The organism is Planococcus circulans (genome assembly GCF_020023385.1).
Lineage (GTDB): Bacteria > Bacillota > Bacilli > Bacillales_A > Planococcaceae > Planococcus.
This window is the reverse complement of record NZ_JAIQCL010000009.1, coordinates 1-194,068: the sequence shown is the minus strand read 5'-3', so window position 1 is coordinate 194,068 and position 194,068 is coordinate 1. Positions and strand designations below refer to the sequence as shown.

General features: G+C 45.9%; 189 protein-coding genes, 2 tRNA genes, 1 other RNA gene and 2 riboswitches. Of the genes, 50 read left to right on the top strand and 142 right to left on the bottom strand.

The window, feature by feature from the left end; translation table 11 throughout:
* Positions 1-173 precede the first annotated feature (173 nt).
* Complete coding sequence (locus K8U60_RS15260; protein ID WP_223642001.1) at positions 174-1,076, bottom strand: DMT family transporter; 903 nt, start codon at positions 1,074-1,076, stop codon at positions 174-176.
* A 105-nt stretch (positions 1,077-1,181) separates the two neighbouring features.
* Between K8U60_RS15260 and K8U60_RS15255 the strand changes: the two genes are divergently transcribed.
* Complete coding sequence (locus tag K8U60_RS15255; protein ID WP_223641999.1) at positions 1,182-1,910, top strand: MgtC/SapB family protein; 729 nt, start codon at positions 1,182-1,184, stop codon at positions 1,908-1,910.
* 16 nt (positions 1,911-1,926) lie between these two features.
* Entirely contained in the window at positions 1,927-2,913 is a 987-nt protein-coding gene (locus K8U60_RS15250; protein WP_223641997.1) for a cation diffusion facilitator family transporter, read from the top strand.
* A 41-nt stretch (positions 2,914-2,954) separates the two neighbouring features.
* Here K8U60_RS15250 and K8U60_RS15245 read toward each other — a convergent pair whose 3' ends face one another.
* The 4 genes from K8U60_RS15245 to pruA all read right to left on the bottom strand — a co-directional run bounded on the left by K8U60_RS15245 (position 2,955) and on the right by pruA (position 8,393).
* The gene (locus K8U60_RS15245; RefSeq protein WP_223641995.1) at positions 2,955-4,118 is read right to left on the bottom strand and encodes an iron-containing alcohol dehydrogenase; all 1,164 of its coding nucleotides are present in this window, start codon (positions 4,116-4,118) and stop codon (positions 2,955-2,957) included.
* Positions 4,119-4,229: 111 nt separating this feature from the next.
* Entirely contained in the window at positions 4,230-5,474 is a 1,245-nt protein-coding gene (locus tag K8U60_RS15240; RefSeq protein ID WP_223641994.1) for a Glu/Leu/Phe/Val family dehydrogenase, read from the bottom strand.
* 82 nt (positions 5,475-5,556) lie between these two features.
* The gene (locus K8U60_RS15235; RefSeq protein WP_223641992.1) at positions 5,557-6,750 is read right to left on the bottom strand and encodes an ornithine--oxo-acid transaminase; all 1,194 of its coding nucleotides are present in this window, start codon (positions 6,748-6,750) and stop codon (positions 5,557-5,559) included.
* A gap of 98 nt (positions 6,751-6,848) precedes the next feature.
* Positions 6,849-8,393, bottom strand: a complete 1,545-nt coding sequence (pruA, locus tag K8U60_RS15230) for an L-glutamate gamma-semialdehyde dehydrogenase (protein WP_223641984.1) — start codon at positions 8,391-8,393, stop codon at positions 6,849-6,851.
* A 139-nt stretch (positions 8,394-8,532) separates the two neighbouring features.
* Here pruA and K8U60_RS15225 point away from each other — a divergent pair, with 139 nt between their 5' ends.
* Positions 8,533-9,846, top strand: coding sequence for a sigma 54-interacting transcriptional regulator (locus K8U60_RS15225; protein WP_223641982.1), 1,314 nt, complete (start codon positions 8,533-8,535; stop codon positions 9,844-9,846).
* A 25-nt stretch (positions 9,847-9,871) separates the two neighbouring features.
* Here K8U60_RS15225 and yugI read toward each other — a convergent pair whose 3' ends face one another.
* Together yugI and K8U60_RS15215 are read right to left on the bottom strand one after the other, a co-directional pair.
* Entirely contained in the window at positions 9,872-10,246 is a 375-nt protein-coding gene (gene yugI / locus K8U60_RS15220; RefSeq protein WP_142828969.1) for a S1 domain-containing post-transcriptional regulator GSP13, read from the bottom strand.
* Positions 10,247-10,332: 86 nt separating this feature from the next.
* Positions 10,333-12,945: a hypothetical protein gene (locus K8U60_RS15215; RefSeq protein WP_223641980.1), complete on the bottom strand. Its 2,613-nt coding sequence runs from the start codon at positions 12,943-12,945 to the stop codon at positions 10,333-10,335.
* A gap of 149 nt (positions 12,946-13,094) precedes the next feature.
* Between K8U60_RS15215 and K8U60_RS15210 the strand changes: the two genes are divergently transcribed.
* Together K8U60_RS15210 and K8U60_RS15205 are read left to right on the top strand one after the other, a co-directional pair.
* Positions 13,095-14,435, top strand: a complete 1,341-nt coding sequence (locus K8U60_RS15210; protein WP_223641978.1) for a sodium-dependent transporter — start codon at positions 13,095-13,097, stop codon at positions 14,433-14,435.
* Between the two features lie 99 nt (positions 14,436-14,534).
* On the top strand, positions 14,535-14,747 hold the full coding sequence (locus tag K8U60_RS15205; RefSeq protein WP_223641976.1) for a helix-turn-helix domain-containing protein: 213 nt from the start codon (positions 14,535-14,537) through the stop codon (positions 14,745-14,747).
* Positions 14,748-14,803: 56 nt separating this feature from the next.
* Here the strand turns inward: K8U60_RS15205 and K8U60_RS15200 are convergent, their stop codons facing one another.
* Both K8U60_RS15200 and K8U60_RS15195 read right to left on the bottom strand, forming a co-directional pair.
* Positions 14,804-15,064 carry a DUF1871 family protein gene (locus K8U60_RS15200; RefSeq protein ID WP_223641974.1) on the bottom strand — a complete coding sequence of 87 codons (261 nt, stop codon included), beginning with the start codon at positions 15,062-15,064 and terminating at the stop codon, positions 14,804-14,806.
* A 170-nt stretch (positions 15,065-15,234) separates the two neighbouring features.
* Positions 15,235-15,936 (bottom strand): peptidylprolyl isomerase, encoded by a 702-nt coding sequence (locus tag K8U60_RS15195; protein ID WP_223641972.1) that lies wholly within the window; start codon positions 15,934-15,936, stop codon positions 15,235-15,237.
* Between the two features lie 127 nt (positions 15,937-16,063).
* Here K8U60_RS15195 and K8U60_RS15190 point away from each other — a divergent pair, with 127 nt between their 5' ends.
* The 8 genes from K8U60_RS15190 (at position 16,064) to mnhG (ending at position 23,286) form a co-directional block, all read left to right on the top strand.
* Positions 16,064-17,296 carry an MFS transporter gene (locus K8U60_RS15190; protein WP_223641970.1) on the top strand — a complete coding sequence of 411 codons (1,233 nt, stop codon included), beginning with the start codon at positions 16,064-16,066 and terminating at the stop codon, positions 17,294-17,296.
* A 213-nt stretch (positions 17,297-17,509) separates the two neighbouring features.
* Positions 17,510-19,924, top strand: a complete 2,415-nt coding sequence (locus K8U60_RS15185; protein ID WP_223641968.1) for a Na+/H+ antiporter subunit A — start codon at positions 17,510-17,512, stop codon at positions 19,922-19,924.
* Positions 19,911-20,333: a Na(+)/H(+) antiporter subunit B gene (locus K8U60_RS15180; RefSeq protein WP_223641966.1), complete on the top strand. Its 423-nt coding sequence runs from the start codon at positions 19,911-19,913 to the stop codon at positions 20,331-20,333. Before K8U60_RS15185 ends, K8U60_RS15180 begins: the two co-directional genes overlap by 14 nt.
* Entirely contained in the window at positions 20,333-20,680 is a 348-nt protein-coding gene (locus K8U60_RS15175; protein ID WP_223641964.1) for a Na(+)/H(+) antiporter subunit C, read from the top strand. Before K8U60_RS15180 ends, K8U60_RS15175 begins: the two co-directional genes overlap by 1 nt.
* Positions 20,673-22,154 carry a Na+/H+ antiporter subunit D gene (locus K8U60_RS15170; RefSeq protein WP_223641961.1) on the top strand — a complete coding sequence of 494 codons (1,482 nt, stop codon included), beginning with the start codon at positions 20,673-20,675 and terminating at the stop codon, positions 22,152-22,154. Before K8U60_RS15175 ends, K8U60_RS15170 begins: the two co-directional genes overlap by 8 nt.
* A 7-nt stretch (positions 22,155-22,161) precedes the next feature.
* Positions 22,162-22,641 carry a Na+/H+ antiporter subunit E gene (locus K8U60_RS15165; protein ID WP_223641959.1) on the top strand — a complete coding sequence of 160 codons (480 nt, stop codon included), beginning with the start codon at positions 22,162-22,164 and terminating at the stop codon, positions 22,639-22,641.
* Complete coding sequence (locus tag K8U60_RS15160; protein WP_223641957.1) at positions 22,638-22,919, top strand: Na(+)/H(+) antiporter subunit F1; 282 nt, start codon at positions 22,638-22,640, stop codon at positions 22,917-22,919. Before K8U60_RS15165 ends, K8U60_RS15160 begins: the two co-directional genes overlap by 4 nt.
* Positions 22,867-23,286: a monovalent cation/H(+) antiporter subunit G gene (gene mnhG, locus K8U60_RS15155; RefSeq protein WP_223641955.1), complete on the top strand. Its 420-nt coding sequence runs from the start codon at positions 22,867-22,869 to the stop codon at positions 23,284-23,286. Before K8U60_RS15160 ends, mnhG begins: the two co-directional genes overlap by 53 nt.
* 39 nt (positions 23,287-23,325) lie before the next feature.
* Here the strand turns inward: mnhG and K8U60_RS15150 are convergent, their stop codons facing one another.
* The gene (locus tag K8U60_RS15150; protein WP_223641952.1) at positions 23,326-24,819 is read right to left on the bottom strand and encodes a leucyl aminopeptidase; all 1,494 of its coding nucleotides are present in this window, start codon (positions 24,817-24,819) and stop codon (positions 23,326-23,328) included.
* A 150-nt stretch (positions 24,820-24,969) separates the two neighbouring features.
* Here K8U60_RS15150 and K8U60_RS15145 point away from each other — a divergent pair, with 150 nt between their 5' ends.
* Positions 24,970-25,446, top strand: coding sequence for a divergent PAP2 family protein (locus tag K8U60_RS15145; protein ID WP_223641950.1), 477 nt, complete (start codon positions 24,970-24,972; stop codon positions 25,444-25,446).
* A gap of 51 nt (positions 25,447-25,497) precedes the next feature.
* On the opposite strand, the gene K8U60_RS15140 is transcribed toward K8U60_RS15145, so the two are convergent.
* The 6 genes from K8U60_RS15140 to K8U60_RS15115 all read right to left on the bottom strand — a co-directional run bounded on the left by K8U60_RS15140 (position 25,498) and on the right by K8U60_RS15115 (position 29,200).
* The gene (locus K8U60_RS15140) at positions 25,498-25,827 is read right to left on the bottom strand and encodes a YuiB family protein (protein ID WP_223641948.1); all 330 of its coding nucleotides are present in this window, start codon (positions 25,825-25,827) and stop codon (positions 25,498-25,500) included.
* 280 nt (positions 25,828-26,107) lie between these two features.
* Positions 26,108-26,233 carry a YuiA family protein gene (locus K8U60_RS15135; protein ID WP_223641946.1) on the bottom strand — a complete coding sequence of 42 codons (126 nt, stop codon included), beginning with the start codon at positions 26,231-26,233 and terminating at the stop codon, positions 26,108-26,110.
* A gap of 141 nt (positions 26,234-26,374) precedes the next feature.
* A complete protein-coding gene (locus tag K8U60_RS15130) occupies positions 26,375-26,872 on the bottom strand; it encodes an NUDIX domain-containing protein (protein ID WP_223641944.1) in 498 nt (165 codons plus the stop codon).
* Between the two features lie 138 nt (positions 26,873-27,010).
* Positions 27,011-28,225, bottom strand: a complete 1,215-nt coding sequence (locus tag K8U60_RS15125) for an NAD(P)/FAD-dependent oxidoreductase (protein ID WP_223642017.1) — start codon at positions 28,223-28,225, stop codon at positions 27,011-27,013.
* A gap of 176 nt (positions 28,226-28,401) precedes the next feature.
* Positions 28,402-28,764: a HesB/IscA family protein gene (locus K8U60_RS15120; protein ID WP_223641942.1), complete on the bottom strand. Its 363-nt coding sequence runs from the start codon at positions 28,762-28,764 to the stop codon at positions 28,402-28,404.
* 199 nt (positions 28,765-28,963) lie between these two features.
* On the bottom strand, positions 28,964-29,200 hold the full coding sequence (locus K8U60_RS15115) for a NifU family protein (RefSeq protein WP_142828952.1): 237 nt from the start codon (positions 29,198-29,200) through the stop codon (positions 28,964-28,966).
* An 83-nt stretch (positions 29,201-29,283) separates the two neighbouring features.
* On the opposite strand from K8U60_RS15115, the gene K8U60_RS15110 reads away from it, so the two are divergent.
* Positions 29,284-29,610, top strand: a complete 327-nt coding sequence (locus tag K8U60_RS15110; protein ID WP_223641940.1) for a YuzD family protein — start codon at positions 29,284-29,286, stop codon at positions 29,608-29,610.
* Between the two features lie 33 nt (positions 29,611-29,643).
* On the opposite strand, the gene K8U60_RS15105 is transcribed toward K8U60_RS15110, so the two are convergent.
* Positions 29,644-30,711 (bottom strand): NAD(P)/FAD-dependent oxidoreductase, encoded by a 1,068-nt coding sequence (locus K8U60_RS15105; protein WP_223641938.1) that lies wholly within the window; start codon positions 30,709-30,711, stop codon positions 29,644-29,646.
* 152 nt (positions 30,712-30,863) lie between these two features.
* On the opposite strand from K8U60_RS15105, the gene K8U60_RS15100 reads away from it, so the two are divergent.
* Complete coding sequence (locus K8U60_RS15100) at positions 30,864-31,100, top strand: YuzB family protein (protein ID WP_223641936.1); 237 nt, start codon at positions 30,864-30,866, stop codon at positions 31,098-31,100.
* 130 nt (positions 31,101-31,230) lie between these two features.
* Here the strand turns inward: K8U60_RS15100 and K8U60_RS15095 are convergent, their stop codons facing one another.
* From K8U60_RS15095 to K8U60_RS15050, 10 genes are all read right to left on the bottom strand, one after another.
* Positions 31,231-32,004, bottom strand: a complete 774-nt coding sequence (locus tag K8U60_RS15095; protein ID WP_223641934.1) for a TIGR01457 family HAD-type hydrolase — start codon at positions 32,002-32,004, stop codon at positions 31,231-31,233.
* Positions 31,994-32,449 (bottom strand): DUF86 domain-containing protein, encoded by a 456-nt coding sequence (locus K8U60_RS15090; protein ID WP_223641932.1) that lies wholly within the window; start codon positions 32,447-32,449, stop codon positions 31,994-31,996. Before K8U60_RS15090 ends, K8U60_RS15095 begins: the two co-directional genes overlap by 11 nt.
* A gap of 82 nt (positions 32,450-32,531) precedes the next feature.
* Positions 32,532-32,858 carry a YutD family protein gene (locus K8U60_RS15085; protein WP_223641929.1) on the bottom strand — a complete coding sequence of 109 codons (327 nt, stop codon included), beginning with the start codon at positions 32,856-32,858 and terminating at the stop codon, positions 32,532-32,534.
* Between the two features lie 15 nt (positions 32,859-32,873).
* Complete coding sequence (gene lipA, locus K8U60_RS15080) at positions 32,874-33,797, bottom strand: lipoyl synthase (protein WP_223641927.1); 924 nt, start codon at positions 33,795-33,797, stop codon at positions 32,874-32,876.
* Between the two features lie 143 nt (positions 33,798-33,940).
* Positions 33,941-34,072: a methionine/alanine import family NSS transporter small subunit gene (locus tag K8U60_RS15075; RefSeq protein WP_223641911.1), complete on the bottom strand. Its 132-nt coding sequence runs from the start codon at positions 34,070-34,072 to the stop codon at positions 33,941-33,943.
* Positions 34,073-34,087: 15 nt separating this feature from the next.
* On the bottom strand, positions 34,088-35,608 hold the full coding sequence (locus K8U60_RS15070) for a sodium-dependent transporter (RefSeq protein ID WP_223641909.1): 1,521 nt from the start codon (positions 35,606-35,608) through the stop codon (positions 34,088-34,090).
* A gap of 196 nt (positions 35,609-35,804) precedes the next feature.
* Positions 35,805-37,379, bottom strand: a complete 1,575-nt coding sequence (locus tag K8U60_RS15065; protein ID WP_223641900.1) for a Na+/H+ antiporter NhaC family protein — start codon at positions 37,377-37,379, stop codon at positions 35,805-35,807.
* A 107-nt stretch (positions 37,380-37,486) separates the two neighbouring features.
* Positions 37,487-37,668: riboswitch (Lysine riboswitch) on the bottom strand.
* A 71-nt stretch (positions 37,669-37,739) separates the two neighbouring features.
* Positions 37,740-39,083, bottom strand: coding sequence for a bifunctional metallophosphatase/5'-nucleotidase (locus tag K8U60_RS15060; protein WP_223641898.1), 1,344 nt, complete (start codon positions 39,081-39,083; stop codon positions 37,740-37,742).
* 12 nt (positions 39,084-39,095) lie between these two features.
* Positions 39,096-39,923: a sulfite exporter TauE/SafE family protein gene (locus K8U60_RS15055; protein WP_223641896.1), complete on the bottom strand. Its 828-nt coding sequence runs from the start codon at positions 39,921-39,923 to the stop codon at positions 39,096-39,098.
* On the bottom strand, positions 39,923-40,783 hold the full coding sequence (locus K8U60_RS15050; RefSeq protein ID WP_223641894.1) for a DUF72 domain-containing protein: 861 nt from the start codon (positions 40,781-40,783) through the stop codon (positions 39,923-39,925). The genes K8U60_RS15055 and K8U60_RS15050 overlap by 1 nt, the downstream gene beginning before the upstream one ends.
* Positions 40,784-41,003: 220 nt before the next feature.
* Between K8U60_RS15050 and K8U60_RS15045 the strand changes: the two genes are divergently transcribed.
* On the top strand, positions 41,004-41,681 hold the full coding sequence (locus K8U60_RS15045) for a DNA alkylation repair protein (RefSeq protein ID WP_223641892.1): 678 nt from the start codon (positions 41,004-41,006) through the stop codon (positions 41,679-41,681).
* 223 nt (positions 41,682-41,904) lie between these two features.
* Here the strand turns inward: K8U60_RS15045 and K8U60_RS15040 are convergent, their stop codons facing one another.
* The 19 genes from K8U60_RS15040 to K8U60_RS14950 form a co-directional block, all read right to left on the bottom strand.
* Complete coding sequence (locus K8U60_RS15040; RefSeq protein ID WP_223641890.1) at positions 41,905-42,093, bottom strand: hypothetical protein; 189 nt, start codon at positions 42,091-42,093, stop codon at positions 41,905-41,907.
* A 184-nt stretch (positions 42,094-42,277) separates the two neighbouring features.
* The gene (gene sufB / locus K8U60_RS15035; RefSeq protein WP_223641888.1) at positions 42,278-43,675 is read right to left on the bottom strand and encodes a Fe-S cluster assembly protein SufB; all 1,398 of its coding nucleotides are present in this window, start codon (positions 43,673-43,675) and stop codon (positions 42,278-42,280) included.
* Positions 43,676-43,695: 20 nt separating this feature from the next.
* Complete coding sequence (gene sufU, locus K8U60_RS15030) at positions 43,696-44,136, bottom strand: Fe-S cluster assembly sulfur transfer protein SufU (RefSeq protein WP_223641885.1); 441 nt, start codon at positions 44,134-44,136, stop codon at positions 43,696-43,698.
* Positions 44,126-45,355: a cysteine desulfurase gene (locus K8U60_RS15025; protein ID WP_223641876.1), complete on the bottom strand. Its 1,230-nt coding sequence runs from the start codon at positions 45,353-45,355 to the stop codon at positions 44,126-44,128. Before K8U60_RS15025 ends, sufU begins: the two co-directional genes overlap by 11 nt.
* Complete coding sequence (gene sufD, locus K8U60_RS15020) at positions 45,355-46,659, bottom strand: Fe-S cluster assembly protein SufD (RefSeq protein ID WP_223641874.1); 1,305 nt, start codon at positions 46,657-46,659, stop codon at positions 45,355-45,357. The genes K8U60_RS15025 and sufD overlap by 1 nt, the downstream gene beginning before the upstream one ends.
* 18 nt (positions 46,660-46,677) lie before the next feature.
* Positions 46,678-47,460, bottom strand: a complete 783-nt coding sequence (gene sufC, locus K8U60_RS15015) for a Fe-S cluster assembly ATPase SufC (RefSeq protein ID WP_317851933.1) — start codon at positions 47,458-47,460, stop codon at positions 46,678-46,680.
* Positions 47,461-47,727: 267 nt separating this feature from the next.
* Entirely contained in the window at positions 47,728-47,883 is a 156-nt protein-coding gene (locus K8U60_RS15010) for a hypothetical protein (protein ID WP_215102197.1), read from the bottom strand.
* 203 nt (positions 47,884-48,086) lie between these two features.
* A complete protein-coding gene (locus K8U60_RS15005) occupies positions 48,087-48,611 on the bottom strand; it encodes a hypothetical protein (protein ID WP_223641870.1) in 525 nt (174 codons plus the stop codon).
* A 99-nt stretch (positions 48,612-48,710) separates the two neighbouring features.
* Positions 48,711-49,883, bottom strand: a complete 1,173-nt coding sequence (locus K8U60_RS15000) for a dicarboxylate/amino acid:cation symporter (protein WP_223641868.1) — start codon at positions 49,881-49,883, stop codon at positions 48,711-48,713.
* A 152-nt stretch (positions 49,884-50,035) separates the two neighbouring features.
* Positions 50,036-50,848 carry a MetQ/NlpA family ABC transporter substrate-binding protein gene (locus K8U60_RS14995; protein WP_223641866.1) on the bottom strand — a complete coding sequence of 271 codons (813 nt, stop codon included), beginning with the start codon at positions 50,846-50,848 and terminating at the stop codon, positions 50,036-50,038.
* A gap of 53 nt (positions 50,849-50,901) precedes the next feature.
* Positions 50,902-51,570, bottom strand: coding sequence for a methionine ABC transporter permease (locus tag K8U60_RS14990; protein ID WP_223641864.1), 669 nt, complete (start codon positions 51,568-51,570; stop codon positions 50,902-50,904).
* Positions 51,563-52,588 carry a methionine ABC transporter ATP-binding protein gene (locus K8U60_RS14985; RefSeq protein WP_223641863.1) on the bottom strand — a complete coding sequence of 342 codons (1,026 nt, stop codon included), beginning with the start codon at positions 52,586-52,588 and terminating at the stop codon, positions 51,563-51,565. The genes K8U60_RS14990 and K8U60_RS14985 overlap by 8 nt, the downstream gene beginning before the upstream one ends.
* Positions 52,589-52,675: 87 nt before the next feature.
* Positions 52,676-52,780, bottom strand: a riboswitch (SAM riboswitch).
* A gap of 34 nt (positions 52,781-52,814) precedes the next feature.
* Entirely contained in the window at positions 52,815-53,141 is a 327-nt protein-coding gene (locus K8U60_RS14980; protein WP_223641861.1) for a thioredoxin family protein, read from the bottom strand.
* Positions 53,142-53,146: 5 nt separating this feature from the next.
* Positions 53,147-53,485 (bottom strand): toprim domain-containing protein, encoded by a 339-nt coding sequence (locus tag K8U60_RS14975; protein ID WP_223641859.1) that lies wholly within the window; start codon positions 53,483-53,485, stop codon positions 53,147-53,149.
* Between the two features lie 218 nt (positions 53,486-53,703).
* Entirely contained in the window at positions 53,704-54,084 is a 381-nt protein-coding gene (gene gcvH, locus K8U60_RS14970) for a glycine cleavage system protein GcvH (RefSeq protein WP_223641857.1), read from the bottom strand.
* 80 nt (positions 54,085-54,164) lie between these two features.
* Entirely contained in the window at positions 54,165-54,518 is a 354-nt protein-coding gene (locus tag K8U60_RS14965; protein WP_223641855.1) for an arsenate reductase family protein, read from the bottom strand.
* 108 nt (positions 54,519-54,626) lie between these two features.
* Positions 54,627-56,408 (bottom strand): acyl-CoA dehydrogenase family protein, encoded by a 1,782-nt coding sequence (locus tag K8U60_RS14960; protein ID WP_223641853.1) that lies wholly within the window; start codon positions 56,406-56,408, stop codon positions 54,627-54,629.
* A gap of 149 nt (positions 56,409-56,557) precedes the next feature.
* Positions 56,558-57,733, bottom strand: a complete 1,176-nt coding sequence (locus tag K8U60_RS14955) for an acetyl-CoA C-acetyltransferase (RefSeq protein WP_223641851.1) — start codon at positions 57,731-57,733, stop codon at positions 56,558-56,560.
* A 28-nt stretch (positions 57,734-57,761) separates the two neighbouring features.
* A complete protein-coding gene (locus K8U60_RS14950; RefSeq protein WP_223641849.1) occupies positions 57,762-60,146 on the bottom strand; it encodes a 3-hydroxyacyl-CoA dehydrogenase/enoyl-CoA hydratase family protein in 2,385 nt (794 codons plus the stop codon).
* 210 nt (positions 60,147-60,356) lie between these two features.
* On the opposite strand from K8U60_RS14950, the gene K8U60_RS14945 reads away from it, so the two are divergent.
* The 3 genes from K8U60_RS14945 to K8U60_RS14935 all read left to right on the top strand — a co-directional run bounded on the left by K8U60_RS14945 (position 60,357) and on the right by K8U60_RS14935 (position 61,854).
* Positions 60,357-60,677 carry a thioredoxin family protein gene (locus K8U60_RS14945; RefSeq protein WP_223641847.1) on the top strand — a complete coding sequence of 107 codons (321 nt, stop codon included), beginning with the start codon at positions 60,357-60,359 and terminating at the stop codon, positions 60,675-60,677.
* 158 nt (positions 60,678-60,835) lie between these two features.
* Positions 60,836-61,285, top strand: a complete 450-nt coding sequence (locus tag K8U60_RS14940) for an STAS domain-containing protein (protein ID WP_223641845.1) — start codon at positions 60,836-60,838, stop codon at positions 61,283-61,285.
* 53 nt (positions 61,286-61,338) lie between these two features.
* Positions 61,339-61,854, top strand: a complete 516-nt coding sequence (locus K8U60_RS14935; RefSeq protein WP_223641842.1) for a C39 family peptidase — start codon at positions 61,339-61,341, stop codon at positions 61,852-61,854.
* Here K8U60_RS14935 and K8U60_RS14930 read toward each other — a convergent pair.
* The 25 genes from K8U60_RS14930 to K8U60_RS14810 form a co-directional block, all read right to left on the bottom strand.
* Positions 61,832-62,731 carry a 5'-3' exonuclease gene (locus K8U60_RS14930; protein WP_223641840.1) on the bottom strand — a complete coding sequence of 300 codons (900 nt, stop codon included), beginning with the start codon at positions 62,729-62,731 and terminating at the stop codon, positions 61,832-61,834. The two genes, K8U60_RS14935 and K8U60_RS14930, sit on opposite strands and share 23 nt — an antisense overlap.
* 80 nt (positions 62,732-62,811) lie before the next feature.
* Positions 62,812-64,308 (bottom strand): glycine betaine uptake BCCT transporter, encoded by a 1,497-nt coding sequence (locus K8U60_RS14925; protein ID WP_223641838.1) that lies wholly within the window; start codon positions 64,306-64,308, stop codon positions 62,812-62,814.
* A 329-nt stretch (positions 64,309-64,637) separates the two neighbouring features.
* On the bottom strand, positions 64,638-65,402 hold the full coding sequence (locus K8U60_RS14920) for a SurA N-terminal domain-containing protein (RefSeq protein ID WP_223641836.1): 765 nt from the start codon (positions 65,400-65,402) through the stop codon (positions 64,638-64,640).
* A 506-nt stretch (positions 65,403-65,908) separates the two neighbouring features.
* Entirely contained in the window at positions 65,909-66,736 is an 828-nt protein-coding gene (gene nikE / locus K8U60_RS14915; RefSeq protein ID WP_223641834.1) for a nickel import ATP-binding protein NikE, read from the bottom strand.
* Positions 66,737-66,783: 47 nt separating this feature from the next.
* A complete protein-coding gene (locus tag K8U60_RS14910) occupies positions 66,784-67,611 on the bottom strand; it encodes an ABC transporter ATP-binding protein (protein WP_411730374.1) in 828 nt (275 codons plus the stop codon).
* A 17-nt stretch (positions 67,612-67,628) separates the two neighbouring features.
* Positions 67,629-68,462 (bottom strand): nickel ABC transporter permease subunit NikC, encoded by an 834-nt coding sequence (nikC, locus tag K8U60_RS14905; RefSeq protein WP_411730373.1) that lies wholly within the window; start codon positions 68,460-68,462, stop codon positions 67,629-67,631.
* A complete protein-coding gene (gene nikB, locus K8U60_RS14900; protein ID WP_223641827.1) occupies positions 68,459-69,403 on the bottom strand; it encodes a nickel ABC transporter permease subunit NikB in 945 nt (314 codons plus the stop codon). The genes nikC and nikB overlap by 4 nt, the downstream gene beginning before the upstream one ends.
* A 19-nt stretch (positions 69,404-69,422) precedes the next feature.
* A complete protein-coding gene (nikA, locus tag K8U60_RS14895; RefSeq protein ID WP_223641823.1) occupies positions 69,423-71,045 on the bottom strand; it encodes a nickel ABC transporter substrate-binding protein in 1,623 nt (540 codons plus the stop codon).
* Between the two features lie 663 nt (positions 71,046-71,708).
* The gene (locus K8U60_RS14890; RefSeq protein WP_223641821.1) at positions 71,709-71,858 is read right to left on the bottom strand and encodes a hypothetical protein; all 150 of its coding nucleotides are present in this window, start codon (positions 71,856-71,858) and stop codon (positions 71,709-71,711) included.
* Positions 71,859-72,243: 385 nt separating this feature from the next.
* Positions 72,244-72,597: a transfer-messenger RNA gene (gene ssrA / locus K8U60_RS14885) on the bottom strand.
* Positions 72,598-72,682: 85 nt separating this feature from the next.
* Positions 72,683-73,147, bottom strand: coding sequence for an SsrA-binding protein SmpB (gene smpB / locus K8U60_RS14880; RefSeq protein ID WP_223641819.1), 465 nt, complete (start codon positions 73,145-73,147; stop codon positions 72,683-72,685).
* 49 nt (positions 73,148-73,196) lie between these two features.
* Positions 73,197-75,521, bottom strand: coding sequence for a ribonuclease R (rnr, locus tag K8U60_RS14875; protein ID WP_223641817.1), 2,325 nt, complete (start codon positions 75,519-75,521; stop codon positions 73,197-73,199).
* A gap of 24 nt (positions 75,522-75,545) precedes the next feature.
* Entirely contained in the window at positions 75,546-76,292 is a 747-nt protein-coding gene (locus K8U60_RS14870; protein ID WP_223642007.1) for an alpha/beta hydrolase, read from the bottom strand.
* A 71-nt stretch (positions 76,293-76,363) separates the two neighbouring features.
* Positions 76,364-76,591: a preprotein translocase subunit SecG gene (gene secG, locus K8U60_RS14865; protein WP_049694326.1), complete on the bottom strand. Its 228-nt coding sequence runs from the start codon at positions 76,589-76,591 to the stop codon at positions 76,364-76,366.
* Positions 76,592-76,694: 103 nt separating this feature from the next.
* Entirely contained in the window at positions 76,695-77,990 is a 1,296-nt protein-coding gene (gene eno, locus K8U60_RS14860; RefSeq protein ID WP_223641815.1) for a phosphopyruvate hydratase, read from the bottom strand.
* A 16-nt stretch (positions 77,991-78,006) separates the two neighbouring features.
* Positions 78,007-79,539, bottom strand: coding sequence for a 2,3-bisphosphoglycerate-independent phosphoglycerate mutase (gene gpmI / locus K8U60_RS14855; RefSeq protein ID WP_223641813.1), 1,533 nt, complete (start codon positions 79,537-79,539; stop codon positions 78,007-78,009).
* On the bottom strand, positions 79,532-80,293 hold the full coding sequence (gene tpiA / locus K8U60_RS14850) for a triose-phosphate isomerase (RefSeq protein ID WP_223641811.1): 762 nt from the start codon (positions 80,291-80,293) through the stop codon (positions 79,532-79,534). The genes gpmI and tpiA overlap by 8 nt, the downstream gene beginning before the upstream one ends.
* A 28-nt stretch (positions 80,294-80,321) precedes the next feature.
* Positions 80,322-81,506: a phosphoglycerate kinase gene (locus tag K8U60_RS14845; RefSeq protein ID WP_223641803.1), complete on the bottom strand. Its 1,185-nt coding sequence runs from the start codon at positions 81,504-81,506 to the stop codon at positions 80,322-80,324.
* A 110-nt stretch (positions 81,507-81,616) separates the two neighbouring features.
* Complete coding sequence (gene gap, locus K8U60_RS14840; protein WP_223641801.1) at positions 81,617-82,624, bottom strand: type I glyceraldehyde-3-phosphate dehydrogenase; 1,008 nt, start codon at positions 82,622-82,624, stop codon at positions 81,617-81,619.
* Complete coding sequence (locus K8U60_RS14835; protein ID WP_223641800.1) at positions 82,625-83,668, bottom strand: sugar-binding transcriptional regulator; 1,044 nt, start codon at positions 83,666-83,668, stop codon at positions 82,625-82,627.
* A 107-nt stretch (positions 83,669-83,775) separates the two neighbouring features.
* Positions 83,776-84,006, bottom strand: coding sequence for a glutaredoxin family protein (locus K8U60_RS14830; protein WP_223641799.1), 231 nt, complete (start codon positions 84,004-84,006; stop codon positions 83,776-83,778).
* Positions 84,007-84,044: 38 nt separating this feature from the next.
* On the bottom strand, positions 84,045-84,164 hold the full coding sequence (locus K8U60_RS14825) for a glutaredoxin family protein (RefSeq protein WP_223641798.1): 120 nt from the start codon (positions 84,162-84,164) through the stop codon (positions 84,045-84,047).
* Between the two features lie 202 nt (positions 84,165-84,366).
* The gene (locus K8U60_RS14820) at positions 84,367-85,164 is read right to left on the bottom strand and encodes a TPM domain-containing protein (RefSeq protein WP_223641797.1); all 798 of its coding nucleotides are present in this window, start codon (positions 85,162-85,164) and stop codon (positions 84,367-84,369) included.
* Positions 85,161-85,745 carry a LemA family protein gene (locus K8U60_RS14815; RefSeq protein WP_223641796.1) on the bottom strand — a complete coding sequence of 195 codons (585 nt, stop codon included), beginning with the start codon at positions 85,743-85,745 and terminating at the stop codon, positions 85,161-85,163. The genes K8U60_RS14820 and K8U60_RS14815 overlap by 4 nt, the downstream gene beginning before the upstream one ends.
* 299 nt (positions 85,746-86,044) lie before the next feature.
* Positions 86,045-86,116: transfer RNA gene (locus K8U60_RS14810), tRNA-Arg, on the bottom strand.
* A gap of 172 nt (positions 86,117-86,288) precedes the next feature.
* Here K8U60_RS14810 and clpP point away from each other — a divergent pair.
* On the top strand, positions 86,289-86,900 hold the full coding sequence (gene clpP / locus K8U60_RS14805; protein ID WP_223641794.1) for an ATP-dependent Clp endopeptidase proteolytic subunit ClpP: 612 nt from the start codon (positions 86,289-86,291) through the stop codon (positions 86,898-86,900).
* A gap of 50 nt (positions 86,901-86,950) precedes the next feature.
* Here the strand turns inward: clpP and K8U60_RS14800 are convergent, their stop codons facing one another.
* The 20 genes from K8U60_RS14800 to hprK all read right to left on the bottom strand — a co-directional run bounded on the left by K8U60_RS14800 (position 86,951) and on the right by hprK (position 103,812).
* Positions 86,951-87,208: an HPr family phosphocarrier protein gene (locus K8U60_RS14800; protein WP_223641792.1), complete on the bottom strand. Its 258-nt coding sequence runs from the start codon at positions 87,206-87,208 to the stop codon at positions 86,951-86,953.
* Between the two features lie 54 nt (positions 87,209-87,262).
* A complete protein-coding gene (whiA, locus tag K8U60_RS14795) occupies positions 87,263-88,213 on the bottom strand; it encodes a DNA-binding protein WhiA (protein ID WP_223641789.1) in 951 nt (316 codons plus the stop codon).
* A 23-nt stretch (positions 88,214-88,236) separates the two neighbouring features.
* Positions 88,237-89,232, bottom strand: a complete 996-nt coding sequence (locus tag K8U60_RS14790; protein ID WP_223641778.1) for a gluconeogenesis factor YvcK family protein — start codon at positions 89,230-89,232, stop codon at positions 88,237-88,239.
* 4 nt (positions 89,233-89,236) lie between these two features.
* Entirely contained in the window at positions 89,237-90,118 is an 882-nt protein-coding gene (rapZ, locus tag K8U60_RS14785) for an RNase adapter RapZ (protein WP_223641776.1), read from the bottom strand.
* A complete protein-coding gene (locus K8U60_RS14780; RefSeq protein ID WP_223641774.1) occupies positions 90,111-90,596 on the bottom strand; it encodes an NUDIX domain-containing protein in 486 nt (161 codons plus the stop codon). Before K8U60_RS14780 ends, rapZ begins: the two co-directional genes overlap by 8 nt.
* Positions 90,597-90,801: 205 nt before the next feature.
* Positions 90,802-91,764 (bottom strand): thioredoxin-disulfide reductase, encoded by a 963-nt coding sequence (gene trxB / locus K8U60_RS14775; protein ID WP_223641772.1) that lies wholly within the window; start codon positions 91,762-91,764, stop codon positions 90,802-90,804.
* Positions 91,765-91,827: 63 nt separating this feature from the next.
* A complete protein-coding gene (locus tag K8U60_RS14770; RefSeq protein WP_223641771.1) occupies positions 91,828-93,357 on the bottom strand; it encodes a tetratricopeptide repeat protein in 1,530 nt (509 codons plus the stop codon).
* An 81-nt stretch (positions 93,358-93,438) separates the two neighbouring features.
* On the bottom strand, positions 93,439-94,065 hold the full coding sequence (gene hisIE, locus K8U60_RS14765; RefSeq protein WP_223641769.1) for a bifunctional phosphoribosyl-AMP cyclohydrolase/phosphoribosyl-ATP diphosphatase HisIE: 627 nt from the start codon (positions 94,063-94,065) through the stop codon (positions 93,439-93,441).
* Complete coding sequence (gene hisF / locus K8U60_RS14760) at positions 94,062-94,814, bottom strand: imidazole glycerol phosphate synthase subunit HisF (protein WP_223641767.1); 753 nt, start codon at positions 94,812-94,814, stop codon at positions 94,062-94,064. Before hisF ends, hisIE begins: the two co-directional genes overlap by 4 nt.
* A complete protein-coding gene (hisA, locus tag K8U60_RS14755) occupies positions 94,808-95,536 on the bottom strand; it encodes a 1-(5-phosphoribosyl)-5-[(5-phosphoribosylamino)methylideneamino]imidazole-4-carboxamide isomerase (protein ID WP_223641765.1) in 729 nt (242 codons plus the stop codon). The genes hisF and hisA overlap by 7 nt, the downstream gene beginning before the upstream one ends.
* Positions 95,529-96,158 (bottom strand): imidazole glycerol phosphate synthase subunit HisH, encoded by a 630-nt coding sequence (hisH, locus tag K8U60_RS14750; RefSeq protein WP_223641763.1) that lies wholly within the window; start codon positions 96,156-96,158, stop codon positions 95,529-95,531. The genes hisA and hisH overlap by 8 nt, the downstream gene beginning before the upstream one ends.
* Positions 96,155-96,742, bottom strand: coding sequence for an imidazoleglycerol-phosphate dehydratase HisB (gene hisB / locus K8U60_RS14745; RefSeq protein WP_223641761.1), 588 nt, complete (start codon positions 96,740-96,742; stop codon positions 96,155-96,157). Before hisB ends, hisH begins: the two co-directional genes overlap by 4 nt.
* Positions 96,739-98,022, bottom strand: a complete 1,284-nt coding sequence (gene hisD / locus K8U60_RS14740; RefSeq protein ID WP_223641759.1) for a histidinol dehydrogenase — start codon at positions 98,020-98,022, stop codon at positions 96,739-96,741. Before hisD ends, hisB begins: the two co-directional genes overlap by 4 nt.
* The gene (gene hisG, locus K8U60_RS14735) at positions 98,019-98,645 is read right to left on the bottom strand and encodes an ATP phosphoribosyltransferase (protein ID WP_215102112.1); all 627 of its coding nucleotides are present in this window, start codon (positions 98,643-98,645) and stop codon (positions 98,019-98,021) included. The genes hisD and hisG overlap by 4 nt, the downstream gene beginning before the upstream one ends.
* Complete coding sequence (gene hisZ, locus K8U60_RS14730; protein ID WP_223641757.1) at positions 98,645-99,802, bottom strand: ATP phosphoribosyltransferase regulatory subunit; 1,158 nt, start codon at positions 99,800-99,802, stop codon at positions 98,645-98,647. The genes hisG and hisZ overlap by 1 nt, the downstream gene beginning before the upstream one ends.
* Positions 99,803-99,934: 132 nt before the next feature.
* Positions 99,935-100,447, bottom strand: a complete 513-nt coding sequence (locus tag K8U60_RS14725) for an acyltransferase (RefSeq protein WP_223641740.1) — start codon at positions 100,445-100,447, stop codon at positions 99,935-99,937.
* A complete protein-coding gene (ppaX, locus tag K8U60_RS14720; protein WP_223641738.1) occupies positions 100,444-101,100 on the bottom strand; it encodes a pyrophosphatase PpaX in 657 nt (218 codons plus the stop codon). The genes K8U60_RS14725 and ppaX overlap by 4 nt, the downstream gene beginning before the upstream one ends.
* Complete coding sequence (locus tag K8U60_RS14715; RefSeq protein ID WP_223641736.1) at positions 101,097-102,032, bottom strand: nucleoside recognition domain-containing protein; 936 nt, start codon at positions 102,030-102,032, stop codon at positions 101,097-101,099. The genes ppaX and K8U60_RS14715 overlap by 4 nt, the downstream gene beginning before the upstream one ends.
* A 19-nt stretch (positions 102,033-102,051) precedes the next feature.
* Complete coding sequence (lgt, locus tag K8U60_RS14710; protein ID WP_223641734.1) at positions 102,052-102,864, bottom strand: prolipoprotein diacylglyceryl transferase; 813 nt, start codon at positions 102,862-102,864, stop codon at positions 102,052-102,054.
* A gap of 21 nt (positions 102,865-102,885) precedes the next feature.
* Positions 102,886-103,812 carry an HPr(Ser) kinase/phosphatase gene (gene hprK / locus K8U60_RS14705; RefSeq protein WP_223641732.1) on the bottom strand — a complete coding sequence of 309 codons (927 nt, stop codon included), beginning with the start codon at positions 103,810-103,812 and terminating at the stop codon, positions 102,886-102,888.
* A 167-nt stretch (positions 103,813-103,979) separates the two neighbouring features.
* On the opposite strand from hprK, the gene K8U60_RS14700 reads away from it, so the two are divergent.
* The 3 genes from K8U60_RS14700 to K8U60_RS14690 all read left to right on the top strand — a co-directional run bounded on the left by K8U60_RS14700 (position 103,980) and on the right by K8U60_RS14690 (position 107,044).
* Positions 103,980-104,528, top strand: coding sequence for an N-acetylmuramoyl-L-alanine amidase family protein (locus tag K8U60_RS14700; protein ID WP_223641730.1), 549 nt, complete (start codon positions 103,980-103,982; stop codon positions 104,526-104,528).
* 110 nt (positions 104,529-104,638) lie between these two features.
* The gene (locus tag K8U60_RS14695) at positions 104,639-106,585 is read left to right on the top strand and encodes a GTP-binding protein (RefSeq protein ID WP_223641728.1); all 1,947 of its coding nucleotides are present in this window, start codon (positions 104,639-104,641) and stop codon (positions 106,583-106,585) included.
* Positions 106,586-106,615: 30 nt separating this feature from the next.
* Positions 106,616-107,044 carry a DUF1801 domain-containing protein gene (locus tag K8U60_RS14690; protein WP_223641726.1) on the top strand — a complete coding sequence of 143 codons (429 nt, stop codon included), beginning with the start codon at positions 106,616-106,618 and terminating at the stop codon, positions 107,042-107,044.
* A 401-nt stretch (positions 107,045-107,445) separates the two neighbouring features.
* On the opposite strand, the gene K8U60_RS14685 is transcribed toward K8U60_RS14690, so the two are convergent.
* The 6 genes from K8U60_RS14685 to K8U60_RS14660 all read right to left on the bottom strand — a co-directional run bounded on the left by K8U60_RS14685 (position 107,446) and on the right by K8U60_RS14660 (position 115,906).
* Complete coding sequence (locus K8U60_RS14685) at positions 107,446-108,681, bottom strand: M20/M25/M40 family metallo-hydrolase (RefSeq protein ID WP_223641717.1); 1,236 nt, start codon at positions 108,679-108,681, stop codon at positions 107,446-107,448.
* Positions 108,682-108,699: 18 nt separating this feature from the next.
* On the bottom strand, positions 108,700-109,149 hold the full coding sequence (locus K8U60_RS14680) for a potassium channel family protein (RefSeq protein ID WP_223641715.1): 450 nt from the start codon (positions 109,147-109,149) through the stop codon (positions 108,700-108,702).
* Between the two features lie 111 nt (positions 109,150-109,260).
* Positions 109,261-110,433 carry a DUF4097 family beta strand repeat-containing protein gene (locus K8U60_RS14675; RefSeq protein WP_223641713.1) on the bottom strand — a complete coding sequence of 391 codons (1,173 nt, stop codon included), beginning with the start codon at positions 110,431-110,433 and terminating at the stop codon, positions 109,261-109,263.
* Positions 110,434-110,530: 97 nt separating this feature from the next.
* Entirely contained in the window at positions 110,531-113,413 is a 2,883-nt protein-coding gene (gene uvrA / locus K8U60_RS14670) for an excinuclease ABC subunit UvrA (RefSeq protein ID WP_223641710.1), read from the bottom strand.
* 6 nt (positions 113,414-113,419) lie between these two features.
* A complete protein-coding gene (gene uvrB, locus K8U60_RS14665) occupies positions 113,420-115,402 on the bottom strand; it encodes an excinuclease ABC subunit UvrB (protein ID WP_223641708.1) in 1,983 nt (660 codons plus the stop codon).
* Positions 115,403-115,663: 261 nt separating this feature from the next.
* Positions 115,664-115,906, bottom strand: a complete 243-nt coding sequence (locus K8U60_RS14660) for an IDEAL domain-containing protein (protein ID WP_223641706.1) — start codon at positions 115,904-115,906, stop codon at positions 115,664-115,666.
* 177 nt (positions 115,907-116,083) lie between these two features.
* On the opposite strand from K8U60_RS14660, the gene K8U60_RS14655 reads away from it, so the two are divergent.
* Positions 116,084-116,638 (top strand): competence protein ComK, encoded by a 555-nt coding sequence (locus K8U60_RS14655; RefSeq protein WP_223641698.1) that lies wholly within the window; start codon positions 116,084-116,086, stop codon positions 116,636-116,638.
* A 262-nt stretch (positions 116,639-116,900) separates the two neighbouring features.
* On the opposite strand, the gene K8U60_RS14650 is transcribed toward K8U60_RS14655, so the two are convergent.
* The gene (locus K8U60_RS14650) at positions 116,901-118,517 is read right to left on the bottom strand and encodes an ABC1 kinase family protein (RefSeq protein WP_223641695.1); all 1,617 of its coding nucleotides are present in this window, start codon (positions 118,515-118,517) and stop codon (positions 116,901-116,903) included.
* A 101-nt stretch (positions 118,518-118,618) separates the two neighbouring features.
* On the opposite strand from K8U60_RS14650, the gene K8U60_RS14645 reads away from it, so the two are divergent.
* Positions 118,619-119,395, top strand: a complete 777-nt coding sequence (locus tag K8U60_RS14645; protein ID WP_223641693.1) for an enoyl-CoA hydratase-related protein — start codon at positions 118,619-118,621, stop codon at positions 119,393-119,395.
* A gap of 37 nt (positions 119,396-119,432) precedes the next feature.
* On the opposite strand, the gene K8U60_RS14640 is transcribed toward K8U60_RS14645, so the two are convergent.
* The 7 genes from K8U60_RS14640 to K8U60_RS14610 form a co-directional block, all read right to left on the bottom strand.
* Positions 119,433-121,409 (bottom strand): S9 family peptidase, encoded by a 1,977-nt coding sequence (locus K8U60_RS14640; RefSeq protein WP_223641684.1) that lies wholly within the window; start codon positions 121,407-121,409, stop codon positions 119,433-119,435.
* Between the two features lie 205 nt (positions 121,410-121,614).
* Positions 121,615-123,168, bottom strand: a complete 1,554-nt coding sequence (locus K8U60_RS14635) for a fatty acid--CoA ligase family protein (RefSeq protein ID WP_223641682.1) — start codon at positions 123,166-123,168, stop codon at positions 121,615-121,617.
* A 97-nt stretch (positions 123,169-123,265) separates the two neighbouring features.
* Positions 123,266-125,203, bottom strand: a complete 1,938-nt coding sequence (locus tag K8U60_RS14630; protein ID WP_223641680.1) for an ABC transporter permease — start codon at positions 125,201-125,203, stop codon at positions 123,266-123,268.
* Positions 125,175-125,948, bottom strand: a complete 774-nt coding sequence (locus K8U60_RS14625) for an ABC transporter ATP-binding protein (protein WP_223641678.1) — start codon at positions 125,946-125,948, stop codon at positions 125,175-125,177. The genes K8U60_RS14630 and K8U60_RS14625 overlap by 29 nt, the downstream gene beginning before the upstream one ends.
* Positions 125,851-126,954, bottom strand: a complete 1,104-nt coding sequence (locus K8U60_RS14620; RefSeq protein WP_223641676.1) for a sensor histidine kinase — start codon at positions 126,952-126,954, stop codon at positions 125,851-125,853. Before K8U60_RS14620 ends, K8U60_RS14625 begins: the two co-directional genes overlap by 98 nt.
* Positions 126,954-127,658 (bottom strand): response regulator transcription factor, encoded by a 705-nt coding sequence (locus K8U60_RS14615; RefSeq protein WP_223641674.1) that lies wholly within the window; start codon positions 127,656-127,658, stop codon positions 126,954-126,956. Before K8U60_RS14615 ends, K8U60_RS14620 begins: the two co-directional genes overlap by 1 nt.
* A 72-nt stretch (positions 127,659-127,730) precedes the next feature.
* Positions 127,731-128,723 carry a lipoate--protein ligase gene (locus K8U60_RS14610; RefSeq protein WP_223641672.1) on the bottom strand — a complete coding sequence of 331 codons (993 nt, stop codon included), beginning with the start codon at positions 128,721-128,723 and terminating at the stop codon, positions 127,731-127,733.
* A 143-nt stretch (positions 128,724-128,866) separates the two neighbouring features.
* On the opposite strand from K8U60_RS14610, the gene yhfH reads away from it, so the two are divergent.
* Positions 128,867-128,992, top strand: a complete 126-nt coding sequence (gene yhfH, locus K8U60_RS14605; RefSeq protein ID WP_215102079.1) for a protein YhfH — start codon at positions 128,867-128,869, stop codon at positions 128,990-128,992.
* A 707-nt stretch (positions 128,993-129,699) separates the two neighbouring features.
* On the opposite strand, the gene K8U60_RS14600 is transcribed toward yhfH, so the two are convergent.
* From K8U60_RS14600 to hemE, 4 genes are read right to left on the bottom strand one after another with little or no spacing between them, the layout of a single operon-like run.
* Positions 129,700-130,164 carry a FixH family protein gene (locus K8U60_RS14600; RefSeq protein ID WP_223641670.1) on the bottom strand — a complete coding sequence of 155 codons (465 nt, stop codon included), beginning with the start codon at positions 130,162-130,164 and terminating at the stop codon, positions 129,700-129,702.
* Positions 130,161-131,597, bottom strand: coding sequence for a protoporphyrinogen oxidase (gene hemY, locus K8U60_RS14595; RefSeq protein WP_223641668.1), 1,437 nt, complete (start codon positions 131,595-131,597; stop codon positions 130,161-130,163). Before hemY ends, K8U60_RS14600 begins: the two co-directional genes overlap by 4 nt.
* Before the next feature lie 24 nt (positions 131,598-131,621).
* Entirely contained in the window at positions 131,622-132,554 is a 933-nt protein-coding gene (hemH, locus tag K8U60_RS14590; RefSeq protein ID WP_223641659.1) for a ferrochelatase, read from the bottom strand.
* A 24-nt stretch (positions 132,555-132,578) separates the two neighbouring features.
* A complete protein-coding gene (gene hemE / locus K8U60_RS14585; protein WP_223641657.1) occupies positions 132,579-133,625 on the bottom strand; it encodes a uroporphyrinogen decarboxylase in 1,047 nt (348 codons plus the stop codon).
* Between the two features lie 213 nt (positions 133,626-133,838).
* Between hemE and K8U60_RS14580 the strand changes: the two genes are divergently transcribed.
* From K8U60_RS14580 to K8U60_RS14570, 3 genes are all read left to right on the top strand, one after another.
* Complete coding sequence (locus K8U60_RS14580; RefSeq protein WP_223641655.1) at positions 133,839-134,351, top strand: antibiotic biosynthesis monooxygenase family protein; 513 nt, start codon at positions 133,839-133,841, stop codon at positions 134,349-134,351.
* 48 nt (positions 134,352-134,399) lie between these two features.
* Complete coding sequence (locus K8U60_RS14575; RefSeq protein WP_223642005.1) at positions 134,400-135,395, top strand: sodium:calcium antiporter; 996 nt, start codon at positions 134,400-134,402, stop codon at positions 135,393-135,395.
* Positions 135,396-135,582: 187 nt separating this feature from the next.
* The gene (locus K8U60_RS14570; RefSeq protein WP_223641653.1) at positions 135,583-136,752 is read left to right on the top strand and encodes an amidohydrolase; all 1,170 of its coding nucleotides are present in this window, start codon (positions 135,583-135,585) and stop codon (positions 136,750-136,752) included.
* A gap of 44 nt (positions 136,753-136,796) precedes the next feature.
* On the opposite strand, the gene K8U60_RS14565 is transcribed toward K8U60_RS14570, so the two are convergent.
* Positions 136,797-137,999, bottom strand: coding sequence for an ABC transporter permease (locus K8U60_RS14565; RefSeq protein WP_223641651.1), 1,203 nt, complete (start codon positions 137,997-137,999; stop codon positions 136,797-136,799).
* Positions 137,983-138,732 (bottom strand): ABC transporter ATP-binding protein, encoded by a 750-nt coding sequence (locus K8U60_RS14560; RefSeq protein ID WP_223641649.1) that lies wholly within the window; start codon positions 138,730-138,732, stop codon positions 137,983-137,985. Before K8U60_RS14560 ends, K8U60_RS14565 begins: the two co-directional genes overlap by 17 nt.
* A 105-nt stretch (positions 138,733-138,837) precedes the next feature.
* Here K8U60_RS14560 and K8U60_RS14555 point away from each other — a divergent pair, with 105 nt between their 5' ends.
* The 7 genes from K8U60_RS14555 (at position 138,838) to K8U60_RS14525 (ending at position 143,510) form a co-directional block, all read left to right on the top strand.
* The gene (locus K8U60_RS14555; protein ID WP_223641647.1) at positions 138,838-139,269 is read left to right on the top strand and encodes an HIT family protein; all 432 of its coding nucleotides are present in this window, start codon (positions 138,838-138,840) and stop codon (positions 139,267-139,269) included.
* 104 nt (positions 139,270-139,373) lie between these two features.
* Entirely contained in the window at positions 139,374-139,904 is a 531-nt protein-coding gene (locus K8U60_RS14550) for a tryptophan transporter (RefSeq protein WP_223641645.1), read from the top strand.
* Between the two features lie 126 nt (positions 139,905-140,030).
* Complete coding sequence (locus K8U60_RS14545) at positions 140,031-140,450, top strand: YtxH domain-containing protein (RefSeq protein WP_223641643.1); 420 nt, start codon at positions 140,031-140,033, stop codon at positions 140,448-140,450.
* A 304-nt stretch (positions 140,451-140,754) separates the two neighbouring features.
* The gene (locus tag K8U60_RS14540; RefSeq protein WP_223641641.1) at positions 140,755-141,318 is read left to right on the top strand and encodes an HTH-type transcriptional regulator Hpr; all 564 of its coding nucleotides are present in this window, start codon (positions 140,755-140,757) and stop codon (positions 141,316-141,318) included.
* 100 nt (positions 141,319-141,418) lie between these two features.
* Positions 141,419-141,964 carry a DUF3267 domain-containing protein gene (locus K8U60_RS14535; protein WP_223641639.1) on the top strand — a complete coding sequence of 182 codons (546 nt, stop codon included), beginning with the start codon at positions 141,419-141,421 and terminating at the stop codon, positions 141,962-141,964.
* Between the two features lie 61 nt (positions 141,965-142,025).
* On the top strand, positions 142,026-142,211 hold the full coding sequence (locus K8U60_RS14530; protein WP_006828367.1) for a hypothetical protein: 186 nt from the start codon (positions 142,026-142,028) through the stop codon (positions 142,209-142,211).
* A gap of 402 nt (positions 142,212-142,613) precedes the next feature.
* The gene (locus K8U60_RS14525) at positions 142,614-143,510 is read left to right on the top strand and encodes a peptidylprolyl isomerase (RefSeq protein ID WP_223641631.1); all 897 of its coding nucleotides are present in this window, start codon (positions 142,614-142,616) and stop codon (positions 143,508-143,510) included.
* Between the two features lie 549 nt (positions 143,511-144,059).
* Here K8U60_RS14525 and yhaM read toward each other — a convergent pair.
* The 5 genes from yhaM to K8U60_RS14500 all read right to left on the bottom strand — a co-directional run bounded on the left by yhaM (position 144,060) and on the right by K8U60_RS14500 (position 151,547).
* The gene (gene yhaM, locus K8U60_RS14520) at positions 144,060-144,998 is read right to left on the bottom strand and encodes a 3'-5' exoribonuclease YhaM (RefSeq protein ID WP_223641629.1); all 939 of its coding nucleotides are present in this window, start codon (positions 144,996-144,998) and stop codon (positions 144,060-144,062) included.
* Positions 144,995-147,835 (bottom strand): ATP-binding protein, encoded by a 2,841-nt coding sequence (locus K8U60_RS14515; protein WP_223641627.1) that lies wholly within the window; start codon positions 147,833-147,835, stop codon positions 144,995-144,997. The genes yhaM and K8U60_RS14515 overlap by 4 nt, the downstream gene beginning before the upstream one ends.
* Positions 147,836-147,839: 4 nt before the next feature.
* Positions 147,840-149,054, bottom strand: a complete 1,215-nt coding sequence (locus K8U60_RS14510) for a metallophosphoesterase family protein (protein ID WP_223641625.1) — start codon at positions 149,052-149,054, stop codon at positions 147,840-147,842.
* A gap of 350 nt (positions 149,055-149,404) precedes the next feature.
* Positions 149,405-150,655 (bottom strand): ABC transporter permease, encoded by a 1,251-nt coding sequence (locus K8U60_RS14505; RefSeq protein WP_223641623.1) that lies wholly within the window; start codon positions 150,653-150,655, stop codon positions 149,405-149,407.
* On the bottom strand, positions 150,648-151,547 hold the full coding sequence (locus K8U60_RS14500; RefSeq protein WP_223641621.1) for an ABC transporter ATP-binding protein: 900 nt from the start codon (positions 151,545-151,547) through the stop codon (positions 150,648-150,650). The genes K8U60_RS14505 and K8U60_RS14500 overlap by 8 nt, the downstream gene beginning before the upstream one ends.
* 127 nt (positions 151,548-151,674) lie before the next feature.
* Here K8U60_RS14500 and K8U60_RS14495 point away from each other — a divergent pair, with 127 nt between their 5' ends.
* Complete coding sequence (locus K8U60_RS14495; RefSeq protein WP_191716611.1) at positions 151,675-151,860, top strand: YhzD family protein; 186 nt, start codon at positions 151,675-151,677, stop codon at positions 151,858-151,860.
* Between the two features lie 92 nt (positions 151,861-151,952).
* On the opposite strand, the gene K8U60_RS14490 is transcribed toward K8U60_RS14495, so the two are convergent.
* From K8U60_RS14490 to K8U60_RS14480, 3 genes are all read right to left on the bottom strand, one after another.
* Positions 151,953-152,732: an enoyl-CoA hydratase gene (locus tag K8U60_RS14490; protein WP_223641619.1), complete on the bottom strand. Its 780-nt coding sequence runs from the start codon at positions 152,730-152,732 to the stop codon at positions 151,953-151,955.
* A gap of 88 nt (positions 152,733-152,820) precedes the next feature.
* The gene (locus K8U60_RS14485; RefSeq protein ID WP_223641617.1) at positions 152,821-153,168 is read right to left on the bottom strand and encodes a YlbF family regulator; all 348 of its coding nucleotides are present in this window, start codon (positions 153,166-153,168) and stop codon (positions 152,821-152,823) included.
* A 22-nt stretch (positions 153,169-153,190) separates the two neighbouring features.
* A complete protein-coding gene (locus tag K8U60_RS14480; RefSeq protein ID WP_223641615.1) occupies positions 153,191-154,333 on the bottom strand; it encodes a DUF445 domain-containing protein in 1,143 nt (380 codons plus the stop codon).
* 82 nt (positions 154,334-154,415) lie between these two features.
* On the opposite strand from K8U60_RS14480, the gene K8U60_RS14475 reads away from it, so the two are divergent.
* Entirely contained in the window at positions 154,416-154,619 is a 204-nt protein-coding gene (locus tag K8U60_RS14475; RefSeq protein ID WP_223641613.1) for a YheE family protein, read from the top strand.
* 109 nt (positions 154,620-154,728) lie between these two features.
* Here the strand turns inward: K8U60_RS14475 and K8U60_RS14470 are convergent, their stop codons facing one another.
* Complete coding sequence (locus K8U60_RS14470; protein ID WP_223641604.1) at positions 154,729-156,483, bottom strand: ABC transporter ATP-binding protein; 1,755 nt, start codon at positions 156,481-156,483, stop codon at positions 154,729-154,731.
* A 2-nt stretch (positions 156,484-156,485) separates the two neighbouring features.
* Positions 156,486-158,222: an ABC transporter ATP-binding protein gene (locus K8U60_RS14465; RefSeq protein WP_223641602.1), complete on the bottom strand. Its 1,737-nt coding sequence runs from the start codon at positions 158,220-158,222 to the stop codon at positions 156,486-156,488.
* 474 nt (positions 158,223-158,696) lie between these two features.
* Here K8U60_RS14465 and K8U60_RS14460 point away from each other — a divergent pair, with 474 nt between their 5' ends.
* Together K8U60_RS14460 and K8U60_RS14455 are read left to right on the top strand one after the other, a co-directional pair.
* Complete coding sequence (locus K8U60_RS14460) at positions 158,697-159,215, top strand: universal stress protein (protein WP_223641600.1); 519 nt, start codon at positions 158,697-158,699, stop codon at positions 159,213-159,215.
* A 221-nt stretch (positions 159,216-159,436) separates the two neighbouring features.
* Positions 159,437-159,829 (top strand): arsenate-mycothiol transferase ArsC, encoded by a 393-nt coding sequence (locus K8U60_RS14455; RefSeq protein ID WP_263298697.1) that lies wholly within the window; start codon positions 159,437-159,439, stop codon positions 159,827-159,829.
* A 258-nt stretch (positions 159,830-160,087) separates the two neighbouring features.
* Here the strand turns inward: K8U60_RS14455 and kynB are convergent, their stop codons facing one another.
* Genes kynB through chrA form a run of 3 tightly spaced genes read right to left on the bottom strand, consistent with a single transcriptional unit; the run spans position 160,088 to position 163,154 of the window.
* A complete protein-coding gene (gene kynB / locus K8U60_RS14450; protein WP_223641597.1) occupies positions 160,088-160,708 on the bottom strand; it encodes an arylformamidase in 621 nt (206 codons plus the stop codon).
* Positions 160,709-161,962 carry a kynureninase gene (gene kynU / locus K8U60_RS14445; protein ID WP_223641595.1) on the bottom strand — a complete coding sequence of 418 codons (1,254 nt, stop codon included), beginning with the start codon at positions 161,960-161,962 and terminating at the stop codon, positions 160,709-160,711.
* A 19-nt stretch (positions 161,963-161,981) separates the two neighbouring features.
* Complete coding sequence (gene chrA, locus K8U60_RS14440; RefSeq protein ID WP_223641593.1) at positions 161,982-163,154, bottom strand: chromate efflux transporter; 1,173 nt, start codon at positions 163,152-163,154, stop codon at positions 161,982-161,984.
* 298 nt (positions 163,155-163,452) lie between these two features.
* On the opposite strand from chrA, the gene K8U60_RS14435 reads away from it, so the two are divergent.
* Positions 163,453-164,355, top strand: coding sequence for a cation diffusion facilitator family transporter (locus K8U60_RS14435; protein WP_223641590.1), 903 nt, complete (start codon positions 163,453-163,455; stop codon positions 164,353-164,355).
* Positions 164,356-164,884: 529 nt separating this feature from the next.
* Here the strand turns inward: K8U60_RS14435 and K8U60_RS14430 are convergent.
* From K8U60_RS14430 to K8U60_RS14400, 7 genes are all read right to left on the bottom strand, one after another.
* Complete coding sequence (locus tag K8U60_RS14430) at positions 164,885-165,940, bottom strand: mechanosensitive ion channel family protein (RefSeq protein ID WP_223641587.1); 1,056 nt, start codon at positions 165,938-165,940, stop codon at positions 164,885-164,887.
* A gap of 36 nt (positions 165,941-165,976) precedes the next feature.
* Positions 165,977-167,278: a DUF2254 domain-containing protein gene (locus K8U60_RS14425; RefSeq protein ID WP_223641585.1), complete on the bottom strand. Its 1,302-nt coding sequence runs from the start codon at positions 167,276-167,278 to the stop codon at positions 165,977-165,979.
* 103 nt (positions 167,279-167,381) lie between these two features.
* Positions 167,382-168,578: a cytochrome P450 family protein gene (locus K8U60_RS14420; protein WP_223641582.1), complete on the bottom strand. Its 1,197-nt coding sequence runs from the start codon at positions 168,576-168,578 to the stop codon at positions 167,382-167,384.
* 93 nt (positions 168,579-168,671) lie between these two features.
* Positions 168,672-169,463, bottom strand: coding sequence for an enoyl-CoA hydratase/isomerase family protein (locus tag K8U60_RS14415; RefSeq protein ID WP_223641579.1), 792 nt, complete (start codon positions 169,461-169,463; stop codon positions 168,672-168,674).
* 19 nt (positions 169,464-169,482) lie between these two features.
* On the bottom strand, positions 169,483-170,208 hold the full coding sequence (locus K8U60_RS14410; protein ID WP_223641576.1) for a 2-phosphosulfolactate phosphatase: 726 nt from the start codon (positions 170,206-170,208) through the stop codon (positions 169,483-169,485).
* 4 nt (positions 170,209-170,212) lie between these two features.
* Positions 170,213-171,280 carry a phosphotransferase family protein gene (locus K8U60_RS14405; protein ID WP_223641573.1) on the bottom strand — a complete coding sequence of 356 codons (1,068 nt, stop codon included), beginning with the start codon at positions 171,278-171,280 and terminating at the stop codon, positions 170,213-170,215.
* Between the two features lie 41 nt (positions 171,281-171,321).
* Complete coding sequence (locus tag K8U60_RS14400; protein ID WP_223641557.1) at positions 171,322-172,956, bottom strand: long-chain-fatty-acid--CoA ligase; 1,635 nt, start codon at positions 172,954-172,956, stop codon at positions 171,322-171,324.
* A gap of 439 nt (positions 172,957-173,395) precedes the next feature.
* Here K8U60_RS14400 and rsgA point away from each other — a divergent pair, with 439 nt between their 5' ends.
* On the top strand, positions 173,396-174,451 hold the full coding sequence (gene rsgA, locus K8U60_RS14395; protein ID WP_223641554.1) for a ribosome small subunit-dependent GTPase A: 1,056 nt from the start codon (positions 173,396-173,398) through the stop codon (positions 174,449-174,451).
* 36 nt (positions 174,452-174,487) lie between these two features.
* Here rsgA and K8U60_RS14390 read toward each other — a convergent pair whose 3' ends face one another.
* The 4 genes from K8U60_RS14390 to K8U60_RS14375 form a co-directional block, all read right to left on the bottom strand.
* Positions 174,488-175,129: a response regulator gene (locus K8U60_RS14390; RefSeq protein WP_223641550.1), complete on the bottom strand. Its 642-nt coding sequence runs from the start codon at positions 175,127-175,129 to the stop codon at positions 174,488-174,490.
* Positions 175,130-175,145: 16 nt separating this feature from the next.
* Positions 175,146-176,261, bottom strand: a complete 1,116-nt coding sequence (locus K8U60_RS14385) for a GAF domain-containing sensor histidine kinase (protein ID WP_223641547.1) — start codon at positions 176,259-176,261, stop codon at positions 175,146-175,148.
* Between the two features lie 116 nt (positions 176,262-176,377).
* Positions 176,378-178,078, bottom strand: coding sequence for a phospho-sugar mutase (locus K8U60_RS14380; RefSeq protein WP_223641545.1), 1,701 nt, complete (start codon positions 178,076-178,078; stop codon positions 176,378-176,380).
* A 191-nt stretch (positions 178,079-178,269) separates the two neighbouring features.
* The gene (locus K8U60_RS14375) at positions 178,270-179,814 is read right to left on the bottom strand and encodes a carbon-nitrogen hydrolase family protein (protein WP_223641542.1); all 1,545 of its coding nucleotides are present in this window, start codon (positions 179,812-179,814) and stop codon (positions 178,270-178,272) included.
* Between the two features lie 132 nt (positions 179,815-179,946).
* Between K8U60_RS14375 and K8U60_RS14370 the strand changes: the two genes are divergently transcribed.
* From K8U60_RS14370 to K8U60_RS14360, 3 genes are read left to right on the top strand one after another with little or no spacing between them, the layout of a single operon-like run.
* A complete protein-coding gene (locus K8U60_RS14370; protein ID WP_223641539.1) occupies positions 179,947-180,378 on the top strand; it encodes a disulfide oxidoreductase in 432 nt (143 codons plus the stop codon).
* Positions 180,375-180,845 carry a thioredoxin family protein gene (locus K8U60_RS14365; RefSeq protein WP_223641509.1) on the top strand — a complete coding sequence of 157 codons (471 nt, stop codon included), beginning with the start codon at positions 180,375-180,377 and terminating at the stop codon, positions 180,843-180,845. Before K8U60_RS14370 ends, K8U60_RS14365 begins: the two co-directional genes overlap by 4 nt.
* Before the next feature lie 54 nt (positions 180,846-180,899).
* Positions 180,900-181,745: an RluA family pseudouridine synthase gene (locus K8U60_RS14360; protein WP_223641506.1), complete on the top strand. Its 846-nt coding sequence runs from the start codon at positions 180,900-180,902 to the stop codon at positions 181,743-181,745.
* A 36-nt stretch (positions 181,746-181,781) separates the two neighbouring features.
* On the opposite strand, the gene K8U60_RS14355 is transcribed toward K8U60_RS14360, so the two are convergent.
* Complete coding sequence (locus K8U60_RS14355; protein ID WP_223641503.1) at positions 181,782-182,612, bottom strand: aldo/keto reductase; 831 nt, start codon at positions 182,610-182,612, stop codon at positions 181,782-181,784.
* Between the two features lie 151 nt (positions 182,613-182,763).
* Here K8U60_RS14355 and K8U60_RS14350 point away from each other — a divergent pair, with 151 nt between their 5' ends.
* Positions 182,764-184,065: an NCS2 family permease gene (locus K8U60_RS14350; RefSeq protein ID WP_223641500.1), complete on the top strand. Its 1,302-nt coding sequence runs from the start codon at positions 182,764-182,766 to the stop codon at positions 184,063-184,065.
* A 35-nt stretch (positions 184,066-184,100) separates the two neighbouring features.
* On the opposite strand, the gene K8U60_RS14345 is transcribed toward K8U60_RS14350, so the two are convergent.
* From K8U60_RS14345 to queG, 3 genes are all read right to left on the bottom strand, one after another.
* Positions 184,101-184,409, bottom strand: coding sequence for a hypothetical protein (locus K8U60_RS14345; protein ID WP_223641498.1), 309 nt, complete (start codon positions 184,407-184,409; stop codon positions 184,101-184,103).
* Between the two features lie 326 nt (positions 184,410-184,735).
* Entirely contained in the window at positions 184,736-185,209 is a 474-nt protein-coding gene (trmL, locus tag K8U60_RS14340) for a tRNA (uridine(34)/cytosine(34)/5-carboxymethylaminomethyluridine(34)-2'-O)-methyltransferase TrmL (protein WP_223642003.1), read from the bottom strand.
* Between the two features lie 9 nt (positions 185,210-185,218).
* Complete coding sequence (gene queG / locus K8U60_RS14335) at positions 185,219-186,364, bottom strand: tRNA epoxyqueuosine(34) reductase QueG (RefSeq protein ID WP_223641495.1); 1,146 nt, start codon at positions 186,362-186,364, stop codon at positions 185,219-185,221.
* Positions 186,365-186,429: 65 nt separating this feature from the next.
* Between queG and K8U60_RS14330 the strand changes: the two genes are divergently transcribed.
* Together K8U60_RS14330 and K8U60_RS14325 are read left to right on the top strand one after the other, a co-directional pair.
* A complete protein-coding gene (locus K8U60_RS14330) occupies positions 186,430-187,092 on the top strand; it encodes a B3/B4 domain-containing protein (protein ID WP_223641492.1) in 663 nt (220 codons plus the stop codon).
* Positions 187,093-187,395: 303 nt separating this feature from the next.
* On the top strand, positions 187,396-188,442 hold the full coding sequence (locus tag K8U60_RS14325) for a C45 family autoproteolytic acyltransferase/hydolase (protein WP_223641475.1): 1,047 nt from the start codon (positions 187,396-187,398) through the stop codon (positions 188,440-188,442).
* 20 nt (positions 188,443-188,462) lie between these two features.
* Here the strand turns inward: K8U60_RS14325 and K8U60_RS14320 are convergent, their stop codons facing one another.
* Positions 188,463-189,542: a C45 family autoproteolytic acyltransferase/hydolase gene (locus K8U60_RS14320; RefSeq protein ID WP_223641455.1), complete on the bottom strand. Its 1,080-nt coding sequence runs from the start codon at positions 189,540-189,542 to the stop codon at positions 188,463-188,465.
* Positions 189,543-189,749: 207 nt separating this feature from the next.
* Positions 189,750-192,431 carry a cation-transporting P-type ATPase gene (locus K8U60_RS14315; RefSeq protein ID WP_223641434.1) on the bottom strand — a complete coding sequence of 894 codons (2,682 nt, stop codon included), beginning with the start codon at positions 192,429-192,431 and terminating at the stop codon, positions 189,750-189,752.
* Between the two features lie 283 nt (positions 192,432-192,714).
* On the opposite strand from K8U60_RS14315, the gene K8U60_RS14310 reads away from it, so the two are divergent.
* A complete protein-coding gene (locus K8U60_RS14310; RefSeq protein WP_223641417.1) occupies positions 192,715-193,233 on the top strand; it encodes a hypothetical protein in 519 nt (172 codons plus the stop codon).
* Between the two features lie 156 nt (positions 193,234-193,389).
* Here K8U60_RS14310 and K8U60_RS14305 read toward each other — a convergent pair.
* Positions 193,390-193,473: transfer RNA gene (locus K8U60_RS14305), tRNA-Leu, on the bottom strand.
* Positions 193,474-194,068 lie beyond the last annotated feature (595 nt).

Genomic DNA, 194,068 nt, shown 5'->3' with positions numbered 1-194,068 from the left:
GCTGTTTGTTGACGTTTTGCTGTTCAGTTTTCAAGGTTCAAATTTGATTGCCGCGCTCATTGGCGACTTTATCAATATACCTCACTTCAACTTCAGTGTCAATACTATTTCAAAATATTTTTTCTGAGTTGTCTTAAGGACATATATAAATATAAACCGCCACGAACGAAAAATCAAGCCTTTCTTTTTAAAAAGAACATTTTAATTTTTTGATAGTCTGTAACAAACAGCGTAATCCCCGCCAACACTACACTTCCACCCACTATTTGAGAAATGCTCAAATACTCACCAAGTATAAAGTAAGCAAGAATAGCAGCTCCTACCGGCTCAAAAAGAATCGCAATTGAAATGACATTGGTGCTTACCCACTTCAACGCCCAATTGAATAAGGTGTGGCCAAGTAAATTCGGTATGAGTGCCAATAATAAAAACCACATCCATTCGGAAGCCGGATAAGGCCCAAAGGATTCCCCTTTGAATACAATATAGAAGAATAACGTTATCGTGCTGATTCCGTAAACAACGAACGTATAAGTCACCAATGATAATCTCTTTCTAACATCCTGCCCAAACAATAAGTAAGCTGTGATCAGTGCACAAGCAATCAAAGCCAACAGGTCTCCATAAAGCGCGCTTCCACTTACCTTGAAATCTCCATAACCAATCAGCACACTCCCTGAAATCGCAATCCCTCCCGCAACAAGGGTCTTAATAGAGAGTTTCTCTTTAAAGAAGAAGTATGTACCCGCAAATGCGAATAATGGCTGCAGCGTTACAAGCACTGTTGAGCTGGCCACTGATGTATAATTAAGTGATTCAAACCATAAAATAAAATGAAATGCTAAAAATACTCCCGCTATCGATGTGAAGAGCCAATCTCTTTTGCTTAGCTTTTTGATTTCATGGGTATATTTCAGGAAGAAGACCGGACTCATAATCAAAATTGAAAATAACATACGATAGAAAGCCGTTACTCCTGAATCGGCGGATGTCATCTTAACAAAAATTGCTGACAACGCTACCGAGAAAACTCCTACTATAATAGGGATATACGGATGAATAGCCGGTTTCTCCATTCAAACACCTCTTCTTTATTCCAATTTCACCGACAATGCACGTTATAAGTTTGCCACTACCTGCCTGAAGAATCAATACAAGTTCAAAAAGGGAGGGTGATTAACATGGAGTTTTTCAGTGCATTACAAATTTCTTCATTGGAAACTTTCTTTAAACTTCTTATAGCTGCTCTTTTAAGTTTAGTCATCGGGCTAGAAAGGGAATTAAAAAGGAAGCCGGTTGGACTTAAAACCAGTGTTGTCATTTCAACCTTCAGTTGTCTGTTGACTATCATCTCGATTGAATCTGCTTATATTGCGCAAGGCAGCGAGTATGATAATGTTAACATTACAATGGATCCGTTGCGCCTGGCTGCCCAGATTGTTTCCGGCATTGGTTTTTTAGGGGCCGGAGTGATTTTAAAACGCGGCAATGATTCCATATCAGGGTTGACTACTGCAGCGATGATTTGGGGTGCAGGAGGAATCGGGATTGCAGTTGCAGCAGGTTTTTATATTGAAGCCATGACTGCTGTGCTGCTCGTGATAATTGGAATTGAAGTGTTGCCTCCCCTTCTCTTTAAGTTTGGGCCAAAGCGTTTGAAGATGGTCGAAGCGAACTTAAAAGTAGTTGTGGCTGACCGAGCATCAATACGAGAGGTGTTGAATGAATTAAAAAAAGGCGGATCGCTTATTGAAAGCATATCCATCACCCATTCAGATTTGGAGGGTCCTTCTTCTTTTCAGAAACTGACGATTCGCATGTCATTTTCACATGAGAAAGACACAATCGATCTGTATCAAGAGATATCGGATATGGAAAAGGTTAAGCAAGTTGAAATTGAACTGATTTGATCAAGGAGGAATTTTGATGAAAGAATTTTTCGGGTTATTGAAAAACGGCAATAAGCCGTCATTGACGGCAGCAGTCATTAATACATTTATCGCTATTATGAAAGGCGTCGCTTTCTTTTTTACCGGCAACGTCGCTATGTTCGCCGAGACGATGCACTCTATTGGCGATGCAGCCAACCAGTATTTCGTTTTCATCGGTTCAGCACTCTCGAAGAAAGCTCCGACCAAGCGATTTCCGAATGGTTTTGGCCGTCTATTGAATATTGTTCTTCTCGGGGCGGTTTTGATTGTTGGAATCATGGCTTATGAAACGATCATCGAAGGCTGGCACCAGCTGACTCATCCTGTAGAAGCAGAAGGATTTATCATCAGTGTTGTGGTGCTGTCCATTGCAATTATCCTTGAATTTTTTGTTCTATATAAAGCCGGCAAAGAAATTTTACATGAAGCCGGTGTTAAAGGTGGAGCAATGGCTCCGCTTACTACAAGCTTTACCCACTTGAACCGGGCGAAGCCGGCAACTAAATTAGTATTCCTCGAAGACCTGGTAGCAACTGCAGGTGGTGTCCTAGCCTTGATCGCAGTACTGATTGCACATTACACAGGTTTCCTGCAAGTCGAAGGTGCAGCATCCATCGCTATCGGCTTTATGATGCTTTACGTTGTCGGGAAAGTCTTTTTGGACAATGCACGTGGTGCCATTGGCGAAACAGATGAACAGATGGTCAACCATATTGCCCATCTATTGAGCGATCATCCTGATGTTCGGGATATCAAAGAACTGGAAGTTGTTAAAGAAGGAGAATTCCTTCATGTGGAAACCAAAATTGAAGTTGACCCGAAATTGGATGTTCCACAAGCAGATGCCTTACAGGAACGCTTGGCGGAACTTATTCTCAGCCAACCAAGTGTCGATGACGTGATTGTTTCACTGGATGCCGATGACGGGCTTCCCCACTGGACGCATCTCAGCAGCCGTCCCGCCTCTCTCGATAAAAAATAACCAAAGAAAAAAGGCTCAGCGCTTTATGCTGAGCCTTTTTCTTATAGAGACGCTTGAAGAATTTCTTTCACGTCTTCATCTTTTAATTTCGCAAAGTTGCCGAACTCACCATAGACCATGGCTTTCTCAACCATCACATCAATTTTCGAATCATCGATATCGTAATAGTCCAAACGCGTAGGTGCACCAAGAGAAGTCCAGAACGCTACCAGGCGATCGATGCCTTCGTTGGCGATATCTGTTTCTGATTTGCCTTCTGGATCCACATCAAAGACACGGACTGCCATTTGAGCAAAACGCGCAGGGTTCACTTTCACGTTATGGCGCATCCATTGCGGGAAGAGAATCGCCAATCCGCCGGCATGGGGAATATCATAGACAGCCGACACAGCGTGTTCGATATTGTGGGAGCCCCAGTCTCCTCTATAACCCATTTCAAGGAATTTGTTTAAAGCCATTGTTCCGGCAAATAAGATCGTTTCACGGTTTTCATAGCTTTGAAGGTCGTCCATCAATTTCGGTGCAGTTTCAATGACTGCTTTCAGCACACCTTCACACATCCGGTCTTGAACAGGTGTGTTGCTCGCATCGTTGAAGTATTGTTCGAAAATATGGGACATCATGTCGACAATTCCGTAGACCGTATGGTTTTCCGGAACCGACAATGTATATGTCGGGTCAAGGATTGAGAACTGCGGGAATGACAACGGGCTACCCCATCCGTATTTCTCCTGCGTTTCTTCATTTGTGATAACGGAACCGGCATTCATTTCAGAACCTGTTGCAGCAATTGTTAAAACTGTTCCGAAAGGCAAAGCTTCTTTTGGCTGTGCTTTGCGGGAAACGAAATCCCATGCGTCCCCGTCATACTTGGCGCCACAAGCGATGAGCTTGGTGCAATCGATGACGGAACCGCCGCCTACCGCCAAAATCATTTCGATGCCTTCTTTTTTGCAGATTTCAATGCCTTTTCTGGCAGTTGAAATCCGTGGGTTCGGTTCTACTCCGGAAAGCTCGAAAACTTCAAGCTCAGCTTCTGACAACATTTGAATGACTTCATCATAAAGGCAATTCTTTTTAATACTGCCGCCACCGTATACCAGCAATACTTTCTTACCGAATTTCGGCAATTCTTTCTTAGCCGCCTGAAGCTGGCCTTTACCAAAAATTAGTTTTACCGGGTTGTAAAATGAAAATGCATTCATCCAATCATCCTCCTCTATTCAGGTTATATTATGTAGTTTCTTAAAACAAAATGCAAAAGATTGAGACAGAAAAACCGCCTGGAACAGAATCCAGGCGGTTTTCTTATTGTCTTATACCCAGCCACGGAAGCGTGAAGCTTCAGCAGTTCTGCGGGCGCCGACCATATATGCTGCCAAACGCATGTCAATATTGCGTGTAGTAGCAACGTTGTAGACATTTTCAAATGCATCAACCAATTTTTTGTTGAGTTTTTCGTCCACTTCTTCTTGTGTCCAATAATAACCTTGGTTATTTTGTACCCATTCAAAGTAAGAAACCGTAACACCGCCAGAGCTTGCAAGAACATCAGGAACCAAAAGGATTCCGCGATCTGTCAGCATCTTAGTGGCTTCAGCGGTAGTCGGGCCGTTTGCTGCCTCAACGACGATGGAAGCCTTGATATCATTGGCATTCTCTTCCGTAATCTGATTTGCGATAGCTGCAGGTACCAGGATATCGCAATCCAATTCAAATAATTCCTTATTTGTGATGGTGTTATCGAATAGGGTAGTAACCGTTCCGAAACTATCACGGCGGTCCAATAAATAATCGATATCCAAGCCATCTGGATCGTGAAGAGCGCCGTAAGCATCCGAAATGCCGACTACTTTCGCTCCAGCGTCATGAAGGAATTTCGCGAGGAAACTCCCTGCATTGCCGAAACCTTGAATGACGACGCGTGCACCCTGCATATCCAGCCCACGTTTTTTTGCAGCTTCATTAATACAGATGGTCACACCTTGAGCTGTTGCTTTGTCGCGGCCTTGAGATCCACCAAGAACAATTGGTTTACCTGTGATAAAGCCCGGAGAGTTGAATTCATCGATTTTGCTGTATTCATCGTACATCCATGCCATGATCTGTGAGTTAGTAAACACATCCGGCGCTGGAATGTCTTTGTTCGGTCCGACAATCTGACTGATCGCACGGACATATCCACGACTCAATTTTTCAATTTCGTGCATGGACATTTCGCGCGGGTCGCAGATAATGCCGCCTTTTGCTCCACCATAAGGCAATTCCACAATCCCACATTTTAATGTCATCCACATTGATAAAGCTATTACTTCATCACGATTTACATCCGGATGAAAACGGACTCCACCTTTTGTTGGTCCGACCGCGTCACTGTGTTGAGCACGGTAACCGGTAAAGACTTTTGTTTTGCCATCATCCATCCGCACCGGAATGCGCACTTCCAAGATCCGCATCGGTTCTTTAAGAAGTTCGTACATCGCATCTTCGTATCCAAGCTTATCCAATGCAGTTTTAATAACATTCTGCGTTGACGTCAACAAGTTCAAGTTTTCAGCCATTGTATTAGTTCGCCTCTTTATATTTTAGTAATTACTCAGCATCTAGTGTAACACATGTCAATATTTATGTGCCACGTGAATGCTATTTAGAGAATACTTTTTGAATGCGTTCAATCGCCCAATCAAGTTCTTCTTTCGAAATGATTAATGGCGGTGCAAAACGGATAACCGTATCATGCGTTTCCTTGCATAAAAGGCCCAGTTCCTTTAATTGTTCGCAATACGGTCTTGCAGCTTCAGTCAATTCCATACCGATGAACAATCCACGGCCTCTGACTTCTTTAACAGACGGATGGTCGATTTCACGCAATTTCCCCATGAAATATTCGCCCAGTTCTTGAGAACGTTCTGAAAGCTTCTCATCAAGCAAGACTTCCAGAGAAGCAACGGAAACTGCACATGCAAGCGGATTTCCGCCGAAAGTGGAACCGTGTGATCCAGGGTTGAATACACCCAGTACGGATTTGTCAGCTACGACACAAGAAATCGGGAATACCCCGCCGCCGAGTGCTTTGCCCAGGATATACATATCCGGATTTACATCTTCCCATTCGCAGGCAAACATTTTGCCTGTACGTGCAAGACCACATTGAATTTCATCCGCAATGAAAAGAACGTTGTTTTCGCGGCAAAGTTCTCTCGCTGCTTTAAGGAAACCTTTCGGAGGCATGATGATTCCCGCTTCACCCTGAATCGGTTCGATCAGGAATGCAGCAGTGTTTGGCGTAATGGCATTTTTCAATGCCTCCAAATCACCGAATGGAATCAAGTTGATGCCAGGAAGCATCGGTCCAAACCCTTTGCGGTATTCAGGATCTGATGACAATGAAACAGCCGTCATCGTGCGGCCATGGAAATTTCCGTCGCAAGCGATGATTTCTGCTTGGTTTTCCGCGACGCCTTTTACATCATATGCCCAACGGCGTGCAGCTTTGAATGCCGTCTCTACAGCTTCAGCGCCTGTATTCATCGGCAATGCCATTTCCTTGCCGGAGATATCGCAGATCATTTGATACCATGGAGCCAATTTATCATTATGGAATGCACGTGAAGTCAAGGTAACGCGGTCCGCTTGATCTTTCAGTGCTTGAATGATTTTCGGATGGCGATGTCCCTGGTTGACAGCTGAATAAGCTGACAACATATCCATGAATTTGTTGCCCTCTGGATCTTTTACCCACACACCTTCTGCTTCTGTAATAACGATCGGCAGCGGGTGATAGTTATTCGCACCGAATTTCTCTGTTTGTTCAATAATAGTCTGTGTCTGTGTCATCTAAATTCCTCCTTTTTTAAAAAGGGCAGACATTCGTCTGCCCTTTTAATGAATTATTATACCATTTCTTGTTGTTTTAATACATTTAAACTGTTGAATTAATACATTTCAGAAGTGGTTTGTGCCTGCATGTGAAGAACAAGGTAATCTGGTCCGCCTGCTTTTGAGTCGGTTCCGGACATGTTGAATCCACCGAATGACTGGTATCCAACGATTGCGCCTGTACAGCCGCGGTTGAAATACAAGTTTCCAACATGGAAATCTTCACGGGCTTTTTCAAGGTTCGCGCGGTTGTTTGTAATCACTCCGCCAGTCAAACCATATTCTGTGTTGTTGGCGATTTCGATTGCATGGTCAAAATCTTTCGCTTTCATCAAACCAACGACTGGACCAAAAATTTCTTCCTGCATAATGCGTGCCTGCGGATCTAGATCAGCAAAGACAGTCGGATTTACGAAGAAACCTTTCGAGTCGTCTCCGTCTCCACCTGCAACCAGTCGGCCTTCTTCTTTGCCGATTTCAATATAGTCCATGATTTTTTTGTATGAGTTGCCGTCGATGACCGGTCCCATGTAATTAGATTGATCTGTCGGATCGCCAATCGTCAATTCTTTTGTCAATTCGATGACGCGTTCAAGTACAGTGTCGTATACATCTTCAACGATGACAGCACGTGATCCAGCTGAACATTTCTGTCCGCTGAAGCCGAATGCGGATTTCACGATTGATTGTGCAGCAAGCTCAAGATCTGCTTCCTTGTCTACGACCATGGTATTTTTTCCGCCCATTTCAGCAATCAGGCGTTTCATCCAAACCTGTCCTTTATTCACTTTAGAAGAACGTTCTGCGATGCGCAAGCCAACTTCTTTTGAACCTGTGAATGAGATGAAGCGAGTGTTCGGGTGATCGACCAAGTAATCCCCAACTTCAGCGCCTGGTCCTGGGATGTAGTTGACAACGCCTGGTGGCATGCCCGCTTCTTCAAGGACCTCAATGAATTTGTAGGCAACGATTGGTGTTGTTGAAGCTGGCTTCAATAGAACCGTGTTTCCTGCAACCATTGCTGCAACAGTTGTTCCAGCCATAATCGCGAAAGCGAAGTTCCAAGGTGAGATAACGACGCCTACTCCTAACGGAATATAATCGTAGCGGTTGTCTTCGCCCGGACGGCTTTCTACTGGCATGCCATCTTTCAGGCGCAGCATTTGGCGAGCGTAATATTCCATGAAATCGATGGCTTCTGCTGTATCTGCATCCGCTTCATTCCAAGGCTTGCCTGCTTCTTTCGTCAAAAGTGCCGAGAACTCGTGTTTGCGGCGGCGGACAATCGCAGCTGCTCTCATTAATACATCAGCGCGAATTTCAGGCTTTACTTTCTTCCACGTTTTAAAAGCTTCGTCAGCTGACTGCATTGCTTTTTCAGCCAATTCTTTATTTGATTTTGACACGCGGCCAATTAGTTCTTCTTTATTTGAAGGATTGAAGGAAACGATTTTATCTTCAGTGGTTACACGCTCTCCACCAATAATCAACGGATAGTCCTGACCCAGGTAAGCTTCAACTGTTTTCAAGCCTTCCAGGTAGTCTGTGCGATTTTTGTCGATCGAGAAATCTGTGAATGGTTCGTGTTTATAGGGAATCATGTAAATCCTCCTTGAGTTTTAAGTAAGCGCAAAAAAAATTTGCACTTTATATCTGCTTCCATATATAATAATGCAAAAGATTGTTGCATAATTCAAGTGTTTTTATTTAAAAAATCAAAATAATTTTGGAGTGAGCGTTTTGAAACCGGAAGATATCGATTTATCCCCATTCTATAAATTTGCCGGAGAGCACGTGGCCATTGGGATTCACGCAGTTGACACCAAAGGGAAAACCATTCTTTACAACAAAAAGATGAGGGAAATTGAAGGCTTTGATTTTGACGAGCTGGCGGACCGCTCCCTGCTGGAGATGTTCCGTTTCGACCAATCCGAGAGCACCCTTCTGCAAGTTCTGCAAAGTGGCAAGCCTGTTTTCAACGTTAAACAAACTTATTGGAACCGAAAAGGCCAGGAAATCACCACCATCAATGATACGTATCCAGTCTTTACTGGAAAGAACCTGATTGGGGCCATCGAATTATCACGGGATGTTACGACGCTTGAAAAAGTGATTTATCAGCCCTTGAAAAAATACGAAGAACCCATCACCTTTTCGACGATTACCGCAGTTTCCAAAAGCATGAAGAAAGTCATTGCAACTGCTGAAAAAGCGGCGACGGCAAAATTGCCGGTGCTGCTGGTTGGGGAATCGGGGACCGGCAAAGAATTGATTGCTGAAGCGATGCACTCGGCCCAATCCTCTGACAGGCAAATGTACACACTCTATTGTCATGGAACAGACGGCATGATCATCGATCAACTAGGGGAAGACATCAAGCAAATTGACGATGGCACCATATACTGTGAGCGAATCGACTTGTTGCCGCTGCCGCTGCAGAAGCAATTATTGGAGATGGCTGAAGAACGCTCGAAGGGAAATACGTATTTTATCGCCAGTGTCGGTGACGACCCCGTGGAATTGATCGCTTCAAATCAGTTATTGAAAGATCTGTATTATTTCTTTTCATCGATGACCATCAAAGTGGAACCCCTGCGGTCCAGAAAAGAAGACATTCTGCCGTTTGTAAACGATTATTTTTCACGTCATCGGATGATGGTCGGTTCGATCGTCCAGGGGTTGGATCAGGAAGTCACGGATTTGCTTCACACATATGACTGGCCAGGAAATTTAAAAGAACTCGAATTGCTGCTCGATGAAACTGCATCGATGTTGACAACACAGGAAATAGTGACGGTCGACATGCTGCCGCATCATTTCAAGCTGAAGACAGACCTGAAAAGTGAGCATCAGCCCGAAGACTTCATCGTTCAATCCAATGCAGACCTGTTGCCGCTCGATGAATATTTGTTCGAGGCCGAGATGTATTACCTTCAAAAAGCGATGGATCTTCATGGCGGCAACGTCACGAAAGCAGCTGCTGCCCTCGGCATGAGCCGGCAAAACCTGCAATACCGGTTACGGAAAATCAAAAAAAACGAAGCGCAGACATGATGTCTGCGCTTCGTTTTTTGTTTTGTTACTGTCCAGAGCGTTTGATCCACTCTTGCATTTTGTCTTTCAATGAGTTGAATCCTTCAGAATCACTTTCGTTCACATGTGACTGAAGAGATTGTTTTGGTTTTTCAGTTCTTTGAGCTGCTGGTGGCTGCTCTTGAAGTGCGCGGATTGAAAGGCTGATTTTTTTAGATTTCTCATCAACTTCCAATACTTTCACGTCAACTTCTTGTCCTACTGCCAAATACTCACTTACTTCTTTCACGTAACCGTGAGTGATTTCTGAAATGTGGACCAAACCTTGTGTTTGATCGTCTAAAGCTACGAATGCGCCGTATGGCTGGATTCCTGTAACTTTACCTGAAACCGTATCGCCTGTTTGGTATGTTTTTGTCATGTTTACCCGCTCCTAGTCATATCTAATTGTCCTGTACACCTATTGGCATCTGTATATTATAGCACAGGTATATGCCCAGAGTAAAATCAGTAATTATTTGAGTGAACCATACGCCAGCCATCCTCGGTTTTTTTCATCAAAAAGCTTTCCTTAAACAGGCTGTCCTGAGGTCCGGAAGCGTATTCTATTTCGGCTCTGCCGGTAAGGTCCCCTGAATTCCATGCACTGAAATTGGTCGCGAACGCCAATTGTGCCAATTCGGAAAATGGGCGAAAACTATGCAATTCCAAAAAGTAAACGTATTCTTCATCTGTCCATTCAGTTTCTGTACTCAATTTTCTCATTGCTTGAATATCTTTGTTTTCTACAGCTTTGAAGAACACCGCTGCCACTTCTCCAGGTTTGGTGTCAGCAGGAAGCTGGTTTTGTTGACCGGCCGTAAATGCCGCATACAGCGAGTCGACATTTTCTTTAAATTGCTGATCTGCACCCAGCAAGTCATAGCTTTCATACTGCTGGTAGTCGATTTGCCATATCCGGTCTTTCTCAGTCACCAACAGGAGATCTAATCGTTGATCGTATTCATCCAATTGAACTTGAGGGTAGATATAGACCTTGTCTTTTACCCGCTGTTTAGAGAAGTCACCCGAAAGTTCAACCCATTGTGCGGTTTCCGCAATATCGGGAATTGGCTTCCATTCTTTTTCAAATTCCGTAAGTGGCGGCTTTAACGGACTGGCTGCCAACAGATGCCACAGCGTCTCAGTATCTCCGAGTTTATTGGCATAATGGTACATGAACAAAACATCCAGTGGCGGGACGTCCGCTAAAAGCTGGAGGTCATAGGTGGATTTGAATGATTCGTATAAAGGCTGTATGCGGCTCCAGTCAAAATCCTGCATGTCGACAAATTCATCTTCAATCATCAAATTGCCATTGGGCAGCTTCTCGGCAAGGTCACCTGACTTTTCCATTGCTAAAGCATTCAAGAGATCCTGGAATTTCAATTCATCGTAATGAGCCGAAGCCGTCCAATCACTGGCTTCCATTTCCTCAAGGATCGGCAGCATCAAAAAGGCCATCGGATTGGATGTAGCCAATCCATTCCAGGCTTTGCGGTAATCATCTTTGACTTTGCCTTCTGTATCATAGACCGAAGAGTTTTCGCTTCCCTTCACCAACTGCCAAAAGACTTGCGGATAGGCCACTTCGATTCCATCAAATAAGGAAGTCCCATCTCCTTCCTCCACTAAAGCCTGCTCCATGATCATCAAGTGCTGAGGGATGGTTTCGATCGGCATTAAAAATCCGCTGCCATCAAAATAAGGTTCATTGCTCAACAGGTTTAAATATTGCCAGGCATAAGGGTCACTTGCGATCGGCTGCTGCTGATTAAGGATATGGACATCCCGGACCGTTCTGAACTTTTCACCGTTTGGGTGTACGACTGCGAGCAGGTTGTATTCGGGAAGGGATTCCACAAGCAAACGCAATTTTTCAGGATAGTTTTCTGACTCCGCCAACAGTTTTTCGGGAGATAACTGATCCATCACGATCGTCGATTCCAATTCCTCCTGATACTTCAACAGCACGCTGTCCGCAAACACACGCAGCTCGTCTGTTTTGGCTGCATAATTGCGGAGAAAGTCTTCTATTTCGCTGCTTGGCATTGCATTGGGACCCGTTAAGGACTCCGTCATGCCTCGCGGAGTTTCAATTTGCCTGAAAAGGTGATCCATAGCCAGCTGCATTTCTATGGGATCATCTTCCAGCGAACGGAGTGATTCATCACTGAACGTCCTTGCCATTTCGGCATCTGCCTGTTTGACATAATCCAGCTGACTGTATTGTTCAATCGACATTCCTAATCGCTTTGGCGAAGTTTCTTTGATGGTTTTGTATCGGCTCTGCCAGTCTGCAACCATTTCATCCGTCACTTTCTCAGCTTTTTGATATTCTGTTGTACCCGCTGTTTCGGACTGCTGGTCGTTTATCGTAAAGCTTGCTCCGATGACCGCTGCCAGAAACAGACCCGCCGCCCCCATTACAATGAACGGTTTTTTTCGGTTCTGCAGTGGAGGCTCTGTGATTTTAGGGGATTCTTCTGGAGAAGAAGGGTTTCTATCTATACGCTGAAGCTCACGATCAACTGGCAAAGGGGGCACTAAGCGGCGATAGGATTTCTCAAGCAGAACCAGCCGCTGCTGCATCTGTCGTTCGTCCACTTGCAGATGCTGCTGCAACTCCCGCGCCCCTTCTTCCATCACCTGATGTAGCTGATGGTCCTGCATTTCTGTAATGATAGAGATTTCTGCTGGTGACAAGCTGTGAAAGCGAGTTAAAGCAAATGGGACACGCTTAGCCAAGTCCAATTTTTGCAGCTGCGTATGCAGTTCCTGATCCTCTGGAAACCCAAGTACTTGAGGTTTACTGTTGTTTTCAAAGTGGAGAGAGTGCTCTTGTATTTGTTGAACCGTTATTTTGTATAGCTGAATTTTTGCCTGCTCTGGTGTCAGCTGCTCAAATTGTTCATGCAGTTGGAGCAGGACCAGCTGTTGGAAGTTCGGCAGTTCTTCTATAGTTACACCTAATTGGTAAACAAAGCGGCCGAGATCCGGCTGGATTTCACCGACCCAAGAAGAGAATGCGGATTCTTCCCCTTTTTGGCCTTGTCCATAATGATCATTTGCAGAAGCCATTGCTCCACCTCTCAACCTTTTGGAATAATCACTCTTTTAAGTTACTAAGTATTATACGCTCTAATCCTCCCAGCGTTTCAAATACTGCTATTTTTTTTAGTGCTGCTCGTGTAAAATGAGGAAATCTACATGAGATAGGAGTGAAGAAGTTGAAAAAACGTGATCAATGGAGTTCCAAGCTAGGCTTTATTCTTGCGGCTGCAGGGAGCGCAATCGGCTTGGGGGCCATTTGGAAATTCCCATACGAAACTGGCGCTAATGGAGGCAGTGTCTTTATCTTACTGTTTATCATCAGTACAGTAGCCATCGGATTGCCGATTCTTCTGGCTGAATTTGTCATCGGCCGCAGAGGCCAGGCTGATGCAGTCAGCGGATTGAAAAAACAAGCTCCCGGTAAACCGTGGTATTTAATCGGCTGGTCCGGATTTATCTTTTCGTTTCTGATTTTGTCTTTTTACAGTGTTGTTGGCGGTTGGGTCTTATCGTATTTGGGCCGCTCTATCCTGTTCCAGTTATCCGATTTAGGGGATGCTGAATTTGCCGAGCTGTTTACCGGCATCATTACTAATCCATGGGAAGTTCTGCTTGCGCAGGCCGCTTTCATGGGATTGACTATTTGGATCGTACAAGGCGGCATCAAGGGCGGCATCGAACGCGCCAGCAAAATCATGATGCCGGCATTATTGATTTTCTTCCTGGTGTTGATGATTCGTTCGTTGACACTGGACGGGGCTATGGAAGGCGTACGTTTCATGTTCGTCCCTGATTGGTCATTCTTTAATTTTGAAACAGCATTGGTGGCACTTGGCCAAGCTTTCTTCTCGTTAAGCGTCGGTGTTGCCGGAATGATCACCTATTCATCCTACCTGTCGAAATCTGAAAATCTGACGCGCTCTTCTGTCAGTGTGGTGTCCTTGAACATCATCATTTCAATCATGGCAGGACTGATCATCTTCCCTGCTGTATTCGCTTTGGGCTATACACCCGATCAGGGGCCTGGTCTGGTGTTCATCATTCTTCCAGCTATTTTCGATCAATTGTTCATGGGTGAGTTCCTGATGATCATCTTCTTTATCCTGTTGCTGTTTGCAACCTTGACTTCTTCCATTTCCATGCTGGAGATCACGGTTTCCATCGGTGTCAAGAATAAATACGATCGCCGACGCCGTGTCGCGTTGATTTTCGGCTTGATGATTTTCATCGTCGGAATTCCGAGTGCCTTGTCTTTCGGCGTCATGCCGCAAGAGGTATTCTTCGGGATGACATTCTTCGATTTCGTCGACACATTGACGAGCAGAATCGGCTTGCCGCTCGGCGCCTTATTCACGTCACTATTTGCGGGCTATGTTCTGACAAAGCAAGATGCGCACGAAGAGCTGTCCCAGCAGAATCTGTGGGTTGATATTTGGCGTATACTGGTCCGCTATGTGGCACCGATTGCAATCATCGTTGTTTTTATCCAAGGCATCTTTGCTATTTTCCAAGGATGAAACTGTTCGAAAAATGCCATAACTTATCCTATCGGAAAAATTCTGTGCATGATAGTATATAAATAGAAGAAAGTTCCATTAAAGAAGGAGTGCAGGAAAATGAAAAATGAGTTACACGACCAATTAAAAGCGCTTCGCGTAGAGCGTAACTTATCATTGGACGAATTGTCCTTAAAGACAAGAATTGGCGTCGCCAAGCTTCAAGCCTATGAAAGCGGCGAAGAAGTCCCTTCCAACCAAACCATTTTAATCCTTTCAAATGCATTGGAAGTACCCGCATCTAACTTAGTAGATGGCTTAGGTTCAAAATAAGCCATCATCAAAAAAAGAGCTTTCGGCGAATAGTCGCCGAAAGCTCTTTTTGTTTTTCAGATAATGTGTTTCGCTTCATACTTGAACGCAATTAACTTGTAGGAAATTTCCACACACTGCTCCAATGGAATCCATTTATCGAAGGAGATTTCATAGATGCTCTGGATTTGCTTCGCGAGTTCTGAAGGATGATCCAGAACATGCAATTGGACGATGACTTTTTCGATTTCGGTGCCATACAGCTCTGAACCGATTGCAAAAGGATCCCAGTCTTCCAGGACTGCAACGGCTCTTCTGTTCATTTCACTTGTATTCATTTGTTTTCACCTAACATTTCTGCAGCGTTAAGGGCTATAATAGCACAGAATCACAAAAAGAAAAGCAGAAGAACCCGGTAAAAGGGAGCTTCTGCAATTCATTTTAAGTGTTGAGATGGCCGGTCACTTCTACAGTCATCTACCGGAGTAGCTGGCACTTGCATTTTTTGTCATTGCTCCAGTATTTCGATCGAATCAATGGTCACGTCTTCGACCGGTTTATCCTGCTCGGTTTCAACTGCCGCGATGGCATCTACGATATCCATGCCTTCGATCACTTGTCCGAACACCGTATGCTTGCCGTCAAGCCAAAACGCACCACCTTGTTCCAGATAGACTTCTCGGATTTCCTCCGGATATTCGCCGGTCAAATCCGCTTCTGCAACTGCCGGTCCTTGGACGATGAAGAACTGGCTGCCGTTCGTCGTAGGACCCGCGTTCGCCATCGACAAAGCACCGCGGATATTGAAGAGATGGTCATTGAATTCATCTTCAAACGGAGCGCCGTAGATACTTTCACCGCCGCCGCCCGTGCCGGTCGGATCACCTGTCTGGAGCATGAAGTCCTCAATCACACGATGGAAAGTCAAGCCGTCGTAATAGCCTTCCTCTGCGTGCGTCAAAAAGTTTTCCACTGCTTTTGGTGCAATTTCCGGAAACAGTTTGATCTGCATGGATCCCATGGAAGTCGTAAGCTCAACAAGCGCTTCGTCATCAGCGACTTCTGTAGAGAGCTGAGGATAACCGTCCACTTCAACTGCTTCACTTTCGGTTGGTGCGGCCGCATCTTCAGTTCCGGTCCCCGCTTCTTCTTCTGAGCATGCACCCAGGAAAAATGCCAATAAAATCGGTGTTATAATCGCTTTTTTCATCCTTTTCACCCCGCCTTATTTTAGCATAGAATTTTTTTGAATTCACTGGTAAGATACAACACTTTCTTCGTAAGGCGAAATATCTTATAATAAGAACAGTTGCTCCATTAAGAAAGAAGGGGTCCAGTTGGATACTCAGAAAAAGAATTTCTTCATCATCATGTTCACCAATTTCCTGGTGGCCGGCAGTACCACAATGATTATGCCATTCTTATCTCTTTATATCGAATCGCTTGGCAACTTCACAGATGAATACGTACAGCGCTGGTCTGGCCTCGTATTCGGAATCACCTTTGTCGCTGCATTGATCATGTCGCCGATTTGGGGCCGCATTGCCGATAAATATGGCTTCAAACCGATTTTAATCATCAATGGATTCGGCATCGCCATCAGCATCTTCATGATGGGGACTGCAGATTCTGTAACAGAACTGTTTTTAATCCGTCTGTTCATGGGCGTTGTGACGGGTTTCATCCCGACTTCACTTGCTTTTGTCAGTTCACAGACCTCTAAGGAGACGGCAGGGAAAACACTTGGCACACTTCAGATGGGCAGCGTCTCCGGCACGCTGTTCGGTCCGGTTCTCGGCGGCTTGATGGCCGACGCTTTCGGCTTCCAGTACACTTTCCTGATTACAGCCAGCGTCATTTCGATTGCTGCCTTGTTCGTGGTCTTCGGGCTGCATGAAATCAAACGGGTTAAACAGAAAGATGCCCATGTTTATGCCCCCAGAACCATCATCACCGGTATTTTGAGCCATCGACTGATACTGAATGTCATGATTATCACGGCTCTGATTCAAATCGGCAATTTCAGCATCCAGCCGTTATTGTCGTTGTATGTTGCGCATTTGACGGAAGGCAGCGGACAAGTGGCATTCCTGGCCGGCATCACTTTCAGCGCAACGGGAGTCGGAAATCTTCTGTTTGCCCGTCGCTGGGGCCGCTTGGGTGATTCCATCGGCTACGAGAAAGTTCTCGGTTTCCTGCTGCTGCTGGCATTTGTTTTCATCATTCCACAGGCCTTCGTCACTGAACTTTGGCAATTGATCATTTTGCGGCTGTTGTTCGGGGTTGCAGTCGGCGGAATGATTCCGACGACCACCGCTTTGATGCGCCGGGAGGCACCGATTGAAATCCAAGGGGAAATCATGGGCTACAACACCAGTTTCCGTTTTCTTGGAAACATTATCGGCCCCATGTTCGGCGGGATTGTCAGCGGCTTTATCGGCATCTCCTCAGTCTTTATCGTGACAGGAGTACTGTTCGTTCTCGCTTTTGCTTTCCTTCGCTATACCTTGGCAAAACCTGAACAGGATTTCGAAGATGTACTGCTCGAGCAGGAATTGAAGAATATTTAAAAAAAGCAGGCTTTCACATCCGAAAGCCTGCTTTTTTGCTGTTTTTTTCCCTATTCACAAAATAAACATAATCAGGTTTCTTCCTATTTGAAAAGCACTGGAAAATCTACAGGGATTCAACAGCGTTAATCGGTGAACGGTGCAAATCCATCAGATTTACGTTATAATTTCTAATTAGAAACTCATCACGTTTATGCTGGAAGGAGGATTCATTTGTCATTTGTATTTTTAATCTTTTTACCTTTGCTTGCAGCCCTCTTCATTCCGCTGCTATTTAAGAAAGTAGGAAAGATCCATACGGGCTGGTTTGTTTTGATTGTTCCCGTTATTTTATTCATTTACTATGCCTCTTTGCTCCCTACCACGATCGCTGGCGGCAATCTGGTTTCTGAATTCCAATGGATCCCTTCACTTGATATCGCGTTTGTTGCGTATATTGATGGGCTGAGCCTGCTGTTCACACTGCTGATTACAGGCATCGGAGCTTTAGTGGTGCTGTACTCCATTTTCTATTTGGACAAACACCGAGAACAATTACATAATTTCTACGTTTATTTATTGATGTTCATGACGGCTATGCTCGGCATTGTCCAAAGTGACCATTTGATCACACTTTACCTTTTCTGGGAATTGACATCGATTTCATCTTTCCTGTTGATCGGTTATTGGTATACCCGCGACCGTTCGAGATTCGGTGCATTAAAATCAATGATGATCACTGTCTTTGGTGGATTGATGATGCTCGGGGGCTTTGTGCTGCTGAGCATCATGGGGAATACATATTCAATACGTGAATTGATCCCACAAGCGCCTCAACTTGCGACTCATGATTTCTTTATCTGGGCGCTCGTTCTTGTGCTGCTTGGTGCATTTACGAAGTCTGCACAGTTCCCATTCTATATCTGGCTTCCGGATGCAATGGAAGCTCCGACTCCTGTAAGTGCTTACTTGCACTCTGCGACGATGGTCAAAGCCGGCCTTTACTTGGTTGCTCGCTTGACGCCTGTCTTTGCGATATCTGGAACGTGGATGTGGCTTGTTGCAGGGGTCGGATTGTTCACGATGTTCTGGGGTTCCTTCTTCGCATTGAAACAAAAGGACCTGAAAGGCATTCTGGCATTTTCCACAGTTTCCCAGCTTGGCTTGATCATGTCTCTGCTCGGAGCTTCGGCTGCCGGATACCATATCGATAATATTGCGGAAACCACATTCAAATATGCGGGATTCGCTGCTATCTTCCATTTGATCAATCATGCGGTCTTTAAAGGCAGTCTGTTCATGATTGCCGGGATCATCGACCATGAAACCGGTACGCGGGACATCCGCAAATTAGGCGGACTCATGAGCTTGATGCCGATCAGTTTCACTGTTGCCATGATCGGCGCCTTTTCCATGGCGGGCTTGCCCCCATTCGGCGGCTTCCTGAGCAAGGAAATGTTCCTGACCGCGATGCTTTCTTTAACTGAATTCGACTTATTCTCCATGGATGTCTGGGGTGTGTTATTCCCGATCGTCGCGTGGCTCGGTTCCGTTTTCACGTTTATCTACAGCTTCTATTTCGTCTTCCATACATTTGCTGGCGAACATAAGCCGGATCAATTGCCGAAGCCTGCACACGAAGCACCGATCGGCATGCTGATCTCGCCGGTATTTCTGGCGCTGCTCGTCATCGTGATTTTCTTTATTCCGAACATCGTTGGTGACTGGCTCGTCAAGCCTGCCGTCATGGCGATCCAGCCCTTCCTGTATAGTTCACCTGGAGAGGTGGATGTTCATGTTTCGGCCTGGCACGGGTTCAATACTGAACTCTTTATGACCCTCGGCATCTTTGCCGTCGGCGGTTTGATGTTCTGGACACTGCATAAATGGCAGAGGAGCTATGACCGGTTCCCCGATTCCGTGTCGTTGAACGCGTTATACGACAACTTGATGTTCTTGAGCGACACCGGTGCGAACCGTTTCTCTAAACTGTACATGACCGGCTTTATCCGCTCCTACTTGGTCTATATGTTCAGCTTTGTCGTCATTATCGTTCTCGGAACACTCTTCCTGACCGAGGCATTCGCTTATGATGTCACCAACTTGGCGCCGATCGGTTTTTATGAAATTGTCATCCTGATCGCATTGATCGGTTCGACTCTGACGATTCTGTTTTCGAAATCGAGGCTTACCGCCATTATCGCGTTAGGTGCAGTCGGTTATTCAGTCGCCTTGTTCTTCGTCATTTTCCGTGCACCGGATCTGGCATTGACCCAACTGGTGATCGAGACCATTTCTGTCGCGCTGTTCCTGTTGGCATTCTATCATTTGCCGCAGATCAGCCGGAAAGAAGAACGTATGCGTTTCCGTCTGGGGAATGCGGTGATTGCGCTCGGTGTCGGAGTCACGATGACTTTGGTCGCCTTGTCCGCACATTCGCAAAAGTTCCTCCCTTCCATTTCCGAGTTTTATAAGGAAACGGTCTACTCGGAAGCAGGAGGCGGAAATATCGTCAACGTTATTTTAGTCGATTATCGTGGATTTGATACATTGTTTGAAATTGCTGTACTGGGCATTGCCGGTATCGGCATCATCACCATGATCAAATTGCGGTTGACCAAAAAGGAGGGTCAACATGAGAACAAATGATGTCATGCTTCAAACGGCTACAAAAGTAGTGACCTTCATCATTTTGATGTTTGCTGTCCACATTTTCTTTGCAGGGCATTATACGCCGGGTGGCGGATTTGTCGGGGGGCTATTGACTACCAGCGCAATCGTCTTGCTGATGCTTGCGTTCGACATTGAAACGGTCAAAAAGATATTGCCGCTCAATTATGTCACGATGACAGCAGTCGGCTTACTGCTAGCTCTTGCCACTGCCTCTGCATCCATCATTTTCGATGTTCCTTTTTTCACACATGCTTATGATTATTTTGAATTACCGCTTTTCGGTAAAACGTCCTTACACTCGGCTTTACTTTTCGATATAGGCGTTTACCTGGTTGTTGTCGGTGTAACGATGACCATTATTCAAACGATTGGAGAGGATGAATAATGGAAATAATTATGTCGGTTGCCATTGGATTTCTCTTTATGGCAGCTGTTTACTTAATGCTTTCAAAAAGCCTGATTCGCATCATCATCGGGACAGGACTGCTGAGCCATGGCGCCCATCTATTGCTGTTGACCATGGGAGGGCTTGGCGGAAACTCGCCGCCCGTCGTGGCTGAAGGGGTCAGCGTCAGCGATTACGCAGACCCGCTGCCCCAGGCTTTGATTTTGACAGCTATCGTCATTTCATTTGCTGTAACATCATTTTTCCTAGTGCTCGCCTACCGGTCTTATCAGGAGCTCGGTACCGATAATATGGATCTGCTGAGAGGAACTGAAGACTATGAGTAATTTACTTCTATTTCCGATCATCATCCCTTTGTTTTTTGCTACTATCCTGATGATTTTTCCGAAGCGACTGAAGTTTCAGCGTATAATTGCTGCAATTGCTGCGGGCACGACTTTGATTGCTGCATTGTTCCTATTGGCTAAAGTCAATGCAGATGGAGTTCAGGCTGTGACGCTGGGCAGTTGGCCCGCACCTTTCGGGATTTCCATGGTGTCGGATCCGCTGTCCGCCCTATTGGTGGTCACTACTTCGATCATTACCTTGTTTGTCGTGTTTTACAGTTTCCCGACCATCGGTGTGAAACGTGAGCAATCCTACTACTACCCGGCTGTTATATTTTTGATGGTCGGCGTCAATGGTGCCTTCACAACAGGCGATATCTTCAACTTGTTCGTATTTGTCGAAGTGTTGCTGATGGCTTCCTATACCTTGATTGTCCATGGCGGTGAAAAACCTCAACTGCGTGAATCCATCAAATATCTGCTGGTGAACATCATTTCATCCGCTTTGTTTGTAGCCGCTGTCGCGTTCCTCTACTCGGTTACTGGAACGTTGAACATGGCCGACCTGGCAGTGAAGATTCCACAGATTGAAGAAACCGGCATCCTGACTGTCATAGCTGTCATGTTCCTGATGGTCTTCGGCTTCAAAGCTGCTATTTTCCCGTTATACTTTTGGTTGCCGGGATCGTATTACTCACCACCTATTCCAATATTGGCGCTGTTTGGAGCTTTGCTGACAAAAGTCGGCGTTTATGCCATCATGCGTACATATACGTTGTTCTTTACAATGGACATCGCATTTACCCACGAGTTGCTGGGAATCATCGCGATCCTGACCATTCTTGCCGGCTGCGTCGGTGCACTTGCCTATTTCGATGTTAAAAAGATCATCATTTACAACATCATCATTGCGGTCGGTGTAATCCTGTTCGGAATCGCTCAATTAAATCAGCCAGGTGTCGATGGATCCATCTTCTACCTGCTTCATGACATGCTGATTAAAGCTTCCCTGTTCTTCCTGGTCGGAATTGTCGCCGTATTGTTCGGCACGTCAGACCTTCGCAAAATGGGCGGATTGATCAAAACCTATCCATTCCTTGGCTGGACGTATCTGGTTGCCGCATTTGGGCTTGCGGGAATACCGCCGCTCAGTGGATTCCCGGGCAAACTGCTGATTGTCCAGGGTGGCTTTGAAGGCCCGCAATTTTGGGGCAGCATCGTCATTCTTGCAACCAGCCTGATCGTATTATTGAGTGCTGTGCGCATCTTCATCTACGCTTTCTGGGGAGAACCGGTTGAAACCGTTCCCTTAAAGAAATCCGTTTTTAATCAAATGTTTATCCCGACGGTCATCCTTGTTGCCATTACAGTGGTATTCGGGGTCGGTGCGGAACTCTTCATGCCGTTCATTTCAGGCGCAGGTGAAGTGCTGCTGAATCCATCCATCTATATTGATGCGGTCTTAAAGGAGTAGATGACATATGGCTTTACAAATCTTATTGAATTTCTTCCTGGCCTTTGTCTGGATGTTCATGACCGTTTCCTTCAGCCCTGCAGGATTCGCTATCGGCTTCCTGGTAGGTCTTGGCATCATTATCCTGATGCGCCGTTTCTTTTCTTACCGTCTTTATACTTCGCGGGCATGGGCTATCATTTATCTGGTCCTGCTGTTCCTTAAGGAGCTTTTCTTGTCGAGCATTCAGGTTTTGCGGATTGTCCTCAAACCGAATATGAACTTGAAGCCCGCTATTTTCGAGCTGGAAACCGAGCTGAAAGAGGATTGGGAAATCACTCTCTTGTCTGCTCTGATCACGTTGACGCCTGGAACGCTGGTTGTCGGCATTTCAAACGATCAGAAAAGACTCTATATCCATGCGCTCGACTTTGAAGATATCGATGATGCCGTCAGTTCAATCAAAGACACATTCGAACGCGCCATTCTGGAGGTGAGCCGCCCATGATGATGTTTTACTGGATTTCCCTTATCATCGTCAGTATAGGCTTTACAGGGCTTCTATTCCGGCTGGTCAAAGGACCGACTATCGCCGACCGTGTAGTCGCACTTGACGCCATCGGAATCTCGTTGGTTTCAATCGTCGCCTTGTTGTCATTGATCATCGAGACTGAGTTTTTTCTCGAAATCATCTTATTGTTGAGCATCCTGTCCTTTATCGGCACTATTGCTTTTGCCAAATTCCTTGAGAGAGGAGAGATTTTCGATCGAAACAACAATCGTTAATATCCTCATCATCCTATTAATGAGCACAGGAGTCATTTTCAGCCTTGTCACAGCGTTAGGTCTGATCCGTCTGCCCGATGTCTATACACGCACTCACGCTGCCTCCAAGAGCTCGACGCTCGGTGTTCTCTGCGTGTTGATGGCCGCCTTCATCCACTTTTGGCTCATCGAAGGTATCTTCAATACACAGATGATCATCGCCATTGCCTTCCTGTTCATCACCGCACCCGTTGGGGGACATTTGATTGGACGGGCAGCCTATATGTCCGGCATCAAAGTCGCCGAGGAAACAGTGCGTGACGACATGGAAGGTGCGTTAAAAGAACAAAAGAAAAAATTGATGGACAATAAAACCACTGAACACTAAAAAAACCTGCAGACACTTTGTCTGCAGGTTTTTTTCTCTCTATTGTTCGTCCGCCATCTTTTCAACCAGCATCGCCAATGTTCTGACCATGGCACCAGTCCCGCCTTTCGGCCCCAAATCATGAGGTCCGTCCGCATCGGAAGTACCGGCAATATCCAAGTGGATCCATGGTGTGTCACCGGCAAATTCGCCGACAAATCCACCGCCGAAAATCATATGGCCATCACGGCCCGGCGAATTATTTAAATCGGCAACGTCGCTTTTCCGGATGCGTTTCTTATCGCTTTCCGTTAAAGGCAGACGCCAGACAAATTCTCCACTTTCCATAGAAGCTTCCAGGAAGGACTCGAAAAATGCCTCGTCATTGGTCAAAGCTCCCGTTTTGTCTTTGCCCAAAGCGACAATGACGCCGCCGGTCAACGTTGCCACATCCACAATTCGAGTTGCCCCTAATTGCTTCGCGTAGCTGACGGAATCAGCCAACACCAGGCGCCCTTCAGCATCCGTATTGAGGATTTCAATGGTTTTTCCGCTCATGGACGTAATGACATCATCCGGTTTAAAGGCATTACCGGAAATCATGTTATCCGTTGAGGCAATGACTGCCATCACATTTTTTTCCGGCTGAAGTTCACCGATGATTCTCATGGCACCGAGTACGGCGGCGGCACCGCCCATATCGCCCTTCATGCCTACAATGCCGTCCTTCGGCTTAATTGAGTAACCTCCAGTATCGAAGGTGACTCCTTTACCGACAAGCGCTAACGGGTCTTCAAAGCCTTCTGTCGCTTTGTACTTCAAGACAATCAGGCGCGGCTCTTCGACAGAACCCTGGTTGACTGCAAGAATTGCGCCCATACCCAGTTCTTCAAGCTCCGCTTTCCCTAAGATATCCGTTTCAAAGCCATAGGTTTCGCCAAGTTCACGCGCATATTCCCCCATTGCAGTTGCAGTTAGAATATTTGCCGGCATATTGACAAGTGTCCGGGCTTCATTGACGGACTGACCGAAAACAGAGCCAACGATTGCTGCCGATTCGACATCCTCTGCAGCCTCTTCTGCCAATAAAGTCAGAGATTCCAGTTTGACCTGCGCCTCATTGGATGTGGTCTTGTAATCGTCAAAGCGGTAGCCGCCCATTGTGATGCCTTCTGCAGCCAAAAAAGCGACATCTTCTGACGAGATTCTGTCATTTTCAAACGACTCCATGTAGATTGCTGCATGCTTCACTTTCTTCTTCGCCAATTCTTTGCCTGCCAACCCGAAGCAGGAGCGAAGGTGTTCCTCGGTCAATTTTTTACGGTCATCTAACCCGATGAACAAGACCCGTGGAATTTCTCCGGAAAGTGTTGGATAGGTAATCAGTGATTTTAAATCGAATGATAGGTCCTGCTTGATCCAGCTTTCCAGTTTGCCTTCAAAACGCTGGGCGAATTCGCCCCACCCTTTGCTGTTTTCCGGATGCCGGCTTAAGCCAACAATGAGGATTTCAGCTGTGCTGTCCTGTGAATGCTGTTGTAGGTTGATTTGCATAAAATTCCTCCTTTAATCTGTTCTCTTTAAGTGTAGCATTTAATCCGAAGTTCGAGTAGTTCGTGTAGCGAAGGAATATGCAAGAACGGAAAATTTACCGTCTATGTTATACTATGGGAACATATTTAGACAGAAAGGCTGTGGCCCCGTATGGAAATTTTCTCTAACCTCCCTCTTATGATCGCCCTATTCGCGATCGTATTTGCCCAATTCGTCAAAATCCCCATCCAGTATGCCGTAACACGTGAGCTTGACTGGAAGCTCTTTTCATCGACTGGCGGGATGCCAAGTTCACATTCAGCAGCGGTCACTTCTTTAACGACTGCCGTAGCTTTTGAACACGGTGTTTCCTCCACAATATTCGCGGTCTCGACGATGTTTGCCGTCATTACCATGTACGATGCCACCGGTGTCCGCTTTCAAGCAGGCCAGCAAGCGTTGACCATCAACAAGATGCGCCAGGACATCTATCTCTTTATGGATGAAACCAGAAAATGGCCAAAGAAAAAGGAAGAAGAAAAGATCCAGGAACTGAAGACCCTGCTTGGCCATAAACCGAGTGAAGTTTTTATGGGTGCTTTAACAGGTATAGCCATTTCCTTTATTTTTTACGGTATGCTCCCATAACAATAACCAATCAAAAAATGCCGACCCGGATGACCGGATCGGCGTTTTTTATTAAAACATCTGATAACCCATTTTGCGAAGGATTTTCATGACAAAACCTGATGTGATGGCACCAGCCCAGCCAGCAAGCAAGACGGCGATATCACTGCCTGTCATGGAAGTAATGGTGTCCCCCAACATCGAGAAGGATTCCCCTGGATTCGTGAAATAATCGAAAACGCCTACATCATCCACTACGAGTAAGATAACGACCGGATAAACCACAGCCATCAGCCAGGTCATCCGAAGCAACATATTCAATAAAAAACCGATTCCGAAAAACATAACATAAAAAAGCAACATGGAAATAATCAATTGCACAATCGTGAATGAACTGTTCATGAACTCTAACCTCCGTTATTCCTTCCATCAGTTTACCCGAAAAAACAAAGGCTTTCAATCCAGCAGAACAGAGTTCATCGCTTTGTCACTTATACTAGAAAAGCGAAGGCAGCCAACAGCAGAGTGACGTTCTTTGCCACGCAGCTGAGTTGGCTTATGACCCAAAGAGTTGGGCGCCGGAGCTGGACACTGAAAAGCGGAAAAAGCCTCCTCAGAAATCCACTCCAAATAAAAAGAAGCGATCGGCTTTACTAGACCCGATCGCTTCTAACTTTTCAATTTATTTTTTCCCTGAACCCGAACAGCAGGAGCACGTTTCTGAACCGCCCAGTCGCAATTGAAAATATCCTTGTCCTGAGCAATAAGGGCATTGATTGACGTTTTTAACCTTTTTGAAGATCGTCATCCGAAACACCTCCTTCTGTTCTTGTTTGTAATATTCTGATAATATAGCACAGGACCCTTTTGAGCGCAACTGAAAAGATAGAAATGTAAACGGTAACAAGAGCTTTTTTCTTTTATTTACTCTTTATTTCTTTTTAATCCTCTATTTTTTAAAAAACAGTTTGTATGCGGAATAGCCGAAGACTTTGCCGGGATCTACATCCTCGATCGCCTCCAGCCCTTCTTCCAGAACATAAGAAGCCATTTCATGCAGCATGACGGAAGCTTCTGCATCGCTTGATAAGGCTGCCGGCGACACCCAGTCCGCCAGATAGAGCTCGGACAATTGCGCAACAATGGGCTGCTCTTCGCTCTCTGCCTTCAACAAGAAAATCGCCATATTGTCGCTGATTTCCTCGCGAATGACTCCTGAACGAAAACCGATCATTCCCATCAGCTCACAGTCAATCCCAGTTTCTTCTTTTACTTCCCTTAGAACTGCCTCGTCAATCGTTTCAAAACCTTGTACAAATCCAGCGGGTAGAGACCACTTTCCATGCAAGCCGCCGTATCTTTTTTTGACCACCAGCCATTGCCCTTTGGAATTCACCACCAGTCCAGCTGCTCCCAGCCAAACATTTCCACGTTTCGTATTTGCCACAACGCTATCCCCCTTTTAAAACAGACAAGCCTCCAGCAAATGCACCGGAGGCTTAAATGGTAAATTATGAAGCGATTTAAAATATTATACTGAAGTTATCAAAAAAGCTCCCCGCTAAGGGAGCTTGGTTCATCCAGCTTACAGAACGTTGAATTTACCTTTTTTCAATACCAGCATAGGTCCGCCGATCATGAGCAATGCACGATTATCGATCATTTTCTTCATGAATGACGCTCGTTTGCCTGTAACTTTCTTACCGAAAACAACACCGATCGCATCGTCATCACCAAGGGAGCAAACCGTTCCTTTTAGATCAGGAACAAATTCAATCGTTGTTTCCTCATTAATCAATGCTTTTAAGTTCTTCGCAACGCTTTCACCCTGTTGCATAGCAATCTGTGCGGTTGGTGGGTACGGGCGATTCGTTTCTTCGTTGATCATCAATGCACAGTCACCGATAATGAAAACATCATCGTAACCTGGAGCACGCAAGTCATTTTCGACTTTCACGCGGGCACGCATATTTTCGATTGGAGTCGCTTCAATCAATCGGTTGCCGCGTACGCCTGCAGCCCAAACGACTGTACCAGCTTTGATGAATTCAAACTCATCATCGCCTTTTTTGATTTTAACGCCTTCTGGAGTCGCTTCAACAACCGGTGTACCGATGGAGAATTCGATTCCTTTAGATTCTAAATGGCCTACTGCATAGTTGACAAGCTCCGGATCGAAGCCAGGCAATACCATTGGTGCGGCTTCCACACAAACAACCCGCACTTTTTCACATGGCACATCAAACTCTTTACACAGTTCAGGTACACGGTTAGCTAATTCCCCAAGGAATTCGATCCCAGTGAATCCAGCTCCACCAACGATAATTGTCAGACGGCTGTCATCTTTTACTGGTTCTGCAGACCATGTAGCAAATTGGAATTCAATGTGCTCACGGATATAACGTGCGGCTTTTACGTTCGCAATTGACAAAGCATATTTGTCGAGGCCTTCAATGCCAAAAGTCTCGCCTTCAAAGCCTAGTGCAATGACAATGTAATCGTATGTAAATTCGCCATTGTCTGTAGTGACTTTCTTGCCGACCACATCGATTGCTTCAACAGTCGCTTGTACAAACTTCACTTTGACGCTGTCGATAACGTCTTTAATATCGTAACGCACCTGATCAGGAAGCAAAGTTCCTGCTGCTGCTTCATGCAGCCATGTGCTCTCATAATGGTATTCGTTTTTATTGATCAATGTTATGTCCGCAGCATCTGTGCCAAGAACTTTTTGCAGGTTCACTACAGTAGTCAATCCACCATAACCTGCTCCTAATACTAATATTGACGGTCTTTTCAATACAATCGCAACCACCTTCAAGTCATTTTTTAATCGATTATCGACAAAGCGGTAAAACCTTGGCGCACCGATAAACATCTACACTCTATATTAGACCTTATACCGCATGATTTCAACCGGTTATTGCGTTTATCGCAGACTTATCCACAACAAAAAAGCCGGTTTGTGACCGACTTTTAACAATTCTCTGGAGTTCCTGCTTTTTTGGCGGTACGGAATGAAGTTCCACAGCCACATGAAGCGATGGCATTCGGATTTTCAATCGTAAAGCCGCCTCCCATCAATGACTGTTTATAGTCAACGACTGTCCCTTTTAAAATCGGAGCATCTTCTTTCGCGATAAGTATCGGGACTCCGAACTGCTCATAAAGATCATCTTCTTCACCTTTAGATTGTTCAAATCCCATTCCATATGTTAAACCGCTGCATCCACCGCCTTTTACAGCAACACGCAAGAAGGATCCTTCCTCCTCGTTATGGCGCATCATCTCTTTTACCTGGAATGAGGCTGCTTCTGTAATTTCAACTACTTCTGTCAATTCAATCACCCTCCTTATCATTTATCATAGCAATCATTTCCACTATTATTCAAGTCGTCCACCTTCGAACAGCCAGGTTAAGTGAAATATTTAATTTGGAGCTGCATCATCCGATTTTGGTTACTCCCCAAAATCTATTGCCTTAGCATGAGTGTGTTTACTTTATACAGAAAAAGGGACCTTAAAAGGTCCCTTGGCATTAAAATACTTGTTCTACTTCTACTATACCAGGAACTTCTTCCACTAACGCACGTTCAATCCCTGCTTTTAATGTAATTGTCGAGCTTGGGCAGCTTCCGCATGCACCGAGCAGACGAAGTTTTACGATACCATCTTCTACATCAACAAGTTCACAGTCTCCCCCGTCACGCAAAAGGAATGGACGTAATTTATCTAAGACTTCCATTACTTGATCTTCAATCAAAGCTTCAGTCATTTATATCGACTCCTTTCATTATAATCATTATAATGTGATTAGAAAGAAAAAGCCACTAATGAATTCACAGGAGGTTCAAAATTATGCAGAAAGAAGTATCCATTGAAGTCTATGGAACCGATGTGATCTGTGCTAGTTGTGTCAATGCACCCTCTTCAATCGACACGTATGAATGGCTGGAAGCCGCCATCTCAAGGAAATACAAAGATCAGCCATTTTCAATTACCTATATCGACATTGAGAAACCTCTCACACTTGAGCACCAGAAAGACTATGCACAGCGCATATTGGACGACGAATTCTTTTATCCGCTGGTATTGGTCGAAGGAGAAGTTGTCGGTGAAGGCTACGTACAATTGAAACCAGTCTACCGTGAACTTGAAAAGCATGGATTTGCAGAAGTAAAATAAGAAAAAGCGCTCGTAATTGAGCGCTTTTTCTTATTATCCGTTATGCCATTTATACATCCATAATACGCCTGATTTCATCAGACGGGCGATGCGGCCCGTAACGGTACGATCCGCCAAATAAGCGAAGCCTTGCTTTTTGCCAAGAGAGCCAAGGAAACCTTTCAGCTTGATCTCCGGCATGGTTTCAGGCAATTCCTCGCCTTTCCATGTGGATTTCAATACTTTGACGATCTGCTCTGCCTGTTCTTCCGCCAACTGTGCAGAAGGCGCCATCGGCAATGCCGCACAATCGCCCACTACATAAACATGCTCGTCGTTCGGCAACTGATGGTATTGGTTGATGACCACACGTCCGCTGGCATCACTTTCAAGACCTAGGTCACGCACTGGCTTGACCGGTTGGATACCAGCTGTCCAAACAACAGCATCCACTGGAATCGTCTCTTCGTGGTTATGAAGCATATTTGGCTCCACTTGTGTGATATTGGAATTCGAGACCACATCGACATTATGATTTTCAAACCATTTTTTGACGAAGTTGCTCAAGCGCTCTGGAAAGTCACGAAGGATCCGTGGGCTTCGGTCAAACAGCTTGATTTTCAAATCACTGCGGCTTTCTCGCAATTCGCTGGCAAGTTCAATTCCGCTGAGCCCTGCTCCCACTACGCCTACCACCGCACCTGAAGGCAAGCCAAGCAGAGCCTGATAAGTAGCACGTGATTTCCCGATGGTCTGGATGCTGTAAGTAAATTCATCCGCTCCCGGTACGTTGTGGTACTTATCTTCACAACCCAAGCCGATCACTAAATCATCGTATGCAATACGGTCACCATTCTCCATGAAAATACATTTTTCCTGAAGCCCAATTTCCAGTATTTCACCGTTTACGACCGTCAACCGCTCATGCTCCGGGAAAGGAACGCGGACTTCCTGGTCCGACTCTGTACCGGCTGCCAACGCATAGAATTCTGTCTTCATGCTGTGGAAGGGCGTACGGTCAATTAAAATAATTTCTACATCTTGTGGAAGGCTGGTTGGCAACAAACGAAGCAAAATCCGCATATTGCCGTAACCGCCACCAAGTAAGACTAATTTTCGCATAAAAATCTCCTTTAACTTTCATCTGTCTCATCAATTTCTCACATATGAGTATAGCTGATTGTGATAACTTTCACAATGCTTTCGCTAGAAATCAATTAATTGACTCCAGCCTCGAAAAAAGGTAGGATTTCGTTGTAGTGAGGTGACTTAGAATGAAACCGATTGTTGAATTTTGCATCAGTAATATCGCCAATGGCGCACAAGATTCTTTTGAAAAACTCGAACGGGACCCAAATCTTGATGTTTTGGAATACGGCTGTTTAAGCTATTGCACAAAATGTTCCGAGTCTCTCTATGCATTGGTAAATGGAGAAATCGTTGAAGCGGAATCCCCTGAAGAGCTGACAAAAAAAGTCTATGAATTCATAGAGGAAAACCCCTTATTTTAAGCCGTTGAAAAACGGCTTTTTTTGCTGTCCGAAGAATAGACAGCGCTATAGCCTGTTGATAACACGAAGCCCAGCAAGACGATTTTTTGTCGTTCTGCCGGGCTTTTATGTTTATAACTTCAGTCTCTATTTATAATTCCCAAAATCCAAGGTTTTCAATCGCGAAGCTCGGAGGATGCTCTTTTTCCAATACGGTTTCCATTCGGCTGACACCCGTGTTGACATGGATCGTGTCGATTCCAAAACGGATTCCCGCTTGGATATCCGTATCGTAATTGTCCCCGATCATCACCATCTCGCTCTTCTGAAATCCAGACTCGTGCTGGATCGCTTCCAGCATATGAATTTCAGGTTTGCCGATATAGATGGGATCCACATCTGTCGAAGCGGACACCAATGTGGTAAATGCTCCGTTGCCTGGCAAAAAGCCTTTTTCAGAAGGAAAAGCCAAGTCCTGGTTAGTCGATAAGAAGACAGCCCCTTTTCGAATCTCCAAGCAGGCAGTCGCCAATTTATCATAGGTGATGTTCCGGTCGATTCCCATCAACACAATGCCAGCCTGCTTTTCAACTCGTTCTAGCCCTTCCTGGCGCAACGCCTGATCCAGCCCTTCCGACCCGATCATATAGACTGTGCGCCCCGGATACCAGCGGTTGATGTATTTTGCCGCAGCAATGGCTGAAGACATGATGCGTTCTCTTTTTGCTGTAATTCCGAAACCAGCCATCTTCTCCTGCAATTGCTGCTGGGTCATCGAAGCATTATTGGTGATGAAAAAAGGTTCAATCCCTTTTTGCTGCAGACGTCCGATAAAGTCTGCCGCCTCTTCAACTGCTTCAGTTCCCCGATAAACTGTCCCATCCAAATCCAGGCAATAGGCTCGATATTCTTTTCTAGTTGCCATCGTTCGCTTCCGGTATAAATGCCGAAACCGGTCCTAACTCGTGAACTAGATAATGCTCAACTTTTGGTCCGAATGCCTTCAACGACTCCAGATTCTCATCGATTGCATTTATAATTGCCTGGTGATCCACTTTCATAAATTCCCGAACCAACATTTTCCGCAAGGCAATAACTTGTTTCAGCGGTTGGTCCATTTCTTCTGTAATCACTTTTTCATCCACTAAAATATCGATGATGTCATCATAGCTTCCAGGGTCGCGCATGATGAAACCGTCAATCATCGAGTTCCCGACATCGATCATCGATTCGATAAGATTGGCGCCTGCACGCTCCAATGCAAGCTGCTCCCCGACTGTTGTCCATTGCTCGTTGCTTTCGTAAAATTCCAATAAGGAATTCATGTACTGAATCGTTTCAGTTATTTTGCTGCGGTCAATAAAATACATAAAAATACCCTCCAATAGGCGTTTGAAAATCTTTCATTACTTCCTTTATCATATCATAATGCACGAAAAAACCCCCGGCGGATTAAACATCCGCTTCGGGGGCCTGCTCTTCTATTACTTCGATCGGTGGTGCTGCTTTACCGACTTTCTTTATGACAAAATAAGCACAGCCAAAATTGCAGTATTCATAAAGGTAGTCCTGCAATGTGCTGATTTTTGTATCGTAAGTCGCTTTATGGTTGGTATCTTCAAAAAAGCCTTTTAACCGCAGTTGTCCATAGCCCCAATCTCCCAAAATATAATCATATTTGGATAAGATTTCGCTGAAGCGCGCGGTTATTGCCTCCTCTTGGAAGCCTTCCCGGTAATCGATTAATATGTCATAATTCCACTGATCCAATGTGATCAATTATCTCACCATCCATTAGCTGTTTATAGCAGCTGCTTGCTCTTCTCCGAGGCGCTGGCGCTCTTTCGCAGCTGCATTGACTTGCTCATCCGCATGATAGCTGCTTCGGACTAGAGGGCCTGCCTGGCAATGCGAGAACCCTTTAGTCATCGCAATCTCCCAGAATTCCTTAAATTCCTTCGGCGAATAATATTTCTGTACGTTCAAATGTTTTTTAGAAGGCTGGAGGTATTGGCCAATTGTCATAATATCGACATCATTTGCACGTAGGTCATCCATAACTTCAATAATCTCTTCTTTTGTTTCGCCTAAACCGATCATCAGAGAAGATTTCGTCGGAATTTCCGGATGCAGCTCTTTCGAACGCTTCAAAAGCTCAAGTGAACGATCGTATTTAGCACGTGCTCTTACTCTTGGAGTCAAGCGACGGACTGTTTCGATATTGTGATTTAAAATATCCGGTTTTGCATCCATCAACCGTTCCAGATTTTCGTAGATTCCACCCATATCAGACGGAAGAACTTCAACAGTTGTAAACGGATTGGCGCGTTTGATCGCCCGGATGGTTTCGGCAAAGACCGCTGAACCTCCGTCTTTCAAATCGTCTCTCGCTACCGCTGTGATGACTGCATGTTTCAGGTTCATCATTTTTACAGAAGCCGCTACACGTTCCGGTTCCTGGAGATCCAATTCATTCGGCAATCCTGTTTTTACTGCACAAAAACGGCAGGCTCTCGTACAAACAGCGCCGAGAATCATAAATGTAGCCGTTCTCCGAGTGCCCCAGCATTCATGGATATTCGGACATTTCGCTTCTTCGCAAACCGTATTGAGGTTGTTTTCCCGCATCATTTTTTTTAAATCCGTATAGTTTTCATTGGTGTTGAGTTTAATCTTTAACCAATCGGGCTTTCTAAGATGTTCCTGCTTTGTTGACACGCACATCGTCCCCTATCTATCTGATTTATGTATGGAATCCGGTTCTGTTCCAAATGTATCATATAAACCTACTCCTCACAAGTTCCCCTATAACTCTAAAAACATGAAAAAGCCCGGAAACTAGAAGTTTCCGGGCTTGTAAATTATACGTTATCTGCAGCATCTCTTGCTTTGTTCTTTTTGCTGCTGCTGATTGCATGAATGATGCTGGCAGCTAAGCCGCCCCAAATGATGACCATACCGATAATCATTACTACAATTGAACTCATAGTCATATGAAGCTCCTCCTTTTAATTGCGTTCGTCGTATTCTCCCTGCTCTTTATGCCATTTGCCAAGAGAGATGATAATTCCGAAGATCAGTGCAGCTGCAGCTACTGCTACACCGCCTGATAAAGTAAACATATCAGAATATCCTTCATAGTTTCCGGTTTCTGTATCAAACTCTTTCAGGATATTGAGTCTAAGCAACCCGAACATCATGTAGCCTAAAACGATTGGCGTGATGATTCCCAGACTGAACTTCCACCAAGCACCCAAGTGGATGTCTGAGATTTCGTTGGCATGTCCCTTGAGAAGATCCGCTTTGCGGAATACCCAGATGACCAGTACAACTTCCACAAGACCGATCGCGGCAACACCGAATTGGTTGATGAAGTAATCCGCAAGATCCAAGAAGTACAAACCACCCTGTGTAGCAAATAGGATGGAAATCAAAGCCGCTAGACCGCCTCCGAAAAGCACTGCCTTTTTACGGGAAATACCAAACTTTTCAGAGAATCCAGCAACATAGGTTTCCGTAATTGAAATCAGTGATGTCAATCCGGCCAGCGTTAAAGACAAGAAGAACAAGAATCCGAACAAGCCGTTAAAGCCGGGAAACTCATTGATGATCTGTGGGAAAACCACAAATGCTAGTCCTACACCAGCTGTAGCAACGTCACCGACCGCCACTCCCTGTTGAGAGGCCATAAAACCAAGAGCGGCAAAAATACCGATACCGGCAAGCAGCTCAAAACTCGAGTTGGCAAATCCGGTGATGAATGCGTTGTTCGTGATATCCGACTTTTTAGGCAGATAACTGGAGTACGTGATCATGATGGCAAATGCTACAGACAAACTGAAGAAAATATGCCCATAGGCTGCCACCCAAACCGTTGGATCCATTATAGCTTCGAAATTCGGCTGGAAGAACGCTTCCAATCCTACTAAAGCTCCATCTAATGTAACAGCCCGAACCACTACTGCGAAGAAAATGATCAGTAAGGTCGGTATGAAAATGCGGTTAGCCATTTCGATACCTTTTTTGACTCCAGCAAGCAGGATTCCTAATGTAATGATCCATACCAGAGCTAAAGGAATAAATACACCCCACACAATTCCACCAGTTTGTCCTGGTTGAACTGTCAGCTGCAGAAATTCATTGAACAAGAAGTCCTGTGTATCTGTACCCCATGCCTGGTTGAATGAGAATATAGTATAGCGCATTGCCCAGGCGATAATGACGGCATAGTATACAGATATGACAAAGGACACGAAAACGGCCCACCATCCAAGCCATTCCAATTTCTTTCCGCCCATTCTGAAGAATGATAACGGTGCTGAGCCACGGTACTTATGGCCAATGGTAAATTCAAGTATTAGTATCGGTATCCCTGCAGTCAATAATGCAAAAAGATACGGTATGAAAAATGCACCCCCGCCATTTTCATACGCAACATATGGAAAACGCCAAATGTTCCCTAAACCTACTGCAGAGCCAACGGCAGCCATAATAAAGCCGGCACGTGTACCCCATTGCGAACGTTCCATCTCTCTTCCCCCTTTGTTTTTTCCCATTTTATTTACATAAAAATAGGAATTTTGAATGTTTTCAGATTATTAGTTAATCTAAAAATAGTATACCGAGCGGCACCCTCAAAGTAAAGATGAATTCGCGATATATTTCAAAAAAACTATTGCGACGAAAGTAAAAAAGCAGAGAATTAGCTTCTCTGCCTTGTTTTCTTTATGCATTTTGTTGTTTTTCAATAATAGTTGTCCGTTGTGACCAGACGAGGAACAGCACTGCGAGTACCACTAAGACCACGCCTAAAGAAATCAGCAAGGAACCCGTGAAACCTATGACTATATACCCTATGGAAGCAATCCCAGCAGCCGTTAAAGCATAAGGGATCTGTGTCAACACGTGATCCATATGATTGCTCCCGGCTCCAGTTGATGACAGGATCGTCGTATCGGAAATCGGTGAACAATGATCTCCAAAGACAGCACCGGCTAGAACAGCTGATAATGCCGGCAACAGCAATGATGGTTCGGCTTCGATCATGATGGTTCCGGCAATCGGTAAAAGGATACCGAATGATCCCCATGATGTTCCTGTAGAGAACGCCATAACACCAGCTAAGACAAATAATAGCACAGGCAGAATGGCTGTAGGAACGTTACCTTCAGAAACCACACCAGCCAAATACGTACCCGTTTCGAGCGATCCGATCAAAGAAGTCAGCGACCAGGCAAATATCAAAATCAGCACCGCGCCCATCATTGATTTGATGCCTGCCCAAATGCCTTTGCCGATCCAACCGGCATTAGCTTTTTTATTGCTCTTGATTTGCATCGCATAAAGAATAATCGAAGTCAGTGCCCCTAATATCCCTCCGGCCAATAAAGAAGCAGGTACATCGGTATTTTCGAAAATCAGCCAGATATCGAACACTTGTCCGGCATTCTGATAGCCAGTCCAAATCATCGCACCTACAGTCCCGACAATCAACAACAGGATCGGAAGCAATAAGTCTCTCATATGACCATGATTATGCGACGGGAAATCTTCTTTCATTTCACCGGGGATCGTTTTTTCAGGATCAAAAAGCTGCCCTTTGGTAATTGCCAACACTTCGTGTTTCTTCATCTCTCCAAAATCGACATCACGTATGGCGACAAAGAAGACGATGGCCAATGAAGCGACAACATAGAAGTTCATCGGTGCCATCCAAAGAAAAGCTTCCAGCGCGGAATATTCCACGAAGGTCTGGCCGGCTAAGATGGTTGCAATGATGCCGATGATGGCAGCACCCCAGCTTGATACTGGAGAAACCACGCAGACCGGTGCAGCAGTCGAATCGATGAAGTATGCAAGTTTCGCACGTGATACTTTGTAACGGTCCGTAATCGGACGCGCTACTTGCCCGACTGCGAGTGCATTGAAATAGTCATCGATGAAGATGACCATGCCCAAAACCACTGTCAGAACTTTTGCTCCTCTGCGGGACTTAATGCGTGTCGAAGCCCATTCAGCAAAAGCATGGCTTCCTCCCGACAGGCTGACGAATGCTGTAATGATGCCCAGCAATAACAGAAAAAGAATGATAAAGACATTGTAGGCGTTAAAGCCTCCGTCCCAAAAAATGATCGCGAATGATGTGACAAGCTCCTGCAAGGCTGCAATTGGCGCAAACCATGTCAGAATCACTGCTGCCGCAACAATCCCCGTACCGAGCGACAACAATACGCGGCGAGTCAGCAACACCATTACGATGGCGATGATCGGCGGCAAAATCGAAAAAATCGTATTCTCCATGAATCTTCCTCCTTGTTTTTGATGGGTGAAAAATGAGAAAAAAAAGGCCGACCTCTCCAGTTGGATAAGTCAGCCTTCTACAATTCGTCTGTGCGGTAAACATCAAACAACCCTGTAGCTCTCCATTTTAGCTTGCGCTTAAATGACAGTGACATTCTTGTTCAGAATGACCCCAATCCATTTCCTTAGACCTCGGAAAATGAATTTCGGCAAAACTCCCTTTCAGATGCGTTCCACGCGGTCAAACTCGCGCATCCTACTGATCAGTTCTGCAGCCTCTACCCACCAATATATAGTTCTTTGTTAGCATAGCTCAAAATTAAAACAAAATCAAATGCGGATATACTCTGAACATTCTCTCTACTTCAAGGCTTTGCTATGAAAATACTGACTGAAGACATCCCTCAGAAACTCGGGCATGAAATACGTTTTCGCAGCTCTTTTCAAGCTTGGGAAGAAATAGCCGAACGTCAGCATGTCCAACGTGATCAAGCGATAAATTTGATCGTGCACCGCCACTTGTCCATTGATGTAAAATCGGTGGTCGATGATCTCCATATTCATATGAATCATTTTGCCGAATACTACACCCCGGAAACCCATTCCTTTCAATTCGAGCTGCGGCCATTCCGAATTCAGGGATTGCAGGTAAATCTCTTTCAATTCCGCTCCACTTAACTCGACAAGGCAGGGGTTGATAGGATGCGGCAGCATTTTGTGGAAATCGTAGCGTGTCAGGGCGCCTTCCGGCATGTCTTCCATAAAGATCCCTGCATTGAACAAAGCACAATCCGCTCCGGAAAACTCGATCAGCGCTTTTCCGAATAAAGCGCCAAGTTCGGAATCCTTAAACCACTCAGCTTTCAAAATTTTTGTACTTTGAAAAACCAGCTCATCCATCTGGTTTTTCCCTTGCTCTACCAAATAATCATCGAAGCCTTTTTCCACTTCACGCAATCCGGAAGTCTCAATCAGCTGCGCTGAGGATTTGCCGAACTTCTCATCTACAGTAATCTGGCCAATATAAAAGCCGAATTTCCCTGCAGCCCCTAGCAGTGTATCTCCCAGCCATTTTCCTTCATGGAAAACGTGGTGCGTATGGGCTCCCAGGATGATGTTGATCTGTGGACAAAGCTCTGCCAACAATTCATCTTCTTTGATGCCAAGGTGCGAAAGACAGATAATCAGATCAGCCTGTCCTTCAATCTCTTTCACTGCCTGGATGATCGACTCTTTAGCGTCTGTTATCTGCCAGCCCAATTTGCGGTAGAATGGAGTAAACTCTGCAGTCGCCCCGACCAGTCCGATGCGTGTTCCATTCATCGTACGAATAATATGGGAAGGCTTTGCCCAATCCGGCCGGTTGCCTTGAAAATCGAATAGATTCGATACCACCACTTCAAAATCAGCCTGGACATACAAGTCGTTCAGTTCTTCTTTAGACAGCGTGATGCCTTCATTATTGCCGATCGTAACGGCATCATATTCCGCTTCGTTCAATAGCAGCACATTGCCTTTCCCGGATGTGCCTTCCGTATAAGGATGCGATCGGTCGACATGGTCTCCGATATCCAAAATCAGGCAGACGTCCCCTTCTTCTTCGTGCCACCTTTTCCGCTCAGCTAAAAAAGACTTGATGCGCGGCCAATTTGTAAAATGGCTATGCAGATCATTCGTATGGTAAATATGAATAGTTTCGCTCATGAAAACACCTCTTTAAGAACTGAATATTCCTTCGTAAATCGATCGCAATCCCAGTACCAGCAATACCAGGCGCAAAATCGTCACCAGCATTTCCGAATTGAGGCGTTTGTTTAATTTGGCCCCTATTTTTGCACCGATATACGCGCCGGGAACAACGGCAAGCGTATAGACCCACGGCACATGCCCCAGTGAAATATGCGTTGCAGAATTGACAATGGCTGATAAAAAGACCATAAACATGGAAGTGCCGATCGCCACGTGCGGCGGAAAGAGAAACAAGAGAATCATGGCAGGTACAATAATCGATCCGCCGCCGATCCCGAACAATCCTGAAGCGAATCCCACAAAAAAGGTCAGCAGCAAGGCAAACCAGATGGGATAACCGTAAATGAACTGTTCATTTTGTTTATCGGTGAATGTTGTCTTACGCCCATTGTCAACAAACCAGTGAACAGCCTTGAGGCGATCACGCATAAGCAAGAGCAGGGACAGCAATACTAAAAGAACACCAAAATACAGATTAAATGAAGGCAAATCCAGGTTTTTATTGACGAAAGCACCAATCACTGTGCCCGGTGCACTGCCTGCAAAGAAAATAAGTCCACTTTTATAATCGACCGTCCGGACTTTCATATAAGCTAATGTAGAAGAAAGGCCAGTAAAAATCATCATGATGACGGACAAGCCGACAATTTTCTGAGGTGAAAGCTCTGGAAAAAATGCAAAGCTGGTGCCCAGAAACAGTAAAGCCGGTACCAGTATAACGCCTCCACCAAGACCTATCAAAGCGCCAACGATGCCGGAAATCACTCCAACAAGCGCCATGATCAAAAAAACCATCAAAATCCTCCTTCAAATAGATCCATCTGCTTCGGCGAAAGCCCATCAAACGAAAGTTCATTCATTTTCTGGAACTCTTTGGCATCGCCTGCTGCATGCCCTCCAGAATTATTATTGAAGATTACATAGACATTTTCAGTCGTGTCAGCCAATGCTTTTACCGCTCGGCTGATTTCCTCAAGTTCTTCTTTATTGTAATCATAGAGATAACGGACTTCCCGCCACTTCTGTCCATGCCCCGGATTCAGCCAGCCATGGACATTGCGGCCATGTATACGCAGCAATACCTTATCTTTTCTTGACGAGATCGGAACCAGCGGAACAGAGCCGTCTCCTGCTTGCGGCTCGTCACAGACCGAATGGATCAGATTATTGTCCCGCAGAAAATCCAGCGTTTTTTCGCTCATGCCATTGGCGTACCAGGACTGATGGCGAAACTCGATCGCCAGATCAAATTCCTCCAGGCGCCCGGTAATTTCCCGGAGCTGGTCGACATTGTCCTTTTGGCAATCAAACCAAGGCGGAAACTGAAGCAGTACCATCCCGAGCTTACCAGCTTTCTTCAATGGTTGTATCGATTTACTGAACGCTTCAAACATTTCGTCACGCGTTTCAAAGGGGTTTTCTCCGCGCTGGTGGCCTGTCATCCCTTGGTAGGCTTTTACTATAAACTGAAACTGTTCCGGTGTCTCCTCGATCCACTTGCGGATATTCCGTTCAGGTTGAACCGCATAAAAAGAAGAATCCAATTCGACGATTGGAAAATGAGCACTGTAATCAATTAATTTTTCCGTTTTCTTTGAGCCTGGGCTATAGACATCCGGATGGTCTCCCCAACCCGTCAAACCTACATAAATCATTGTCCCGCCTCCATTTTCTTTATTATTTTATGATAGCATAGAAAAAAAGGAACGTCTTTTTTTAAGAGATTTCCTTTAGCAGAAATGACATCATTATTCAGGAAACAGTAATAAAGCATGTATACTAAACCGCTTTGGTTAGAAAAAAAGACAATTGCTCCTTCATAGTGTACTTTAGGCTGTACTGCACTTTTTAAAAAGAAGAGGAGATGAAACGACAATGAAGAAAACATGGGATCACAAAGCACTCATCCAGAAATTTGAAGCTCATCGAAACGAAGAATTGGCTATTCCGATGGCCGCCTATATGAGAAATCAATTTGACTTTCTTGGTATTAAAACGCCTTTGCGGAAAGCATTGCTGAAAGAGTTTTTTTCGGAGTATGAACTTCCGGAACCGGAATGTATTGCAGAAGAAGTGTGGAAGATTTACGGGTTGCCGGAACGCGAATACCAGTATGCGGCCATTGCATTGCTCGAAAAAATGAAAAAAGAGTTAAACCTTGAAGTGCTGCCTTTTCTTCGCCAGTTGATTGAAACAAAGTCCTGGTGGGACAGTGTCGATTCCATTGCTCCACGAACACTTGGCTACGTTATCCAGACAGAGCGGACTGCCGGCATAAAAGCCATGATCGAGTGGTCTTTAGCCCCGAACATGTGGACAAACCGCGCAGCCATTCTTCATCAATTGAAATATAAACAACAGACCGACACAACAGTCCTGAGCATGATTATTCTGCAGCATGCTGCATCTCCAGAATTCTTCATCCAAAAATCAATCGGCTGGGCTTTGCGTGAATATGCGAAAACCGACGCCGAATGGGTCCGATCCTTTGTTACAAAACATGCATTGATGCCTCTCAGCAAACGGGAGGCACTAAAAAATAGTAAAACATAAAAAATCAGCATATGCTGCTCCTACTGGACGCTTGTATATTTCAGCTGCATAAAAAATCACATTTGATTGTTTTTAACTAAAGGTTAAGCGTAGAACACTGTCTATCGCATATCGCAGCTTTTCATGAGCTCTCCATATTTAACCAAAAAAAATAATCTTTAGCGTACCTCCTGTACGCTAAAGATTATTTGGACAAGCAGACTGAACTTTTTTGTTTAGTGTTTTAAAATAATCCGCCGAGCCCTTTGCCGCCGCCTATAACGGATTTAGCAGATTCCAGCAGTTCATTTCTTTCATTTTCATCGATCTTTCCATCATCGTAAGCTTGTTTGGCTTGCTCCATGACTTCTTTTGCTTGACCCAGGTCCGCGTTACTAAGCTTTTGTTTTAATGCATCGAATGTTTGACTCATGTATAGCATTCCTCCTTTAAATTGATTTTCTTGATTACTATACCCTTTGTGAGGACTCTAAACCTGTACCCGGTTAACTAGCCCCTTTTGCAGATAGTGGATGAAGTCTCATGCTCTAGATAAAAATCCATAAAAATAACCCTTGGCATGAACAATGTCACGCCAAGGGTTTGGTAGTAATCTATTAACCGATAGAGCCTTCCATTTCGAACTTGATCAAACGGTTCATTTCCACCGCATATTCCATAGGAAGTTCTTTCGTAAATGGCTCGATGAAGCCCATTACGATCATTTCTGTTGCTTCCTGTTCCGAAACACCACGGCTCATCAAGTAGAACAATTGCTCTTCAGACACTTTTGAAACTTTCGCTTCGTGTTCCAAAGAAACGTTATCGTTCAGGATTTCATTGTATGGAATTGTATCAGAAGTAGACTGATTATCCATAATCAATGTATCACACTCGATGTTTGAACGGGCACCATCGGCTTTGCGGCCAAAGTGCACGATTCCGCGGTATGAAACTTTCCCGCCTTGTTTCGAAATGGATTTCGAAACAATTGAAGAAGATGTATTCGGAGCCAAGTGAATCATTTTCGCTCCAGCATCCTGATGCTGTCCTTTACCAGCGATTGCGATCGACAAAGTCATGCCGCGTGCGCCTTCGCCTTTCAAGTAAACAGCTGGGTATTTCATCGTCAATTTAGATCCAATGTTGCCATCGATCCATTCCATTGTTCCGTTTGCGTCAACAAATGCACGCTTCGTCACCAGATTATAGACGTTGTTTGCCCAGTTTTGGATCGTTGTATAACGGCAATAAGCATCTTTCTTCACAATGATTTCAACAACAGCGGAGTGAAGTGAATTCGTCGTGTAGACAGGAGCTGTACAACCTTCTACATAATGGACGCTTGCGCCTTCATCAACGATGATCAGCGTACGCTCAAATTGACCCATGTTTTCTGAGTTGATACGGAAGTAAGCTTGAAGTGGTGATTCCACTTTGATGCCTTTTGGTACGTAGATGAAAGATCCACCAGACCAAACCGCCGTGTTCAATGCAGCAAATTTATTGTCAGCTGCCGGAATGACCGACTGCCAATATTCTTTGAAAAGATCTTCGTTTTCACGAAGAGCAGAACCGGTATCTTTAAAGACGATCCCCATGTCTTCCAACTCCACTTTCATGTTGTGGTAGACAACTTCAGATTCGTATTGAGCTGAAACACCAGCCAAATACTTCTGCTCTGCTTCTGGAATCCCTAATTTGTCAAATGTACGTTTGATTTCTTCAGGGACTTCATCCCATGAAGTCTGGCTAGCTTCTGATGGTTTTACGTAATACGTAATTTCATCAAAGTCCAATGAACCTAAATCGCCGCCCCATTGTGGCATCGGCATTGAATAGAATAATTTCAATGCTTTCAGACGGGAATTCAACATCCATTCCGGCTCTTCTTTAATTTTCGAAATTTCTCGTACAATTTCTTCTGTCAGTCCTCGTTTAGATCTGAAAACTGAGACATCCTTGTCGTGGAACCCATATTTATAATCACCGATTTCTGGCATTTTTTTCGCCATCGTCGTTCCTCCGTTCTCTGTTACGATTTTTCTTCGTTTTGAACGCCTTTTTCCATGGCTTTCCATGCTAAAGTAGCGCATTTGATACGGGCCGGAAACTGAGAGACGCCTTGCAATGCTTCAATATCACCGAGATCAATCGAATCATCGTACTCTTTACCAAGCATCATATCAGAAAAGATGCCGGAAAGTTTTAATGCCGTATCAATTTCCTGTCCTTTGACAGCCTGCGTCATCATGGAAGCAGAAGCCATTGAAATCGAACATCCTTCACCGTCAAACTTCGCATCTTTGACGATGCCGTCTTCGACCTGTAAAGTCAACAGGATGCGATCTCCGCAGGTCGGATTGTTCATCTCGATATTGACGCTGTTCTCTTCAATTGTCCCTTTATTTCGGGGTGTTTTATAATGGTCCATAATAACCCGTCGGTATAATTGGTCTAAATTATTAGAAGACATCGTTGAAATACTCCTTTGCCGAACGCAGACCTTCCACTAAGCGGTCTACATCAGATTCGCTGTTGTATAAGTAGAAGCTTGCGCGTGCTGTAGCTGAAACTTCCAGCCATTTCATCAAAGGCTGTGCGCAATGATGGCCTGCACGAACCGCAATGCCGCTCATATCCAGGACAGTTGCCACATCATGCGGATGGACGTCATTCAAGTTGAATGTCACGATGCCAGCCCGCAGCTGCGGATCCGCCGGACCGTAAATATCCAATCCTTCAATCGTGCTCATTTTTTCCATTGCGTAAGCAGCCATTTGATGTTCATGCTTTTCAATTTCATTTAAGCCGATTTCGTTAAGAAAATCAATCGCTGCGCCTAATCCGACCGCACCTGCAATAATCGGTGTCCCGCCTTCAAATTTCCACGGCAACTCTTTCCAAGTCGAATCATACAAACCGACGAAGTCGATCATTTCCCCGCCGAATTCAACCGGCTCCATATTGTTCAATAATTCCTTTTTACCGTACAGAACGCCGATTCCAGTAGGACCACACATTTTGTGTCCAGAGAATGCAAAGAAGTCACAATCAAGCTGCTGGACATCTATTTTCAGATGAGGTGCAGCCTGAGCTCCGTCAACCACCATGACCGCTCCATTTTCATGGGCGATCTGTGCAACTTCCTTGACTGGGTTCATTGTGCCGAGTACGTTCGAGACATAAACCATTGAAACAATTTTTGTCCGTTCCGTCACGGCCGCCCGAACTTGTTCCAAAGAAATCGTACCGTCTTTTTCAAGTTCAACATATTTTAAAATGGCTCCACGTTCTTTCGCCAATTGCTGCCATGGAATGATATTGGAATGATGCTCCATATAGGTGATGACGATTTCATCGCCTTCTTCTACATTGGCTCTGCCGTAGCTTTGCGCAATAAGGTTTATGGCCGTTGTCGTCCCCCGCAGGAAAATGATTTCTTCCAATGAATTGGCGTTGATGAATTTACGGACCTTTTCACGTGCACCTTCATACTTTTCAGTGGCACGGTTGCCGAGCGTATGGACGCCTCGGTGCACATTGGCATTATCGTGTTCATAATATTCCTTTAATGCCTCAATGACTTGAACCGGCTTTTGGGAAGTTGCCGCACTGTCCAGATAAATCAGTGGGTTACCATTTATTTCTTGGTTGAGTATCGGAAAATAGCTTTTTATCTCTTTGTTGATCATCAGCGGACTTTCCTTTCGATAACCTCCGTCAATTGCTTTTTAACGCCTTCGATTGGCAGTACGCGAACAACCGGTGCCAAGAAACCGTGAATAACAAGACGTTCAGCTTCTTGTTTTGTGATACCGCGGCTCATCAAGTAATACAATTGAAGCGGATCTACACGTCCGACTGAAGCGGCATGCCCAGCCGTAACATCGTCTTCATCGATCAAAAGAATCGGGTTTGCGTCTCCACGAGCTTTTTCACTTAACATCAACACACGTGATTCCTGCACTGCGTTCGATCTTGTTGCACCGTGTTCGATTTTGCCAATGCCGTTGAAGATGGCTGAAGAAGAATCTTTCATAACACCGTGTTTCAAAATGAAGCCTTCGGAATCTTTGCCCCAATGGACAACTTGAGTCGTGAAGTTCTGCTTTTGTTTTCCGCGTCCAACCACTACGCTCTTCGTATCGCCATAAGAATTATCGCCGATCAGGTTTGTCGTGTTTTCGGAAATCGTGTCACTGTCATTCATCATTCCAAGTGCCCACTCGATGCGTGCATCACGTGCTGCTACACCACGGCGGTTGACATAGGTGATAAAACCTTCTGCCAGTGTATCCACTGCACCGTACGTAATTTGCGCATTATCTTCAGCAAATACTTCTGAAACGATATTTGCCAATCCATTAGCATGCGGCACAGTAGAGTAATAGTTCTCCACATATGTCACTTTACTGCTGGTATCAGCAACCACAATCACGTGGTTGAACAAAGATGCTTCAGCGTCATCGTGATAAAAGACCACTTGTACAGGCTCTTCCACAACAACATTTTTCGGAACGTATAAGAAAGCTCCGCCGTTCATCAATGCAGCATTCAATGCTGTCAATTTATGCTCATCGGTTTTTACGCCGTTAGTCATGAAGTATTTCTTCACCAAATCACCGTGTTCACGTAGAGCTGTAAAAATGTCCGTCAAAATAACGCCTTGAGCTGCAAGCTCATCAGAAATCCGTGAAAATGCAGGCGTGTTATTGTGTTGGATATAGAGATTCTTTTGCTCTAGGTCCACGATGGCTTTAACATCTTCCGTCAAATCTTCCATAGAATCGAAAGCCGAACTTTCTACCGTATGAACTGGAAAATCAGTGAAGTTCCAGCTAAGGATTTTGGTTTTATCTGGTTTTGGCAGCGGCAAGCTTTGCGCTTCACCAAACGAACGAAGACGAAGCTCAGTAAACCATGAAGGTTCACCATTCATTTCTGAAAAGGAGCGCACGTCCTGCTCGGTCATTTTTAAATTTGTTTCAACCGTCATGCTAGTCTCTCCCTTCAATTATGCTTGTCCTACAGTCTCGTCTTCAATGCCAAGTTCAACTTTGATCCAATCATAGCCTTCTGACTCCAATTTATGGGAAAGTTCTTCCCCGCCAGATTTAACAACGCGTCCTTGCATCATTACATGAACATGGTCAGGCGTGATGTAGTTCAGTAGACGCTGGTAGTGAGTGATGATCAGGCAACCGAAGTTTTCACTTCTCATTTGGTTGATGCCATCTGAAACGACTTTCAAAGCATCAATATCCAATCCGGAGTCAATTTCGTCCAAAATTGCGATTTTTGGTTTGATCATCATCAATTGAAGAATCTCGTTGCGTTTCTTTTCCCCGCCTGAGAAGCCTTCGTTTAAATAACGCTGTGCCATATCCTGTTCCATATCAAGCACTTCCATTTTGCTGTCCAATTCACGGATGAATTTCATCAATGAAATTTCATCGCCTTCTTCACGTCGTGCGTTCATTGCAGAACGCATAAAGTCAGCATTGGTCACTCCTGAAATTTCGCTTGGATACTGCATGCCAAGGAAAAGACCTGCGCGTGCGCGTTCATCAACTTCCATCTCCAAGACGTCTTCGCCGTCCAATGTGATGGATCCTTGCGTGATTTCGTATTTTGGATGACCCATGATAGCTGATGCCAGTGTTGATTTACCAGTACCGTTAGGCCCCATGATTGCGTGGATTTCACCTGTATTAATTGTTAAGTCTACACCTTTTAAAATCTCTTTGTCTTCGATTTTAACGTGTAAATCTTTAATGACCAAAGTTGACATGTAAATACCTCCATAAAGTTAATGTTGAATGGCAAACCATTCTTAATTAGTATCATTCTAATCTTAACGCATATTCACCATACTGGCAAATCATTAAACCGCTTCAAAAGCTGGCTCAAACCATTTTAGAATACTGGATTCCTTACTATTTTGTAAAAGCTTGATATGATAACTGTCATGGATTCATATTTTCAATAAAAGATTGCTAATTGAGAATTCATATCATTGAAAAACCAGCATCCGAGGATGCTGGTTCCGTTTTTATATTTATGATTAGTCTCGATGAACCTGCCGTTCGATTTGGCTGGCTACTTTTTGGCCTAGCTGATAATCTTGTTCACGGCGCTGTTCTACTTCAAGTATTTTATCCGGGTCATTTTGATACTCGTCAATTCCGAAACCATGTGCGTTTCTGAATGCTTGTTCCATTTTCTCCGTCTTTTCAATTCCATTCGATTCGATACTGAACCATTCCTTTCAATCTTGTAATTTTTAAGATTACTTTTTTATTATACCCCATTGAATGGCAGATAAACATAAAAATAATCTAACTAGTCTGAAAATAGAACTATTGTCGTATATCCGCACAATAAATGACCCCTCTGACAACGTTCAGTCAGAGGGGTCATTTATCATTGTGAAACTTCGTTATAGATGCTGGATGCAGCCAAATCCTGCTCTTCCAGTAACTCGTTCAATTGTGCATCCGCTTCGCTGAACTTCACATCAGCAGCTTCAAATGACGCATCTTTTGTCAATTCCTCGGCTTTTATCTCATAAGATTCACGAATAGAAGCAAATGCTGTTTCGATTTGTTCTTTATGATCTTCCAATACCTCCGGAATCTCCAGTGCATCTACTGCTCCTGCCGCTTCATTTGCAGAAGTGATTGCTGCGTCTTTCATCGCTTGCAATTCTTCACCTTCCGGCAACGTGCCTTCTGCCTGATTCATCTCAAATGTATTTAGATCCCCATCTACGGCATTGATGGCATTTGGAATGGACATATAGAATTTCATCAATTCTCTTTTTACTTCTTTGTTGTCTTCAGAACCCTCTGCACCAGTTGTTGCTTCCGCTGGCTCAGCTGATTCCTCCGCTCCGCACGCCGCCAATAAAACAGTTGCCGATAACCCAATTGCCCATAACTTTTTCATGATGTTTCCCCCTATTGTGTAATATCTTCGCTATAATAGCACAGAAATTACCAATAGAATAGATACTTGGGAAAAGTTGTAATTTACAAAATCGCTTAATTATTCAAAACTCTTCCGTCCATTTGTAAAACGGTCGACAATATGTGCCAATGCACCGTCACCGGTTACATTCGCAGCCGTACCGAAACTGTCCTGAGCCATGTAAAGTGCGATCATAAGAGCGACCATTGTCGGATCGAAACCGAGCATAATTTCAAGCAGACCAATTGCCGCCATGACAGCGCCACCCGGAACTCCCGGAGCTGCAACCATGGTGACACCCAACATTAAGATGAACGGGAAGAAACTTGCGAAAGTGGGCACTCCGCCTGTCAGCAATACTACACCGATCGCACAGGAAACCAGCGTAATCGTACTGCCTGACAAATGAATCGTCGCAAATAATGGAACCGTAAAGTCTGCGACCCGCTCGTTAGCACCGGATTTGCGTGCCTGCCGCAACGTGACAGGAATTGTCGCCGCAGAAGACTGAGTTCCCAAGGCTGTAAAATAAGCCGGCATCATTGTTTTCAGGATCACCAATGGGTTTTTTCCTTTTAAAGCTCCTGCCGCTGAATATTGAAGCAGCAGCATAGCCCAATGAAGGATGATGATCATCACAAAAACGATGCCGAACAGCGATAGGATTTCAAATACTGCACCGCCATATGCCATATTGGCAAAAATACCGAAGATATGAAACGGCAATAAAGGAATAATGATGTAAGAAATTGTCTTCTCAATGATCGCTTGAAACTCATCGAAAAACGACAACATGGTCTTGCTTCCTGTAGAGGCCATGCCGATCCCCAGAAGAAAAGCCAAAATCAGTGCAGACATGACGCCAAAAACAGGTGGCATATCAAGGGCAATAAACGTTGTTGCCAAAGCGTGTTCCGGGTCTTCCAAACTGCTCAAAGATCCAGATTGCATAAAATTGGGCAATACGGTTGTTGCTACGAAAAACGCGAAAACCCCAGCCGTAACCGTGGAAGCATAGGCAACACCTGTAGCCATACCCAGCAGTTTGCCCGAGCCTTTGCCTAATTTTGCAATCCCCGGCGCAATGAATCCCAGAATAATCAACGGCACAACAAAGTTCAAGAAGTTACCGAAAATCGTCGTAAATGTTGCAAATACACGCACTAAAGCTTCTGGTGCCACCAAGCCAATAAGCACCCCCAAAATAATCGCTACCACAATGCGCGGCAATAAACCAAAATTGAACTTCATCAATATGTCCTCCTCATGTGAACAAATGCTTCTTTTTATTATTCAAAAGTAGCACAGACCTTCTCTGAATGTAAGGTGTTCACGAAAACGCGAAATATTTCTATTATTTAGACAAAAAAATAAAAAAGCATCCAAAAGGATGCTTTTTCTACTCAGTCTACGGGTACTACTGAACCGCCCCACTCTTCCAGGATGAAATCCTGGATTTCCTGAGATTTCAATACTTCCACCAACGCAGTAATGTTTTCGTTTTCTTCGTCACCCGCGCGTACGGCAATAATGTTTACATACGGCGACTCTGATGATTCAAGTGCAATTGAATCTTCCAACGGGCTGATGCCTGCATCAATTGCGTAGTTCGAGTTGATCAATACTGCATCGCCTTCTCCAGCTTCATACATCTGAACCAGCAAAGCTGCTTCGTAATCAGCATCAAATTGAAGATTTTTCGGGTTTTCAACAACATCACTCACTTCAGCAGCCGTCTTATCGACGCCTTCTGCCAATGTGATCAGGCCTTCAGCTTCAAGCAAAGAAAGAATGCGGCCATGGTCTGCTACCGAGTTGCTCATCAGGATGGTTCCGCCTTCTGGAAGTTCATCAAGAGAAGCATAATCCTGCGAATAGACACCGATTGGTTCGATGTGGATACCGCCAGCGTTTTCAAACTCATAGCCATGATCCGCAACTTGTGATGCAAGATATGGAACGTGTTGGAAGTAGTTGGCATCAATTTCGCCAGATTCCAAATCTTCATTCGGCAGGATATAATCCTGGTAGGTTTCAATTTCCAGTTCAATTCCCTGTTCTTCAAGAATCGGTTGAGCCTGTTCTAAAATTTCAGCGTGCGGCACGTTGGAAGCCCCTACGCGCAATGTTTGGGATTCTTCTTCACTTGCTCCGCCATTGCCGCATCCTGCAAGTACCAAAGCCGTCAATGCTGTTCCTACTACAAATTTCTTCATGTTCAATCTCTCCCTTATAATGTGTTTTATTTATAGGACGGAAAAATCCGCTGTTACCGTTTGTCTGCTTTTGTAGTGGCGAGATCGCCGATATATTGGATTACGAAGACGATGATCAGGATTAAGATCGTCGCCATCAACGTAACGTCTTCACGGCTGCGCTGGAAGCCATCCAGGAAAGCTAATGTCCCAAGACCGCCAGCGCCAATAATGCCCGCCATAGCCGTATAGCCGACGAGTGCAATGGCTGTTACCGTAATACCCGAAATCAAGGCCGGCTTCGATTCCGGCAACAGGACTTTCCAGATGATGGTGCCCGTCGTCGCACCCATAGAACGGGCCGCTTCGATGACCCCTTTGTCAATTTCCTTCAATGCAATAAGTACCATACGAGCGTAAAACGGAGCCGAGCCGATAATCAATGCGGGCAAAGCCGCATTCGGTCCCCGAATCGAGCCCATTAGGAATAAAGTGAAAGGAATTAACAGGATGATTAGGATGATAAAAGGAATCGAACGGAATATATTGACGAACGCTCCTGTTAGCCAATTGACCACTTTGTTGGCCCATAACTGTTTCGGCGCCGTTAAAAACAAGATAATTCCCAGAGCTAAACCGATTACAAACGTAAACACAGTCGATAATGCTGTCATATAGAGCGTTTCAAGTGTTGCTTCCCACATGCTGTCCCAATCTACATTCGGAAATAAAGAATCAATCATTGTGCATCACCTCCGCCTGAACATCTTCCGTGCGAAGAAATGCCAGTGCTTCTTCAATTTCTGCTTTAGAACCTTTCAACTGCAAAATCAATGTTCCATATGCTCCGCGCTGGGTATGCGAGATATTGCCCTGGACAATATTGACTTCCACTGCATGGCTGCGGATCAGTTTCGTCAGAATCGGTTGTTCAGTCTGCTCACCGACAAAAACCAATTTCACCAGTTCACCTGTAGGATATAGCTCCCGCAGATTTTTGATGGTTTCCTCAGAATCTCCGGAATCGGTCACCTGTGCAACAAAACGCTTCGTAATTTCCTCTTTTGGTGATTGGAAGACATTGAGGACATCGCCAAGTTCAACAACCCGACCGCCTTCCATGACCGCCACACGATGGCAAATCTTACGGATGACATGCATTTCGTGCGTAATTAGAACAATCGTCAATCCCAATCGTTTATTGATGTCCACCAGCAAATCCAGGATGGCATCTGTTGTTTCCGGATCAAGTGCTGACGTCGCTTCATCACATAATAGGACCTCTGGATCGTTTGCCAGCGCACGGGCAATGCCGACACGCTGTTTCTGGCCACCTGAAAGTTCGGATGGATAGGCATGTTCACGCCCGGCCAAGCCGACTAGCTCAATCAGTTCCTGAACCCGCTTTCCGCGCTGTTGTTTCGACACTCCAGCAATTTCAAGCGGAAATTCAATATTTTCTTTCACGGTCCGGGACCACAGCAGATTAAAATGCTGGAAAATCATGCTGACTTTTTGTCGGGCCTTCCGCAATTCCCCGCCTTTGATGGAGGTAATCACCTTGCCATTGATTTCCACCGTACCTGATGTCGGTTTTTCCAAGCCATTCAACAAACGAATCAATGTACTTTTACCGGCGCCACTGTATCCGATGATGCCGAATATTTCTCCATCAGCAATAGATAAATCGACTTGGTCCACAGCCGTAAGGACCGCTTTTCCTGTGTCGAACTTTTTTGTCACTTTTGTTAACTCAATCATTCGTTGTACACCCCTGAATCCTAAAAATAAAAGCCCTTCCGCGCATAACTGAGCAGAAGGGCAAACGTATATTACACGAAAACCAATCTCTCATCTTCCAAAGCTTTCGCTTCGTGTGATTTGGCACCATTTCATTTTCATGACGGTTGCCGGGCTTCATAGGGCACTTCCCTCCACCACTCTTAATAAGAGTTTCGATATGAAATTATTTGATCAGAAATCCAATTTACCACGACCGGCTATATTCGTCAACAGATTTTAACTTGTCATATAAATAAGGAACTGATTGGAAAGCATATATTTTTTCTTTCAATTGGCCATCTTCTGTAATCAGCAGGCATGGCACGCTTTCCACTTCATATAAACCCGCAATTTCCTGAACGTAATTCAAGTTCGCTTTGCCTAACTGCAGATCCGGCAACAGCTCTGTGACGACAGACAGCATTTTAGATGCCACTTGGCAGGTTCCGCACATCGGCGTGTATAAATAAAATGCAGTGATCCGTTTTGTATTCTTTTCTTTGATCCATTCTTTATGAGTCCATTCCTTCATCTTCTTCATCCCTCTATCAATAGCTTATTGACCTGGACATTCGCTGAAATGAGCACATCCTTCAGGATGCGAAGCGGGGTTTTCGCGACTTCCTTGTAGCTCCTGTTGACATAGAAATGCCGGGCTTCGGGAAACTCGCGTTTGACCAGCTTCCGCAATTTTTCTCCTGAAGAGTCTGCATCCACTAATATGATGATGTCCTGACCTTCGTATGGCAGCAATAATTCTTCAAGTCTCGATACACTAACTGTACCATTTGTGCAAAGAATCGTCACGGGTTCTGCAATGAGCGGTGCAATCCTCGATTTATCGCTGATCCCTTCCACCACGATCACCTTTCCCATATACACTCACCCCATCGAGTTTAGAATCATAAAAGACAAGAGGCTATCTATTGTACATAAGATACCTTTATAATTTGGTATTCCACAAAAAGGCTGCCTAAAAACCCTTGGTTTCATTTATACATCGACAGACCTTCTGATTTGGATCCATTAAGGGTTAAGCATTTTTGAATTGCTGCCCATAAAAAAAAGCGCCAAAATACAGGCGCTTTCCAGGATTACTCGTTGATCATTTCTTTGTATTGGTCTGCTGTCATCAATGCGCTGACTTCATCTTCTGAAGGAGCTTCGATAACCACCATCCAAGCCTGCTCGTAAGGTGACTCGTTGACGAATTCCGGGCTGTCTTCAAGCTCAGAGTTAACTTCGACAACTTTCCCGCTGATTGGTGCATACAATTCCGAAACCGTCTTAACGGATTCCACGCTGCCGAAAGGCTGATCTTTTTTCAGTTCATCCCCGACTTGTGGAAGTTCAACGAAAACGATATCCCCCAATTCAGCCTGTGCGAAATGAGTAATTCCGATACGCGCATTGCCATCTTCGATTTTGACCCATTCATGTTCTTTTGAATAACGAAGTTCTTCTGGTGTGCTCATCTTGACCCCTCCAAATTATGTAGTTCATTCAAATTCAGTTTGACATAAACGGCTGTGAAATACAAGATGACACAAATCTACTACAGCCAGCTATTTTGGTAATCTGCTTCCTTAAACCCAAGTGTCACAGTTTTCCCGTCCCACGCCAACGGCCGTTTGATCAGCATGCCATCTGAAGCCAGAAGCTCCAATTGCTGTTCTTCGGACATGTCCGACAGCTTTTCTTTAAGTCCAAGCGAACGGTAAACCAAGCCGCTCGTATTGAAGAACTTCTTCAATTCCAAATCGCTTGCCTCATAAATCTCCGTCAACTGTTCTTTTGTCGGCGGGTTTTCTGCAATATGTATTTCGTTGTATTCCACACCATTTTGGTTCAGCCAACTTTTTGCTTTCCGGCAAGTTGTGCATTTCGGGTATGCATAATAAGTAATCACGTTAGTACCTCCCTTTTTTCTAAGCTTACCAAAAAGAAAGCTTTCGGTCGACGACTAAAAAAACAGGCAAACCCGATACAGCTGGGGATGCCTGTTTTCCACTACTCATTAAACGATGTATTTTTCGACATCGATCAGCTTGACAGCCGCTTCGCGTTTTTTCGCAATCACGTTGTAAGGCGTTGAACGAGTCAGTTTGCGCAACGCAGAAAGCATCATTCGCTGGTTGTCGCCTTCGATGGCAGCAATCAATGTTTCTTTCGCATCTTTTTCGATTTGATCGAATGCTTCCTGGCAGTAGATTTGCGTATATAGCAGTTTTTGCTTGGCTTTTTCCTCGCCTGATGCAGCAATCGCCTTTTCTGTACGCAAGACTACTGATTCCATTGCAAAGACGTTGCTGACAATGTCTGCGATGTTAACAAGCACTTCCTGCTCGGCTTCCAGTTTCGTGCCGTAAGTCTGAGCGGCAAGCCCAGCTGCCAGCAATGCGATTTTCTTCGCATTTTTCACCAGGTATTTCTCTTGAGCCAACGCTTCGGTGCCGACTTCTTCCGGCATCATCATCAATAGCTCTTCCTGAAGCTGCTGTGCATGCTGCAATAATGGCAATTCGCCTTTCATCGCTTTACGCAAAAGCGTTCCTGGAACAAGCAAGCGGTTGATTTCGTTGGTTCCTTCAAAAATACGGTTGATGCGTGAATCGCGGTAGATGCGCTCGATTTCGTATTCCTGCATAAAGCCGTAGCCGCCATGCAATTGTACGCCTTCATCCACAATATAATCCAATGTTTCCGTACCGAAGAATTTATTGAGTGAACATTCCACTGCAAATTCAGCGATGGAGTCAGCCACTAATTTACCGTCTGCATGCTGCTCATCCGTAAATCCGCTCATGCGGTCTTCGAACAATCCAACAGTACGGTAAACAGAGCTTTCAACTGCATATAATTTAGAAGCCATCGTGGCCAATTTCTCACGCGTCAAGTTAAATGAAGAGATCGGTGTCTTGAACTGTTGGCGCTGGTTCGTATAAGGGATCGTCAATTCCATTGCGCGCTTGGAAGCTCCGATTGTACCCACTCCCAATTTGTAGCGCCCGATGTTCAGGATGTTGAACGCGATGATATGTCCACGCCCAGCTTCGCCCAATAAGTTTTCGACAGGAACTTCAGCATCCTGCAGGATCAATGTCCGTGTAGAAGAAGATTTGATGCCCATTTTCTTTTCTTCCGGTCCAACAGAAACGCCTGGGAATTCACGTTCTACGATAAAGGCAGAGAATTTGTCTCCGTCGATTTTCGCATAGACTACGAAGACATCCGCAAACCCAGCATTGGTGATCCATTGCTTTTCACCGTTCAACACATAATGAGTGCCTGCTTCGTTCAGCTTGGCAACTGTCTTCGCTCCTAATGCATCCGATCCTGAGCTTGGCTCAGTCAAAGCATAAGCTGCAATCATTTCGCCAGAAGCCAATCGTGGCAGATAGCTTTGTTTTTGCTCTTCGTTACCGAAAAGAACGATCGGCAATGAACCGATTCCGACATGTGCGCCATGAGTGATTGAGAAACCGCCTGCTTTCGACATTTTTTCAGCGATCAGCGCTGAAGCGATTTTGTCCAATCCAAGGCCGCCGTATTGTTCTGGTACATCAGCACCAAGAAGCCCAAGCTCTCCAGCCGTTTTCAATAGACGGACGGAATGTTCGAATTCATGGTTTTCCAAGTTTTCGACAACAGGCATCACTTCAGTGTTAACGTAATCCTCCGTCGTCTTCGCGATCATTTTTTGCTCTTCCGTGAAATCTTCCGGTGTGAACACACGTGACAGATCCGCCTCTTCAATTAAGAAACTACCGCCTTTGATCAATGTTTTTGATTGTTCCATTTTGTATTCCTCCTATTTTGTAATTGCTTATTATATGTTGAGTTCATGTTTTATTATGAGCTTAAGGTGTTGTGGATATTCCGCAAACCAGTTCCGCCTGAAGCGATTTCTTCAGACCTACTCTACTCTTTAATTCCTAAAATCTATTTCTACAGCATTTCAAAGACGCCTGCTGCGCCCATTCCTCCACCGATACACATTGTGACGACGCCGAACTGTTTGCCTTGGCGTTTTAGTTCACTCATCATGCGGATTGTCAGGATGGAACCTGTCGCACCTAGCGGGTGGCCAAGTGCAATAGCTCCACCGTTGAAGTTGACTTTGTCGATGTCCAGGCCAAGCTCGCGGATAACGCCAAGCGACTGCGAAGCGAATGCTTCATTCAGTTCCCATACGTCGATATCCTCAATCGTCAATCCGGCTAATTTCAAGGCTTTTGGAATAGCGACGACAGGTCCGATGCCCATGATTTCCGGTGGTACACCGCCTGTTGCGAATGAACGGAACTTAGCGATCGGCTTCAGCCCGAGGGATTCCGCTTTTTCACGGTCCATGACCAGCAATGCGCCGGCGCCGTCAGAAGTTTGTGATGAGTTTCCGGCGGTAACGGTTCCGCGTGCTGAGAATGCGGAACGCAATTTGTTCAAGGTTTGGATGCTGGTTCCGTGACGAACGCCTTCATCCATTTCGAACATGGAAGATTTCTCCTGGTATTTATTGTTGTCGTCTACATATCGTTTAATCACTTCAACCGGAATAATCTCTTCATCAAAGTTTCCGGCTGCAATTGCTGCTGCTGCTTTTTCGTGTGAACGGACAGAAAATGCATCCTGGTCTTCACGGCTGATGCCGTATTGCGTAGCTACCTGTTCCGCGGTATGCCCCATGCTCATATAATACTGAGGGGCTGTTTCGGCCAATTTCGCATTTGGGCGGATGACGTTGCCCATCATCGGCACCATGCTCATCGATTCCACACCACCGGCGATGATCGCTTCTGCTGATCCGACCATAATGCGTTCTGCTGCATAGGCGATCGACTGAAGGCCTGATGAACAGAAGCGGTTGACGGTAACGGCTGATACCGTATCCGGCAATCCTGCAAGTGCTCCGATATTGCGGGCGATATTCATACCCTGCTCTGCTTCCGGCATGGCGCAGCCCATGATCAAATCATCTATCGGTCCGTCATATCCGCCAGCCCGCTGTAGCGCTTCCCTAACGACCAATGCGCCGAAATCATCCGGACGTACAGTCGCTAAAGAACCTTTTCCCGCTTTTCCGACCGGTGTCCGAGCACTGGCCACGATTACTGCTTCACGCATGTGTAGTTCCTCCTTTTATGATTAACGATTAATTACGTAATGGTTTTCCTTTGACCAGCATATGCTGCATGCGCTGCTGGGTTTTCGGTTCTGCCACGAGGCTTAAGAATGCCTGGCGTTCAAGGTCAAGCAGGTACTGCTCATCCACTTTCGTGCCATATGGAACTTTCCCGCCTGATAGGACAAACGCCAATTTTTTAGCGATTTTTAAATCATATTCAGTGATATAGCCGGAAATGAACATGCCTTCCGCACCCAATAACAAGGTTGCGTAGCCAGGCTCACCGGTAACGGGTACTTTTTCACGTAGAGGTGCCTGATAACCGGTTTCGTAAAGCGAAAGAGCCGCCTGTTTTGCATCGTAGATCAGATGGTCACTGTTGACGCTGATGCCGTCCACGAAATTCAGGAAGTTATTTTCACGGGCTTCTTCTGCCGATGTCGATACTTTTGCCATCGCAATCGATTCGAATACTTTGCTGGCGATATTCTGGTAATCCACTGTCACACCATTTGGCAGACCTTTCAATTGCTTCATATACAGCTCTTTGTTTCCGCCACCGCCAGGGATAAGCCCTACGCCTGCTTCCACTAAGCCCATATAGGTTTCCATCGAAGCCTGGATATGTGCTGCGGGCAACGCCACTTCCGCACCGCCGCCAAGCGACATGCCGAATGGAGCTGCTACTACTGGTTTATTGCTGTATTTGATTTTCATCATGGCATTTTGGAAAGTCTTGATCGTGAAATCAAGTTCGAAAATATTGTCGTCTTGTGCTTCCATCAGGATCATGCCGAGGTTAGCGCCGACACAGAAGTTCTTGCCCTGGTTGCCGATGACAAGCCCTTTGAAGTTCTTCTCCACTTCGTCGACTGCATAATTGATCATCTGCATGATATCCAAACCGATGGCATTCGAACGTGAATGGAATTCAAGCAAAGCAATGCCATCGCCCAAGTCGATCAGGCTTGCACCCGAATTCGATTTAATGACGCCATGCTTTTTCTTATAGCGTTTCAAGTCGATGACTTTTTCATTGACTGGAACCGGCTGATAATTCGTGCCGTCGAAGAAATGAAGATCGCCGTTTTCTTCTTTATAGAAGGTTTCGTTTCCACTGTCCAGCAAAGACTGCACAAATGCCGGAATCGAATGCCCTTCCTGCTTCATTTTCTCAACTGATTTTTGGACACCGATGGCATCCCAGACTTCAAACGGTCCTTGTTCCCAGCCAAAGCCCCACTTCATAGCATTGTCGATGGCAACGATGTCGTCTGCGATTTCCCCGTTCAGTTCAGCCGAATACCGCAATGTCGGAGCCAAGATGCTCCAAAGCAGTTCACCGGTACGGTCTTCTGCATAGACAAGCGTTTTCATCTTAGCTGCTAGGCCTTTTTGTTGCTTCGCCATTTCCTGTGAAGGCGTTTTCAATTTACCCGCTGTGCGGTATTCCAAAGTTTCTGGATCAAGTTCCAATATCTCTTTGTCTTTTTTCAGGAAGAATCCTTGCCCCGATTTAGCTCCAAGCCAGCCGTTCTCAACCATCTTGGCCATGAACTCAGGTGCTTCAAAGACCTTCTGTTCTTCGCCGGTAGTCTGGTCATAGACATTTTTGGCAACATGCATGAAGGTATCTAGTCCAACCACATCCAAAGTCCGGAATGTCGCCGATTTCGGACGGCCGATCAATGGTCCGGTAACAGAGTCCACTTCTCCGATCGAATAGCCGCGCGCCATCATTTCGCGCAACGTTACCAGCAAGCCGTAAGTACCGATCCGGTTTGCGATGAAGTTCGGCGTATCTTTAGCGATGACGACGCCTTTTCCTAAATTGTCTTCCCCGAATGTCGACACGAACTCCACTACTTCCGGAGCCGTTGTTTTTGCAGGAATCACTTCCAGCAATTTCAGGTAGCGTGGTGGGTTGAAAAAGTGAGTCCCCAGGAAATGCTTGCCGAAATCTTCTGAGCGCCCTTCCACCATCGCATTGATGCTGATGCCGGATGTATTTGAAGAAATGATGGTGCCGTCTTTTCTGACGCCATCGATCTTTTCGTATAAGGATTTTTTAACGTCAAGGTTTTCGACGATGACTTCAATGACCCAGTCGACATCTTTTAATTTTTCCAGATCGTCTTCCAGATTTCCCGGCGTGATCAATTGAAGGTTCTTTTTAGCAGTCAATGGAGCAGGTTTCTGTTTGAGCAGTTTCTGGATAGATCCGGTTGCAATTCGATTGCGCACCGCCTTGTCTCCAAGAGTCAGCCCTTTTGCCTGTTCTTCCTTCGATAATTCACGCGGAACAATATCAAGCAATAATACAGGGATTCCTATATTTGCAAGGTGCGCTGCAATTCCCGAACCCATTACACCTGAACCGAGTACAGCCGCTTTTCTAATTTGGTAAGCCACTAGCAAAACCCTCCTTGAATTTTTGAATGAATACTCATTCATTTTTTAATTAAAAAAATAGAACGTTCTCTATGTCTCTTAGTGTAAGTTATATTTTCTTTTTTCGCAATATTTAATCGTTAAAAACTCCCAAAAATTTTCAAGAACAAATTCTTTGCGATTTAATAAAAGCAAGGTAAACTGAGAGAGAACCTATAAGGAGGCAATGCAATGAAATCACTTACTACGAACGAACAATTTAACGAAGTTATAAAAGGCAATGACCCGGTAATCGTGAAATTCCAGGCAGGCTGGTGTCCGGACTGCACACGCATGGATATGTTCATCGATCCGATCATCGAGGAATTCAACCAGTACCAATGGTTTGATGTCAACCGCGATGAGCTTCCCGATCTTGCTGAAAAATACGATGTCATGGGCATTCCAAGCCTATTGATCTTTAAAGACGGCGAAAAGACGGCGCATCTCCACAGTGCCAACGCCAAATCCCCTGAATCAGTTACAGAATTTTTGAATGATCAAAAGAAGTAGGCTTACGCCTACTCTTTTTTTCGCTGTTATACAGAACGTATCCAGTTTTCAGCTGCTGATGCCAAACGCAATTCGCAGTGAACAAAGAGGCTGATCCCACACTATTTTACATTTACTAATTGATTGAAGCATCTTATAACTACTGCGGAGGTATTGGAATGGATTCACAACAGGAAATTAAAGAATTGAAAGAACAGCTGGTCTATTATGAAAAGCTGATTAAGAACATGTCGGCACCCATCATTCCATCGATTGTCCCTAAAACGATTTTAGTGCCGATCGCGGGTTTTATTTTTACAGACCGCTTTGATATGATCCGGACCAAAGTCTTAAAATATGCGGAAAAACATCGAGAAACAGAACGGGTCATTTTTGATTTCACTGGCGTCACAACGGATGATTTTGCTGAATTCGACTATGACGGGCTCGGCAGTGAATTGAGCCAGTTAAACTCCGCTCTCGGACTAATGGGTCTGCGCGCCATTTATGCAGGCTTTAATCCGTTGTTTGTGCGCGAGATTGTTCACGCCGGCATCCAAGTAGAGCTGGAAGTGTACACGACTTTCAGAGTTGCCTTGGCACAGTTGCTTACAGAAACTACAAAATAGCATTCAAGTAGTAGAATAAACTGGGTGAACAAAAAGACATGGAGGTGTTTGCCGTGAAGCAACTAATCGATTTTCAGGGCATGTCCCAACATGACGAAGCCATCTTTGAAAAATATCGTTCTTCTGCCTGTGGTCCTGTTACGGCTGCCGCTATCCTTCGGCATCACGAAGGATTGGAGCTTGGCGTCAATCAGCTTTACCGACTGCTTGGCTCAACTCCCATCGGACTGTTCACTTGGAAGCTGCTGAGAAATTTCCACAAAGTCGGCGGCCAAAGCTACGAAGTGAAGAAAGTGCGCAGCATCGAAGAAGTAAAAGAAGAATTACTGGCAGGCAGGCCGCTCGCCATGAAGTTCGACCGATACTTCACCTTCCATTGGTTTTCAAAACCGCTTTACAGTTACCACTGGGTGCCGTTGATCGGCTTTAAACAGGAAGCGGATGACCTGATCCTCTATATTCACGACAACGGACAAAAAAACCGCCCCAGCAAAATGCGGACGGTTTCTTATCTGGAAAATCGTAAAGTACTGAGCTTTGTAAAGATTATGCCCAAGGATCGGCAGTAACGCCGACATTCTTCTCGAGCTGTTTGGCAAGCAGCAGCAATTGCTGGTCGCGGCATAACTGAATATGGTCGTTGGTGTAAGCAGGAACAGTCAGTTCCTCCAACGGCATATCCAACTGGATGTCACATTTGATGACAGCCAGTTTTTTTGATAACAGGAGCATTTCCTTATGCTCGTCGATTTTCTTTTTCTGAGCCGGTTTCAATTCGTCGATGGCATCGAGTACCCCGTCCGTTGAACCGTAGTCTTTGATCAACTGGAGCGCAGTCTTCGGACCGATGCCTTTGACCCCTGGGTACCCGTCGCTCGGGTCGCCCATAAACGCTTTGACATCTGCAAACTGGTTAGGCTGTATGCCGTATTCTTCAATGAAACGCATTTCGGTATAGACATCGTAAACGTGGAAACCTTTTTTCATGAAGGCAATATTGACCGAAGGCGTCAGCAATTGCAGCATGTCCTTATCACCGGTAATGATGGTGAAGTCCACTTGGTCCTGCCATTGCTTGGTGAACGAGCCGATAAAGTCATCCGCTTCAATCCCCGGTTCGCCGTAGTTTTTCCAGCCAAGCTGCTCGGAGATCGATTGAGCCAAATCGAACTGGTGCACCATGTCTTCTGGCGGTGCCGGCCGGTTCGCCTTATATCCGTCAAACAGATCTGTCCGGAATGTCCGTGCTCCCATATCCCAGCATACGGCCATGTGCGTCGGCTTCATCAAGGTTTTAGCTGCCAGTACATGTCTGGCAAATCCCTGTACACCATTTGTAGCCAACCCCTCAGTTGTCCGGAAATATTGACCGACGGCTGATGTTGCGAAAAAAGAGCGGAACAGCAGCGCCATTCCATCCACTAATAATACATGCGGTTTCTCCATAGTTAAAAATCCTCCATCTTCTTGTTGCCTGACTTCCATTATAACGCTTATCCACGGAAAAAACCGCCGAAGCGGCGGTTTTAACGTTTGCGTTTTATAGCTTTGTATTCGAGATTGAGTGCTTTATAGAAGGATGCCATCATCAACAGCATGATGATCGAGAACGGGAATGCCGCAATGATCAGCACTGTCTGCAATGTGCCAAGCCCCCCAGTGGATAATAAGATTACAGCGATTGACGATTGGGCAATCCCCCAAGTCAGTTTCACTGTGTTCTGCGGATACAACGAACCACCCGTTGTCTGCATTCCAAGAACAAATGTCGCAGAATCGGCAGAAGTGACGAAGAACGTTGTAATCAGGAAAATCGCTATGACCGACAGCATGACGCCGAGCGGCAACTCATTGAACACTGCGAACAACGTTTCCTCTGTCAACAAGCCCGTCAGATCCACTCCGCTATTTTGCACATCGATTGCGGTCGTACCAAAAGCTGCGAACCAAAGGAAGCTGATGAAAGTCGGAATCATCAGGACGCCTAATAAGAATTGGCGGATCGTACGTCCTCTGGATACACGTGCAATGAAAATACCGACAAATGGTGACCAGGAAATCCACCAAGCCCAATAGAAAATCGTCCAGCCATCGATCCATGCCCGGTTTTCACCGTCTACAGGACCTGCGCGGAAACTCATCTCAACCAGGTTCTGGAAGTATGTACCGATTGTATCGGTAAACATATTCATGATCAGCAGCGTCGGGCCAAGAATAATGACTGCCAACAGCAATGCGACAGCGAGGACCATATTGGTGTTGGAAAGATACTTGATGCCTTTACTCAATCCAGTCCATGCAGAAAACATGAACAGTACGGTGACTATGGCGATGATGACCAATTGAACACCAAAGCTGTCTCCAGGTATTCCATCAAACAGGAAGGCGAGGCCTCCATTAATCTGAATAGCGCCAAAACCAAGTGTGGTGGCGACACCGACTACTGTTGCGAAAACAGCGATAACATCTACCAGCATGCCCCATGGGCCTTTCATCTTGTCTCCGAACAAAGGTTTTAAGGTCGCGGAAATCAATCCGGGTTCCCCTTTTCGGAACTGGGCATAAGCAAGCGCCAAGGCCACTACAGCGTAGATAGCCCACGCGTGAATCCCCCAGTGGAAAAAGCTGAAACGCATGGATTCGCGCATCGCTTCAGCACTTCCAGGTTCAGCGGTTGCAGGGTCGATCGCAAAATGCGACAGCGGCTCTGCAGCTCCCCAGAACACGAGGCCGATTCCCATTCCTGCTGAAAACAGCATGGCAATCCATGTCCCGAACGAGAACTCGGGTTTATCGGTATCTTTGCCTAATTTGATTTGTCCCATCGGACTGACAAGGAAAAACAAACAGAATAGAACCATGACGGAAACAACCAATAAATAATACCACCCGAACGAAGTGGTCAGGAACGATTCTATATTCCCTGTAACTTCTGCAAAATTATCGGGTGCAAATGCGCCATAGCCAATGGCCAATAATACAAGTGCAAGAGCTATCCAAAAAACATTGGTTACTTTTTTCATATAGTACCTCCTTTTTCTTTGTATCCCGCTTTAACGGCCAGTATCTCTTCACTTTTCCAAGTGAAAGTCCACTGACCGTCCAAGCCTGAATTGGTCAACTCAAAAGCAGCCGCGGCTGAAAACCCCGCTGCTTGAAGTTTCTCTTTATCACAAGTGTAAAGGATACGGAAGATTCTCCGTCCTGTCAAACCCTCTGTTTCTTTTGCAGATGGATAAGGCACCTTCATAATGTAACTGAAAATTCCACATATATTCAATACCCGTAGCTATAGAACGTAAGCTTTTTAAAACAAATAAAAACCAGATCCGTTGGGGATCTGGCTTCTTAATTACAGATTAATCGTAACATCTGCTTCTTCACGGAGTTGCGCTACTAAAGCTTGTGTAGCTTCCCCTTCTTTTTGCATCTTCACCTGTTCAGCAAGCTGAGGCTTCACTTCTTCGAAAGCTGGAAGTTCTTCGCCACCCGACTCTTCTTGCTGGGCTTGTGCTTGATCGTAAAAGGTTTGGAGTTCTTCATCCGTCGGTTCGACTTCCCCAGTTTCTTTTGCAATCAATTGTTCTATTTTCACTTGGGCTTCAACCTGCTTCATGACTTCTTCTTTAGAGATTCCCTGCTCTTCGAGTGCAGCCAGAAATTCTTCAGAAGATTCGAGTCCATTTTGTTGAGCCAGTGCCTCTAGCGCTGCATTGGTTTCTTCTTCTGATGCCGTCAACTTCTGCTTTTCAGTTTCCTGAACCAGAAGTTCCTGCGCCACTAAACTTTCAGCAACCTGCTCTTTCAACTGAGCCTGGTCAACTTCCTGACCGCTCATTTGGGCTTGCATAGCCATTTGCTGGAATTGCCCAGTATAAGCGGATTCAAAATCCTCTTTCACGATTTCTTCACCATTCACTTCCGCCACTACCTCAGGCACGCCTTCTAAATCAGGTTCAGGCATTTCGGGTTGTTCAGTACTGCCTTCTTCTGTAGCTGCTGCTTCCTCCTGTGGTGCCGATTCTTCGTTCGTCTCTTCTGCTGTTTCACCACCACACGCAGCGAGTGCTGCCATGGATCCTCCCATTACGATAGTCAAGAACCATTTTTTAATCATATGTTTACCCCTCTCAAACTTAATGTCCGTTAGTGTAGCACGTTCAGCCCGGCGGGAAAAACAAAAACCATTTCTGCAGACGCTCAAAAGATCTAGGAAAAGGGAGAATGTGGCGGTTTGTTCACCATTCAACGTTAATTCGGAGTAAGATAAAGCGGATTTTATTCTTTCAACGCTGAAAGCGGCTATGTCAAAAGACTTCAATTGGCTCTTCCGGGAAACACCAATAAGATTTTTGGGATACCCAGTTCAACCTATTTTCACCATCGTCATAAATGATTCAGAATCAATGTTGAACTGCTCGCTTGAAGCAAAACCCAGCTTTTTATACAGATGAATCGCTCGTTTATTGAACGTGGCTACGGTTAACCGAATCGGCAGCTCTTGATGAGTTTCTTCTATTGAATTGGTCGATGCCATGAATAGTCAAGGTCTATGGATAGCCATAAGCTTCCTGGACTTTTTCGATTAATTGATCATGCTGCATGAATCCGATACGTGTTCCGTCATACTTGCACAAAATGTTTTCCGTTAGCAATGGTGCGATTTCGAGGATGTTCAGGCAGTATAGAAGCTACTAGATTCTTCACAGCCGGTTGCGGAGAAGTAAATATCTCATCTTTATCATAATAAGTTTCAACTATTCTCCCTTTTTCCAAAACTGTCAGGGTGTCTGAAATCGAATACGCTGCCCGAATGTCATGTGTGATAAAGAGATAAGACAAGCCATACTGATCCTTTAACTCATCCAATAATTTCAATATATTTGTCTGGTTCACCATATCAAGACTGCTCACTGATTCATCCAGAACAATCATTTTCGGCTTTAAGGCTATGGCTCTTGCGATGCTGATCCGCTGCAACTGTCCGCCACTAAATTGACCTGGAAACTTCTTCATGTCCTCTGCACGTAATCCAACCTGTTCCAATAACTGGCCAATCGTTCTTTTTTGTTCGGAAGCAGATAGCCTTTCGTAGTTTTCCAATGGTTCCCCGATAATCTTTTCCGCGGTCAAACGAGGATTCACCGAGGAGTAACTGTCTTGAAAAACTACTTGAAGATTTCTCCGAACCTGCCTGCGCATTTGGGAATTCATCGTGTAGAGGTCTTCTCCCTGAAACAGGACCTGGCCTTTTTTGGGTTTTTCTAGTCCCAGAATCACTTTTCCCAATGTGCTTTTTCCAGCTCCGCTTGTACCAATAAGCCCCATGCATGTTCCCTGCTCTATAGAAAAGGAAACGTCGGAAAGAACTTCCGCTTCAGTTTGGGGGCGCCAAAAAGAACGCAGTGAGCCATATGCATGTGTGACCTTCTTCACTTCCAATAGACTCATCCGTGCGTCCTCCTTCACTTTTCAACTCTATTACCTATCAGTCATTTTTATATAACCAGTTTCCTCAATGGTTCATTCACTGGTAATACAGGTCTTGCCTGCAATAGTTTTTTTGTGTATTCATGCATTGGATGATCGAACAATTGGAATACATCCGCTTTTTCTATTATCCGGCCATTTCGCATGACAGCCACGTCGTCTGCCAGCTCCGAAATGACGCCTAAATCATGTGATATCAGCAAAATCGTTGTTCCGCATTCTGTTCGAAGTCGATCCAGCTCTCTTAGAACTTGCAGCTGATTCGTCACATCAAGAGCAGTTGTCGGCTCATCAGCGATAACAACCGAGGGGCGTAAACACATCGATATTGCGATCATGACACGTTGGAGCATCCCGCCGCTGAGCTGAAAAGGATACATTTTCATAATTTTAGACGGCTCTTTCAAGTTCATGGATTCTAAAGAAGAGACAGCCAACTCAATGGCTTGTTTTTTTGTTAATGCTGTATGGGTTCGGATGGTTTCAACAAATTGGTTGCCGATCGTGTATACAGGTGTAAAGGCATTCATTGGATTTTGCATAATGAACCCAATTTCTTTGCCTAGGACTCTTCGCATTTCCTTTTGCTTTAAGCCATTCAGCTCCTGTCCATGCAATTGAATGCTTCCTTCTACAGTCATCGATTTCGGATTCAGCAATTGAAGAAGCGCCATGCATGTGACTGTTTTTCCGCTGCCACTCTCACCTACCAACCCAAGAACCTTACCCGGAGTCAAATCCAGTTCCAGATTTTGAACCAGCGGAAGCGCTCCATGTGGTGTGTTGACCGCAATACTCAGATCTTTTACCTGCAAAGCAATTTGCTGTTTTTCCATCTTCTCCATCCCCCTTTTTAATAACGTCTTTTTACGCCAAGCCGTTCCGAGAGAGATTCTCCCAACACGTTGAATGAAATGACCACAAACAAGATCATTAATCCTGGATAAATCATTAATTCAGGCTGGCTCCGGATAAAAGCTTTGCCTTCCTGTATCATTGCGCCCCACTCCGGCGTAGGTGGCTGTATGCCAAGCCCAAGGAACGATAGAGCAGAAATGTCCATAATCGCCCAGCCCATCTCCAGTGTCCCCATGACCATAATAGGGGGAAGGACATTCGGCAGTAGATGCCTCCTGATAATTTTCCCTGTTGAAGAACCGCTGATCCGAGCCGCCGCAATAAAGTTCTGCTCTTTCATACTGACAACCATGCCGCGGATCATTCGTGCATAATATACCCACTGGACCATCATGAGTGCGATAACCACCTGCCACAGTCCAGGACCTAACAAACCAACGATGCCAAGGACAAGTACCAGATTTGGAAACGCCATGACACCGTCACAGAACCGCATCAACAACAGGTCAATCCACCCCCCTTTGAATCCGGCAAGCATTCCGACAATCAACCCAAAACCTAAAGATGCAGCAAAAATCAAAGAGGCAAACCCTAAGGAAACACGCGCTCCGTATAAAAGACGCGATAAATTGCAACGCCCTAAATGATCAGTGCCGAGCGGATATTCCCAGGAAGGGGAAGATAGCTTAATGGCCAAATTCACTTGGATGGGATCATGAGGAGCGATCCATGGCGCCAAAATACTGACCAGAAAAAAAACAATCAATATGACTGCACTTAGGATAAGCGCCCATTTGCTTTTGCTGGCCATTTGTACGCTAGAAATCAAGATTGAGCCATTCCCTTCCGTGAAATACGTGGATCTATGTACAATTGCACAAGATCGACAATCAGATTGCAAATGATAAACAGGCACGCCGCCAGAACAACATAGCTTTGAATAACTGGAATATCCCGGTTAAATATCGCTTCTATAAAAAAACGTCCAAATCCCGGCCAGGAAAAAACTTGTTCGACAATAATAGTACCCGTGAGAAGTTTCCCTAAATTCATACCCAATCCTGTCAGCATTGGAGAAATAGCAATTCTCAACACATGCTTCACCATAATCGTCTTTTCTTTAATGCCTCGTGTACGGCCATAGACTACATATACATTTTCCAATTCATCCAACACACTTGCGCGAAGCAAACGAGTGTAAATCGCAATTAATGCTAAGGACAACGTAATGCTTGGCAGTACGAAATGCTGCCATGTTCCCCTTCCTTCCACCGGAAACATGTCCAGTTTGACAGAAAAGAGAAAAATCAGTACATAGCCTAGCCAAAATTGTGGAATGGAAGCACCTAAATAAGAAAGAAGCCTGCTCAAGTGATCGATCAGGCTGTTTTTATAAACTGCTGCTAAGAACCCTAAAGGAACACTGATGACAAGAGAAAGAATGATGCTGCTGACAGCAAGTTGAATGGTTGCGGGCATTCTAGTGGCAATTTCTTGCCAAACAGATGTATTTGTCACATACGAGTTGCCAAAATCCAATTGAACAACGTCCTTAACAGTTTGAACATATTGGACAAGCAATGGCTGATCTAAACCGAACTCATGTCTTTTCTCAGCTAGAATCTCATCAGTTGGATGTATATTAGCAGCAGCTAGATACGCTTCAGCCGGATCAACCGGGGAGAAGCGTATCAGTACAAACATCAGAAAAATAGCAAAGAGAATAATAGGAATAACAGCAAGGAGCCGTTTTATAAGATAGATAAACATGACTGGTCCTCTCCGTTGATTACTGGCTTACTTTCATTTCATTGAAAGGGTGTTCATCGCGATTAGCTGGAAACACAAATTCTTCAATGCCATTCTGATAAACAACTGTCTTTTTCATATACGAAACCGGTACGATAACTGATTGTTCCTGTAATGTTTTTAAAATTGTTCCATAAAGCTTCTGGCGTTCTGCATCATTAGTGGAAGCAAGAGCCTTATCGACCTGCTTGTCCAACTCGTCTTTCATCGGCAGGTTCGAGTGAGCTTCTGAAACGCCCCAGCCTTCTTCTGCAACAACGTTGATGAAGGAATGTGGATCATATGGAGCGCCATAGTTATACCAGAAATCAACGTCAAAATCTCCTGCTTTACGACGTTCGATTTGGACCGTCAACTCTACTCCTATAATGTCCAGCTTCACACCAATTGCTGACCATTCAGCTTGAAGAGTTTCAGCCATCGCTTTTTGGATAGGATCCGTTTTATCGTACATCAATTCCAATTCAAGAGATTGGCCACCCTTTTCTCGCACTGCTTTTCCAGAAGGAAGTTTCCATCCTGCTTCGTCAAGGTAGGAAGCAGCTTTTTCCACATCGTACTCGATCGCCTCGACTTCAACATCAGTATAAGGAAAATTGGTGGATAAAATCTTATCCGCTTCCTCTTCTATTCCAAGTGTGATGCCGTCCACCATCGCTTCTTTGTTGAAACCATGCTGCAAAGCCAAGCGTACTTTTAAATCAGCGAGCTTGTCATTTGTAGTGTTCAACAGCAAACTTCTTGTTCCAACCGGCTCTGATAAGTCCGTTTTGTATTCCCCTGACTCTTTTAAGTGGTTAAAGGAATCCATGCTGATAGCACCTTCCCCATAGATCAAGTCCAATTCGCCTTTTTCAAAAGCCAAAACACGCGTTTCAGCATCCGGAATAATTTTGATAGTTACTTTTTCAACTTCCGGGCTTTCACCCCAATAATCCGGGTTCCGGGTAAATGTAGCATATTCGTCTTTTTTATAGTCTTCCAAAACCCAGGGTCCTGTTCCCACCGGCTCTGTAATTCCTTTTGACGTATCGCCATCTTCAGGGAATCCCGACTCCCCAAGGAATCTCACCGGACGAACAACTGCCAAATCCTGAAGTGCAGGATAATAAGGTTCTGATAACACCATTTTAAATGTCTGCTCGTCGATGACTTCTGTTTTCTCAAGTACGTTGATGACGCCGAGCCAACTATGGGAATTCTTATTTTCCATGATGGTATCGAAGTTCTTTTTCACTATTGAAGCATTAAATGAAGACCCGTCTGTAAACTTAACATTTTCACGAAGTTTAAATGTATATTCAAGACCATCTTCGGAAATTGTCCAGGATTCTGCCAGATGGGGTTTAAGCTTTCCACCTTCTTCATAACTGACTAGGGGTTCATAAATCATCGACTGGGTTAGTAATTGCGAAGGATTATAAACATGGGGATTCATGGACCCGATGTCCCGCGGCCAAGACATCACAATAGAAGTCGGCGCCCCTTCTGCACCTTCACTAGACTGGGAAGCAGCATCGTTATTGGAACAACCTGCTATAACAACGAAAATAGATGTGATGAATGCTATAAGTAGACCCTTTTTACTCTTAAACTTCTTCATGTTTTGTAATTCCTCTCTCGTTCAAATGAATGATAATGATTCTCAATATCAATATTGTAACTATAATGATATTGAGCTTTCTTGTCAATACAATTTGGGCTATAGAATAAGGTGTTTCTTGTAAATTTATGTGGCTAGGCTCAGAATGACAACACGTGTACTTTAATATACGTGCTTCCATATCACTTATGAAGAAATTGTTTCAAGAGCTATCAAAATAATATACATTGTATAACATTTTACATTCATTAATTTCTATTTTGTAAGCCATATGCTAAAGCTTTCACCGCATCGGAAATCAATAACTTGTGGAACAACAAAAAAACGCCAAAACCTCTAAAGGATTTGACGTACTTTATCTCACTATGGAGACGGCGAGAGTCGAATGCGCGTCCAGAAACTCCGCTACTTGAGCGGCTACGCGTGTAGCTTACTTAATAGAAGTTTCTGCTTCAATTAATAAGACTTACAGCCACAAAGGTTTTAGGCGTTTTCTTACTTATTTATTTGACTGTTTTACTTACTAGTGAGTATGAAGTACTAATGACCTTAGTTTATAGACCTTCTGATAATTAGTATATGTCGATTAATTCCAAAATTAAAAAAGTGTTTCAAATAAGAAAAACATAGGGAAATTTTAAACTCCCTATGTTTTCATTCCTATTAGTTATCTGTTTGTTTTTCCTTCTTTTTCAAATACTCAGCACGTATTTTTTCAAGTTGCTGCTTTTTATCAAATTTGGCAGGCTTGTGTTTTTCATGATACTTTGTCACAGCTACCTGTCCTTTGCTATCCAATCCGAATTTCCCCACTTTTTCCACCTACTTTTCTTGTCTCTACAGAGAATCTATTACGAATATAATATACCTTAATTTAATGAAGTGAACCTTATTAGATTTTTGCTAAGATTGCAAATATCGTTAAAAACTTAGTAATACTATTCATCGCCAATCACCATTTCTTTAACCCCTCAAAAAACTCTTCTTTCTGGCTTAACTTTATCCGCTGACTAAAAGATGATTAATACTATTCATTTTAAGATACAACTTTTAATACTAGTGGAATCTCTTCAGTTGATTGCAGCGGAGGAAGCGAAGGAAGCCATGCCCGCGGAAATCAACGGTTCCGTACACAACACAAAAAACGCCAAAACCTTATCAAAGGTTTTGGCGTTTTTGAAATACGGTATTAATCTCACTATGGAGACGGCGGGAGTCGAACCCGCGTCCAGAAACTCCGCTACTTGAGCGTCTACGCGTGTAGCTTATTCATTGGGGTTTCATGCACCATTCTGCCAATAAGCAGGCGTCCTGGGCACTAATCTGTGAATCTCTCCCGGTTGCCTCAGATGGCAGCAAACGTTGTATCCCACTAAAGTTGAGCTTTACCCAGCCACATGGGCGATGGATAGATAAAGCAGATCCGAGCTTACGCTGCGAATGCTAGGTTTTGGTTTGTTTTGCCAGTTGTTATAAATACGTTGATGACGGAGCCGACCCTCCGACGCGCGACCCAAGCCCAGATCATCCCTGTCGAATCCGTAACGTCCCCTTATTAAAAAGAGACACGGAAGATGAATAAACAGCTTCATGTGCTATATCCCTATTATAAGACAACATTGGTCAGACTTCAAGTTCTAGCGGTTGTATTCTTTTATTGCACGGTCGATTTGGCGTTTCGCGTCTTTTTTCTTCAAATCTTCCCGTTTGTCGTAGTTCTTCTTCCCTTTACCGACACCGAGCAGAATTTTGGCGAAGCCGTCCTTCAAATACATCTTCAGCGGAATGATGGCAGAACCCTGCACTTTTGAATGGGCCTCTAAATCCGTAATCTGCTTTTTATGCAGCAGAAGCTTGCGTGACCGTGTAGGGTCGTGATTAAACTGATTGCCCTGATCATAAGGGCTGATGTGCATATTTGAAATCCAGGCTTCCCCGTTTCGGATCCGTACAAACGATTCCTTCAACTGGACTTTGCCGTTTCGTGCCGATTTGATTTCTGTGCCCTGCAAGACAATCCCTGCCTCGATCGTTTCTTCTATGAAATAATCGAAACCGGCTTTCTTGTTTTGGGCGATTACTTTGCCTTCTCCTTTGGCCATGTGGTTTCACCTCAGCTAGATTCAAAAAAGCGGCCCTGGAGCCGCTTTTTTATTTTTTCTTGTTGCGTCCTTTTTTGGCTGCGTCTTCGTAGAACTTTTTCTTTTTGTTTTTCGGTTTGCGGGTTGGTCCGCCGCCTTCAGGCTTTTTGCCGTCGCGTCTTGGTTTTCCACCGTCATCTTTTTTCGTGGCGCGAATCACTTTCGGCTGCTCTCTTCTCGACTGGCGTGTGTTTTGCACCATACCGACAATTTCGAAATCAATCGATGATTCTTCTGGTTTTACGCCGATGACTTTGATTTCAATTTCGTCACCGATTCGGAATTGGCGTTTATTGCGCTCGCCGATCATCATCATGCTGCGATCGTCAAAACGGTAATAATCATCCGTCATATTGGAAACGTGGACCAGGCCTTCAATCGTATTCTCCAGTTCGATAAACAAACCGAAATTCGTTACAGAAGAAATGATTCCGGTAAACTGTTCGCCGATTTTATCAGCCATGAACTGTGATTTCTTCAAAGCATCCGTATCACGTTCAGCTTCTACTGCACGGCGCTCACGTTCAGATGTATGTGTAGCGATATCATCCATGTTGGCATCCCAGTAAGCGATTGTTTTTTGTGATAAATCCTTCTCAATCAAGTACGTGCGGATTAGGCGATGCACGACCAAATCGGGATAACGACGAATCGGTGATGTGAAATGTGTATAGAATTCGGTCGATAAGCCAAAATGTCCCAAGCTTTCAGACGAGTATTTCGCCTGCTGCATCGAACGAAGCATCATCGTGGAAATAACCGGCTCTTCCGGAGTTCCTGCAATGGATTCAACAATTTCCTGCAAAGCTTTCGGATGAATCTGTGTGCCTGAGCCTTTTACCACGATCCCGAAATTCGTTACGAATTCGAAAAAGCGCTGCAGTTTTTCAGGCTTTGGATCTTCGTGGATCCGATAAATAGCAGGAACTTCCATGCGATGGAAATGTTCAGCTACTGTTTCATTGGCAGCCAGCATGAATTCTTCAATCAGACGCTCAGCTACTGTGCGTTCGCGGACAACTACATCCACTGGATAGCCGTTTTCATCCACCAATACTTTGGATTCCTTGAAATCGAAATCGATGGCACCGCGGCGCATCCGCTTCGTGCGCAGAACTTCAGCCAGCTCTTTCATCAATTCGAACATCGGGACCAATTCACTGTATTGTTCTTTCAGCTCCTGGTTGTCCTGCTCTAAAATTTCATAAACGTCTGTATAGGTCATGCGTGCTGACGTATTGATGACGCTCTGGAATATATCATGGGAAACTACTTCACCCTGGTCATTGAAAATCATTTCGCAGGACAAAGTCAGGCGGTCCACCTGTGGATTCAATGAACAAATGCCATTTGACAAGCGATGTGGAATCATCGGAATGACGCGGTCGGTCAAGTAGATGCTTGTCGCGCGGTCATAGGCTTCGCGGTCAATCGCAGAGCCTTCCGTTACATAATGGCTGACATCAGCGATATGTACGCCTAATTTATAGGTGCCATCTTCATACTTCACGACCTGGACGGCATCATCCAAATCTTTAGCATCAGCTCCATCAATCGTTACGATCTGTTCGCTTCGCAAATCGCGGCGATCCGTTAAATCAGCCGGGTCGATTTCATCCGGCACATTATTTGCCTGTTCCAAAACATCCGGCGGGAATTCCGTTTCGATTCCGTATTTATGGATAATGGAAAGTATATCAACACCCGGGTCATTCTTATGGCCAAGAATCTGTGTGACCATCCCTGTTGCAGACTTTCTGCCTTCTGGCCATCCGGTAATTTCCACAACCACTTTATGGCCGTCTACCGCGCCTAATGTATCATCCTTGGCGATAAAGATGTCCATATTCATTTTCTTATCGTCTGTGACGACAAAACCGAAGCCTTTGTTTTCCTGGAAAGTTCCGACGGCTTTTGTCGTACCGCGTTCAATAATCCGGATAATGGCGCCTTCACGGCGGTCTCCTGAAGATCCTTCAGAAACACGGATCAGTACTTTATCGCCGTTTACTGCACCGTTCGTTTCAGTCGGCGGAATAAAGACATCATCCAAACCGGCTTCTTCAGGTGCCACGAAACCGAATCCTTTAGGATGTCCAATAAATTTTCCGCGCATCAGATTCATGCGCTCCGGTACACCGTAGCGGTTGGATCTGGAGCGGACCAGTGTCCCCGTTTCTTCCAGGCGCACTAAAGTTTTCACCAGTTCCTTGAATTCATCGGCATCTTCAAAACCGAATTGTTCTTCTATTTCCTGTACAGTCAGCGGCTTATAAGCTTCTTCACGCATGAAAACCAATAAGCGCTGTTCCAATGAACGATCGGTGTTTCCCAAATCTAACTCCTCCTTTATGACGGTTCACACACTCCAATCAAGCGATTCGAGAAATGCGAAAATGTCTTCGTGCAATTGCTTTTTCTCTTTATCAAGCGTAATGACATGGCCTGAGTTTTCATACCACTTAATCTGTTTTTGGGTCGATTCGGCGTTTTCATAGATAACATTTGCCGAATCCGTATTGATGACATTATCCAGTCTGCCCTGGACGACGAACAAAGGAGCATAGACATGGTCCACCTGCTCTTTGACATCTGCAATCAAGGCACGCAGATCGGCCAGCGATTCCATCGGCCGCTCCTGGAAAGCCTTCATTTCTTCTTCGATAAGGTCATCGTTTTTTCCTTCATAATTCTTGTATTCACGTGCATATTTCAGCACACCTTCATACATGAGGTCGGTGGTTTTCATATACATCGGCGCACACATGGTGACAATTCCCTTGATAGGCTTTGTATACCCTAATTTCAGGCTGAATACGCCGCCCAGTGACAGTCCCGCTACTGCAATCTCGGTATAGCCTTCTTCAAGCAATGTCTCATATGCCTGTTCTACGTCTTTCCACCAATCCTCTGGACCGGTGCCGATCAATTCTTCAGGCGCGACGCCATGGCCCGCGTAATGCGGAGCAATGCTTGTATACCCTTTCGTTTCCAAAAACCGGCCGAGCATGCGTACATCCGCCGAGTTCCCTGTAAAGCCGTGCAAAAGAAGTACGGCACGTGGACCTGATTTAAAGAAAAATGGTTTTGGCTGCGAAATCCGCATCATGATCCCTCCATTCCAATACTAAAAGAAAACGCCCAACCATGTATGGTCAGGCGATTTAATCATCTACATTAAACTTTCGTTACGGCAACAGCCAGAATAAAGAATAAGGCAGCAAGTACGATCGTAACCCGGTGAAGGACCAAGTCCAAACCACGAGCTTTTTGCTTGCCGAAAAGTTGCTCTGCTCCACCGGAGATGGCTCCTGAAAGACCTGCACTTTTTCCAGATTGCAATAAAACGACAACGATTAATGCGAGCGATACGATGACGAGTAATGTCATTAACAACGTATGCATAAATTCCACCTCCTGAAAAGAACGTTCACAACAAATCTAAGTTTACCAAAAATTGTGACCTGTGACAATAGCAATAGAAAATAGAGGCAAATGCCTCTATTTTTTATTTTTTCAAGTTGTAGAAAGTTTTCAAGCCAAGGTATTGGCCTGTTTCAAACAGCTGATCTTCGATGCGCAATAATTGGTTGTATTTCGCAACTCGGTCCGTACGGGATGGAGCACCTGTTTTGATCTGTCCTGCATTCGTTGCAACAGCGATGTCCGCAATGGTGACATCTTCCGATTCGCCTGAACGGTGGCTGATGACTGCTGTGTAGCCAGCGCGTTTTGCCATTTCAATTGCATCAAAAGTTTCTGTCAACGTACCAATTTGGTTAACTTTGATCAGGATTGAGTTACCGATGCCTTCTTCGATTCCTTGAGCCAATTTCTTCGTGTTGGTAACGAATAGATCATCTCCAACCAATTGAACTCGATCGCCGATTCGTTCAGTCAATAATTTGTGTCCAGCCCAATCGTTTTCATCCAATCCATCTTCGATTGAAATGATCGGGTATTTATTGCAAAGTTCTTCGTACCAGTCAACCATTTCTGCAGAAGTTTTCACAGTGTTGTCGCCAGGAAGGTTGTAGACGCCTTTTTCTTTATCATAGATTTCAGAAGAAGCAACATCCATCGCTAGCAGTACATCTGTGCCCGCTTTGTAGCCTGCTTTTTCAATTGCTTCCAGGATAGTCGTCAATGCTTCTTCGTTCGAACCTAAGTTCGGAGCAAATCCGCCTTCATCTCCAACAGAAGTGTTATAGCCTTTTTCCTTCAATACAGCTTTCAGGTTATGGAAGATTTCTGCACCCATCTGAACCGCTTCACGGAAAGATTCTGCTCCAACCGGCATTACCATGAATTCCTGAATGTCCACATTGTTGTCCGCGTGTTCGCCGCCATTTAAGATGTTCATCATTGGAACCGGCAATTGTTTTGCGTTAAAGCCGCCCAAGTATTGATAAAGTGGAACGTCCAGGTAGTCAGCTGCAGCGTGTGCAACGGCCAATGAAACGCCCAGAATAGCGTTAGCGCCTAAACGGCCTTTGTTTTCTGTTCCGTCCAATTCGATCATCGCGTTATCGATTGATACCTGGTCCAGCACTGAGTATTTTTCCTCTAACGCTTCCGCAATTTCAGTATCAACAAACTCGACTGCTTTTAATACGCCTTTTCCAAGGAAACGGCTCTTGTCGCCATCACGGAGCTCGACTGCTTCGTGTTCGCCTGTAGAAGCGCCTGAAGGTACGATCGCGCGGCCAAATGCGCCGCTTTCTGTGAATACCTCAACTTCGATTGTTGGGTTTCCTCGTGAATCTAATACTTCGCGTGCTTGAATTTGTGTGATAATTGGCAATTAAAACAGCTCCCTTTTAATATAATGGTTTTCCTGTCATTTCAATCGGTTGTTCAATATCCAGCATTTTTAAAATTGTTGGTGCCAGATCGGCAAGAATGCCGCCTTTTCGAAGTACGTGACCTGATTTCGTCAAAATCACCGGCACCTGGTTTGTAGTATGCGCCGTCATCGGCAAACCTTCAACCGTGCGGACTTCATCGGCATTGCCATGGTCAGCAGTGATCAACGCCGAACCACCTTGTGCATGCAATGCATCAACTATGCGGCCCAAGCACTCATCTACGACTTCAATGGCACGGATGGTCGGTTCCAGCAAGCCGCTGTGGCCGACCATGTCCGGATTAGCGAAATTCAGGATGATGGCATCGTGTGCGCCAGCTTCTATCTGCTCCACTAAACGGTCTGTCACTTCATAAGCACTCATTTCAGGCTGCAGATCGTATGTAGCAACTTTCGGCGATGCTACGAGTATACGGTCTTCACCAGGAAAGACGTCTTCGCGTCCTCCACTCATAAAGAAAGTGACATGCGGATATTTTTCAGTTTCGGCAATCCGAAGCTGAGTCAATCCATTAGCCGATACCACTTCACCGATGGTATTTTCCAGATTCAGTGTTTCGAACGCCACACGGGTCGGCAAATCATCACTATAGGAAGTAAATGTGATATAGCTTAAATCTTTCGGATGTTTAGCGCTTAACGGGAATCCCGTGAAATCTTCCCGGATAAATGCGGATGTCAATTGAATGGAACGGTCTGGGCGGAAGTTAAAGAAAATCAGCGAATCGCCCGAATCGATGGTAGCCACTGGCTTGCCGTCTTCAACGATGGCAAATGGCACGACAAATTCGTCTGAAACGTCCAAGTCGTATGAATACGTAATGCCGGCATTTGCCGAAGGAGCCGTTTTTCCGATTCCATCAACCAACACACGGTATGCCAGATCAGCACGTTCCCAGCGCTGGTCGCGGTCCATTGCATAATAGCGTCCGCTGATCGATGCAAATTTACCGACACCGATTTTTTCCATTTCGCGTTCAGCTTGCTCTACATATTTAAGAGCCGTTCTCGGCCCTACATCGCGGCCGTCGAGGAAACCGTGGACATAGACTTCTGATAATCCCTCTTGCTTGGCAAGTCTCAACAAAGCGAAAAGATGCTCATAATGGCTGTGTACGCCACCATCAGACAATAACCCTAAAATGTGAAGGGCTTTACCGCGGTTTTTGGCGTTGCCGACCGCTTCAAGAAAAGCGGCATTCTCATAAAAATCGCCATCGCGGATCGACTTATTGATACGGGTCAAATTTTGGTAAACAATTCGGCCTGCACCAATATTCAGATGGCCGACTTCAGAATTGCCCATTTGGCCATCCGGCAATCCGACAGCTTCGCCCGAAGCCGTCAGCAACTCATGCGGATACGTTTTCCATAGGCGATCGAAATTCGGTTTGTTGGCTTGTGCTACAGCATTACCGAAAGTCTCTTCGCGGCATCCAAATCCATCTAAGATGATGAGCGCCGCTGGATGTTCGGTTTTACGCATGTGAACCAGCCTCCAACAATTTGACAAAAGAGTCGGCTTCCAAGCTTGCGCCGCCAACCAACGCTCCGTCAATATGTTCCATTCCCATTAATTCATCGATGTTAGCCGGTTTTACGCTGCCGCCGTATTGAACGCGAAGCTGCTCAGCAGCCTGTTCGTTATACAACGCAGCCACTTTTTTGCGGACAATTCCACAAACTTCATTGGCGTCTTCAGCAGTAGCGGTTTTTCCTGTTCCGATTGCCCAGATAGGCTCGTAGGCAATGACCAATTGCGTGATTTGCTCTTCAGTCAAACCGGAAATCCCTTTTTCCACTTGCGCTTCTACAACAGCACCGGTTTCACCATTTTCACGATGCTCCAAAGTTTCTCCGACGCAAAGAATTGGCACTAAACCATGGTTGAAAGCAGCTTTTACTTTTTGGTTTGCCGATTCGTCAGTTTCGTTGAAATACTGGCGGCGTTCCGAATGTCCGATAATGACATACTTCACACCGATATCCGTCAATTGAACAGGGCTGATTTCGCCTGTAAATGCACCTTCGTCTTCTGCGGACATGGTTTGTGCGCCGATTTGAAGCGGGCTTCCTTCTGCAGATACGACCAGCTGCGCCAAAAATAGCGCCGGTGCGCAAATGACAGCATCCAGTTTTTCAGCATCCGGCACCAAGCCGTTTACTTCTTCGACAAATTGTTTTGCCTCTGTTGCTGTTTTGTACATTTTCCAGTTTCCTGCAATAATTGGTTTTCTCACAAAAGCACTCCCTTTCAAATCACTCGTTTTACTTGTCGGTTAATGCACTGACACCCGGCAAGTCCTTGCCTTCCATAAACTCCAGTGATGCACCGCCGCCAGTGGATATATGGTCCATCTTTTCAGCTACATGGAATTTCTCAACAGCTGCAGCGGAATCCCCGCCGCCGATTACGGTATAGCCTGAGGTTTCTGCCATCGCCTGCGCCACTGATTTCGTGCCGTTTTCGAATGCCGGCATTTCAAATACGCCCATCGGTCCGTTCCAGATGATCAACTTCGAATCCTTGATGACATCCGCGTACAACGCTGCGGTTTCTGGCCCAATATCCAAGCCCATCCAGTCCGCCGGAATTTCTTCGATTTTCACACTTTTCGTATCAGCATCTTTTGAAAATTCGCTGGCTACAGTTGCATCAATCGGCAAATAGAATTTAACGCCTTTTTGTTTTGCTTTTTCGATGAACGAGTTCGCGAGCTCTAATTTATCTTCTTCTACAAGGGAGTTTCCGATTTCATAGCCTTGCGCTTTGATAAAGGTATACGAAAGCCCTCCGCCAATCAACAAATTGTCAACTTTATCCAATAGATGATCAATGACGCCAATCTTATCTTTCACTTTAGCCCCGCCGATGATTGCTGTAAATGGACGTTCTGGTTCGGATAAGGCCTTGCCTAAAACATCAAGTTCTTTTTCCAGCAGCAAACCTGACACGGCTGGCAAATGGCTTGCAATGCCGGCTGTTGATGCGTGTGCCCGGTGAGCTGCACCGAAAGCATCGTTGACGAAGACATCCGCCAGCGCAGCAAATGCTTTTGCGAGCTCTTCATCGTTCTTTTCTTCTCCCGGATGGAAGCGGACATTTTCAAGCAGGATGATGTCGCCTTCCTGCATTGCTGAAATCTCCTGCTCGACTTTTTCCCCGATCGATTCGTCTAGGCTTTTCACTTCTTTATGTAACAATTCACCCAAACGGACACCTGTGGCAGCCAGTCTCATGTCTTCGTTGACCTCGCCCTTAGGTCTGCCCAAATGGCTCGCCAAAATAACTTTTGCTCCTTGTTCGATCAAGTATTCAATGGTTGGCACAGCTGCGCGGATTCTTGTATCATCCGTCACTTTGCCTTCTTCCATCGGTACATTGAAATCGACACGGCAAAATACACGTTTTCCTTTCAAATCCAAATCTTTCATGGTCATTTTCTGCTGCATGAAAATACCTCCTATTTGTATTCAAAAAAATAAGGAGCGGGGTATGTCCCCGCCCCTTTTACCCTCTTTTATTATAGAGGTTCATTGGTAATTAAGCTATGATTTTGGGATTACAAACCCGTTTTATACATATGCAATGCAAGGTCGATACAACGTCCTGAATAACCAGATTCATTGTCGTACCAAGCTAGGACTTTGACCATGTTATCGCCAAGTGCCATTGTTGATAAACCATCAACTGTTGAAGAAGCAGTATTGCCGTTGTAGTCTTTTGAAACTAATGGAAGGTCGCTGTATTCAAGGTAACCTTTCAATTCGTTTTCAGTCGCTTCTTTCAAAGCATTATTGACGTCTTCAGCAGTTACTTTTTGCTCAAGATCCACTACCAGGTCAATCAATGAAACGTTTGATGTTGGTACACGGATAGCCATTCCATCAATTTTGCCTTTCAATTCAGGCAACACTTGTGATACAGCTACTGCTGCTCCAGTTGTTGTCGGAATCATTGATTCTGCAGCTGCACGTGCACGACGGTAATCTTTGTGTGGAGAATCCAAAAGGATTTGGTCATTTGTGTAAGAGTGGATCGTTGTCATCATTGCATGCTTGATGCCGAAACGGTCATTCAATACTTTAGAAATGCCGGCAAGGCCGTTTGTTGTACAAGAAGCGTTTGAAACCACATCATGCTCTTCAGGGTTGTATGTTTCATGGTTAACTCCCATAACAAGTGTCTTCATGCCGTTTTTACCCGGTGCTGAAACGATGACTTTCTTCGCGCCAGCTTCGATATGTTTCGAAGCAGAAGCTGTGTCTGTGAAGAATCCAGTCGATTCGACAACGATGTCTACGCCAAGCTCTCCCCAAGGAAGGTTTGATGGATCTTTTTCAGAGAATACACGGATTGTTTTGCCGTTGACAACAATGTTGTCGCCTTCTGCTGAAACTTCTGCATCCAATGTTCCGTGAATAGAATCGTATTTTAGAAGGTGAGCCAACATTTTAGCGTCAGTCAAGTCATTTACTGCAACAACTTCCACTTCTTCGTTTGCCATTGCTCCACGAAATACGATGCGTCCAATACGTCCAAATCCGTTAATTGCTAATTTTAAAGTCATTTATAATTCCTCCAATTTTTTAGTCAATCCAAGTATTTTTCGTGCGGCGCCTTCGTCTGTGACCAGCACTGTCGGTTTTGGCGCATTCTTGAAATAAGATAAAATCGCTCTTGCTTTGGAACCTCCACCGGCAACCGCTAAAATAGTCGAAGCTTTTTGTACCTGCTCCAATTGAATGCCCGCTGTGCGGATGCGATAAACAATTTTTCCGTCTTTATCGAAATAATAGCCGAAAGCCTCACTAACCGCTCCGCCCGAACGTATCTTCTCTACTTCTTCTAAAGAAGAGTGGCGGCGGACCGCCATCTCTTCCGCATTGCCTATGCCATGGACCACTACATCAGTCTGATCATACAAGTCCATCATTTCCTTGATCACGGGCTCTTTCATCATCATTGCAAATGCTTCGGCACTTAAGTGATCAGGCAAGTAAAGCGTTTTGAACGAACCACCTGTTTTTTCGGCAAATGCCGCTGCGATCGTATTGGCCTGATGAAGTACATCTTCTCCCAATCCACCGCGGGCTGCGATAAATTGAAGTGCCCGATCAGGTTTGCTGATGGATAATTCTTTGGAAATGGCAGCCATTGTGCTGCCGCCAGTAACAGCTATTTTCTTATGGCGGATGAATAATGCTTCCAAAAGACGGGCAGCTTCTTTGCCGATATGGGTTTTCACTGCTGGAATCTCATCGCTGTCCTGCGGCAAAATGACCACTTTCGAGATCTTCAAAATTGTTTGCAGCTGTTTTTCCATGTCTGTCAATCCAGACATTTCGCGAACGAAAACCTTTAACTTTTCCAGCACTTCCAGACCCTGAGAAGTAACTGTCATGCCTGCTGTCTTCATCTCAATCAACTGCTGATTGCGCAGGAGATCGGTTTCTTTTCTGATTTCCCGTTCTGTTGCACCGGCAACTTCACTTAAAGTTCGTCTGCCGATCGGTTGTTCCAAATTGATTGTCTGTAAAATCTGGTAACGCTTTTTCAGGAGTTCGGACATTTCCGGCATCAGTTTTTGCTGAGCGTCAGATAATGCATCCATGTTTTCACTCCGTTCTAGCTGGACGTTTTTTGTCCCAATAGAATATTTTGTGTCCCACTAAAATCATTCTACCTAATGATTCTTTTAATTGCAAATAAAAAGAAGCGTTAAATTTCTAACGCTTCCAGTAATTCTAGGTAACCGATATTTCCATATAGCAATATTTCATTGTCTTTTTCCAGTACGGGAATCATTAGCATGTATTTTTCATGCAATGCTTCGTCACTTTCGATATCGACTTCCTGATAAGGCAATGGAAAGTCTTCGTTAACGAGCTGGATCATCAGTTTGGCTTCATCGCATAATGGACAGTTCGAACGTGTGTATAAAGTTAACATTGTATACCTTCTTTCTAATAGAAAAGCGCAAGCAGCCGTTAAGCGNTTTCGATATCGACTTCCTGATAAGGCAATGGAAAGTCTTCGTTAACGAGCTGGATCATCAGTTTGGCTTCATCGCATAATGGACAGTTCGAACGTGTGTATAAAGTTAACATTGTATACCTTCTTTCTAATAGAAAAGCGCAAGCAGCCGTTAAGCGCCGACAAGCGCTGGAAGCCTTGCCGGTAATGGCGTTCTTCAGCCATTCTTGGCAAGGCTGAAGCGACTCGAGGGGCTGGCTGCTGGAGTCTGGACAAAGAAAAGCGTAAGCGCCCGTATAAAGGAACGTAAGCTAAAAACCATACTTTCTTAAACCTTTAGAAACCTCGGCCAGCGCCGCCGCCTCCGGATGAGCCGCCTCCGCCCCCGCGGAAACCACCACCACCGAAGCCTCCACCACCGAAGCCTCCACCACCAAATCCACCGCCGAAGCTTCCGGGGCCCATATAAACGCCTCTTCCGCCTCGGCGTCTCGCACGTCCACCACCTTTGCCGCCTCCACCCCCAGTAATCAGAATGAGGATCGCGGACACGATCAGGATGGTCATGAACGGCGGAAGCCCTTCCTGCGGTTGTTGGGAAGTGGCTGCCTGCGGTTCTACAGGTTCACCGTTCCATTGATATTCAGCAGCGACTTCCTGATAGAGAACTTCATATAAATTGATGACGCCTTCACTATAATTGCCTTGGCTCAAATAAGGAATCGCGTATTCATCCAAAATCCGGCCGACTTTTCCATCCGGCAACGCACCTTCAAGGCCGTAGCCGATTTCCACATAGATTTCCCGATTATCCGGTTCATCCAGTGACACCACCACCAGAACGCCGTTGTTTTCCTCTTCCGCCCCGACGCCATAATGGCGGAACGCTTCGTTGGCGTAGCTTTCGATCGGCTCGCCTTCAAGTGTCGGAATCACCAGCAACATGATTTGAGCAGTTGTGGCGTCTTCCAGCCCACGACCCAATTGACGGATTTCTTCTTTCTGCTGCTCCGTCAAAATACCGACTTCGTCTTGAACATAGAGATCATTCGTCAATTCCGGAAAGTCAGCTGCCAAGCCACGCCCACTGACCATCAGCAGCAGGAAGCAGATGAGCACTATTCTGCGTCTCATTGTTCATCCTCATCAGTTCCGAAATCGACTTCCGGTGCTTCAGAAGCATCCGGATCCGCTTCAAAATACTCTTTCTCGTCAAAACCAAAAACTCCCGCAATCATGTTTCCAGGAAAACTTCTGGCTTTGCGGTTAAATTCAGAAACCGTTCCATTATAATCCTGTCTGGCTACCGCTATCCGATTTTCCGTACCTGCCAATTCATCAGAAAGCTGCTGGAAATTTTCACTGGAACGAATTTCAGGGTAGTTCTCCACCACCACCAACAAACGGCTCAATGCCCCGCTCAACTCGGCATCCGCCTCAGCTTGCTCACTGATGCCTTCAGCCCCGGCTAAATTCGAACGGGCCTCCGTTACACTATCAATGACATCCTGTTCCTGGTCGGCAAATCCTTTCACCGTCTCAACCAGGTTCGGAATCAAATCAAGCCTGCGCTGCAATTGGTTTTCAATCTGAGCATAGGACTGATTGACATCCTCTTCAAGCTGCACAAAGTTGTTATAACTCGGCACCAAAATTGCCGCGATGATGACAATAATCGCAATCACAATAATGATGGGAATCAATAATTTTCTCAAAAGCTCCACCTCTTCACTAGTATGTATTACTAATCATTTCCCTTTGCTGGAGTTCTTTTAAACGTTTCTTTTTGAAACATAAATGCAAATGGTTTCACTGGGAGATACCGGACAGCAAACTATAGAGATTGACTAGTCATAAAAAAAAGATAGAGCGATTATGGATTGGAAAGTGAAATTTATAGCCGTCCCAGATGTCTATTTCTATTTAATAAGTTGTAACCGATTTGAAAATCTTACTACCGCCACAAAAAAAGCCCATTTTACCGGATAAGGTAAAATGAGCTTTGCTTTTTTTATGCCCTCGGAAGGAATCGAACCTCCATCTCAAGAACCGGAATCTTACGTGTGATCCATTACACTACGAGGGCGTTTTCGCTATTAGCGACTTTTCTATTATACAAAAGTATTTCAACTTAATCAAGTCTATTTTTTTGATTCGTTAGATTTGACCTTCATTGACCATCATGTGTATGATAATAGTACAGCTGATAGAACTTTCAGCATTGTTTGCAAACCACTTAATCGAGGAGGAACTATTCTATGAACTTAATTCCTACAGTAATTGAACAAACTAGCCGAGGCGAACGTGCTTATGATATCTATTCACGTTTGTTGAAAGACCGCGTAATTATGCTGGGCAGCGGCATTGATGATAATGTTGCAAATTCAATTGTTGCACAACTTTTGTTCTTGGAAGCAGAAGATCCAGATAAGGATATTTCAATTTACATCAACAGCCCGGGCGGCAGCATCACTGCCGGAATGGCGATTTATGACACAATGCAGTTTATTCGTCCCGATGTTCAAACAATCTGTATCGGTATGGCCGCTTCAATGGGAGCTTTCTTACTTGCAGCAGGAACAAAAGGCAAACGCTTGGCGCTTCCAAATGCTGAAGTCATGATTCACCAACCACTTGGCGGTGCTCAAGGCCAAGCAACTGAAATTGAAATTGCTGCGAAACGTATTCTTCACCTTCGCGAGAAGCTGAACCAGATTCTTTCTGAACGCACAGGTCAGCCAATCGATGTCATTTCCAAAGATACAGACCGCGATAACTTCATGACAGCAGAACGTGCACTTGAATACGGCTTGATCGACCAGGTCATCACACGCAGCAAGTTGCCTGAAGACCATAAAAAAGATATCTAAAACAAAAACTCACGGCCCATGGCTGTGAGTTTTTTTCTGTTTAATGATGATTAAGCTTCCTGTTCGATGATTTCCGATAAAGCATGAACCGCTTTCTCTTCATCCAATCCATCTGCCGAAATTGTTACCTCTGTGCCTTTGCTGATGGCGAGGCTCATGATTCCCATGATGCTTTTGGCATTTACTTTTTTATTGTCTTTTTCTAAATAGACATCCGCAGTGTACCGGTTCGCTTCCTGAACAAATAAAGCTGCCTGCCTTGCTTGAAGACCTGTTTTTAATAGTACTTTCACCTGTTTTTCAACCATACATATCCTCCTCCGAAAACTTCGCTCTCATTTATATGAAAGAACAGCCCTTATTTAGCGGCCGATCATTTCTCCTTTTCTCAATGACGCTGCAATCTCATCAATTTTCCGCAGCCGGTGGTTTACTCCCGACTTGCTTACCGTACCACCTGATACCATTTCCCCTAATTCTTTAAGAGTCACGTCTTGATACTCTACCCGAAGTCGGGCAATTTCACGCAATCTTTCAGGCAATTGATCGATTCCGATTGTTTGATCGATAAAACGGATGTTTTCCACTTGCCGCAATGCAGCATCGATGGTTTTGTTTAAGTTAGCGGTCTCACAATTCACAAGACGGTTGACGCTGTTGCGCATGTCCCGAATGATTCGGACATCCTCAAACTTCAATAGAGCGGAATGTGCTCCTGTGATGCTCAGAAAGTCAGAGATTTTTTCTGCTTCTTTCAAATAAGTCACAAACCCTTTTTTCCGCTCGATCGTTTTGCTGTTTAAATGGAACTCGTTCATCAACTCAACCAGAGAATCTGCATGGTCTTTGTAAAGTGAATAGATTTCCAAATGGTAGGATGAAGTTTCGGGATTGTTGACGGATCCTCCCGCCAAAAAAGCTCCCCTCAGATAAGAGCGTTTACAGCAGTTCTTCTCAATCAGCGACTTGACGATCTGATGCTGGAACTGGAAGCCTTCCGTCAAAATTTCCAGATCCTCAAGAATATGTTTGGCGCCTTCACGGATTCTGCAAATATAGATGTTGTTCTTTTTTAGGCGCATCTTTTTTCTGACGAGCAATTCAACAGGATATGCTTTGTAGAAACGCTTTAAAAGTGTGTAGATGCGTCGGGCAATTGCCGCATTTTCGGTTTGGATATCCAGGCTCAATTGCCGATTGGAAAACGATAGGGTTCCATTCATCCGGATCATTGCGGACAACTCTGCTTTTCCACAGCAATCATCCACTTCTAATTGCGTCATTTCTTTTTTGGTTTCAGATGCAAAAGACAAAATTCGTTCCCCCTTTCAAAGCACTAGAAATAAAGCTGCTTCGAATCTTCACTGGCACGGCCTCCAGCATATTCAAATAACCATTCCGCCACTTTCATTGGCTCATGCCGGACAGTTTCGCCAAAGATGTTGGCAATGTCTTTTCTATAGACTTCAAGTCCCATCTGCTTTAGCCGCTCTTCATCGTATTCAACCGGCGATGCCTTCTCTTTTTTGTAACGCTCGGCAACGAGCGGTGGCATTTGGACTTTATCAAGCAAAATGGCATCCAGAAAACTCTCCCCTACATGCTCATATAATGCCTTCACATGATCAGAGGCTGTATATTTATAGGTTTCACCCGCTTGTGTCATTAGGTTGCAGATGTATATTTTCTTAGCCTTCGCAGCAATTACTGCTTTTTTGATATCCTTCACCAATAGATTAGGTAAAATACTGGTATAAAGAGACCCTGGCCCGACAACGATCACATCCGCACTTTCAATCGCTGCGATAGTGGCAGGCAAAGTTTTCACATCGTGAGGTTCGATGAACACCCGTTTGATCGGCTGCAGGTAGGCAGGGATTTTAGACTCGCCTTTGATGATGGTCCCATCTTCCAATTCCGCATTGAGCGTCACGATTTGATTGGCTGCAGGCAAGACAGTTCCGTTGACGCTTAATACCCGGCTCATTTCACGGACTGCATGGGAAAAGTCTCCCGTAATATCCGTAAGTGCTGCAAGCATCAAATTTCCTAGGGAGTGCCCATCGAGGTCTAAGGAATGTTTAAAGCGATATTGGAACATTTCAGCAACTAAAGGTTCCGTATCCGACAATGCCGCAAGGACATTTCGAATATCACCTGGAGGAGGAATATCCAAATCATTTCTTAAACGGCCTGAACTTCCTCCGTCATCCGCAACAGTTACGATAGCCGTCAAATCTAACGGATACAACTTCAATCCGCGCAAAAGTGTTGAAAGTCCCGTTCCGCCTCCTAAAATAACGACGCGTTTCCGGTGCTGGTTGCGTTCCATGCACTCAATCCTTTCTTATTTTGACATCCCTGTGCGTCACGATGACTTTATTGTTTTCAGCCAGAAGCTTGCCATAGTATTCGGCCAAAGTCACTGAACGGTGTTGGCCGCCCGTACAGCCAAACGCTATGACCAGCTGCGCTTTTCCTTCGTTTTTATACTGCGGAATCATGAACTGCAGTAAATCCGTCAGTTTTTCTAGGAGTGTCTGCGTCTCCTGCCATTTCAGTACATAGCTTGAGACCCGTTCATCGAGGCCTGACAAGGGATTCAACTCTTCAATATAGTAAGGATTCGGCAAAAAGCGGACGTCAAACACTAAGTCGGCATCGATTGGCATCCCATGCTTGAATCCGAAAGACATCACATTCACTGTGAAGACATTACTGGTCTTTGATGAAAAATCGGCGATGATTCTTTCTTTCAGCTGACGCGGGGTCATACCGGAAGTATTATAGATAAATTGCGCTCTTCCTTGAAGGTCGCTCAGCATATCGCGTTCTTTTTTGATACCGCCCAAGACCAATCCGCCTGGAGACAACGGGTGGGATCTTCTCGTTTCTTTGTAACGGCTCACTAATGTCTGATTTTCCGCATCCAGAAATAGAACGGTGATGGAAACGTTCGGTTCCTGCGACAAATGGTCGATTGCGTCCAAGAGGCTATCGAAAAAGTCACCGCCGCGCAAATCCATAACGGCCGCTACCCGCTTCATCGATTTCCCTGAATCCCTCATCAATTTGATAAAAGTAGGCAATAATGCAGGCGGTAAATTGTCAATTGTAAAAAAACCCAGATCTTCGAAGCTTTGGATTGCGACAGTCTTTCCTGCGCCTGACATGCCAGTGATGATGATTAACTCAGTTTCTTCCTTACGGTTATCCATTCTGGTGGTTCACCTCTTCAGTTGATGATTGGATGTTCTCTTTGATCAGCTGGAATTCCGGCGTGTAATAGAAAGTTCCATATTGAATGCCTGGCCGGTTGGCTGCAAATTGCAGATTGGTCCGATCGCCTTCTGCCATCGGCAAAAACGCCAGTTCCCCGACTGGATGCCATTCCAGCAATCCTTCAGTTGTTTCTTCAAATATATCTCCAGCCAAATTATTTGCAGCAAATGTATACAACATCCACTCGTCCACAATTTGGTCATTTTCCTGGATCATCATCGTATAGACCCCTTTTAAATGTGTACCGATCGGGGTAGCGTTCGTTTCTTCTTTGAACTCACGGACTGCCGCTTCGAAAATCGACTCTCCGGCCTCCATCTTCCCACCGGGTGCCACATACCAGTCACGCCGTGGTTTCTTCAATAATAAGACTTGCCCATTTTTGATGACTAATAAATTCGCGATTCGCTGCACATTCGACACTCCGCATCTATTGTAAACTTACTCCATTATACATGTATCCTGGTGTGTCATGCAAAAGAATGCAAAAAAAGAGGCCATCTTCCGAGTAGCTCGAAAGATGGCCCATCAAAAATTCTTTATAAAAAGGGGGTCAATTTACTCTTCCTACTATAACCCTTGTTCATGACAAGCGCGTTACAAAATGATTAAGAAACAATTAAGCTTTCGTTTTCATCCCGATTTTTTCTACCAGTTCTTCAATATAATGTTGAGCTGCTTGTGCTGCGATACTGCCGTCACCTGTTGCAGTAACTACTTGGCGCAAGGTTTTTTCACGAACATCGCCTGCTGCATAAATACCAGGCACTTTGGTTTCCATCTTCTCATTGGTTACAACATAGCCTTCATCATTTAAGATGCCCAATTCCGAAAACGGTTTTGTCAACGGCAGCATACCGATATAGATAAAGACGCCATCTGCTTTGAATTCTCTTTCTGCATCATTATCAGTGGACACCAAAGTGACACTTCCAACTTTGCCGTTTCCATCATCGTGAATTTCTTTGACGGTATGACTCCAGATAAAGTCGATTTTGTCATTGGCAAATGCACGGTCCTGAAGAATTTTCTGTGCACGAAGCTCGTCACGTCTGTGGACGATCGTGACTTTATCGGCAAAACGGGTTAAATAGACTCCTTCTTCAACAGCTGAATCTCCGCCCCCGACAACGACCAATTCCTTCTGTTTAAAGAAAGCCCCATCACAAACTGCGCAATAGCTTACGCCGCGTCCGCCCAGTTCATTTTCACCGGGGATGCCCATTTTTTTGTACTCTGCACCCGTCGTCACGATGATGGCGCGTGTTTTGTATTCTTTCGATCCAGCTTTGATGGTTTTGTATTCTTCTCCATCAACAATTTCAGTTACGTCACCGTAGGCGTATTCAGCACCGAATTTTTTAGCATGTTCGAACATTTTCGTCGACAGATCCGGCCCAAGAATATGGTCGAAGCCTGGATAGTTTTCAATTTCTTCCGTATTGGCCATCTGGCCCCCTGGAATACCGCGTTCAAGCATTAAGGTTGTCAGATTGGCACGGGAAGTATAGACAGCGGCAGTCATGCCTGCTGGTCCTGCTCCAATAATAATTACATCATAAATTGTATTCGTTTCAGTCATAACAATAGGCCTCCTATTTCTCAGTAGCTAAATCGTATAAGATTCCGGCAAAAGCTTCAACTTTTATGCCTGTGAGCCGAGATTCGGCAAGTAAATGGCTATCTCTTTTATATATTTCGACAAGGTAGCGACCGATATACCAAAACGATCCGCCTGGTGCCGTTTTATCATTTTTTCATTTTTAGAGGATTTGGCCATATAGTCTACTGCTGCCGCTAATGCCGCCGGGTTCTTAAACCGATAATTCCGGCTGAAAGCCTCTTCGACCAACAGGAACCACAATTGAAAAACTTCAGCCCGCTGCTTTGTCACCATTCCACTTTGCATATAAAGAAGCTCGGCCGTCTCCATCGCCCGCATGAACGCATGTTCAGCTGGAACTTCCTCTTTGAAGGGGTGGCCCAATGCGTAGCCGAGGACAAAGGTTTCCAGGACGGAAGGCTGATCCGATGCCAACCAATTCGGATGTGAGATGATTTCCTGCTTGTGCACGGATTTGCCCAACAGAAACAAGCCGAATAGCCGTTCACTTTTCTTCTCATGATCCAGCTTTCCGACGAGATAGTCCCTGTCATGCTCCAGCGCATCTGCATGAGGCATCGCGGAATGGTCGTTCCACGGCTCATAGCCGTCTTTGCCGGGATCCATTTTCTTCAATTGATCCCATGCCTGTCTGGATGCCTCTTCATGTCCCGAATGGTAGGCGGCATGCGACAACCAGAAATAGAAAGCGGGGTCTCCATCAAAACCGCGTTTCTGCAAGCTTTTCAGCCAGCGATAAGCTTCCTTGTATTTGCCGACCAGCGCAAACGTCGCTCCCAGTTTGTAGCGGTGCTCGAATACGTAAGGCTGGATTTTCTTCAACAGCTCAAGGACGTCTTCCAACTCCGCATTCTTTTCATAATAATGAAAGACTGCTAAATTGCAGAGGGCGTGCAGATTGCCTGTATTTCTCCGCAGTACATCGTGAAGCAGTGCTTTGGCCATTTCGGCTTCTCCGATATAAAAATAAGCCAGCGCCAGATTATTATAGGCTCCCCAGAAATCCGTCTTTTCTTCGACCAGTTTTTCCAGCAGCTCGATGGCTCCAGCAAAATCACCCTGTTCCATCATGCGGCGCGCCTTTTCCTGGCGATAATAATATTCGCTGTCCTGCGCTTCACCATCGTCATCAAAAAGCTGCCAGTCTTCCTGTTCCGCAAAATCAACGATTTCCATAGCTTCAGCCGTGTATTTGCCTTGCGTTTCGTACACCAGGTATTTTTTGGCGTATTTTCGTGCATCCCAAAATAAGCCCATATGTGCATGGACTTCAGCGAGGAAAAATAGGATATCAGGCTCTTTTGGATCTAGTTCATACGCCGCATGCAGCATCTCCATCGCCTGTTCGAATTCTTCCATTTCCATCAGCACGATGCCGTACTGCGTCAGAATAAGCGGATCCTTCGGGCTCAGTTCTGTCGCGCGGCGTAAATACTTATGTGCTTTTGGATGATTTTCACGCTGAAGTTCTTTCAGCGCTTTTCTGTAATAAAATTCCCCCGTCGGAATGAAAGACAGTACATTCTTGTAGTTTCTTTTTTTATTCTCCAAAATATGCCTCCGAAAAAGTAAAAGGAACGATTAACATCGCCCCTATACTCAAATGTGCTGTAATTATAGCATATTTCCTTATTATTTACTTGTCGTTTTTGTAGCGTGGCGGTCTTTTAATACATTGACCACTTGATCGATTCCCACTTTTTGTTCCTGCAGCAGCACCAAGGTGTGATAGAACAAATCGGCTGTTTCCATAGCCAGTTCCTCAGCATCCCGATTTTTTGCTGCAATGATGACTTCAGCCGCTTCTTCCCCGACTTTTTTGCAGATTTTATCTACGCCTTCTTCAAAGAGATAGGTTGTATACGCGCCTTCAGGCATTTCTTCTTCACGTGCTTTGATCAAAGAAGTCAGCTGAGCGAACATATCTCCTGGAGATTCGTTGCGTTCGCCATGAATGGTCTCGAAGAAACAGCTGTCCTTGCCGGTGTGGCAAGCAGGTCCGTTCGGGATCACTTCATAGATCAGCGAATCGCCGTCGCAATCCAGACGCACGGCCGTCACTTTTTGGGTATTGCCACTGGTTGCTCCTTTGTTCCATAGTTCGCTGCGGCTTCTTGAGTACAACCACGTTTCATTGGTGTCCATCGTTTTTTGGACTGCCTCTTCATTGGCATAAGCCAACGACAGGACTTCTTTTGTTTCGGCATTCTGGATAATAACGGGAATCAGCCCGTTTTGATCATATTGTATCGTTGTCATCGGACGTTCACTCCCTCTTTCCGTAAAAATTCTTTTACTTCAGCTACGCTGGTTTCTTTGTAATGGAAAATAGATGCGGCCAGTGCAGCGTCGGCATCCACCGTTTTAAAGACTTCGCTGAAATGCTCTTTGTTTCCTGCTCCGCCGCTGGCAATGACCGGTACTTCCACCGCTTCACGTACGGCTTGCGTCAATTCCAGGTCAAAGCCGTCTTTCGAGCCGTCTTTGTCCATGCTGGTCAACAACAGTTCGCCGGCTCCAAGTTCCACGCTTTTTTTCGCCCATTCAATGGCATTCCACTTGGTTTTATTGCGCCCGCCATGTGTATAGACGTCCCAACTGTCGCCATTCTTCTTAGCGTCGATGGCGACGACGATGCACTGGGAGCCGAAGAAGTCCGCCCCTTCTTTGATCAATTCCGGACGATCGAGAGCCGCCGTGTTCAAAGACACTTTATCGGCGCCAGCCCGCAGCATGCGTTTCATATCCTCCAGGCTGCGGATTCCCCCTCCCACTGTAAAGGGAATCGACAGCTCCGTCGCAACAATTTTGACCACTTCGACCATAGTTTCCTTGCCTTCATGTGAAGCCGAGATGTCCAGAAACACCAATTCGTCAGCTCCTTGCTTGTCATAAAAACGAGCCAGTTCTACAGGATCGCCTGCATCGCGCAGTGAAACGAAGCTGACACCTTTAACGACGCGCCCTTCTTTCACATCCAGACAGGGAATGATGCGTTTTGTCAGCATGACAATGCCTCCTCCAAGGTAAAGCGTTTTTCATACAGTGCTTTCCCTATAATAACACCGGCAATATTGCTATGGGTAGATGCCTTTTTTACATTGCGGACATCTTCCAATGAACCGATGCCGCCAGAGACAATGACTTGTGCTTCTTCAGAATCAGCCAATGCTTTGTTCGCTTCGATATTCGGTCCAGCTAAAGTTCCATCTGTTGCGATATCTGTGTAGATAAAATGCTTAGCACCTTTAGAAGCGAAATAGTTCGCCACTTCCGTTGCCGCCTGACCCGACGTTTCAATCCAGCCTTCTGTCGCGGCCATCCCATTTTTCGCATCTATGCCAATGACGATCCGGTCAGCACCGAACTCTTCGATAAATGACACGGCAAGCTCTGGATTGCGGATGGCAAGGCTTCCGATAATGACACGTGCAACACCATTCGATAAATAATGTTCGATATCTTCACGTGTCCGGATACCCCCGCCTACCTGGACGTTTGCACCCAATTTTGCAGCTTCGATAACGACTTGATCATTGATCCGAACACCATCTTTCGCACCGTCCAAATCGACCATATGTATCCACTGTGCTCCAGCCTCCACGAATTTCTTCGCCATGTCGACCGGAGAATCACCGTAGATGGTTTCCTGGGCATAATCTCCCTGGAATAGGCGTACACATTTTCCATCCCGCAAATCGATAGCGGGATAAATTTGAAACTTAGTCATGTAGGTTCCTCCTGACATTTGCAATCCACTGTTCTAATAAATAATGGCCAAAATCGCCTGATTTTTCCGGATGGAACTGCATACCTGTAATCAATCCGTTTCCGACTACTCCTGGAACGTCGTGGTTTCCGTAGCTTGCTGTCGCCCAGATTTCCTGATCATCGGTATTGACCGCCAAAAAGGAATGGACAAAATAAACATGCGTATCGCTCAAAACTTCATCCAACCAGTAGGGGACACGTGAAAATTCGAGACGGTTCCAGCCCATATGCGGAATCCGGTACGTCCCTTTTTCAAAACGGCGGATTTGGCCCTTCAACAAGCCCAACCCTTTGGTCGGTTTCACTTCCGAGCTGTCTTCATATAATAATTGCATGCCGAGGCAAATGCCAAGCAGCGGAATGTTTTTCTCCGGCAACGATCGGATGAATTCCGAAAGACCTTTTTGGTCCAACAGCTCCATAGCATCCGGAAAAGCACCAACTCCTGGAAGAAGAATCCCTTCTGCTTCCAGCAGTACTGCCGGGTCGTCCGATACGATGACCGTACATTCCAATTTTTTCAATGCTTGCTCAACACTGAACAAATTGCCCATGCCGTAATCGATGATGCCGATGATCATGTCAACAGCCCCTTCGTCGACGGCACGCCTTTGACCCGTGGATCGATGCCTGTCGCTTCATCAAGCGCCCGTGCCAATGCCTTGAACACCGCTTCGATGATATGATGCGTATTTTTTCCGTAATGAACGATGACATGGACATTCATGCGGGCCTCAAGTGCGAATTTCCAAAGGAATTCCTGAACCAGCTCGGTGTCGAAAGTCCCCACTTTTTCGTTTGGAAGTTCGCAGCGGAACTCCAGATGCGGCCGGTTCGAACAGTCGATGACCACTTGCGCCAGTGCGTCATCCATCGGCACGAACGCATTGCCGTAACGGCGGATGCCTTTTTTATCGCCAAGCGCTTCTTTAACAGCCTGGCCGAGTACGATGCCGATGTCTTCTGTCGTGTGGTGATCGTCGATATGGGTATCTCCATCTGCTTTGATGTCGCCATCAAACAAGCCATGCTTGATGAAAAGATCCAGCATATGATCCATGAATGGAACGCCTGTATCGATTGTCGATTTGCCTTCTCCATCCAATGAAAAATTGATGGCTACTTTGGTTTCATTGGTATTTCGCTTGATTTCAGCTTGTCTCATTGTCCATTCCCCTTTTCCCAGGACCGCGATTCGACTGCACGCGCATGGCCTTCCAAACCTTCCAGGCGCGCAAGCCGTGCGATTTTATCTTTATTATTTTGCCAAGCCTGTTCGCTATAGCGGATAATACTGGTTCGTTTTATAAAATCATAGACAGATAACGCACTCGAAAAACGTGCCGTACTATTGGTCGGCAGGACATGGTTGGTCCCCGCAAAATAATCGCCGATCGGTTCTGACGAATAGCGCCCGATAAAGATGGCGCCGGCGTGCTGGATTTTATCCGCTACTGCTTCCGCATCCTCTGTCATGATCTCCAAATGCTCAGGAGCCAGTTGGTTGGCAGCTTCGATCAATTGGCCCATCGTCTCACCGAGATAGATCATGCCGTGGTCCGCCATTGCCGGACTGGCAATGGCTTCACGCGGCAAAAGCGACAGTTGCCGGTCCACTTCTTTGGAAACCGCATCAGCCAATCTTTCGCTGGCCGTCAATAAGACAGCGCTGGCCATCGGATCGTGTTCTGCCTGCGATAATAAATCCGCAGCTACTTCATCGGCATACGCGGAATCATCCGCGATGATGGCGATTTCACTCGGTCCGGCGATCATATCAATGGCGACGTCGCCATTGACTTCCCGTTTGGCCAAAGCCACGAAAATGTTTCCGGGACCCGTGATTTTATCGACCGGCATGATGGATTGTGTGCCATATGCCAAAGCCGCAATGGCCTGTGCACCGCCCGACTTGTAGACTTCCGTGATACCCAGAATATGGGCAGCCGCCAGAACCCCGTCGGACAAGGTGCCGTCTTTGCCCGGAGGCGAAATCAACACGATGCGCGCCACTCCAGCTACTTGAGCCGGGATGACGTTCATCAGTACGGACGATGGATAGGCTGCTGTTCCGCCTGGCACGTAAAGTCCTGCAGATTCAATCGCTGTGACGCGCTGGGCAACGTACGAACCGTCTTCATTGTCCAAACGGTAGCCTTGTTGCTGCTGGCTTTCATGGTAGCTGCGAATATTTGTTGCCGCTTCTGTCAAATCCTCCAGCAATTGACGGTCGAATCGCTCGACCGCCTGTGCAATTTCTTCATCCGTTACGCGCAGGGAAGAAAGTTTGGCGCCGTCCCATTTTTCAGCGTAGCGAAACATGGCCTGGTCTCCATTATCCCGAACATCCTGGATGATGTCTTTCACAGCTGCGACTTGCTGTCCGGTGCCTTCTGCGATGGTTCTTCTGATGGAGATTCCTGCTGATAAACGAGTTACTTTCATACGCTCGCCTGCTTTCTCAACTTCTCAACCAATTCCGTAATGCGCTTCTGCTTCAAGCGGTAGCTTACCGGATTGGCAATCAAACGCGACGTGATATCGACGATCTTCTCATATTCGACTAAGCCATTTTCCTTCAAGGTTTTGCCGGTCGAGACGATATCCACAATACGGTCCGCCAAGCCGATCATCGGCGCCAGTTCAATGGAACCGTTCAATTCGATGATTTCGACTTGTTCACCTTTGCCTCTATAATACTGCGAAGCCACTTTCGGGTATTTGGTCGCGACACGCGGCGTCACTTCATTCATCGGAGTGTCCGGCATGCCGGCAGTCGCGATGTAGCAGCGGCTGATGCCAAGGTCCAATAATTCATAGACATCCCGGTCATGCTCGAGCATGACATCTTTCCCGGCGATGCCGATATCCGCTACTCCATGTTCCACATATGCCGGAACATCCATCGGCTTGGAAAGAATAAAACGGATATTCTCATTCGGCGCTTCCACAATCAATTTGCGTGAATCGTCGAGTTCCTTCGGCAGGTCGTAGCCGGCCTTCACTAATAATTCGTAAGCTTCTTCAAATATACGCCCTTTAGGCATGGCAATCGTTAATGCATCCATCAATTGGCACCTTCCATTCGTAGGACTTTACTGAACAGCCCGCTGAATTCATCAATCGCCAAAACTGCTGGCGCAAATTGCAGCGTGACCCGGACTCCCTGTTCGCGGAGTTTCTGTGCTTCATCGAACGCCTGGTCTTCACCTTGTTCATCAAAGAGGATCAAGGTATGATTTTCCTGCTCTGGAACAGCAGAGATGATTTCCAGCAGCCGGTCGACACGCAGCCCGAAGCCCGTTGCGCCGACCTGCAGCCCGAATTGCTTCATCAAACCGTCATAACGTCCGCCGTTGCCGAGCGAAAAGCCGCTGCCTGCTCCATATACTTCAAACACCAATCCGGTGTAATAGGTCATGTGGCTGTTAAATGATAAGTCGTAGGTGATCGCGTCGGACAAACCGCTGCGATCCAATATTTTCTTCAATTTCTTCATGTCTTCGAATAAAGAATTTTGTTTCGCATTGTGGGGATCGATCCATTGCTGCCATTCTTCGACGTTTGACGTGGACATCAATCCGATGAACGATTCCAGTCTGGAAGGTTCTATCGGCAATTGCTTGGCCAAACTTTCAAATCCAACGCTGTTCTTCGAAACAAAAGCAGCATGGACTTTTTCGATCTGCTCCTGGTCTAAGCCGAAATCCTGCAGGATCAGCTGCAGCAATTGCGTATGGCCGATCACAAAGCGGCTGGATTTGATATTCAGGTTCTTTAAGATATTCCAGGCCAGAATGATGACTTCTGCATCGGCGTACAAAGAATCGTCGCCGATCAGTTCCACACCCATCTGTTCAAATTCAGCAGGCCGCCCGCCTTCACGCTTTTGGGCGCGGAAAACGTTCGAATAATAGCCGAGTCTGACCGGCATCTTTTCTTTCAGTAACTTGGAAGCAGCTACACGGGCGATCGGTGAAGTCATATCCGGCCGCAAAACCAACGTCTCTCCTTGGCTGTCCAATAATTTGAACAAAGCATTATCAGCGATGGCCGAGATTTTGCCGATTGTTTCGTAATATTCCAACGTCGGAGTCTGCAGCAGGTCATAGCCTGCCTGTTGAATAATGGACGTTCCATTTGTGCGGAGCTCCGCTTTCTTTTTCGCGATAAATGGGAAATCGTCTCTCATGCCTAACGGTTTTTCGAACATTTGTATGGTCATTCATAAAACTCCCTAATATTGGTTATTTTACTTTAGTTCGCTAATGTGGTGAAGTAATTATTATTTTAGCGCATTTTTCCATCCATCGTCAAGAGATATCCTCGAAAAAAACCCTGAAAGCAGTGGTTGCTTTCAGGATTTTGCTTGGCGCTCTGCCATTTGTTCAGCTGTATAGATGATGCTCATCGGATTTCCACCGACAAAAGCTCCAGCTGGCACATTTTTATGGACGAGCGTGGCAGCGGAAACGATTGCGCCGTTTCCAATGGTGATGCCGGGCAAAATCGTGGTGTTTGCTCCGATCATGACGCGGTCTCCGATGACTACGTCGCCGAGCCGATATTCATCTATTAAATATTCATGTGCAAGTATTGTTGTATTATAGCCGATTACTGAGTTTTTCCCGACCGTAATCCGTTCCGGAAACATGACATCAGGCATGACCATCAACGCAAAAGAAGAATGCTCTCCAATTTTCATTTTAAGGAAAGCTTTATACATCCAATTTTTCATCGGCAGAAACGGTGTATACCTGGCTGTCTGGATCACCAAAAAGTTTTTGGCCACCTTCCAGAAAGGGACAGTTTTGTATATATGCCAAAGCGAATTCGGACCTTCCACAAAATGGCGTTGTGTGTTTCTCATTTGACGGCCACTTTCGTCAATTCCAGCAAATCACTGATATGCTGCAGCATGAAGTCCGGATTGAAACCAGCTAGAAATTCTTCGCCTTTTACAGCCCAAGCCACACCAGCCGTCCGGACGCCCGCATTTTTGCCGCCTTCAATGTCATGCGAATTGTCGCCGATCATCAAAGCTTCGTCGTGGCGAGCGCCCAATTGCTCTAATGCCAGATGCAAAGGTTCTGGATGCGGTTTCGGATTGCTGACATGATCCAGGCCGACCAGCACGTCAAACACATCGCTGACACCCATCAATGCCAATCCGTGACGAATGGTTTCGCTTCTTTTGGTTGAGACGATCGCCATTTTCAAGCCCTGTGCTTTCAATAGGCGCAGCGTTTCGGCCACGCCGTCGTATTCCTCGACCAATTCATCGTGCATCATCCGGTTGAGGGAGCGGTACTGAATTGTCAGCTCTTCCACACGATCCGGATCGATGGCTGTAAATGTCTGTTCTAGCGACGGGCCGATAAAATGCAAAGCGTCTTCACGCCCGAAACGCCCCGGATAATGCTCATCCAGAACGGTCAAGAAGGTCTGGATGATCAATTCATTGGTATCCAGTAAAGTGCCGTCAAAATCGAATAATAAGGTATTGATCTGTTTTACCGTCATGTAGAAACCACTTCCTTCTCTTTTTCTTCCGCTTTACGCCACATATAGGAAACAAAAATGGTCAGCCCGAGTGCCGTAACCACACGGATGGCAAGTAACGGCCATATCGGGATCCCAAGTGGAATGAAAATCAACGTGTCTTCTACGATGGCATGGCAGGCGACCAGGAAGATGAACACCAAGGTCGCATCTTTTTTGCTGACGCCATCTTCCTGCACCGCCTGGATCATGACCCCTGCTCCCATGGCCAATCCGAAAATCAGTCCGGAAGCAAGCGTCAAAGAAGCGTTCTTCTCTACACCCAACAGACGTGTCAATGGTCCAAGCATCGTGGAGATTTTCTGGAGGTATTTTTTATCTTTCAAAATTTGAATCATGATCATCAATGGAATCACAATCATCGCTAATTGCAGGACGCCGAACGAAGCTTTCTCCAGCCCGATCAGCAAGATCCCCATCCAGCTTTCGGGTGCGGCAGCCGCTTCAGGAGCAAAGCCGTATTGGGCTACTTCGCCGCCGCCTTTCCACAGCAGGTTGATGATGATGGCCGATAATCCAGCAAGACCAAAGCGGACCACCAACACCACCCACAGCTTGACGCCTACTTTCAGGGCCACTCCCGTTTCAATAAAAATATTATGGGAGAAGGACAGCATGACCGCCAAAATGAAAACTTCTTTGACCGTCAGCTCCAAAGACAGGATACCGGCAATTCCGGCATACAGATTCAGCGCGTTCCCAAGGACCAGTGGTATGGCAGCGTCGCCGCTTAAACCGAACAAGCCCATGATCGGCGCCACTAAATCGATGATAAAAGGCAGAACCGGGGTATATTGAAGCATGGTGACGAGAAGAGTGATCGGGAATATGATTTTCCCCAATGCCCAGGTCGTCTTCAACCCTGCTTTTAATCCATTTCTCAACGTCGACATTTAATCGCTCTTTTCAATGTTATTTGTCTTTATAGCGCGGTGGGTTTTTGATTGCCGCGCGGCGGTACACGATAAATACCACGGCGATGATAATGGCAACAACCGACACCAGCTGTGCAGCCCGAAGTTCACCAACCACATAAAGGCTGTCAGTCCGCATGCCTTCGATAAAGAAGCGGCCAACAGAATACCAGATCATATAGAAGAAAAACATTTCGCCGCGTACCAGATTGACTTTCCGAAGCAGCAGCAAAATAATGATACCCACGAGGCTCCACATGGATTCATATAAGAAAGTCGGATGGTAGTAAGCTCCATCTATGTACATATGATTGATGATCCAGTCAGGAATGTAGAGATTTTCCAGAAAAGCACGGGATACTTCTCCACCATGCGCTTCCTGGTTGATGAAATTGCCCCACCGGCCAATCGCTTGACCGATCAGGATGCTCGGCGCCAAAATATCCGCCACTTTCAAAAAGGAGGTATTGCGTTTTTTGGTGAACAGATACGCGACAATCACGGATGCAATCAATGCTCCGTGGATCGCGATGCCGCCATTCCAGATGGCAATGATCTGTCCGGGATTGTCTTTGTAATGGTCCCATTCAAACGCGACATAGTAAATGCGGGCGCCGACTATTGCCAGCGGCACCGCCCAAATCAATAAATCCGTTAAATACTCAGGGTGCAACCCCCGTTTGACCATTTCACGCTGCCCCACCAAAAAGGCGATGACAATGCCTAAGGCGATGATGACACCATACCACTGGACCGAAATCGGGCCCAGTGAAAAAGCGGTCGGGTCTATTGAAGCTAGTATTGAATACATCTTGTGCACCTACCCATTCGCTTAGTTTGTATCTTGTGCTATGACATCATCCAGGCGCTTCGAAAATTCTTCAGCCGCATTGACGCCCATCCGTTTCAGGCGATAATTCATCGCCGCAACTTCGATGATAACGGATAAGTTTCGTCCAGGGCGAACTGGAATCGTCAGTTTCGTCAGGTGCGTATCGATGATCTTCATCTTTTCTTCTTCCAAGCCAAGACGATCATAGGTTTTATCAGGATCCCATAGCTCCAGGTCGATCACCAGGGAAATCCGCTTGAAGGTTCGGACGGCACTGGCTCCGAATAATGTCATGATATCAATGATGCCGACTCCGCGAATCTCGAGCAAGTGCTCGATCAGTTTCGGTGGATGGCCGACCAATGTATTTTCCCCTTCCTGGTGGATCTCCACGCAATCATCAGCTACCAGGCGATGGCCTTTCTTGACAAGCTCCAGCGCCGTCTCGCTCTTACCGACGCCGCTTTTTCCTGTCAGCAGGACGCCTACGCCGTATATGTCAACGAGCACACCATGAATAGCCGTGGTTGGAGCTAATTGACTTTCCAGGAAATTCGTCAGCAAACTGGAAAAGCGTGTTGTTGACATCGGTGTGGTCATAACCGGTACGTGGCGATTGCTTGAAGCAGTGACCAATTCTGCCGGAACGGGAACACCGTGCGAAACGATGATTGCCGGCGTATCGTCAGTGCAAAGTTTCATCATTCGGTCCAATCGTTCCTTCGGTGATAGCATGGCAAAAAAAGAAAGCTCGGTTTTGCCGAGCAGTTGCACACGGTTTGCTGGATAATGAGTGAAATAACCGGCCATTTCCAAACCGGGTCTTGAAATATCACTGATGGGAATATGACGGCCGATGCCTTCTTCTCCGCTGATCAAATCCAACTCGAACGTTTCCATCACTTGTTTTGTTGTTACTTGTCCCATTTGTTACCCCTCATTCCTTATCCACACATTATTTCGAATTTTCATCGAAGTTGTTCTTTTTGCATGCGGTTTGCTTTTATTTTAACATGGAAAAATTAAATTTGAAGATTTTTGTCCCCTTTTGCGGTCTCTTCCACTATATAGACCGCAAAAGGAGGTTTTTGAAAATGAAGATAATGATTGATGCCGGACATGGGCCAGACACACCCGGAAAGCGTTCGCCCGATGGCAGGCTGAGGGAATTCCATTTTAATTCGGCCGTTGCGGAAGAAGTCAAAAAGCGCTTGATGTTGGATGGGCATACTGTTTTGTTCAGCCATCAAAACGATCTGGATGTCCCGCTGCACGAACGTACAGCACTTGCAAACCGGTTGAAGGTGGACTTGTTCGTTTCCATCCACGCCAATGCAATGGGCCATGCCTTCAACTCAGCCAATGGCCTGGAAACCTTCACCTACAGCCGGCCGCAGCCAGCAACCAAACAGCTGGCAGCTATCGTCCAAAACGCTCTTGTGCGGGTGACGGGCCGGAAAGACCGTGGAGTCAAGCAAGGTGATTTTACTGTTCTCCGCGACACGCATATGCCGGCCATCCTCGTGGAATGCGGCTTTATGACGCATAAACAGGAGGTGGAACTGCTCAAATCTGCCGCTTACCGGAAACGCTGTGCACTGGGCATTTGTTTTGGAATCGCTTGTTATGATGCCATCAGTTGATTACTTTCCAATTGGATAAACCGCACCTGAACGCGAAAGCCACATCGGCTTTCGCGTTTTTCGTATTCCATATATAAAATCTGCTAAACTGGAGCTAAAGAGGTGACCGCATGAACAAAACCATTGGAATTCTGGCGCATGTCGATGCCGGCAAGACCACATTCTCAGAGCAATTGCTGTACCACACCAAAAGCATCCGCCAGCGCGGGCGGGTCGACCACCAAAACGCTTTTCTCGACAGCCATGCCATCGAAAAAAACCGCGGCATTACAATTTTCGCTGATCAGGCTAGTTTTTCATTTAATGAATCGACTTATTTTCTTATCGACACTCCGGGACACGTCGACTTCTCCCCGGAAATGGAACGCTCAGTTCAAGTGATGGATTACGCCATCATCATCGTCAGTGCAGTCGATGGCATTGAAGGCCATACCGAAACCGTTTGGCAGCTTCTGCAAAAACACCAGATACCGGTCTTTTTCTTCATCAACAAAACCGATCGTGAAAGTGCTGATCCTGCCGCTGTGCTGCAGGAAATCCGCTCAAACCTTTCCGGTGATGCCTGCATGATCACGGAGTCTTATCGCGGTGGAACCATGACTGAAGAGCTAATTGAATTCATCGCTGAGCGGGATGAAGCCTTATTGGCCCAATATCTCGAAACGGGGTACGATGAAGAACTTTGGCTAAAAGCTTTTCAACGCATGATTGCCGCCAATCAAATTTTCCCTTGCGCCAGCGGTTCCGCCCTGGAGGATACTGGCATTCAGGAATTCCTTATGCAGCTGGATGGACTGACGATCAGTTCCTATTCCGATAATGAAGAATTCGGCGCTCAAATCTATAAAATCCGCCATGATGAAAACGGCAATCGGATCTGTTTTCTAAAAGCCTTCAGCGGTAGACTCCAAGTTCGCGATAAATTGACATATGGCCCGAATGACCTCGAAGAAAAAGTCACACAGATCCGGGTTTATAACGGCGATAAATTTCAGACCGTTGAACAGGCATGGGCGGGTGAACTGTTTGCCATCGCAGGTTTATCAGAAGCTGCAATCGGCGATACCCTCGGCGTCAGGCAGAAGAGTTTCAACTCCCAAATGATGCCGACCTTAAAATCGACTGTCCTTTTTGATTCGGCCGTCCATGTAAAAGAAGTGCTGGGCAGCTTCAAAATTCTCGGTGCTGAAGACCCCTCCCTGTCCGTCTACTGGGATGAATATTTTCAACAGATACAAATCCAAGTCATGGGCGCCATCCAGTTGGAAGTTTTGGAGCAAGTGGTTTTTGAACGGTTCGGCCACAAGGTCCAGTTTGGCGAACCTGAAATTCTGTATAAAGAAACCATCGAGTTGCCAGTCATGGGATACGGCCATTTCGAGCCGCTCCGCCATTACGCGGAAGTTCATCTGAAAATCGAACCCGGCGAACGCGGCAGCGGTTTCCAGTTAGACAACGTCTGCCATGCCGATGCATTATCGGTCGGCCATCAAAACCTTATTCTCCGCCATCTGACTGAGCGCGATCATCACGGCTTACTGGCCGGCTCTCCTTTGACGGATGTAAAAGTGACGTTAACGACCGGACGCGGCCACAATCAGCACACGTCCGGCGGCGACTTCCGGGAGGCCGCTTTCCGCGCACTTCGCCAAGGCTTGGAGCAGGTACAAAACCGGTTGCTCGAACCAATGTACCGGTTCAAAATAAAAGTCGACCTCGAACAGATGGGAAAAGTGCTTTCTGATATTCAACAGGCTTATGGCAGCTTTCAAGCACCTGAAACAACAGATGGAAAAACGACGATTGAAGGCCGCGTGCCAGTTTCCACATTCATGAATTACGGTTCGGAATTTGCTGCCTTCACACATGGCAAAGGAGCCCTCAGCCTGCTGTTCGACGGCTATGATTTCTGTCATAATGAAGATGAAGTGATTGCCCGGATCGGCTATGCCAAAGATGCAGATCCCCTCTATACATCCACTTCCATCTTCTGTGCCAAAGGACAAGGCTATAAAGTGCCATGGCAAAAAGCAGAAAAAGCGATGCATTGTCTGTAGAATCCAGCTAAAGGAAAAGAGGGATAGGCCATGTACGAACAAAAAACAAAAGAAACCGATGCCGATGTCATCGAGTTCATCGAATCGGTCGACAACCCGAAGAAACGCCAGGATGCTTATGAGTTGCTTGAACTATTCGAACAGACCAGCGGCTTTCCCGCAAAAATGTGGGGACCCAGCATCATCGGTTTCGGAAGCTATCATTACGTATACAAAACGGGTCACGAAGGCGATGCGCCGCTTGTCGGGTTTTCTCCCCGCAAAGCGAAAATCAGCCTGTATTTCGCAACTGGCGATGAAAAACGTGGACCTTTGCTCGAGAAATTAGGCAAGCACACCACCGGCAAAACCTGTGTCTATATCAACAAAACAGACGACGTTGACCTCGACGTCCTCCAGCAATTGATCAGACAGTCCATCGATTTTCTGCAGGATTTGTATCCAGATAAGTTGAACTAAAGAATTTACTTTTTTAACTCATTGCGAGTGAAGAAACGAAGAAAGTGCTCCAGGCGGACGCTTTCCGCGGACGAAGCGCTGAGCCTCCTCGTCGCAAGCTCCTGCGGGGTCTCATCACTCCGTTCTTCCGCAGGAGTCGCCGCCTTCCTCTCTTTCTTCTAAGCATCTTCTTACATTTGATCAACAGGATATGGAGCAAACCAGCGGAGACTCCCGCGGGATAGCGAAGTGCCGAAATCCACTCGGGCGTTAGCCCGAGTTAGTTCGGCGCAAGCCCGTAGGAAAGCGGAGCTGGTTTGTAGAATATCCATAACAGAGTCGTTAAAAATTTAGTTCAACGTATCCAGATAAAAAACGAAAAAATCCGGACAGCCATAAAAGGCCGTCTGGATTTTTATTTTTTAAAGCAATGGCCGACTGATCTTTTCGACCCCAACCAGTCCCAAGATTGTCATCAAACTTTTTTGGATTGCCAAATGTCCATTTACCGGATTATGCCATTCTTCCAGCGTGTGTGCGTTATCAAACTCTCCGCCAAGACCAATGGTGATGGCGGGTACACCGATGCTCATCGGATAATTGGCATCTGTGCTGCTCGGTTCCTTCAACTCGGGTGCCGCTCCAAGCGACCGGACTGCCCCGCTCGCCACTTGAACGATCGGCTCATCCGCAGATTGACTCGCAGGTGGACGATTGCCGAAACGATCGATTTCGACCTGCAGGCGGTCATCACTCCATCGTGCATTTTCAGCGTCTGCCGCTTCTTTTACGATTTCAAGAAAATGCTGCTCTAATTTATCCAATTGCTGTTGCTCATTGGAGCGAAGATCGACCAGCATCGAGGCTTCCTGCGCAATAGCGTTTACCGATGTTCCACCGGAAACTTCTCCGATTGAAAAAGTCGTCTTCGGCTCGCTCGGCGTTTTCAAATCAGCGATTGCAGCCATCGCCCGCCCCAATGCATGCGTCGCACTGGGAGTTCCAAACGCCGCAAAACTATGTCCTCCGGGTCCTTTATATGTAACTTTATAACGATAGCTTCCTGTGGCCAAATAGGTGATGGCATTAGAGCCAGGTCCATCCAGTGACAGGAAGGCATCAATATCCGAGTGCTCCGTAAAAAAAGCTTTTACCCCACGCAAATCACCGGCTCCTTCCTCACCAACAGTTCCGCCGAAGATGATATCTCCGCTATTTTCAATAGCTGCTTCATTGAAGGCCCTCACTACCGCCAGCAATTCGGCCAAACCGCGCGTATCATCTCCAATTCCAGGCGCATGAAGCACGCCATCTTTCTGATGGACTGTGGTATCGGTTCCTTCAGGAAAAACCGTATCCAGGTGCGCAGACACAAAAACCTTCGGCCCTTGCCCTTTCCCTCTCCTCAATCCATAGACATTCCCTTCCGAATCCATGCGGACTTCTTCCAAACCCAGATCCTTCAGACGCATCATGAAATCTTCAGCACGCCGCTGTTCTTTGAATGGCGGCGCCGGAATTTCTGTCAAGGCAATCTGTTCTTCGATTGTGCGCTGATGGTCCTGTTCAATAAATGCGAGTGCCTGTTGAATCGCGGTGTCCTTCATCAATTCATCAAAAGCTTCTTTTATCCTAGCAGCCTTATTTTTATCCACCATGTCTCATCCTCATTCCATTTAGTTTTCTTCACTTTTTTTATCGCTTCGGTTTCCTTGTCCTTCTTTATCATGCCTCCCCATTTCATCGAATGCTTTAACAAAATAAGCGGACGGCAATAACAATCCCAATGCTGCCTGAACTACAGCGAAAAAGCGGGCATAGCCCATCGGCACCAAATCCCCATAACCGATGGATAACATTGTCACTCCACTAAAGTATAAATAATCCCAAAAATTTTCTCCTGCTCTTCTCCCTGTTTCATCATTCAGCCTTAAAGTATCGTTGTTGAACGCCAATAAATAATAAATGAGCGCAAAGCCAAAGGTCACTACTGTCATGATGATGAATAACTTTGTAAATAGCGAAGTATGGATGTAGCTTTCTTTATGCTGTTGATTCGTGAAAAAGTAATACAGATGGAGCAGCATCAAAATGACAGTGAAGCCGATCAAAATAGTCGCGATCATATCCCAAAACCTTTCTTTTATTCAAATAGTAAAATAAAAGCCACGAAAACACCAACTATGTGAATTTAGAAAAAAGCCGGCACTGCATACCAGTGCCGGCTTGAAGAATAGTTATTCGATTGTTAAATACCGCAATAGGACAGAACCTGTTTTGGTTTCTCCATAGACCAATAACGGAGCAGCAGCCGGTTCAGTTCCCTGTTTTGAGAACCGGATCGACTTTTGCATAAATTGTCCTTGTTCATGCGTACTGTCGATGTCGGAAAGCAAGACATCCATCTTGCCCAAGTTTGAAGAAACTTCACCTTTTAAAGGCAAGTGGGAAGGAATGTAAAGCTCGACATTGCCTGCCAACGTTTTTGTTTCCAACTTACGTGCTTCTTTGCATCTTGTCGTCGCGACAATATTGCCGTTCAATGATTTGGATACGATGGTCTGAATATCGCCATCAATATAGATGCGGCCGTTCAAGGTTTCCGCTTCCAATACTTTGCCTTTTGTTTCCTGGACGTGAATGGCGCCATTCGCTGTTTCCAATTCTGCATCATCGAATTCCACATGCTTCAGGTCGATTTTGCCGTTTGCTGTTTTTACTTTGACCAATGCAGCATCAATGCGTTTCATGGTGAATCCGCCATTAAACAAACGGGCAGTGATGTGCTCATAGGAAGCTTCGGGAACATACAGGATGACATTCACTTGGGTGGTCTTCAAATCGCTGATGATCCGAAGCTTATGGTCATCGGCAATAAAGACAAACTTATCAAGAAAATCCACTTTTGCCTGTGCCGGTGACTCGGAACGGTATGCCTTGACGCTGCACTCCGCTCGCAGCAAGCCATCCTGGGACGGGAAAATCTCCAACTGGCCATTGGCGATATCCGCAATGATGGTATTCAGGTCCGTCATTTCATCTGTGAACGTATGGCTGAATTGAACCGCTTCGCCGAATGGCGAGTCGAATTCCATCGTTTTTAATTTGCCGACAGAAGTCTGCATGAAATCCATCATCCGGGTGCCCAAGTCATTGAAGTCACGCGAAACATTTTTTGAGACATTCTTTGAAACGTTCTTCGAGAAATCCTTCGATACTTTCTTGACGATGTCTTCCGGTCTGAAAAATCCACGCTTCGCTGACTTGTCTTTTTGGTTATTGCGGCCATAATTCGGCTCATTCGAAGAAGAACTGCTGCCATCTATAGCACGCAGCAACTCAACGGCTTCGCGCGCAGAAATCGTACCGTTCTCAACCATATCCAAAATGCGTTCTTTTTCGCTTTGCATGTATTGTGGCCTCCTCATTGTCTGATTGTCCAAGTGAAAATCACTTGGGCAAACAGATCTATTCTTCTAATTGATACGTTTGCCAGCGGCAAAAGTTTCACTTAACCGCTTTTTTTCTGCGGCTGGCGCCTTTGACCAAGGCTTCCATACGGGCCCGGTCACGTTCAAGTATCGGTTTCAGGTACTTGCCCGTATAGGAATTTTCAACAGCCGCAATGTCTTCAGGAGTTCCCGTTGCAAGTATCGTACCACCCTTGTCTCCACCTTCAGGACCCAGATCGATGATGTGATCCGCTGTCTTGATGACGTCAAGATTGTGCTCGATCGTCAATACCGTATCGCCATTGTCTACAAGACGCTGCAGAACAAGAAGCAGACGGGAAATGTCATCGGCGTGGAGACCCGTTGTCGGTTCATCCAGAATATAAAAGGATTTTCCGTTTGAGCGTTTATGCAGCTCTGATGCCAGCTTGACGCGCTGCGCTTCACCTCCGGATAGAGTGGTTGCAGGTTGGCCCAGGGTGAGATAGCCCAGTCCAACATCTACCACCGTCTTCAATTTACGGCTGATTTTAGGAATATTTTCGAAAAACAAAGCAGCATCTTCCGCTGTCATATCCAGGATATCTGAGATGCTTTTGTTTTTGTACTTCACTTCCAAGGTTTCCCGGTTATAACGCTTGCCATGGCAGATTTCACATGGCACGTAAACATCCGGAAGGAAATGCATTTCTATTTTTATAATACCATCTCCGCGGCAAGCTTCACAGCGACCGCCCTTGACATTGAAACTGAAACGGCCTTTTTTATACCCGCGGACTTTCGCTTCGTTGGTCGTCGCGTAGACATCACGGATATCATCAAAAACACCGGTATAAGTTGCCGGATTTGAACGTGGAGTCCGGCCGATCGGCGACTGATCGATATCGATGACGCGTTCCAGCCCTTCAGTTCCTTCTATTGAATCGAAATGGCCCGGCTTGGCTTTCGCCCGGTTCAATCGATGTGCCAGTGTCTTGTAAAGGATCTCGTTGATGAGTGTACTTTTACCGGACCCAGAAACCCCAGTCACAGCTGTAAACAACCCAAGCGGAATATCGACATCCACTTTCTTCAGGTTATTCTGATTGGCTCCGCGGATGGAAATGTTCCGGTCGTTCGGAGCTCTGCGTTCTGCAGGCAAAGGAATGAACTTTTTACCGCTCAAATATTGGCCGGTCAGTGATTTTTTGTTTTTCATCACCTTGTCCGGTGTTCCGGCGGCAATGATTTCACCACCGTGTACGCCTGCACCCGGTCCGACATCAATTAAATAATCAGCTGCCAGCATGGTGTCTTCATCATGCTCGACAACGATCAAGGTATTGCCGATATCGCGCATGCTTTTCAATGTCTCAATCAGCCGGTCATTATCGCGTTGATGCAGCCCAATCGACGGTTCATCAAGAATATACAACACACCTGTCAGCCTCGAGCCGATTTGAGTCGCCAAGCGGATTCGCTGTGCTTCCCCTCCGGATAACGTTCCTGAAGCACGGTTCAAGGTCAGGTAATCAAGCCCGACATTGATCAGGAATCCGATGCGTTCCTGGATTTCCCGAATGATCAATTTAGCGATCTGTTGATCTTTTTCGGACAACTTCAGCTGATCGAAGAATTGATGAGCTTCAACAATCGAAAACTCGGTCACCTTTCCGATATGCACGTCGTTGACCTTAACTGCCAATGTTTCGGGCTTCAAGCGGTAGCCTTCACAAACCGTACACGGCTGCTCGCCCATATATTTTTCCATTTGTTCACGGATATAATCAGATGAGGTTTCGCGGTAACGGCGATCCACATTGGAAAGCACCCCTTCAAACTGGATATGATTGTCCCGTATCTGTCCATAATCATTCTGGTAGCGGAACCGGATCTTGTCGCTTCCGGATCCCCGCATGATGACATTGATGTGTTCTTCAGGCAAATCGCTGACAGGCACATCCATATCTATCTTGTAATGCTGGCAGATGGCTTTTAATAATTGGGGATAATACTGCGAACTCGTCGGCTGCCAAGGAACAATTGCCCCCTTGTTGAGAGATACACTCCAATCCGGAATAACCAATTCCGGGTCCACTTCCAGCTTCATCCCGAGACCATCACATTCGGGGCATGCCCCGAACGGCGAATTGAATGAAAACATTTTCGGTTCCAACTCACCGATGGAAAATCCGCAGACCGGACAGGCGTGATGTTCACTGAACAGCAATTCTTCCTCACCCATCACATCAATCAATACGCGGCCATCACCCAGACGCAGAGCAGATTCGAGAGAATCACTGAGTCGCGGTGCAATATTTTCTTTCATGACGACCCGGTCGATGACCACTTCAATTGAATGCTTTTTGTTCTTATCAAGCGTAATATCATCGTCCAAATCAATCAATTCTCCATTGACCCGAACCCGTACATATCCCTGCTTTTTGATGTCTTCCAGCAGCTTGACATGCGTTCCTTTTCGGCCAGTGACAATCGGCGCCAAAATCTGCATTTTCGTGCGTTCCGGATAAACGATCAAACGATCGACCATTTCCTCGATTGTCTGGGATGAAATTTCGATGCCGTGGTTCGGACATATCGGTTTTCCGATGCGGGCATACATAAGCCGCATATAATCATAGATTTCCGTTACCGTCGCCACTGTGGATCGCGGATTTTTGCTGGTGGTCTTCTGATCGATCGAAATGGCCGGTGAGAGCCCTTCAATTAAGTCGACATCCGGCTTGTCCATCTGGCCCAGAAATTGGCGGGCATAAGAAGACAGCGATTCTACATAACGCCGCTGCCCTTCTGCGTAAATCGTATCAAATGCCAGGGAGGATTTACCGGAGCCTGACAGCCCGGTCATGACAACAAGCTTGTCACGCGGAATGACAACGTCGATGTTCTTTAAATTATGCGCACGTGCGCCTTGTATCCGTATTTCCTGATTCTTCAACTTCCATCATCCTTCCGCTTTCAATTCAAGCACTGTATCACGCAGTTCTGCAGCGCGTTCGAAATCAAGTGCTTTGGCCGCTTCCTTCATTTCCGTTTCAAGCAAGGTCACCAGCTTCATGCGATCTTCTTTGTTGAGTTTTTTGCCGGATACTGCTTTTGAAACATATTCTTCCGTCTCTTCCGCTGCGGCAGTTGCGCGGATGACGTCACGGATTTTCTTCTGTATGGTAATTGGCGTAATGCCATGTTTTTCATTATAGTCCGCTTGAATCGTGCGGCGGCGCGTCGTTTCATCCATCGCTTTCTGCATGGAATCCGTCACTCTGTCAGCATACATGATGACGTGGCCATTTGCGTTTCTGGCTGCTCGGCCCATCGTTTGGATCAATGCACGTTCTGAACGCAAGAATCCTTCTTTATCGGCATCCAGAATGGTCACCAATGAAACTTCCGGAATATCCAAACCTTCACGCAATAGGTTGATGCCGACCAGCACATCGTAAACTCCCATCCGCAGCTCCCGGATGATTTCAATCCGTTCGAGGGTCTTGATCTCAGAGTGCAGATAATTGACTTTGATGCCGGCATCTTTCAAATAAGCTGTTAAGTCTTCCGACATCTTCTTGGTCAAGGTCGTCACCAGGACCCGCTCATTATTTTCCGCACGCTGTCGGATTTCATACATTAAGTCGTCTATCTGTCCTTCAATCGGCCGGATTTCGATGGTCGGATCAAGCAAGCCGGTCGGCCGGATGATCTGTTCCACCATCTCCGGTGTATGCTCCATTTCATAAGGTCCAGGCGTCGCCGAAACAAAGACCGCCTGGCTGATATGTTCTTCAAATTCGTCGAATGTCAACGGACGGTTATCCATAGCCGAAGGCAGTCTGAAACCGTAATCCACCAACACTTTTTTCCTTGCCTGGTCACCATTGAACATTCCGCGCACTTGCGGCAAGGTCACATGGCTTTCGTCTACGACCAAAAGAAAGTCTTCCGGGAAGTAATCGATCAATGTATAAGGTTGGGCACCCGCCGGACGAAGCGTCAAATGGCGGGAATAGTTTTCGATGCCGGAGCAAAAGCCCATTTCCCGCATCATCTCCAGATCGTAACGCGTGCGCTGTTCGAGGCGCTGTGCTTCCAGCAATTTGTCTTCCGCGCGCATTTCTTTCAGGCGCGCTTCCAATTCCTCTTCAATATTTGCAATCGCCTTGATCATTTTGTCTTCGCGCGTGACGAAGTGGGATGCTGGGAAAATGGCAACATGTTCGCGTTCACCGATAATTTCACCTGTCAAGGCATCCACTTCGCGGATACGATCGATTTCATCACCAAAAAATTCGACGCGCAGGCATCTTTCATCGCGTGATGCCGGGAAAATTTCAACCACATCTCCACGAACCCGGAATGTACCGCGAATGAAATTGATGTCGTTGCGCTCATATTGAACATCCACTAACTTTCTCAACAGCTGATTGCGTTCAATCTCCATCCCTTTGCGCAGGGAAACGACCAGTTCACGGTATTCTTTAGGCGAACCGAGCCCGTAGATGCAGGAAACGGATGCGATGACGATGACATCGTCCCGCTCAAACAAAGAACTGGTGGCGGAGTGTCGCAGCTTATCGATTTCATCATTGATGCTGGCATCTTTTTCGATGAAAGTATCCGATTGGGGCACGTAGGCCTCCGGCTGATAATAATCGTAATAACTGACAAAATACTCAACTGCGTTATCAGGAAAGAACTCCTTGAATTCGCTGTAGAGCTGGCCTGCCAGTGTTTTATTGTGGGCCATGACGAGTGTCGGCTTTTTCACCTGTTGGATGACATTCGACATCGTGTAGGTTTTACCTGTACCTGTAGCTCCCAGCAGGGTCTGACAGCGCTTGCCGTTGATGATGCCCTGCGTCAGTTCGGCAATGGCATGAGGCTGATCGCCGGCCGGTTCATAAGGTGCTTGAAGATTAAATTCCTGTTTCATATTAAGACGTCCTTCCGTTATTTCATTACTTCTACTTTACCATATGCCCTAAAAAACCACTAACAAAAAGCGAACGTATGTTTTTTATATGAAAGTAAATGAAAAAATGCACTTAAGCTGGCCAGTATAGAATGGTAAACTGCCGTTTAAAAAAAGGAATGCGTGCATCCAACCCAGGAGTTTTTCTATTATTACAGACAGAAAAAAGGGGAGTCAGATTTAACCTGACTCCCCTTTCCCCGGCTATTTCAAGACAGCCATTTATTCAGTTTCTTCGTGCTTTAAAGTTTGTAGTTGAGCAGCATATATGGTGAATGCTTTTTGGTCATGATTATCCAGGGCTTCGTCGATAAGGGTCATAAGCTGTGCTTCCTGCTGAGAACGGTGTACATGCTTTAAGAACAGATCTAAATAAATATCGTTCAGCAGTTTTTCCGCTTCCGTGATTTTTTTTGTTTGAGCCATCGCTTTCATGAAATCAGCATAAGAATAATAGTTTTCCATTCTTCCTCACCCCGAATGCTTTTCATTAGTATACATTAGCGGTATAGAATAAATCAAGATTTATTTGAAAATTCCGATGAAATAGAAAAAATTTTATTTTCAATCTAATGAGCATTGCGAAATTTCCATTTTTTATTATAATAAGGTATGTAAAGTAAATTAAGGGGGTTATTTTTCATGAGCAAAAAGAATCATAGACCGTTCTCGTATACCATCTGTGCAAATACGTATGCTCTTTTACCCTATACGGATGGCCACCGCACATGGATGCGAGTGATTGAAGACCGAAGCGAGTTAGTGGTTGAAGAGGCGGTTTATAAAACAGTGACCACTTCCTGCCGTTTCTATCGCGCTTCACTTGAAAGTGCTACACTCTATGCCCAAAAAGCAGTCGGCGTAAAACATAAACCCCCTATCATTATCGGCGAGTATTACGGCAACCCACTGATTTTCTTCCCGACCCACTCTCCAAAGAACAAGGAATGTGTCTGGTTCAATTATGACGCCGTCGATCTGATCGAAAGTGACAGCAGCGGCAAAGGCAGTATCATTTATTTAAGCAACAGCGAAACGGTTTATTTGGACGTATCACCCATTGCCTTGCGTAACCAGCACTCTTTTGCCGGTTCACTCCGCCGCTATTTCAAGAAGGCGCAACGAGTCCACAATCATCCAATGGCCTATGTAACGAAACGGACCTTTCCACCGCGGAAACAGCAGCCACGTGATTAAGTGTTTTTTCACACCACGAAAATCTTCCTAAAATATTTTCACCCCCATTGCCGCACAGCCTCTTCCTATGGCGATTCTGCATATGGACCGTCGTCTCCTTCAATTCTGTCCGCTCCTATTTCTCTAGGTTGTACATAAATCAGATTCCCGTACATCGAACAGCACAAAAAAGAGTCTCCAGCCACAGTCAGGTTAAATGACTTCAGGCGGAAACTCTTTTTTCATTGGCCAAATTCTACACCATAAAGGAGCTTGTCCATTCCTATTTAATCGATCGATACACCCATAAAGAGCCCACAAAAAATACCGATGACACCCATAGGTAAGGTTCATTCCAAAACCAGACCGATACAGAAATACCGGTGAATGACAGGATGGTGAAAATTCCTGCAAACATACGTGATTGCAAGTCGCGCCGGTATTCGCGTTCACGCCCGTCGCGATTTTCGTAATAGCGGCGGAGACGTTCCGGCTCTTCCAGGTAATTAATGACTTTCTGCGGCAGCACACGCAGCGGTCCGGTAGCGTTCAATACCCAGCGCAGGACATCTTCTTTACCGAAGATTCCTTTGCCTTCTTTCTGCGAGGAAGCCCATTCCAATATTCGTGGACGAGCCAGAGCCAATAGATCCACATTCGGATCCAGCACATGCAGGACGCCGACAAAAATGGAAGCAGCCCGGCCGAAAAAGGCGAATTCCGCCGGTAATTGAACCGGCTGGGTCCGGACGATTTCCTGCATGTCGTTAAGCAGTCGCTCCACCACAAAGCTGTCCATCTGCGACAGCTCGTTGGACTCATAGGCCGCTACGAGCCGGGAAATGGCGTCGCCGAGAACTGCGCGATCTGCTTGTGGCAACAAGAACCGCAACTCTTCCAACGAGTCCAGGACCTGATCGTAGTTTTTGAAGATGACCCCTTCGGCCGCACGCAAGACTGCTTGAGAATCCTTTTGGGTGATATTGCCGATCATTCCAAAATCGATCAGCACGATGCCGCCATCCGGTTCCAGCAGGATGTTGCCTCCGTGTGGATCTGCGTGGAATTGTCCACCGTACAAAACCTGTTCCAAGAATAAAATAAAGAGGCGTTCTGAAATCTCATGGCGATCCAATTCATTTTTTTCAATGAATGCCAGGTCTGTAATGCGTGCACCTTCAATCCACTCCATCACCAATACACGGCGTGTTGTAAATTCATCAAAATAAAGCGGGATGCGGACGCCTTCCATCGCATCAAAACGATCCGCAAAAGCACGGCCATTTTGGAGTTCTTTCAGAAAATTCAACTCAGCGCCGATCGTCTCAGTCATTTCCACATATAGAAGTTTGAAGTCGATTTGTTTGGCAAACGGAGTGAATTTTTCAGCCATCCAGATGACGATGCGGATAGCCTTGAAATCTGCGCGCAAAATCCGGTCCGTGCCGGGACGTTGGACTTTAACAGCGACCTCCATCCCATTTTTCAATACCGCTTTATATACTTCACCGATTGAAGCCGAAGCAACAGCTGAATCCGATAGGTGATCCAGATAATTCGTGTGGGGCGTATTCCATTCCTGTTCAAGCACAGAGACGATGCTCTTCTTTGGAACAGATGGTACGCGGTCGGTCAAGCCTTCCAATTCCGCAAGAAACGACGGCGGCATGATGTCCGCCCGCGTTGACAGGAACTGGCCAAGCTTGATCATCAGTCCACCCAGCTTTAAAGCCAGGTTCTTATATTCTTTTGCTTGCTTTGTGATCATATCATTCCATCTTTTTTCAACCAGTGGATTCCAATTGCCGCGATTTCGCCGTTGGAAGAACGTCACTTGTAAAAAGATTTTGACTGCCAGCCAGACAATCCGGAAGATGCGGATAAATGTAATTTGATTCATAAGTGCAGTCCCTCCCATGGATTTCATTATAGAGACTGATGGCGAAATAGTCCAAAAAGTGGTATGTTTTTAACGGATGGAACGATACAAGGGGGATGAAAATGGACACAATTCATTACGAACAACGAAATAATTTAGCATTTATTACATTGAATCGACCAGAAGCATTGAACGCCTTCAATTATGATATGCTCCTCGAACTTGGCCAGGTCGTGGAAGCAATCCGCATTAATCCGGATATCCGCGTCGTGGTGTTTACAGGCGCTGGTGAAAAGGCCTTCAGTGTGGGAGCTGACTTGAAGGAACGCAAAAACATGACCGACGATCTGGTCAAACGCAATATCTTCAAAATCGGTGAGGTTTTTTCTACGATCGAGAGTTTACCGCAGCCGACGATCGCCATGATGAACGGCTTTGCGTTTGGCGGCGGCATGGAGTTGGCGCTGGCATGCGATTTCCGGATTGTGGATGAAGATACGCTTCTTGGTTTGACGGAAACCAGTCTAGGGATCATTCCAGGGGCTGGCGGCACTCAGCGTTTACCGCGTTTAATCGGTGAAACCAAAGCACTGGAATTGATCTTGACTGCCCGTCGCCTAAATTCGGCTGAAGCGTTGGAATATGGACTGGTGACACGTGTGGCAACACGAGACCAGCTAGCGGATGTGACCGGTGCCTTTGCCGATTCAATCCTTGCCAACGGTCCGGTCGCGCTTCAACAGGCAAAATTCGCCATCAAAAATGGCATGAACACCGATTTGCAGACTGGCCTTCAAATCGAGCGCAAAGCTTATGAAATCACCATTCCGACAGAAGACCGAGCTGAAGCGCTTGTCGCTTTCGGCGAGAAACGCAAACCGGTATTCAAAGGAAAATAAAACGGAGCAGCTTTTATCAGCTGCTCCGTTTTTTTGTTTACAGGTATTTTTCCATCCAACCGGTAATCTGCTCCAGACGTGCAAAGCGGAGGTTCGGTTTGCCGGTCCGTGATAAATTGTGGTCGGCCTCAGGGAAACGGACAAATTCCGTTTCTTTTTTCATGCTTTTCAGTGTCACATACAATTGTTCCGATTGCTCGATCGGGCAACGGTAATCATTTTCAGAATGAAGAATCAGCAAAGGCGTCTCGACATTTTTTGCGTACTTTAGTGGCGAGTGCTGCCATAACTTATCCACATCCGTCATATCCGCACCGATTTGCCAATCACTGAAATAATAACCGATATCCGACACGCCGAAGAACGAAATCCAGTTGGAGATGGAGCGTTGGGTCACGGCTGCTTTAAAGAGATTGGAATGGCCGACGATCCAGTTGGTCATGAAGCCGCCATAACTGCCGCCTGTGACGCCTAAACGGTCCTCATCAATCCAGCCATTCGATTCCACGATTTGGTTCACTGCGTTCATGATGTCCTCATAATCACCGCCGCCGTAGTCGCTGCGCACCGCGTCTACAAATTCCTGGCTGTAGCCATGGCTGCCGCGCGGATTGACATACAGGACCCCGAAGCCGCGTGCTGCCAGCAATTGCATTTCATGGACAAAGGTATTGGCATACATCGCGTGGGGGCCGCCGTGAATATTAATGACCAATGGATATTTCTGACCTTCCTGATAGCCGTATGGCTTCATCAGCCAGCCATGGACTGCCCAGTCTTTCGCCCCTTTTGTAATGATCGGCTGTGCTTCGGCCAACTCCGTCTCTTCCAGGAATTCCTGATTAAAGTGAGTTAAAGCCTCGCGTTCACCCGTAGCAATCGTTAAACGGTATAATTCACCGGGATTGATAGGATTACTGATAGCCACTACCGCAAATTCGCCGGTCCGGGAAATATCATAACCATAAATGTGTTCCATATCAGGAGACGCTGGGAAAATCATGCCATCAAGCGACGCAAAATACAGACGCACATCCCCCATCGTCGAAACCTGGAAATACAGATGATCATCTTTCGTCCAGACCACGTCCGGTGCAGCAGCACCTTGCTGATGATCGGCCACCACATAGTCACCGACAGGTACATCGAGCGCTTCAGTCAAGCACACGCGTGTTTCGGCTTTTAAATCCGCTACATAAACTTCTGTATGCGTCGCATTCTCATATTGCCGGGTATTGCCGACAAATGCGACTTTCGAATCGTCATGCGAAAATGCCGCACCACCGAAATAGCCTTCTTCTTCTATTAAAACCGACTCTTGTTTTGTCTCCACGTCATAGATGTAAAGAGGCTGGCGGAAGACAAAATCCAGGTTTTCTTCACGCGTTACACCATAAATCAATTTCTTTCCTTCATGCGATACGGCTTCCAGGCTGTAGTGAAATTTTCCTTCTGTCAGCTGCTCCACTTTCTTCGACTCAAGCTCAACCGACCCGATATGGCGATGGAATTCTTTCGGCAGCAAGCCCATGCCGTCCATCTTGTATTTCATCTTATCCACATGGTAAGGTTCCGGCTGTTTCTTTTCTTCTTTTTCTTCCTTATCCGTGAAGGTCTTCCCTTCCTTCGTTAATGCATTAAACCAGATTTTTGTTCCGCAAGGCGACCACTCAAATCCGTTGACCCCTTTTTCGAAATCCGTCAGCGAACGGGCTTCTCCGCCTTCAGCAGACATGACAAACAATTGATTTTTCTCATCCCGATCCGATAAAAAAGCGACCGCTGTTCCATCGGCCGACCAACGCGGGGAGCTCACCCGTTCCTTGGCGAACGTCCATTGGGTCTGCTTGCCTGTTACCAGGTCGATATGATGGAGATGGGCTCTGTATGTATTTTCCTCTTCATCAATTTGTGTATGGACAAATACCGCCTTTTTTCCATCCGGTGAAATCCGGGGATCTGTTACTGACACTAACTTCGTTAAATCCTTAATTTCCATCGCTTTTTTCGCCATTCCATTTCCTCCTCGGATCCAACTATTTCGAATTTCGTAATACTGCTCCTTAACTATAATAAAAAATGTCAGTTTTTTCAATCAAATTCCACTTTATGTGCAGCTTGATAAAATTAACACAACAAGGCAAAAGCAAGAGACTCCAGGAGAAACCCCGGAGCCTCTTGCTTAGAACTAGTTTTCGCCTTCTCGTTACAATGCAAACTTATTTCTGCATCGCCTGGTCTTTTAGTGAACGGCGCAGGATTTTCCCGGTCGTGTTTTTCGGCAGTTCATCCAAGACTTCAAATTGTCTTGGCACTTTGTATTTCGCTAGATGTTCTGCACAATATGCCTTCAAATCTTCTACTGACACTGACGGGTCCTTCAAGACAACATAAGCGTTGACTTCTTCACCGAAATCCGGATCTGGCAAGCCGACAACCGCTGCTTCCAATACCGCTGGGTGAGCGAATAGGACTTCTTCGACTTCACGCGGGTAGACATTATAGCCACCGACAATGATCATGTCTTTTTTGCGGTCGACAATATAGAAATAGCCTTCTTCATCGACACGGGCCAAGTCGCCTGTGTACAGCCAGCCGTCACGAATCGCCGAAGCGGTTTCTTCCGGCATTTTGTAATAGCCTTTCATGACATTCGGTCCACGGACAATCAACTCACCAACTTCATTCGCAGCCACTTCCTCGCCAAGCTCATTGACGACTTTGTTTTCCACATTGATGATGGATGTACCGATCGAGCCGGCTTTCCGCTCACGGTCAATCGGGTTGAAGCAGGTAACAGGCGAAGCTTCCGACAAACCATAGCCCTCTGAAATGCGGACATTGAATTTTTCTTCAAAACTATGCAGCAAAGCGACTGGCATAGCGGAACCACCAGAAACGGCTAAGCGAACAGAGGCGAAGTCTGCCGGGTCGACATCCGGTAATTGATTCATAAAATTGAACATGGTCGGAACTCCCGCAAAAACACTTGCTTCGTATTTCTTGATCGCTTCGAATACCTCTTTCGGATTGAAGCGAGGCACAAGTACAATGGTCGCTCCTTGCAGCAGAGGAGCATTCACAACAACAGTCAGCGCAAACACATGGAACACCGGTAACGTCGCAATCACCCGGTCGTTTGCTCCAATCTGCAGGTATTCTCCTACATCACGCGCATTCGAATACAGATTCTGATGCGTCAGCATGGCGCCTTTCGGTTTCCCAGTTGTACCGGACGTATACAAAATAACCGCATTATCCTCTGCTTTCACTTCCGTAAATTCAGCATGCGGCGCTGACTTACTCATCATGCCCGTAAAGGAATGGACTTTCCCTTTTACATCTTCAGGAAGCAGCGCCATTTTTTCAGGTGTCGCCGGATCTGTCTCACAAATAATATACGATGCTACTACAGGCAGTGCTTTATGCGCTTTTTCCACCAGCGGCAGCAGGGCGTCAAGTGCTACTACAACTTTTGCATCGCTATTGTTGACTATGTAAGCGATTTCATCTGGGCTGTAAATAGGATTGATCGGAACTGCTGTAGCTCCCAAACGCATTGTCGCGTATAAAGAAATCAAAAAATGTGGTGTATTGCTCAAAAGAAATGCGACATGGTCCCCTTTTTCCACGCCCAACTCTTTTAAAGCACCTGCAAAAACCGCTATCGCCTGATCGAATTCTCCATAACTCGTATCTTTACCCATAAAACTATAGGCGACTCTGGCAGAATCCTGTTCTGCAATTTCATGAACGCGTGACATTAAATCCATTTCCATCCCTCTTTCGTGTTGAATGAATACTCATTCATATTTCGAGCTGTTTTCATTATAAAATAAATCTTCAGACAATACAACAGACACCGTAAAATTACGGTGCCTGAAGGTGGGCGACATAGCGCCAACGAATCAAAAAGAAATATAAAATTTGTGCAACTGTAAAGCCGCCCAGGACAATAGCCATCTCGCTGAGAATTGACAGTTCGGCGAATTCTTCCCAAACAACCTGCAGCGAAATAAAAGCAAAGGCACTGTGAAGCAACGCCAGTCCCCATGGCAAAAAGAATTGGGGAATCAATTGGCGATTGATGATTTTCCCCAGTTCCTTATCCGTCATACCCAAGCGGATCAGCAATTTGTACTGCTTACGGTCCCGTTCAAGACCTGTATACAATTTAAAATAGATGAAGCTGCCGGCTGCCAAAAGAAAGACGGCTGCCACCATGACCCCGATAAACAGCAGCAAAGCGAACGAGGATTTGAACCAGCGGTAATCATCCCCTGGATTTTCAAAGAAGAAATTGACACTGCTGAAATCAGCGTTTTCCACCGCTTCACTTACAGTCTCTGTTAACCGGTCGCCGATATTGACTGTTTCTGTCCAATTCAAAACATCAAATGCATAATAGGAAAAATCCGACTTCCCTGGTCCATACCCGAGTAGAGGTTCATCAATTGCTTCATAATCGGCATCGCTGACAACGATTGTATTGATATTCAAGGTATGCATTGGAAACACGACATGCGGATAAGTTGAACGGATCGATAAAGACACACCACTTTCGAACAATGCCGTGTCGACGCTCGTGCTTTCCAGCTCCTTTAAAGAATCCAAGGAAAACGGCACAAACATCCCTTCACCTTCTTGCAGTTCCGCCGGTTCAAAATCAAGCGCAGCCGCTAAACGGTTAAATTCGGACAGGGATAAGATATCGACATCGTTTCCGGTGGCCTCTGAGGTTTGGCGCTTGACCGTCAACTCGACCAAATCATAAGACAATTGTTCATTTTCTAATTGGCTGGTCAGGCGCTCGATATGTTCGGCTTCCTGTTCGTTTCCATCAAAGGAAATATAGACGAGTCCAAGTGGATTCGACTCACGGAAATCACCTGTGTAGGACATGAAAGACGCTAATGTTCCCACTGTCAAAAAGGCAACGGTCGACACGATGGTGACGATGAAGAACATTTGCGCACTGTCTTTCAGTTTGACCGAAGCCTCTGCCAATGAAACCAACCGCGTTTTTTCCCAGTAAACATTCTTTTTCCGTTTATACAGCCGCAACAAGGAATGCAGAGTATGGGTAAAAAACAGATACGTACCGAAAGTGGCAAGTGGCGGAACGATGAAAACCATCTGGTAAACAGTGCGGTCCGACACATTTGCAGCAAATGTATAAGCAATAACTAAAAAAACAACTCCCATGATGGATAGCGCCGTCGACGATTTCGTCTCTTCCTCCACTTTCCAGAAGCCCTGCAGCAAGTCCACCACGCGTTTGGTTCGGATAAAGCCGACACTGACAAAAGATATGATGATGAACAAACTGGCAAATGCTGCAATCGTCAGCAGGAACGGCTCCCATGAAACATACAGCGGCAAATCATCCAATTCCATGATTTCCCGGCCAATCATGAAAAAGAATTTTGAAAAAGCAAAGCCGAAAGTAATGCCCGTGACAGTTGAAACAGTCCCGAGAATCAGCATTTCAAAGAAAATCAATTTGTTCAATTGTTTTTTGGTCATCCCTAAATGCATCAATACTCCGAATTCCTTTGATCGTGCCTGCAAAAAGGCGCTCATCGAATAAAACAGGAAAAACAACGTAAAAATATAGAGCACGACTTCGGCAATCAGCATTCCCCGTATTGCCAATAGCCGCAATCCTTCCTCTTCAAATGCAGGATGGAAAATAAACATCGAGTAGACGAAAAACACCATGACTGAAACAACACTGGCTAAAAAGAAAGCCGCATAGTTTCTTCGGTTGCGGACAACGTTATGGTAGGCGAGTTGCCGAAAGGTCATTCACGGATCCCCCCAGCAACGAAAGAACATTCAAAATCCGCTGATAAAAGGTCTGGCGCCGTTCATCTCCATAGATTTCATTGAAGAATTCACCGTCTTTGATGAAGAGGACGCGATCGCAATAGCTCGCAGCAATCGGATCATGCGTCACCATAATGATCGTCGTCTCACTGTCATTGGCCGCATTCGACAGAATCTCCAATACGTCACGTGATGATTTGGAATCCAGATTGCCGGTCGGCTCATCAGCCAATATGAGAGCCGGCTGATGAATGAGCGCCCGGCCAATGGCTGTACGCTGTGCTTCCCCTCCCGAAATTTCATTGGGTTTCTTGTGAAGGATCGATGTCAGCCCCAAACGTTTGGCAATGACTAGCACTCTGCGTGCCATTTCATCAATCGGCACATAATCAAGCGTCAGCGGCAGCACCAGATTTTCTTCAACCGTCAGCATCTGCAGCAGATTGAAATCCTGGAAAACAAATCCTAACTGCCTTCTGCGAAACAGCGCCAACTCATTTTTATCCAGCAAATGCGGATTGATGCCATCTATTAAAATCTCTCCGGAAGTCAACGAGTCGATGGTTGAAATCAAGTTCAACAAAGTTGTTTTCCCGCTGCCTGAAGGTCCCATCACCGCCAAAAATTCACCTTTTTCCACTGTGAAGCTCAACTGGTTGACTGCCCGGTGCGTCACTTTTCCCTCGTATACTTTTGTCACTTCGTCGATTTTCACTATTGTCATCGTTTTCCTCCTGTGTTGCAAAATCTTGGTTGAAGAACAGTACAGAGATCGTCGTTCCTTCTCCCTGAACAGATGAAATCGACAGTTCATGGCCCAGCTTGCGGCAAACTTCATTGGCCAGATATAAGCCCATTCCTGTGGATTCCCCTGTTTTCCGTCCATTTTCTCCGGTGAAGAAGGCTTTTGTTATGCGAGGCAAATCAGAAGCTGGTATTCCAATCCCTTCATCGCGAATCGTCAATAAAGTATTGCCATTGGCACACTCAGCTGTAATGAATACTTTTTTATTGGGTTCGAATGTATATTTGACCGCATTCGTCAAAAATTGACCGATAATGAACTTCATCCATTTCTGATCGGTCGCGACGATATGCTCTTCTCCAATCGAAATTTCCGGGTAAACGCGCTTGGAAATGAACAACCGTTTGTTTTCGGTGGCCACTTCGCTGACTAATGATCGCAAAGCGACCTGCTCAATCTGCATGTCCTGCTCGAACGTATCCAAACGCGCATTCATCAAAACGGTATCCAATCCGGTTTTTAGGCGGTCCATTTCTTCACGGACACTGCTCTTATCCAGTTCCTGCTCTTCCTGCAGCAACAGGTGCATGACCGATAAGGGTGTTTTCATCTGATGTACCCATTGGTTCATGAACTGAAGATGGCGATTCTGGGTAGCGTATAACGACTGTACTTCATGCTGATACAGGCGATACAGTTCCTGGAGGTAAATCTCGTTTTGAATCTGTTCGGGAGATTTCCCTTCGCGCTGCAGTGCATGCTCCATGCTTTGCGGCTTCGCCAAAATCCGTTGGTAATACTGATAGCGTTTAACAAAACGCGCCGCCAGAAACGTCAGCACCAGCACGCTGCTGATGACAAATGAATAGATGGCCGTATCCACATTGCGGAAGCCATCCAGCCAATACAGCATCATGATGAACGCCACTAGCACGATTTGAAAGACAATGAATGCTGCATGCTCTTTCAGGAATAATCGCAGCATCAGGCTTCCTCCTCATGGAGCAGAAGGCGGTATCCGGCCCCTCGTACAGTTTCAATGGCAGATAACACGTGGTAGTCGGAAAGTTTTTTCCGAACCCGCGTCATGTTGACATTCAATGTATTTTCATCCACGAATGACTGGTCATCCCATAATTCCTCGAGCAGCTGCTCACGCGACACCACCTTCGGGTAATTGGCCAGCAAAAGTTCCAGTATCGTGCATTCTTTTTTCTGCAATGGAATGGCTTCGGATTTTACATGCAGCTCCATCCGTTCCATGAAAAGAACAATACGCCCGGCCTTAATCGATCGCTCTTCCTGCTTTGGCGCATACTCGCCATAAGCTCTGCGCAGATGACTTCTTATTTTTGCAAGGACGATTTCATAGTGGAAAGGTTTCGTAATAAAGTCATCCCCGCCATTTTCCAAGGCGAAGACCTGATCCATTTCTCCTGAACGGGCAGAAATGAATAATATCGGACAAGTGGTTTGCTGCCTAAGCTGGCGGCACCAATAATAACCATCATAAGAAGGCAAATTAATATCGAGTAAAATCAAATGGGGATCAAAAGCTTCGAATTCTTCGATGATTTGATCAAAATCTTTTGCGGTTTCCACTTCATAATGATATTTCCGCAAGGTCTCTGCCAACAACTCCGCAATTTTCAAATCATCTTCTACAATGAAGATCCGTTGAACAGCCACAATGATTCCCCCTTTCCTTTTTCTTTCCATTTTAACAAAAGAGCCTGCATAAATGCAGGCTCTGGAGAATTCTTAATAAATTAATTTTAAAAACTCTTCTGTCGTGATGCCCCCAAGAAGTTTGGGAATGTCGATTCCTGCAATCGCCTCATCCAAAGAAGCCCGTTCGTATTTCGAGCCGATGATGGCCTGTTCTATTTCAGATACGTCACCGACGCCGAAAAAGTCGCCATAGATATTGGCATCCTGGACAATGCCCTTCTCTACCTGCAGGCGGACATCGATGCCGCCTACCGGGAATCGGTGGGAATGTTTGATGTTGAACTTAGGCGACTTGCCATAATTCCAATCCCAATTGCCGTAGCGTTCGTTCGACAACTCGTGGATGTTCTTCCAATCTTCGTCCGTCAATTCATAATAACGGACATTTTCTTCACCCTCAAAAATCGAATGCAGAATCGCGTTGCGGAATTCCGCCACTGTCATCGGCTCTTTCAAAAACTCGGAAATATTTGCGACACGGCTGCGGATCGACTTGATGCCTTTCGACTCGATTTTTTCTTTGCTGACTTTCAGCGCAGATACGACCGCGTCCACTTCAGTATCAAACATCAACGTGCCGTGGCTGAACATCCGGCCTCTCGTTGAGAACTGTGCATTGCCCGACACCTTCCGGCCTTCAGCCATCAAATCATTGCGTCCAGAAAGTTCCGCATTGACGCCTAGGGTTTGCAGCGCTTTGACCACAGGCTCTGTGAACTTACGGAAATTGCGGAAACTGTTGCCGTCGTCCACTGTGATAAAGCTATAATTCAAATTTCCAAGATCATGATAAACCGCTCCGCCACCGGATAATCGGCGAACCACATGGATGCCATTGGAATCCACATAATCGGTATTGATCTCTTCTGACGTGTTTTGGTTCTTGCCGATGATGATGGAAGGTTCATTGATATAGAACAGAAGGAATGGATCTTTTTCAACATCCATTGTTTTCAGCAGATATTCTTCAATTGCCAGGTTAATTCTCGGGTCTGTAATGCCTTTATTGTCTACGAAATACATAATCTCTCTCCTTTTGGCTGCGTTCCTTTATTTAGTTTAACGGATTTTTCAAATAAATTCACGGTTAAGGGTTGACGAATCCAAACTGTTATAATACACTGTTTTAAACACCAACAGTACTATAACAAAAGGAGATGGAAGTTATGATTGAAAACGTAGTTGAATTTTTCAAGAACTTGCCCCCGAAACAGTGTGCGTCTTGTGGAGAAAAAATGGAAGAGCAACATGAATGTTATGGTACTCAATGTGATTCCTGCAACGAATTATAAGATCAAATAAAACATACTTATAAAAAACGAAGCAGCGCTAAGTGGCGCTGCTTCGTTTTTTGTGTTGAATTTTTGTGTTAAATAGATTTAGAATAATTTGAGTAGGTTGGAGAAATCGCTTCAGACGTATTCATTCAAGGAGTGATGAAAAAATGAGTTGCACTTATGCTTTTCGCCTGTGAAAAGCGGGCATGTCGGAGAAGCGCAACGGATCGCTTTTGGTTTGTGGACAGTCCGTGAATAATGGATTTTTCAACCACTAAACAAATTATTTTCACATCATATTTCCATAAATTCTTGTAGAAATACAAAAACTTCATGTAGAAAAGTAAAATATTAAGGTAGAAATCTTACGTCTCTCAGGTAGAAACGTGAACTGGTAAGGTAAAGCCTCGAAATCCACACACTTCCATCCCAAGCCGATCGAAGGCGCGTGCACTATCGCTGCCGAGCAAGTTTAGAACCCCAATCTACCTATCCACTCCAAACAAACCGACTCTCCTTTTATCTCAACACTCTCAGCTGAGGCGCGGCAACGGAGTGGGTGGAGCGATAAGACTGGCAGCGGCCTTCAGCTGCCCGGCTTATCGTGGGAACCCACTCCAGAGCGACCGAGGCGACTATAGAACTGCAGTAAAAATCGCCACTCCCAATCTTTTATTCACAATAAAAAGACACCGCCTAAGCGATGCCTTTGGTAATCTGTATCAATGGCCGGAATGGCCTTCCATCTTATCCATGCCCTGCGAATCCTCGCTGTCATCCGGAACGATGGAATCCGGGTCAGGGTTGCCGACCGTGATTTCCTGTTTCGGCATAACGTGCAAACTCCGTGCAGTGGTATGCGCCTGCATATAATACAAGCCCTCTTCTTCAAAACTGGTTTCCGCTTCATAAACTCCGTCTTCTCTATGCTCAGCCGGAATCATCTCGCTGTTATCGCGGTCTCCGGATTCCCATACCTCATAAACGACTTCATCTGCATCTTCCACAGCTTCGTCTCCCTGGGTCACAGAAACGGACAGCACCACTTCTTCAGCAACAGCTGCCTGCTGTTCAGTGTTGAATTCCACCATCACTTCTTCTATCTGCTCACCAGTACCAGCTGCATCCGTTCCGCAGCCAGCCAGCAATAAAAATGGCAATCCAAGCCACATAAATTTTTTCATCATGCATTTCCCTCCGTGCTGATAGATTCAGCAGTAAATCGTTCGATCAATTGATTGGCAGCCGCTTTCCCTTGGTCAACGCAGGCTGGCAATCCGAATCCTTCAAAGGAACCCCCTGCAATCTGCACCATCGGAAGCGCATCCTGCAATTCTTTTTTGGCGGAAGCAATCCGCTCTTCATGGCCCACTAAATATTGCGGCATCGCTTCTTTCATTCGGGAAACGACAGTCAGTTCAGGTTCTCCCTGAATATCCAGCAATTTATTCAGGTCTTCTAAAACCGCTTTAATAATTTCCTTATCCGATAATTCCACAACCGCTTCATCACCGACCTGCCCAATAAATGAGCGATACATGGTTTTCCCAGTCGGTGTTAAGCTGGGCCATTTTAAGTGTGCTGCTGAACACGCCGTAATGGTGAAATCGCTGTTTCGTGCCACTACAAATCCCATGCAATCAGATTCGGACGCTATGGCACCTTCCGGAAAAGCGATGGATACCGTTGCAATCGAAGTGGAGGGTATGCCTTTCAGGCCCTTCAATAAGCCCAAAGGTTCAAAGATCGGCAACAGTTTGGCATGCGGTAAGGCGAAAATGACACCATCCGCTACGATGGAAGCTTCATTGTTCAGCTTCAGCTTCACCTGGTTTTGCTGCTGTTGCAGGCTTTCCACTTTGACGCCTTTTAGAATGGTACAGTTTTCAAGTTCTTTTTCCAGCGTATGTACCAGTGTTTCAAGTCCACCTGTAAACGTTTGGAATAAGCCTTCTTTTACGGTATTGAAGGGGCGGGAATCCGCTACTTGATTTTTCTTTAAGCCCCGTATTAAACTGCGGTGCTGGCGCTGGGCATTAAGCAACTCAGGAAACGTCGCTTTTAAACTCAAGCGGTCAATATCCCCAGCAAAAACGCCTGAAAATAATGGTTCAATTAAGTTTTCGACCAACTCATTGCCGAATCTGCGCCTTAAAAATTTACCGAGTGGCTGATCTTCAACTACTGTCGATGCCGGCAGGACGAAGTCCCCTAAAGCGCGAGCCTTGCCAAACCAAGAGCTGATGCCGGACGTAAGGAACGAACCGAAATTCGTCGGTACGCCCATGACTGAACCCAACGGGATCGAATAGAGCTGATTCTCGACTGCCACATGGGTTTTCCCCGGGGCGCTTTGGATTAATTGGTCTTCAATCCCTAATTCTCCAGCTAATTGCTGAATGCTGTTTTTTCGTGAGACAAACGAATCCGGACCACGCTCTATTACAAAACCATCTTTATGCAAAGTCTGGATTTTCCCGCCGAGACGATGGGCTACTTCAACCAATGTGATGTCGATCTCCAAACCTTGCTCAACTGCCTGTTTTTGTAAGTAGTATGCCGCTGACAGTCCTGTAATTCCTCCGCCAACGACGACTACTTTATGCGCTTTTACGGTCACGTTTAATCCTCACTTTCACTTGGTTTATTTTTCTGCCAGCTTTCTCAATACCACATCAGCCAAACCATCGATGAACAATGGCTGGACGTTCGGCATTTCCGGACGGCGGTAGTTTGCACCGATTTCGTCGCAGACAACTTTACATTCATAATCATTGTCGAACAGAACTTCTAAGTGATCCGCTACAAATCCAACCGGTGTGTAGACGAAAGACGTGTATCCTTTTTGTTCAAACAAGTCGCGTGTCAAGTCCTGAACATCAGGGCCAATCCAAGGTTCGCCTGTTTGTCCCGCACTTTGCCAGCCGATTTCTACGTTTTCAACACCTGTAGCTTGTTGGATCATTTCAGCTGTTTCTTTTAATTGATCCGGGTAGGGATCGCCATTTGCGATGATTTTCTCAGGCAATGAATGCGCTGAAACGATCAAGCAGGATTTTGCACGTTCTTCTTCCGACATTTCAGCGAATGAAGCACTGACTTTTTCAGTCCAATATTGGATGAATTTCGGTTCTTTGTACCAGCTTTCAACTGAGGTCAATGAAATGCCTGCTTTTTCAGCTGCCTCAGCTGCGCGGCCATTATATGATTTCACAGAGAAAGTCGAGAAATGAGGCGCTAATACAATTGAAACGGCTTCTGTGATGCCATCTTTTTTCATTTCTTCCACGCCGTCTTCAACGAATGGTTCGATATGCTTCAAGCCAAGATACATTTTAAATTCAATTTCGTCCTGGATTTCGTTCAAACGCTGACATAGGCCCTCTGCTTGGTCTTGCGTGATTTTTGCAAGAGGTGAAAGGCCGCCGATCGCTTTGTAGCGGCTGCGCAGGTCTTCCAGACTTTCTTCGCTCGGCTTGCGGCCGCGGCGAATATGCGTGTAATAGCGTTCAATATCGTCTTCTGAATATGGCGTTCCATATGCCATCACTAATAATCCCATTGTCTTCTTCAACATAATCACCTCGAAATGAATTTTCTTCTATTTTAATTTACTTTTATGAGCAGCACTGTATTCGTGGACGAATGAAGTCAAGCGCTTCAATGTATCCGGATTGACCTCAGGAAATACCCCGTGGCCCAAATTGAAAATATAGCCATCACTCTGCATGCCCATATCCAAGATCTTTTTCGCGCGTTCTTCGATTACTGGCCAGTCTGCCAATAAGTATGCTGGATCAAAATTCCCTTGAAGGGTTTTTGTCAATCCCATAGCACGTGCTTCAGAAATCGGCAGGCGCCAATCCAATCCAACTACATCCACCGGAAGTTCGTGCCATTCTTTTGCCAAATGGCTTGCGCCGACACCGAAAATCGTCAACGGCACACCTTCTGTACGCAATTCAGCGAATATACGATCCATTACCGGCTTGATGAAAATGCGGTAGTCTTCTACATTTAAAGCACCTACCCATGAATCGAAAATCTGAATCGCTTTAGCACCTGCTTTGATTTGCGCATTCACATAAGGAATGATCGTGTCTGCCAATTTATCCATCAACGCAAACCACATAGCCGGTTCCGATACCATCATCGCTTTGGTTTTGTTGTAGCTTTTCGAAGGGCCGCCTTCAATCATATAGCTGGCTAATGTGAAGGGGGCGCCTGAAAAGCCGATCAACGGTACGTTCAGTTGCTCTTGCGTCAACAAGCGAATCGTATCCAGGACAAAATCGACGTCTTGTTCAGGATTGATTTCGCCTAAGCGTTCGATATCCGCCATTGTACGGATCGGATTATCAATTACGGGACCGATTCCCGATTTGATTTTTACGTCAACGCCGATTGCCGGCAACGGTGTAACGATATCTTTGTAAAGAACTGCTGCATCGTTGTTGTACTGATCTACAGGGAGTTTGGTCACGTAAGCGCATAGTTCCGGCTGATGCGTGATCTCTTCCAATGAATATTTTTCTTTGATCTTGCGGTATTCCGGCTGCGAACGTCCAGCCTGCCTCATGTACCATACAGGTACATGATCCGTTTTTTCTCCACGCGCTGCGCGAAGATAAGTATCATTAAATGTCATGAATTTTTCATCCCTTCAAACTTCTGCTCTACTGTTTGTCTACCTATATCCGTCTATACTATAGACGTTCCGCCCTTTATTGTATAGATTCACAGCGCATTTGTCATAAATTAGACGCTTCTCTTTTCACTTGTTTGTCAAACCTGTTTCATGTAGATTTCTAGAGGGAAGGATGTATAGTAAGCAGTAAGCATATTATTAGGAGGGGTATTAGTGAATTTTTATATGACAACCGGAACATATGATTATATGAAAAAAATGCGCGACAAAAATCCAGCAGAGAAAATGGTCCTCATGCAGGGTGAAAATTCGACCTTGATGATCCATGAAACAGAAGGAAAAACGATTTTCCAAACTCCCCGTCGCTATGAAGTTGTCGACGGAACTGGTGAGCTGAAGGAAAAAGGATTTTTTGTCTTCAATAATATACCGGTCTCCGATGAAGGTCGTCCTGTTTTCGAACATCGTTTTAAGAATCGGGCAGGTGCTATTGAAAATGAGCCTGGTTATATTGCATTCCGTGTTCTGAGACCGCTCGATTCGGATACGTATGTGGTCCTGACTGAATGGGAATCCCCTGCTTTTTATGAGAAATGGAAAGAGTCGCAGGCTTTTGCAGAAGCCCATTCCGCTAAGCCTGAAAGTCCGGCCGGTTCGCAGCGTCCGAATATTTTCTCGGGTGTATCCTATATCAGTACGTATCGAGCAAAACCTGAAGAAGAATAACTCAACAAGATTTTGCACATATAAAGAGGAGGAAATTACTTGGTTTTTTTGATTTTCTTTATTTTCATAGTAGCAGCTGCATTGACTGTTTTCGCGTCCATCAAGCTGTCCCAATACGCCGATGTTATCAGTTCGAAAACGGCAATGGGCGGCATGATGGTCGGTACACTATTGCTTGCAGGTGCCACTTCCCTTCCGGAAGTGTCCACCAGTTTCTCGGCAGCCGCGATCGGCAATGCCGATATCGCAGTTGGAAACATGATCGGATCAAATCTTTTCAATCTATTTATTCTTGCGGGATTTGATTTCCTTCTCAGAAGGCGCCGGATTTTAGACCGGGCTTCCCGAAATAACATTTATACCTCCCTCCTTGGGATTTTATTGACCGTCCTGGTGATCATGGCACTTTGGCTGCGCCTGGATACTCAAATTCTGGGTGTTGGTCTTGATGCACTGATTATCGCCATCACTTATATTGTCGGTATGGTGGCCATCAACAAACTGCCTTCATTGGATCCTGAAGCAGAAGCGATTGCGGAGTCGGAAGAAGAACCCGACAATCCGAGTGCTTCGCTATCTCCGAAAGCTGCGATTGTCCGCTTTATCATCGCAGCACTTGTCATTTTAGCTGCCGGTACCGCTTTATCGATTACCGGCGACCAAATCGCCATCATCACCGGCATCGGCTCCAGCTTTATCGGCAGTTTCCTGATTGCAGCAGCAACTTCCCTTCCGGAAGCCATTTCTGTTTTTGTAGCGCTTCGATTGAGCAATGTCAACATGGCAGTCGGTGCGATTCTCGGAAGCAATATCTTCAACATGATCATCCTTGCCCTGTCTGACCCTGTGTACACTGCGGGAACTATCATTTCGGGTGTTTCCGGTGCGAATATGATCATCGCTGTCGGTGTTCTGATCATGTCCTTGCTGGCTTTGCTTTCGCTTTACCGGAAAGACAGCAAGTCTACATTATCTTACGCACTGCCATCAGTGATTATTCTCATCGTGTACTTTGCAGCATCTTATATGAACTTCACTTATTAACTAAGCAAAACAAGGCGCAGCATGACTCCGGCAAACGGAGTTGGCTGCGCTTTGTTAATTCCCGGGTTCTGAGTTGAATCCACTGAAGTCTTTTCTGCTTGACGGACGGGTGTTGCAAAGTTGCGTCACTTCTCATAATAAACAGTTAGTTATGATATGATTTTAAAAAGAGAAAGGGGTTTTGACAATGATTGATAAATTATACGCTGAGTTGGATGCTGCTTATCCTGAAATGGTGGAAATCCGGCGCCACCTGCACATGAATCCCGAGCCATCGTTCCATGAAATCAAAACAGCCCGCTACATCCGCCAATATTATGAGCAATTAAGCATCGATGTCAAACACAGTGTTGGCGGAAACGGTGTGGTAGCCACGATAGAAGGCGCTAACCCTGGGAAGACCATTGCTTTGCGCGCTGATTTTGATGCTTTGCCTATACAAGATCAAAAAGAAGATGTGCCCTATAAATCAACGGTCAATGGCGTCATGCATGCATGCGGACATGATGGCCATACAGCGACTCTTCTCGTGCTCGGAAAAGTCCTGCACTCCTTGCGCCATGAACTGGCTGGAACTTATGTATTAATCCACCAGCATGCTGAAGAACTGGTACCCGGTGGTGCTAAATCGATGATTGAAGCAGGTGTCCTGGACGGGGTCGACGCCATTTTCGGAACCCACCTTTGGTCTACGACGCCATTCGGAAGAATCGATACGCGCGTCGGACCCATCATGGCCGCTGCCGACAGCTTTGAACTGAAAATCCAGGGACGCGGAGGGCACGGCGCCAGCCCCCACGAAACCATCGACGCGGTCGTCATCGGCTCCCAAATCGTTTCGAACCTTCAGCCGCTGGTATCGAGACGTGTGGACCCCCTCGAATCTGCGGTCTTGTCCGTCGGTTCGTTTGTTGCGCAGAATCCGTTCAATATCATTGCTGACCAGGCCGTACTGTCCGGAACTGTCCGTTCATTCAAAGAAGATGTCCGAAGCCTGATGGAGATGGAGATGGAACGGGTCATTGAAGGAACCAGCATGGCCAACAACAGCCGCTATGAATTTAATTTCAAACGGGGATATCCGGCGGTCGTCAACCATGAAAAAGAAACCCTCTATATTAAGAGCATTGCAGAAGTGATTCCTGGTGTAGAAGAGGTCTATGATTGCCCGCCACAGATGGGTGGAGAGGATTTCGCCTACTACCTGGAGGAAATTCCAGGTGCTTTTTTCTTCACTGGTGCCATGCCTGAAGGCGAAGTCTATCCTCACCACCATCCGAAATTCGATTTCAAAGAAGAAGCCATGCTGCTGGCAGCTAAAACACTTGGCACTGCCGCAATCAACTTCCATAAATAAATCAAAAACAAGCCCGGCCTCTAAAAAGAGAGACCGGGCTTGTTTCAATTCTTTTTATTTTTCAATACGGCAACAGTCAGTAGAGAAACGACTAAAATAACGCCAAAAGTCAGCAAGGCGGTAATCAGTTCCCCCATCACCAATAAGACAGCTGCGGCTGCAATGCTTTGCAGGATCTGCATGGCCATGATGAGTTTCCTGACAGCCTGCTGCCTGCTGAAATGTGTCAGTGGAAACAGATTGTCCATCCGGAAATGCTGGGTATGGGTCAGTCCCTGCCAAATCTGGATCACCGTTGCAAATGCCAAAGCACCGGCAAATAAGGCGACACCAATCTGAAACGGAATAAACCAAGCCCCCACCATAATGATTGCCGTCAATCGCACCCATAAGTAAAACAATTCATCCGATCGGATAAACGTTCTCCAGACTAAAAACAGATGAGCGTTTTTCGGACCTGGCTTGATAAACCGGTAAACCCAGTTCAGCCAGCTTCTGGTTTTGATTTTACCCTTCAGATGAGGAACATCCGTAAAGTAGTTGGCGAATTGATAAAAGCGAAGCATCCGGTTTTCTTCCAAGCCGATAAAATGTTCGTAAGCAAAAGGCTTTCCGACCGCTTTCCGGGCAATCCATTTGCCGTAGAAAATGATGGCAAATAAGACAACAATGGCAATGATCAACTGTTCTTCTACATAAAAGTACACAAATAATCCAATCAGCAGAAAGCGAAGCAGCCGATCCAACCAGACACCGTCTCCTGCTCCTTGTCTCCTAAAAGCAAACTCCGTCTGGATATTCCACCATTTAATCAGCAGCAGCAAAATCGGAAAACCGATCAGGAAAGATGATGGCAGGCCATAGAGAGCGTTGACCATCGGCAATGAAACAATAAAGACGATGACCGGCAAGTACAATTGCGAAAAGAACGACCACTTCAATGCCGGCTTCAGAAATTCATCCAACTTGCTTTCCAAAGGCAAAAAATACACCGAATCCGCTTCTTTCAATAATGTGGACGGCGGACTGATGGCTAACAGCACCCCAAAAATCACTGCCAGGACAAGCGCTCCCGGGAAATCCGGCGGGATATTCTGAATCCATTCACTATAGGCGAATCCTGCAGCTCCAAGTGCAAAAAGCAGCACGACCGCAATATGGCCGGTGAAAATATATTTCAGGTAATTTTGGACTTCAGCTGTGTATTTAGTGAGCCTCCGTGACCAAACATCATGCAAATTCTTCATTTAGCTCATCCTCGGTCATCGCAATGTATAAATCGTCAAGTGACGCGTCCGGCATATTGAACGCTTTCCGCAAATCATCCATGGTCCCGCTGGCCCGCACACGGCCGTTATGAAGAAGGATGATCCGGTCGCAATAACGCTCGGCAGTCGACAAGATATGTGTCGACATCAGCACGGATGCCCCCTTTTTCTTTTGCTTTTCCATTTGATCCAATAAAGATTTGATACCCAACGGATCCAGCCCCACAAAAGGTTCATCGATGATATAAAGAGCCGGATTCACCAGAAATGCACTCATGATCATCACTTTTTGGCGCATTCCTTTCGAGAAATGCGACGGAAACCATTTCAGGCGCTTTTCCATCCGAAATTCCTTCAGGAGTTCAGCAGAACGCTTTTCAAACAGCTTCGGATCTAGATTATAGGCCATCGCAGTCAATTCAAGGTGTTCCCGCAGCGTCAGCTCCTCATACAATACCGGCGTCTCCGGAATATACGAAAAAGAGGAACGGTACGAGTCCATATCTTCTTCAAAGGTTTTTCCATTCAAACGGATCTGCCCCGATTTCGGCTGCATCAATCCGATAATGTGCTTGATCGTCGTACTTTTTCCGGCACCATTCAAACCGATCAGCCCGACAAGCTCCCCTTTTCCTATTGAAAACGTCACTTCCTGCAAGACCGGCTTGCGTGTATATCCTCCAGTCAACGCATCGACTTCCAAAATTGCCATGCATAACACCTCTTTCTATTAAACTATTGTATCAAAACCAGCTGCTGAATTCTTTTCGGATATGTCCATTGTGGTAAAATGGGGGAAATGGAGAGGATGATACCAATGACAAATTGTATTTTCTGCAAAATCATTGCAGGCGAAATCCCAAGCGTGAAAGTTTATGAAGATGAACATGTTTTTGCATTTATGGATATCATGCCATTGTCTAAAGGGCATACCTTGCTTATCCCCAAAACACATCGCGAATTCGTCTATGACCTTGCGCCGGAAGAGGCAGCCAATCTGTTTTCCGTAGCACCTAAAATTGCAAAAGCCATCAACGAAACCTTCCAGCCTGAGGGCATGAACCTGTTGAACAACAATGGTGCGAAAGCCGGACAAAGCGTTTTCCATTTTCACCTGCACTTTATTCCCCGCTACGGCGAAAGCGACGGATTTGGCGCAAAGTGGATGACGAAAGAAAAGGAATTCACTTCTGAACGCATCCAGGAACTTGCGGAAAGCGTAAAAGAAAAATTAGCCGCTGACGCTTGATTTTCTGAAGTGGACAGGATAGAATCAGTATAAGTTTTTCGCCGGCGGTCATGAGGACACGACCGGGAAAAAGAAACTAGCACAGAGCTGAGGAGAGATGAGAAATGAATACGAAAAACCTAGTTTTAATGGCGTTGCTGGTCAGCGTCGGAGCCACTCTTTATGTGGTGATTCCAGGCATCAATGGCGGAATGAAGCCCGATTTCATGTTGACGATGATGTTTGTCGGCATTCTTTTATTCCCGAATGTTAAAAACGTGTTTTTATTGGCGGTAACGACGGGTGTCCTGTCTGGACTGTTTTCTACATTCCCAGGTGGATTCTTCCCGAATATCATCGATAAGTTTATCACGGCTTTTGTTTTTCTTGCTTTGGTGATGATCTTGAAGAAATTCATTTCTAAACTACCAGTGACTATTGCCCTTTGTGCAGTTGGAACTTTATTGTCCGGAACGATTTTCCTGTCTGCAGCCATTTTTGTAATCGGCGCCAATATTCCGTTCAGCCTTTTGGTTGTTACGGTGGTCTTGCCTGCAGTATTGATGAACGGAGTCGCTTTCGCCTTTATTTATCCGATTGTCATCACATTAGTCAAGCGTTCAAAATTCGAAACGGCTGTTTCACAAGCGGCCTAAATACCAGAGCTTTTCGCCATTATTTTTGGCGAAAAGCTTTTTTTATTGAATAGTCATTCATCTTTATGTTTTAATTAGGTAAAATAAAGGAAAAGAAGCTTATAGGAAGAAAGGGGCGTTTTATACATGAAAGCATCAAGGTTTTTCTTAGGACTTGCTACAGGGTTGGCAGCAGGAGCTGCAACGGCCTTATTCTCTGCACCACAATCAGGACAGGAATTCCGTACGACGATGAAGTCATCATCAACTGAATGGAAAGAATACTTAAATGAACTGAAGGAAAAAGTGAATGGCATAAAAGACTCAATCAACCATCTGACTGAGGAAGCCAAATCACAGCTGCCTGAAGCAGTCGACGGATTGAAAGCTTCTCTCGAAACATGGACAGAGAGCACTGCTCCTGCGAAAGAGCATCTCCAGCTTGAGATCATGGCAATCCAAAACGCAATCGAAGAATTGCAGAATACCATCAGTAAAGATAAAAAAGACAATGACAATGATAAGCCTAAAAAGGAAAAAGTCGATGACGATACACAAACCGCTTAAAACAGCAGCCTTCGGGCAGCTGTTTTTTTTGTGGGATATCTTATTCCCCCATTCAAAACTAAAAACGCAGTTTTCGGAACCTTCAATCTGTGAAAATAACTATTCAATGTCAGGTCAGTGTTTGCTGCTCTGCTTTGCTGTATCCAGCTTTTTGAATAGCTGATTACAACCGTTCTTTCCTGATCGAGTATGTTTTACAGTACTTCCCTATTGCTTTTGTAAATTATTTTACTATTCTTACTTTAATTACGTTTGCTTTACTGCTATAATAAAGAAAATATTTCGGAGGAAAGTTGGTGCTTGTGTGAATGAAAAGGAATATACCATGAAAGAGGCTATGCTGTTTAGCCAGCGCATCGGGCAATTGTCGAAAGCTTTGTGGAAAGCGGTGGAAAAAGATTGGCAGTTGTGGATAAAACCTTATGATTTGAATATTAATGAGCATCACATTCTTTGGATCTCCTACCACTTAAAAGGAGCTTCCATCTCAGATGTTGCTAAATTCGGCGTCATGCATGTTTCAACCGCTTTTAATTTCTCAAAAAAACTGGAAGAGCGTGAACTGCTATCTTTTTCGAAACGCGATACGGATAAGCGCAATACCTATGTACAACTGACTGAAAAAGGCGAGAAACTGATGCAGGAAATGATTGAGAATTATCATGAAACTCCGCACGCCGTTATCGACGGCTCCCTTCCATTGCGTGAACTGTATGGAAAGTTCCCTGAATTCATGGATATCATGGCCGTCATCCGAAACATTTACGGAGATGATTTCATGGAGATATTCGAAGCTTCCTTCAAAAATATCGAGAACAGATTCAGTGAAGAAAACCATGTCATTATGCACCAGGAAAGCCAGCAATAATCAGTAATTCCCCAAATTTAATTTATGGTTGCATTTCCTTATAAATCATTGTAATGTATGTATCGAATCAAAAATGAATTTATAAATAGGGGATGCACACATGCACTGCTGGAAAACAATTAATGTAAAAAAACAATATGGATTTGACCGGCTTTTCATGATATCAGCGCTTTTCGGAATCGCTGTTTTTATGGCCTCCTACATTGGGCTTGCGATTGCTTATGCCACACCTCTATCCGATCAGTATTTCCTGCTTTTCATCCTGGCTTTGCTGGCCATCTATCCGATCCACAAAATTCTGCATTTTTTGCCGATGATCGGATGCCACAAGTCCTTGAAGCTTATCATTCGAAAACAATTGAAAGTTTGTCCGGCTATTTTACTTCATATCAATGAACCGGTTCCAAAATTGCGTTTTCTTTTGTCATTGGCCACACCTTTTCTTTTCTTAAACACAGCCATTGTCACCTTAAGTATACTGATGCCTGCCTTCAGCCATTATTTCGCTATGCTTTTGGCCTATCACTGTGCGCTATGTTTGACGGATATCATCTATCTTCGCAATTTAGCGCGTTCTCCAAAGTATGCATTAATAGAAGAAACAGAGACTGGTTTTGAGATTTTAGTACCTCCAGTAGTCAGCTGATTCCTGCTTTTTCTTCCCGTCTTTGTTATACTAGGAAGTAAAGTCAGAGGGGAGGAAATCCATGATTATCGCATTCATTGTTATGTTCTCCGTGTTTTATCTTTTCCAGATCAACCGGATGACATTGGCATTAGTCACTTCTCGGGAAATCCCGGAAGAAAATCACCAAAAAATATTCCGTACCATTAACATATTGATCACAATACTACTGGTATCGTTGTATGTAGGCGTAGAATTTACACCTTAAATCACTTGCCTCCTGGCAAGTGTCTTTTTTTAGGAACTTTGCATACTGCGAATCGTTTATAGTATAGTAATTACTGCAACTATATAAGTTGAACTAAAGAATCATCATAAATAAGCCACTTCGGCGCTTTGGACAAGGCTCCCGCAATAAGCCAAGAAGACCACTCGTCTTATTGCTTCGCCGAGTCCTGAGCCGCGTCGACGCTAGAGAAAGCTCTAGAGATATGGAGCAAAACAGCGAAGACTCCATGGGGACCAAGCGAAGTGTTGAAATCCACTCGGGCGAAGAGCCCGAGTTAGTTCAGCGCGAGCCCCCAGGAAAGCGGAGCTGTTTTGCGGAATATCGGCTACTGTAGTTATTTTAGTTCAACTTATACAGATAGAAAGTTGGGAGCGAAATTCAATGAAAAAATCCTTTTTAACCATTACCCTGGCAGCATCTGTACTGGCTTTAGCTGCTTGCAGCGACAACGGTGAAAGCGAAGTCATCGTAACTTCTGATGCTGGAGATGTCACCAAAGATGAGCTTTACCAGGAAATGAAAACCTCAATCGGTGAACAGGCAGTACAGATTCTTATGATTGAAAAAGTGCTTGCTGAAAACTACGAAGTGACCGACGAAGAAGTGAATGCTGAATACGAAAGCAATAAAGAAGAACTTGGCGAAAGCTTCGATCAGTTTCTTGCTCAAAACAACCAAACAGAAGAAAGCTACAAAAAAGTCATCCGTTTGAACATATTGCAGGAAAAAGCATTGACTGAAGATGTTGAAGTGACCGACGAAGAAATCCAAGCGCAATATGACCGCCAAGGCACTGAGTTGAACGCACGCCATATTCTAGTGGCTGATGAAGAAACTGCCAACTCCCTTAAAAAGGAATTGGATGAAGGCGGCGATTTCGCTGCTTTAGCAGAAGAAAACTCAACTGATACAGCTTCTGGTGCTAACGGGGGTAACCTCGACTGGTTCGGCCCAGGAGCTATGGTTCCTGAATTCGAAGAAGTCGCTTATGGCCTTGAAGTTGATGAAATCAGTGAGCCGGTAGCCTCTGAATTCGGATTCCATATCATCCAGGTTCTTGAGAAACGCCAGGTGGAAGACCAGCCGGCATTGGAAGATCAAAAAGAAGAGATCCGTTCTGAAATCGCACTTTCAAAAGCAGACCAAGCAACCCTGCTTCCGAAAGTTGCTGAATTGATGAAAGAAGCAAATGTCGAGATCCAAGACGAAGATCTTGAAGGTGCACTGGATGATATCTTAAATCCACAACCTGCTCCTGAAGCCGCTCCTGCAGAATAATAACTGAAGATCTAAAAACTCCCGTTTCCTGTATAGGAAACGGGAGTTTGAGCTTGTAGAGAAAAGAATATTGATGTCATTTAAAGAATGAATCTACATTTCATCCTGTTTATACCGGATCCTGCGCTTCAGGCGGACGCTTTCCACGGGCTCGCGCAGGAGTCGCCGCCTTGTGCTCTGGATCCTTGAGTGAAGGGTTTTCTAGATTTGTTAGGACTATTTTTTCTAGAGCAGACTAGCAAGCTTCTCTCTTTGATTGAAGCAACATGCCCCCAACCGGGCTGGCCACGAAGACTCCTGTGGGAGCAGCGCAGCGACGAAAGCTGAAGACCCCGCAGGAAAGGCATTGGCCGAAACTTGTGAGGTCAAGCCTTTGCGACGAAGCTAGCGCAGCGATGCAGGAGCATGGTGTTCAATACAGGCTGAAGCTGAGCCCACGGAAAGCGAAGTGGCCGGACCGGTTGGGGATTATGCACCGCTATACATTTTGGTCAGAGTTTGTCTACAGTCTGAACTCCCGTTTCCAGTATAGGAAACGGGAGTTTTTCTTTAGATTTTCGGTTTATAGAATGAACGATTATCCAATGCAAAGACACGTTCGGAAAATTCGCCTTCCTTGGTTTTTCCAAGAACCCGATCCATCATCATCATCTTGGCATCGATATTGTCTATATAATGCAGGATTTCCGCTTCTTTGAGCATCGGCTTTTTCGGGCTGCCCCATTCTTCCTTACCGTGGTGAGAGAGAATGATATGCTGCAAGAGCATGACTTCTTCCCCTTCAATCTCCAGCTCTTCTGCGGCTTTCGCCACTTCCGTCACCATGATGGAAATATGGCCGATTAAATTGCCTTCCACTGTATAGGTTGTGGCAATCGGACCCGAAAGCTCAATTACTTTGCCGATGTCATGCAGAATAATTCCCGCGTACAACAGATCCTTATTCAAGCCTGGATAGATATCGACCAATGACTTGCCCAGTTTCAGCATTGAAACGACATGATCCGCCAATCCGGAAACGTAATCATGATGATTGCGCGTCGCTGCTGGATATGTCAAAAATTGCTGCTGATATTTTTTCAGCATAAAACGGGTAATCCGCTGAATTTGCGGGTTTTCCATTTCAAATAGATACTTCATCACTTCTTCCAGCAATTCTTCTGTTGATTTTTCCGATGACGGCATCAAATCTGCAATCGATTGGTTTTCCTCAGGCTTTGCCGGGCGGATGCTTTTAATGCGCAGTTGATTCTTTCCTCTGTAATTATGGATTTCTCCACCTACACGGACAATCGTTTCTGCTGCGAATATTTTTTCCTGTTCATCTTTTGTATCCCATAACTTTGCTTCAATATCGCCGCTTTTGTCTTGCAACACCAACGAAATAAATGGGTTCCCCGTAGTTGTGACTCCCTTGACAGACTGCTTGATCAGCAGGAATTCGTCGACGGTCTCGCCAACTGCACGCTGTGTAATGCCTTTAGTCATGAATGAACGCTCCTTTCGGTATTGGCCACTTTGATGATCTGCGCGTTAGGCCAAGCCTGTTGCATGCCTTCGTGGCAAGTGAAATAAATGAACTGATGCTCTTTTTGCAGCTCTGTCACTAAGTTTATCATTTGCTGCAGACGACTGCGATCAAAATGGACAAAAGCATCGTCCATAATAATCGGAAATGGATGGCTGTTCTTCATCGATATGGCTAAAGACAGCCTCAATGCCAGATAAGCCTGCTCTTTGGTCGCCTGGCTGAGCTCAGCAATACGGAAATACGTACCGTCCTGACGTTCCGCTTCGAAATACCCATCCATGTTCATCGCCAATCCTTTATAGGCACCATTGGTCAACCTATCGAAGTAAAGCTGTGCATTGTTCAGCACGGCCGGCAGTTTCTTTTCCTTCAACTCTTCCATCGTTTGGTTGATCGCTTCCACAACTGCTTTATTGATGGACCATTGCTGCGCCAACTCAGTGAACTCCGCTTTTTTCCCCTCAAATTCCTGCTGTTTTTCTTCGTAGGAGGTATCCGACAACAACAAACGCGTCAATTGCTGTTTATCCGCCTGTTCAGCCAGCAACTCATGTCGCTCTGCTTTCAGTTTGGCCAACTGGATCTGACATCTCTCCATAGCCAATTCAACATCAGCAAGCTGCCAGCCATCCGGCAATTCATTGTCTCCGATGGACTGCAATTGGCCATCGATAAGCGCAAGCTCTCTTTCCAACTGCTGTTTCCGCTCCCACGCATCTGCAGCATGATAGAAAGCGGGAACATTTTCTGCTTGGGCATATTCCAGCAAATTCTGCTGTTCTTTTTCAAGCTGCTCCCGGTAAACAGTCAAGCGACTGATTTCCTGCTCCACCCCCGCTTGCTTTTCTTTTATTTTTAGCCATTCTGCCTGCTGCTGCTTTCGATGTGCCAACTCTGAACGCAAAGCCGGCATCAGTTCACCTGCTGCCAGCTCTTTACCGCATGCCGCTTCTGCTTTCTCCAGCCATTCCTTCTGCCGCTCTTCCAGTACACGGATTTCATCTTCGATCCGCTTCAGCCGAGAATGCACATGATGCACCTTGCGGATTTTTCCGAACAATTCCAGGATCATCGTACGGCTTACTTCCGGCTGTAGGCCGATCTGCGACAGATAGTGGCGATAAGCAACTTTTGCTGAATAATCAGGTTCTGCTGTTGAATAGCTGACAATTTTCTTTTTAATGGCATCCCGTTGAGCCATCAAATGATCCAGGTGACGATCAAATTCCGCAACTTTTTTCGCAACAGCTTCATATTCGCTTTCTTTGCCGGCGTACTCGTTGAGTACCGCCTCGTATTCTGCCGATAGCTCGCCCGGCTTCTGCGTTTTGAGAAACAGCCAGATACCCACTCCGATTGCCGCTGCACCCAATACCATCAATACCGCTGAAGTTTGGATAAATCCATATGCCGCTAGAATTAACCCCAATACAATCATCATATAGTTGATTAGGGGTCCATTTCCGCTGCTGGCCTGTTGAAATTTTGATGCGGCTTTGGCTTCTGCCAATTCTGCTGAGATGGCTGGCCATTGTTCGGCAGCGAGCCGTTCTTTTCCAGGAGGCTCCCCCGCCAAAAAAGATGTCAGCTCATGCTCTGTTTGAGCCAATTTGTTTTTCTCTTCCTGCAGATTGCGCAACCGGAAACGCTGGTCCTCTTCTTCCACGTCCACATCCTTCAGCTTGCCAAGCATTTGTTCTTCATTGCTCAAAGAGACCTCCACAGCCAATGCTTGCTGTTTCGACAGGCCAAGCAGTGACAAGGTGATCTCGCAGTCTTCTGACAGTTCCGTATGCTCCTGGCGCTGTTGTTCCAGCTGTAGCCGCAGTTGATGCCAATCCGATTCACGGTTCAACAGGTTTTCCAGGATAGAGACAGGTTCTCCTGCTTCGACAGCAGGCAAACTGTTCTGCTGGTTCACCGCGTGATCCACATCGGCTTTTGTTTCCGATAGCTTGTCCATCAGGCGATCCATCTGTCTTTTGCCATCCGCTGGAAACTGTACAAGCTCCAAAGCTTGAATCTGTTCTGTTAACCTCTTTTTATCAGCAAGCAATGGAGATGCCTGCTGCCATTTCCCAAGTTTTTTCAGTTCCTGGTCTATTTGCGCTTCTTCGCTTTCACTAGTTAACAGCCGACGTTCGATTTCCCGCAGACGCTCGATAGAAGGGCCATAAAGCTCTGTCCGTTCCCGGTACTCCTTCAGCTCACCTTCAATACTGCGGAGCTCATCAGCCAGTCTATTCATCGCCGGGGTACGTCCACCCTTCTTGAACAGCTGCGCCATTTCTTTTTCCAACTGGCCTTCCAGGCGCGTCACCGCATCGATGCCTGTGGTTCCTGAAGCCAGCAGGGTACGGCTCAATTCTGTCTCACTGAGCCCTTCGAGGCCCTGCAATTCATGGATGGAAAATGAAAAAACCGCTTCAAACGAAGCACGGTCATAATTGCGCAGCAGTTGTTTGAGCTCCGCTTCTGCTCCTCGTCTGCCATCTTCAAACCAGATCGTGACATCTCCAGCAGATTTTCCTTTTATCCGCTCAATCACCAGTCTTCCATATTGCGGATCGGAAATATGGAGCTGCCCCCCGTGTTTCCCCCCGTCTTTCGGTTCATAGCGTAATTGCGTCCCGTTGCGTGCAGGAAAACCAAATAGAATCTGGATGATGAATTGCTGCATGGTTGTTTTTCCGGCTTCATTGGGCCCATAGAACAACGCCATTTGATCGGTCAGATCAATTGTCCGGTTCTCATGCCTGCCGAAGCCATAAATGATCAGTTTCTCGATTTTCATCCCGTCACTCTCCTGCCAGCATACTGCGCCGAATTTTTTGTGCGGCTGCTTGTTGAAGATCCCCGACGGATTGATCTGCCAATGGCTCTAAAAAACGACTGCTTTTCGGATGCCTGTATAAATCCTTCAACACCGTTTTCCATTCTTCTGTACTCCACCCTTCGATTGTCTGAACCAGTGTAGCCCCGAGCGGTGACAGTTCTGTTTCACTCTCTGCCTGTTGAAACTGAATCCCTTGGATCCAAATAAAATAATCCAGTGCGTCCATCGATTCCTGTAATGTTTCCAGCAATTCGCTCTCTGGAATTTCGGCCAACAGCTGAAAACTTTCCCGATCCAGCTCAGTAAACACGATATCCACAATCGCCGTACCCGCTGCTTCCCCCAATAGGCTCAGCTCCTGTCGGCAGGCATCGATCAATTCATTCATATGGAGGAGTTCTTTGACCGGAATGGCCACCTGCTCGAATTGAACGACTGACGTGGGGATGAACTCCAGGGCAGTATCCCTTTTCGACAGTGTTACATCGTAGAAGCCTTTTACGCCGGATTCCTTGCGGTGGCGTCCTTGAATGTTGCCCGGGTAAATGATGGAAGGCTCCCTGTGAAGTTCCTGGCGTTTATGGATATGACCAAGTGCCCAATAATCGTAGTGTTTGCTGAGCAGCTGTTCTTTTTTGAAAGGTGCGTAAACAGCATGGGTAGCATCACCCTCGAGGCTGCCATGCAACATACCGATCTGGTAGCTGTCCGGTGTCGCTTGGGGATAATGCTCGACCATCGATTCACTGACATGGCGTTTGCCATAGCTGAATCCGGTCAAGACCACGGGTCCTCCTGCAGTTTGCAGTTTAAATTGGGACACTGAATCATCGAATGCATGGACATTTTCCGGGAGATTGAAACGCGTCCAATTGCCGCTGAGATGATCATGGTTGCCATAACTGATGATTACTGGAATCTTCTGCTCCGCCAACTGATGCATCCCCTGTTGAAAACGGGCTTGTGCACGGATGCTGCGGTCTTCACCGTCATAGATATCTCCAACAATCAAGATGAAATCAGGCTTTGTTTTGAGGGCATGCTGAATAAGCCGATCGAAAGCATCCAAAGTGCTGTCTTTCAGCTTTTTCCACTGCTCTTTCCGCAAACCTTTCATACCGACAAACGGACTTCCCAAATGCAGATCTGCTGTGTGGATAAAACGAATGGACTCCATAATTAACCCCTTTTATAGACCGAATATTTGTTCCTATTTTACCATGGAAATCTCATAAAAAAAACTGTTTGCAAGAAACTTCCTGCAACAGCTATCTTATGGTTTCTTTAAATTGAACTAACCATTTATCACAGAAACAATTTTGTGAAAGATATTCCACAAACCAGCTCCTAAAAAACCGGTGCTCCTGCATCGCTGCGCTAGCTTCGTCCGCGGAAAGCATCCGCCTGGAGCACTTTCTCCGGTTCTTCACGCCTATTGAGTAAAAAAAGTAAATTCTTTAGTTCAACTTATATAAGAAGTCTACTTTTATAAAAGAATGGCTTTTAACTAACGCCGCTAATTCCCGATTATTTATTATTCCCTAATCGGATGGCTTTACGGATGTCCTTCAGCGATTGGGACGAGCCGTACATCAGGACGCCGCCGCGGTAGACACGGGCACCGAACCAGCCGAGGATCCCGATAGTCACCAGCATGATCGCGATGGACAACAGCGGCTCCCATAATGGCAGATCCAACATGCCGACACGCAGGAACATCACCAAAGGCGCAAAGAAAGGAATAAAGGAAGCAACGGTCACGTAACCGGCTTCCGGTATCGAAATTCCCGAAAACGCGATAAGTGAGCCGATGATGATCAAAATCATCATCGGCAGCATCAATTGCTGCACATCTTCGGTCCGGCTGACCAATGACCCCAGCAATGCGGCAAGCACCGCATACAGGAAATAGCCCAGCAGGAAAAAGAGGATGGCGAACAGGAAAGTACTGATTTTGACTTCTGAAAAGCCCATGACGCTAAAGAAGCCTTCCGTCAGATCAGTGCCGGCCGTTTTTATAGCGAAATAGCCGGCCAATCCGAAAATCATCATCTGTAATATTCCCAAGCTGCCGATGCCAGCGATTTTTGCGAACATATGCTTAACCGGCGACACACTAGAAATCAGAATCTCCATAACACGGGAAGATTTTTCTGTTGCCACTTCCATAGCAATCATATTCGGATAGTAGATGACTGCTACGTAAATCAGCATGATCAGAACGTAGACAAGCCCTCTTGCCTGACTCAGTTCTTCCTGCGATTTGGAGGATTCCGAAATAGCTTGTCGTTCAAATTCGACCGGCATGAACAATTGACCCACCTGATTATCGTCCAAACCAAGCGATTCAGCAGTCAAAGATGTATGTATGGCTTGAACTGCATTTTCAATTTCCATGCCACTGCCCATTTCGTTGGCGGATTCCGAAACATAGCGGGCGCCCAACTGGCTATTCTGCGTCAAAACCAAATAATCATCGATGGTGCCTTCTTCAATGCTTTGCTGCAGTTCTTCTTCCGTCAGAAAGGTAGGGACAGCTTCGATGCCACTGTCCATCAAATCAAGCTGGTTCTGCAGCTCAGGTACGAGTTCTGAAGTTTCATCAAGCACGTGCAGCACATTCTCCTCGGATTCCTCATTATCGAAAAGGGAGATGATGTTCGGTATATTCGCCAAAAGAAAAAAGGAGGCGACGACAATCAATGTCGTGATGATAAAGGATTTTGTTCTTGCTTTGGTCATAAACGCCTGTTTAAAGATAATCCAAAAACTATGCATGGGTTTTCCCCACCTTCGCAATGAAAATTTCCTCCAGAGAAGGTTCTTCTACCGCAAAATGGCGTAAGGTTCCCAACTCCATGGCTTTCTTCAGGAGAACTTGGGCTGCATTTTCTTCTGTAATCTGAAACAAGGCGCCCTCTTTTGTTTTAGTGAAATGATCGACTCCCTCAATTTCGCTTAAGCGGCTGAGGTCAGCGTCCATATTCAACCGCACTTTCAGCTTGCCGAATGACCGTTTCACTTCCCGAATTGAGCCTCCAGCAACTACTTTTCCGCGATCCAATATGCTCATCTCATCACATAATTCCTCAACATGATCCATCCGGTGGCTGGAAAAGACGATGGTTGCTCCCTGCTTCTGAAAATCCAGGATGGCTTTTTTTAGCATTTCCACATTGACCGGATCGAGCCCTGAAAAAGGTTCATCCAATATCAATAACGAAGGTTTATGCAAAAGCGACGCAATCAATTGGATTTTTTGTTGATTGCCTTTGGACAATTCTTCTACTTTTTTCTGGCTATAGTGCGGTACTTCAAATCGCTCCAGCCAGGCAGCCGTTTCGCGCTTCGCGTCCACTTTCGTCATCTTGCGCAGCTGTGCCAAGTAAATCAGCTGCTCTTCAACTTTCATCTTCGGATACAGGCCGCGTTCTTCCGGCAGATAGCCGATATCCGGACTGCTCGCATATGTAATGGGCTTCCCTTTCCAGCGTACTGTTCCGTGTGTAGGATCCAAGAGCCCCAAAATCATTCGGAACGTTGTCGTCTTACCCGCTCCGTTGGCCCCGAGGAATCCGTGCATCCCTCCTTCTTCAATCGACAACGAAAGATCGTCCACCGCTGTAAAATCACCGAATTTTTTTGTTACTTGTTTTACATGTAAAGCCATTTCCGGTCGCCCCTCTCTTTCTACTTATTACGAAACATCTGACGAAATGTTTCAAAAATTGCAGGACTTTTCAAAAGAAACCCTTTATACTTAAAATGAATATCCATTCAGAAAGGATTGATTCCGCTTGAGAACCTACAAATTGACTGCATTCGAACAAACAGGCAAACAGATAATGGACGAAACATTTACGGCCGAAACGGATGAGGAAGCGCGTGACAAAGGAAAAGCCATCCTGGAAGAAAAGGGGCTGACCAAACAAACGCACCGACTGGCATCACCTGCTGGTAAACTTCTTCTTTTTCATTCATAGAAATACAAAAAGCATGACGGGGATTTTCCGCCATGCTTTTTTCTGCTATTCAATAAAGGAGCTATAAAACCCCCGCTAGTCGATAGCTTTCTTCAATTGCCCTTAAATTCGGGTTTGCGTTTTTCGACGAATGCCTGGATGCCTTCCAGATGATCCGCTGATTTCCGCATGGCTGACTGTGCCTTCGCTTCCATTTCCAGCACGTTCTCCAACTCATCCACTTTCAAATGATGAAGGATATGCTTGGATGCCAATTTGGCACTTAGCGGGGAAGCAATCGCTTCAGCTGCATAGCTTTCAGCCTGTTCAATACCACGCCCTTCGGCTGTCACTTCCTCAATCAGGCCTTTTGCTAAGGCATCATGCGCTTTTAAAGTCTGCCCTGCCCAAATGATCTGCTTCGCTTTCGGTACGCCGACGCGTTCTTTCATAAAGAAATGGCCGCCGCCATCAGGCACGAGGCCGATGCCGATAAAGTTCATGGCCAATTTGCTGTTTTCTTCCGCAATCACATGATCACAAGCCAATGCCATACTGAAACCGAGCCCTGCAGATGCACCGTGTATCACAGCAATTGTAATCTGCGGCAGTGTGTAAAGCGCTTTTGCCAACCGGCTAACGTCTTTCATGACCAAGTCGATATCCATGGGATTTTCCGGATCCATCATCTCCTTGATGTCACCGCCGGCTGAGAATGCTCTTCCTTCACCACGGATGATCAACACCTGAACCGTGCTGTCCTGCAGCAGTGATTCAAAGCAATCCGCCAATTCTTTCATCATCGTGCCATTCATCGCATTCATTGATTTCGGCCGATTCAGAACCAGTTGGCCGATACGCCCTTGTTTCGTTAATTCAATTGTCTCATACATAAAAAAAGACACCCCTTCGTAAAAATGAATTTTCATTCACCTTTACGTATTCGGTGTCTCTCTTTTAAAACCCTTTATTTCTGTAAAATTACATGCTTTCGTATAACGACTGCACCGGTTTGATCAAGACACGGTTCACTTCTTCGATCATTTGGCTCAATCCCATTTCGGCTTCAAGCATTGCCAAAATCTTTTCGTTCTGCTGAGCTGCTTGTGCAGTGCTCTGCGCGTTCATCATTTCTTCTTCAGTGATTTCTTCACCTTGTGTCTGTTTTTGCTGAAGAGAGATCTGTAAGTCGCGGAAAGTCTTGAACAATTCGTTCGCTTCGTTGTCTGCAGTCACTTGCGCCACAGCCTCTTCCAATTTCTTGAACTCATCTGTCGCACGGAACGTGCTTTCCAATTTGTTGATGTCGTCGTAAATGTTTACTGCCATTTTCATCAATCTCCTTCTGTAGTCAGTTTAGTACCATGACGAAAATCCCTTGGAAGATTCCGATGAATCCTCCCAGAAAAGCGCCCAGTACGGTAATCATCTTAAATTCTCTCCGTGAAATCCCAAGCACCAATTCTTCCAGGCGGCTGAGCGGCAGAGAATCGACTTGCTCTTTCACCATACCTTCCATATCGATCTTCAATATGGTTTCTTCCAGTTTATGCTCCCCTTGCTCGAAGACAAAGTCTGTCACAAGTGGAGTTATATTGACACTTGTCCATTCTAACCCTCCAGGCCAAGTCTCTGCAAGTGTTGCGTTTAAACGCGTGGATACTGCTGCTTTTTCACGGACATACTGCTTCACTGCTGCCAAAGCCGTGTCAAAATCAAATTCCTTCAGCAATTCATCGACTCTGCGGTCTTGCACCTTTTCCCATTCACTGAACGCCAAGGTTCCAATGAGTTCGAACGTTCTTGGTGAGTTGAGGAATTTGATGATTTCCGGTTGGATGCGGTCAACCAAAGGCTTTGACTCACCCAGCAACGAATGCAGCATATGGCCGAAACGCCCGCGCGATTCCAGAAATTCGTCCAACAACGACTTGATGGTCTGCCTGCCATGCGGCGATTCGAAATAGGTCGTACCTTGATCGATTGCGTACTGCACACCTTCAAAAAGTTTTGTCTCAGTTTCCGCTTTCCAGTTTTCGGGCATGAGTTCTCGGATGGTCTTGCCCGCAATATAGGCTTGCAGCGAATCCTTCTGAAGTTCGACCAATTCATCCAGCTTTGCCTCGATTTTACGATCCATTTCCGTTTGCCCGGCTGCCAGCAGCCAGTCATTGAATGTTTTCGGCGAATCAAACACATGCTTGTTCAATTGACGATTGATCCATTTCTCTGTTTTCATATGCATTTCTTTATTGAAGAAACGCTTTTTGAACGTTTCCGGGGTTAATAGATGCTCAACGACGGTTCTTCCCAATTGACGGGATAATTCATCGCGCCGTTTCGGGATGAGCCCGGGTGTCAACGGAACACGCCACTTGCCGATATATTTTGCCTCGTAAGGCCAAAAAAGCATTTTAATCGCTAAATGGTTTGTGACCCCACCAATCAATGCGCCTACGACTGCCATAAAAGCTAAAGTCCATATAATATTCACTTTTGTCACTCATTTCTTTTTCTGCTTTGTGTATTCGGTGAAATCCCCTATAATGGAAGGTGCAAGGTAAGGGGGAATCTGCATGCTTCAGCATTTTAAATTCAAGCCGATGTTCGAAAATCGTCAACTGCCGGGATGGGACATTTCCTTCTTTTATAAAAATGAACGGATTTCCGGAGAGTATCATCCGGATGGCAGCATCCTGTGGCGCTCGAAAGCACCACAGGACGAAGACACCATCAAAACCATGATTCACGAGCTGATGCTCTACCATGTATACGATTAAAGCGCGGGAAAGTTCCTGCGCTTTTTTTCGTCCGCTCTTTCAATTATAGGGAAGGCCAGCTGAATTTAACAGCGATAGCTCCGTGAACTCAAAAAAAGGGAACGCCCCTTTACCCAACTGATTGGGTTTGGGACATTCCTGATTGAATTTTGTACATCTGGAAATAGGTGCCGCCAAGCTTCATCAATTCCTCATGGGAACCGGCTTCAGCAATTTCTCCTTTTTCCAGCACCAGTATGCGGTCTGCATTCTTGATGGTCGACAGACGATGCGCAATGATAAACGTCGTTCTGCCTTTTTTCAATACATCCATGGCATGCTGGATGATTTCTTCCGTCTCCGTATCGATATTCGAAGTTGCCTCATCCAGTATCAAGATGGCGGGATCGAATGCCAATGCTCTCGCAAAGGACACCAATTGACGCTGTCCGGAAGAAAGCGTGCTGCCTTTTTCTACGACCGGCTCATCGATTCCTTTCGGCAGGTGGTTCAATACCCGCTCGCCGCCCACTGCTGCCAAAGCATCGATGACCATTTGCCTGGTAATCCGCTCATCTCCGAGCGTGACATTCGACTCGATCGTTCCACTGAACAGATAAGGATCCTGCAGCACGATGCCCATATGCTCCCTTACCGATTGTCTTGGCATGTCATTGACGTTGATGCCGTCGATGGTTATGCCTCCTTCGCTGACATCGTAGAAGCGGAACAACAGGTTCATGATGGAACTTTTGCCCGAACCGGTATGGCCAACCAATGCCACCGTCTCCCCTTGCTTCGCTTCAAAGCTTATATCCTTTAGCACATATTCCTTCTCTTTATAGGCAAACCAGACTTTTTCAAAGCGGACATTGCCCTGATAACGCGCTATTTTTTTATCCACTACTGGTTCTCCACTTTGATCCAGCAAGCGGAATACCCGTTCAGCAGCCACCAATGCCTGCTCCAGGCGGCCGAATTGATTGACGATGCCGTTGATCGGGTTGAACAGCCGGATGATGTAGTCGATGAACGCATACAGAACTCCGACCGTCACTACTGTGTTTCCGGACAGGGAAGCTCCTCCAAAATACCAGACGAACAAGATGAAGGTCATGGACCGCAACACGCCGACCAGGTTATAGGAAGCCGCTCCTTCAAGCACCAATAATTTCTTTTGGTATTTGTAATGCTCATCGTTCAGTTCCTCGAATTCATCCTTCATCTGGCGTTCCCGGCGGAATGCCTGGATGATCGTCATTCCCTGAATCGACTCATTGATCATCGCATTCATTTCACTGACTTTTTCGCGTACGATGTGATTGTAGCGAGCCGCATATTTGCGGTAGATCAGCATCCATACATACAGCAGCGGAATCAGCACCAATGTCATAGCCGCCATTTTCCAGTCGAGATAAAACAGCGCTATATAAATACCGCCCATATACATGAAGCTCGTTGCAAATTGAGACAACACTGTCACGAACAAATCTCGGATCGCTTCTGTGTCGTTGGTGATGCGTGCGACCACTTTTCCTGCCGGCAGATTATCAAAATACCGGATCGGCAAGGTCTGCGTGTGTTCGTATACATCATTGCGCATCTTCCGGATAATCCGGTTGGCCCCTTTCTGCAGGAGAATGGATTGCCAGTAGCGGAAAATCGCGGTGACGATCGCCAATACAAAGAACAGAGCCAGCAGGTAAGCAATCGGTTCAAAGTTCACCGTCCCGTCTGAAACTGCTATATGGTTATCGATGATCTCTTTGGCGATCAGCGGTGCTGCGAGATCCGCAGCCACTGCAATCGCCAGCATCACCAATCCGGAAATCAAGACGCTTTTAAAATTCATTGCATATTGTACTAATCGTTTTCCTGTCCCCATGCTTACACCTCCTCGATTTGCTGTCGGAGGAATTGTTCATTATACCAACCGTTTGTCTTCAGCAAATCCTCATGAGTTCCTTCTTCTATAATCTTCCCATCATCCAGCACCACGATCCAATCGGCGTGCTTCACAGCAGACAGCCGGTGCGTCGTGATGATCGTCGTCTTGCCAGACCGTTCTGCCTGGATATTCTCAATGATCCGTGCTTCGGTCTTCGCGTCGACCGCTGAAAGCGAGTCATCGAGGATGAGGATTTCCGGATTCTTGATCAATGCACGCGCTATTGAAATCCGCTGTTTCTGGCCGCCGGATAATGCTACGCCTTTTTCACCGACGAGCGTATCCAGTCCACTAGGCAATAACGCCAAATCTTTTTCAAAGTAGGACAGGCGAAGTGCATCGATCAGCTCTTCTTCACTGGCATCCGATTTGCCGAAGAGGATATTTTCCCGGATGGTCCGTGAAAACAGGACATGATCCTGTGGCACGTAACCAACCCAACTGCGCAATTGATCTTTCGTCAATTTCTTCAATTCGATTCCATTCATCAGGATCGAGCCCTGCCCAGTTGGATACTCCCGCATCAGCTGTTTGACGAAAGTCGATTTCCCACTTCCTGTCTTGCCGACAATACCGAGCGTCTGTCCACTGTTCATCGATAAGTTGATGCCTTGCAGATTGATGGAACTTGACTGTGGATAAGTGAAACTGAAATCCTTGAAGCCGATGTTCTCCGGCCGTCCGGTTTTGGCAGGCTCTTTCGGATCAGTGACATCTTCTGGATAATCCAATGTTTCATTGACACGGTCCAGGGAAGCATTTCCACGCTGCAGGATATTGATCAGTTCCCCGATTGCGAACATCGGCCAGACAATCATGCCGAGATAGACATTGAAAGCTACCAGATCCCCCAGTGACATGGTGCCTTCAGCCACGAGAAATGCACCATAGCCGAGGCCGATCATATAACTGATGGATGTCAGCACTTTGGTCACGGGCGCAAACAATGCGTCGATTCGTTCGACCGCCATGTTTTTTTCGTAGACATCATCCGTCATATCCGCAAATCGCTGTTCCGACGCGCGTTCCTGAACATAGGCGCGGATTACACGAACGCCTCCGACCGATTCCAGCACGCTATCATTCATATCGCCGAACGCTTCCTGGGCTTCCATATAGCGGACGTGGATTTTCTTGCCCAGCATCTGAACGATGATAGCCAGAATCGGCAATGGAATCATTGCCAGGAACGTCAATTCCCAGGAAACCAGCATACCCATGGCAATAATAATGGTTGCCATATACAAAGTGGAATCCACCAGCGTCAAAATACCGAATCCCGCAGTCTCAGAAATCGCCTTCAGGTCATTGGTGGCACGTGCCATCAAGTCGCCTGTCCGGTTTTTCTCGTAAAAAGTCGGAGTCATTTTCAGGAAATGCCCCATGAGACTGGAGCGAAGCTGGCGTTCTATGACATATGCCCCTCCGAATAATTGGTACTGCCAGACGAAATTGATCAAATAAGCCAATACCAAGGCTACTGCCAGAACCGCAATGTACTGCCACATCAATTCTGAAGTCAATTGCTCCTGTGCAATGGCATCAATGGCAACGCCGATCAGCCAAGGCGGAATAATTTCTAAGATATTTGCTATAAACAGGAGAACAACGGCTGTAGTATAACGCAGCCAGTTTTCTTTAAAAAACCATTTTAATTTCCATAACACGTCAAACATTGTTTACGCCTTCTTTCTTTTTTCCAAATCCGCTAATCGCCTTCCAACGATTCCTTAATCATGATTTTTCCCTTTTGATGCTGCTTCATATTCAACATCTCCCCATTGTTTTTTATTTAAACAGTCCAAAACTGATCAAACCACACAAAAAAGCGCACGCCTCGTTTATGGGCGTACGCTCATGGAAACAGGACAATTTCACAGACCTGTCCTGAATAGTTCTATTTCCGAAATAAACTTAGGAAAAAATTTCAGGAGGGTCTGATGACAATATTAAGTTGATATAAATGTTAACTTTATGTTTTTTCATTATCATACCCTCCATTTCCTTTTATTTGTTAATTCAAGAGTACCAAAGTCTTTTTTGAATTGTCAACATTTTTCGAAAATACTTTCATTCTAAAATTTAATGGATGTTTCATTCTGGGGGTCGAGGGTAATTTAGAACTAAGAGAATAGGGCGAGGTGAAGGAAATGTATAAAAATATCGCAGTGGCGTATGACGGATCTGATGGGAGTCGGATTGCATTCGAAAAAGCAGTGGAATTTGTCAAAGCATTGCCGGATGCTAAGCTTTCGGTGATTTACGTCAATGAGGACTATCGTGAAAGTGTCGGCTATATGAATACAGGCAGTGCATCAGCTCCTGTAATCTCAGCGAACGTCGATAGTAACTACGCTCAGTTTATGCCTCCTGGAATCGGTGATGAGGGCTATGTACCTCCAAAGGATTATGACAATACAACAGCGGAATACTCAAAGCACATGCACAACTCAATCCAGCAACAGCTGGACTCCCACAATATTAAAGCGTCGGTTCTTGCACTTGAAGGAAATCCGGCGAAAACCATTTCCGCATTTATCGAAGAACAGAAAATCGATCTTTTGGTCATCGGCAATAGCGGAAAATCAGGATTGCAAAAATTCTTCGTAGGATCAGTCAGCAAAAAATTGATAAAGGAATCTCCCAGTTCCATACTCGTCGTCAAATAAAGAATCCGGTCCAGCGGCAAAATTTCACTTGCCCTAGACCGGATTCTTAAGCATTTATATGTGGATATATCACAATTTCATCACAAATTTAATAGTTTATTTCTCCATGAGATGGGTAAAGATTACTAGTAGAAAAAATCGGTTTGTACAAAAGGAAGAAGGGATCACCCATGCCAAGACACACTGTTTATTTTTTATCTTCTCACCAGGATCGAGGTCTGATGGCTGAAATTTGGGCAAATCGGCTGATGCTTCCTGATTGGGAAATTCGCAGCGCCGCATGGACCCAAAGCCCTCAATCTTCTTTCAACGAAATCCCCTTGGAAGTGATGAAAGAAGTCATAATGGATTTACCCCCTGTTGAGGCACGCACCTATAATCCCGAAGAAGTCGGTGAAGCTGACCTGATCATCGCTTTGCATGATGGAGAATTGGAGCATGGAGACATCCCAACGGATTTGCCAAGCCAGAAACTGTTGCGATGGGATATCCGCAATCCGGAACTGCGCAGCAGCGACAGTATCGAACAATGGGCACTCTATCAGGAGATTTGCGATGAGATTGCCATGAACATAAAAAACATGGAGCCTTATTTCCGTGCAGATTACGTATAAAAAACCTTCACCGTAGTTTCCGGTGAAGGTTTTATTTGTCGTTCAGGAGAATGTTATATTTTTGATGTTGAATTTTTACAGCTTCGACAGGCAAGGCTTCCAGCGCTTGTCGAGGCTAAACGGCTGCTTTCGCTTTTCTTTGTCCAGACTCCAGCGCCCAGCTCCTTGGGTCATAAGCCAACCCAGCTGCGTGGCAAAGATCGCCACAATGCCGGTCTGTCTTATGCCCGGCAGAGCTACACGGGCGCTTACGCTTTTCTAGTATAGTATTGCCCGCACTGGGCTTCCTTCTGCGCCTTTGATCTTTAAGGGCAGGGCTGCTAATTGGTAGACTCCTTGTGCCACATCATCCAATACGATGCCTTCCAGAATAAATCGCTGATGGCGGTTCATTGCCTGATGCATCGGTAATTCTTTGCTGGTTTCGGGATCCACTGACGGCACATCGACTCCAAGAAGCCTCACGCCATTGGCAGCCATCCATTCCGCGATCGACTCTTCAAATACCGGCCACTTTTCCGGAAATTTGCTGCGGTCTGTCCAAGACATAGTTCTCAACAGTACGGTCGTGACCCCTTCTTCCAGCGTACCCAAATCCGCTGCACTGACTTTGTCAGAGCCGCTGACATCCACAACCTGTGCTTTCGATAAATAGATATCCAGTGGAAGTTCATGAATTTGGATTCCTTGGTCATCGTAATGAAAAGGGGCATCGACATGCGTGCCGATATGGGTGCTGGACTGCAGTTTTCCGACATTGACGGAACCGCTTTGCTCTTTTGTGACGGACAGCTCATAGCTGAACGGCATATCCCCCGGCCATTCAGGCGTCCCTCCACTCAATTCCATGGAAATATCAATTATTTTTTTTGGTTCCATTCAAGCCACCACATTTCGTTCATTGCTGAAATTTTTATAGGTTTCATTGTCCATGATGCTCTGCAATTTCTCTGCTACTTTCTCTACATCGCTGAACGATGTGTAAAAAGCGATAGGCGCCAGGCGGATGATATTCGGCGCCCGGAAATCCGGAATGATTTTGGCCTCTTTCAATGCTTTACAGATCCGCGCAGCTTCGGGATGGGAAAAAGCGATATGCCCGCCTCTTGCCTCGTCCTCTAGAGGTGTTACATCGACCAATTGAGGAACCCGTTGTCCGACCAATTCTCTTAAGAGACTTGTCAGCTCAAGCGACTTTTGGCGGACCGCATGAATGCCCGCTTCTTCAAACAGGTCCAGGCTGCCGAGAAGAGGGGCCATGCTGAAAATATGCGGTGTACCGATCTGGTAGGCGCCTGCCCCTTCTGCTTTCGAAAATTCATGGTCCATATCGAATTGGCGGGTCTTATCAGATCCAAACCAGCCCGCATTGCCAGGCAGCAGGTGATGATGCCGCTCATGCAAATAAAGGCCGCCTGTTCCACCCGGACCGGAATTCATGTATTTGTAATGGCACCAGACAGCGAAATCCACTCCGTCATCGTGCAAGTTATGCGGCATAGCACCAATCGAATGCGCCAGGTCAAAACCTACCAGAATCCCTTTTTGGTGGGCCTCTTCCGTGATTTCACGGATCGGCAATAACTGGCCGCTCCGGTACAGGACAGAGGGGAGCAACAAGACTGCGACGTCATCTGTCAGTTGTTCGACAATATCATCCAGCTCCAGCGTATAGCCATCTCTGCTTTCGATTTTGCGCATCGACTCAGCCGGATCCAATCCGCGCAGACGCAGGTGACTTTCCACCGCATAAATGTCCGATGGAAAATTCAAACTGTCCACAACGATTGCAGAACGCTCAGACGTCGGCTGAAATACAGTCGACAGCATCTGGTGGATATTCGATGTAATCGATCCTGTCACCATCACTTCATGCGCTCCAGCTCCGACCAAAGGTGCGACGCGTCCACTCATCGTTTCCGCTAAAGTGAACCAGGGATGTTCCCCTTCTGTCCAGCCATCGATTCCGAATGTCTTCCAGCTATCCATCAAGACCTTCAATTTTTCTTCAGACCGTCTAGACATCAAGCCCAGTGAATTGCCGTCCATGTATACCGTTTCTTTTTCGACAAAAAACTCCTGTTTAAAACCCGCTAATGGATCCTGTTGATCTCTTTCTTTGCTCGTTGCCATTGCCATCCTCCTTCAGCCATTAAATCGCATAAGCGATCGCACCCAGAACCGCCGTCACAAGGACGACGATCCAAGGAGCCAGTTTAAAATAGACTAACATTGTAAAGGCGGTTATCGCAATTGCAAAGTCGACAGGCCCGCGAATTCCAGAGGTGAAGACAGGATCGTATAAAGCTGCAAGCAAAATTCCGACAACGCTTGCATTGACCCCTTTCAATGCTGCCTGGACACCGGATTTCGTCCGGATGATGCTCCAAAAAGGCAAAGTTCCGATGATCAGGAGAAATGACGGCAGGAACATCGCGATAACGGCAATCACGACTCCCCATCCACCGTCCATCAATTGCCCCAAATAAGCGGACAACGTGAAGAGCGGTCCTGGAACTGCCTGAGCAGCACCATAGCCGGCAATGAAGGCATCGGGCGTCATCCACCCCGGCACGACTTCACGCTCCAGCATCGGCAGCACCACATGCCCTCCGCCGAAGACGATTGAACCGACCCGATAGAAAATATCAAAAATCGCAAACGAAGTGGATTCAATGAACGGCCGGATCAACGGCAAGCCGATCAATAATGCAGCAAAAATCGACCACGCTGCAATGCCGGTCTTTTTGCCAAAGCTTAACACCAGTTTTACCGGCTCTGGCGCTTTCTCTTTTCGGTAAATAGCATACCCAAGGATACCTGCCAGCACAATAACTCCAATTTGAGCCCAAGTTGTCGGTATCAGCAAAATGATGATTGCCGCTCCTACTGCAATCGCGATCCTTTGTCGGTCAGGCGCTAGACTTTTCCCCATTCCCAACAAAGCGTGCGCGACAACTGCGACGGCGACAATTTTCAATCCTTGTATCCATCCGCTGTCAAACGAGCCATTGGTGATGACGAGTGCAAATAACAGCAACAGGATGACCGAAGGCATCGTAAATCCGAACCAGGATAAAAACCCGCCGAATATGCCGCCGCGCAACATGCCGATGGAAATCCCCACCTGAGAACTTGCCGGTCCCGGAAGGAATTGGCAAAGGGCCACTAGATCAGCATATGCTTTATCGTCCAACCATTTTCTTTTAGTGACATACTCATCCCTAAAATAACCGATATGCGCCGCCGGTCCCCCAAAGGACGTCAGCCCCAATTTCGTCGATGCCTTTAAAATTTCTGCGTAGTTGTTTCTTTTCTTAGCCATAGCCCTCTCCTTTAAATTAAAGATTCTATCTATAAGCATAACGGTTTGCTTATATACGTGAACATTAAATTTATGTAAAGTTTATGAATGAAGATGACATAGAACTATTCGGTATTGACAATGCCTAAAAAGACATTGATACTATTTAAAGACGCTTTATTGGCCGAATCCGGCAAAATGATGATAAGCACATTAAAATACAGTCCATTCATCTTACGACAGATAGATACAATCATGAAGCGGCCCTCCTATGAGGGTCGTTTCACTTTGTTCCAGAGACTTGGAGGCGGGAAACTTTATGGACTTGTATACAAATTTACGCAAAGGGGAAAAAGGAGCCTGGATTAGCATTGGGGCTTATGTATTTCTAAGTGCCCTCAAGCTGATCTTCGGCTTTTGGGGCTCTTCCGAAGCATTGAAAGCGGATGGCTTCAATAACCTGACAGATATAATCGCTTCTGTCGCTGTTCTCGTCGGCCTCAGAATTTCCCAGAAACCACCGGACGAAAACCATCACTACGGCCACTTGCGGGCAGAAACCATCGCCTCGCTCTTAGCTTCCTTCATAATGGCAGTCATTGGTTTGCAGGTTCTGACCAATGCTATCCGTTCACTTTTTGAACCTGCAGCTGAAGCACCTTCTCTAGTTACGGCATGGGTCGCTTTTTTCTCGGCAGTCGTGATGTATGCAGTTTATCGCTATAACCTGAAACTCAGCAGAGAAATCAAAAGTACAGCTGTCCGTGCAGCAGCTTATGACAACCGTTCCGATGCGCTGGTCAGTATCGGCGCCGGCATCGGCATCATCGGCGCCATCTTCGGTGCACCGATTCTGGATGTCATCACAGCCTTCATTGTCGGGGTAATCATCATTAAGACCGCGTTGGATATTTTCAAAGAGTCCGTCATCACATTGACGGATGGCTTTGACGAAGATGAAGTGGAGACACTGTCTGTTTTGGTCAGAAGAGTGCCTGGGGTTATCACATTGCGGGACTTTAAAGGCCGAAATCATGGCAATGTCATGTTCATCGATTTAACCGTCAGCGTGGCCCCTAATCTGAACGTGGTGGAAAGCCATTGGATTACAGAAGAAATCGAACGAAAAATCCAGAAAGTCAAACCCCATTGCGTCATTCTGGTCCATATCGAACCGGATTATTCCTTTACTGTTGCTCAGGAAGACGAGTTCGACGAATAGTATGTTAAAACAATAAAACAGTCCATGGCCTTCAACAGCCATGGACTTGAGCTTGTAGACAAAAGAATATTGATGTCATTTAAAGCATGAATGCACATTTCATCCTGTTTAAACCGGATCCTGCGCTCCAGGCGGACGCTTTCCACGGGCTCGCGCCGAACTAACTCGGACTCGCGCCCGAGTGGATTTCGGCACTTCGTCGCTTCGCTGCTCCCGCAGGAGTCGCCGCCTTGCGCTACGGATCCTTGAGTGAAGGGTTTTCTAGATTTGTTTGGACTATTTTTTCTAGAACAGACTAGCCAGCTTCTCTCTTTGATTGAAGCAACATACCCCAAGCGGGCTGGCCACGAAGACTCCTGTGGGACAGCGAAAGCTGAAGACCCCGCAGGAACGTAGTGACGAGGAGGCTGAAGCTGAGCCCACGGAAAGCGAAGTGGCTGGACCGGTTGGGGATTATGCACCGCTATACATTTTGGTCAGGCTTTGTCTACAGCCTAAAGTCCATGGCCTTCAACAGCCATGGACTTTTTTATTGCCTTTCATACATTGTCTGGGCCAATTTCACTTCATTTTCGATAAAATCTTCCGCAATGGCATGGCGGATCCGACTTTCCAGCCTTTCCTTCATTTCCACATCGGTGACTTGAACTTCCACCTGGAAATCGAGTGCCGAGTTCCGAAAATCGATAAACCGGACATCCGGTTCTTTTTCCGGTATTCCTTTCATCAGCTGAGCTGCCTTTAAAGCTGCTGCTTTTAAAATCCGCTCGACTCGTTCCGTATCACTGCCATAATCCACACTGACGACGACTCTTGCGTATAACTGGGCACTGGAGCGATTTTTGACGATCTGTTCAATGAAATACTGATTAGGCACCACTAAAGTACCTTCTTTCAAGGTTTCTATAACGGTCGATCTGAGTTTGATTTTCGTAATCCGGCCGATTTTCTTATCGATTTCCACCATTTCCCCGACCTCCATCGGCCGTTCAAACAAAATGATGATTCCGGAGACGAAATTGGCGGCAATATTGCGTACGCCAAATCCAATACCGATCCCGAGGACACTGAATACAAATCCGAGAGCCGTCAAATCGAGGCCCACTGTCGTAAAACTTATGGCCAATGCCAGAAACATCACCACATAATACAGTAATCGGTTGATGGTGTATCCCATGCCGATATCCACATTAAACTGTTCATAGACGAACGGCATGACGTAGTGATTAAATGCCTTTATGAGGCGGCTGGCAAAAGTCACAATCATCACTGCTACCACAATCAGCAGAATGGAGATTTCAACCCCTTCTGTCTCATAAAAAGCCAAAGTCAGCCATTGCTCCCTGGAAAAATAAAAAAGGAAGAAAAGGATGCCGCCATAAAGGACCAGCCAATTCAGGACATCTTCAATCACTGGATAAATCCGTTCTTTGAAATCTTTTGAGGAAACCAGCTTTCTCAGCAGAAAGAGGACCAAGGATTTCCCAAGCAGGATTAAAGCCAAGTAAATAAAGAACATCAGAAATTCGCCTACGGACAAATTCCTCAAAAACTCAACTCCTTCAAACAACTGGTTGTTCTGCATCATTTCCCTCCTTTATCGCTTCCAGTAGCATTGCCATCAGCTTTTCTCAGCCAATACTATATTATAGGAATGCTGGCCAGTTGCTACAGCCAATTGGTCAATCTTTTCCTGAAGTGTTTCCCGATCGAATGATTTTAACCCCTGGGTATCGACAGCTTCCAATACGTAACCATGCGTATCCCATAGTTCCTGATGATGGCGCTTCGGCACAAGTTCTGCAGCGACAGTCAACGATTCAATAATTGAAATTAGAACCGAAATATCTTCTTTTCCATAATGGGCTATTTGATAAAAGGTTTTGTATAAAACACTCTTGTATGGTGGAAAACGATACAGTACCCGTTCTCCTTTTTCTTCTCCACTTAAGAGGAACGGCCCTGTTTTCAACTGGCCCAGCTGACCGAGGAGGCGACCCAGCCGGATAATGATTTCATTGGCCGTATTCGGATCGTTGATACCCGGAGATATGGCCCGCAATGCTACTTCCACCAATTTTTGAATAGCGAAATCGAGATCCTGTTCCGAGGTTCTGGAGGTGCCGATTGAGTAGAAGTCAGCGGCAGAAACTTCTGTTTCACTAGTTTTAAAAACATGGAAAATCGGTTTTCCTTCGTAGATGTAATCACCCGTTTGGACAAGAATCTCCACTTCCAGTTCGTGTTTTTCCGTATAATCCACCAGCTTGTCGAACGAAAGATACTGCACATAGCCCTCTTTTTCAGCATGATGGGTTTCTTTGATGCCGACAGGATTCCATTCTGTTTCTTTCCCATCTTCATTTTCCTGCAGCTCTTTGAGTTTGGAAATGGCCTTTTCTGTATCTCCAATCAATTCATTGACCAGCTGGCCAACTTGCACGTGCGTAGCGATATAGTGGATAAAATAAGCAAATGTCGAAAGACAGAAAAATGCGATGAGAATTCCGACAAACGTGGAAATCACGTCGGTGGTATACAAATCATCTCTCATAAAGAGCAGCGACAGTGTGTTATAAATAAAGCCGCTAAGAAAAATCCCCAGGACACGCCAGGTGATTTTATCATGGATGAAGTTTTTCAAGGTTCTCGGAGAGAATTGAGATGAGTACATGGTCAGGACAACCAGAATCGTTGAAAAAGTAAACGTAGTCATGGTCAAAAGAGCCCCCGATAAACTTCCCATGATGGTTTTGGCCAAATCGACATTCGTCAAAAGAATAGATGGGATATAAGGCTTGAGCCTTTCAATATATAAAAGATCGATGTAGAAAAAAGTGATCGACAGGAGAACCGCCATCACAATGTACAATGCGGGAGTGAGCCACAGTTTTTCCTTCAGCCAAAATGATAGTGACTTCATAGATATTCCCCTCTCTTGTAACCTGCTTTCTAATTCCCTTTCCCTTGATGACTTTTGGACAAACAAAAAAGGCTGGATGCAACTCCAGCCCTACGTCTCCTATTCACTTAAGAAGCAACGGAAGTTCTTTGACGCCTCGTACAATCATGCCCGGCCGCCAATTCAATTCGCTCTGCTCCACCGCTAATTCCATTTGTGGAAAACGCTTCAGCAGACTGGCAATGGCAATTTCCCCTTCCAAACGCGCAAGAGGAGCTCCAAGGCACATATGGATTCCTTTTCCGAATGCCAAATGCGGACTTTTCTCACGCTCGATATTAAATAGGTCTGGGTCTTCGAATTGCGCTTCATCATGGTTTGCGGAATTCAACGACACTACGACCAAATCGCCTTTTTTCATTTGTTTGCCCTGAAACTCAAAATCCTCCCCTGCCCATCTGGATGTACTGAATTCGACTGGGCCGTTAAACCGCAGAGATTCTTCGATTGCTTGGTTGATGAGTTCAGGCTGCTGCTCCAAAAGCTTGCGTTGTTCCGGGTTTTCGAGCAGGGACAAGACCGTATTGCCGATTAAATTCACTGTCGTTTCATGGCCTGCAATGATCAATAAGGTAACCACGCCATAAAGCTCCCGTTCACTCAGACGGTCTCCTTCCTCCTCCGCCTGAATCAAGCTGCTGATGAGATCATCTCCGGGCTGCTCACGGACTGTCGCAAACCACTGCCCCAGGTATTGGACAAACTCATTCATATGCTCATAAACAGTGGCGCCGAGTTCCCCACTGGTCCCTTCAATGAGTGAATTGGACCAAAGGCGGAATTTATCGCGGTCAGCCGATGGTACACCCAAAATTTCACAGATGACGGTAATTGGCAGTGGAAAAGCGAATTCATCAATTAAATCGACCTGATCTTGACTTTCCATTCCCGTCAACAGCTCATCTGTTATCTCCTGAATTCTGCCGCGCATACCCGAAATCATTTTGGGCGTAAAAGCTTTTTGGGCGAGGCCGCGCAGTCTTTTATGGTCAGGTGGATCTGAAAACAGCATGTTCTGCGTAAAGACACTCATCATGTCCATGCTGCCTCCATAAATCTTCGACATATCTTTAATGAAACGGGGATCTTTCAAGACTTCCTCAGCATCCTTATAGCGTGTCACCATCCAGCCATTCTGGCCATCTGGAAACCGCACCGCATGAACGGGATCCCCTTCCCTCAATTTTTCATAGGTCGGATAAGGGTTCTGCGTAAATTGATCTGTAAACAAACCGTATTCATTGGCACGATCTGAAGTCATCTTCACTCCTCCTTTTTTCTTTTCTATACCCCTCCTCCAGTAGACTCACCTCGTTCAAATTTACCAAATACTCCTATATTTTATTGCTTCTATTCATAAAACCTGCTGTTTTTGATTGAACACCGGCTTGCGTTTTTCCTTGAAAGCAGAGACCCCTTCCAAATGATCGTAGGTAGTGATCATCATCGCTTGTGTGATCCGTTCCTGTTCCAGGATTTCCGCCAATCCGGCCGTAGACGATTGATCGGTGATCTTTTTCATCAATCCGAATGCTTTAGCCGGTCCGTTTGACAGTTTTTCAGCAAAGCGGATCGCCTCTTGCTCCAGCTTCTCCAGCGGATATAAATGATTGACGATTCCCCATTCATGAGCAGTTTCGGCAGTAATCGGCTGTGCACTGAAAAATAATTCCTTAGCGCGGTAAGGACCGATCAAACGTGGAAGAAAATACAGGCCGCCTCCATCTGAAATCAATCCCACTTGAGAAAAGCTCATCACGAATTTACTGTCTTCAGCCGCTAAAATGATGTCACTCGCCAAAGCCAGGTTAAAAGCGGCTCCTGCTGCAAACCCATGAACCACTGCGATGATCGGCTTTTCAAGTGCCCGCATGGCCAACACCAATTCGTTCAACTTGCCGATATGTTCATAGGTTTCTGAAGCCCCCGCTTGCCCCATCGTCTTTACATCTCCACCTGCTGAAAATGACCTGCCTGCTCCTGACAGGATGACCGCTCTAATCTCAGGGTTGCTGCCTGCATTTTGTATTTCCGTATGTAAGCCTTCGATCATTTCGGGACTGAATGCATTCAAGCTGTCTGGGCGATTCAATTGCAGGGACAATACGGCACCTTGCAAATTGACGTTTAAATGTTTGTTTTCCATTCCGTTTCCTCCTCTAATTTTACTTGATGACCAATTTCCCGTCTTTCAGCCATGGCACGCTATCGATCAACCCACGGTTGGCAATAAAATCTATTTCCTCTTCAAACCCATTCCGCATCAGCATCTTCCCGACACGTGAATCTTTTAAGATCGTCTGTGCTTGTCCTGTATTCGAACGGTAAAAAATACGTGCTGCTTTTGCCGAATCCGTTAAATCCCAATTGTCTGTAAGGGTCATCAGGCAATCCACAAAATAACCTGCGCCGTATAGATCTTCCATGCAAAATTCCCCGCCTGACCCTGAACAGACAGCAACAATCGTATCTTCAAGATGGTCCGCTGCTATCTTGCTTGCCGCTGCTTTGCCGTTGAGCAAAGAAGCGGTATACACTTTTTTGGCCACAGCGGATTTCCGGATTGCCACAGTTCCGTTTGTGGTTGACAGCACGACCGTTTTGCCACGGATCTGGTCTTTCAACTGCAGTGGATTGGGATCCAAAAAACCTTCGATCGTCTTGCCATTGTATTCTCCGACCAAGCAAAAACTGTCGGCCGGCCTTCCTTCCGCTACACGGAGTGCTTCATCACTATTCAGTACCGGCACTACTTCTTTTGCTCCATGCCAAAAACAGGCTGTGATGGTCGATGTCGCCAGCAGGACGTCGAACACCACCACTGTTTTGTCTTCCTGCATTTTAGCATCATCAATTTCTTCTTTTTTCAATAACACATGAAGTCTAGGCACCGATTCACTCCCTTTTCGCTGTCGTCAACGCGTGCTGCATTAAACTTTTGACAAATTGATCAAAGTGGGAGAAGCGCGAGTCCTGGGTCTGTCCTTTTTTATAGCGATAGTAGATTTGTTGAATAATCACGGCCAATTTAAAATAAGCGAATGTCAAATAAAAGTTCATACCTGAAACGTCCCGTCCGCTTTTCTCTCCATAGCTTGCGATAAATTCTTCGCGGCTATAGAATCCATCCAGCACCGTCACCGGCGCTTTGCCGAGCCCGTGTTTCAATAGATCAGGATCATCCGCTTGAATCCAATAACTCATAGCTGCTCCCAAATCGGCCAGCGGATCCCCAACCGTCGTCATTTCCCAATCAAACAATCCCGTCATTTCGGAAAAATCTTCTGAAAACAACGCATTATTCAACTTAAAGTCATAGTGGATGATGGTGGGTTCCTGGGAAATCGGAATATTCGTCAGCATCCATTCTTTCAATTGCTCTACACCTTCAATATCTTCAGTTTGGGCACGTTCATACCGTCCAATCCAGCCTTCTACTTGGCGTTGCATGAATCCTTCAGGCTTCGCTAAGTCGACAAGCGGTGTTTTCGTATAATCCAGAGCATGAAGTTTAACCAGTGTGTCCACCATCTTCTCCGAAATCTTTCGCCCCAGATCTTTTGTCGCTTCAATTCCTTTTGGAAACGCTGTATCCAGTACGACCCCATGCCGCCTTTCCATCACAAAGAAAGGACTGCCGATGATGGATGCATCGTCTGAAAAGACAAAAGGTTTTGGAGCGATCTTAAAAATAGGATGAAGCGCGGACAAGATGTTAAATTCACGTTCCATATCATGCGCTTTTGGTGCGACCGGTCCGAGCGGCGGTCTTCTGAGAACAGCTTCCCAACCGCCGATTTGCAGTGCATACGTTAAATTCGAATGGCCAGAACTAAATTGCTGGACTTTCAGTTCTCCTTGCGGCACCCCCTCAATGTGGTGACGCAGAAAATCTTCAAGCGCCGGATGATCCAGTTCTTCTCCAGTTCTTACTGGAATTGTTGTTTTTTCTTGCTTTGACATTTCTTCCACCTCTTTGCTATGTTGACTTCCCCCTACAAAATCTACAGAATCTCAGATATTTTATTTGTTATGTTTTTTTCTTCCCGAAGCGCCCTTCTTAAAATTTTTCCGACATTGGTTTTTGGCAATTCATCTCGGAATTCGATGACGCGCGGCACTTTATATGCAGCCATCTTGTCTTTTGCCCAAGCAATCAATTGTTCTTCGCTGATGTCTTTGTCCGCTTTTTTAACGATTATGGCTTTAACACTTTCTCCACGGTATGGATCAGCGATGCCAATTGCCACCGCTTCCTGAACGGCTGGGTGTTCGTATAAAACTTCCTCGATATCACGGGGATAGACATTATAGCCGCTAGAAATGATTAAATCTTTTTTGCGGTCGACAATATAGGCGTAGCCGTTTTCGTCCATCTTGGCGATATCCCCAGTGAAAAGCCAGCCATTCCTCAATGTGTTTGCTGTCTCTTCCGGCATATTCCAATATCCCTTCATCACTTGAGGGCCGCGAATGATCAATTCCCCGATTTCTCCTGCCGGCACTTCTTTTTCTCCGGTAGCCAAATCGACGACCTTGTACTCTGTTGAAGGCAGACCGATACCGATACTTCCTGGTTTTCTTTCGGCGAAAGGTGGATTGCAATGCGTAACCGGTGATGCTTCCGACAATCCGTAGCCTTCTAAAATTTTGGCTCCTGTCTGGTTTTCGAAATCCTTCATGGTTTCCAGCGGCATCGGCGCACTGCCGCTATTGCATATCTTGATGCTGTCAATGCCGTACTCTTTCGCTTTCGGATGGTTGGTAATGGCAATATACATAGTTGGCACACCGGGGAATGTCGTAGGCTGCTCACGTTTGATCGTCTCGAGCACTTCTTCAAGGTCAAAACGGGGCAGCAAAATATTTTTAGAGCCGTTTAAAATCGACAAATTCATTGCAGAGCTCATGGCAAATACGTGGAATAACGGAATGACCGTCAGGCAGCTTTCTTCACCGAACGTCACTTCATCTTTGAAAAACTCCTGCGACTGCAAGGCGTTGACGGCAATATTCCGATGAGTCAGCATCGCGCCTTTTGAAAGGCCTGTCGTCCCTCCTGTATACTGCAATACGGCTACATCTTCTGCCGGATCAATAGCAACTGTAGCGACCTTGCCAGTCCCTTTTTCGACAAACGCTTCGAAATGGACAGCTTGATCAAGAACCGTCTTTTCCGTTTCAAAACTGACAACAATAATATTTTTTAAAGAAGTTTCTTTTGCGATAGCTTGGATACGCGGATATAAAGGCTCGTATACGACGATGGTTTCTGCACCTGAGTCATTCAGTAGATATAGCAGCTCATTTTCCAGCAGCATGGGATTGATCTGTGTGACAATGGCACCTGCTTTTAACACCCCATAATACGAGATGATGTACTGCGGACAATTCGGCAGCATGATTGCGACACGGTCATTTTTTTGGATTCCGGTTTGCTGAAGAGAAGATGCAAAAACAGTTGAAAAAAGATCCAGTTCCTTATAAGACATTTCTTTCTGATAAAATTTGATCGCGATATGATCCGGAATTTTCTTGGCTGTTTCCGAAAGCAATTGAGGCATTGTCTTATCAGCAAATTCCATCTCAGCAGAAATACCTTTCGGGTAATGGCTCGTCCAAACTTGTTCTATCGTCATTTTCTGTCCCCCTTATCCTATTAAAAATTCTTACAACACACGACTCGATACTAACCAGTCGGTATGTTCAGAATATTACCATTATGTTAACGTTTTCATTTTATAAATGCAAGACTTCAAAGTAATTTAACGTTAGAAATACTTGGTTTTCTATCTCTGTATAGTAGCCATTCTGCTTTAAGCATGTTTTTTAAATAAACGAATCAAATCTTCAGAAAAATTACTTGACGTTCAAATGGCCATACAGTATGGTTAATTTAACTTGAAGAAAGAGGTGAGGCATTATGGCTATTTTATTTTTGAATACGCAATTCCAGTCCATAGTGTCTCCCCATGTGTATCGCTGACGATACGCTTCTTCCATTATGCCCGGGGACCACGGACTGCGAATTGCGCGCATCCGTGGTTTTTTATTTTGCATAATTAGGAGGAAACAACATTGACGAAGATTGAACAGTACGGCTGGAACTCCAGCTGGCAGGAAAAAATAACTGCGCCAGGAATCCCTGGCCGCGTAACTTTAGAACATAAAAATTTATACCGCGTCGTAACAGACCATGGAGAATGGCTCTGCTCATTGTCCGGCAAATACCGCCATCAGCATACTCGCATAGAATTCCCGTGTGTCGGCGATTGGCTCATGGTCGAACAGATGCCTGGAGAAGAAAAAGGCATCATCCATCAAGTGCTGCCTCGCACTTCACAGTTTTCAAGAAAAATGGCGGGAGAAACATCCGACATCCAATTGATTGCTGTGAACGTGGACTATGTCTTTTTGGCAATGTCCTTAAATCATGACTTCAATGTCCGGCGCCTCGAACGTTATTTGTTGGCTGCTTGGGATTCAGGATCGAACCCCGTTATCGTCTTGACCAAGAAAGACCAATGCTCCGACATCGGACCTTATCTGCGCCAGGTTGAAGCGGTGGCATTCGGCGTTCCCGTCTTTGCCGTGTCTGCCTTGACCGGTGAAGGAATTGAAGAGCTGCAGCAGCAATTGGCCGGTTCAAAGACCGGTGCTTTGCTTGGTTCATCGGGCGTCGGAAAATCATCATTGATCAATGCCCTGTCCGGCAGCGAGCGCATGATGGTCCAGGACATCCGGGAAGATGACAGCAAAGGCCGGCATACAACCACCCACCGGGAAATGATTCTACTGCCCGAAGGCGGCTTGATGATCGATACTCCCGGCATGCGCGAATTCCAGCTCGGGGATTACTCAGAAGGTGTCGAAGCAGGCTTCAGCGATGTCGAAAGTTTGGCACTTGCTTGCCGGTTCCGAGATTGCGCTCATAATGACGAACCCGGATGCCGGGTTCAGGAAGCGCTCCGAAACGGCGAGCTGGATGCCAGACGTTACCAGAGCTACTTGAAGCTGAAGCGCGAGCTTGCCCATATGGAACGGAAAAGCGATGCAGCAGCCCAAAAAGCCGAGCGCAGCAAATGGAAGCAAGTAACCAAAGACAACCGTAAACGCCCAGTGAAAAAACGTTAAAAAAAGAGTGCGACGGATTCCTCCGTCGCACTCTTTTTAAATTCTCCCGGGTTCTGTCAGGCCGTGCTTGACAGCGTAGAGCGCTGCCTGTGTCCGGTCCTGGACAGCCAATTTTATGAAGATGTTGGAGATATGGGTCTTCACTGTCTTTTCGGTGACAAATAATGCTGAGGCAATTTCCCGGTTGCTTTTTCCTTTTGTCAGTTCGGCCAGCACTTCCTGTTCCCTTGGCGTCAACTGATTTACGGTATGCGGCGCCGGTTCAGCTGGTGCCTTCATCAGCTCGGATGATGCTTTCGGATGGAGGGTGTTTTCTCCACGCATCAAGCTGCGGAGCGAAGCCACCAGTTCATCGGGCTCGATATCTTTCAATTGATAACCTGCCGCTCCCGCTTCAATCGCCGGCACTACATGATCCTGATCTGAAAAACTGGTCAGCATCAAAACAATCATATCCGGAAACTGCTCTTTAATCAGCCGGGTTGCCTGAATCCCGTCCATAATCGGCATCACTAAATCCATCAGGACGATATCCGGTTGAAGTGCCGCAGCCATTTCCACCGCTTCTTTGCCATTTACGGCTTCCCCCACCACTTCAATGTCCTTTTGTGTTTTCAAAAAGAACAGCAAGCCTCGCCGCACCACATGATGGTCATCGGCTATCAATACTTTCACCATGTTCTCCACTCCTCTATTAATACGGTATCCTCACGAGGATTTCCGTTCCTTTGCCGATTTCACTGGACCAGTCCGCCGTTCCGCCCTCTGCAATAGCGCGGTCGCGTATGCTTTGGATACCGATGGACGGCAGGTTGACATTATGATCAAACGCAAACCCCCGCCCTTCATCTCTTAATACCAATAAGACATCAGTCGCGGTGACCGACAAATACAATTCGACTTTATTGACACCTGCATGTTTCCGTACATTGTTCAACGATTCCTGCGCAATCCGGAATAAGGTCTCCTCGATGCGCGATGGCAATTGGATGACGCCGGTCATTTTTGTTTCAACTGTTAAACCCAGCATTTCACCATAGCCTTTAATGGCATCCAGCAACCCGCTTTCCAGCCCTTTTGGCCGCAATTGCCAGATCAACGCCCGCATTTCATTCAATGCTTCCTGCGTCAGGTGTTGGATGTCGCGGAAAGTTTCCTGAACAGTAGGATCTTCCGACATCTCCACGCCTCCCCGAGCGGTCAATGTCACTGAAAACAGCAATTGATTGACCGAATCGTGAAGGTCGCGGGCTAAACGGTTCCGTTCTTTGACGAGCGCCAATTCCTGCTCTTGTTTCGTCAATCCGATCCGTTTGATCGCTGAACCGATTTGAAAAGCCACCGATTCCAACAGAGCCAACTCGTCTTTTGAAAATCCGACAGTGTCCGGTGCCGCAATATTCAACAGCCCGAACTTTTCTTTCCCTGACTGAAGCGGCACCGTTGCGTGATGCGTAATGCTGCCTTGTTTCCGTGCTTTTGCCGGCATAGCATTTTCGATGCGCTGGCAAGCGATAATATTGGACGCTTTATCCAGATCCCCGTCGTGGTAACGCTTAACGCACCAACAGCCGCCTTTTTGCAGATGACGGCAATTATTGTCTTCCAAAGGAGCTGGTAAATTTGCCTGAGCCACCAATTGATGTTTCCCTTTTTCATTAATAAAGAAAATCCAGGCAGTCTCGAAAGTCGATGCACTCAAAAGTTTATGGATGGCGCCATCCAGCATACGGGCCATATCCGTTTCTTCATTAAGCAATTCGGCTATTTCTTTCAGTAACGTTATATTGGAAGGTTCGCTCATCACCATACCCATTCACCTCATTCTTGCTGATTTAACCATACACTTTTTTAAAAACTTCCTCCCTCGTACTTTTGGACGAGAAAAGCTGAAAGGAAAAGCCCCCTTTTCAGGGAGCTGGGTGCTTAACGGCTATTTACTTCCTCTAAAAACGATTCCTTCAGCAGTTCCAGCTTTTCATCACTTTCCTGCTGGGTTTCAGCAGTGATGCCAAAGTAATACTTTACTTTCGGTTCCGTACCGCTCGGGCGTATACATACCCATGAGCCGTCTTCCAGGAAATACTTGATGACATTCGACTGCGGCAGCTCAATTTTTTCATCGGTGCCTAAATCGACAAAGATGCGGTTCTGAGTTTCATAATCTTCAATGGAAACAACAGGAATGCCGGCAATCGCCTGAACTGGCTGTTTGCGCAAATTTTCCAGCAATGCATTGATTTCACGCGCACCATCAATGCCTTTTTTGGTGACGGATACCAGTGATTCTCGGTACCAGCCAAAGCGATTATATAGTTCAACCAGGACATCATGGAGATTTTTCCCTTGTTTCTTATAGAAGGCAGCCGCTTCAACCAACAGCAGTACCGACTGAACAGCGTCTTTGTCCCGTGCAAAATCGCGGATCAGATAGCCGTAACTTTCTTCATAGCCGAATAAAAACTCGAATTGTGGGTTGGCATCATTATGCTTTAATTTTTCTCCAATGAATTTAAAGCCGGTCAAAACATCTTCACTGCTGACGCCGTAAGAATCGGCTACAACGCGGCCGAATTCAGATGTGACAATGGTTTTGAAGATGCGGCCGTTCGTCGGCAAAGTACCTTTGGCTTTTTTCTGGCTCAGCAGGTATTCAATCAAAATAGCACCCGTCTGGTTGCCGCTCATCAATTCGTACTGGCTGCCGCTCCAGACAGCAATGCCGACGCGGTCTCCATCAGGATCGACGGCAATCAACAGATCTGCACCGGATTTCTTGCCGTACTGCTCCGCTAGTTCAAACGCGGAACCTTCTTCCGGATTTGGCGATGTTACCGTCGGGAATTCACCGTCCGGCTCCATCTGTTCCGCTACATACGTAATTTCGTTGTAGCCGGCTTTGTCTAATAACTTCTTGACAGTCGCGCCTGACGCCCCATGGAGCGGCGTGAAGACGGCTTGAATCGGGCTTGCCGAATGTTCCTGCACCGTCAGTGCATTGGATAGATACGCTTCATCCATCTTTTCATCGATCCGCACCAGCAAAGATTTTTCAAATCCTTCATTAGCTATGGACAACTCGTCCTGAACCCGGCTGACGTAATCGATGACACGGTCAGCATCTTCCAGATTCAATTGGGCTCCATCTTCCCCATATACTTTGTAGCCGTTGTACTCCGGCGGATTGTGGCTGGCCGTAATGACGATGCCCATAAAGGCATTCAAATAACGCACACTGAATGACAATTGCGGCGTTGTCCGCGGTCCGCTGTATAAATAGGTGTGGATTCCATTCGCTGCAAACGTCCGTGCTGCTTCTTCCGCAAATTCAGGAGACATGCGACGGCTGTCGTAGGCAATGGCCATTCCGCGTGCCATCGCCTCCTCGCCATTTTCTTTTATGTAATCCGCTATTCCCTGAGAAGCTTTCCGTACGGTATAGACGTTCATCCGGTTTGTGCCCGGTCCGATTTCGCCACGCATCCCTCCGGTCCCAAAAACCAAGTCCTGATAAAAAGCGTCTTCCGCTGATTTTTCATCTTCCATCAGTACAGTCAATGACTGGCGTGTTTCTTCATCGATTGCTTCGTGGTCCATCCAACGTTTAATGCGTTCTTTCCATGACATATAAAGTCCTCCATCCATAGTGGTATAAATTGAACTAATGATCCTCATATGTTGATATTCTACAAACTAACTGTGCATTCCTGCAGCAGCTCTGTCTGGAGCACCATATAAAAGGAAAATTCTTTTCTGTACTATTTAGTTTAGCAAATAGTCAGAAGAAAAGCCGCTCCCATTTCGGGAAGCGGCTGTGTTTAGTCTTTTTTATATTCTACACGGTACACATCGTGGCGACGGTCCTTTAATTGCTTGACTGTGCCGTTTTGGCGCTGGCGACGCAGAATTTCCAAATCGACATCTCCAATCAAGACCATTTCAAGATTTGGATTGGTTTCTCCGACAATTCCATCACGTGCAAACTCAAAATCGGATGGAGCAAAAATACCCGATTGAGCGTATTGGATATCCATATTTTCAGTTTGCGGCAAGTTGCCGACAGTCCCGGAAATAACGGTGTAGATTTGATTTTCCACTGCGCGGGCTTGTGCACAATAACGGACACGCAAGTAGCCTTGGCGATCTTCTGTACAGAATGGAGTGAATATGATGTTCGCTCCCATATCTGTTGCGATGCGTGCAAGTTCAGGGAACTCGATATCGTAGCAGATCTGGATGGCGATTTTACCGCAGTCTGTATCAAAGACTCGAACAGAATCACCCGCAGAAATTCCCCACCATTTACGTTCGTTTGGTGTGATGTGGATTTTATACTGCTTGTCGATGGACCCGTCCCGGCGGAACAAGTAGGCAATGTTGTAGATCTCATCGTCTTCTTCTTTGACGAAATGTGAACCTCCGATGATATTGATGTTGTAGCGCACAGCAAGATCTGTAAACAGCTCAATATATTGAGGCGTGTATTCAGTCAATTTGCGCACTGCCTGGCTCGGCGATGGCTCGTTTAGGAATGACATCAGCTGCGTTGTAAAGATTTCAGGGAATACCACGAAATCCGAATGTGCATCTGAAGCTACGTCCACAAAATATTCAACTTGATTGGCCAAGTCATCGAAAGATGTGATGGCGCGCATCAAGTACTGCACGACGCAAATCCGAACCGGCAAACTGGTTTTGAAATGGCGTTTGGATATCGGTTTGTAATCGACATTATTCCATTCCATCAACGTGGCATATTTGCCGGATGCCAAATCATCCTGCAGGTAATTCGGGTTGATGCGCATCAACTGGAAACCGTTCATCAACTGGAACGTTAAAACCGGATCATATATTTTATGGCGTGAGACAGAATCGACGTACTCACGCGGTGACATTTCATCCGCATGTTTATGGTAATTTGGAATGCGCCCGCCGATGATGATCGACTTCAGGTTCAATTCGCGCGCCAGTTCCTTGCGGGCTTCGTAAAGACGCTGCCCGACTTTCATCCGGCGGTATTCCGGGTGTACCATGACTTCAATGCCGTACATATTATAGCCATCGGGATTGTGGTTAGTGATGTAGCCAGCGTCTGTCACATCGTCCCACGTATGGCGGTCATCGTATTCATCAAAGTTAATCAGCAAACTTGAACACGAGCCAATCACTGTGCCGTCCAATTCAGCAACCATCTGGCCTTGAGGAAAGACACCCAAATGGCTTCTTAATTGTTCTTCTTTCCAAGGATCCATTCCAGGAAAGCATAAACGCTGCATTTCAAGGATCGCATCTATATCTGCATAATTCATTTCACGAATGATCATGCTTTTTTCGAAATGGGATAAATCGAATTGTTCTGCCACAGTACAGCTCTCCTTCACAAAAGTTTCAAACTTTATTATATAGCAATGTCACTCAGGTTGATATTATTTTACTTGTATCACCATAACAATTATAATTCTATGGAAGTAATTTTTGAAAAGAGGGAACACCAGATGACGAAACGCCAGGAAAATGTATTGCTTTCCATGTGGGTTGTGGCGCTCATCGCCACGTCAGGTTCGCTTTATTTTTCTGAAATCCGCGGCTATGCTCCGTGCGAACTGTGCTGGATTCAACGCATTTTCATGTATCCGCTGGTTATCGTCCTCGGAGTGGCCTATGTCCAGAAAAATGTTCGAATCGCAGCTACCACGCTGATTTTCTCTATCATCGGCGGAGGGATTTCCCTTTACCATTACGGTCTGCAGAAGCTCGATTTTCTGGCAGATTCCGCGCCGTCCTGCGGTCAGGTTCCGTGTACCGGGGAGTATATCAACGTGCTCGGATTCATCACTATTCCGTTTTTGGCGTTGACCGCGTTCATTCTGATCGCTGGAATGAGCATTTATTTACTGAAGTCCCTTAAGGAGGAAAAATCACAATGAAGAAGTTATTGATCATCGCGGGAATTGTCGTTGTCGTTTTTGCCGGCATTATCTTTTTGACCAATCAGGCAAACAATGAAAAGTTGGCGAACAACCCGTACGATACAGAAGACTTGGAACAAGCAACGATTGATCAATTGGACGATGAAAACTACCAGAACATTGTCGTACCGGCTGAATTGGAAGAACAGATTGCCAGTGGCGATCCGACTACGGTTTATTTCTTCAGCCCGACTTGCCAGTACTGCCAGCAGACCACACCTGTTTTGATGCCGGTTGCTGAAGAGATGGATATAGACGTTTTGCAGTATAATCTGTTAGAGTATGAACAAGGCTGGCAGCAATACTTGATCGAAGCAACACCGACACTGATCCATTACGAAAATGGCGAAGAAGTTTCACGTTGGGTCGGCGCACAGCCGAAAGAGAATATCGAACAATTTTTCAACGATGTAGTTAAAAAATAACTGACAAAGGGATCATGTGCCTTGCGCATGATCCTTTTTTATGGAGGAAACCGAATGACGTGGAGTTATGAAATCAAAGACGACGGCATGACCGTCGAAGAATTACTGAGAACCGAATGGGGCCTTGGCAAGAAAGTGGTCCATCAAATGCGTATGGCCAAGAGCGTCAAAAACGAAAAGTTCCAGGAAGTGATCTGGAAAGAGCCATTGCCGGCTGGAACTGTCCTGCAGTTCGACTTGCCGCCTGCCGACTCGCCTTATGAGCCAAAACACGATGTGGAGCTTCCAGTCCTCTTCGAAGATGACCACTTTATCGTGGCCCGCAAACCAAAAGGCATGGCTACGCATCCCAATGAAATCGGGCAAACTGATACGTTCATCAACGCCATCCTAGGCCATATCATCCGCAACGGCGGATCGTACGGCGAGCACGTCCATCGCCTGGATCAGGGAACTTCCGGCCTGTTGATGGTCGCGAAGCACCCTGTCGCAAAAAATGTACTGGACCGCATGTTGGAACAAAAGCAACTGGTCCGTGATTATGAAGCTGTCGTCAAAGGCAAAGTCCACAACAAATCCGGTACCATCGATTTCCCGATCGGCCGTGACCGCCACCACCCGACACGCCGTATGGTTTCACAAACCGGCCAAAGCGCTGTGACGCATTACCGCGTCCTCAAGTTGATGGAAGGCAAATCTTTGCTTCACCTGACGCTTGAAACAGGACGCACGCACCAAATCCGTACCCATCTTGCTCATATCGGCCATCCGATTGTCGGAGATACCCTATACGACGGACCACCGACACAAGACGGCGCCTATCATCTGCATGCGTTCCGCATGTCGTTTATCCACCCGTTCACAAATGAAAAAGTCGTTGTTGAAGATTCGGCAAGATAAAAAAAGCAAGTTCCTTTTCGGGGAACTTGCTTTTTCTTATGCTTTAATTTCGTCTGGATGGGTTCCGGAGCGCCAATCCTGGTTCAACCCATCAATCATTGTCATCTCTTCTTCAGACAATGAAAAATCGAAAACTTGCGCGTTCTCTTTGATGCGCGAAGGCGTCACTGATTTCGGGATGACAATCAGATCGCTCTGCAGATGCCAGCGGATGATGACTTGTGCAATCGACTTGCCATGCGTTTTGGCGATTTCCGATAGTACCGGATCTTCCAACAGACGCCCGCGTGCCAGTGGAGACCATGACGTGATCGCGATGCCGTGACCAGCACAATAGCTCCGCAGCGGTTCCTGTGTCAACTGGGGATGCAATTCAATTTGATTGACCATCGGTTGGGTGTTCGCGGTTGCCAAAATCTTTTCCAAGTGGTGCTGCTGGTGATTGGAAACGCCGATCGAACGGACCAGCTTTTCATCATAGAGGCGCTGGATCGCGCGGTATGTATCCACGTACTTCCCTTCGATCGCCCAATGCGTCAAATAGAGGTCCAAATAATCAAAGCCAAGCCGTTTTAAAGAAGCTTCAAATGCGCGCAGCGTTTCATCATAGCCCTGGTCGGTGTTCCACACCTTCGAGGTGATGAACAACTCTTCCCGCTTGACACCGGAATTCCGCACCGCCTCGCCCACTTCTGCTTCATTGTCATAAATCGTGGCTGTGTCGATCGCTTTATAGCCCTCGCCAATTGCCGTGATCATGGCTTCCACGGCCGCTTCTTTATCGGTCATTTTGTATACGCCTAAACCGAAGCGCGGCATTTCCACTCCATTATGTAAGGTTTTTGTCGAGCCGATCGCTAATTTCATATTCATCATCCTTTCTTTTTCCATTGTACAAATAATAATTTACAAATTCGACTTTAAAGATTCCCCCAAAACCTCTTGCGCTTAAGCAGTAAAACGAATAATATATATCTTGTCGTTTAAAATTGTTCGTGTTTTAGGAGGAGCTTTTTTTATGTTTCATTTAAAAGAAAATAATACTACTATAAAGACTGAAATCACAGCTGGAATGACGACGTTCCTGACAATGGCCTACATCGTCATCGTCAACCCCGTCATCCTCGGCGCTGCCGGCGTGCCATTCGATCAGGTATTTTTGGCAACCATCATCGCGGCTGCCATCGGTACACTTTGGATGGCGTTAGCAGCCAATTACCCGATCGCTATTGCTCCGGGCATGGGATTAAATGCTTACTTCACTTCAATGGTACTGGGTTCGGACGGCGCCATCGATTACGTAACCGCATTTGCGGCCGTATTTGTCGCCGGCCTCATTTTTGTGTTGCTGTCATTGACCTCTATGCGAAAAGTGCTGATCCAGGCCATTCCTGAAAATTTGAAACATGCCATCACTGCAGGCATCGGCCTTTTTATCGCTTTTATCGGCATGAGGCTGAGCGGTTTAATTGTCGCTAATGAAGCCAACCTGGTCGGCTTGGGTGATTTGACTTCTCCAGCTGTGGCATTGACTTTACTTGGGCTGCTGGTGACGGTCATCTTCATGTCGCTGAACATTCATGGCGGCATTTTCTACGGAATGATCGTGACTGGAGTCGTCGCCTTTTTTACTGGCCAATTAAAGTTTGAAGGCGGCTTGATGCAGCTGCCCTCATTGCCTGAAGGCATCCTTATCTGGAATCCGGTTGAAGCTCTTCAATTGGTGATTGAATTCGGCCTGTACGGCGTCGTCTTTTCGTTCCTGTTGGTGACGTTGTTCGATACGACCGGCACCATGATCGGCGTGGCCAAGCAGGCAGGCTTGATGAAAGGCAATAAAATGCCGAGAATGCGTCAAGCCTTATTGGCTGACTCTGTCGCGGCCACAGCAGGTGCGATGGTCGGAACCAGCCCAACTTCCGCTTACGTTGAATCTTCAGCAGGCGTTGCAGCTGGTGGACGGACCGGCTTGACCAGTTTGACCGTCGCCATCCTATTCATCATCGCTGCATTTTTCGGACCTTTAGTCGGTGCCTTATCGAATGTGGCGGCGATTACGGCTCCTGCATTGATCATCGTCGGAAGCTTGATGATCGGTGCGGTCAAACACATTGAATGGGAAGAATTCGACGAAGCGTTCCCGGCGTTCCTGATTGTTCTGGCAATGCCGCTGACTTCCAGCATCGCAACCGGCATCGCTTTCGGATTCATCTCGTATCCTTTGATGAAAATCTTTAAAGGCAAAGGCAGATCGGTCCATCCAATTCTTTACGTATTCGCTGTCTTGTTTGTGATTCAATTGCTGATTGCGCCTCATTAATAACATAAAAAAACCGCCCATTGGCGGTTTTTTGTTTAGATTCGTGCTCTAGCACCTGACATTGCTGCTGTAATCAGCAAGACGGCTGCTGTAATCAAATGGAACACCCAGCCGATTCCTGGGATCCAGGCAATCGCACTTGTGATGATTCCAAGAATCGATCCCGATTTCGGTGAATATTCACGGAAACAGAAGAACAAGGTAATCGCATGGAGTACGAACATGACGCCTAAAACGGAATAACCCGTGCTGATGACAAAGCCGCCACCGATCAACGGAATTGCCAGAAAGGCTTCAGCTAAACCCGTAATCCAAAGCAAAGCGACAGAAATTTTCATTTTCATTCGTTATCATCCCTTCTTTAACTAGCTTATCTATACTATACGGATGAACACGGCAAAGGTTTCGTTTTTCTTAAGGTCCACATCCTTTTCAGACCGTCAGAAATTATCCATATTTCAATTGATGTGTATATTTCATTTTTCCCGATTGTAAGCTATACTAAACAAAGATGTACATTTCAAGGAGGTCATTATTTATGAACTTAATCCTTATTTTGGGTATTTGTGTTTCGTTTCTAGTAGCTATTTTCACTGCTGGATACGATGACAAGCCTGGAACAAACGAAAGAGAATAGTACAAAAGGACAGCGAATTTCGCTGTCCTTTTTCTATTCCAGGCCTGGATAATCCTGCTGGCGCAAAGCTTCATACATTAATATGGCCGCTGTGTTTGATAAATTGAGTGAACGGATATTGTCATTCATCGGAATGCGCAGACAATGATCGGGATTCTGCTCGATCAATTCCTTCGGCAAGCCTTTTGTTTCCTGGCCGAACACGAAGAAATGGTCTTTGCCTCTGTCTGAGAAGTCGAATGAGGTATGAGGCTGTGCACCAAACTTCGTAATATAGTAAAACTCTCCATCGGGATAACTGTCAAACAGCTCCTGCAGACTATCGTAATAATGGATATCGACATGCTCCCAATAATCCAGTCCGGCGCGTTTCAGCATCTTATCGTCCGTCGAGAACCCGAGTGGGCGGATCAGATGCAGCTTTACTCCCGTCCCTGCGCATGAACGCGCGATATTTCCTGTATTCGCTGGAATCAGCGGTTGGTACAACACAATGTGAATAGCCAAATCTGTCACTTATCCTTTCAATCCTTCAGCAAAAAATGCCAATCCTTTTTGAATTTCCTCTTGAACTTCCAAATCCTTTTCTTTCTGCTCTGCCTGTTTTAATGCTTCCAGGCCCTCATCAGTACCTATTTTTCCGATTGCCCATGCAGCAGTACCCCGGATCACCGGCCGCTCATCACTCTTTAGTAAATTGATCAACGCTGGCACGGCGGATGTTTCTTTGAAATGAGCCAATGCCAGGATCGCGTTTCGTTGAATCGGTTTTTTGCCCCGCCATGAACCGGACACATATCCAAACTTCTCCTTGAATTCCCGGTTGGAGATGGTCAGCAATGGCTCGAGCAATGGCTTGGCGATTTCCGGGTCTGGTTCGAATTCCGCATGAATTTGATTGGCTTTGCGTTTGTTCTTCGGACAAACGGTCTGGCAAGTGTCGCAGCCATATAACCGGTTTCCGATCTTGCTTCGGAATTCATCCGGCAGAAACCCTTTGGTCTGCGTCAAAAATGAAATGCAGCGCTGGGCGTTCAACTGCCCGCCTTCGACTATAGCTCCTGTCGGACAGGTATCGATGCACAAACGGCAATCGCCGCATTGATCTTCCATCGCTTCATCGAAACGGAATGGAATATTGGTGATCATCTCGCCAAGATAGACATAGGAACCGAATTCCGGCGTGATGATATTGGTATTCTTGGCACTCCACCCGATGCCGGCACGTTCCGCCACTGCCCGGTCTGAAAGCTCGCCTGTATCGACCATCGACCGCATCCGTGCGTCCGGGTAATGCGCAGCGATGAACGCTTCCAGCAGCGTGAGCCTCTCCCTAAGCGCTGCATGGTAATCCTTGCCCCATGACGAACGGGAGAATATACCACGCCTCGCGCCTTTGACTCCCTGCGGAGCAGCTTCCATCCGCGACGGGTAGGCGATTGCGATGGCAATGATGCTGACGGCTTCATTCAGCAAAAGCTCCGGCCGCGTGCGTTTTTCCAAATCCGCTTCTTCAAAACCGGACTGGTAGTTCAGCTGCTGCTGGCGAATCAATTGATGCTTTAAGCTATAAAAAGGTTCTGCAGAAGCAAAGCCGATTTTATCAATCCCGATCTCCGAGGCATACGCAACAAGCTCTTTTTGGAACTGGTCAAGATTCATGTTGTAACCCCTCACTCATTTCTATGATACGATAATAAAAACCCCTAGGCGAAAGGAAGATTGCAATGAAACTGACAATCGATCCTCAAATAAACGAAATTCTAAGCGATTTTAAAATCGGCGTCATTCATTATAACAATATCACCGTTTCCGATTCACCTCAAATGTTAAAAGGCCGTCTCCAGCTTTTTCAGGAACAGTTGTACTTCGATTTGGAAGATAAGGATCTAACCGAATTTCCCGGCCTTCTCGAATGGCAATTAATCTGGAAAGCCCTGGGAGCTGATCCCAGCCGTTACCGCCCATCAGCGGAAGCGCTGTACCGGCGCGTCAAAAAACAGAATTACTTATCCACAGTGGATTCAGCCGTCGACATGAACAGCTTTCTGTCGCTGCAATACGAAATTCCACTTGGCCTCTATGATGCTGATAAAATTAAAGGTGATATCAACATCGCCGTCGGCACCAGCTCAGACCGCTATGAAGGCTTGAATAACCGCGTCAATACATTGGCTGGCATTCTGGTATCCAAAGATGCTGAAGGCGCATTCGGCAGCCCCTACGTCGATTCTAAGCGGACTGCTGTAACTGAACAGACAACAAATGCTGTCCATATCTTTTACCTGCGGCCATCCATGGACCGCGATACTGCTCTACAGCTTCTGACTGCTGCTTCCAATATGTTTACCGGCATCAACGGTGGAGATGCCGAATTTTATGTCGTTTGACTTCATGAACCCAAAGACCGGCATCTCGACTTAGAGAAGCCCGGTCTTTTTGCTGTTCTATTGATTTATTGATACATGCTTTTATTTTCACGGAATAATTTTTTCCACTTGACCTGCTCCCCCTTCCCCCTAACTTATTCCACCGGTACCGTCTAGCTTCAAAAAGCTTTCGATGCGACGCATACTTGCATGTCTTTTCTCCCCAAAACTTCTACAAACTTCAGCTATAGGCATATTCTTTTTCATTCGCAAACAGATGCAGTAAACTCTTCTTACATTGATGAGTAAAAGAGGGATCAACACGTGAAACGAGTGCATAGCGACATTGTCCAGTTTCGGGGAAGCCATTATGATTTTGGCCGGATGCAGGGAGAACTGCTGAAGGAATCTTTGATTCTTCCCAATCGCCAAAAGCAACGAAAAGCTTCCAGCCGCCATTTGATCATAGACGAACAACGTGCCAGAAATATTTTATTGACATTAGCCCCAAGAGTATGGGAAGAAATCAACGGCTTGGCCGATGCGCTGGAATGGCCCATGGATGAGGCTATCCGGGAGTTTGGCGGCTATTACTTGGAATATACGCGGAGCGGCTGCTCTATCTACACGGAATCTGATTTTATGGTCCGCAATTACGATAGTTCGCCTGAGGGCTATGAAGGGCGATTTGCCTTGTATCAGCCGACAGACGGCGGATTTGCCACCATCGGACCGACCATGCAGATTACCGGACGGACCGATGGAATGAATGAGAAAGGCCTTGTGATGGGCTACAATTTCATCAATCGCCGAAATTCGGAAGACGGTTTTATCTGCAATATGATCGGCCGCCTGATTTTGGAAAACTGTGCGACCATCGAAGACGCAATTGCATTGCTGGAAGAACTTCCACATCGCCGCTCTTTCAGCTATGTACTGCTGGATCGCACCGGAAAATCCGTAGTCGTTGAAGCTTCACCTCGTTCTGTAGTGGTTCGTGAATCGGCGGTTTCCACCAATCATTTTGAATTGCTGGTGGAGGAAAACCGCTACCAAACAGACGATTCCCGCAGAAGAGAACAAACGATGCTTGCGCAGCAGCAAAACCAGATCGACGCCTACAGTGCTTTTCGGCTCTTGAACGACTCGGATAAAGGCGTCTTCTCGAAAAAATACAGCACGGCTTCCGGTACCTTGCACACCGCTTCTTATTTCCAGCATAGCCTAGAAGTCGGATTCGCGATCGGCCCGGACCGCCTGCCGCTCATGCTTGATTTTGAGAAATGGCTGCAGGGTGAAAGGCTATACGCCAAACGCATCAACGGAAAAATCGATACGCATCTGCCATTTGCCCATATGGTCGAGCTCTAATGACAAAAGGCGCCAGCAACTTAAATGCTGGCGCCTTTTTCTTGTTTAGGTAAAAACTGCTTATCCATATGGGCAAAACCGATTTCTGTATCGATCGCTCCATGTACTTTCTGAATATCTAAATCTTTTCCCTTCAGCCAGCTGTCAAAATCAAAAACTGTCGGTTGTTGATTGCCGCCAAGCGCAAACCAGACACTCTTTTCCTTTGGCAAATAAAGAGATGTGTGAATGGTCCCTGCCCAACTTTTATACAGTTCTGAAAAAACTCCTTTGTCCGTATCGTTGAACAGGCGGAACGCCTGCAGCGCATCCTCTGTCTGGCTTTTCTGGGTGTGGATGGCTTCCAGCCGGTCAAACGAGTCCTTCAGGTAGTTGCGATTTTCGTGCTGCTGGATTTCAAAATGATTGGTGCAGACATTGCTGACCCGGACATCGACCGCCCGCGGACTCGCTTCGATAATCCGCGTTTCACCGCTTGGGTCAGTCACGATATAGCTGAACGACCCCCGGTGTGGGATTTCCTTCAGCAGCGACACCGCTTCTTCGATCGTCGCGCAAGTTTCCAGAATGATGCGGCCAATCAGGTAACAGACGAACCCATCGCCGGGCTTTTTCCGGTGCGTGAAGTTATAGCCCATCGCCAACCCTTTTTCATTCATGCCGTCCATTCGTCCCGTAATTCGTGAAGTCGGCCCGATGATGGCATAACCCTGGTTATCTGGCTGAAACAGGCTGAAGCGCCCTTCGTAGGTCTGTGGATGAAAGTCGTAGTTCCGGACCATAAAATCCTGGCCGGTTACAATCGAGCAGCCCGATGGCATCGCGTCGATCCGGTAGCCTCCAAAATCACGCAATACATCTTCCATCGGTAATTTGAGGCTTTCCTGCAGACCGATCAGCTCTTCCCAGATTCCAGGGGCAAATTTACGGTAAGCCTGTTCCGTGTCTTCTAAGTCGATTTCAAACCTCGGCCTCTTCGCCTTCCATTGCTTTGTCCGATTGTCCAGGGTGATGCTGTCCTTTAAAAGTTCGCCTTGTCTGAAACCGAAATCGTAATGGCTTCCTCTAAATTCCAAAATATTACTATGTATGTGTCTCATCGAATTCTCCTTTGCACTGCAGAATCATCAATTATGTTTTAGCATACACATTTCCTGTACGAAACTCAAAAACTCCGTTCTGCAATTAATCCCACTACAAAATCCTGTCCTATAAACAAATAGGACAGGACCAGCCACTGCATTCACTTTTCACCCTTCGTATGCGCGCCGCAATTCAATGGGATTCAATTTCTAAAAGTGCAGTGGCTATGTAACAGTTTTAAGGAATTTTCCAGATTTCCTGTACTGGCGGACGATCCATTTCTCCAGTTCCACGATGATAAACACTGAAATACCGATTATAATCGGCCAGATCCAAAACCGCGCCTCCAACGGAACTGTTCCAAGCAGGATATTCATAAATGGCACGTAGGTAACCGATAGCTGCACAGCAATCAGAATTCCCGATACCAAAAACGCAATTTTATTCGAGAAAAAATCACGGTTTAACGCAAATTCTGTTTCACTTCGGCAATTGAATAAATACATCAATTGCGACATCACCAATGCCTGCAGCGTCATCGTATTGATGATCGCCGGATCCACCTGCTGATTGTCCAAAAGCCTATTCATCAATAGAATCCCACCACAGATGACAAATGAAACAAAAGCGACCCGGAAAATATAATAAGGGCTCAGCAATTTGGAATTCGATTTTCTAGGAGGGCGCTCCATGGCACCGTGTTCTAATTTCTCGAAGGCAATCGCCAAAGAGATGGTGACAGCGGAAATCATATTCACCCACAAAATCTGTACCGCCGTCAAAGGTAACGTCGTACCGAACAGGATGCTGACAAAAATCAAAGCGCCTTCCGACACATTCGTCGGCAAGATAAAAAGGATCGTCTTCTTCAGGTTATCGTAGACGCGCCTGCCTTCTTTCACCGCATTGACAATCGTACTGAAATCATCATCCACCAGCACCATTCCAGCTGCTTCCTTCGACACTTCCGTCCCTTTTATCCCCATGGCCACACCAATGTCTGCGCGTTTTAAAGCCGGTGCATCATTGACGCCATCCCCGGTCATCGCACAAACATGATTTTCAGCCTGCAGTGCTTTGACCAGCTGCAGCTTATTGTTAGGGCTGGTGCGCGCGAAGACATCGTAATTCAATGCAGCATGCGTCAATTGCCGGTCGTCCATACGGTCCAACTCTATGCCTTCGAGAACGCGTTCACCGTCTCCTATGCCCATCTGAGCCCCGATTGCCACGGCTGTATCTTTGTGGTCACCCGTAATCATTTTCACGATGATTCCGGCCTTTTTGCATTGCTGTATGGCTTCAATGACTTCTTCTCGTGGCGGATCGATGATTCCAGCCATTCCGATCAAATTGAATCCGGATTCCATATCTTCCTGATCAATGGAGAGTTTGGAACTGCTGACTTTTTTGACAGCAGCTCCTATCAGCCGCTCGCCTTTATTGGCATGCTGATACATCTTGTCCTGCCAGTGTCGCTCTTCTGCAGAAGAAAATTCCAAATCGGCCATTTTCACTAAACGCTCCGGCGCCCCTTTTACATAGATCCATTTACCGTCGTCATTTTCGACTAAAGCTGCCATATATTTATAGCTGGAATCAAATGGGATTTTTGATAGAATCGGAAGCCGCTCTACAGCATCCTCCGCTTTTTCAGCAAGTGTAATAAGGCAGCCTTCCGTCGCATCTCCGCTAATCACCCAATGTCCTTGTTCATCACATCTCAAATGGGCTTCATTGACCGTTTTAACAGCTGTTAAAAATTCCTGTAAATCTGGATAATCTTCAAGATTTGCTGATTTATTATCATAAAGAATCGTCCCTTTTGGCGAATAGCCGGTTCCCGTCACTGTAAACTCTTCACCTTTCAGCATCACAGACGTGACGGTCATTTCATTTTTTGTTAACGTCCCGGTTTTATCCGAACAAATTACAGTGACGGCTCCAAGAGTCTCAACAGATGGCAAATTACGGACAATAGCGTTTTTCCTCGCCATTCGCTGTACACCAAGGGCCAGGATGATGGACAGCACAGCCGGCAACCCTTCGGGAATCGCCGCTACAGTCAGACCGATAATGGCCAGTAGCAAATCAGCTGTTCCGTAATCATGGAACACATAGCCGATGCCAAACATTAAAACAGCACTAATGACAATAATCAGCGAAATCACTTTACCAAAAGCCGCTGTCTGCTTTAATAGCGGTGTCTGCAGCTGATCTACTTCTTCTATTGAAGAGCTGATTTTTCCGAGCTCGGTAGCTGCTCCGATCGCCACAACAATTCCCGTCCCAGAACCGGAGGCAATCGTTGTCCCAGCAAATAGCATATTCAAGCGGTCACCCAATCCCGTATCATCCGGCAGCAGCGCAGGATTCTTTTCAACTGCTGTTGATTCACCTGTCAGCGAAGATTCTTCTACATTCAAATTATCTGCTTCAAGAATCCGAATATCAGCTGGAATTCTGTCGCCTGCGCTAAGCACGACAATATCTCCAGGCACCAATTCGGAAGATGCCACTTCTCTCCTAACTGAGCTCCGAAGCGCTGTTGCTTTTAATGACAACATTTTACGAATGCTGTCCAATGCCTTTTCCGCTTTGCTTTGCTGGATATAACCGATGATTGCATTGATGACAACCACCATTAAAATCACCGCAGTATCGATATAATGTCCTAAAAATAAAGTGACGACAGCTGCTGCAAGCAGCACATAAATCAGCACATCATTAAAGTTCTTGAAAAATTTAATGAGTGCAGGGTCTTTCTTAGGTTCCGGAAGTTCGTTCGCTCCAAATTCTGCTTGCCGTCTGGCTACTTCTTCCATATTCAAACCCTTGTCTGCATCTGTCCCTAAAATTTTCAGTAGTTCAACCAGATCAATTCCATACCAATTTCTCTCCTGCATGACTGTCCCTCTTTTCAATTGTTGGAATGATGCTGTTGGCTTTTTTTATTCAGAACAGTATAACATGTTATTTCACACCTAATAAAGTATACATTAGGTCTTTCACCTTCATGTTTCTTTACATTTTCACATATTTTAACAACTGGTTCCCTACGTTTATTTCTTTAAATTTAATTAGATTATACATTTTTTATGTTGCACTTTTAAAATATAGGTTTATAATTGATGGTGAAAAAACATATTATTAATACATATATCAAAAATACATCAAGGAGGGAGTAAAGTGAAAAGGTTTATTGTCGCTCTCATGGTCGCGTTTCTCAGTCTCTCCTCTCTATCCAGTGTCAGTGCCCATCCGCATCACGACGATGATGATTACAGTGTCCGGGAGGAATTAGCTATCAGTAAAAAAGCACTTAAGAAGTACCGGGATATCGATGTCGCTTTAGATGAAGGGTTTGTCGGATTAGTACCTGGAGCCTGTGTACCGAATATGGGGATTCACTTAGTCAAACCGAGTCGAGCAGATGACGCGAAACTAAACATCAAAAAACCTGAAATATTGGTTTATGAACCGAGAAAAGACGGAAGCTATAAGCTAGTCGCTGCTGAATGGTATGTACCGGCAGAAGAAACGGACAAAACCCCAAAATTATTCAACCAGAAATTCCAAGGTCCAATGGACAATCACGACGGATCTAAAGGCCAGCACTACGACTTGCACGCATGGCTCTTCAAAAAGAACCCAGATGGAATGTTCACACCGGAGAACAAGCGCGTAAGCTGTAAATACGCTGAATAACTGTACAAATTCCCTGTGTATCTGAACCGTAAAAAAGCCGATGCAAAAGAACCTTTTGCATCGGCTTTTCAATGCCCTTTTCGCTGAAAAAAATATTTTGGGAAAAGAAAAAGGCCCAGACAATTATGTCAGGGCCTTGCTTCTCAACTTGCAATATACCGGCGGTCGGGGTCGAACCGACACTCCGGTGAAGGAACGGGATTTTGAGTCCCGCGCGTCTGCCAATTCCGCCACGCCGGCAAGTAATGATTTAGCGGACAAGAATTATTATAGCACATCTTATTTCATACGCCAATACTTTATTAATATAACAGAAAAATTTTTAATTAATTCTGTTTATCACTTTACTGCAGGAAAAGCTAAGAAGAAAATAGAACTTAGCTGCCAATACTGCTGAAAACCCTATTTCGATTAGTGAAGTTAAAAGTAGGGATTAACAGTTCCCATTCCATACCTTTCATCTGGCATTTTGTCCCACTTTCCATCATAGAAGTCAAAATAATAGGCTGGGAGCAATGAGAGAATCTGACAGCATCAACAACTACTGCTGCTGTATCCTCCGCTGCTAATCCATTGGCAACTCGTCTCTCCCAGAATTGCCATATGAAAGTTCTCGAAGTCATACCCAAAGCCTACATCGACATCGCCTACAGCCAAGCAGAGATCGGGATGCTGGAAATACTGCAAACAACAAAAAAACCCCTTAACTATGATTAATCATAGTTAAGGGGTTTTTGGAAAGGGCAGGCAGGCCCTTTCATGATACCGGCGGTCGGGGTCGAACCGACACTCCCGTGAAGGAACGGGATTTTGAGTCCCGCGCGTCTGCCAATTC

Excerpts from the sequence above, each read along its gene's own strand:
- K8U60_RS15260 (WP_223642001.1), bottom strand. The coding sequence starts at position 1,076 with ATGGAGAAACCGGCTATTCATCCGTATATCCCTATTATAGTAGGAGTT.
- K8U60_RS15255 (WP_223641999.1), top strand. The coding sequence starts at position 1,182 with ATGGAGTTTTTCAGTGCATTACAAATTTCTTCATTGGAAACTTTCTTT.
- K8U60_RS15250 (WP_223641997.1), top strand. The coding sequence starts at position 1,927 with ATGAAAGAATTTTTCGGGTTATTGAAAAACGGCAATAAGCCGTCATTG.
- K8U60_RS15245 (WP_223641995.1), bottom strand. The coding sequence starts at position 4,118 with ATGAATGCATTTTCATTTTACAACCCGGTAAAACTAATTTTTGGTAAA.
- K8U60_RS15240 (WP_223641994.1), bottom strand. The coding sequence starts at position 5,474 with ATGGCTGAAAACTTGAACTTGTTGACGTCAACGCAGAATGTTATTAAA.
- K8U60_RS15235 (WP_223641992.1), bottom strand. The coding sequence starts at position 6,750 with ATGACACAGACACAGACTATTATTGAACAAACAGAGAAATTCGGTGCG.
- pruA (WP_223641984.1), bottom strand. The coding sequence starts at position 8,393 with ATGATTCCCTATAAACACGAACCATTCACAGATTTCTCGATCGACAAA.
- yugI (WP_142828969.1), bottom strand. The coding sequence starts at position 10,246 with ATGACAAAAACATACCAAACAGGCGATACGGTTTCAGGTAAAGTTACA.
- K8U60_RS15215 (WP_223641980.1), bottom strand. The coding sequence starts at position 12,945 with ATGGCTTCTGCAAATGATCATTATGGACAAGGCCAAAAAGGGGAAGAA.
- K8U60_RS15205 (WP_223641976.1), top strand. The coding sequence starts at position 14,535 with ATGAAAAATGAGTTACACGACCAATTAAAAGCGCTTCGCGTAGAGCGT.
- K8U60_RS15200 (WP_223641974.1), bottom strand. The coding sequence starts at position 15,064 with ATGAATACAAGTGAAATGAACAGAAGAGCCGTTGCAGTCCTGGAAGAC.
- K8U60_RS15195 (WP_223641972.1), bottom strand. The coding sequence starts at position 15,936 with ATGAAAAAAGCGATTATAACACCGATTTTATTGGCATTTTTCCTGGGT.
- K8U60_RS15180 (WP_223641966.1), top strand. The coding sequence starts at position 19,911 with ATGAGAACAAATGATGTCATGCTTCAAACGGCTACAAAAGTAGTGACC.
- K8U60_RS15175 (WP_223641964.1), top strand. The coding sequence starts at position 20,333 with ATGGAAATAATTATGTCGGTTGCCATTGGATTTCTCTTTATGGCAGCT.
- K8U60_RS15170 (WP_223641961.1), top strand. The coding sequence starts at position 20,673 with ATGAGTAATTTACTTCTATTTCCGATCATCATCCCTTTGTTTTTTGCT.
- K8U60_RS15165 (WP_223641959.1), top strand. The coding sequence starts at position 22,162 with ATGGCTTTACAAATCTTATTGAATTTCTTCCTGGCCTTTGTCTGGATG.
- K8U60_RS15160 (WP_223641957.1), top strand. The coding sequence starts at position 22,638 with ATGATGATGTTTTACTGGATTTCCCTTATCATCGTCAGTATAGGCTTT.
- K8U60_RS15150 (WP_223641952.1), bottom strand. The coding sequence starts at position 24,819 with ATGCAAATCAACCTACAACAGCATTCACAGGACAGCACAGCTGAAATC.
- K8U60_RS15145 (WP_223641950.1), top strand. The coding sequence starts at position 24,970 with ATGGAAATTTTCTCTAACCTCCCTCTTATGATCGCCCTATTCGCGATC.
- K8U60_RS15140 (WP_223641948.1), bottom strand. The coding sequence starts at position 25,827 with ATGAACAGTTCATTCACGATTGTGCAATTGATTATTTCCATGTTGCTT.
- K8U60_RS15135 (WP_223641946.1), bottom strand. The coding sequence starts at position 26,233 with ATGACGATCTTCAAAAAGGTTAAAAACGTCAATCAATGCCCTTATTGC.
- K8U60_RS15115 (WP_142828952.1), bottom strand. The coding sequence starts at position 29,200 with ATGACTGAAGCTTTGATTGAAGATCAAGTAATGGAAGTCTTAGATAAA.
- K8U60_RS15110 (WP_223641940.1), top strand. The coding sequence starts at position 29,284 with ATGCAGAAAGAAGTATCCATTGAAGTCTATGGAACCGATGTGATCTGT.
- K8U60_RS15105 (WP_223641938.1), bottom strand. The coding sequence starts at position 30,711 with ATGCGAAAATTAGTCTTACTTGGTGGCGGTTACGGCAATATGCGGATT.
- K8U60_RS15100 (WP_223641936.1), top strand. The coding sequence starts at position 30,864 with ATGAAACCGATTGTTGAATTTTGCATCAGTAATATCGCCAATGGCGCA.
- K8U60_RS15095 (WP_223641934.1), bottom strand. The coding sequence starts at position 32,004 with ATGGCAACTAGAAAAGAATATCGAGCCTATTGCCTGGATTTGGATGGG.
- K8U60_RS15090 (WP_223641932.1), bottom strand. The coding sequence starts at position 32,449 with ATGTATTTTATTGACCGCAGCAAAATAACTGAAACGATTCAGTACATG.
- K8U60_RS15075 (WP_223641911.1), bottom strand. The coding sequence starts at position 34,072 with ATGACTATGAGTTCAATTGTAGTAATGATTATCGGTATGGTCATCATT.
- K8U60_RS15070 (WP_223641909.1), bottom strand. The coding sequence starts at position 35,608 with ATGGAACGTTCGCAATGGGGTACACGTGCCGGCTTTATTATGGCTGCC.
- K8U60_RS15065 (WP_223641900.1), bottom strand. The coding sequence starts at position 37,379 with ATGGAGAATACGATTTTTTCGATTTTGCCGCCGATCATCGCCATCGTA.
- K8U60_RS15060 (WP_223641898.1), bottom strand. The coding sequence starts at position 39,083 with ATGAGCGAAACTATTCATATTTACCATACGAATGATCTGCATAGCCAT.
- K8U60_RS15055 (WP_223641896.1), bottom strand. The coding sequence starts at position 39,923 with ATGGTTTTTTTGATCATGGCGCTTGTTGGAGTGATTTCCGGCATCGTT.
- K8U60_RS15050 (WP_223641894.1), bottom strand. The coding sequence starts at position 40,783 with ATGATTTATGTAGGTTTGACGGGTTGGGGAGACCATCCGGATGTCTAT.
- K8U60_RS15045 (WP_223641892.1), top strand. The coding sequence starts at position 41,004 with ATGAAGAAAACATGGGATCACAAAGCACTCATCCAGAAATTTGAAGCT.
- K8U60_RS15040 (WP_223641890.1), bottom strand. The coding sequence starts at position 42,093 with ATGAGTCAAACATTCGATGCATTAAAACAAAAGCTTAGTAACGCGGAC.
- sufB (WP_223641888.1), bottom strand. The coding sequence starts at position 43,675 with ATGGCGAAAAAAATGCCAGAAATCGGTGATTATAAATATGGGTTCCAC.
- sufU (WP_223641885.1), bottom strand. The coding sequence starts at position 44,136 with ATGTCTTCTAATAATTTAGACCAATTATACCGACGGGTTATTATGGAC.
- K8U60_RS15025 (WP_223641876.1), bottom strand. The coding sequence starts at position 45,355 with ATGATCAACAAAGAGATAAAAAGCTATTTTCCGATACTCAACCAAGAA.
- sufD (WP_223641874.1), bottom strand. The coding sequence starts at position 46,659 with ATGACGGTTGAAACAAATTTAAAAATGACCGAGCAGGACGTGCGCTCC.
- K8U60_RS15010 (WP_215102197.1), bottom strand. The coding sequence starts at position 47,883 with ATGGAACAAGCATTCAGAAACGCACATGGTTTCGGAATTGACGAGTAT.
- K8U60_RS15005 (WP_223641870.1), bottom strand. The coding sequence starts at position 48,611 with ATGAAAAAGTTATGGGCAATTGGGTTATCGGCAACTGTTTTATTGGCG.
- K8U60_RS15000 (WP_223641868.1), bottom strand. The coding sequence starts at position 49,883 with ATGAAGTTCAATTTTGGTTTATTGCCGCGCATTGTGGTAGCGATTATT.
- K8U60_RS14995 (WP_223641866.1), bottom strand. The coding sequence starts at position 50,848 with ATGAAGAAATTTGTAGTAGGAACAGCATTGACGGCTTTGGTACTTGCA.
- K8U60_RS14990 (WP_223641864.1), bottom strand. The coding sequence starts at position 51,570 with ATGATTGATTCTTTATTTCCGAATGTAGATTGGGACAGCATGTGGGAA.
- K8U60_RS14985 (WP_223641863.1), bottom strand. The coding sequence starts at position 52,588 with ATGATTGAGTTAACAAAAGTGACAAAAAAGTTCGACACAGGAAAAGCG.
- K8U60_RS14980 (WP_223641861.1), bottom strand. The coding sequence starts at position 53,141 with ATGAAGGAATGGACTCATAAAGAATGGATCAAAGAAAAGAATACAAAA.
- K8U60_RS14975 (WP_223641859.1), bottom strand. The coding sequence starts at position 53,485 with ATGGGAAAGGTGATCGTGGTGGAAGGGATCAGCGATAAATCGAGGATT.
- gcvH (WP_223641857.1), bottom strand. The coding sequence starts at position 54,084 with ATGAGCACACCAGAAGAACTTCGTTATTCAAAAGAACATGAATGGGTC.
- K8U60_RS14960 (WP_223641853.1), bottom strand. The coding sequence starts at position 56,408 with ATGGAACAATCAAAAACATTGATCAAAGGCGGTAGTTTCTTAATTGAA.
- K8U60_RS14955 (WP_223641851.1), bottom strand. The coding sequence starts at position 57,733 with ATGCGTGAAGCAGTAATCGTGGCCAGTGCTCGGACACCGGTCGGAAAA.
- K8U60_RS14945 (WP_223641847.1), top strand. The coding sequence starts at position 60,357 with ATGAAATCACTTACTACGAACGAACAATTTAACGAAGTTATAAAAGGC.
- K8U60_RS14940 (WP_223641845.1), top strand. The coding sequence starts at position 60,836 with ATGGATTCACAACAGGAAATTAAAGAATTGAAAGAACAGCTGGTCTAT.
- K8U60_RS14930 (WP_223641840.1), bottom strand. The coding sequence starts at position 62,731 with ATGGAGAAACCGCATGTATTATTAGTGGATGGAATGGCGCTGCTGTTC.
- K8U60_RS14925 (WP_223641838.1), bottom strand. The coding sequence starts at position 64,308 with ATGAAAAAAGTAACCAATGTTTTTTGGATAGCTCTTGCACTTGTATTA.
- K8U60_RS14920 (WP_223641836.1), bottom strand. The coding sequence starts at position 65,402 with ATGATTAAAAAATGGTTCTTGACTATCGTAATGGGAGGATCCATGGCA.
- nikE (WP_223641834.1), bottom strand. The coding sequence starts at position 66,736 with ATGAGTCTATTGGAAGTGAAGAAGGTCACACATGCATATGGCTCACTG.
- K8U60_RS14910 (WP_411730374.1), bottom strand. The coding sequence starts at position 67,611 with ATGGAAAAACAGCAAATTGCTTTGCAGGTAAAAGATCTGAGTATTGCG.
- nikB (WP_223641827.1), bottom strand. The coding sequence starts at position 69,403 with ATGTTTATCTATCTTATAAAACGGCTCCTTGCTGTTATTCCTATTATT.
- nikA (WP_223641823.1), bottom strand. The coding sequence starts at position 71,045 with ATGAAGAAGTTTAAGAGTAAAAAGGGTCTACTTATAGCATTCATCACA.
- smpB (WP_223641819.1), bottom strand. The coding sequence starts at position 73,147 with ATGGCCAAAGGAGAAGGCAAAGTAATCGCCCAAAACAAGAAAGCCGGT.
- K8U60_RS14870 (WP_223642007.1), bottom strand. The coding sequence starts at position 76,292 with ATGCGGATTTCGCAGCCAAAACCATTTTTCTTTAAATCAGGTCCACGT.
- secG (WP_049694326.1), bottom strand. The coding sequence starts at position 76,591 with ATGCATACGTTGTTAATGACATTACTCGTCATCGTATCGCTCGCATTA.
- gpmI (WP_223641813.1), bottom strand. The coding sequence starts at position 79,539 with ATGCGTAAAACCGAACATCCAGCGGCGCTCATCATCTTAGATGGATTT.
- K8U60_RS14845 (WP_223641803.1), bottom strand. The coding sequence starts at position 81,506 with ATGCAGCAGAAAATGACCATGAAAGATTTGGATTTGAAAGGAAAACGT.
- gap (WP_223641801.1), bottom strand. The coding sequence starts at position 82,624 with ATGACTTTAAAATTAGCAATTAACGGATTTGGACGTATTGGACGCATC.
- K8U60_RS14835 (WP_223641800.1), bottom strand. The coding sequence starts at position 83,668 with ATGGATGCATTATCTGACGCTCAGCAAAAACTGATGCCGGAAATGTCC.
- K8U60_RS14830 (WP_223641799.1), bottom strand. The coding sequence starts at position 84,006 with ATGTTAACTTTATACACACGTTCGAACTGTCCATTATGCGATGAAGCC.
- K8U60_RS14820 (WP_223641797.1), bottom strand. The coding sequence starts at position 85,164 with ATGAGACGCAGAATAGTGCTCATCTGCTTCCTGCTGCTGATGGTCAGT.
- clpP (WP_223641794.1), top strand. The coding sequence starts at position 86,289 with ATGAACTTAATTCCTACAGTAATTGAACAAACTAGCCGAGGCGAACGT.
- K8U60_RS14800 (WP_223641792.1), bottom strand. The coding sequence starts at position 87,208 with ATGGTTGAAAAACAGGTGAAAGTACTATTAAAAACAGGTCTTCAAGCA.
- K8U60_RS14790 (WP_223641778.1), bottom strand. The coding sequence starts at position 89,232 with ATGGAACGCAACCAGCACCGGAAACGCGTCGTTATTTTAGGAGGCGGA.
- rapZ (WP_223641776.1), bottom strand. The coding sequence starts at position 90,118 with ATGGATAACCGTAAGGAAGAAACTGAGTTAATCATCATCACTGGCATG.
- trxB (WP_223641772.1), bottom strand. The coding sequence starts at position 91,764 with ATGACTGAAACGAATACAATTTATGATGTAATTATTATTGGAGCAGGA.
- hisIE (WP_223641769.1), bottom strand. The coding sequence starts at position 94,065 with ATGACAACGATACAATATGATCAAAACGGGCTGATTCCCGTTATTATC.
- hisF (WP_223641767.1), bottom strand. The coding sequence starts at position 94,814 with ATGCTGACAAAACGCATCATTCCCTGTCTGGATGTGAAAGAAGGGCGC.
- hisA (WP_223641765.1), bottom strand. The coding sequence starts at position 95,536 with ATGACTAAGTTTCAAATTTATCCCGCTATCGATTTGCGGGATGGAAAA.
- hisH (WP_223641763.1), bottom strand. The coding sequence starts at position 96,158 with ATGATCATCGGCATCATCGATTACGGCATGGGCAATTTGTTCAGTGTT.
- hisB (WP_223641761.1), bottom strand. The coding sequence starts at position 96,742 with ATGAGACAAGCTGAAATCAAGCGAAATACCAATGAAACCAAAGTAGCC.
- hisD (WP_223641759.1), bottom strand. The coding sequence starts at position 98,022 with ATGAAAGTAACTCGTTTATCAGCAGGAATCTCCATCAGAAGAACCATC.
- hisG (WP_215102112.1), bottom strand. The coding sequence starts at position 98,645 with ATGGATGCATTAACGATTGCCATGCCTAAAGGGCGTATATTTGAAGAA.
- hisZ (WP_223641757.1), bottom strand. The coding sequence starts at position 99,802 with ATGACCATACAAATGTTCGAAAAACCGTTAGGCATGAGAGACGATTTC.
- K8U60_RS14725 (WP_223641740.1), bottom strand. The coding sequence starts at position 100,447 with ATGAGAAACACACAACGCCATTTTGTGGAAGGTCCGAATTCGCTTTGG.
- ppaX (WP_223641738.1), bottom strand. The coding sequence starts at position 101,100 with ATGACGGTAAAACAGATCAATACCTTATTATTCGATTTTGACGGCACT.
- K8U60_RS14715 (WP_223641736.1), bottom strand. The coding sequence starts at position 102,032 with ATGTCGACGTTGAGAAATGGATTAAAAGCAGGGTTGAAGACGACCTGG.
- lgt (WP_223641734.1), bottom strand. The coding sequence starts at position 102,864 with ATGTATTCAATACTAGCTTCAATAGACCCGACCGCTTTTTCACTGGGC.
- hprK (WP_223641732.1), bottom strand. The coding sequence starts at position 103,812 with ATGGGACAAGTAACAACAAAACAAGTGATGGAAACGTTCGAGTTGGAT.
- K8U60_RS14700 (WP_223641730.1), top strand. The coding sequence starts at position 103,980 with ATGAAGATAATGATTGATGCCGGACATGGGCCAGACACACCCGGAAAG.
- K8U60_RS14695 (WP_223641728.1), top strand. The coding sequence starts at position 104,639 with ATGAACAAAACCATTGGAATTCTGGCGCATGTCGATGCCGGCAAGACC.
- K8U60_RS14690 (WP_223641726.1), top strand. The coding sequence starts at position 106,616 with ATGTACGAACAAAAAACAAAAGAAACCGATGCCGATGTCATCGAGTTC.
- K8U60_RS14685 (WP_223641717.1), bottom strand. The coding sequence starts at position 108,681 with ATGGTGGATAAAAATAAGGCTGCTAGGATAAAAGAAGCTTTTGATGAA.
- K8U60_RS14680 (WP_223641715.1), bottom strand. The coding sequence starts at position 109,149 with ATGATCGCGACTATTTTGATCGGCTTCACTGTCATTTTGATGCTGCTC.
- K8U60_RS14675 (WP_223641713.1), bottom strand. The coding sequence starts at position 110,433 with ATGCAAAGCGAAAAAGAACGCATTTTGGATATGGTTGAGAACGGTACG.
- uvrB (WP_223641708.1), bottom strand. The coding sequence starts at position 115,402 with ATGAAACAGGAATTTAATCTTCAAGCACCTTATGAACCGGCCGGCGAT.
- K8U60_RS14660 (WP_223641706.1), bottom strand. The coding sequence starts at position 115,906 with ATGGAAAACTATTATTCTTATGCTGATTTCATGAAAGCGATGGCTCAA.
- K8U60_RS14655 (WP_223641698.1), top strand. The coding sequence starts at position 116,084 with ATGAGCAAAAAGAATCATAGACCGTTCTCGTATACCATCTGTGCAAAT.
- K8U60_RS14650 (WP_223641695.1), bottom strand. The coding sequence starts at position 118,517 with ATGAATCAAATTACATTTATCCGCATCTTCCGGATTGTCTGGCTGGCA.
- K8U60_RS14645 (WP_223641693.1), top strand. The coding sequence starts at position 118,619 with ATGGACACAATTCATTACGAACAACGAAATAATTTAGCATTTATTACA.
- K8U60_RS14640 (WP_223641684.1), bottom strand. The coding sequence starts at position 121,409 with ATGGCGAAAAAAGCGATGGAAATTAAGGATTTAACGAAGTTAGTGTCA.
- K8U60_RS14635 (WP_223641682.1), bottom strand. The coding sequence starts at position 123,168 with ATGGATTTAATGTCACGCGTTCATGAAATTGCAGAACAGGATTCTGCC.
- K8U60_RS14630 (WP_223641680.1), bottom strand. The coding sequence starts at position 125,203 with ATGACCTTTCGGCAACTCGCCTACCATAACGTTGTCCGCAACCGAAGA.
- K8U60_RS14625 (WP_223641678.1), bottom strand. The coding sequence starts at position 125,948 with ATGACAATAGTGAAAATCGACGAAGTGACAAAAGTATACGAGGGAAAA.
- K8U60_RS14620 (WP_223641676.1), bottom strand. The coding sequence starts at position 126,954 with ATGCTGCGATTATTCCTGAAAGAGCATGCAGCATTCATTGTCTTTCAA.
- K8U60_RS14610 (WP_223641672.1), bottom strand. The coding sequence starts at position 128,723 with ATGTATTTCGTAGACAATAAAGGCATTACAGACCCGAGAATTAACCTG.
- yhfH (WP_215102079.1), top strand. The coding sequence starts at position 128,867 with ATGATTGAAAACGTAGTTGAATTTTTCAAGAACTTGCCCCCGAAACAG.
- K8U60_RS14600 (WP_223641670.1), bottom strand. The coding sequence starts at position 130,164 with ATGATGAAAAAATTTATGTGGCTTGGATTGCCATTTTTATTGCTGGCT.
- hemH (WP_223641659.1), bottom strand. The coding sequence starts at position 132,554 with ATGTTGAAGAAGACAATGGGATTATTAGTGATGGCATATGGAACGCCA.
- hemE (WP_223641657.1), bottom strand. The coding sequence starts at position 133,625 with ATGACATTTAATGATACTTATCTTCGCGCAGCGCGTGGAGAAAAAACG.
- K8U60_RS14570 (WP_223641653.1), top strand. The coding sequence starts at position 135,583 with ATGATTGATAAATTATACGCTGAGTTGGATGCTGCTTATCCTGAAATG.
- K8U60_RS14565 (WP_223641651.1), bottom strand. The coding sequence starts at position 137,999 with ATGAAGAATTTGCATGATGTTTGGTCACGGAGGCTCACTAAATACACA.
- K8U60_RS14560 (WP_223641649.1), bottom strand. The coding sequence starts at position 138,732 with ATGGCAATTTTGGAAGTCGATGCGTTGACTGGAGGATATACACGCAAG.
- K8U60_RS14555 (WP_223641647.1), top strand. The coding sequence starts at position 138,838 with ATGACAAATTGTATTTTCTGCAAAATCATTGCAGGCGAAATCCCAAGC.
- K8U60_RS14550 (WP_223641645.1), top strand. The coding sequence starts at position 139,374 with ATGAATACGAAAAACCTAGTTTTAATGGCGTTGCTGGTCAGCGTCGGA.
- K8U60_RS14545 (WP_223641643.1), top strand. The coding sequence starts at position 140,031 with ATGAAAGCATCAAGGTTTTTCTTAGGACTTGCTACAGGGTTGGCAGCA.
- K8U60_RS14535 (WP_223641639.1), top strand. The coding sequence starts at position 141,419 with ATGCACTGCTGGAAAACAATTAATGTAAAAAAACAATATGGATTTGAC.
- K8U60_RS14530 (WP_006828367.1), top strand. The coding sequence starts at position 142,026 with ATGATTATCGCATTCATTGTTATGTTCTCCGTGTTTTATCTTTTCCAG.
- K8U60_RS14525 (WP_223641631.1), top strand. The coding sequence starts at position 142,614 with ATGAAAAAATCCTTTTTAACCATTACCCTGGCAGCATCTGTACTGGCT.
- yhaM (WP_223641629.1), bottom strand. The coding sequence starts at position 144,998 with ATGACTAAAGGCATTACACAGCGTGCAGTTGGCGAGACCGTCGACGAA.
- K8U60_RS14515 (WP_223641627.1), bottom strand. The coding sequence starts at position 147,835 with ATGAAAATCGAGAAACTGATCATTTATGGCTTCGGCAGGCATGAGAAC.
- K8U60_RS14510 (WP_223641625.1), bottom strand. The coding sequence starts at position 149,054 with ATGGAGTCCATTCGTTTTATCCACACAGCAGATCTGCATTTGGGAAGT.
- K8U60_RS14505 (WP_223641623.1), bottom strand. The coding sequence starts at position 150,655 with ATGCATAGTTTTTGGATTATCTTTAAACAGGCGTTTATGACCAAAGCA.
- K8U60_RS14500 (WP_223641621.1), bottom strand. The coding sequence starts at position 151,547 with ATGGCTTTACATGTAAAACAAGTAACAAAAAAATTCGGTGATTTTACA.
- K8U60_RS14490 (WP_223641619.1), bottom strand. The coding sequence starts at position 152,732 with ATGTATGAGACAATTGAATTAACGAAACAAGGGCGTATCGGCCAACTG.
- K8U60_RS14485 (WP_223641617.1), bottom strand. The coding sequence starts at position 153,168 with ATGGCAGTAAACATTTACGACGACATCAACAAATTGGAAAGCACGTTC.
- K8U60_RS14475 (WP_223641613.1), top strand. The coding sequence starts at position 154,416 with ATGCTTCAGCATTTTAAATTCAAGCCGATGTTCGAAAATCGTCAACTG.
- K8U60_RS14470 (WP_223641604.1), bottom strand. The coding sequence starts at position 156,483 with ATGGGGACAGGAAAACGATTAGTACAATATGCAATGAATTTTAAAAGC.
- K8U60_RS14465 (WP_223641602.1), bottom strand. The coding sequence starts at position 158,222 with ATGTTTGACGTGTTATGGAAATTAAAATGGTTTTTTAAAGAAAACTGG.
- K8U60_RS14460 (WP_223641600.1), top strand. The coding sequence starts at position 158,697 with ATGTATAAAAATATCGCAGTGGCGTATGACGGATCTGATGGGAGTCGG.
- K8U60_RS14455 (WP_263298697.1), top strand. The coding sequence starts at position 159,437 with ATGGCTGAAATTTGGGCAAATCGGCTGATGCTTCCTGATTGGGAAATT.
- kynB (WP_223641597.1), bottom strand. The coding sequence starts at position 160,708 with ATGGAACCAAAAAAAATAATTGATATTTCCATGGAATTGAGTGGAGGG.
- kynU (WP_223641595.1), bottom strand. The coding sequence starts at position 161,962 with ATGGCAACGAGCAAAGAAAGAGATCAACAGGATCCATTAGCGGGTTTT.
- chrA (WP_223641593.1), bottom strand. The coding sequence starts at position 163,154 with ATGGCTAAGAAAAGAAACAACTACGCAGAAATTTTAAAGGCATCGACG.
- K8U60_RS14435 (WP_223641590.1), top strand. The coding sequence starts at position 163,453 with ATGGACTTGTATACAAATTTACGCAAAGGGGAAAAAGGAGCCTGGATT.
- K8U60_RS14430 (WP_223641587.1), bottom strand. The coding sequence starts at position 165,940 with ATGCAGAACAACCAGTTGTTTGAAGGAGTTGAGTTTTTGAGGAATTTG.
- K8U60_RS14425 (WP_223641585.1), bottom strand. The coding sequence starts at position 167,278 with ATGAAGTCACTATCATTTTGGCTGAAGGAAAAACTGTGGCTCACTCCC.
- K8U60_RS14420 (WP_223641582.1), bottom strand. The coding sequence starts at position 168,578 with ATGACTTCAGATCGTGCCAATGAATACGGTTTGTTTACAGATCAATTT.
- K8U60_RS14415 (WP_223641579.1), bottom strand. The coding sequence starts at position 169,463 with ATGGAAAACAAACATTTAAACGTCAATTTGCAAGGTGCCGTATTGTCC.
- K8U60_RS14405 (WP_223641573.1), bottom strand. The coding sequence starts at position 171,280 with ATGTCAAAGCAAGAAAAAACAACAATTCCAGTAAGAACTGGAGAAGAA.
- K8U60_RS14400 (WP_223641557.1), bottom strand. The coding sequence starts at position 172,956 with ATGACGATAGAACAAGTTTGGACGAGCCATTACCCGAAAGGTATTTCT.
- K8U60_RS14390 (WP_223641550.1), bottom strand. The coding sequence starts at position 175,129 with ATGGTGAAAGTATTGATAGCCGATGACCATCATGTGGTGCGGCGAGGC.
- K8U60_RS14385 (WP_223641547.1), bottom strand. The coding sequence starts at position 176,261 with ATGGTGATGAGCGAACCTTCCAATATAACGTTACTGAAAGAAATAGCC.
- K8U60_RS14380 (WP_223641545.1), bottom strand. The coding sequence starts at position 178,078 with ATGTCATGGAAAGAACGCATTAAACGTTGGATGGACCACGAAGCAATC.
- K8U60_RS14370 (WP_223641539.1), top strand. The coding sequence starts at position 179,947 with ATGACGAAACGCCAGGAAAATGTATTGCTTTCCATGTGGGTTGTGGCG.
- K8U60_RS14365 (WP_223641509.1), top strand. The coding sequence starts at position 180,375 with ATGAAGAAGTTATTGATCATCGCGGGAATTGTCGTTGTCGTTTTTGCC.
- K8U60_RS14360 (WP_223641506.1), top strand. The coding sequence starts at position 180,900 with ATGACGTGGAGTTATGAAATCAAAGACGACGGCATGACCGTCGAAGAA.
- K8U60_RS14355 (WP_223641503.1), bottom strand. The coding sequence starts at position 182,612 with ATGAAATTAGCGATCGGCTCGACAAAAACCTTACATAATGGAGTGGAA.
- K8U60_RS14350 (WP_223641500.1), top strand. The coding sequence starts at position 182,764 with ATGTTTCATTTAAAAGAAAATAATACTACTATAAAGACTGAAATCACA.
- K8U60_RS14345 (WP_223641498.1), bottom strand. The coding sequence starts at position 184,409 with ATGAAAATGAAAATTTCTGTCGCTTTGCTTTGGATTACGGGTTTAGCT.
- queG (WP_223641495.1), bottom strand. The coding sequence starts at position 186,364 with ATGAATCTTGACCAGTTCCAAAAAGAGCTTGTTGCGTATGCCTCGGAG.
- K8U60_RS14330 (WP_223641492.1), top strand. The coding sequence starts at position 186,430 with ATGAAACTGACAATCGATCCTCAAATAAACGAAATTCTAAGCGATTTT.
- K8U60_RS14320 (WP_223641455.1), bottom strand. The coding sequence starts at position 189,542 with ATGAGACACATACATAGTAATATTTTGGAATTTAGAGGAAGCCATTAC.
- K8U60_RS14315 (WP_223641434.1), bottom strand. The coding sequence starts at position 192,431 with ATGCAGGAGAGAAATTGGTATGGAATTGATCTGGTTGAACTACTGAAA.